The organism is Enterovibrio coralii (genome assembly GCF_001559595.1).
In the GTDB taxonomy this organism is placed as follows: domain Bacteria; phylum Pseudomonadota; class Gammaproteobacteria; order Enterobacterales; family Vibrionaceae; genus Enterovibrio; species Enterovibrio coralii.
In genome coordinates this window covers 1-215,839 of record NZ_LNTY01000060.1, presented here as the reverse complement: position 1 = coordinate 215,839, position 215,839 = coordinate 1, and the positions used below count along the sequence as shown (strand labels likewise).

Below are 215,839 nucleotides of genomic sequence, written 5' to 3'. Positions count from 1 at the left end.
ACCAAACCTTTGCTGAAAAGCATAAAACAATTGGGGTATCGCCAAGCGGTAAGGCAGCGGCTTTTGATGCCGCCATTCCCTGGTTCGAATCCAGGTACCCCAGCCATATTCTGAGAGCTCGCCTAACGGCGGGCTTTCTTCGTTTCTGCCCTCTGTAATTTCCACATACCCCTTCTTTTTCCGTGGTTGAATCAACGTCCAATCCCTGTACGCTTTATAAAAGTACAAAGGAATCGTTGTGATGACCCAAAACGCCAATCCAATCAAACATCAAATCTATTTATCTCTGCCGAATGACATGTATACGCAGCTCACGCCTAAGCGTGTGGAATCCCCTGCGTTGTTGGCATTGAATCACGATCTCTTGCATCAATATGGTGTGGAGTCAGATTGGTTTGAAGACGTTGAGGGCATTAACTTTCTTTCGGGTAACGGGGACTATTCAAGTTCTGATCCCGTCGCCATGGCATATGCGGGGCACCAATTTGGCTACTACTCACCGTTGCTGGGAGATGGCCGCGCTCATATGCTGGGCCAAATCCAAACTCGTGATGGCAACTACGTCGACGTACAGTTAAAAGGCTCTGGACGAACACCTTATTCCCGCGGCGGCGATGGCCGAGCGACTGTCGGTGCTGTTATCCGTGAATACCTCATTGGCGAAGCCATGGCTGGTCTTGGTATTCCAACCACGCGCACCATTGCGATTTTGAGCACAGGCGAAAATGTCATGCGCGATTACCAAATGGTGCCAGGTGGTATTCAGGTGCGTGCCGCATCCAGCCACATTCGTGTTGGCTCATTTCAGTATGCATATGCAAAAAGCGGTGAGTCAGGCGTTAAAGCACTCGCTGATCACCTGATTGAACATCATTACCCCGAGCTTTCAGACCTCGATGACAAATACCCTGCCCTGCTTGAAGCCATTGGCAACAGGCAAGCTCATCTTATCGCGAAGTGGATGCTGGTTGGTTTTATCCATGGCGTGATGAACACAGACAATATGTCTTTAGTCGGTGAAACCATCGACTTTGGCCCATGTGCTTTCATGGATGAGTTTAAGGCCGGTAAGGTGTTTAGCTCTATTGACCGTGAAAGTCGATATGCGTGGAACCAGCAAGCCAACATTGGCTATTGGAATTTATCTCGTTTAGCCGAAACCTTATTGCCATTGTTCGATAGCGACGATGAGCAAGCCATTAAGATTGCCGAAACGCGTCTTCAACCTTACGTCTCTACCTTCCAAGATGCCTTTCAGCAGGGGCTGAAAGCCAAACTGGGTATTACATCCGACAGCGAAATAGCAGAAGATTTGATCAACCACGCGCTCCCGACACTTGAGCGTGAAGGCATCGACTTTACCCTATTTTTTGATGCGTTGACTCGTCACGCACAAGGCGAAAGTGATGCGCAGTTGCTATCGCTGTTTTCAGCACCAGATGTCGGCCAAGCATGGCTATCTCAGTGGGAGCAAGTGCGAGATCGTGGTGAAGACGTGATTAGCGCGATGCGGCGGGCAAATCCCGCGTTGATCGCCAGAAACCACCAAGTAGAGAAAGCGATTGACGATGCGATGGAAAGAAATGACTTCACCCTATTCCATCGCTTGGCTGAGGCATTAAAAACGCCGTATGACGTCTCTGAAGATAATCGCGACCTGCAAGCCGCACCAGAGCCGCAAGAACGCGTACTAAGAACCTTCTGCGGAACCTAATCAAATAGAAAACAAGGTATTGGTTATAAAAATGGCGATTAACAATCGAACTAATCGCCATTTAAACCAGTCAGAATGTTGCTAAAGCCCCATTGCGTACTTCAGCACCTGCTGCTTGATTGGGCCGCTGTTTTCAGCCAGTTTCAGTCCCACATTGCGCAGCAATTTCAGCGGTGCAATGTCATTGCTAAAGCCGCCATAGAACACGTCCATGCCGGTTTGCATGATGAGATTATCAGGCTTGCGCTTATGCTCGTAGGCTTTCAATACATCATCATCCAGCCATTCCACGCCCGCATCGGCAACCACATCCAACAACGCATCCACGTCTTTAAAGCCAAGGTTCACGCCTTGTCCTGCCAGTGGATTGATGGTGTGCGCTGCATCGCCCAACAATACCACCTTGTTTTGATAGTAACGCTGAGCATGGCGACGAGTCAGCGGGAAGGCACCTTGGCCGATCACGTCAATGTCACCTAACTCTTTCGGGAAGTGCTTCAGAATCTCCTCACGCAGTGCAACGGGTGAAAGACCACAAAGCTGCTTAATACGCGCTGGATTGTCATACCACACCAAAGAACCTTGGTTACCAGGGAGCGGAAGGAAAGAACGCGGCCCTTCTGGCGTGAACCATTGCCAAGTAATGTCTTGCTGCGGGAATTCCGTTTTTACGTTCACTAACATGCAGTGCTGACGATAGTCCCATGCAGTTACACCAATTTTGGCGTAATCGCGCACGCGCGAATTCGCACCATCTGCACCCAGCAACCATTTGCCGTGAAGCATCTCGCCACTTTCAAGCTCAACCACATGACCGTTTTCATCGGCCAGCATCGCGACAATGTTGCCCGGACAAATGATTTCCAAGTTCGCCTGCGCCTCACAACCTTTCCACAACGCCAGTTGGAGCACACGGTTTTCAACGATATAGCCAAGCTCAGCCAAGTTCATGCTGTCAGCACTGAAACGAATACGGCATTCAGGATGTTCCCATGTCTCAAGACGGCGGTACGGACACAAACGCATCTCGGTGACGTCATCCCAGACTTTGAGAGATTTCAGCAGACTTATCGAAGAAGGAGAAATGGCGGAAACACGCAAATCCATGGGCTGTTCTGGCGAGTAAGGTTTGGGTGCATTGCGCTCCACCATCGCCACGCGTTTTCCTTGCTTAGCAAGGCCCAATGCGGCTGCAGCACCTACCATGCCACCGCCTACGACAATAATATCGAATTGTTTCATAACACAATCTCTTTAAAAGCTGCTGACATTCTACCTACCGTGACCTCAAAAGCGATAATAACGGCGAATGTATCGCTGGAATTCCAGTAAAAAATTTGGGGAGAACACGATCTGGTCACAGAATGACTAAAGCAGTACAATACGCGGCTAATCAGAACCCAGCCCAGCTGACGCAAGGTATTGGGAAGAACAGAATAGTGAATTCCGACTGAGTGGTTGAGGAGCGAAACAGCATACTCCTTTTCTATTACGCTCAGTCGAAAGACGTAAAACATTAACATGAGCAATAAGTTACATGGCTAAGAAACTGCTGATCAAAACCTGGGGCTGCCAGATGAACGAATACGATTCATCTAAAATGGCAGATCTGCTAAACGCGGCCGGCGGCTACGAGCTGACCGAAGAGCCGGAAGAAGCGGATGTACTGCTTCTGAATACCTGTTCAATCCGCGAAAAGGCTCAGGAAAAAGTGTTCCACCAGCTGGGTCGCTGGAAAAACCTGAAGGATCAGAAGCCTGGCCTAGTTATTGGCGTTGGCGGCTGTGTAGCAACGCAGGAAGGCGACCACATTCGTGACCGCGCACCGTATGTTGATGTGATCTTTGGCCCACAGACGCTGCACCGTCTGCCACAAATGATCAAACAGTCTCAAATGGACGAAGCACCAGTTATGGACATTTCGTTCCCAGAGATCGAAAAGTTCGACAGCCTGCCAGAGCCACGCGCTGAAGGCCCGACTGCGTTCGTTTCTATCATGGAAGGCTGTTCTAAGTACTGCACCTACTGTGTTGTACCGTACACCCGTGGTGAAGAAGTTAGCCGTCCAATGGACGACGTACTGTTCGAAATCGCGCAACTTGCAGAGCAAGGCGTGCGTGAAGTGAACCTGCTGGGTCAGAACGTTAACGCATACCGTGGTGACACGCACGACGGCGACGTATGTACGTTTGCTGAACTGCTTCGTTACGTGGCGGCAATTGATGGTATCGACCGTATTCGTTACACCACCAGCCACCCAATCGAGTTCACTGACGACATCATCGAAGTGTACAAAGATACCCCTGAACTGGTGAGCTTCCTGCACCTGCCAGTACAGAGCGGTTCAGACCGTATCCTGACACTGATGAAGCGTCCACACACGGCGATCGAGTACAAATCGAAAATCCGTAAACTGCGCGAAGCACGTCCAGGTATCGCAATCAGCTCTGACTTCATCGTAGGTTTCCCAGGTGAAACTGACGCTGACTTCCAAGCGACCATGAAGCTGATCCGTGATGTGAACTTCGACATGAGCTTCAGCTTCATCTTCTCTCCTCGTCCAGGTACGCCAGCAGCGGACTTCCCAGACGATACCCCAGAGCAAGAGAAGAAAGAGCGTCTGTACGAGCTGCAACAGCAAATCAACGCACAAGCGATGATTTACTCGCGTCAAATGGCGGACACTGAGCAGCGTATTCTGGTTGAAGGTCCTTCTAAGAAGAACCTGATGGAGCTGCGTGGCCGTACTGAAAACAACCGCGTGGTAAACTTCGAAGGTTCAGTGGATTTGATCGGTCAGTTTGTTGATGTGAAAATCACTGACGTACTGCCAAACTCCCTGCGTGGTGAACTGGTTCGTACCGAGAAAGAAATGAATCTGCGTGTGGCTGTGTCACCTGCAGAGATGATGGCAAAAACACGCAAAGAAGATGATCTTGGCGTAGGCGTGTATACTCCGTAATAGATCGGAGGCCTTTTAGCCATCCCTAGCCCTGCAATGATGCAGGGGTAATCACCGTTATCGGCGCGAGATACAAGCGCCGATAACATTTGCGAGGACAGCGTTGAACAAAATCATTACTCTGGAAGTATCACTGGAACCAGCTGATAATTCACGCCTTGCCAGCCTGTGCGGCCCGTTTGATGACAACATCAAGCATCTCGAACGCCGTTTGGGTGTGGAAATTAACCACCGTAGTCACGAATTCTCTGTTGTTGGCAAGCCTCATACGGCGACTGCCGCAATCGACATCCTCAAAACGCTTTACGTTGAAACTGCACCTGTCAAAAACCGTTATCCGGATATTGAACCGGACATGGTCCATTTGGCGATCAAAGAAAGCGGCGTATTAGAGCAAAATGTTGAATCCTCGATTCCTTATGGCAAAGAGATCAACATCAAGACTAAAAAAGGTGTTATCAAGCCTCGCACACCTAACCAAGCGCAATACATCGCCAACATGGTGACCCACGACATCACCTTCGGTATTGGCCCTGCGGGTACAGGTAAAACTTACTTGGCGGTTGCTGCTGCTGTTGATGCGCTTGAGCGTCAGGAAATTCGTCGCATTCTGCTGACACGCCCTGCGGTTGAAGCCGGTGAGAAGCTAGGCTTCCTGCCAGGTGATTTGAGCCAAAAGGTGGACCCTTATCTGCGCCCGCTTTACGACGCACTGTTTGAAATGCTGGGCTTTGAGCGTGTAGAGAAGCTGATTGAACGCAACGTCATTGAAGTGGCTCCACTGGCTTACATGCGTGGCCGTACGCTGAATGACGCCTTCATCATTTTGGATGAAAGCCAGAACACCACCGTGGAACAAATGAAGATGTTCCTGACCCGTATTGGCTTTAACAGCCGTGCGGTGATCACCGGTGACGTGACGCAGATAGACTTGCCTCGTAACGCAAAATCAGGCCTTCGCCATGCGATTGAAGTGTTAGCCGATGTAAATGAAATCAGCTTCAACTTCTTCCAAGCAGATGACGTGGTCAGACACCCTGTTGTTGCCCGTATCGTACAAGCGTACGACGCGTGGGAAGCAGAAGACGCGCGCGCCCGCAAACAAGCGGAAGAGCGTCGCCGTCAAGAAAGAGAGGCAGCAATCACCACTGCTGCACATTCAGAAGAGAAGCAATCTTAAATGCAATATTTCGTCGATCTTCAAATCGCGACACAAAACACTGATAATCTGCCGTCTGAGCAACAGCTACAAAGCTGGTTTGAGCAGGCGGTGAAGTCTTTCCGCGAGCAAGCGGAAGTGACCATCCGAATCGTTGACGAGTTCGAAAGCCAGTCTCTTAACCGCGACTACCGCGGCAAAGACAAACCGACGAACGTGTTGTCGTTTCCGTTCGAAGCGCCTCCTGGTGTAGAGTTAGATCTGCTAGGCGACCTGATTATTTGCCGTCAGGTTGTAGAAAATGAAGCTGAAGAACAGAATAAAGAACTGTTTGCCCATTGGGCGCACATGGTTGTACATGGCAGTCTCCATCTGCTAGGTTATGACCATATTGACGATGAAGAAGCGGAAGAAATGGAATCTCTCGAGATTTCAATCATGAACGCGCTGGGCTTTGAAAACCCTTACGCGGCCGACTTCATCTAATATCAACGTTGTAAAAATTGAGACAATGAACGAAGACAACTCACAAAGCTCTGAAGGTCCGAGTAGAAAGACCTTCTTCGAACGTTTAGGACAGTTCTTTCAGGGTGAGCCGAAAGACCGTCAGGAACTGGTAGATGTATTCCGTGACTCGGAACAGAACGAACTGATCGACCACGACACACGGGATATGCTCGAAGGCGTAATGCAGATTTCTGAAATGCGCATCCGAGACATCATGATTCCGCGTTCGCAGATGGTGACCATCGAACGCTCACAACCTCTTGAAGAAATCATTACGGTTATCAATGACGCGCAGCATTCACGCTACCCCGTGATCAGCGACGACAAAGACCATGTTGAAGGTATTCTGCTGGCAAAAGATTTGCTGCGCTACCTGATGCCTGACAGCGAACCGTTCGACATCGACAAAGTGATCCGCCCTGCTGTGGTAGTGCCGGAAAGCAAGCGTGTTGACCGACTGCTGAAAGAGTTTCAGGAAGAACGCTACCACATGGCGATCGTTGTCGATGAGTTCGGCGGTGTTTCCGGCGTAGTAACCATTGAAGACATTCTTGAGGAAATCGTCGGCGACATCGAAGATGAATACGACGATGAAGAAGAGCAAGAGATCCGCCAGCTCAGCAAGCACACCTTCGCGGTGAAAGCACTGACAACGCTGGAGGACTTCAATGAGAAATTCGGTTCTCAGTTCAATGACGACGACATTGACACGATTGGCGGCCTGGTAATGACCAGCTTTGGTCACCTGCCTGCACGTGGTGAAGAAGTGGACATCGAGAACTTCCATTTCAAAGTCACCGCAGCTGACAGTCGACGTATCATCCAATTGCAGGTTACTATTCCAGATACTACTGCAGAGGAAGAAACGGCTTAAACGTCAAATGCTAGCTATACAAACTTTAAAGCGGCCCCAAGTATTCATGCGGATCTTCGGGGCCGCTTTTTCTGGTGCACTCGCCACTCTGGCCTTCGCGCCTTATTCATTCTGGCCAGCTATGCTGGTTGCCTTGGTTTCACTCTTATTGCTCATTCACGGGCAATCGCCTAAGCGCGCGGCCTTTATCGGTTTTGGCTGGGGTCTGGGTCAATTTGGCACAGGCGTTGGCTGGGTATACGTGGTTATCGAGAAATTCGGCGGCCTACCCACCGCTGTCGGCTTGATACTCATTGCCTTATTGGTGATTTACCTCGCCCTTTACCCTGCGCTGTTCTCGTTCATTCTACGACGCGTCAGTCTGCCATTACCGCTCTCATACCTCTTGTTCGCGCCTTCGCTATGGTTGCTGATTGATTGGTTCCGAGGATGGTTCTTAACAGGCTTCCCGTGGCTGTGGCCGGGTTACAGCCAAATTGATGGCCCTCTGGCTTCGTTTGCGCCAATGTTCGGTGTACAAGGCATTACGCTGGCTCTGCTTATCATTGCAGGTTCTGTGGCTATCACAGTGCTGACGCGAAAAGTGTCTGCGCTTGCTCCTGCTCTTGTGGTTGCTCTTGTCGGCACCCTTTCCAGCCAGATTAACTGGGTGCAGGAAACGGGCAAAGATGTTGATGTGGCCATGGTACAAGGCAATGTCCCGCAAGAGCTGAAATGGTTACCAAGCCAACGCTGGCCGACCCTTTTAAGCTATCAAGACATGACGCGCCAGAACTGGGATGCCGATATCGTGATTTGGCCTGAAGCGGCTATTCCTGCGCTTGAGCGTGACTTACCTGATTTTCTAGCAAGGCTAGATGCGGCGGCAATCAACAACCACACCGCGTTGATTACTGGCGTACTCGACCAAACGCCTGACGGACGTTTCTTCAACAACGTCATCACCTTGGGCGAGAATGGCGAAAACGGCTACACCTACCCTGCTAAGCAAAGCTACAGCAAGCATCACCTGTTGGTGTTTGGTGAGTTTGTGCCGTTTGAAGACTTGCTGCGTCCGTTGGCACCGCTGTTCAACTTGCCGATGTCATCGTTCAGCCGCGGTACGTACACGCAGCCAAACATCAATGCCAAAGGCTACCAACTCGCACCTGCGATTTGCTACGAGATTGCATTCAACGACCAAGTACGTCAAAGCCTGACGCCAGATTCAGATTTCATTCTGACGCTGTCGAATGACACTTGGTTTGGCCGTTCAATTGGTCCGCATCAGCATTTGGAAATTGCCCGCATGCGTGCGCTCGAAAACGGTAAGCCTGTGCTGCGCGCCACCAACACGGGTCTGACTGCGGCTATTGGCTATCACGGTGAGCTGATCAAGCAAATCCCACAGTTCGAAACCGAAGTGTTGAGAGCCAAAGTGCCCACCACAACCGGCCAAACGCCATACACCCAATTCGGTGATTTGCCGCTGTATGGTTGGATTTTGTTGTCGCTGGGTGCAGCGTTTTGGATGGGACGAAGACAAAAAGCCACAAGTGTCTAGTTTGTCGCAAAACTAAGAGAGAACATTACGCCTCTCTTCAAGTCTAATTCAGGCAGAGTGCTTACAATACCACTCTGCCTGTTTTCTTTTGTGAGGGAGTCACTTATGGGTGTCGTTGCGCGTTTATCTCTTGGGCTTCTGTTTGCCCTTTCCACCGTCTTCGTCAAACCGGCGTTTGCCGAATCTGATGCAGAGCTGTTCGCAGACACTCGAGCGGCACTCGCGAATTTCCACCGTTTTGAATCCGTCCAACCGTTTTTCAAAGATGCCTACGGCTATGCCGTATTCCCGTCTGTCGGCAAAGGTGGATTTTGGATTGGTGGCGCGTACGGCAACGGCGTCGTGTATGAGCGTAACAACACGGTCGCGAAAGCAGAGTTGGTGCAAGTGTCAGTGGGCTTTACCTTTGGCGGACAGGCTTTCAGTGAGATTCTCTTCTTCGAAGACAAAGAAACCTTCGACAAGTTTATGTCGGGCAGTTTTGAATTAGGCGCGCAAGCATCGGCGACCGCACTCACCGAGGGAGCAGCCGCGCATGTGGGCACCACGGGCACCTCTGCAAGCGCAGGCGATACGCAGTCCAAAGCCTATTACATCAACGGCATTGCCATCTTCACCCAAGCCAAAGGCGGCTTGATGATTGAAGCCGCGATTGCGGGGCAAAAGTTCAATATCCAGTCGCTGAAGTAAGTCTGACTTATTCAGCACAAAGGGCGCACCGTGCGCCCTTTTTTATGTCTATCAAGCAGGAAACGCTTTTCGACTGAACTCTTTGTTGCCGCATTTGATGCAAGGCGTCAGCACGTCAACGTGCGTGTGCTCGGTTTGATTGCCGCACTTCTCACAAATCAGAATGCCCAAGCCCACCACTTCACCCGCGGTATACACGCCGTGATGCTGAATATCTTGCAGCACTTCACGCCATTCCAGCTGGGTCTTGTCAGTGATCTCAGCAAGCTGCTCCCAAAGCGTATTCGCAATCAGGCTTTTAAACAGCTCACTGTCTTCTTTTTCGGCTTCTGACTCGTTGTACCTTGCGCCAAATTCCTGAACGTCGCGTTTAAAGTAAGCTTCTATCAAAGCAAGCTCATCTTTGGTCATATCTGAAGCCGCTGTGAAATAGCGTTCGGACAGTTCAATCCAACGCTGTAGCTCCTCTGGACTGTGCTTTAAAGCGTCACCAATACGCTCAGCGAGCACTTTATATTCCGCTTTTTGCTCTGACATAGGCCACCTCTGCATTCAAGTGTTGTTGCGCCTTCTACCTTTAGTTATTCTATGTCGATTATTTTGGTTCATTTTATACCTATCTCACAATTTCCCGGATGTCATCGATGCAAGAACAATACCGTCCACAGGACATAGAGCCCAAAGTTCAGGCTGAATGGGACAACAACAAGACCTTCGTAGTTACTGAAGATCCAAACAAAGAGAAATTCTACTGCCTATCCATGTTCCCGTACCCAAGCGGTCGCCTACACATGGGTCACGTGCGTAACTACACCATCGGTGATGTGATCTCTCGCTACCAACGCCTGCAAGGAAGAACGTGATGCAACCAATCGGTTGGGATGCATTCGGCCTGCCAGCAGAAAACGCAGCAGTTAAGAACAAAACTGCACCTGCGCCTTGGACTTACGAGAACATCGAATACATGAAGAACCAGCTGAAACTGCTGGGCTTCGGCTATGACTGGGATCGTGAATTCGCAACCTGTACACCAGAATACTACCGCTGGGAACAAGAGTTCTTCACCAAGCTGTACAACAAAGGCCTGGTTTACAAGAAGACCTCTTCTGTTAACTGGTGTCCAAACGACCAAACCGTTCTGGCGAACGAGCAAGTTGAAGACGGCTGCTGCTGGCGTTGTGACACGCCTGTAGAGCAAAAAGAAATTCCACAGTGGTTCATCAAAATCACTGCGTACGCACAAGAGCTTCTGGATGACCTGGAGACTCTGGATGGTTGGCCTGAGCAGGTTAAAACCATGCAGCGTAACTGGATTGGCCGCTCTGAAGGTGTTGAACTGAAATTCCAAGTGGCTGGCGAAAGCGATCTGGAAGTGTACACCACCCGTCCTGACACCCTGATGGGCGTGACGTACGTGGGTATTGCAGCAGGTCACCCTCTGGCGACCAAAGCCGCAGAGAACAACCCAGAGCTGGCAGCATTCATCGAAGAATGTAAAAACACCAAGGTTGCTGAAGCTGAGCTGGCGACTATGGAGAAGAAGGGCATGGATACTGGCCTGAAGGCTGTCCATCCTCTGAACGGCCGCGAAGTGCCAATCTTCATCGCGAACTTTGTTCTGATGGATTACGGTACAGGTGCGGTAATGGCGGTACCAGGTCACGATCAACGTGACTACGAGTTCGCAACCAAATACGGCCTGAACATTGAGCCTGTCATCCTGGCTGAAGACGGCAACGCACCAGACATCTCTGAAGCAGCACACACTGAGAAAGGTGTTCTGTTCAACTCAGGTGAATTCGACGGTCTGACGTTCGAACAAGCATTCGACGCGATTGCAGCGAAGCTGGAATCAGAAGGCAAAGGCCACAAGACTGTTAACTTCCGTCTGCGCGACTGGGGTGTTTCACGTCAACGTTACTGGGGCGCACCAATCCCAATGGTAACCACTGAAGACGGCGAAGTGCATCCAGTTCCTGCTGACCAACTGCCAGTGCTTCTGCCAGAAGACGTGGTAATGGACGGCGTAACTAGCCCAATCAAAGCAGACAAGACGTGGGCAGAAACCACGTTCAACGGCCAACCTGCGCTGCGCGAAACCGATACCTTCGACACCTTCATGGAGTCTAGCTGGTACTACGCACGCTACTGTTCGCCAAAAGCAGACGAAATGCTGGATTCAGAAGCAGCTAACTACTGGCTGCCAGTTGACCAGTACATCGGTGGTATTGAGCACGCGGTAATGCACCTGCTTTACTCTCGCTTCTTCCACAAACTGCTGCGCGATGCAGGCTACGTGAAGTCTGACGAGCCGTTCAAACGTCTGCTGTGCCAAGGCATGGTGCTGGCTGATGCGTACTACTACAACAACGACAAAGGCGCGAAAGTTTGGGTTTCTCCAACTGAAGCAACCGTTGAGCGTGACGAGAAAGGCCGCATCACCACTGCAGTAGATACTGAAGGTAACAACCTTGTTCACTCAGGCATGACCAAAATGTCTAAGTCGAAGAACAACGGTATCGACCCACAAGAAATGGTTGATAAGTACGGTGCTGACACCGTGCGTCTGTTCATGATGTTCGCATCACCAGCAGACATGACCCTTGAGTGGCAAGAGTCTGGCGTTGAAGGTGCTAACCGCTTCCTGAAGCGTGTTTGGAAACTGGTATTCGAACACACTGCGAAAGGCGAAGTAGCAGCACTGGATGCATCGGCACTGACTGCTGATCAGAAGACACTGCGTCGTGAAGTTCACAAGACTATCGCGAAAGTAAGCGATGACATCGGTCGTCGTCAGACCTTCAACACCGCGATCGCTGCGATCATGGAGCTGATGAACCGTCTGACTAAAGCACCTCAGGACACTGACGCAGACCGCGCAATCCTGGACGAGGCTGTGAAAGCGATCGTTGCGATGCTGTACCCAATCACTCCGCACATCAGCACCGAGCTGTGGGCGGCACTGGGTCAAACGGACATCGACAACACTGTATGGCCAGTTGCTGACAAAGACGCAATGGTAGAAGACGAGAAGCTGATCATCGTTCAGGTGAACGGTAAACTTCGCGCGAAAATCACCGTTGCAGCAGACGAAGCTAAAGAATCAGTAGAATCGATGGCGCTGAACGACGAGCACGTTGTTAAGCACACCGAGGGTAAAACCGTACGCAAAGTGATTTACGTACCGGGCAAACTGGTTAATATCGTTGCTAACTAATACAGGGAGTATTCGGTGAAAACGATGTTTCGCTCTCTCCGAACCCTGCTAGTCGTGGTGGCCGCTTTGGCCACCGCGTCTTGCGGATTCCATCTTCGTGGCAGCTACAACCTGCCAGACGAGATTCAAACCCTTTCTGTGACAAGTTTTGACCAATACGGCAAGCTAACAAGGGAAATGAAATCCCAGCTTCGCCAACATGACATCAAGCTTGTATCACCTGCTGCCGCTGTATCGAACCTCAATCTGAATGGGGAAAGCTACGGTGAAAGCACCCTGTCTTTGTACCAAAACAGCCGCGTGGCGGAGAAACAGTTCGCGTATACCGTTAGCTACTCCGTGACCGTGCCGGAAAAAGGCAGCTACAACTTCTCTACCTCTCTTAGCCGCACCTACCTTGATAACCCGCTGACTGCGCTTGCGAAGTCTGTGGAAGAAGAGATGCTGGCGCAAGAGATGCGCGTAGAAGCCACCAAGCAGATCATGCGTCAGCTTGCGCGTCTGAATGCCCATATCGAAGAATATGAGCGCAAAGAAGCGGAAGAAAAAGCACTGCGTGAGCTCTACCAAGGCGTTGACCAGAAGAAGCCTGCGATCACTATCGAAACCCGCTTCGAAGGTAAAGACGAACAACGTGGTAAACCGCTTTCTAGCTACTCCACCAGCGGTGACAGTGCGCAATGAGGGTTTATCCAGAACAACTGACACAGCGTCTTTCGCAAGGCCTGTGTCAGACTTACCTTTTGTTTGGAAACGAACCGCTTCTTAAACAAGAGTCCATCCAAAGCATTTTGGATGAATCCGCCAAACAAGGCTTTGATGAGAAGCACCGCTTCACCATTGACAATCAACTCAACTGGCAAGACGTATACGACTGTTGTCAGGCACTGAGCTTGTTCGCAAGCCGTCAGGTTTTAATTCTGACGTTCCCTGAAAACCCGTTGACGACAACGCAAGCGAATGCGTTAAAAGAACTTGCGCCTTTGCTGCATCAAGACGTGGTCGTGGTGTTTGATGGCCCTCGTCTGAACAAGAAGCAAGAGTCGGCTCAGTGGTTCACTCTGTTTCAGAAAAATGGCTTGTATGTCCCGTGCAACACGCCAGACGGACGCCAACTGCCGCGTTTTATCGAGAATCGCTGCCACAGCTTGAGCTTAAAGCCAGACCATGAATCTGTCATGCTGTTGGCGCAATGGCATGAAGGTAACCTTCTGGCGTTGGCACAAAGCTTGATGAAGCTGCAACTGCTCTACCCAGACGGCGAGCTTACGCTGGTCAGGCTGCAAGATGCCTTATCTCGCAACAACCACTTCACCCCGTTTCAACTTACCGATGCCTTGATTGAAGGCAAAGCCAAGCGCGCTATCCGAATATTGCGTCAGCTTGAAGCTGAGGGCGTGGAAATCACCATTCTGCTGCGCGTCATCCAAAAAGAGCTGGTTCAGCTTTGTAAGATGCAGGAATACGGCGCATCAGGCATGGGGTTGAGCAAAATATTTGACCACTTCCGCGTGTGGCAAAACCGCCGTGCACCACTGACAGCGGCCCTTCACAGACTGCCGCTTCCCGCGTTAATGCAACTGCTGAGAAGTTTGGCGGACATTGAAACCATGGTGAAAACAGACTTTGACAGCAAGCCTTGGCCTGCACTTGCCGAGTTCTGTCTCAACATGTGTGGTCACAGCGTCCAACTTTCTCCTGTCAACTGACTGTCAATTAGACATCGACGTGTTTTATTCAAAGGCGTCGATGTTATAATTTTCCGATCCGTCCAGCAGAACGGATGTTCAATTCCTCAAGGCGTAAAGTCTGAGGACTAGTATCTACAAAGGGGTTAACTTTGCTTCCGGAACAACTTCAACATTTCGTTGTCGATAAAGCTGATGATATGAAAGCGGCTGACATCATTACCATTGATGTTCGCGAGAAAAGTAGCATCACAGACTTCATGGTGCTTTGCACAGGTAATTCAAAACGCCATGTTGCTTCAATTGCCGAACACGTCGCTGATGAAGCGCGTGCTGCTGACATTCTTTTCCTTGGCATGGAAGGCGAGAACGAAGGTGAATGGGTCGTGCTGGATCTGGGTGATGTCATGCTGCACGTGATGCAGGATGAGCAGCGTCAGTTGTACCAGTTAGAAAAACTGTGGAACTGATTAAATGAAGCTCCAGTTAATTGCTGTTGGCACCAAGATGCCAAAATGGGTCGAAGAAGGCTACAAAGAATATAGCCGTCGATTCCCTAAAGATATGCCACTAGAACTGGTGGAAATTACCGCGGGTAAACGCGGTAAGAACGCTGACATTGCGCGCATCCTGCAAAAAGAAGGTGAAGCTATGTTAGCGGCGGTGCCAAAGGGCAACCGTATTGTTACGTTAGATATTCCGGGAAAGCGCTGGGACACTGAACAATTGGCCGAACAGCTGGAAAGCTGGAAATTAGATGGCGTGATGTGTCTATTTTGATTGGTGGTCCAGAAGGATTAGCACCTGCTTGTAAGGCAGCGGCAGATCAAAGCTGGTCTCTGTCTCCTCTTACTCTGCCTCACCCACTGGTGCGTGTCGTGATGGCGGAAAGTCTTTACCGAGCTGGAGTATCACTGCTAATCACCCTTATCACCGAGAATAATTCATGAAGTACAAGCGTAGTCCAATACGCGATCATCAGGCTGAGTCTTCCTTATTTTTCCGCCGGGCCGTCGTGGCTTTCGGCGGTATTGTCGTTCTCGTTGGTATCCTTTTGTTGAACCTGTACACCATTCAGGTAAAAGACCACGACGATTACATTACCCGTTCTAACGACAACCGCATTAAGGTCGTTCCCGTCGCGCCAAACCGCGGTCTTATCTTTGACCGAAACGGCAAGATCTTGGCGGAAAACCGCCCTGTCTACACGTTGGAAATTACCCCCGAGCAGGTCAAAGACATTCCGGGTACCATCGCGCGACTACAAGAAATACTGCCTATCTCGGAACGAGAGCTTAAAAACTTCGAACGTGACAGAAAGCGCACCCGTCGCTTCAATGCGGTGGCGCTGAAAAACCAGCTGACCGAAGAAGAGGTCGCGGTCTTTTCTGCTAACCAATACAAATTCCCTGGCGTTGAAATTAAAGGCTACCTGAAGCGTTACTACCCTTACGGGGATGCGCTGACCCACGTATTAGGTTACGTGGCCAAAATCAACGACAAAGACATTGCGCGCCTCGAACGCGAAGAGGTGATCAGCAACTATAAAGCCACACGAGACATCGGTAAGCTGGGTATCGAGCGCTTCTACGAGAACGTGCTTCACGGCACCGCTGGCTATCAAGAAGTTGAAGTAAACAGCCGTGGCCGCGTGATCCGCACATTGAAGTATGTGCCGCCAGAGCCGGGTAAAGACTTGGTCCTGAATATCGACGTGGATCTGCAGCTTTACATCCGTTCGATCCTTGGCGATCGCCGAGCCGCCGTTGTGGTACTGGATCCGAAAGACTCGTCCGTGTTGGCGATGGTATCTACACCAAGCTATGACCCGAACCTGTTCGTTAACGGCATTTCAGGCAAAGATTACCGCGCCTTGCTGAACGACAAGAACCGCCCACTGGTTAACCGTGCAACGCTGGGTATCTACCCACCCGCATCGACAATCAAACCTTTCATTGCTGTGGCTGCGCTGGAAGAGAAAATCATTACGCCGAAAACAACGCGAAATGACCCGGGTTACTGGCGTTTGCCGAATTCCAAGTCGCGTCCTTTCCGTGACTGGTTGCCGTGGGGTCACGGTCGCGTGAACATCGTGCAGTCCATTGAAGAGTCGGTCGATACCTTCTTCTATCAAATTGCGTATGACATGGGCATCGACAAGCTGTCTAGTTGGATGAGCAAGTTCGGTTTCGGTGACTTTACTGGCATAGATATCTACGAAGAAAGCAAAGCCAACATGCCAACCCGCGAATGGAAAATGGGGCGCTATCGCCAGCTTGGTACAAAGGTGACACCATTCCAGTCGGCATCGGTCAGGGCTATTGGACAGCAACGCCAATGCAAATCGCGAAAGCAACGGCGGTACTGGTCAATCACGGTAAAGTCTATCCGCCACACCTTCTCAAGCAAACAGAGAAGGAAGGAGTGAAAGAGCCTGTGCAGTTGTCACCGTATCCACCGATTGAAAATGTCGATGAGAAATATTGGGACATGGCATTGGAAGGCATGCGTTTGGTTGCCCACGGTAAAAAAGGACGGCACGTCGCCACTTCGCTGACGCCAAATACGTCACTGGTGGTAAGTCAGGTACCGCGCAGGTGTTCGGTTTGGGTGAAGACGAAGAGTACAACGCCGATGAAGTTGCCGAGCACTTACGAGACCATGCGCTGTACACCGGCTTCGCACCGTTTGATGACCCGCAAGTCGTGGTCTCCATGGTGCTGGAAAATGCCGGTGGTGGTTCCAGTAACGGTGCCCCAATCGCACGTCGTATCTTCGACCACATGCTACTAGGCAAAGAAAAAACCAGCGGAGAAAAAGTCCAATGAGTATTCTTGCGTCCTCGGGCCAAAGAAAAACACTGTTTGAACGTTTACACCTCGATGCACCGCTTCTACTCGGTATTATGGCGTTAATGGGATTCGGTCTTCTGGTCATGTGGAGCGCAAGTGGGCAAAACGTGGCAATGATGGAACGCCAAGTGATCAGGATGGTACTGGCACTTGGTGTGATGTTCGTGCTCGCACAGGTGTCTCCCAGGCATTATGAATTCTGGGCACCTTACCTCTACATCATCGGGCTTTTAATGCTGATCGCCGTCCTCCTCTTTGGGGAGACGGCAAAAGGGGCGCAGCGCTGGCTGCACATCGGACTCTTTACCTTTCAGCCCTCGGAGCTGATAAAACTGGCAGTGCCGCTCATGGTGGCACGCTTTATCGGTAAAGAGCCCCTTCCCCCGCGATTTCGAACCCTCGTTGTCGGCCTCGTCCTGGTTTTCGTCCCCACCATCCTCATTGCAAAACAGCCCGATCTTGGCACCTCCATCCTTATTGCCGCTTCTGGTGTCTTCGTGCTTTTCCTCTCTGGCATCAGCTGGAAAATCATTATCGGTGCGGTCAGTTTGCTCGCCTCTTTCGTGCCTGTGCTGTGGTTTTTCCTCATGCACGAGTACCAACGCATCCGCGTAAGAACACTTTTTAATCCAGAGTCTGACCCGCTTGGTGCGGGCTATCACATTATCCAATCTAAGATTGCCATAGGATCTGGTGGTATTTCAGGCAAAGGTTGGTTACATGGCACGCAGTCTCAACTCGAGTTCTTGCCAGAGCGCCATACCGACTTTATCTTTGCGGTGATCGCAGAAGAATGGGGCATGATTGGCGTAGCTTGCTTGCTCACGCTATACCTTTTCGTTATCGGTCGAGGACTGCTGCTGGCAAGCCGTGCCCAGACAGCTTTTGGACGCATGATGGCAGGAAGTATCGTACTGAGCTTCTTCGTCTATGTGTTTGTAAACATCGGTATGGTTAGCGGCATATTGCCAGTGGTGGGCGTTCCACTCCCACTCGTCAGTTATGGTGGCACCTCCATGGTGACCCTCATGGCGGGTTTCGGCATTTTAATGTCCATCCATACCCACAGAAAAATGCTCTCGAAGGCGTTGTAATGAAAAAATACTTAGTCATGTCTGTACTGGTTTTAGCCGGGTGCGCGTCCACAGAAAACGACGGTCGCTATGCGCTAGCAGAAGACACTGCACCAGAGGTGGTACCGACACTTCAGCATGTTGAAGATGCCGAGCCTCGCTACGAGCCATACAGCCGCGCCGGAAATAAAGATTACACCGTTCGCGGTGAGCAATACCACGTGATGCAAAACCCAGAGTCCTACTCTGAAACTGGCATTGCGTCTTGGTATGGCAAGAAGTTCCACGGCCACAAAACGTCGAACGGCGAGATTTACGACATGTACTCCATGTCTGCCGCCCACAAGACCTTGCCATTGCCGAGCTATGTGGAAGTGGAAAACACCGCTAACGGTAAAAAAGCCATTGTGCGCGTCAACGACCGTGGTCCTTTCCACGAAGGGCGCATCATAGACTTGAGCTATGCCGCAGCTTCCAAATTGGATGTGCTGACAACGGGAACGGCTCCCGTTAAAGTGACGCTGCTAAAAGTGGACAAGCCCGCCGACGATACGGAATGGCAAGGGGCACGTTTGAATCGCTACTTCGTTCAACTGGTCGCGATCTCAGACAAAGAAAAAGCACAACGCGCTGCAGAAGCCTTCGGCAAGCAATTGGATCAGCCGACGGATATTTTGCAGGCAGGAAACGTATACCGCGTTCGCCTTGGGCCTTTCTACGACTACGATAAGACGCAGAATGCCGCCATGCGAGCACGTGAACACCAAATTAACGAAGCTTTTGTCGTTGTTGAACCGATAACTAATGAACCGACACCCGATTTAAATGTCAGTAATTAGTAAGTTGTAGTAACCCTGTCTGACACTGTGCCTGCCTATCTGATATAGTGTGGGCTGTTTTGACTAGAGAAATACCGAGTAAGTACCTAAATCTATGAAAAAATCACCCTCATTGTTGCGCTCTTTAGTCTTATCGACCGCTCTTGTTTCTTCTGCGTCCGTTTTCGCTGCGCCAACCGTTGTTCCTGATGCCCCACAAATCGCGGCAAAAGGCTACGTTCTGATGGATTACAACTCAGGCAAAGTGCTGGCAGAACATAACGCACACGAGCGTCTGAACCCTGCGAGTCTGACCAAAATGATGACCAGCTACGTCATCGGTCAGGAAATCGAACGCGGCAACATCAGCCTTGATGATGAAGTGGTGATCAGCAAAAACGCGTGGGCGAAGAACTTCCCAGGCAGCTCGAAGATGTTCATTGAAGTCGGTACCACAGTTACCGTTGATGAACTGAACCACGGCATCATCATCCAATCAGGTAACGACGCGTGTGTGGCGATGGCTGAACACATTGCGGGCTCTGAAGACTCTTTCGTTGACCTAATGAACGGTTGGGCGAAAACGCTGGGCATGAAAGACACACACTTCATGAACGCACACGGTCTGGACCACGATAACCTGTACTCAACGCCTTACGACATGGCGCTACTGGGTCAGGCACTGATCCGCGATGTTCCTGAGGAATACCGCATTTACAGCGACAAGCAATACACCTACAACGGTATCACCCAGTACAACCGTAACGGTCTACTGTGGGACAAGAGCATGAACGTTGACGGTATCAAAACCGGTCACACCGACAAAGCAGGCTACAGCCTAGTAAGCTCGGCGACCGAAGGCAAAATGCGCCTGATTGCCGTAGTAATGGGTACCAACAGTGCCAACGCACGTAAAGCCGAAAGCAAGAAACTGCTGAACTACGGCTTCCGTTTCTTCGAAACCGTTGAACCACACAAAGCAAACGAAACCTTCGTGACTGAAAAAGTGTGGATGGGTGACACAGACCAAGTGGCACTGGGTGTAACTGAAGACACTTACGTCACGCTGCCACGCGGCAAAGCGAAAGATCTGGAAGCAAGCTTCGTTCTGGAGAAAACGCTGGAAGCACCAATCGCGAAAGGTGACGTGGTCGGTAAACTTTACTACCAAGTTGACGGCGAAGACGTTGCTGAATACCCACTGGTTGCACTGAACGATGTACAAGAAGGTGGCCTATTCAGCCGCTTGATGGACTACATCGTTATGTTCTTCAAGAACTTGTTCTAAGCGTTAACGCGAAGATTTTAAGGGCAGTGACTTCACTGCCCTTTTTATTTGCCACTTTTGCCCCCATATTCTCTTGAACGGAAGAAATGCGTCATCTTGTTTTCTTTTAACAGGACGATTACTATTCTCCCCCAATTATATTCGTGATCGAAATCTCAGTTCCTGCATCAGCCAAAACGCGGTCAGGAGCTCGTACAGACAAGTATTCGACCGCGTCATACGCTGTCGATTGTGGAGTTATACATGCAAGAAGAACCAAAACTGAGAGACCTACTGGAGTTCCCGTGTAAGTTCACTTACAAAGTGATGGGCTATGCGAAGCCAGAGCTGCCAGATCTGGTTTTGGAAGTGATCCAACGTCACGCACCAGGCGATTACAGCCCAAGCGTTAAGCCAAGTGGCAAAGGCACGTATCACGCGGTATCAGTAACGATTACAGCCACCTCTATCGAACAAGTTGAAACGCTGTACAAAGAACTGGCTGACATCGAAATCGTACGCATGGTTCTGTGATCAGCCCACGCTGATAGCACAATATCCTTACTGACGGCGGCTGTTAATTCAGCCGCTGCTCATTATAATATCGAATCGATATTCCGAATTTTCGTCATCTTCTTACCGCAATTCCGTCGGATTTCGGGTGAAGTTCTCAATCTGGCAGGTGTACTTTGCAGCAAAATCGTCTCATCATCAGACAGCTTGGTTTGCGCCCTTACGAGCCAACATTCCAAGCCATGCATACTTTCACTGACGAACGCGACAGTGATACGCTGGATGAAATATGGCTGGTCGAGCACGAGCCGGTGTTTACACAGGGTCAGGCAGGCAAAGCAGAACATTTGCTAGCAACCGGTGATATTCCGGTTGTACAGAGTGACCGCGGCGGTCAAGTGACTTACCACGGTCCGGGTCAGCAGGTAGCCTATGTCCTGATTGATCTGAAACGTAAGAAGATGGGCGTACGTGAACTGGTCACCCATATCGAGAACATCGTGATCGATACACTGGCTCACTACGGTATTGAATCCAGTGCACGTCCCGACGCACCGGGCGTATACGTGGGTGACAATAAAATCTGCTCGCTGGGTCTTCGGATCCGTCGAGGCTGTTCGTTCCACGGATTGGCGCTAAACGTCAATATGGACTTGTCCCCATTCCTGCGCATTAACCCGTGTGGTTACGCTGGCATGGCGATGACACAAACCGTCGATTTAGGGGGGCCGGCATCACTGGCTGAGCTTTACCCTGTGTTAGTTGATAAACTGACTTCTCACCTCGGTTATGATGAGGTGGAGTCCCTAACAGAAAGCAACGAATTATGAGCAAACCGATCCAGATGGAACGCGGCGTTAAGTACCGCGATGCAGACAAAATGGCGCTCATCCCGGTCAAAAACATGCCGACCGAGCAAAAAGAGATGCTGCGCAAGCCTGAGTGGATGAAGATCAAACTTCCATCAGACAGTAAACGTATTCAAGACATCAAGTCTGCGCTACGTAAAAACAATCTGCACTCGGTGTGCGAAGAGGCGTCTTGCCCTAACTTGGCAGAATGTTTCAACCACGGCACCGCGACCTTCATGATTCTGGGTGCGATTTGTACCCGTCGTTGCCCATTCTGCGACGTTGCACATGGCCGTCCAAACCAGCCGGATGAGAATGAGCCAGCGAAACTGGCAAAAACCATCAGCGACATGAATCTGAGGTACGTCGTTGTGACCTCGGTAGACCGTGATGACCTGCGTGACGGTGGTGCGAAGCACTTTGCGGACTGTACCCGTGAAATCCGTGCGCTGAACCCAGAAATCCGCATCGAAACACTGGTGCCTGACTTCCGTGGCCGTATGGACACTGCGCTTGAGCTGCTGAAAGACAACCCGCCAGACGTGTTCAACCACAATCTGGAAACCGCACCTCGCCTTTACCGTAAAGCGCGTCCGGGTGCGAACTACAAATGGTCTCTGGAGCTGCTGAAGAAATTCGGTGAAATGCACCCTAACGTCCCAACCAAATCAGGTTTGATGATGGGTCTGGGCGAAACCAAAGAAGAGATCATTGAAGTACTGAAAGACCTACGTGCACACGGCGTGACCATGCTGACTTTAGGTCAGTACTTGGCACCAAGCGTCATCACCTTCCTGTAGAGCGCTACGTGCCGCCTGAAGAGTTTGACGAACTGCGTGACATCGCGTTGGAACTGGGCTTTACTCACGCTGCCTGTGGTCCTTTCGTGCGTTCTTCTTACCATGCAGACCTGCAAGCGCAGGGCGTGGAAATCAAGTAAGCACTAACGCGAATCCAAATACGAAAACGCCGAGCACTGCTCGGCGTTTTTTGTTTCGCATTGTTAAAGTCTGTTGTAGTCTTCCCTGTATTAGTGGCAATCTAAATTAGATTTTTTCCTGCTTTCATACTTTGCCAGATATTCTAAAAGGGTAAGGTCATTAAGAGAATCATGCGGTCTCTCGTTGCTATATTCCTTCATCCAGTTTTTGGCGATTTCTCTGACTTCGGACAGCACTTTAAATACATGCATGTCGAGAACTTCAGTTCGGGAAGTACGGCTAAAACATCATGTTAATGCTTATATTAGCTTTTATTGCACGTATCACTAAGCTTCTGATCCATGGACCTATCACCGTTTTCACATACATGGACTTCTATTTTGCCATCTGGCGTATTAGGTTTGGCCGTAAATCCCACACTGCGTTTCTTATAAAGAGGCGCTTTATTAAGTACCTCTATAGGGACGTTAACTTCATAACTTCTAGAACCACTCCAATAAGAAGCAGTCCTCTGAGTCAGTAACTCTTGAGTGGTGTAAAAAAGAAGGTATTTCGTTTCGCTTTTCAGTATCAACTCCCCGCTTATACCTTTCCATTGTATCGTTGCATCATTCGTCGAGAAGTCTGTGTATATATCTTTAACTATTTGATTGAAGTTGGAGTCGAGTTGAAGAACGACAGGTGCAAAGTGGCCCCCTGTCAAATCCGTACTTGTTGTATTAACGCTTCTAAATTCAATACTTGAAGCTCCTTCTGGCAATTCCAATGCAAGAACTAGGGAATTATCTCCATTGATATTCACAACCTGTGAATTAAGGTCAATGAGAAACCTCTCCGAGCTCGGGCCACTATTTAGTGGTGTATATTCTATCTCTGAAAAAGAAGTACAGCATGCTTTGGATTCCTTTACTTTTTCAATTAAAGTTTGGCGTTCAGCTAGGTATGCTTCAGGTGAAACTAAGGCACACCCCACTAAAGAAGTACAACAAATAAATATTAGTCCCAATTTTAGGTTCATAACCTTTCTCTAATAATGCTAACAATTTAGTAGCGGGTAATTTTCCCGTTTAATACAAAACCGCGATGCCCAATTGGTCCGTGTACAGTTGCACAAATTTACCATATTTCCCATTAAAATCAGTAAAATAACTTTTGCTGGCTGCGACCTGAAAGAGTGAAATAGGGCGTTCCGAGCTAGACATGTACTGCATTTTTATGCAGTGCTGAATGGATTGGAAACGCTTGGCCTTTTTTAGGACAATTCAAGTACTCCAATATTGGAAATGCCAACTCTCTTTGAAACATGTTTGGCTACGAAGGGCACAAGCCCAACAACAGCAAGCATTCTAATCCCACCACCTATCCCTCAGTCCTTTGAGCCTTCGACTTCACACTCCACATGGATTTCCATTCTGGAAAAGCATACTTCTTGATTGTTCAATAGTGGCAAACCGGATTCGCGCTTAGAATAAACCCAAATTAAAGTAGGGTCTTTTCCATGAGCAAGCATCTGACAGAACTTCAAGAACGTTTCTACCAAATCATCAACAACCCAACCCTGTCGCCAAAGCAGAAAAACCAATGGCTGGCGTTGGAAGCAGAAGCAAGCCTGCCTTACATGGATATCTCTGACGATATCGAGCAGGCGATGAAAGACGGCGTTATCTGTGACATGTTTGAAGGTCACGCACCGTTCAAACCACGCTACGTACTGCCAGATTACGCAAAGTTCCTGTCTCAGGGTTCTGAGTACCTAGAACTGTCTCCAGCAGAGAACCTTGATGATGCGCTGAACATGCTGAACATCATCTACCACCACGTACCGTCAGTGACCAACATTCCGGTTTACGTGGGTCAACTGGATGACGTGCTGATGCCTTACGTGGGCGAGCTGTCAGACGAAGAGATCTACCAAAAAATTAAGCGTTTCTGGATCATGCTGGACCGCACTCTGCCAGACGCATTCATGCACGCAAACATCGGCCCAGCAGACAACATCATTTGTCGCACTATCCTGCGCGTGGATGCTGAGCTGAAGCAAATCGCACCGAACCTGACGTTCATGTACGACCCAGCGGTAACGTCTGACGACCTATTGCGTCAAGCGACTTCAAACATCGTTGAGTGCAGCAAACCGCACATCGCGAACTACCCAATGCACGCTTCGGCATACGGTGACAAGCGTTTCGGTATCGTAAGCTGCTACAACTCGCTGCCACTGGCAGGCGGTTCTAACACCCTAGTGCGTATGAACCTGAAGCATGCTGCTGAGAAAGCGGAAAGTGCTGAAGACTTCCTGAACGCAGTGCTGCCTACCTACAGCAAGCTGATGGTTGAACTGATGGACGTTCGCAGCAGCTTCCTGCACGAGTCTTCAAACTACTTCAAACACTTCCTGGCAACAGAAGGTCTGATTGAAGAAGGTCGTTTCGCGCCTATGTTCGGTATTTACGGCATGGCGGAAGCGGTTAACATCCTGATGGAGAAAGACGGTCAGTCACTGAAGTACGGTCACGACATCGCGGCAAACGAACTGGGCCACGCTATCTCTGCAAAACTGGCAGAGCTGGTTGAAGCAAGCCCTGTGAAGTTCGGCCTGAACGGTAAAGCGGTACTGCACTCACAAGGTGGCATCAGCATCGATAAAGACGTAACGCCGGGCGTTCGTATCCCTTACGGTACTGAACCAGATCCAGTGACTTATGTTCACGCAACCGCTGGTCACCACAAGTACTACACCTCGGGTATCAGTGACATTCTGACCATTGACGAGACGGTAAAATCAAACCCTGAAGCCATGTTCAACCTGTGTAAAGGTGCGATCAACATGGGCTACCGCGAGTTCACCGCGAACGTTGCTTCTAACGATCTGGTGCGCGTAACGGGTTACATGATCAAACTGTCTGATATCGCGAAATACGACGATGAAGGTTCTCGTAAGAACACCACGTGGCTGGGCGCAGAAGCGGCTTGCAACACGGGCATTCTTGACCGCGCACCACGTGTGGTGAGCTTCGAGACCACGCCTGTTTACAAGTAATCGCATACCACCGGAGAATGTCAGTGAAACCGAGTAAGACAAACGCATTGGTCAGCCGTATCCTGACATTCTCTTGTGTAGATGGACCGGGCAACCGCCTGGTCATCTTTTTGCAGGGCTGCAATTTCGACTGCATTACCTGCCACAATCCGCATACCATCAATCACTGCACCGATTGCGGAGATTGTGTAGCACCTTGCCCGGCTGATGCGCTGTCATTCAGTGCTGAAGGCAAAGTGATTTGGGATGCAGCAAAGTGCACACACTGCGATCTTTGCATCGACGTGTGCCCGCACAAATCCAATCCAAAAATTGTCAGCTACAGCTTGGACGACATGCTGGCCTTGGTTCGCCAACACCACTTTTTCCTGAATGGCATTACCGTGTCAGGCGGTGAAGCGACGCTGCAACTGCCATTCATCATCGAGCTGTTCAAAGCCGTAAAAGCCGATCCTGCGTTGTCTCACCTGACATGCTTTATCGACAGCAACGGTTCATTATCTCGCGCAGGTTGGGAGCGTGTTGCCCCTTACCTTGATGGCGCAATGATTGACTTAAAGTCATGGCAATCCGAGACGCACCGCTGGCTCATTGGCCGCGATAAACACCGCGTCATCGACACCATCGACTTGTTGGCTGAGATGGGAAAACTGCACGAAGTGCGTTTGCTTCATATTCCGGGGAAAAGTGACTTGGATACCGAAGTGGATGCCGTCGGCGCATATCTCAATAAACTGCCAGAGTCAGTTCAAATTCGCCTTAATGCGTTTCAACACCATGGCGTAATGGGTCAGGCATTGGAGTGGGAAAAATGCAGTGAAGCGGAAATGGATCGCTTCCACGATTTGCTGTTCGCCCGCATTCAGCGCCCAATGCTGAAACCGACGATTTATACCTAATTCACCGCCTTACTTTGGTTGGCGTTTAGCTCTCGGCGATAAGCTGGCTGTGAAGCCAACGACACGCTGGGTTGTTCAGGCTCACCATGTTCCACACCAAACTGTACGCCACTTGTCCGTAATCGAAGGGCAAAGGTTTTGCGATCAGATCTTTTGCCTGCAAGGCGGTTTCCGCCCAACGTTTGGAGCAGGTGAACAGGTAGTCTGAATGATGACAGGTCAGTGCCGCAGAACCAAAGTCAGCGACCATCAAAGCGATGTTGCGCGCGCCATGGCGTTGTGTCAGCGTCATCTCAAAATAAGGTTCAGCCAAGTCTTTGTCGATCACCCGAATATGGCGACAACTTAGATAGCTTCGATCGTTAAGTCTTGTTGTGCGAGCGGATGATCGGCGCGCATCAGACACACCATTTCATCTTCCATAATGGTCTGCCACACCAAGCTTTTGCTCTGTGTCGGTGGCTGGCTGATGTCGTGCGGCAACAACAAGAAATCCAGCTTACCACTTTGCAGTGCTTCGAAGCTAAACTGCTCTTTGGTGGAGATGTTAAGGCGTGCTTTGTCTGACAACTGCGCTGAAATCCCACATAGCTTTGGCGCAAATAACTCGAACGTGCTTTCTCGCATCGACAGCGACAAGGTGCCTTCATACACCTCTGGCGAGAACTCCCCTTGCTGGAAAATGCCATTGATGTTCGACAACACATTGTGGATCGCAGGGCCGATACTGAGCGCAAATTGCGTCGGCGTTAACTGATTGCCGCGGCGGAAAAAGAGCTCGTCATTGAGCTGCGTTTTTAGCTGGCTTAACGCTTTACTGACACTGGATGGCGTCACACACAAAATATCAGCCGTGGCCGTCACGCTGTGCGTCATTAAAAGCACGTGCATAACGGTGAGGTTTTTCAGGCTGATCCTCGAAAGGGTTGTGTAATCCATGGCAGTTTCAGTAGGTAGCTGGCGATGGCGAGAGATTACCCTCAAACACCCAAAACGGATAGAGGGAAAAAGAAAAAGGCACGCTTTCGCGTGCCTTTCAATATTGATTCGCTGCGCGGGTTAAGCGCGTGGCAGGTAGTCTGCTTTACCGACCCACTTGTAGGTGGTCAGCTCTTCCAAGCCCATAGGACCGCGTGCGTGCAGTTTCTGAGTCGATACCGCAACCTCTGCGCCCAAGCCAAATTGTGCGCCGTCTGTGAAGCGTGTAGACGCATTCACGTATACCGCCGCAGAGCCTGCACCGTTGATGAAGGCTTCTGCCGCCATCAGATCGTTGGTCAGGATCGCATCTGAGTGGCTCGCGTTGTGATCACGCATGTGCTTCAGTGCTGCATGTACGTCAGAGACAATCGACACACCCAGCGTGTAGCTCAGCCATTCGGTATCAAAATCACCTTCGCCCGCTTCGTGCAGATCTGCAACCGCTGACAACAGTGGGTAAGCCGCACTGTCAGCAACGATCTTCAGCTTGTTATCGTTAAGCAGTGGAACCAGCTTTTCAAACAGCTCAGTCGCAACATCTTCATGCACCAGCAAGGTATCCAGCGCGTTACACGCTGACGGACGCTGTGCTTTCGAGTTGATGATCACATCCAGTGAACGATCCAGATCTGCCGTCTTATCAACAAACAAGTGGCTGATACCAAAACCGCCGATGATCACTGGGATGGTGCTGTTCTCTTTACACATTTTGTGCAGACCTGCGCCACCACGTGGGATGATCATGTCGACGTACTCGTCCAGACGCAGCAGTTCACCCACCAGCTCACGGTCTGGTTTCTCGATGTACTGAACAGATGCCGCTGGTAGATCGGCTTTTTCCAGCGCGGTTTGGATCACTTTCACCAACTCAACGTTAGAGAAGAAGGTCTCTTTACCACCACGCAGGATGCTCGCGTTACCGGTTTTCAGGCAGAGCGAGGCAATATCAATGGTCACATTCGGGCGCGCTTCATAAATCACACCAATTACGCCAATGGGCTCGCGACGACGGCTCAATGTCATGCCGTTTTCCAGCACTTTGCAATCAATTTCGCTGCCGACGGGGTCAGACAGAGAAATCACATTGCGAACGTCAGCGGCAATACCCGCCAGAGAGATTCATTCAGAAGCAGACGATCAAGCATCGCGTCGGGCAGACCCGCTGCACGACCTGCGTCGATGTCTTTTGCGTTTGCAGCAAGAATTGTTGCCGCATTTGCTTCTAATTCATCAGCAATCACTGCCAGCGCTTTGTTTTTCTGCGCCGTCGGTGCGGTTGCCAGTGCGTATGCAGCGTCTTTCGCTGCGCGTCCCATTTGTTGCAGACTCATTTCAGCCTCTATTGCTCTTCCATTTAGGCCGCGGCATCCGCCACAGCCTGATTAATCGATTACGACTAAATCGTCGCAGTGCACCGCTACGGCTCCGTGTGCATAACCCAGAATATCTTGAATGTCCTGGCTATGTCGACCCGCGATGGCGCTTAAATCCTTGCTTGAGTAACGACAGATGCCGCGAGCCAGCAGTTTTCCGTCCTTATTACAGATACGTGCAACCGCACCACGGTCGAATTTACCTTCACAGCCGTGATGCCTTTTGACAACAAGCTGCTGTGACGCTCAACCACGGCTTTCGCTGCGCCATCATCAATGATGATGTTACCTGCTGGAGGAGGACCTGCGAGGATCCAGCGCTTGCGGCTTTCCAACGGTGATTCCAATGGCAGGAAGCGTGTACCCGCAGGTTTGCCTTCTACCACATGCTGAATAACTTCAGGGCGGCTACCCGCCGCGATGGTCACTTCGATACCCGAACGACGCGCAACGTCTGCGGCTTGCAGCTTGGTCGCCATACCACCGGTACCTAAACCACTGACGCTGCCGCCTGCCAGTTTGTGCAGGGTTTCGTCGATGGTGTGAACTTCGTGGATGAGTTCCGCTTCAGGGTTGCTGCGCGGATCCGCAGTGAACAGACCTGGTTGATCGGTCAACAGCAGCAGTTTGTCTGCTTCTGCCAAAATCGCGACCAGTGCTGACAGGTTGTCGTTATCGCCCACTTTGATCTCAGCGGTTGCAACGGCATCATTCTCGTTCACAACAGGAACGATGTTGTTGTCGAGCAGTGCTTGCAGCATATCGCGTGCGTTCAGGTAACGCTCACGATCGTCCAAATCTGCGCGTGTCAGCAGCATTTGGCCGATATTGATGCCATAGATAGCAAACAGGCTTTCCCACGTTTGAATGATGCGTGACTGCCCTACCGCTGCCAGCATTTGCTTGTTGGCGATAGTGCTTGCCAGTTGTGGGTGATTAAGGTGTTCACGCCCCGCTGCAATCGCACCCGAGGTAACGATAACAACATGGTGACCTTCACGGATCAGCATGGCGCACTGGCGAACCAGCTCAACCATGTGTGCACGATCCAGTTTCTTAGAACCGCCGGTAAGTACGCTGGTACCCAGCTTTACAACGATGGTCTGACGATCTGATTGACCGCCAGACGTTTTAACAGATGAATTGTTTTCTTGGCCTGACATGACATTGATAACAAATAAAGCAAATGAGCTCTTCTTTTATCAATCTCAGCCCAAGATAACAAGCGATTAAAGCATTCGTTTGCGTGATAATCGCAAGTTATGCAGCCGAACCCAGTTTTGGTTGCTTAAGAGACGGAAGTGCTGAAATCTCCAGCGACAGGTCACCTTCTACAAACTCTGTGATTTTTTTGTAGAAGGTATCCAAAGACGCCTTCACCTCGGAAGCACTCTTGTTCGGGACATTCTCTTCTTTCCATTCACCGGCAGTATCAAACTTGCCGAAGGCATAGAAATATTCGAAGCCACCGTCTTTTGGCGTCAATTCCATCCACCAGCCCCAAAACTCACGGCTTTCTGGTGATTTTTTTGCGTTAACACAAGCAGATAGGCAATCGAAGAAGTAGCTTTCTTCAGATGATTTATTTTGGCGCAGGTAAGGCCCAAGCTGTGCAAACTTGGTCATCAATCGGCCATGGGATAGGGTTTTATTTTCTTCGGTCATAGCAAGCTCCCTGAAAAGACGCGTTCCAATGTTTTTTATTATTCGGTGCGTTGTTGACGAACGACGATGTCGCGCTGTACGACCTCAAAAAGAGGTCGTTTTTTCATCAGCAAACTTCAAGTGTATAACAACTAAACAATGGAATTCGTCCAATATCAGAGAGCTTTGACGAATACGAGATGTAGAAAATCCGTTAAAAGATCTTTATCACAATGTCTTTGAGAACCAGTCCATGGCTTCCAACATGATTCTGTGATAACCATCATGAAGTGGCTTGCTCGGCAAGGTTTTCGCTTTACCACCCTGACTGTAAAGTGCTGCCAACTGATTGTCCGTGTCTGGACACACTGGGTCACCATCAAGACTCAACGCCAACACCGGCACCTTGGTGCGCCGTCCCGTCAGTAGCCCCTGATTTTTTAGTGACAGAGCTTGTAGCTGAGTTAATAACGAAGCACTCGCAGCGGGTTTGCCCATTCTCGATGCGATGGTATCAAGATACATAGGCGGAATGTTCTTGTGCTGATAAGCCTCGTTCAACATGGTGTGTAGCATGCCACCAATCGACACGCACGACTTCACGTTGTTTTGCTCAACAAACGCCATTCTAACCGCTGCATTGGCCCCCATACGCACGCCCAAGCAACCCACGCGATGATGATCCACCCAAGGCACAGAACGCAGCTCTTGAACCATTGCCTGATGAAGACGGCTGGTGTCTTCGGTCAAACTCCAATGGCTGCTTCGACCCACGGACGGCATGTCGAGCGTAAGCATGGCAATGTTAGCTGGTGCAAAGTAGGTTTCAAACAAACGCCACGCGTCAGTTTGAAGGCTATCCACACCGCCGCTTACTATCACGGTCGGTAACGGCTCATTAGTATGAGGCAGGTAGAGAAAGCCCTCTAATGGTCTGCCGTCGACTTGTGTCACGACGGTTTTCACTTTGTAAGGCAGTTTGTCGATGGCGTTGTGAAAGGCTTTATTCGCCAGCGTTTCCGCTTGCAGTGACAGCGGGTCACCTTTCAGGTGAGGGTAAGCGGCAATGCTGAAACAGGTGCTTGCAAGCAACCACTTGTTCGCCGCGTCTGATTTATTGCCCGACTCATCCAACGATTGCGCCGTTTTTTGATGGCGCATGCCACATTGCGTCCATTCATAGGACCAATTGCCGGGACGGTAGCCGACGACCGTGTCGAGAAGCTTTTCGCTACTGCGGTCATTGTCTGATACGGCAATGCGCGCCAGCGTCTCTTCCATCTCTATTGGGTCTACGCCCTGCCAGATCCATTGAGGACGGCGAAGAATACGGTACCAGCTATTGTCACTGTCCCCATCTAAAGCATTGTGCATGGCACTCAACCCTTGATTGACAGAACCGACAATGGTGGATGTTTCCTTGGCGTGTTTGTGTTGTTTGAAGAGTTTTATCGACAGGTTTTCGGATTCGGTTTCGCTCACGGAACCTCTCCTAACTATTCTGAATTTACTGGCCTTAGTGTAAACCATAAACGCCAGAAAACCATGATATGCATATAGACTTTTGCAGACATAAAAAAAGCCCCTTTCGGGGCTTTTTTTCGTGTTCTTAACGCTTAGCTACAGGCTCAACGAAAGTCACGCCCATATCCCAAGGTTGCTCAATCCAGCAATCCTGAGCGATATCTACCACGTAGTCGTCAACCAGGTGCTTACCAGCAGGTTTTGCACATACAGTTACGAACTTCGCTTTCGGGTACATTTCACGGATAACTTCCGCAGTACCGCCGGTGTCAACCAGGTCATCAACAACGATGAAACCTTCACCGTCACCGTCAGCTTTCTTCAGTACTTGCATATCACGCTGGTGATCGTGGTCGTAGCTAGAGATACAAACAGTATCAACATGACGAATACCCAATTCACGAGCCAGAATTGCCGCAGGAACCAGACCACCACGGCTTACCGCGATAATACCAGTCCATTGATCAGCAGGAAGCAGCTTCTCTGCCAGCTGGCGGGTGTACATTTGCATGTTGTCCCAGGTGATAACAAACTTGTTGCTCATTTAGAAAACCTCAGTGGCGATGGTCGCCAAAATAACTCACTCAAAAGATTGCGGCGTATTGTGTCTTACATAACAAATTTCAGCAAGAACATCGCAGAAAGAACCCACACACTGATATGTACGTCACGTCCTTTGCCACTGAATGCCTTGATTGCACAGTAAGAGATGAAGCCCAGACCGATACCGTGTGCGATTGAGTACGTCAGCGGTGTCAGCAAACACACTACAACAACCGGTGCAGCTTCAGTCAGGTCGCGCCAGTTAACGCTTACCAGACCAGACATCATCAGGATAGCAACGTAGAACAGTGCGCCCGCCGTTGCGTAAGCTGGAACCATACCCGCCAATGGCGAGAAGAACAGTGCCAGAATAAACATCAGACCTACGACTACTGCAGTCAGACCTGTACGGCCACCCGCTGCAACGCCAGAGACACTTTCGATGAATGAAGTGGTGTTTGACGTACCCAGAACCGCACCTACAGTCGTTGCAGTACTGTCAGCCAACAGGGCTTTGTTCAGACGTGGCAGTTTGCCGTCTTTGTCCAGCAGTTCTGCTTTGGTTGCTACACCGACCAAGGTGCCCGCGGTGTCGAACAGGTCAACGAACAGGAATGCAAACACAACAGAAATCATTGCTACATCAAACGCACCTGACAGGTCCATTTGCATAAAGGTAGGCGCAATGCTTGGTGGCGCAGACATGATGCCCGCGTAAGGCACGTTACCCGTGATAACAGAAATGCCTGTTACGACCAGAATCGCAATCATTACCGCGCCTTTGATGCCGCGGTTAACCAGACCAATCGTCAGGAAGAAACCCAGAGCCGCCATGGCAGGACCGAATGAAGACAGGTCACCCATTGCAACCAGTGTTGCTGGGTTGTCGACAACGATGCCAGAGTTTTGCAGCGCGATCAGTGCCAAGAAGATACCGATACCCGCTGAGATGCCCGTGCGCAAAGAAAGTGGGATAGAGTTGATGATCAGCTCACGGACTTTAAATAGGCTCAGTGCGATAAAGCAAAGACCAGACAGGAATACAGCGCCCAACGCCACCTGCCATGAGTAACCCATTTGGAATACCACGGTGTAGGTAAAGAAGGCGTTCAGACCCATACCCGGCGCTTGCGCCACTGGGTAGTTTGCAACCAGACCCATAATGAAACAGCCAATCGCCGCAGCCAAACAGGTTGCTACGAATACTGCACCACGGTCCATACCTGTCTCAGACAAGATAGCTGGGTTAACAAAAATGATGTAAGCCATCGTCAGAAACGTTGTGAGTCCTGCGATAACCTCTGTGCGTATATCTGTACCTTGCTCTTTTAGTTTAAAAAGACGCTCAAGCATGGCTTTCAATTCCTTGGAAAGAGTGTGTATGGCCAGTCAAAAAATGACGCAAACGTTTTCCACAAACGTTTGCGTGGAAATTCGACGCGAATATTACCCGCCACTTCTCGAAATTTCCAGCGTGAATTGCGTCACGTTAGCATCAATTGGTGGTGATTTAAGCTGATCAGGCTCGATCGAGTAACAGCGCATATAGTAGAAGGATTTTTCGCACAATAAATGTACAACTAAAGAATATGAGATCGAAATAAAGTAACCACTCAACAAATGCGGCACAGGTAGGCTTACTCGGAAAAAAGACAAAAAAAACGCCACTAAGTCGTGGCGCCAGATCAAACGTGGTTTCCAAAGTGGAAACGAAGTATCTGTTAGAGTTGGGGTATTACTGTTCGCGCTGAAGTAGTCTTACTTGCGCTGATAACCGAATGACACCGGGTATCTGAAATTCGCTGTCAAAACAGCACCGTGGTTCCAATAGCTGGATGCTGAACTTCCTTTCATCGTTAAGGGTACTCTCTCTCAATACATTCGAATCGATACAGCTTCTACAAAGCTCGGTTCCTTGGAGACGAATAATATCGGGCTTTTCCTTAAACGTATGAAAGCGCATCGCCTATTCCTGGGTGCGTAGACCTTTCGTAACTGTCCTGCCTCAGGACGGTGAGATAATAGCCTTTTCGTTATTTTATTACAATACCTAAAGAGATCTATGTCACATAAATTTCATAATACACCGTAATTCTGTAATTTTATTACAGAAAAATTTGGACTCATTTCTAAGAATGTTATGTAAGACAACAATTTAGAATCACTTGCTTGCAGAGTGCTCAATTAGCTGAAAAAGTAGTCTGCTCCAAAGGTCTGGGCATGCCGCTTGAGATCAGTCGAGAAATAACAACAACACAGACAGATAGGGATTGTCGTAATATGCTTGTGAGTGCCGTTCGTAACATCAATATCCGCAGTAGAGTCTTTACCCTCGTTTCCATCACCCTACTCGCCATGCTTGTACCCATCTACCTTTTTGCCAGCCATAACTTCCAAACTCTCATGGCGTACAAGCAAGATGAAACCAAAGTCCTGATTGAAAGCGCGCACAGCTTAGTCACGTCCCAATATGATCGTTTCTTGAAAGGCGAAATCAGCGAGGATGAAGCAAAACAAAACGCGCTCGCGGCCATCACATCGATGCGCTATGACGGCGGTAACTATTTCTGGGTCAATGACAGCCACCCTCGCATGATCCTCCATCCCATTAAGCCTGCACTTAATGGACAAGATCTCTCTGGCTTTGAAGATAAAGCTGGTAACAAGCTCTTTGTAGAAATGGCAAAAGTCGCCACTACGTCAGGTGAAGGTTTTGTTTCTTACTTTTGGAGTAAACCCAACGCAGAGCTTCCGGTAGAAAAAGTCTCTTACGTGAAAATGTTCAAGCCTTGGGGCTGGATTTTAGGCACGGGTATTTATGTGGATGACGTTTCCGCCACCTTTGCACAAGAGCTGAAGTTCCTCTTCTATAGTGTGGCTTCAATTCTCGTTGTGGTGCTTATCATCAGTGGTGTCATTGGTCAGTCTATCGTTGCGCCAAGTACCCAAACGGCGAATGCGCTTCGCAATATCTCAAGTGGCGACGGCGACCTCACCCACAAGCTCGAGCCAAGTGGTAAAGATGAACTGAGCCAGATTGCCCGCTTCTTTAACCGCTTTATCGATCAGATCCGCGGCATCGTCAGTGAAATTCACCCGGTTTCAGACACGCTTTCCCATTCAGCAGATGAGATGACGCGATTATCAGAGTCCTCTGAGCGTCTCGCTAACCTGCAAAGTGCAGAGATCGACAGCATTGCAGCGGCAGTTAACGAACTGCTAGCAAGTAACCAAGAGATCTCTAACTCAGCATCGATGGCTGCCGAAGGTGCAACAGACGCCGCCGCAGGTTGTGCGCAAGGTCAGCGCGTAGTGGCGGAAATGAGCCAACAGATGTCCGCCATGATCAGCAGCATTCAAACCGCTGGCTATGAATCTAACCATCTCGCCGATGACTCTAAGAACGTTGGCAAGGTGCTGGATGTGATTCGTACCATCGCTGAGCAAACTAACCTGCTGGCACTGAACGCTGCAATTGAAGCTGCACGCGCTGGCGAGCAAGGTCGAGGCTTTGCCGTGGTCGCAGATGAGGTAAGAACCTTGGCGATTCGCACGCAGCAAAGCACAGATGAAATCGAAGAAATTATTTCGAATCTGCAAAGCCGCGCGGCGTCACTCAACAGTGAACTCAGCACCACGCAGCGCCTTTCAGAAGGCGCCGCACAGAGCAATGAAGAAGTTCTGGAGGCCTTGAACGCGATTGATACCAAGGTCAGCGACATCATGGGCGTGAACCACCAAATCGCGTCAGCATGTAGCCAAACGGCATCCGCGACTGAGGAAATTAACCAGAACCTGCACAGCTTGGTCGATAAAGGAAAAGAAACGGTTCAACAGAGTCGCGATCTCACGGAACAAAGCCTTGCCCTGTCCGCAGTAGGTGTACAACTTAAAAGTGCCATTGGGCAGTTTAAGATTTAGTCACCTATCGGATTTATAGGGATATCCTTTTAACAAGGCATACTTTTCCGTTACAAATTCTGTTAGCTTATCGGCGTAAACTTTTTCGGTATACGCCGATTTTCTTTTTCTGGAGAAAGCCTGTGTCTGAGATCAGCCAACTGTCGCCGCAACCTGTGTGGCAATTTTTCGATAAGATTTGTTCGATTCCTCATCCTTCTAAGCATGAAGAAGCACTGGCGCAATACATCATTGATTGGGCAACCAGCGAAGGGTTAGCCGTTAAACGTGATGATGTAGGCAATGTCATCATTAAAAAACCTGCGACCGCAGGCATGGAAAACCGCAAAGGCGTGGTGCTGCAAGCGCACATCGACATGGTCCCTCAAAAGAACGAAAACACAGACCATGACTTCGTGACCGATCCAATCCGCCCATACATTGACGGCGAATGGGTTACCGCAGACGGCACAACTCTTGGCGCAGATAACGGCATGGGCATGGCGGCATGTCTGGCAGTGCTGGCGTCAAAAGAGATTGAACACGGTCCACTGGAAGTGCTGCTGACCATCGACGAAGAAGCGGGCATGACAGGCGCATTCGGCCTGAAAGAAGGCTGGCTGGAAGGCGATATTCTGCTGAACACCGATTCAGAGCAAGAAGGTGAAATCTACATGGGTTGCGCAGGTGGCGTTGACTCATCACTGACTTTCGCGCTTGAGCGTGAAGCAGTATCAGAAGGCTTTGTCGGTAAAACACTGCAAGTTAAAGGTCTGAAAGGCGGTCACTCGGGTTGTGACATTCACACTGGCCGTGCAAACGCCAACAAACTGCTGGGTCGTTTCCTTGCTGGTCATGCAGAAGAGCTAGGCATTCGCGTTCTGTCTATTCGTGGCGGTACGCTGCGTAACGCGATTCCACGTGAAGCATTTGCAGATATCGCCCTGCCTGCGGAAAACGCAGAGAAACTGGCATCACTGTTCAGCTACTACCAAAACCTGCTGACTGAAGAGCTGGGTGCGATTGAAACGTCGATTGCGCTGTCTGTGGCTGACGTAGCAATCAGTGAGCAAGCACTTACCGCGTCTACCCAAGCGCGCATCATTGCGACCATCAACAGCTGTCCAAACGGCGTGATCCGCATGAGCGACGACATTCAGGGCGTGGTTGAAACGTCACTGAATCTGGGTGTGATCACCACAGAAGAGAACACCATGACACTGCTGTGTCTGATCCGTTCACTGGCAGACAGCGGTCGCAGCTATGTAGAGAGCATGCTGACCTCGTTGGGCGAACTGGCAGGTGCGAAGGTTGCGTTCTCTGGTGCTTACCCTGGCTGGAAACCAAACCCAGAGTCAGAAATCATGCATGTTTTCCGTAAAACTTACGAAGACATCTATGGCCGTATTCCAAACATCATGGTGATCCACGCGGGTCTGGAATGTGGTTTGTTCAAAGAACCGTATCCAAACATGGATATGATTTCTTTCGGTCCAACCATCAAGTTCCCTCATTCACCGGATGAGAAAGTGAACATCGAAACTGTTGGCCTGTTCTGGGAACAAATGATTGCGATTCTAAAAGCGATCCCAGAGAAAGCATAATTCTCTGTTCCAACGACAAAGAGCACCTCAGGGTGCTCTTTTTGTTTCCGCTAAGCTCAAGCTACCAATTAAAGCTAAGCTGTGACGGGCCGTTCTTGTCTTCAGCTTTTAGGCCGACGTTTAATCCTATTAATCTCACGCCCCTGCCCTGTTGTCTTTCCAGCGCTTCTTTGAGCAAATCGGGAAACATTTTCTCATCATATCGCCACTGACGATGTTCAACCGTGGTTTGCTGAAAGTCTGAAAACTTCAGCTTCACCCCCTGACGTGCGATCTCCATTTCAGGACACACTCGTCGTAAGCGCTGCTCCATTTCCTCGTAAAGTGAAGCCATCACTTCCAAACACTGGGCTTCAGATTGAATGTCTTCTGGTAAGGTGCGCTCGACGCCGACTGACTTTCTCACTCGCTCGGTTTCGACATGTCTGTCATCCACACCATGGCAGCGATTCCAAAGCGATTGACCAAACTTACCAAAACGCTGCAACAAGGCATTCTTTTCAAATTGCTGTACGTCTTCACCCACATACAGCCCCATCTCATGCAATTTGCCGAGCGTCACTTTGCCAACACCCGGTATTTTTTCCAATGGCAGGCGTTTAACAAACTCATCGACATCTGGTGGCGTGACGACATGAATACCATCAGGTTTGTTGATATCAGATGCGACCTTGGCGATAAACTTCACCGGTGCCACCCCCGCAGACGCAGTCAGCCCCAACTCGGTTTTAATGGCACGACGGATATCTTCCGCAATCATGGTTGCCGAGCCACGGAAAAGTGAGCAATCACTAACATCCAAGTAGGCTTCGTCGAGAGACAGGGGTTCTATTTTGTCGGTATAGCGTTCGAATATCGCGCGAATTTGACGGGAGACGGCTTTGTATTTGTTCATATCTCCGCGAATGACGGTGAGATTAGGACAAAGCTTTTTCGCATGTGCGGTGGCCATGGCAGAGCGGACACCAAACTTGCGGGCAATGTAGTTACAAGTAGAGATCACCCCGCGACGCTTTTCAGAGCCGCCAATGGCCAAAGGAATGTTTCGCAGCTCCGCGTTATCGCGCATTTCAACGGCCGCGTAAAAACAATCCATGTCGACGTGGATGATCTTTCTCATTCAAAGAAAACTCGGTCAAAACTAAGCTGTATATATAAACAGTATAGTCCTTACTGTCAATGCTGAAATGATGCTCATTAAAGCGACTATAGTTTTGTTAGTGATACCACTATCAATAAACTAGGCAGGGACAAAAATGACAAGATCATCAAACTACGTGCTGGTCGTGGAGGATAGTCCAGTATTCCAACACTATATCAGTGAGTTACTTGTCGATGCGGGCTATCTGCCTATTGTCATGAGCACCTTTTCCGATGCCATCACCTACCTTGAAGGTAATCCCAACCTGCTTTGCTCCGTGTTGGATTACACCTTACCCGACGCGCCAAAGGGCGAAATTATCGATTACGTGTTAGAAAAAGGACATCGCGTTATCGTTCTAACGGGTAACTCTGACACCAAGCGAAAAGAGACCACGCTGAATAAAGGGATCCTCGATTACTTGTTAAAAGACAGCATCGTTTCCCTCAGTTTTCTGATCCCGATACTCAACCGCATTAAGCATAACCACGGCAAGAAGGCCCTCGTCGTTGACGATTCGCAAGCCATGCAGTGCTATCTTGCCGAACTATTAGAACGTCAAAATCTCACGGTTTTCTCAGCACTGGACGGCATAGAGGCGTTAGATATTTTTAACGAAAATGAAGATATCTCTCTGGTCATTGCAGACCATATCATGCCGAACATGGATGGCGTAACACTCACCCATAGACTGCGTCAGCTTAAAAGTCGCGACCACCTTGCGATAGTCGGCCTTTCTGCGGGTAAAGATAAAGATGTGGTGGCGCAGTTTCTCAAAGCGGGCGCGAGTGACTATCTCGATAAATCCTTTACCAAAGAAGAACTCTATTGCCGCATCCATTCGGTGTTAGAGATACAAGATGCCAATGCGCAACTTTTTGCGATGGCGAACAAAGACGAACTCACCCAGCTATGGAACCGACGTTATTTCTTTAACGTCGCGTGCGACAACCCCACGCCTGTTAAATCCATCGCCATGATAGACGTCGATCACTTTAAAAAGATCAACGATCAGTACGGACATGATGGCGGCGATGAAGTGTTGAAGTTTTTAGGGGAGGCCTTGTCCAAAGCATTCAGCAGTGCCTTGCCAGCCCGACTCGGTGGCGAGGAGTTTGTCGTGCTCAATACCGAACTAACGCCGCAATTTCTCGATGAACTCACTGCGTTTAAAGAGCATATCGCCCAAACCAAGGTTGAGTTTGAAGGAAAGGTAATACGCTTTACCGTCAGCATCGGCGTCGCCACGGCAGAGTTGCCAGTGACCAAGTTAATGAAGATGGCTGATGATTTACTCTACGAGGCAAAAAGACAGGGAAGAAACGCGATTGTTACATAAACAAACACCAGTCAGAGACTGGTGTTTGTGAGGAAATTAAAGAATTTGATTCTTCTTCCATTCATCGGTTTTCGCCGCGCGCGCTTCGCGCTTTTTACGCGCATCACATGGCTCTGGGCAGTCACATTCTTTCTCAATGCCAACCGCACCCAAACCACCGCAGCTACCGCTGATGGTCTTACGCTGAATAATGAAGCCGATTGCCATGCCTGCAATCACAAGCAGGAAGACCGAAAACGTTATCAGATATACAGACATCTTTTTACCTTAACGAGATAGATATTGTTTAAACGCATCCGATGCGACTTCTTTATACCCATTATCCGTCTTTACGATGAAAAATGCAGGGATATTTTCGCTGTTCGCTACCTTCAGCGCTTTATCTGCTCCCAACACCATAAATGACGTAGAAAGGCCATCAGCGTCATACAAGACTTATCCAACACAGTCACCGACACCAGACGATGGTGAATTGGCTTCGCTGTTTTTGGATCGATAGTATGCGAGTAACGCACACCGTTTTCTTCAAAGTAGTTCCGGTAGTCACCAGACGTCGCAATCGCCATGTCGCCCGGAGCAATGATTTCCTGAACCGTTTGTTGCTCGTTGGTTGGCTTTTCAATAGCAATGCGCCAAGGCTGGCCTTCACCGTTAACGCCTTTAAGCTGCAACTCACCGCCGATTTCTACCAAGTAGTTCTGAATGCCAAGCTCTGACAAGTAGTTGGCCACCACATCAACACCAAAGCCTTTGGCGATCGATGACAGGTCAACGTACAAATCTGGGTTGGTCTTGATCAGATTATTACCATCGACGCTCAGGTGTTTAATGCCTGTCATTGCGCGTCGTGCTGCAATTTGCTCGTCAGACGGCACACGATTTGGACGCCCTTCTGGACCAAAGCCCCACAAGTTCACCAAGGGCCCAACCGTCACATCTAATGCGCCATCAGACAGCTCGTTGATGCGAATCGCTTCCGCTACCACTTTCGCCGTGTCGGCGGACACCGCCACAGGATCACTGCCCTTGTGCTGGTTGAAGCGGCTCAGCTCTGAATCTTTGCGATAGGTCGACATCTGGTCATTCACCAGCTCAAGACGCTTATCAATTTCCGCTTGTACGTCTTTTGACGACGGTGTGCCATCGGCTGGCAGGTACTTGATCGAGTAGTACGTGCCCATGGTGGAACCCGTTAGGTGTACTTGTTCAGGCGTTTTATCACAGCCAGCCAACAGCAACACGCTGCTGATCAGAAGACCGACTGACAACAGGAATTTTTTCATTACTTCATCCGGTTGATTATTCAGGGATCAGAGAGAATCACTTTCGACTTTCAGAGAAGAGGTAACCCATTGAGAAAACAATGATTCTGTCTGACTTGATATTCAAACTACGACTTTCTGTACCTTGAATACAAAATGGCTGACCCAAAGGCCAGCCATTTTCTCTTTCAGACTTGAGGGCAATTAGCCACCGAAGTCATCCAGCAGGATGTTTTCATCTTCAACACCCAGATCTTTCAGCATACCGATAACAGCAGCGTTCATCATTGGAGGACCACACATGTAGAACTCACAATCTTCTGGCGCTTCATGGTCACGCAGGTAGTTTTCGTAAAGCACGTTGTGGATAAAGCCAGTGTAGCCTTCCCAGTTGTCTTCTGGCAGAGGATCTGACAGAGCACAGTGCCATACGAAGTTTTCATTCTCAGCTTGTAGGCCGTCGAAATCTTCTACGTAGAACATTTCACGCTTAGAACGCGCACCGTACCAGAAAGACATCTTACGTGTAGACTTCAGACGCTTCAGCTGGTCAAAGATGTGCGAACGCATTGGTGCCATACCTGCACCACCGCCAACGAATACCATTTCTGCATCGGTGTCTTTCGCGAAGAACTCACCGAATGGGCCAGAGATAGTACACTTGTCACCTTCTTTCAGAGACCAGATGTACGAAGACATGATGCCTGGTGGTACGTCTGGGTTGTTAGGTGGCGGCGTTGCGATACGCACGTTCAGCATGATGATGCCAAACTCTTCTGGGTAGTTAGCCATTGAGTATGCACGGATCGTGTCTTCGTTTACCTTAGACTCGTAGCGGAACAGGTTAAACTTGTCCCAGTCTTCGCGGTACTCTTCTGGTACATCGAAGTCAGCATACTTAACGTGGTGAGCTGGCGCTTCGATTTGGATGTAACCACCCGCACGGAACGGAACAGACTCGCCATCTGGAATTTGCAGCTTCAGCTCTTTGATGAAGGTTGCTTTGTTATCGTTAGAGATAACAGTACATTCCCACTTCTTCACGCCGAAGATTTCTTCAGGCAGCTCGATGTCCATGTCAGTTTTCATTGCTACCTGACAGGCCAGACGCTCGCCTTCACGCGCTTCACCTTTGCTGATGTGATCAAGTTCTGTTGGCAGAATGTCACCGCCGCCAGATTTGATTTTCACGCGACACTGGCCACAAGAGCCACCGCCACCACATGCAGATGATACGAATACACCTGCACCTGCCAGAGCACCCAGCAGTTTGCCGCCTGGCTGTGTGGTGATCGCAAGGTTTGGATCGCCGTTTACAGAGATGGTGATGTCACCTGATGGTACCAGCTTGGACTTGGCGAACAGAATCACCAGTACCAGAGCCAGTACGATTAGAGTAAACATCACTACACCAAGAATAATGTCCATTGACTATTCCTTAATTCGCGGTTTACCCGACTTACAGTTGAACACCGGAGAAAGACATAAAGCCCAACGCCATCAAACCTACCGTGATAAAGGTAATACCTAGACCACGAAGTGCAGGTGGTACATCAGAGTACTTCATCTTTTCACGGATACCTGCCAGCGCAACAATCGCCAGCATCCAGCCCACACCAGAGCCGAAACCGTAAACCACAGACTCCATGAAGTTGTAGTCACGTTGAACCATGAAAGATACGCCACCGAAGATCGCACAGTTAACTGTGATCAGCGGCAGGAAGATACCCAGTGCGTTGTATAGCGGCGGGAAGAAGCGGTCCAGAACCATTTCCAGGATCTGTACCAGTGCCGCGATAACGCCGATGAAAGTGATGAAGTTCAGGAAAGTCAGATCCACGCCTTCAACAATCGCACCGTTTTTCAGTACATAAGTGTAAATCAGGTTGTTAACCGGAACGGCCACAGACAGTACTACGATAACCGCAACACCCAGACCGAAAGAGGTTTTAACTTTCTTAGACACCGCCAAGAAAGTACACATACCCAGGAAGAAAGACAGTGCTAGGTTTTCGATAAAGATCGAACGAACCAGCAGGCTGATGTAATGTTCCATTACGTCCTTACTCCTTCGCTTCAATTTGTTCAGGTTTGAACGTACGTACAGCCCAGATCAGGAAGCCGATCAGGAAGAACGCAGATGGAGCCAGTAGCATCAGACCGTTCGGCTGGTACCAACCGCCTTCTGAAGTCAGAGGCAGGATAGATACACCAAACAGCTTGCCAGAGCCCAGCAGTTCACGGAAGAAACCAACAGTGATCAGTACGAAGCCGTAGCCCAAACCGTTACCGATACCGTCGATGAAAGATGGCAGTGGCGCAGACTTCATTGCATACGCTTCTGCACGACCCATAACGATACAGTTGGTAATGATCAGACCAACGAATACTGACAGCTGCTTAGAGATGTCGTAAACGTAAGCTTTCAGGATCTGGTCAACCACGATTACCAGCGATGCGATGATCGCCATCTGAACGATGATACGTACAGAGTTAGGAATGTGGTTACGAATCGCAGAAACAAACAGGTTTGAGAATGCCGTTACGAATACTACCGCAATGGTCATTACAAATGCTGTTTCCAGCTTGGTGGTTACTGCCAGTGCAGAACACACACCCAGTACCTGAAGGGCGATTGGGTTGTTGTCTAACAGTGGGCCCCACAGATTCTTTTTCAGTTCTTTAGTATCAGCCATTGATCAGCTCTCCCTGTTGAACTTTCTTCAGGAATGGGCCAAACGCGCTGTCGCCGAACCAGAAGTCAAACGTGTGTTGAACACCGTTAGACGTCAGAGTTGCACCAGACAGGCCGTCTACGCCATGAACGTCACCAGGTTGTGCGCCGCCTTTAACCACTTTCAGTGCTGGATAACCTTTGTCATCGAACAGCAGCTTGTCGTGGAACTGAGCACGCCAGCGTGGGTTTTCAACTTCACCACCCAGACCCGGAGTTTCACCGTGCTGGTAGTAAGCGATGTCTGCGATAGTGTTGCCGTCAGTGTTCAAAGCAACGAAAGCGTACATCATGCCCCACAGACCACTACCGTGTACTGGCAGGATCAGTTTCTCAGTTTGGCCTTCGCTGTTTTTCACAAGGTAAACTTTCGCTACTTCAGCCAGACGACCGATCTTCGCGATGTCCTTTTCTGCAGTCAGTTTTTCTGACTGAGTAGGATCAGAAGATGCGATACGCAGGTCGAAGTTTTTCGCTTCTTCAACCGTACCCACGAAGTCACCTGTTTTCAGGTCAACCAGACGTGGTTCGATGAATTTGTCGAAAGTACCAGTGATGTTGCCTTGAGCATCAATGCCAGCAACAGAAAGGATGTTGCGCTGTACGTCCAGCACGGCATTTTTCTCTTGCAGAGGACGCAGAGAAACAGCCGCGAAAGAAACCACAACTGAACACACTAGGCTCAGTGCGATAACTACTGTCAGCGTTTTTTTAATGCTATCGTTATTGCTTGACACGAGCCAGTCTCCGTTTGATGTTGCCCTGAACTACCAGGTTGTCGAACAGCGGTGCAAACAGGTTCGCGAATAGAATCGCCAGCATCATACCTTCTGGGTATGCTGGGTTAACCACACGAATCATCACTGCCATCGCACCAATCAGGATGCCGTACCACCACTTCGCTTTGTTAGTGAACGACGCTGATACTGGGTCGGTCGCCATGAACATCATACCGAATGCAAAGCCACCCAGAACCAAGTGCCAGTGCCAAGGCATGCTGAACATTGGGTTGGTGCTTGAACCGATGATGTTGAACAGAGTTGCAGTTGCAACCAGACCAATCATGGTACCCAGAATGATGCGCCATGAAGCGATTCGCATCGCTACAATCATTGCACCACCAATCAGGATTGCTAGTGTAGACACTTCACCGATAGAACCTGGGATGTTACCAATGAACGCGTCCATCCAAGAGATGGTTTGACCGGTAACGTTGTGTACCAGCGCGCTTGGCCACCTACAGCCCATTGGCTCAGTGCAGTTGCACCAGAGAAGCCATCAGCAGCAGTCCAAACCAGGTCACCTGAAATCTGTGCAGGGTATGCAAAGAACAGGAACGCACGGCCAGCCAGTGCAGGGTTCAGGAAGTTACGACCTGTACCACCAAAGATTTCTTTCGCAACAACAACACCGAAGGTAATACCCAGTGCTGCTTGCCACAGAGGAAGTGTTGGTGGAACGATCAGTGCAAACAGGATAGAAGTTACAAAGAAACCTTCGTTAACTTCGTGCTTACGCACCATACAGAACAGCACTTCCCAGAAGCCACCAACCAAGAATACGGTTGCGTAGATAGGAAGGAAGTATGTTGCGCCCAGCATCATCATGCTGCCCCAGCCTGCCTCAGCTGAAAGCGTACCGCCCAGCATTTCGGTCAGCCAGTAGTGCCAGTTACCATCGATGATAGCTGTCAGCTGGTCGCCACTGTACATAGCGTTTAGAGCAAGAATTGCTTGGTGACCAGTGTTGTACATACCCCAGAACATTGCTGGGAATACTGCCAACCACACCATGATCATGATGCGTTTCAGGTCGATGCTGTCACGTACGTGCGCACCGCGTTTGGTCACTAGGCCTGGGGTGTAAAGAACGGTAGCTACTGCTTCGTACAGTGCAAACCACTTCTCATGTTTACCACCTGGCTCAAAGTGATGTTCGATATCTTCGAGGAAATTCTTCAGGCTCATTGCTTACCCATCCTTCTCAATTTGATCTAGGCACTCGCGTAGCATCGGGCCAAAATCGTACTTGCCAGGGCAAACAAAGGTACACAGAGCAAGATCTTCTGGATCCAGTTCCAGTGCGCCTAGTTGCGCCATGCTGTCCAGGTCACCTGCACAGATGTCACGTAGCAACAGAGTTGGCTCGATGTCCAAAGGCATAACACGCTCGTAGCTGCCGATTGGCACCATAGAACGCTCACTACCGTTAGTGGTAGTTGTCATGTTGAACAGCTGGCCTTTAAAGAACTGGCTGAGGAAAGCACGGGTAACAGAGAACTTGTTTTTACCTGGAACAATCCAGCCAAACAGTTCTTTCTCACGGCCTTCGCGCAGAGCACATACCTGAAGATGGAATCGACCCAGGTAACCGTGAACACCACCAGCTTGCGTACCACTTAGTACGGAACCAGAAATGAGACGGATTTCACCAGGCATCAATTCTTTGTCAGTTAGATCTGCAACTGAAGCACCGATTTGAGTGCGGATCAGACGAGGGTTGTTTACAACCGGACCTGCCAGAGAGATAACGCGATCAGTGTATAGCTCACCCGTTAGGAAAAGCTTACCGAAAGCAATAACATCTTGATAGTTCAGGTGCCATACCTGTACATTCATACCAACAGGACGCAGGAAGTGGATGTGAGTACCAACCAGACCTGATGGGTGCGGGCCAGCAAACACGTGCTCTTCTACGTTAGACTGCTTGCTGCGAGGAAGGCTTGATTCGCCTTTACACACAAACACTTTACCGTCAGTCAGACGAGACAGAACATCAAGACCAGCGACAAAAGCGTCTTGCTGTTCATTGATGATCAGTTCAGCGTTAGCTGCCAGTGGGTTTGTGTCCATCGCAGTAACAAATACCGCCGCAGGACTTGCGTCTACTGCAGGAGATTTGCTGAATGGGCGGGTACGAAGCGCAGTCCACATACCAGACTCAACAAGTTGTTCTACAACAACCTGACGGTCCAAGCCTGCGATGTCTGAAGCTTCATATTTGTTGAAAGTGACTTGCTCGTTGCCTTCAATTTCGATGACAACAGACTGAAGAACACGCTTAGCACCACGGTTGATTTCAACCACAGTACCTGCTGCAGGAGCAGTAAATTTAACGCCTGAGTTCTTTTTGTCTTCAAAAAGAACCTGACCTTTCTTCACTACATCCCCAACACGAACATGCATCGTTGGACGCATGCCAACGTACTCTTCGCCTAGCAAGGCGACTTTTTTGATGGCTGGGCCATCATTTATCACCTGAGCAGGAGTCCCTGAAATTGGGATATCCAAACCCTTTTTTATTGTAATCATACGCACTTGCACTACATTAACGGGAAAAAAATTCTGTTATTGCGCAGTTAATACACGACTTTCCACTGTCTGGCTGGCTAGTTTGCTAGCCTCACCTTCGCAACTTCCTCATCACCAACCCGCAACAATTTGTCGCGCAGGGTTAGTATTCAAGCGGTGGATTCTACCATCAACCAAAGTTGCTATTCCACGGCAATCACCGTGATACACACTGAATTTTCGGCAACTGAGCAAAGTATCGCCAGTTGTTAGTGATTAATATGAGCAAGTGCACAAATTTACGGCCAAAACTCATGTTTCCGAAGTGTTAAAACGGTAACAAAGCGTAAAAATTAACACCTAGTTTCTCATGGATATTAATACACCAATCTGGGTTTACATTCGTTCAATTTTCCAACTCAGTGAGCCACTTTTTAATCGCACTTGTTAACTGCACGTTATCTTTTTCGTTTTTATTACGCGATTTCGTTGTTCACGAAATCCCGTCTTTTAATCTTTTTTGTCAAACAATGAGCCGCCTCGACACGCAGGAGAAGCGGGAACATCTCCTTTCGACTCTAACCATTCATTTTCAGTATAAGTATGGATGGCTAACGCATGAATATCATTTTTTAATTCGTCCGCGAGCGTTGTGTTTACCGCACGGTGCCTGGCGATCAGCCTTTGTCCATCAAAGTCGCTGCTCACGATCGTCACTTTAAAGTGACTTTCTGAACCTTCTGGAACATTGTGCATATAGCTTTCATTTTTGACTTCTATATATATAGGCGAAAACGCAGCATTTAACTTTTCTTCTATGCGTTGTTGAATGACCATGACTTCCTCACTTCATGCTTAACACATGCAAAATTTACCCTGTTCGCACCAAGGTAATTGCAGTATTCCTCTCATTTGCGACAATATAACGCATTATTCAAAGAGCTTCGCTGACTCCTTCCATGAAAACCACATTAGAAATTGCAGGTATTGCGCTTTCACTGCGTCGATACCCGCTACAGAAAAACGAGACCCTGCAAGCATGGGATGCCGCAGACGAGTACCTCATTGAACATCTCGAAAGCATGGAGCTTGGTGAGAACGCGCATTTACTGGTGCTTAACGATGGCTTCGGTGCGATAAGCTGTTGGGCTGCATTAAAAGGCATGCGTGTTACGGCGGTTAACGACTCGCTATTGTCTCAGCAAAGTCTTGAACAGAACCTGACTGAGAATGCACTGGATACGCAAAGCGTGACCATGTTGTCATCCATCGATTCCTTGCCATCAGACATCAGTGTGGCAGTGATGAAACTGCCAAAAAACAATCGACTACTGGTATGGCAGCTTCAGCAGCTTTCCCATCTTGATCAGAGCAACGTGACGTTAGTGTCCGGCGCGAAAGCCAAAGACATTCACACTTCAACGTTAAAGTTGTTTGAGAAACACCTAGGCACAACGACGACATCACTGGCGAAAAAGAAAGCCAGACTGGTTTTCACTCATAAAGAAAAACAGTTAGATACTCTGCCATGTGCCACCACCTCGTTTGAGGTGCCAGAGTACCAACTGACGCTTGAAAACCACGCGAATGTGTTTTCATCAGAAAGCTTGGACATCGCAGCGTATTTGATGCTGGAGCACATTCCACAATCGGATGACATCAAACACATTGTCGATTTGGGCTGTGGCAATGGTGTGCTTTCTATTCAAGCGGCACGCTTAAACCCACAAGCATCTATAACGTCAGTGGACGAAAGTCACATGGCGGTTGCGTCTGCAAGCCTGAACTTAAAAAACCATGGTATTGATGAAAACAGAACGCGCTGCGTCGCAAACAACTGTTTGGATGGATTTGAAAAGGACTCGGCTGACTTGGTACTTTGCAACCCGCCATTCCATCAACTCCACGCCGTGACCGATCACATTGCATGGCAGATGTTTTGTGACGCCAGACGGGTTCTGGAGCCTAAGGGACGCATTGTTGTTATTGGAAACAGGCACCTCGGCTATCATGCTAAATTGAAACGTCTTTTTGGCAATGCGCAAGTCATTGCTTCTAACCAAAAGTTTGTTATTGTCGAAGCTCAAAAATAGCAAGACACAATAGGGATGCGTTAACACATGAAAAAACTACTGCTAATTACTGGTCTCGTTGTCGGTTTGAGTGCCTGTTCTGCGCCAAGAGAGCCGCAGTTGACCATTGCGCCAAATCCAACGATCTCTAACGTGCCAGTTGCTCAAGGTAAATCTCTTAGCGTAGAGAGTCGTGACCTTCGAACTGCACAGTTTGTAGCGGTTGTCGACAATGGTCGTAAGAATGTACAACCTATTCAAGCGACCTCTAACGTTCGCATCGTGCTTGAAAATGCGCTGTCTCGCCAACTAAGCTCTCAAGCTACAAAGTCGGTACCGACAGCCCGAACACAGTGCGTTTGGACGTGCTGGATGCGCTGGTAAAAGTTGAACACTCTATGCTGTCTCACAACATGGTGACCAATGTTCAAATCCAGCTGGTTGCTGAAAACGCAAACACCAAGTTTGTTAAACGCTACTCTGGTAAAGCAACGTCAGAAGGCGCGAGCAGTGTGTCGACTGAAGAAATGGAAATGGCACTGAACAACTTGCTTGAAGCGGTACTGAAAGACATCGCGCAAGATCAGCAGCTAAATACCTTTATGAACGAGAACTTCTAAATGAAAGCAATCCTGAAAAGCGCAGTCATCGCGACGTCGATGCTGTTTGCTTTACCGGCATTGGCTGCAAATCCGATTGTAGAAGTTGAAACCAACTTGGGTGACTTCAAGCTGGAGCTGTATCCAGAAAAAGCCCCTAAGACGGTAGAGAACTTTCTGAAATATGTGGAAGACGGCAGCTACGTGGGCACACAGTTTCACCGTGTGATCCCAGGTTTCGTTGCGCAGGGCGGTGGTTATGACAAATCGTTCATGCCGAAACCAAGCACTTACGGCGAAGTTGTCAACGAGTCTAAAAATGGCCTGAGCAACAGCCGTGGCACCATTGCCATGGCGAGAAAGCAGCACCCAGATTCTGCAACCCGCCAGTTCTACATCAACCTGCAGAACAACAGCAACCTAGACGGAAACGCATACAAACATGGCTACACCGTGTTTGGTAAAGTGATTGAAGGTTTCAACACGGTCGAGAAAATGACAACCGTTAAAACTGTCACAATCCCTGAAACTCGCATGCGTGATGTTCCCCAGCAACCTATACTTATTGAGAAAATTATCATCTCCAATAAGTAACAGGTAGTTAGGGAATGCTGGAACTGGTTGCAAATAATCCCGAACCTAATAATGAACAGTTTGCCGGCGAGCATATTCAACAATATGCCCCGGCATTCGCTGCTGACGTTATTCGTTTCATCATCCGACAGTCGGATTATGAAGAGCTCACTGCGTCCTGCAAAAAGCAATTTAATGACTGGTGGCAACTGGCCATTCCCGGTGGTACGCCTGAAAACAGCTACGAATCTGTTTACTGGTATCTGCTCTATCTCATCGATTCGCGTCGTGAAGATGAACTTCGTGGCAACCGCTTTGTGAAACAACGCATTCAAGAATGCGCTTGTTATTTGATCAACAAAGGAAAAATCCCAAACTTCGCACATGGCATTCGTCCCTGAAGCACGGTAGCATGGTTCTATCGTTTAAGCGCAACAAGGACTGTTACCCGTGTCCAAAGCCTCTTCTCTTTCTTGGCGAGAAACCCTAGAAAGCTATCTTGACCGCCGTCTTCTTTGGGTTTTCATGCTTGGCTGTGCCAGCGGCTTCCCTTGGCTTCTGATCGGTTCCAACATGTCAGGCTGGCTCAAAGACGCGGGTCTTACCCGCACCGCTATCGGTCTTTTCGGCTCTATCTTTGTGGTGTACGCCATCAACTGGATGTGGGCACCGCTGATCGACCGCGTAAAACTCCCCTATCTGCACGAACGTTTGGGACAGCGCCGTAGCTGGATTTTCCTGATGCAAGTGGTGATGCTGGTCTGTACCTTGGCCATTGCCAACACAAACCCCTCATTCAACCTTTGGTTAACCTCCATGCTGGCGTTAACCATTGCCATTGTGTCTGCTACGCAAGATATCGCCATTGATGCATTTCGTATCGACAGTTTCGGCGAGCAGGAAAAATCAAAATTACCTCAAGCAGCGGCGATGGCCGTGATCGGTTGGTGGACGGGTTACAGCCTTCCGGGTTATTTCGCCTTCATCAACGCCGATTCCATTGGCTGGAATGGCGTCTATTACGGCATGGCCGCGTTTGTTGGCGTGCTCATTCTGTTTACGCTGTTTGTTGGTGAACCTGAATCGAGACGCGACGAATTGCAGGCCAAGGCCGAGCAACGCTACGCCTCCAAAATGGGTAAAAACAGAGTCATACTTTGGTTCACAGTGACACTCGTGGAACCGTTCGCCGAATTCTTCCGTCGCAACGGCGTTAAGGTTGCCCTTACTCTGCTGCTTTTCGTTTTCTTGTTCAAAATCGGTGAGGCATTCCTTGGTCGCATGTCGATTGTGTTTTACAAAGAAGTCGGCTTTAGCAACGAGGATATCGGCTACTATTCCAAGCTTATTGGCTGGGGGGCAACGGTTGTTTTCACCCTGATCGGTAGTGCCATCAACGTGAAATTTGGTGTGGTAAAAGGTCTGTTGATTGGCGGCTTAGCCATGGCAAGCAGCAACTTGATGTTTGCGCTGATGGCACAAGTAGGTCCAAACAAGGATCTGTTCCTTGCGACCATTCTGGTGGACAACTTCACCAGTGCCTTCGCTACCATTGCCTTTGTGTCATTCCTGACCTTCCTGACAGGCAGGGCATTCTCTGCTACCCAATATGCACTGCTTGCGTCTCTTGGAAATCTTGGCAGAACCACCCTTTCTTCTTTCAGTGGCTCAATGGTCGATTGGATTGAAGGCTTCGAGTGGTTACATCATGTGAGCTGGTTGAACCCTTGGTCGCTGTTCTTCATTTTGACCACACTGATGGTTGTTCCAAGCCTTGCCATGATCATTGGCCTTCGAAAGCACTTCAAGCGTCTTTCAGACTCCCAAGAATCCCACTAAAAGCTGTTGAGCCCGTGACAAGTGTCTCGGGCTTAGCGCATTTTCTCTGTTGAAACCTTTATCTTGGTCATATTCTGAAACACTTATCGCAAATGTAATCCATTGCAACGAGATCAAGATCACAACTGGCAAACGTTTGCTATTTCATTGCATTTTCTTTTTTGAACTTTCCCATAGAATGGCGCTCGCAACGGCGGAGGTCATACCACACGGTGTCTTTGCCACTCAATCCTGACGATGTAAAGAGAACTAAAGATGCGTAAATCTGTAGTAGCACTTAGCGTTCTTGCAGCAGCAGCTGCAGTACCTGCTCAAGCTGAATATCTGTACGGTTTCGGTAACGTTTATGCCGACTACCTGACTTGGACCAACGGCACTCAAGGTTTTGATAAGCAAGACGTGAGCGATGCGCGTGATGATCACATCACCATCGGTGCTGAAGGTGGCGCAGGCTTTACTTGGGGTGAAATCTACGGTTTCTACGAGTACGAGAAAGTAGATCGCGCATCTTCTGAGCGTGGCCAAGCAGCTAAATTCTCTATGCACTACAAAGTTGCGGGTAACGTAACTGCATACGGTCAAATCTATGACCTGTCACAAAGCGGTGCAGGCGGTGCATTCGACGAGCAGAACCGCGTTCTGGGTATGGGCTATGTTGGTCTGACTGGCGACAACTACTGGTTCAAACCATGGGTTGGTGTTCACGACGTAACGACTGGTACTGGCGAAGCGGCTGGTATGAACGGCGGTATGTTCGGTTGGTCAGCTGGCTACAGTTTTGAGATCGCAGGTCAACCTCTTCTGGTTACCAACTGGAACGAAATCGAATTCGCTCGTAACGACGCATACACAGAAATGCAGAACGGTTCTACTGGCCTGAACGGCGGTCTAAGCCTGACTTACGACATCACTGACACCATTTACACCAGCCTGACTTACCGCTACTTCGCGAACAAACTGGGCGTTGATGGCTACGGCGACGCAGCAATCTTCCGTATCGGTATGCACCTGTAATCGAAAGATTCTTGTAAAAAGGCACCTTAGGGTGCCTTTTTTGTATTTGTTACCCGCCCCTTTGTGGTTTGGTGGTATCCTTTCCCGAACGATTTAAGCAGGGAAAATCAATGCGTTTCACCATTGTTGGCGCGGGAGCGGTTGGCTCATTGTGGGCACTGAAACTTCACGAAGCCGGTCACTCGGTTCAGTTTTGGACTCGCCAATCCACTGATACATTGATTCGCCATCAAGAAGGTTCACCGCAAAAGGTGTTTACCGCCAACTCACTTGAGTTAGTGCAAGAGAGCGATTGTCTCCTTTTTTGCGTAAAAGCGTTTCAAGTGAAAGAAGCCCTATCTTCTATTGCCGCTCACGTGCATAAAGACACGCCTGTGGTGTTTTTGCACAATGGAATGGGTACAGCTGAACTCGCCCTTTCCACGTTGCCAAACAACCCTTTGCTTCTCGCAACGACCTCTCATGGCAGCTTAAAGGTCAGTGAAGAAACCATCAAACATACTGGCCTTGGAGAAACTCGCCTTGGCGGGATTAATTCGACAGGCAATCAATGTGATTTTCTCGCCGAAGTTTTTCAACACGCACTGCCACCTTGTTACTGGGAACGCTCTATTGAACGTGCGCTTTGGAAGAAGCTCGCCATCAATTGCATGATTAACCCGCTGACCGCGCTCCTACAGGCACAAAATGGTGTGATCACTGACCCTCAGTACCGGACGCAACTTGATGCGTTGAGTGATGAAATAAGCTTGGTAATGTGTGCGGAAGGCATGGCTACATCAGCAAAAGAGGTGTTCGACAGTGCAATTGCAGTTGCTACCGCAACGGCAGAAAACTACTCTTCGATGAATCGTGATGTGTATTATCGACGCCCATCAGAAATTGAAGCGATTACAGGGTTTCTTATTCATCGAGCCTCAATCCATGGTATTGCCACCCCTGAGAACACGCGGCTGTACCACGCAATAAAAGAATTGGAGCAATCCTATGACCACACCTAGTGTACTTATCTGCCTTGCACCAGGCATTGAAGAAATGGAAGCCGTTACCGTTATCGACGTCATGGTACGCGCAGGATTTCACGTCACCACGGCAAGTGCTGAAGAAAATGGCGAGCTCACCTTAACCTGCTCTCGTGGTGTAAGACTGATAGCAGACACGCCACTGGTGAAAGTGGCGGACGAGGAATTTGACTGTATCGTACTGCCAGGCGGCGTAGAAGGTGCGACCCATTTAGGTGAAAGCGCGTTGGTGATTGAAATGATCCGCCAACAACAGTGTGACCAAAAGTGGGTAGCCGCTATCTGTGCTGCGCCAGCGCTAGTGATTGAAAAGAACGCTCTTTATCCCGATGCCCACAAGACGTGCCATCCGGCATTTATCGACCGCATTGCTGAAGAAAAGCGCAACACACGACGCGTCTTTACTGACCATGACCACAAGCTTATTACCAGCCAAGGCCCGGGAACTGCATTAGAGTTTGCGGTAGAAATTGTCTACATGCTGGCAGGAAAAGAAAAAGCCAAAGAGGTTATCGACCCAATGGTGGCAATTCCAAGCTTCATTACGACAAAAAATTCGCCTAACCAAAAACAACAAAGGGCGATGTGACCAATCCGTCACATCGCCCTTTTTGTCATCTGCGCTTACGCGTCGATAACCACTTTACCTATCGCCTGACCACTTTGAAGGCGGGCATAAGCATCACCCACTTGCTCCAATGTGAACTGGGTGTCATCAAGCAGCGGCTTCAATGCGCCGTCATCAGCAATATCTCGCAACGCATTGAGGATATCGTGGTGCTCTTCTCGCTTCACGTTGTGCAGCATCGGGATCAGCATAAACACGACATGAATCGACAGGCCTTTAAAGTGCGCCAATGACAAATCCAAAGAAAGCAAAGACACTGTGGTCACAACCTGACCATTGAGTGCTGCCGCCTCAAATGAGTTCAGCATGTTCTCGCCACCCACTGAGTCATACACCACGTCAAAACCTTGCCCATCGGTATACTTGGTCACATAGCTTTCTACGCTCTCATTGCGGTAGTTAATTGGCGTTGCGCCATAGCTTGCAACAATCTCTGCCTGCTTATCACCAGACACAGTTGCGTAGACATCTGCACCCATTTGCTTTGCCACTTGAACGGCGACGTGACCAACGCCACCTGTCCCACCATGCACCAGCACTTTCTGACCCGCTTTTACACCCGCTCTTGTCAGGCCTTCGTAAGCCGTAATACCCACTAGCGGCAGAGACGCAGCCTCACGCATACTCAGGCTTGTAGGTTTGTGAGCAATCAGCTTTGCATCGGCAAGCATGTACTCTGCTAACGAACCTTGCAGGTCTGACAAACCACCGGCACAACCATAGACGTCGTCACCGGGTTTAAAATCAGTGACACCCTCACCGACAGATTCAACGGTGCCTGCGAAGTCCATTCCGAGAATGGCTGGCAATGCAGGAGAAAGCGGTAACGCCGATCCCATATTTCGGATCATGGTGTCTACCGTATTTACGCTGCTGGCTGCAACGCGAATAACAACATGACCGGGCTTTACATCGGGTTTGGCAACGTCTGTTGATTGGAATGCTGCGTTTTCGCCATACTCGTTAAGGATCATTGCTTTCATTGGGTACTTTCTCCGTCAACACAATGTGAATGCCTTAACGATATACTTTCCTAAAATTATATAAACACCGGAAATTGATAATCAGTTTTCGTCTTTTCTAAATAATATTATTGGCTAAGGCTCTCAAAGGCGCATCATGATGCCCAAACAGGCGGCTCGCCAATTTCTTTAAGTAAGAAGTCGATAAATGCACGCACTTTGGCGGTAAGCACATTGGATTTTGGGTACACCAGCCAAATCGCCGAGTCATCCGCAATTTCATAATCCGGCAGCACCCGCACCAACGAGCCGTCTTCAATGTCTTGGAAAACGCTCCAACATGAATTCATCGATATGCCAACGCCTGCCTTGGTTGCAATGCGCATGCTCGCACCGTCATCACAGGTCACCCGTTTAAACGCCCCTTGCGGTGGGAACTGACTGTAAGCAGGTTCACCCGATGCGGAGATAAGCTTTTTCGTCGCACTGTCTGCAAACGTGAGGAGCTGATGGGAGATCAGGGAATCCGGTGTCTCTGGCATACCGTGCTTTGCAATATAGTCAGGCGACGCACACAGGATCCGTTTGTCATCGGCTAGCTTACGGGCGCGAAGGCTGCTGTCCTCGATGGCATAGTTTCGTAATGCCAAATCAAACCCGCCTTCAATCAAGTTCATCTGCGTATCAGAGAGCTTTAGCTCCAAATTCACATCGGGATACTGTTCAAGGAACTTAGGTAAAATCGGCGCGATAAATTGCTGAGCAAAGGTACTGGATGCTGCGAAACGCAAGGTGCCTTTCACTTCTCCTTTGCCATGTCCCAGTGCTGCCAGTGCCGCATCTTCTTGCGCGAGGATTTCTCTGGCAAAGGGCAAAAACTCTGCACCTTCGAGCGAAAGCGAGACCTTTCGCGTGGAACGGTGAAGCAAATCTGCACCGACCTGATTTTCCAGTTTCGACAATCTCGCACTGGCTACCGCAGGGGCAAGGCCTAACTGGCGCCCTGCGGCACTGATGTTCAGCATATCTGCTGCCATCACAAATAAACGAATGCCTTCTGTATCCATGCTTGTTATTCCATTTCTCTTTGCTGTCTTGCGGGATTATTTGCACATTGGCTGATTGCCGTGACTTCATTATATGGCAAATACGAAAACTGAACTCACATCAAGCCAGTTTAATGATGAATATAGATAAAATAAGGTAAAGACATTCACCCCGTAGCAAGAACAGCAACCAAGCAGGAGGGGATGTCATGCAACGATCAGCGATGGTGAACTACCACATCAAAAGCCCTGACCCACAGGCCTTTCAATTCGATGTTGATGGTGTGATTGGCACTTTGATTGAGCCAGTGCTCATTCCAACCCAAGTGAGCGTGACCGATTTACGCGGACATGCTGAAAAGCTTCACCTCGTTGAAGATGGGGTGATGTTTGCGCACCATACAAGCCAGATACACGCATTTACTGCCGATGATTCTTGGGTGTCCACCTACAACGACGAAATCACCGAGTTGCTCAACGCAAAGATTGGGGCAAAAGAAGTGATCGTGTTTGACCACACTGTGCGGATAGATGACCCAAATGCGTTGCGACGCCCTGCGCGCAACGTGCATAACGATTACAGTCAGTCCGGAGCGGAGCAGCGTTTGATTGATATTTTGGGTGAAGAAAAAGCGGCTGAGTTTGCCCGCGGGCATTATGCGTTCGTTAATATTTGGCGCCCTGTTGAGCACACTATTCGCACCGCACCACTGGGTTTTATTCATCCTGACTCCATGGCGATTGATGACTGGATGAGCATCGAATTGATTTATCCTGACCGCCATGGCCAGATTTTAGGTGTCGCCGCGAACAGTGCGCACCGTTGGATCTACCTTTCAGAGATGACGCCAAAGGAGATCGCTATCTTCACTATCTATGACAATCGCGGCCAACCACATGTCGGGCACAGTGCGCTGGATATCGGAACAAGTGACGGCCAATACCCGAGGAAAAGTATCGAAAGCCGGGTATTGGTGAGGTATGACGGATAGAGTTGTAAAACGTGCTTTAAGAAGTGCGAAACATTAAAAACAAAAAAGCCCCGGGTCAGACCGGGGCTTTGCGCGTTTAAGGACGGTAAACCTTAACGTTGCTGAATCCATTTTCTTGCAGGTAAAGTGCCTGCAAACGGCTCATCACGCCACGCTCACAGTAGAGCAGGTAAGTTTTGCTTTGGTCCAAATCGCCAAACTTGGTTGCCAATCTGAAGAACGGTATGTGTACAACCTCTGCACCGTCGATTTCCAAAGGACGCTCGTCTTCTTCCTCTGGGCTACGAATATCCAGTACCACAGCATCGTTAGCAATTTCATCCACCAGCTCAACTTCCGGTGCTTTTTCTTTGCTCAGTTTGCCGATTTCGCGGATGTCGATGATGCGCGCGTCGTAAACCACTTTATCCAGAATTTCGAAGTTGAACTTCGCTTCTTCTGCTTCCAGCTTCTCTTTTTCCGCTTTGATGGTTGGTTTACGAGAAATCACACCACAGTACTCTGGCATGGTTTTCGCGAAATCTTCAGTACCGATACCGCGCGCCAGATTGATGATGTCTTCTTTATCCCAGTTGATCAAAGGACGCAGGATCAGAGAATCGCTCACGTTGTCGATCATGCGCAGGTTAGTCAGTGTCTGGCTTGAAACCTGACCCAGTGCTTCACCCGTAACCAGAGCTTGAATGTTGTACTTGTTAGCAATCATCGATGCTGCACGCATGAACATACGCTTCAGAACAACGCCCATTTGGCCGTCATCAACGTTTTCCAAGATCTCAGCAACAACGGGTTCGAAGTCGATAGAAACGAACTTCACCTTCGCAGAAGAACCGAACTTCTCCCACAGGTAGTAAGCCGTTTGTTGAACACCAATCTCGTGTGCTGCGCCGCCAAGGTTGAAGAAACAGTAATGTACTTTACTACCGCGCTTGATGTGCAGGTAGCTAGAAACACCTGAGTCAAAACCGCCAGAGATCAGGCTCAGCACGTCTTCTTGGGTACCCAGAGGGAAGCCGCCCAGACCTTTGAAACGCTCACGAACCACGTTCACGTTCTCTTTGTCTACTTCAAGGTGAACAACAACGTCTGGATTTTTCAGCTGACGCGCGCAGTTGCAACGTCTTGGTTCAGACCGCCACCTACGTAACGCTCTACTTCGATAGACGTAAAGGCGTGATTACCGCGACGCTTCGCACGTACGCAGAAAGACTTGCCTTCCAGTTGGTGAGCAACCGTCTTTGTCACGATTTCATAGATGTTGTGCAAATCCGTAAATGGCGTTTGCTCAACTTCCAGTACGTGGTGGATACCAGGTGTGCACGTCAGCACATCCAGCGCGATTTGACGCTCAGATGCATCTTTTAGCGAAACCTCGATATGATCGCGACGGTTGAAAACCGACATTGAGTCTGACTTTCGCTTAAGAATATTTCGGATGTTAGTTTCCAGAATTTTCGTGAAGCGCTTCCGTACAGATTCACTTTTGACCATCACCTCAGGGTGAATTTTTACGATAAATTTCATAACAGGTTTCGCAACAGCATTAACAAAGGCGCGGATTATACATCAAGCATACTTTATACCCAAGTAACGTGAGGGTACTGGCACACTTAGTATAGTTGGGTCAGAAAACAAAAAAGGCAGCACCTAAGTGCTGCCCTTAACTATCAAGTCGTTAGTGATTAATTTTCTTGGATTGGCTGAACCGGATCGGTGGTTGAAATAGACTCCGACTCACGCGGTTTACCTTGCATGATAGCAATTTCAACACGGCGGTTTTTCATTCGGTTGGTTGGCGAATCGTTCGGGTACCTTGGCGATGTTCCCGCCAAGCCTTCAACACGCATACGCTCGGCATCAAAGCCTTTCACCTTTTCCATTTCCTGCGCCACAGACACCGCACGCTGGGCTGACAAATCCCAGTTAGAACGATAAAGCTCAGAGTCGAGCGGCGTATCGTCAGTGTGACCGGAAATGCGAATCTCACCCGGCACATCTTTCACCAAGTCCGCTATCTGTCTGACCAAAGGACGGAACTTCGGCTGCAAGAAAGCAGAGCCTGCTGGGAAAGAGCCGTTTTCACGAATTCGAATAATCAATTGCTGACCAAGGTTTTCCACTTCGACCGCGCCTTCCTGCACTTCTCGCTCTAAGGCTTGAACCACCATCTGCGCGGTGCTCGACATCTTCTCGGTGTCTTGCTCCTGCTCTTGCATGGACGCTTCAGTGGCCGTCGAGCCACCATCGAGTTTTGCCGAATCTCGTTGAGAACCACCTGCACGATCTGACTCCCCATCTTGGAAGTCCAGCGTACGCTGCGTCATGTCGATGGTTTGCTGCATGATGACTTCAATCGGCGTTGGCTCAGGACGGCCTGGGCGGAACTCCTGTGCGATAACACTGGTACCTTTTGGAATGTCTTTCACTTCCAAAAGGTTTTGCACACCAAAGGCGAATTTCATTGAACCGGCGATCTGTTTGAACTTCAGTACGTCCATTTCCGAAAACGAAAGCAGCAGTACGAAGAAACACATCAACAGTGACATTAGGTCAGCGAAGGTCCCCATCCAAGCGGGTAGCCCAGGGGGGGACATTTGCATTCTTCATCCATATCCGACTCCTTATCCGTCTACGTCAACAGTACGTTTTTTCTCGTTGAGGTAGTTTTTCAGGTAGCCGTCAATGACGCGAGGGTTCTGGCCATCTTGAATCGCCAGCAAGCCATCCATGATAAGACGACGGTTTAACTTTTCTTGGTCTTTACGCAGACGCAGTTTTGCCGCAATTGGAATGGCAACCATGTTAGCTAGCATCGCACCGTAAAGTGTTGTTAAGAGTGCAACGGCCATCGCAGGACCGATGGCTTTTGGGTCATCCATGTTTGAAAGCATGGCTACCAGACCGATAAGTGTACCGATCATCCCCATCGCTGGGGCTACGTCAGCGATCGCACTGTAAAACTGTGCGCCACTGTCGTGTCGTTCTTCTGTCATGGTGATGTCTTTTGCGAGGGTCATTTTCACCACTTCTGCATCATGACCATCCACCAGCATATCTACGCCTTTTTTCATGAAAGTGTTTGGCACTTCCATTTCCTCTAGCGCGAGGAATCCACCTTTACGTGCAGCGTCTGCCATCTCTACGATTTTCGCGATCAGATCTTCAGGATCATCCGCTTTAAACATAAAGGCTTTGCCAGCAATTTTAAAAGCACCGAAGAATTGCCCCATGGTGTAGTTCATCAAGGTTACAAACAAACTACCACCAAATACGATCAGCACAGACGGGACGTCCACAAACATACTGATGGTGCCACCTAGCAGCATCGCCATGACGATAAATGCAAAGGCACCTAATATTCCTATGAGTGTCGCCAGATCCACAGAACGATCCCCTTAAAACGTAAAGCTAAAATTGAGTAAAGATAGTCAGACAACGCGTTCTACCAATTTGGTTAGCGGCAGCAAAGCCAATTGATTTAGCGCATCCCTTAAATTTTATACCTATCTTGTCACAAGATGCAGATTTCATTTAGAACTTGAGACACCATGTCCTGATTTAAGCAAAGATACAATAATGAGATTGTTAACCTGTCGAAAATTCCAGCGAATAAGGTGAATAATTCCCCCTTCCACCGAGAAAGTTGCCCAAGTAACGCAGAAATCAGTTCAAGAGTTTGACCGCCATTCAGGCGTGAGTTAATTTCTCCGCCATGCTCATAGATCTGTTTCTCTTTGTTCGCGATATCCACTCGTCGACAAGGTCTGACAGAACGCAGAAAGTAGGATTACCATGGCAGCTAAAAAACCCGAGAACATGACGTTCGAGGAAACGCTTAAAGAGTTGGATACCATTGTTAATGGACTCGAGAACGGCGACCTTCCTTTGGATGCCGCCCTCAAGCAGTTTGAACGCGGCATTGCGCTGGCACGCCAAGGCCAGAAAACGCTCTCAGACGCAGAACAACGCGTAGAAATTCTTCTAGCTCAAGATGACAACGCCGCTTTAGAACCTTTTGAAGACACGCGTGATGAGTGATAACTGCTTAAAATCAACGATCCAAGCTTATCAGCTACGTAACAATGCTCAGCTCACCCACTGGATTGAAAGCCTTGAACATGCTGATCATCCATTGGTTCTGGCGATGAAGCACGGTGCGCTTCTTGGTGGCAAGCGTGTACGTCCTTTCCTGACGTACGTAACGGGCCAAATGTTCGGTGCCAATGAGCACGAACTGGACACCCCTGCCGCTGCGGTTGAGTGCATTCACGCCTACTCTCTGATCCACGATGATTTGCCAGCCATGGATGATGACGCACTGCGCCGCGGCCAACCAACCTGTCATGTCGCGTTTGATGAAGCGACGGCCATTCTCGCTGGCGACGCTCTGCAAACCCTCGCCTTTACGATTCTGGCTGACGGTGATCTGTCACCGGCAGGCAATGCGTATCGCATTCATATGGTGAGAGAATTAGCATCTGCGTCAGGTGCACAAGGCATGTGTCTGGGTCAGGCCATGGACCTTGCAGCTGAAGGTCAACACGTTGACCTGCAAACGCTGGAAACCATCCACAGAAACAAAACGGGCGCATTAATCCGTTGTGCTGTTCGCTTGGGTGCGTTTGCCGCTGGCGAAAAAGGCGTGGAATGGCTGCCACAGTTAGACAAATTTGCCAACGCGATTGGTTTGGCGTTCCAAGTGCAAGATGACATTCTCGATATCATCAGCGACACAGAAACGCTTGGAAAACCACAAGGTTCAGACATCGCAGCAGACAAAAGCACGTACCCAGCATTGCTCGGTCTTGAAGGCGCGAAGGAAAAAGCGGAGCTTCTGTATAAAGAAGCACTACACGCACTAGACACGATCCCTTACAATACAGAACAGCTGGAACAATTCGCCCGGTATATCATCGAGCGCAATAACTAAAATCAATTACGTCGCGCCAAAAACGAAATTTATGACTCTCGATATTGCTAAATACCCAACGCTCGCATTGGCGAACACACCTGACGAACTGCGCTCTTTGCCGCGGGACGTTCTGCCGACGCTGTGTGACGAGCTACGCACGTATCTCCTGAATTCCGTCAGCCATTCGAGTGGCCATTTCGCATCGGGCTTGGGGACAGTCGAACTGACTGTCGCACTTCATTATGTGTACAACACACCTCAGGATCATTTGATTTGGGATGTGGGCCATCAGGCTTACCCACACAAGATCCTGACCGGACGCCGTGAACAACTTCCAACCATTCGTCAAAAAGGCGGATTGCATCCTTTCCCATGGCGTGAAGAAAGTGAGTATGACGTACTGTCTGTCGGTCATAGCTCAACCTCTATCAGTGCCGCTTTGGGTCTTGCGATTGCAGAAGCCAAAGAAGGCAATGGCCGTAAAGTGGTGAGCGTTATCGGTGACGGTGCGATTACCGCGGGTATGGCATTTGAAGCATGAACCATGCGGGTGATGTTCACGCTGACATGCTGGTGATTCTGAACGACAACGAAATGTCGATTTCAGAAAACGTCGGCGCGTTGAACAACCACTTGGCACAACTGCTTTCTGGCAACTTCTACACCTCCATTCGTGAAGGCGGTAAGAAGGTGCTATCTGGCGCGCCACCTATCAAAGAATTGGTTCGTCGCGCGGAAGAACACCTGAAAGGTATGGTTGTCCCTGGCACTTTGTTTGAAGAGCTGGGCTTTAACTATATTGGCCCAGTTGACGGCCATGACGTTGAAGAGTTGGTGAAAACCATCAAGAACATGCGCAACCTGAAAGGCCCGCAGTTCCTTCACGTGATGACCAAAAAAGGCAAAGGCTATGCGCCAGCGGAGAAAGATCCGATTGGCTACCATGCCGTGCCTAAGTTCAACCCAGCGGAAGACACCCTGCCAAAAGCTGCGTCTAAAGGCCCAACTTTCTCCAAAGTGTTTGGTGACTGGCTGTGCGACATGGCGGCAGAAGACAGCAAGCTGATGGCGATTACGCCAGCTATGCGCGAAGGCTCGGGTATGGTGCGCTTCTCGAAAGAGTTCCCAGACCAGTACTTTGACGTCGCGATCGCTGAGCAGCACGCCGTGACGCTGGCAAGCGGCATGGCTATTGGTAACTACAACCCTGTGGTTGCCATCTACTCAACCTTCCTTCAACGCGGTTACGATCAGTTAATCCACGATGTTGCCATCATGGACCTGCCTGTGATGTTTGCTATCGACCGTGGTGGCTTGGTCGGTGCTGACGGTCAAACTCACCAAGGTGCGTTTGACTTGAGCTTCATGCGCTGTATTCCAAACATGGTGATCATGGCTCCGAGCGACGAAAACGAATGTCGTCAAATGCTCTACACCGGCTACAAGCACACTGGTCCATCAGCAGTGCGTTACCCGCGCGGTACGGGCTGTGGCGCAGAGATCCAGCAAGAGATGACAGCACTGCCAATCGGGAAAGGTTTGGTTCGCCGTGAAGGTGAAAACGTCGCAATTCTTAGCTTCGGCACCATGCTGCCAGCAGCGTTAGAAGCGGCAGAAGCCTTGAATGCAACTGTTGCCGACATGCGCTTTGTGAAGCCACTGGATGAAGCACTGATTGATGAGTTGGCGGCTAAGCACGATGTGCTGGTAACCGTTGAAGAGAATGCTATCGCAGGTGGTGCAGGCTCAGGTGTGATTGAATACCTGATGAAACGTCGCCAGCCAAAACCTGTGCTGCAAATCGGTCTGCCGGATTACTTTGTTCATCAAGGCACTCAAGAAGAGTTGCATGAAGAGCTGGGAATCGACGCCAAAGGCATTGAAGCGCAAATCCGCAAATACTTGGCGGATTAATCAAAAGATGATTCAAACAAAAACGGCACCGAAAGGTGCCGTTTTTTTATTTGGGAGACGTATTACCACCATCCGAAGTAATGGTGTCCAGCCCAAAGCGCGATCATCGACATCAAGCCTGCCACGATATCGTCGAGCATAATGCCCAAGCCGCCATGCACTTTTTTGTCCAGCCAGCTGATCGGCCAAGGTTTTACCATGTCGAAGAAGCGGAAAATCACGAAGCCAGCAAGCACCGCCTGCCACTCCATCACAGGCACCAGTAACATGGTGATCCAAAAGCCGACAAACTCGTCCCAAACAATGCTGCCATGGTCGTGAACGCCCATGTCTGACGATGTGCGACCACACAGATAAATACCGACCGCAGAGCCCACGACGATAGCCACAGGCAACAGGGTTGGAGATATCGCCACAATCAGCAAATAAAACGGGATAGCCGCAAGCGTACCATGGTGCCAGGAATGATAGGAGACAGACCTGAGCCAAAACCTGTTGCAAGTAAATGGGCTGGATTGGACAGCCTAATTTTACTGATCGGATTATTCATACTTCACTCCGAAAAATGGTCCCAGCCGGACAGCTTCCAATCCACTGGTTGTTCTTCCCAAAGCACCTGCAAGCCTTCGCCGTGACGGATCTGACCAATACAGGTTACTGGGGTATTTGTGTGTGCTAATGCTGCATCCAGCGCGCCACGGTGTGATTCTGGCACAGTAAAGCAAAGCTCGTATTCTTCACCGCTACAAAGCGCAATGTGTGCCGCTTTCTCTTTGCTTCCCGCAAACGCGATCAGCTCGTCAGACAAAGGCAGAGTGTCTGCGTTGATCACCGCGCTAACGCCGCTGGCTTTAAGAATGTGTTTAAGGTCTGCCACCAAACCATCAGAGATATCCAGAGCCGCCGATGCCACTTCACGTAACGCCTGCCCTGCTAAAACACGTGGCGTTGAGTAGTAGTGACGGTTCAACAGGGTCTCTTCAAGCTCATTCGAAGGCTGATTGCCCTTTAGGATCACATCCAGCCCCGCTGCGCTGTCACCAAGATTACCGGAGACATACAGCCAATCACCCGCGCTCGCACCATCACGACGAATGGCTTTTCCTTCAGGGATAAAACCTTGCATCGTGATAGTAATGCTTAATGGGCCTTTGGTGGTATCACCACCAACTAGCTGGACGTTGTAGTATTCTGCGAGCTTATAAAAGCCTTCGCAAAAGCCTTTCAGCCACGCTTCATCGGGAGAGGGAAGCGTCAGGGCAAGTGAGCACCACGCAGGAATCGCTCCCATCGCAGCAAGATCACTAAGATTAGACGCCAAGGCTTTGTGCGCGACCTTAACAGGATCGGCGTCCGCCAAGAAATGATTACCCGCGACCAACGAGTCCGTCGTCACAACCAATTGGCTGTTTTCAGGCACTGAAATCACGGCCGCATCATCACCTATACCGAGCGCGACATCTTTACGCGAGACCGGCTGCGTTTTGAAGTAATGGTTGATCAGGTCAAATTCATTACCAGCCATTGTTTCCTTCCAAGCTAAATTTGCTAAGAAAAAGGCCAGCATGGCTGGCCTTAAAATCTGTGAAGATTTCTCTTATTTCTTTCTCAGGGTCGGTACTGCTTTATCCAGCACACCGTTCACGAACTTGTGGCTGTCTTCTGCGCCAAAACGCTTCGCCAGCTCAATAGCTTCGTTGATTACCACTTTGAAAGGCACGTCTTCGCGCTTGCACAGTTCGTACATCGCCAGACGAAGCAGAGCGTGTTCCATTTCATCCAGATCTTGGATTGGACGAGACAGGTATGGACGCATTTTGCTGTCCATTTCCTGATGATTCAGAACCACACCCGCGAACAGGTCACGGAAGTAATCTACGTCAGTTTCTGGCTGGCGCAGACGTGGCTCATCAGCTTGGTGCTCTTCTTCTTCGTAGTTATCTGCAGCAAGGAATTGTGCTTCGATATCTGCAACATTGCCTTGAGTCAGTTGCCACGAGTAAATGGCTTGTAGTGCAAAATGACGCGCGTTGCGTCGTGCGGCTGGTTTCACGATAACCCCCGTTTAGGATTCGATTTGGGACAGTACGTTTACCATTTCAAGCGCGCTCAGTGCAGCCTCTGCCCCTTTATTACCAGCCTTGGTTCCCGCGCGTTCGATGGCTTGTTCAATGGTATCTACAGTCAGAACACCAAATGCAACCGGAGTATCAAACTCCAGAGCCACTTGTGCCAGACCTTTGTTACATTCTCCTGCCACATAGTCAAAGTGAGGAGTACCGCCACGGATCACTGATCCAAGAGCGATAATAGCGTCGTAACGTCCGCTTTTAGCAACACGTTGTGCAACCAATGGCAGCTCGTAAGCACCTGGGCAACGTACTACTGTGATATTGTCTTCGCTTACCTGACCCGTACGCTTCAGTGCGTCAATAGCACCATCCAGCAGGCTTTCGTTGATGAAGCTGTTGAAGCGGGAGATAACAATTGCAACTTTCGCGTTAGGTGCGGCAAGTGCACCTTCGATTACCTTCATGGGCCTTCCTGTGACTTTTTATCCGGATTGAGAAAACCGCGGGATTCTATCACACTTTTCTGCAAATCATCCAGCGGTTATACCTGTGAAACCGCGCGCGCATTCTGTCGCAAGTTTTCATAAAAAAACGCAGCCTAAGCTGCGTTTCACAACTTTCAGCAGTGGTTAATCAACCACATATTCAACCACTTTCAGGCCAAAGCCCGACAGCGCATGGTAGCGCTTGGTGGTGGAAGAGAGCAGACGCATCTCAGTCACCCCCAAATCCGCTAGGATCTGAGAGCCCACACCAACGCGACGACTGGTTCCCTGCCACTTGGCAGAAGCCGGTTTTTCGCCTTTGTCCTGCGCTTCAAACGTACGCACTTTATTGATGATAGAAGCTGACGATTCTTCTTTGCCGAGGATCACCAACACACCGCCATCAGCATTGATGCGCTTCATCGCATCGGTCAATGACCAACTGCGCTCTGCTGAGCGATCTGAATGCAACAAATCGGTAAATGTGTCTTGCAGGTGCACACGAACCAGCGTTGGCTGATTATTGATTTCACCTTTGCGCAGCGCGTAATGCACTTGGTTGTCGATGGTGTCGCGATATGTGATCAGATCAAACTCACCAAATTCGGTCGGCAGTTTACACTCTGCGACACGCTCAATGGTCGTTTCGTTATTATTACGATATTCAATCAGATCCGCGATGGTGCCGAGCTTTATGCCGTGCTTCTCACCAAAGATTTCCAGATCAGGACGACGCGCCATGGTGCCGTCTTCGTTAAGAATCTCAACGATCACACCTGCAGGAGAGAATCCCGCGAGTCTTGCCAAATCACAACCCGCTTCTGTGTGACCTGCGCGTGTTAATACACCGCCGTCTTGCGCCATCAATGGGAAGATATGGCCAGGTTGCACAAGATCAGCCGCCACCGCATTTGGGGCCACCGCCGCTTCTACCGTGCGAGCGCGGTCAGCCGCAGAAATCCCGGTCGTGACGCCTTCTGCCGCTTCAATGGAAACAGTGAACGCGGTAGAAAACTGTGCGTTGTTATCACGCACCATCAAAGGTAAACCAAGACGCTGACAGCGATCTTTGGTCATGGTCAGACAAATCAAGCCACGGCCATGGGTCGCCATAAAGTTGATCGCTTCCGGTGACACCTTTTCTGCAGCAATGATGAGATCGCCTTCGTTCTCACGATCTTCGTCATCCATCAAGATGACCATTCTGCCCTGACGAATATCTTCGATGATTTCTGCTGCGCTGCTGATCGGCATGTTGCTATCCCTATAACGTCTTTTGCGATTGCTCTGTTGTCTCGCCGCGCTCACATTAAGGTGGCGACAAGAACCTGCGGCTATTTTTAGCCAGATGACTGTCTATAACAAGCTTCATCACCACATTCTCTTCAAAGGTGTGAAGTGCGAAAACACTCGTTCACTTGGATACGTACCGTTTCCTAAAAATGTACAACCCACTCTGAAACGCGCTTACGCGTCGGGCAATTCACTTCCTGTGGTCGCTTTGGCTTGTTTGCGGTTAAACCACCACTGCAACAGCATGAGCAACACACTGACGGAAGCAATCGCGATAGCCCAGCTGGCAAGTTTACCCAGACCGAGATTGAGCATCTGAAAACCTATCAAGGCACTCATTGCTACCGTGAGCGCGAAAGGAAGCTGTGTCAGGACGTGCGCCCTCGGCTCACAGCCACTTGAGGTGGCACTTAATACGCTGGTATCTGAAATCGGTGAACAATGATCGCCAAAGACTGAGCCAGCCACCACCGCGCTTAGCGCAGGAAGTAAAAGCTCTGGGGCAACATGACCTGAAATTTCTGCGCCAATTGGGATCATGATAGCGAACGTGCCCCAACTAGAACCTGTCGCAAACGCCATAGTGGCACAAAGTAAAAACAGCCCTGATACCAGAAGCGAAGGATTCAGGTGCGCTTCCGCCCAGTGAGCAATCATTGCCGCGACTTGCAAATCTTTAATGACGGAACCAATCATCCAAGTACACAGCAAAATGCCTATCGCAAGGCGCATGCTAAGCACACCGTGATAGAGATCGGTCAGCAGCGTAGACACACGTCGTCCAGATTTCAGCATCATCACCAGTGACATCACGACTGCTAACAACGCAGCATTTCGCATTGCAGAACCAATGTCTGCCGCTGCTAACCATGCAGCAAGGCCAGATTGATGGGTGTGCGTCGCACCAGAATACAGCGTGAGGCCAACTGAAGCAGACAACAAGGTGCCCATCGGTACCAGCAAAAGCCAAGGGTTTCCTTTGCCAATATCTTGTGTCGGTGCGCTCACTTCAACGGGCAATGGCTTCTCAAACCCAAAGCCTTTCCACGCCACAAACAAAGAGACTCCAATGGTCAGCACAGCGTAGAAGTTGGCCTGTGCCAGCTCGAAAAACGCCTGCACGGGCGGCATAGGAAGAAAAGATACGCCTGCAAGCAATGAGAGTAAGTAGGGTCCCCAGCTAGAGAACAGCAACAAGGCACAAAGCGGCGATGCATTGGAATCCACAAAGTAAGCTAACTGCTCACGACGTATTTGGTAGCGGTCACTCAATGGCTGACACACATTACCCACCGCCAAGCAGCTAAATATACCATCGATAAACACCAGCCACCCTAGAAGGATGGTCACCAGTCGAGCGTGGCGTGGCGAACGGACATAGCCATAGAGCCAATCGCCAAATGCCATCACGGCACCGCCTCTGGCCAGCAGTTGCGTCATCACACCCAACAAAATCATGGTTGCGATGACATTAAGATGCCAACCTTGCCACTGCCCTTGTTTATAAAGCTGTGCGGTGGCGATATCCGCTAAATAGCTCAGTGCGGTGAGCGGCTGAAAACCACTGAATACCATTGCCCCCGCAAGGATCCCCGCCCCCAACGCCACTAGCGTTTGACGCAAAACCAACGCGAGTACCAGAGTCAGAATCAACGGAATAAATGCCAATAGATTTGCATCCATGATGTGTTTCTCCACCTTCACAGACAAGGAATCGCCTGAGAAAAAAGTGCCTTTCAGGGTTAATCAAATCAGTGCGTTAATGCAGGTATCACACGCACTCAAAACGACAGTGCACCGAAATGATATTTGGGTATAAGTTCGAAGAAAATACTAGAGAGGAGATCACAATTCCTCAGTATGTGCCCGTCAAACGGCAGCAAACTGAGGAACTGTGCGTAAAGCGTTGATAGAACGGGTTAACGAAGTGATCCTAGGAAACCTGACTCAGCAAGCTTTTCCATGGTTAAACCACTTTTGCCCGCTTGAAGCGCAGCGCGGTCGCCCATCATCAAACGCTCTAGGTAGCGCGCAATCACATCCACTTCCAGATTCACCTGATGGCCAACCTTGAAATCTTCAATGGTGGTTTCAAGCGCCGTGTGCGGCACGATAGTGAGTTTGAAACGGTTCCCGTCGACGTCATTGATGGTCAAGCTGATACCATCAATGGTCACTGAGCCTTTCTCTGCCAAGTATTTTGCCAATTGTGCTGGTGCTTCTAGCCAAAACTCAATCGCACGGCCAGTCTGTGAACGGGACACAACCGTGGCGATACCATCAACGTGACCAGACACCATGTGACCACCAAAACGTGTGGTTGGCAGCATGGCTTTTTCTAAATTCACTTTTTGGCCAGCCTGAGAGGTGGCAAAGGCAGTACGCTTCAAGGTTTCGGTTGAGAGGTCAGCAACATAGCCATTTCCTGTCAACGCGACTACCGTCAAACACACACCATTGGTGGCAATGCTGTCGCCTAGCTTCACATCAGCCAGATCCAGTTTTCCGCTTTCAACGGTCAGTGCAATGTCATTACCTTTTGGGGTAATTTTCTGAATTCGACCAACCGCTTCAATAATTCCTGTAAACATACTTTTTCGCTTCGATTTACTGCTTTTGCATGCGAAGACGCACGTCACTGCCAATTTGGCGGACATCCGTCAGTTCAAATGTAGGGACTTTGTTCATGGACGTCAGGCCAGACATGTTCACCAAGCGCGACTGTCTGCGCCCATCAATTTCGGTGCCTGATACACAATAAGCTCATCCACCAACTCAGCGTCTAACAGGCTGCCCGCCAGTGTCGCCCCTGCTTCAACCCAAATGTGGTTGATGCCCTGCGCTGCAATGGCACGCAGAGCCGCACAAAGATCCAGTTTTCCGTCTTTTTTCGGGCTGACGATAACGTCTACGTTTTCGTGTTCAATGCGCAAGCTTTCACTCGCAGTCACCACCAGCACCGTGCCATCAAGCGAGAACAAGTCCGCGTCTTCCGGCGTGCGACCGGACGTATCCAATATCACTCTGACAGGCTGACGAAGGTTGGTTTGGTTGTAGTCGTTTTGCACGTTTTCGGGCAGTTGAGACCAGCGCACATTGAGAGACGGATTATCATCGATAACCGTTTGGCTGGTTGAGAGAATAGCACCTGCTTGCGCGCGAAACGTTTGTACGTCAGAACGTGCTTCTGGTCCAGTGATCCATTTGCTTTGGCCATTGGCCAGTGCTGTTCTGCCATCAATGCTTGAAGCCAGCTTCAGCTGAACAAAAGGCAGGCCGGTTTTCATCACTTTGATAAAGCCCGGATTTAACGCTTCAGCCTGTACTTGCATCAAGCCCACATCGACCTGAATACCTGCATCACGTAGGCGTTGAATGCCGCGCCCTGCCACTTTCGGGTTTGGGTCAACCATGGCGCACACAACACGCGCCACACCCGCATTAACCAGCGCATCTGCACACGGTGGCGTACGGCCGTAATGAGAACAAGGCTCCAGCGTGACATACGCTGTCGCGCCTTTGGCATTGTCACCCGCCGCGCGAAGCGCATGCACTTCTGCATGAGGTTCACCAGCGCGAAAATGAAAACCTTCCCCGACAATGTCATCGCCTTGGGTGATGACACAGCCAACATTTGGGTTTGGGGCGGTGGTATAGATGCCACGTTCAGCCAGTTCGATGGCACGCAGCATCATTTGGGAATCAAAAATAGAAAACATGTAGCCGCTTATTTTTCCAGGCGGGCGATTTCTTCACCGAAATCTCGAATATCTTCGAAGCTGTGGTAAACAGAGGCAAATCGAATGTAGGCCACTTTATCCAGCTCTTTCAGCGCATCCATCACCAGGTTACCTACCATGGTAGATGACACTTCACGCTCACCGGTGGCACGAATCGTAGATTTAATCACATTGATGGCTTTTTCAATGTCATCAGTGCTGACAGGACGTTTTTCCAGTGCCCGCTGAATGCCACCGCGCAATTTATCTTCGTTGAATGGCTCTCGGTTGCCATTGGTTTTGATGATACGCGGCATCACCAGTTCGGCCGTTTCAAACGTCGTATAACGTTCGCTACACGCTAAACACTGGCGACGACGACGCACCTGATGGCCGTCAGCGACCAACCGTGAATCAATGACTTTGGTGTCATTCGCACCACAAAATGGACAGTGCATCTCGCCTCCTTAAATAATTGGAGAACAGTGTAACCGATTTGGCCGCAAGGTTAAGCGTCTAGATGTACGATTTAGGTACAAAAAAAGCACCCGAAGGTGCTTTTTATCATCAAAACATGACTTATGCGTAAACTGGCAGACGTTTACAGATTTCCAGTACTTTCGCTTTCGTCGCTTCAATCACTTCCTGGCTTTCGATGTTATCCAGAACATCACACATCCAGTTAGCCAATTCTTTCGCGTCATCTTGCGTGAAACCACGACGAGTGATCGCTGGAGAACCAACACGGATACCAGAGGTCACGAATGGGCTACGTGGGTCGTTAGGAACGCTGTTCTTGTTCACCGTGATGTTCGCTGCACCCAGTGCTGCGTCCGCTTCTTTACCTGTGATGTTCTTGTCGATCAGGTCAACCAGGAACAGGTGGTTTTCAGTACCGTTAGATACCACTTTGTAGCCACGCTCTTGGAACTGAGCAACCATCGCTTTTGCGTTGTCGACAACGCGCTGCTGGTACGCTTTGAACTCTGGTTCCATCGCTTCTTTGAACGCCACCGCTTTTGCAGCGATAACGTGCATAAGAGGGCCACCTTGACCGCCAGGGAATACTGCTGAGTTCAGCTTCTTATACATGTCTTCGCCTGCATTTGACAGGATTAGACCGCCGCGAGGACCCGCCAGCGTTTTGTGCGTTGTCGTGGTAACAATGTGTGCGTGTGGGATTGGTGTTGGGTATACACCCGCTGCAATCAGGCCAGCAACGTGTGCCATATCAACGAACAGGTAAGCACCTGCTTTGTCCGCGATTTCACGCATGCGCGCCCAATCAACGATTTGAGAGTACGCAGAAAAACCACCGATGATCATCTTAGGCTTGTGCTCAAGCGCCAGTGCTTCCATCTCGTCGTAGTTGATCTGGCCAGCTTCGTCGATACCGTAAGGGATAACGTTGTAGTGCTTACCAGAGAAGTTAACTGGAGAACCGTGAGTCAGGTGACCACCGTGTGCCAGACTCATGCCCAGAACAGTGTCGCCTGGGTTCAGCAGTGCCATGTAAACCGCGCTGTTCGCTTGAGAGCCAGAGTGCGGCTGAACGTTCGCGTACTCACAACCAAACAGTTCACATGCGCGGTCAATCGCCAGTGCTTCTGCTTTGTCTACGTACTCACAGCCACCGTAGTAACGCTTGCCTGGGTAACCTTCTGCATATTTGTTAGTTAGCTGGGAACCTTGCGCTTCCATTACGCGCGGGCTGGTGTAGTTTTCTGACGCGATAAGCTCGATGTGCTCTTCTTGACGCGCAGTTTCTTCCTGGATTGCTGCAAACAGCTCCGGATCATAATCAGCGATGTTCATGTCACGCTTTAGCATCTGTATCTCCTGACTCAGATTGTTCCCTAGGCTTAGTACCAAGTTGACCAGATATCTCGAAAATCAAGGCATCAGGTCAACCTGGTTTAACCTCAGATATGGTTACTTCTTGTCATATCGAAAACCCCAGAATCCATGCGGACGCAAACGTTTTCGTCATGACCATCCTATTTGCTGCGATTCTACAAAATTTGTTGCGCAACAGGTAGTAGCAATCACATTTTTTTTGTTCCAGCGAACATGGTCATTTTTCATTCCAACCATGAATTGAATTCACGTTAAACCGAATTTCCAGTAAAAAAGCGGCTTCCGACCGCATTGAAATCTGCTGTAAACCCAATTTGTTTACACCGCGTAATCGTTTGCTGACAGAAGAGCAAAATCACTTTTCGGCACGCTCTTTTCTGCGAAAAGAAACCTCATTAAGATGCCCTGTTTTTTACTCATCACTGCACCCGCTTGCGCCCTCCTCGCATTCAAAAACGACACGCAATCGCGCAGATTTCAGGAGCTCTTTCGTTGAACCTTAAGCCTAAACACACCACGGTTGAAGATTTGATTGCCATCCTTTCGGGCACATTCATCGTGGCACAAGGTGTCTTCTTCCTTCAGCAAGCCGGTTTGCTGACAGGCGGAACCACAGGTCTAGCACTTTTGATGGCCCAGTTTGTCGACCTGTCTTTCGGTACCTTGTACTTCATGTTCAATATTCCGTTCTACCTGATGGGATGGGTACGTTTTGGCAAACAGTTTGCCCTTCGCAGCATTTTCGCAGGCGGCATGGTGTCTTTGATTGTCGACCACATTTCACATGTGTTTACGATCAGTTGGCTATCCCCGGTTTACTGTGGCTTTATTGGCGGCTTGCTGATGGGCGTGGGTATGCTGATGATTTTCCGCCACAACGCGAGCTTGGCGGCTTTAACGTGTTGGCGTTGTTCTGTCAGGACAAATTCGGCATTCGCGCGGGTAACGTTCAGATGGCGATCGACGTAGGTATCCTGCTGGCATCGTTCTTCTTTGTCTCGCCGTGGCTGTTAGCGTGTTCTGTGTTGGGTGCCTTTGTGCTGAACTTGGTGCTAACCATGAACCACCGCCCTGACCGCTACGTCGTTTGCTACTGATTCCTAAAGACATCAGCAGACAACGAAAAAGACCGCCGAATGGCGGTCTTTTGCTATCACGAAGTAAGCTAAAGCAAAAACCGTATCTAAGCTTAAAACAAGAAAAGGCTCCCACTGGGAGCCTTTTTGATTCTAGAAAGATGCTTACGCTTGCTGAGGAACGGCTTGTACCGTTTCGCGCTGTTTCAGTACCGCGTACAGGAAGCCTGTGAGTACCGTACCTGCCGCAATTGCTGCCAAGTATAGGAACACTGGCGTAATGGCATTTGGAATGAACAGTACAAAAATACCGCCGTGTGGTGCCATTAGTTTTGCACCTACCAGCATAGATAGTGCACCTGTCAGCGCACCACCTGCCATACATGCAGGGATAACGCGCATTGGGTCACGCGCTGCAAATGGGATAGCACCTTCTGAGATAAAGCACATACCCAGCACGAACGATGCTTTGCCCGCTTCACGCTCTTGTACATTGAACTTGCTGCGCGCCAGCATGGTCGCCAAACCCATACCCATCGCAGGTACCATACCTGCGCCATGACTGCCGCCATTGGGGTGTACGTTTGAGAAGCCAACAGACCCACACCGAAGGTGTACGCCGCTTTGTTCACTGGACCGCCCAGGTCGAAACACATCATGGCACCCAAAATGACACCCAGTAGCACTGCGTTGGTTGAGCCCATGCTGTTTAGGAACTCAGTCAGGCTGTTCATCACGCCAGCAACCGGACCACCCACCACGAAAATCATGATAAGACCGGTTACCAAGCTCGCCACCAAAGGAATGATCAGAATCGGTTTCAGCGCCGCCATCGAATCTGGCAGTTGCACTTTATCAGCGATGAATTTCGCCGTGTAACCTGCAAGGAAACCCGCCACGATACCACCCAAGAAGCCTGCACCCGTTGAGCTTGCCAGCATACCGCCAATCAAACCCGGTGCCAGACCTGGACGATCAGCAATTGAGAAGGCAATAAATCCCGCCAGTACGGGTACCATCAGTGCGAAGGCACTGCCGCCGCCGATTTCCATCAAGCGCCGCCAGCGTGCCTTGCTCTTTGAACGCTTCAATACCAAAGACAAACGACAGCGCGATACACAGACCACCCGCAACAACCAGTGGCAGCATGTGTGATACACCGGTCATCAGGTGTTTGTAAGCGCCCGTGCGCTCTTGCTTGTTAGCAGTATCTGCTTTTGCACCACCGTGCTTGTAAACATCTGCTTCAGCGAACGCCTTTGCTAGCTCTTCTTTTGTCTTTTTCAGTGCAGCACCTGTGCTGGTGCGGTAAACACGCTTACCATCAAAGCGTGACATGTCCACTTCAATATCCGCGCCAATAAACACCAGATCAGCAGCGGCGATTTCCTCTGCCGTCAGTTGGTTCTTCGCACCCACTGAGCCGCGAGTTTCAATTTTCACCCACATGCCCTGTGCTTTCGCTTCTTCCTCAACCGCTTCAGCCGCCATGAAAGTGTGCGCGACACCAGTCGGACACGCAGTGATACCGACAATGCGTTTTTGTGCTGATGGTGTAGGTGCTTCTGCCGCAGTTTCTTCAATATGCGTATAGGTTTGCGCGTTGGCTACAGCATCGGCCAAAAAACTGCTTTGCGTCGGCAAAACACGCGTCCAACGAGGCTTGATATACCTGCTTGCCGCTAAAGCGTGCCATGTCTTTCGCAGACCCTACGACAACAACTAACTCTGCCGCATCAATATCGGCTTGAGACGCTTTTTCCACTGCTTTCACTGTGTTTTGGCATTCGATTGTCGCTTGCCAGTTCAACGCTGAGGCTGCTTTTTCCAGCACGCCGGCAGCTATGATGGTGTTCGCAATACCACTTGGGCATGATGTAACAATTACCGCTTTCATCTCTCTACCCCTGTTCCTTTAATCTTGTTTTAGTTGTTTCACGTTAATTTCGCGCTGAAGTGCTTCAACGTCTGTAATGTCTTCAACGCCAACATTTACTTGGGTGACGGCCAATGCTGACAATGCAGTAGCGAAGCTCAGTGATGCATCGCGATCCCATTGGTTTAGCTCAGCCCAACACATGCCAGCGACCAGCGTGTCGCCTGCGCCAACGGTGCTCACCACTTGCATGCGTGGCGGCTGGCTTTGAAGCCATTGGCCATCGCGAAGCCAAAGCACGCCTTCAGCACCGCGAGAAATCACCACGTTATCAATGCCTGTTTGCGCCAACGCTTCACCAGTCGCAAGCAGATCGCTCTCGCTTTCCAGTTCTTTTCCTGCCCATTGCGAAAGCTCTTCATCGTTCGGTTTGACCAGCCAAGGTGCCACTTTCAAGCCTTCTGCCAGAGCAGCATTACTGCTGTCGAAAAGCACTTTCTTGCCTTTCGCTCGCAGCATTTCAATCCAAGATGCCAGCATGGCAGGGCTAACACCGCCCGGCAGACTGCCAGCAATCACAAAAAGGTCGTTCTCTTCTGCCAGTTCATTCAAGGTCGCTTCAAAAGCATCTAAGTCTTCGTCACACACTGTCACGCCCGGGAAGTTGAGGTCAGTCACGCGACCTGATTCTTCAACCAGCTTGACGTTGATGCGTGATGCACCAGCTACACGAACAAAGCGATCAGTAATGCCTTTTTGCTCAAAAAGATGAGCAAACGGGTCTTGGTTTTCATCACCGAGAAACCCAGTCACCGTGACCTTTGCGCCCAGCTCAGCCAGTACTTTGGCGACATTGACGCCTTTTCCACCTGGGTTGAGGTTTGATGAACCAATCAAGTTCACCAAACCCGGCTTCAGCTCACCCATGGCACCCGTCATATCCAACGCAGGGTTCAAGGTGACAGTGACTACACCGCGAGTATTCATTTATCGACCCTCACCCAGACCATCTGCAATGGCTTCACCGATTGCGTTCAGTGCTTGCTGCGCATCTGCGCCATCCGCGATAAATTCCAGTTCGTGGTCACGCTTCACGCCCAAAGAGATCACTTTCATCAGGCTCTTTGCGTTCACTTGCGCGCCATCTGCACTCAGGTTGGCGACCCAAATTTTTGAATCGAACTTCTTGGCCACGTTAACCAGCATTGCGCCAGGGCGCGCATGAAGGCCGTGTGCATTTTTGATTTTGAATACTTGAGAGAGGCCAGCTTGACGCACTTCCGTCAGTGCTTTCATCACCGACTCAGCAGAGTCCGCGAAAAGCTCTGCTGCTTTGCCGTCGAAAACCAGACCACTCAAGTTGGTTAGGATCTCGACATGCTCTGCACTTGATGCGGCGACAGCAATCAGACCTTTTACCTCATGACCTTGATATGTAAACGGCGACTGCGCGCTGATAAAGGCAATCGCGGTTTGAGAAACATGTTTAGGTGAAGCAACCACCATAGGCCTTGCCCAAGATTGGTTGGTGTTTTGGCAACAATGTCAGCCACAAAGCTTCACCTACCGCGCCCGCGTTTTTCAACTTGCCTGCACAGACTGCCGTCAGTGATACCAAGTCAGTAGCAGGGAAATTTAGTGTGATGCTCGACTCATCAAACAACAGTCCTTTTTGGCTTTCGCCGTTTAGGACTGCGAGAACATCTTGCTCGCTGCCCGCGTTTCTCAGAGCCTCTTCGATGCCGTCTGCCGACAACACGTGCGTCAGTTGTTTCAAAATGCCGAGGTGTTCGTCAGATTTTGCCGCGATACCAATGGCAAGATACACAGTGTTACCGTCGCCCCAGTCCACGCCTTCTGCGAAATGATGAATTTGCACGCCCGTATGGTTAACGAGATGGCGCGTGGTCGTGGTGCCATGTGGAATCGCAATACCGTTGCCCAAATAGGTGGAGTTTTGCGCTTCGCGCTCAAGCATGCCTTCACCGTACCCTTCTGCGACCAGGCCTTTCTTCACCAAGTCTTCAGCGATGTTGCGAATAGCTTCTTGTTTGTTTGACGCCTTCTTACCCAGAAGGATGTCGCGTTGCGTGAGTTCCAACATGTTGTCTACCTCTACTCGTCGGGCGTTATGTGTCGTTTATCGAGTCGCGCCGTCATGCATTCATCTTGCTGAACCGAGCTATCAATCCTGAGCCTGGCTATCAATCTCAAGCCCATTAAGCCAGTGCATTACCTTTCACTGACATTAACTGAATCGTTTCAGCAACAAATCCAAAAAACAGGTTTCACGCACAGTTTTCATCTTTGCTGAAACCTTTCAGCTACCAATGCTGAATCCATTCAGCCTATAATGCAAAAAAATAGTAAGACCCGTTGCGCTTTTTTTGATCACGCGCACAGAGTAGGGGAACGACACCAAATGAAACTGGATGAAATAGCGCGACTGGCAGGAGTATCCCGTACGACAGCAAGCTATGTGATTAACGGAAAATCCGCCAAATACCGAATCAGCGAACGCACACAACAAAAAGTCATGGAAGTAGTGGATAAATATAACTACCGCCCAGACCATGCAGCCAGTGCCCTACGTGCTGGTACCAGCCGGTCGTTTGGCTTGGTGATCCCTGATTTGGAAAACTCCAGTTACGCCAAGATCGCCAAACTGCTTGAACGCGATGCGCGTCTCGCGGGCTATCAGCTGATCATTAGCTGCTCTGACGATAACCCCGACACCGAAAAACAAGTGGTGAACCTATTGGTCAGCCGCAAGATTGACGCCCTGATTGTCGCGTCTTCATTGCCAATGGATAACGACTTCTACCCCGCTATTCAAAGCTCAGGCACACCTGTGATTGCCATTGACCGCGCGTTGGATGACGAACATTTTGCCTCGGTGATCAGCGAGGATTTGGAAGGGGCGTATAGCCTGACAGATCGTTTGTTGCAGGCGGGTGCAACATCGGTTGGTTTGCTTGGTGCCGTGCCTGAGCTCGGCATTTCAAAAGAGCGCGAGCAAGGTTTTCTCTCCGCAGCCCGAAAAGCCAACGCACAGACGGCAATTGCTTATGGCGATCACTTCAGCCAGCAAGAAGGCAAACGCCTGATGGTCGATTGGGTGAAGCAAAACAAACTGCCAGATGCGGTGATCACCACCTCATATGCGCTTTTTGAAGGTGTTTTAGATGCCATTCTTGAGTACCCGGAGATTGGCGAGAAAGTGAAGTTTGCGACGTTCGGTAATAACCGAACGCTCGATTTTATCGCCATGAAAGTGCAGTCATTGCCGCAGCAGTTTGAACTGATTAGTGAGCACGCACTGGAGTTGACGCTCAATGCTATTGCCGGGCGATACCAAACCGGTGTTGAGGTGGTGCCACGCAAACCTCAGTGGCGCGTTTAAGAGCGACTATCTCCTCTACTCTACCCAATAAAAAAGCCTCTCGCGTGAGAGGCTTTTTTCGAAATCTTGCGCGATAAATTAGATCGCTTCTTCGTCTTCTTCACCAGTACGAATACGAATTACGCGCTCTACATCAGTAACGAAAATCTTGCCGTCACCAATCTTGCCGGTTTGCGCGGTTTCAACAATGGTATCGATGCATTGCTCGCACACGTCGTCAGCAACCACGATTTCCAGTTTCACTTTAGGCAGGAAGTCCACCATGTATTCCGCACCACGGTACAGCTCGGTGTGGCCTTTTTGACGACCAAAGCCTTTTACTTCAGATACCGTCATGCCAGTAATACCAACTTCAGCCAGTGCTTCACGCACATCATCAAGTTTGAATGGCTTGATAATCGCTTCGATTTTTTTCATGTCGTCTTCCCTTTAAAAATTTTAAGCTTTCAGCTCAATACTTTAATTGTAATGCAATTCGGTATGCGCAGTCTCTCTGCACAATTTCTCGGTTAAACGAGCGACTTTCGCCACTGAGCCGGTTTTATCTGACTGTTCGCAAATGGCGGCTCATAACCTGAATTTGTCAGCAATGCCTGCATCGGCTTACGTCCAATCACCGCACCACAATCCACTTTCAGCTCATAGGTAATGGTTGCCGCGTAAGCTTCCAACGCATTCAGCAAGGACTTACCAACGCCTTGCAGACGCTGCGCTTCATCCACTTCGAGCAGTGTCAGCGTCGCTTGCTCAACCATGACGCCATTATGACGCTTGGGATGCTGCAATACCGCCACTGCAACAGCTTGTCCGTCTTTCTTTGCCACCAACATCGGAAACTCGCCGTCATTGGCGGCCTCTATGGTGGTGTTCAGCGAAGGGAACTGAGTCATGAGTGTGTCTGGCACTTGGCCACTAGGTATGAGGGTAAAACTGATCGCATCCATTGCATTCTCTCCTAAAGCCAATTGGCAACTAGCTCCCAACCAACAACGTCTGTTGAAATCGAAACTGGCCCAATTGGAAAATCTACCGCCGCCACACTTTACCCTTTCGCCAACACCAGAGGCAATGGCATTAAAAAGCCGCGACCCTAAGGTAGCGGCTTGTGTCACAAGTTTAGATTTTTCTGCCTCGCGGCATTAACCCAGTTTGACGCGTGCGTTGCGGAACATACGCATCCACGCACTGTCTTCGCCCCAGTTATCTGGGTGCCATGAGTTCGCCACAGTACGGAACACACGCTCAGGGTGCGGCATCATTATGGTGACGCGACCGTCCGTCGTTGTCAGACCCGTGATACCGTTTGGTGAACCGTTCGGGTTCGCTGGGTAGGTCTCTGTCACCTTGCCAAAGTTGTCGAGGTAACGCAGCGCAACCGTGCCTGACTTCTCAATTGCCGCCAAGTGCTCTGCATTACGCACTTCTACACGACCTTCACCGTGAGAGACGGCGATTGGCATGTGAGAGCCAGCCATACCACTTAAGAACAGCGATGGGCTTTCTTGTACTTGCACTAAGCTAAAGCGTGCTTCAAAACGCTCAGATTCATTGCGTACGAAGCGTGGCCACAAATCAGCCCCCGGAATAAGCTCGTGCAGGTTAGACAGCATCTGACAACCGTTACACACACCCAGTGCGAAAGAATCACCGCGGTGGAAGAAACGCTCAAACTGATCACGCGCCTGCTCATTGAACAGAATCGATTTCGCCCAGCCTTCACCCGCGCCCAGAACGTCACCGTAAGAGAAACCACCACAAGCCACCAACCCGTTGAATTCCTCTAATGAAACGTTGCCCGCCAGAACATCACTCATGTGTACGTCTTTGGCATCAAATCCTGCGCGGTCAAATGCTGCTGCCATTTCAACGTGCGAGTTAACGCCTTGCTCACGCAAAATCGCCATTTGTGGACGTGCACCCGTTGCGATAAACGGTGCGGCTACGTCCTCTTGCACGTCAAAGCTCAGCTGCGTTGAAAGGCCTGGGTTGGTCACGTCTTTCTTCGCATCAAACTCTTGCTCTGCACACGCTGGGTTGTCACGCATTGCCTGCATTTGGTAAGTCGTTTCCGCCCAAATGGTGCGAAGCTCTGTGCGGTTTTGATCCAGCACCAGTGCATCACCGTTCCAGATGCGAACCGTATCGTCGTCGCTCAAGGTACCGATCACATGGCTACACGCTTCCAAACCGTGAGCAGACAGCGTTGAAAGCACAGCATCCAACTCGTCAGTGCGAACCTGAATCACGGCACCCAATTCTTCGTTAAACAGTGCTGCCAGCTCGTCCGTGCATTCACCGTTCGCAGACAACGTATTGATGTCCACTTCCACACCGGTGTGTCCCGCAAACGCCATTTCGGCCAGTGTGACGTAAAGACCACCGTCGCCACGGTCGTGGTACGCCAGCAGTTTCTCGTCACGCACCAAAGATTGCATTGCGTTGAAGAAGCCTTTCAGCAGCTCAGGGCTATCGACATCAGCAGGCTTGTCACCCAACTGCTTATAAACCTGCGCCAGCGCTGTCGCGCCTAAGCGGTTTTGGCCCTGACCCAAATCGACCAACACCAGTGCGCTTTCGCCTTTGTCAGTGCGAAGCTGTGGCGTCACCGTCTTGCGAACATCTTCTACACGACCAAATGCCGTGATGATCAATGACAGTGGCGAGGTGTTTTCTTTCTGCTCACCGTTTTCATCCCAGCGGGTTTTCATCGACATAGAGTCTTTACCCACAGGGATAGTCAAATCCAGTGCCGGACACAGTTCTTCACCCACGGCTTTCACCGCTTCATAAAGACCTGCATCTTCACCTGGGTGACCTGCCGCGGCCATCCAGTTTGCAGACAGCTTGATGCGTTTCAGATCGCCAATGTCCGCACACGCGATATTCGTCAGTGATTCAGCCACTGCCAGACGCGCTGATGCTGCGAAGTCCAACAAAGCAACTGGCGTACGCTCACCCATCGACATCGCTTCGCCGTGGTAGGTGTCATAACTAGCAGCCGTTACTGCGCAGTTTGCCACTGGCACCTGCCATGGGCCGACCATTTGGTCACGCGCCACCAGACCCGTTACCGTGCGGTCACCGATGGTGATAAGGAAGGTTTTTTCTGCCACAGATGGCAGGCGCAGAACGCGTTGTGTTGCGTCTTCAATCGAAATACCGTCACGGGTAATCGCCTGACCTTCCACTTTCAAAGACGTCACATCACGGTGCATCTTAGGTGGCTTACCAAGCAGGATATCCATTGGCATGTCGATTGGCGTGTTATCGAAGTGGCTGTCTTCCAGTGTTAGGTGACGCTCTTCAGTCGCCTCACCAACAACGGCATACGGTGCGCGCTCACGCTTACAGATAGCATCAAACACGTCCATGTTCTCTGCTGCGACGGCCATAACGTAACGTTCTTGTGATTCGTTACACCAAATCGCCAGTGGCTCATGCCCGGCTCATCATTTGGAACGTCACGCAGCTGGAATTTACCGCCACGTTCGCCGTCATCCACCAGCTCAGGCAGCGCATTAGAAATACCGCCCGCGCCCACGTCGTGGATAAACGCAATGGGGTTGTCATCACCAAGCTGCCAACAACGGTCAATCACTTCCTGACAACGACGTTCCATTTCTGGGTTTTCACGTTGTACAGAAGCGAAGTCCAGATCTTCTGTTGATTGGCCTGATGCCATCGAAGAAGCTGCACCGCCACCCAAACCGATATTCATCGCTGGGCCACCAAGAACAATCAGCTTCGCGCCAACGGGGATTTCTTTTTTCTGCACGTGCTGGTCACGGATGTTACCCATGCCGCCCGCAATCATGATTGGTTTATGGTAACCACGCACTTCTTCGCCGTTGTGCGACGCCACTTTCTCTTCGTAGGTACGGAAGTAACCCAGAAGGTTAGGACGACCAAACTCGTTGTTAAATGCTGCACCGCCCAGTGGGCCTTCCAACATAATGTCGAGTGCATTAACGATGCGGTTTGGTTTACCGAAATCTGTTTCCCAAGGCTGTTCAAAGCCTGGAATACGCAGGTTAGAAACGGTGAAACCCACCAGACCTGCTTTTGGCTTACCACCAATACCAGTTGCGCCTTCGTCACGAATTTCACCGCCTGAGCCTGTTGATGCGCCCGGCCACGGTGAAATCGCGGTTGGGTGGTTGTGGGTTTCCACCTTCATCAGAATGTGTGCTGCTTCCTGATGGTAGTCATACTGACGTGACTCAGGATTTGGGAAGAAACGGCCTACGTTCGAGCCTTCCATGACAGCTGCGTTATCTTTGTAAGCAGACAGTACGTATTCGCTGTTGTGCTCGAAGGTGTTTTTGATCATCTTGAACAGGCTCTTTGGCTGTTCTACACCGTCGATTGTCCAATCCGCGTTGAAGATCTTATGGCGACAGTGCTCAGAGTTTGCTTGTGCAAACATCATCAGTTCAATGTCGTTCGGATTGCGTCCCAGCTTGGTAAAGCTTTCCACCAAGTAATCAATTTCGTCTTCCGCGAGTGCAAGGCCAAGCTCAACGTTCGCTTTTTCCAGTGCTTCACGTCCGCCGCCCAGCACATCGACTGCCGTCATTGGTGCTGGAGTTGCCGCTTTGAACAATGCCGTCGCGTCATCCAACTGGCTAAATACCACTTCCATCATGCGATCGTGCAGCAAGCCAGCCAGTTGCTGGGTTTGTGCATCAGTCAGTGCTGCTGACAACTCAACGTAGTAGGCCGTACCACGCTCTAGGCGCTTAATTTGGTTAAGGCCACAGTTGTGTGCGATGTCGGTTGCTTTTGAAGACCATGGTGAGATGGTGCCAGGACGAGGCGTAACGAGGAAAAGCGTGCCAGTTGGTGCATGTTCTGCAATGGTTGGCCCATAGGTGAGGAGGCGATCCAGTTTTTGTTGTTCTACAGTGTTCAGCGGTGCGCTGACATCTGCGAAATGCACAAACTCTGCATAAAGGCTGATAACGGGTAAATCATTCGCCTGACAGCTTTCCAGCAGTTTATTGACTCGAAATTCGGACAGAGCGGGGGAACCACGCAAAATTTCCATGTGCGTACGTCTCTCGGTTAGCGGTGAATTAAAGTAGCATTGGCCTAACTTCCTGATTTTAATTTGATAAAATCAGACTCAAAGCCACGTCAATACCACTTTTACTTGCCTCGGGGCGGTATTATAGGGGAAAAAAGTGAGCGACGTAACACTTGACGCAACCGTTTGCGTAACTTTTTTTTGCACAAGTTTATTCGTGGATTTGTAAAGGGCGTAAAGCGAGAACTCTGCGCCACAACTTTTCGCTGAGACCGAGCTTTGATATAACTGAGTTCTAACGACAACAAGTGAGTTTAACTTTTTGAACGCTAACGCTGTAAAACGACTTTTTCAATTGCTCGCTGGCACCATGATGGTGCTTTTTATTGCGGGCTGTAACTGGAAATATGACGACCGAACCGCCTTGGAAAAAATCCGAGATCGCGGCGTACTCCGCGTCGGCACACTAAACAATCAGCTTTCTTACTATATTGGTCCAAATGGCCCAACCGGCTTGGATTACGAACTTGCCACCCAATTTGCACAAAGCTTGGGTGTAAAACTGGAGATGCAACCTGCTTATACCCTGTCTGGCCTTTTCCCGGCCCTTGAGCGTAGCGACGTCGATATTATCGCAGCGAGCCTGACAATCACTGAAGATCGCCTTGAGCATTTCCGTCCAGGTCCTGCGTACTACTACGTCAGCCAGCAACTGGTCTACAAAAACGGCCACTGGCGCCCACGTAACCTCACCGAATTGAATAAAGATGGTGCTCGCGTTGCTGTGGTGGAAGACTCTAGCCATGCTCTGACACTCAACGGCATTCAACGTCAGTACCCAGACTTGGTGTGGGAGAGCGTGAAAGACACCGATGACGATGAGCTTCTTAAGCAAGTCGCTGATGGTCTTCTCGATTTCACCATCGCAGACTCGGTAGACATTGCGTTGGTGCAGCGTACGCACCCAGAAATCACGGTTGCTATGGAGTTGACTGAAGACGAGCCTGTGGCCTGGTTTATGAAAAAAGCGCAGGACGATAGCGTCTATGCACTGATGATTGAATTTTTTGGCAAGAAAGCGCAAAGCGGACAGCTTGCGGCGATGGAAGAGAAGTACTTCGGCCACGTTGACAGCTTTGATTTCGTGGACACTCGCGCCTTCCTGCGCGCTATCGACAACCGTTTGCCGAAATGGGAGCCTCTGTTTAAGAAATATACAAACGAGTTCGACTGGCGATTGTTAGCAGCTCTCTCCTATCAGGAATCACATTGGAACCCTCGCGCAGTTTCTCCTACGGGCGTTCGCGGCATGATGATGCTGACCCTGCCAACGGCGAAATCAGTCGGCGTGAAAAACCGTTTGGATCCAGAGCAAAGCATTCGTGGTGGTGCCGCCTACCTCAGCCAGATGCTTCGCCGTGTACCTGAGAGCGTAAACGAGCACGAGAAGATTTGGTTTGCACTGGCCTCCTACAACATTGGTTTTGGCCATATGATGGATGCGAGACGCCTGACGAAAGCGCAAGGCGGTAACCCAGATTCGTGGGCGGATGTAAAACAACGTTTGCCATTGCTGGCAAAACGTCAGTACTACAAGCAAACCCGTTACGGCTATGCACGCGGCTATGAAGCGTTAAGCTATGTGGAAAATATTCGTCGCTACTACCAAAGCATCGTGGGTTACGAGCAGGAAAAAGCGCAAGCGATTCAGGCTGATCTCACTGAAAACCTAGACGATCTGCAAACCATCACGGTGGAAGCCCCAACAGAAACGGGTGGTGAAGCAGTGCTGACGGAAACCGAAGCGGTAGAGACCCCAAAAGCGGACGTCGCTGAGAAAAAGGAAACTGACGCTGCCGACAAGCGCGAAAGTAACAATGGCAACTAGACTTGTCATAGTGTGTTAACACTCGCAAGTTATAACCTGTTAAGTCAGGTCTTCGAGAAGCGCAGCACTGGCTGCGCTTTTTCTTTGAAAAGGAAAATTCGATGTTTGCCAAAAAAAGAAAAGTACAGGCGAATTTCTCACGCAACTCCAGTGCGGCATCTAACCGCCGAAAGCGCATGAGAAATGTCAATTTGAAGAAAGTGCTTTGGCGTCAACGCACCTTCGCAATCCGCGAGTTTGCGATGATGGACGAGAACTTCTAATTCTCTTGGGATGAGTCGCTGCTTTGTGCAGCACGGCGGGCTTCTTTCTCCGCTTTCTTCTCTGAGCGACGGCGACGGAAGAATGCCTGTAGTTGTTCACGACATTCCGTCTCCATCACACCACCTTGATATTGAACGTGGTGGTTTACACCTTCGTAGCTCAGCAAATTCATGACGCTGCCTGCTGCGCCTGTTTTTAAGTCGGGCGCACCATACACCACCTTCCCAATTCGGCTGTGTACCATGGCGGAAGCACACATTGGGCAGGGCTCAAGTGTCACGTATAACACAGCATCCAACAGACGGTAATTCTGCAACACCTTGCCCGCTTGGCGCAGTGCCATCATTTCTGCATGTGCCGTTGCATCGTGCTGGCCAATCAGACGATTCCAACCCTCACCGACAACAATGCCGTTATGCACCACAACCGCTCCGACCGGCACTTCGCTTCCGCTTCGGCAAGGGACGCTAACTCAATGGCGCGTTGCATAAACTGCAGATCTGTCTCGTTCTGTGTCACTGGTTTTTCCTGAGCTTACTTAGACGTTGCGGAGTATATACCCAAACCCGCTCACGCAGACACTAGCTTGACCGGATTCGTGGTTTTTTCCGTCAGTTTTTCTGCCAAGTAATCCACCAGCAATTTCACTCGAAGCGGTTGTAATCGACGATGCGGGAAGAGTGCCCATATCCCCTCCTCCATGTCTTGGTAGGCGTGTAACACCTTCACTAACTCGCCAGACGCTAAAGACTCTTGCAGGTAGTAATCCGGCAACTGAATAAGACCAATCCCACGAACGGCTGCGTCTAACAAAGCGAGACCGCTGTTACAACGCAAAGTGCCTCTTACTCTGACTGAGCGTTCCTTGTCATTTTCTCTAAAGCGCCAGTAATCGTGCTGTCCAAGCAAACAGTTAAATTGCGACAATTCTGACAGTGTATGCGGCGTGCCATTGATGGCTAAATAGTCCGGCGATCCACAGACGATAAGCTTGCGGGTAGCCAAGCGTTTACACACCATGGAAGAGTCGTTTAAGCGTCCCAAACGGATGGCAAAGTCACAGCCCGAATTGATCAAATCTAACGGCACGTTGGTGAGGTCTACATCCACCTGGATCTCAGGGTGCATCTGCATGAAATCTAGGATCAACGGCATGATCATCTTTTCCCCGTACGTTACGGGGGCCGTCAGCTTGATGTGTCCGCTAGGTGTTTCACGCAGTTGGGTGACTGCACTCTCCGCTTCTTTAATGCCATCAGCCAACATTCGGCAGTGCTGGTAATAGATATCTCCCTCTTCTGTTGTCGAGACGCGTCGTGTCGTTCTAAAAAAGAGTCGCGTATTTAGCCTATCTTCAAGTATGGCGATTTGTCTGCTGACATGTGCGGTCGACGTTCCTAAACGCTGTGCCGCTTTTGTAAAGCTGGCCGTTTCTACCACGGCCAGAAACTCAGAAATGCCTTGCCAACTCGTCATTATTACACACCAGTAAAAGTCAATTGCTAGGATTATGGATTATCACTTTAAAGGAAACAAATAAACTACGACCCATAGAGCAAAGCAATTCAGTGTTGTCACACAATTGGACACACTGGGCTTTGCGATTTCTCCTACGGTTAGTTTTTAAAGGGACTGACCCAACGCGATAGAGGATAACCCCAATGGCGGAACAATTTATTAAATCTCGTGCAGCGATTGCTTGGGAAGCAGGTAAGCCACTAAGCATCGAAGAAGTTGACGTGATGTTGCCAAAAGCTGGCGAAGTGCTGGTACGAATCATTGCAACAGGTGTGTGTCACACCGATGCGTTCACGCTGTCTGGTGATGATCCTGAAGGTATCTTCCCTGCGATCCTTGGCCACGAAGGTGGCGGTATTGTTGAACAAGTGGGCGAAGGCGTCACCAGTGTTCAAGTGGGCGACCACGTTATCCCGCTTTACACACCTGAGTGTGGCGAATGTAAATTCTGTAAGTCTGGTAAAACGAACCTTTGTCAGAAAATCCGTGAAACCCAAGGTAAAGGCCTGATGCCAGACGGCACCACCCGCTTCTTTAAAGACGGTCAGCCAATTTACCACTACATGGGCTGCTCAACCTTCTCTGAGTACACTGTACTGCCTGAAATCTCATTGGCAAAAGTGAACAAAGAAGCCCGCTTGAAGAAGTGTGCCTACTGGGCTGTGGTGTGACTACAGGTATGGGTGCGGTACTAAACACCGCGAAAGTACAGAAAGGCGATACCGTTGCGGTATTCGGTTTGGGCGGTATCGGTCTGTCAGCGATCATCGGTGCTGCAATGGCAGGCGCAAGCCGCATCATTGGTGTTGATATCAATGAAAGCAAATTCGAACTGGCGAAAAAACTGGGTGCGACAGATTGTATTAACCCAAGCAAGTTCGATAAGCCAATTCAAGAAGTCATTGTTGAAATGACAGACGGCGGTGTGGATTACTCCTTCGAGTGTATCGGTAACGTGAACGTGATGCGTTCTGCACTGGAATGTTGCCACAAAGGCTGGGGTGAGTCTGTCATCATCGGTGTTGCGGGTGCAGGCCAAGAAATCTCAACACGTCCGTTCCAATTGGTAACAGGTCGCGTATGGCGTGGTTCAGCGTTTGGTGGTGTGAAAGGCCGCTCAGAGCTGCCTGAGATCGTTGAGCGCTACATGGCGGGTGAATTCGCGCTGGATGACTTCATCACTCACACCATGGGTCTTGATGGCATCAACGAAGCATTTGATCTAATGCACGAAGGCAAGAGTATTCGTTCTGTAATTCATTACGACAAGTAAGACGTAAACCGGTGCAGGCTTTCCTCGGAAAGCCTGCTTGGGAGCCCAATATGAGTCTAGAAAACAGTAGCAGCAACCGAAGCTTCGGCGGATGGCATAAACAGTACACGCACACGTCACGCACTGTTCACTGTCCGATGCGTTTTGCGATCTTTTTACCGCCGCAAGCATCTGAATCAAACAAAGTGCCTGTGCTTTATTGGCTATCGGGACTGACCTGTACAGATGAAAACTTCATGCAAAAAGCGGGGGCGCATCGTGTTGCAGCAGAACTTGGTATTGCCATTGTGGCACCGGATACCAGTCCGCGTGGTGACAGCATCCCTGATGACCCAGACGGCGCGTACGATTTTGGCGTCGGTGCGGGCTTCTATGTGAATGCAACGGAAGCACCATGGAATCGTTACTACCAAATGTACGACTACGTGGTGAAAGAGTTGCCTCAAATTGTTGAAGGCCACTTCCCTGTCAGCGATGTGAAGGCGATTTCAGGGCACAGTATGGGCGGACACGGCGCATTGACCATCGCACTGAAAAACACCGATGCTTACAGCTCAGTGTCAGCCTTCAGTCCGATTGTGAATCCAGCCGTTGTACCTTGGGGTGAAAAAGCGTTCTCGAATTATCTAGGTGAAGACAGAAGCACTTGGCTTGAGTATGACGCCTGTGCGCTGATCAAAACGGCAGATACACACCTTCCTATGCTGGTCGACCAAGGCGATGCCGACCAATTCCTCCACGAGCAATTGAAACCGGACAATCTGGTCGCTGCGGCTGAAGACGCTGGCTACCCGCTAGAGCTTCGCATGCAAGAAGGCTATGATCACAGTTATTACTTCATCTCTAGCTTTATCGAAGATCACATTCGTTTCCATGCAGAGCACTTGAAGAAGTAACACCTTTCTTCTTTTCTCATGGAAAACACGCACAAAAAAACCCGGCAACGCCGGGTTTTTCATTTCATCATCTTCGCTGGAATTAGAAGCCCAATGGGATGTTGAACGTAAAGAAGGCAATCAACAGACCCGTCCATACCGTCAAGAACGTGACTGAGTACGGTACCATCATCGCAATCACGTCACCGAACGTCAGTTCAGGTTTGTACTTACGCATGAATGCCAGAATAACACCCGCGTAAGTCATCATTGGTGTGATGATGTTGGTTGATGAGTCCGCCACACGGAACGCTGCAGATACGATGTCTGGCGTCATGTTCGGGTTCACTTGGTACAGCATTGGGATGAAGATTGGACCCAGTAGCATCCACTTCGACGTCAAGCCACCCACGAACAGGTTGATGATCGCCGTGGTGATGATAAAGCCGATGATCAGCAGGATTGGGAAGTTTTCCAGACCCAGTGCTGACAACGAGGTCGCACCCAAGTAAGTGATGTACACGCCCAAGCCTGAGTAAGCCAGTACCGCCAGGAAGTTGTGGCTGAAGAAAGTCAGAACCAGAACGTAACCGAAAGTGTTCATCTGCTTAACCATGGCATTAACCACGTCTTGCAGTGACTTGAACTTGCCAGTGCTGTAACCAAAACAGATACCGGTAACCGCAAACACCATCGCAATAAGCAGGATAACGTTATTCATGTAAGGCGTTACGGTACGACCAGCTTCGTTGGTGTAAGGTGCCAGTGGCCCCATCGCCAGCGCAACAATCGCAGCCAGTGACGCAATCAGACCCAAACCTGCTGCACGCAGACCTTTTTGCTCTTCAGAGCTTACTGCAAAGTCTTTCTGCTCCAGATCTTCTGGAATCACGTAAGACATGTTTTCCAGACGTGGCGCAACGAAACGCTTGGTTACCCATGCACCCAGAATGGCCAGCATGAAAGTAGACACTGCGATGAAGAAGTAGTGCATGGTAGCTGGGTTCAGCTCAACGCCGTCAGCCGTGGTGAACGGAACGCCTTGCGCTTCAGCAAATACACGTGCGTTCAAGCCAACGATAACGTCGATTGGTGTTGCAGGGATCAAGTTTGCGCTGAAGCCTGCTGATACACCGGCAAATGCTGCTGCCATACCAATCAGTGGGTTTTTACCTACGCCTGCGTAAAGCATTCCCGCCAGAGGAACCAGTACCAAGTAACCTGCATCAGTCGCGATTGAGCTCATGATACCCAGGAAAACCAGCAGCATTGGCAGCCATTTTTCATTCAGCTTCAGACCAACACGCTTGATCACTGCACCCAGAAGACCTGAGTTTTCTGCGATACCCACACCCAGCATAACAACCAGGATAACACCCAGAACACCGTGACCGAATTTCAGCCAGTTTTCCAGAATCGCATTGTCGAACATCCAGCGAACGTTTTCCGTTGCCAGCATGCTCTTAACGGTGTGACTAACAGGCTGACCATCTGCGCCTGTCGTTTGGAATTCCATACCACCGATCAGACCCGTTAGAGCCAAAGAGCCCACAAAAAGGAACATAAAAATGATAACGGGATCGGGGATTTTCTTGCCTACACGTTCAATGAACGCAATCGCGCCGCTCTGCTGGGGCGCTCCTTGTGAAACTTGACTCATTTCGTACCACCTATTCGATGAGTGTTTCCGAAATCGCTACAGATTGTTACTGCCTGCGTCTTTTCGGGTGTATCCGTAATTTTTCGACTCGAAATTAGCAAATGATCAATCCAGTGTAAAACACCAAAAAATCACACCTAACAGCATTAAATATCAAGTCGGCCATATGAAATTAGTGGATCATTCACAAATGATGGGGTTTTCAGCGTTATATACGAGTGATTACAAATAAAGAAGATGATAAAACTTAGTAATATTTTTTTGACGATATTTTGTTGTATATAATTTCGTTTTAATAGTGTTATGAATATGTAGCACGCAAAATCCACCTCTCTGGACAAGAGGTATAAAAAAGCCCTGCACATGGCAGGGCTCGAGAATAATCCGCGGTGAGATTACAGCGCGTAAGTGTAAGGTGCTTGGATACCCAGAGGGATGCCCAATGCCCAGTACGCCAGCAGGAACAAGCTCCAGCCAATCAGCATTGCAATCGAGTACGGCATCATCATAGACGCCAGTGTACCGATACCTGTGCTCTTCACGTAACGTTGACAGTAAACAACCACCAGCGGGAAGAACACCATCAGAGGTGAAATGATGTTAGAAACAGAGTCACCTACACGGTAAGCCGCTTGAGACAGTTCTGGAGAAATACCCAGTGCCATCAGCATTGGTACCAGGATTGGACCAATCAGTGCCCACTTCGCAGATGCAGAACCGATTAGCAGGTTCACACACGCTGTCAGCAGAATCATACCGATGATGGTCAGCTGACTGGCATGTTCAGTGCTTTCAGGAATGCCGCACCTTCCAGTGCCAACAGAGTACCGATGTTCGACTGGCTGAATGCAACCAGGAACTGCGCACAGAAGAATGACATCACCAAGTAGCTACCCATGGTAGACATGGTGGTGCTCATCGCTTTGATGATATCGCTTTGGTTTGCAAACGTACCCGCTACGCGGCCGTATACCACACCTGGAATCACGAACAGGATGAAAATCAGTGGAACGATAGACTTCATCAGCGGTGCTGAGAATGCAGTCAGTTCACCTTCAGGAGAACGAAGAGCAGACGACTCAGGGATCAGTGCTACAACCAACAGCGCGATACCTGCCAGCATTGCCAGACCTGCGCGGTTGAACGCTTTACTTTCGATTGCTGTGAAGCTACCCAAATCTGGTGCTTTTTCTGCATCATCATCGATTGGCATTTTGCTCAAACGAGGCTCGATGATTTTCTCAGTCACGTACCAGCCGATACCTACGATCAGGAATGAAGACAGACCGGTGAAGTACAGGTTCGCCAGTGGGTTAACCACGTAGTCTTTATCCAGAACGTTCGCTGCTGATTGGGTGAAGCCCGCCAGCAGTGGATCGATACCCGCAGGGATGAAGTTTGCAGAGAAACCACCTGATACACCCGCGAACGCAGCCGCGATACCTACCAGAGGGTGACGGCCCGCTGCGTGGAAGATGATACCACCCAGTGGAATAACCAGTACGTAGCCCGCATCAGCCGCAGTGTGAGAAACGATAGCGACCAGAATCAGTGCTGGTGTCAGCAGTTTCTTCGGCGTTACGTTCAGCATCTTCTTCAGACCTGTCGTGATGAAGCCTGATGCATCTGCAACACCTACACCCAGCATTGCAACCAGAACGATACCCATTGGTGCGAAGCTAGTGAAGGTGGTTACCATGTTAGCGAGGAAGTTGCTAGCGCGGTACCCGTAAGAAGGTTATTGATTTCAACGGCCTGACCTGTAACAGGGTGAACCAAGCCGAAGTCGACTTGAGAAAGAACGGCGGACAGAACCCAAACAATCAATAAACCGTAAAAGAACAGTAGCGCTGGATCAGGGATTTTGTTCCCTGCTCTCTCAATCCCATTGAGAAACTTATCCATCGCGCTTTTTGACGCCTCTGGAACGTTATCCATAGCATGGTTACTCATATAAAAGCTCCATGGTTAAAAGGTGTGTTTGCATCGTTTATGACGTTTTCTGAATAAAAGTCACAACGACGTAATAATTATTCAGCAGAACAAAATACACGGATTTAATTTATTTGGTAGTGACAAATAACAATTAAAACCCTACCAGCAGCGCAAAAATTCAAAACGAGCACACAATTTAAACATGGATAAAACATGGTTATTTCACCGACATAACATGAAGCACATTCTTGTTACGCCTCAAGTGTCCGAACAGTATTTGCGATGAAGACATGACAGAGCGTCACGCTATTGAGAGAGGATGTTAATTGGACGCAGAAACGAAAAAAGGCACGCTAAGCGTGCCTTTTAAATTCAATCAGTTAGGGATTATTCCCACTCGATAGTCGCTGGTGGTTTACCAGAGATATCGTAAACCACACGGCTGATGCCGTTTACTTCGTTGATGATGCGGTTTGATACGCGACCCAAGAAGTCGTATGGCAGGTGTGCCCAGTGTGCGGTCATGAAGTCGATGGTTTCTACTGCACGCAGTGAAACAACCCAGTCGTACTTACGGCCGTCGCCCATTACGCCTACAGAGCGTACTGGCAGGAACACGGTGAACGCTTGAGATACTTTGTTGTACAGGTCCGCTTTATGCAGTTCTTCAATGAAGATAGCATCTGCGCGACGCAGAAGGTCACAGTACTCTTTCTTGATTTCACCAAGAACGCGTACGCCCAGACCAGGACCTGGGAATGGATGACGGTACAGCATGTTGTACGGCAGACCCAGTTCCAGACCAATCTTACGCACTTCGTCTTTGAACAGCTCTTTCAGCGGCTCAACCAGACCCATAGCCATTTCTTCTGGCAGGCCACCTACGTTGTGGTGAGATTTGATAACGTGTGCTTTACCTGTCTTAGACGCAGCAGATTCGATAACGTCTGGGTAAATAGTGCCTTGCGCCAGCCACTTCGCGTTAGACAGTTTCTTCGATTCTTCGTCGAATACGTCTACGAATACGTGACCGATTTTCTTACGCTTAGCTTCTGGATCAGAAATACCTTCCAGTGCTGACAGGAAACGCTCTTCCGCTTTAACGTGAACAATGTTCAGACCAAATTTGTCGCCGAACATTTCCATCACTTGCTCGCCTTCGTTCAGACGAAGCAGACCGTTGTCTACGAATACACACGTCAGCTTGTCACCGATTGCACGGTGGATCAGCATAGCAACAACAGATGAATCTACGCCGCCCGACAAGCCAAGGATAACTTCGTCATCACCCACTTGTTCTTTAATACGAGCAACTGCGTCTTCGATAATTGACTCAGCAGTCCATAGACGCTCACAACCACATACATTCAGTACGAAGTTTTCAAGCATTTTCAGGCCATTTTTGGTGTGCGTTACTTCTGGGTGGAACTGCACGCCGTAGTATTTCTTCTCTTCGTTTGCCATCGCAGCATAAGGACAGGTGTCTGTCTGTGCGATTTTCACGAAATCAGATGGGATCTCGACAACTTTGTCGCCGTGGCTCATCCAAACATCTTGAGTTGCTTCAAGACCAGCAAACAGAGCAGAATCACCTGTCACTTGTACTGCTGCATAACCAAATTCGCGCTCGTCAGAACCCGCTACTTTACCGCCAAGTTGCTCTGCCATGGTTTGCATGCCGTAACATACACCAAATACTGGCACGCCAGAGTCGAATACATATTGAGGAGCACGTGGAGAGTTTGCTTCTGTCACGCTCTCTGGGCCACCAGACAGGATGATGCCGTCTGGATTGAATTCACGAATGTCCGCTTCATCTACATCCCAGCTCCATAGCTCACAGTACACACCGATTTCACGAACGCGGCGTGCTACTAGTTGAGTGTATTGAGAACCGAAATCCAAAATTAGAATGCGTTGATCATGGATGTCTTTAGTCATTTTGAGCAGTCTTATCGTTAACGCCAGCTAAGCTTTATCGCTTGAGAAAACCCATACTGTACGGGTTCTCTTATCTATGCTGTGATTGTGGGTTTTGAAAACGAGGCGAGTTTACTCGCCTCTTATCAGTGCTTCAAGAAAAAAGCAAACGTTTACGTCTGGGGGATTCTCTAGGAGAAATTAGCCGCGACGGTAGTTTGGTGCTTCTTTGGTGATCTGTACGTCATGCACGTGAGATTCCGCCATGCCCGCACCTGAAATCACAACGAATTCCGCTTTAGTGCGCATCGCTTCAATCGTTGCTGAACCAGTCAGACCCATGCTTGAGCGCAGACCGCCCATTTGCTGGTGAACGATTTCTTTCAGGTGACCTTTGTACGCAATGCGACCTTCGATACCTTCTGGTACCAACTTGTCTGCCGCATTGTCTGATTGGAAGTAGCGGTCTGAAGAACCTTGAGACATTGCGCCCAATGAGCCCATGCCACGGTAAGACTTGTAAGAACGGCCGTTATACAGGATAACTTCACCCGGTGCTTCTTCCGTACCTGCGAACATTGAACCAACCATGACACATGATGCGCCGGCTGCAATCGCTTTACAGATATCACCAGAGAAACGGATACCGCCGTCAGCGATAACTGGAATGCCGTACTCGTTTGCCACTTCTACTGCATCCGCAATCGCTGTGATTTGAGGAACACCTACACCAGTAACAATGCGCGTTGTACAGATTGAACCGGGGCCGATACCCACTTTAACTGCACTCACACCCGCTTCAATCAGTGCTTTTGCACCAGCACCTGTTGCAACGTTACCACCGATGATGTCGAGATCAGGGTACGCTTCGCGTGTTTCGCGAATGCGGTTTAGAACACCTTCAGAGTGACCGTGTGAAGAGTCGATAAGAAGAACGTCAACACCCGCTTCAACCAGCGCTTTTACGCGCTCTTCGTTACCTGCGCCTGCACCGACTGCCGCACCTACACGCAGACGACCTTGCTCATCTTTACATGCGTTTGGTTTGGTTTCTGCTTTGTGGAAGTCTTTTGCAGTGATCATACCGGTCAGTTGGAAATCATCATTCACAACCAGTACTTTCTCAACGCGCGCTTGGTGCATCTTCTCTTGCACTTCTTCGCGGCATGCACCTTCTTTCACACAGGCCAGACGCTCTTTCGGCGTCATCACCGCAGAAACTTTCTTAGACAGGTCAATCACAAAGCGAACGTCACGGCCAGTAATGATACCCACCAGCTCGTTGCTTTCAGTGACAACAGGGAAACCAGCAAAACCATGCTTTTTAGTCAGCTCAACCACATCAGCGATAGTCGCATCTGGGTGAACGGTGACTGGGTGTGTCACAACGCCTGCTTCGAAGATCTTCACTTGGTGAACCATCTCAGCTTGCTGTTCGATTGACATGTTTTTGTGGATGAAACCAATGCCGCCTTCCTGCGCCAGTGCGATAGCCAAACGGGCTTCAGTCACTGTGTCCATCGACGCAGAAATCATTGGGATATTTAGGGAGATATTTTTTGTAAGTTGTGTACGCAAGTCAGCAGTGTTCGGGAGAACGGTAGAGTGTGCTGGAACTAGCAGTACATCATCGAAAGTCAGGCTTCTTTAGCTATTCTTAACATTGCAATATCTCACGCCAAAATAAAATACGGGGGTTCAAAATATTGCCGCCGCATTATACTGACGACGCAAACGTTTGGCTACAGATTTTTACGAAAACGTTTGGCTTAAATTTTTTCGCCCTTTACCATTGATTCATCATCTTGAAATTCAAGGTTTATCTCACATGACCATTCCCAACGAAAACATCTACACCGTCTCCAGACTGAACGCAGAGGTACGCCTTTTGCTAGAAAACGAAATGGGGATCGTTTGGCTAGTTGGTGAAATTTCAAACCTCACCGTGCCCGTGTCTGGTCATTGGTACTTCACCTTGAAAGACAGACAAGCTCAGGTTAAATGCGCGATGTTTCGGGGAAATAACCGTCGTGTGACATTTAAACCTGCCAACGGCAATCAGGTGCTGGTGAGAGCCAGACTGTCATTGTATGAGCCAAGAGGTGATTACCAGATCATTGTTGAAAGCATGCAGCCAGAAGGTGATGGCATGCTTCAACAGCAGTTCGAAAAACTAAAAATGCAGCTTTCTGCAGAAGGTCTATTTGCAAGTGCACTGAAAAAACCGCTGCCTGAACAACCCAAGCGTGTTGGTATTATTACCTCCAGCACGGGTGCTGCCCTTCACGACATTCTCCATGTTTTAAAACGTCGAGACCCAAGCCTGCCTATCGTTATCTACCCTACCCAAGTACAAGGGAAAGATGCCGCCATTCAGATTGCACAAGCCATTGGCCGCGCCAATAGTCGTGATGAGTGTGATGTGCTGATCGTAGGTCGTGGTGGTGGCTCACTGGAAGACTTGTGGTGTTTTAACGAAGAAATCGTCGCACGCACCATTGCTGCCAGTTCGATTCCTATCGTCAGTGCGGTGGGTCATGAAGTCGATGTCACTATCGCAGACTTTGTGGCTGACGTTCGCGCGCCTACACCTTCTGCAGCTGCGGAGCTGGTGAGCAGAGATACCTCTTTACGTTCGCAACAGCTTCTTCAACGCACAGACAAACTCGCGCACCGTTTCGAGTCACAGTTGTCCTTCTACCGTGACAAGCTGACACGCTTGCATCACCGTTTGACGCTTCAACACCCGCAAGCGCGCCTGCAGCAGCAAGCTCAACAGTTTGATGATTTGGAATATCGACTCAATCTCGCGATGCGCACCAACTTGCAACGTGAAGCGCAGCGCATTGACCGATTGAGCCAGAGATTAGAACGTTATTCGCCGATTTCACGCATTCGCAGCGACAAGGTTCAGCTTGCCTATACGCAGGAAAAGTTGATTGAAACCATGAAGCGACAACTTCGCCAACAGCAGCATACGCTGGCATTGCAGATGGAAACACTGGATGCCGTCAGCCCGCTTGCTACCCTTGCACGCGGCTACTCGATTACGCGTGATGACAAAGGGGCAGTGATCAGACGCGCTGATGACATTAAAGAAGGCGATCTGATCACCACGACGCTCGCAGACGGAGAGATCCGATCCCGCGCCCTCTAAACCAAGGCAAATTCAAGAAAAACGGTGTCTTTACGACACCGCTTTTTGTTCCGCAAAAACAATTCTCGCCCCTGAGCGAGATTTCAGCTCATTGCAGGTATGACAAAAGTAACTCGTTGAGCCACACGCCTGTAGACGCTCTAGCTGCGCGTCACACACCTTACAAAACCCTTGTTTAATAAACGTTTTATTACAAGCATTGCAAACATAGCTACCGCTATTCCACGCCAATTCACCCTGGCAATCAGGCAGATGTTTTCCATTTTCGCACTCCAAGCAAACGCAGATCGCAAGATTCTCGACCAGTAATGATCATCGATCTTTTGTTGGCTATTCTAATGGCAATCCCGTTAAAAAATGAACAGCCTCTTGCTGGATCCTATAAAGATCGTCAGATCGCAGCTTTATAGGGATCCGATCAGCGATCTACCCCTAAAAGAATATTTATCAATACAACTCCCGAAAGCATAAGTTACATGTTCTGCATTTGGATTTTTAACGATATTAAATATCACTAAATGGCTATTAATACCAACTTTACGATATTTTATGAATAATGGGTGCAATCTTAGCCGCGCAATAAATGTTCTTCGTCGCCTAGAACGATATTTTCGCCTAAACCACTCAATTTATGTGATCAGGATCAACATAAGTATGTAACTTGAAACTCTGATCTGTCATCAATACGTGCAGATCAGTACGGTTTAAGGCGTTGATCCGGAGGAATTTCAATCAATAAAGGAAGCTTAAAGACGGAAGAATGAGGTTTTGGCTAAATTACATGAGGTGAATGTCGATTTGTCTCAGTAGCGTAAAATCCTGTGTTTATCCTTTTTCCTGATCCCAAACAACGGACACAAAAAAGCCGACCCTTGGGTCGGCTTTTCCTCACGTAGAATTACTTCTTACGCGTTTTTACCATGTCCATCAGACGCTTACGTTGACGCGCTTGAGAAATAGTAAGGTTCTCTTTCTTACCTTCAAACGGGTTCTCGCTGTTCTGGAACTGAATACGGATAGGCGTACCCATGATTTGCAGCGATTTACGGTAATAGTTCATCAGGTAACGCTTGTACGAATCAGGCAGTTCTCTCACCATGTTTCCGTGGATCACGAAAATCGGTGGGTTGTAACCACCCGCGTGCGCATATTTCAGCTTCACACGACGACCACGGATCATTGGCGGCTGGTGATCATCCTGCGCCATGTTCATGATGCGAGTCAGCATTGACGTGCTGATACGCTTGGTTGCTGATTCGTAAGCTTCCTGAATGGACTCGAACAGGTGGCCTACGCCAGTACCGTGCAGCGCAGAGATAAAGTGAATACGAGCGAAGTCTACGAAGCCCAGACGGCGATCAAGTTCTGATTTCACGCGCTCTTTCACGTCTGTATCCAAACCGTCCCACTTGTTCACCGCGATAACGATAGAACGACCCGCGTTCAACGCGAAGCCCAGCAGGCTCAGGTCCTGATCTGAAATGTTTTCACGTGCATCGATAACCAACAACACAACGTTTGAATCTTCGATCGCTTTCAACGTTTGGATAACAGAGAACTTCTCTACCTTCTCGTTAACACGCTTACGACGACGTACACCTGCTGTATCGATAATCACATATTCGCGACCGTCACGTTCCATTGGAATGTAGATAGAGTCACGCGTTGTACCTGGCATGTCGTAAACAACAACACGGTCTTCGCCCAGAATACGGTTCGTCAGCGTAGATTTACCCACGTTTGGACGACCGATAATACCGAACTTGATTGGCAGGTTGCGCAGACGCTCCAATGCAGATTCTGCATCTTCTTCGGTCAGATCTTTGTCTTCACCGTCTTCGTCTTGCTCGCCCGTCAGATCAATTAGACCTTCACGCTCTTCATCTGCTTCTTGCTCAGACAGCTCTTCCGCGAAAGGTTTAAGAGCACGGTCAATCAGAGACAGCACGCCACGGCCATGTGCGGCAGCGATTTGGTACATGTCTTCCATACCCAGCTGCCAAAATTCCGCACTTGCTGCATCTGCATCAATACCGTCAACCTTGTTCACAACAAGGAAGGTTTTCTTTTCACGAGTACGCAGGTGTTGTGCAATGGCTTCGTCTGCCACAGTCAGACCCGCACGGCCATCAACCATGAACAGTACAACATCAGCTTCTTCAATCGCAGCCAGTGACTGCTCAGCCATTTTGGTCTCAACGCCTTCTTCGGTACCATCGATACCGCCGGTGTCTACCACGATAAACTCGTGCTCACCCAGCATTGCTTTTCCGTATTTACGATCCCTGGTCAAACCCGGAAAATCGGCAACGAGCGCATCGCGCGTCCTTGTCAGCCGGTTAAAGAGTGTCGATTTCCCCACATTCGGACGCCCGACAAGGGCTACTACAGGAATCATACTGACCTCTTAAAATCTCTTGTTTATTAATAACAGCGGCTCCTGATCCGTGAAGACCAGGAGCCGAACAATATATAAACGCTTGATATTATAGCGTTTGTTTCTTAGCGATAGTTCCGTCACGCGCGATGACAACATATCCGTCATCGACTTTTACTGGCGCAACAGCGATACCGCTATCATCAATTTGTTGTTGGGCAACGAATTCGCCTGACGTTGGATCTAACCAGTGCAGGTAACCTTCGGCGTCACCGACTACCACGTAGCCCGATATCGCAACAGGTGCCGTCAACTGGCGATACTCAAGATCGCGATTTTGCCACAATTCCGTGCCGCTGCGCGCATCAACTGCCACAACATGATCTTTGTCCGTCACCAGGAACAAGTAGCTACCAGCCACCAGAAAATCGGTTGATGAGCTGTAGGTACGTTTCCACGCTGGACGACCAGAACGAAGGTCGATGGCAACAAGCTGGCCATTATAACCAACCGCGTACAACAGAGAACCGGAAATTACCGGTGAAGCATCAACATCCACCAGACGATCAATTTCTGTTGCGCCTTTCGGGCTTGCAATCGGCTGTTGCCAGATGATGTTACCGTTCTCAAGGAATGCAGCACCCAATCGGCCGTTTGCCATTCCCCAGAACACGCCACCTGAAATCGAGACAGGTGAGCTGTCACCACGCAGCGTCAGGTTTGGCACATCACTGGCATTTTTCCAGCGTTGTTCACCTGTCTCTGCGTCATACGCAGACAACTCGCCACGACCTGTGTTCACAACCACCAAGCCCTCGTCAGCCAGAGGCTTTGCGAGCACTTCGCCGTTTACGTCCGTTTTCCACTCGGTTTCGCCAGTCTCTTCATTCAAAGCGATCAGCTCACCGGTTTCGGTACCTATGTATAACTTGCCGTAAGATGCCGTGATGCCACCAGACAGTAGAACCGGCTTGTCATCTTCGAGATCGACTTCCCAAAGCGTTTTGCCTGTTTCTACATCCAGCGCCTTCACCACACCGTTTCTATCGGCAGCAAAGACCTTGTCGTAAGCATAAACCGGTGTCAGTTTGCTGAAGTATCCATCAACACCATCACCGACTTGAGCACTCCAAACATTGGTTGGTGTAAACTCACTTACGACCTGAGGTACAGGAGCCATCTGGATGGAATCTTCCTCACCCGCACAACCGATCAGCAATGATCCCAGCACGGCTACTGCACCAATACGTTTCCATCCCTTGCGCATTTAACTCTCTCGACCTTATTGAGACAGATTGTCTAGTTTCATCTGAACAACAGGGTTTGTTGCCGCTGCCAACGATGCGGCATACGCTGAACGCGCTTCTGCTACATCGTTTTTGCTCAGAAGAATGTCACCACGAAGTTCTTCAACCTGTGCTTTCCAGCTTTCGTCTGCAACGGTATCCAGCTCTTTCAGCGCAGCATCATAGTTGCCTTGCTCAGCTTCGATACGCGCAATGCGAACGGTCGCGATAGATTTCAGTGTGGTGTCTTTTGAACCTTGAACAGCGCGCAGCTGCTCCAGTGCTTTAGACAACTCACCCGCATCAACGAAAGACTTCGCCAATTGCAGTTCAAGTAACGTTGCATAGGAGCTGTCGTTTGATTTGATAAACGACAGAGCCTTTTCTTCCGCCTGCGCATCACCGGCAGCCAGTGCAGTCACCACTTGGTGTATGCTTCTGATGCCTGTTCACGGCTGGTTTCCTGCTCAGCCTGGTAGTAGCGCCATCCGTAAAGACCGCCCAAACCAATTACTGCGCCGAGGACAACGGCTTTACCGTTGTCCCGCCACCACTTCTTAATCGCTTCGACTTGTTGTTCTTCTGTGGTGTAGACGTCCACGTTTCGTCCTCTCTTAAACTAATTGAGCCAATTTTTCGGCTGCATCATCCTGAGAAATGGTCAGCTGTTCGCCACCCTTAAGATCTTTGTAGGTCACTTGGCCGTTAGCGACTTCGTCTTCGCCCAACACCAGTGCTACTGCCGCGCCAACTTTGTCAGCACGTTTAAATTGTTTCTTGAAGTTACCGCCACCGAAGTGCGTCATCACACGCAGACCCGGTACTTGCTCACGCAGACGCTCTGCCAGTGCCATACCAGCAACCAGCGTGCCTTCGCCCATGGTCACCATGTAAACATCAACCACTGGACGGGTTGCGTTCAGCTCAAGGGTTTCCATCAGCAGAACCAGACGCTCTAGACCCATTGCGAAACCCACAGCAGGTGTTGCTTTACCGCCCAGTTGCTCAACCAGACCGTCGTAGCGACCACCACCACAAACTGTGCCTTGTGAACCCAAGCTTTCAGTGACCCACTCGAACACGGTACGGTTGTAGTAATCCAGACCGCGAACCAGTTTTTCGTTCAACCAGTATTGGATACCTGCTGCGTCCAACAGTTCACAAAGACCTGCAAAATGTTGTTTTGACTCTTCATCTAGGTACTCAGACAGCTTAGGCGCATCCACCAGCACTGCTTGGATTTCTGGCACTTTGGTGTCCAGAACGCGCAGTGGGTTAGTGTGCATACGGCGTTTGCAATCTTCGTCCAACACGTCTTCGTGCTGCTGAAGGAAGGCAACCAGTGCTTGGCGATAGTTTGCACGTGCTTCCAAAGAACCGATTGAGTTCAGCTCCAGACGTACGTGCTCGTTGATGCCCAGCTGCTTCCATAGACGCGCGGTCATCATGATCAATTCTGCGTCAACGTCTGGACCATCTAGGCCAAACACTTCCACACCACATTGGTGGAATTGACGGTAGCGACCTTTCTGAGGACGCTCGTGGCGGAACATTGGGCCCATGTACCACAGACGCTGTTCTTGGTTGTACAGCAGACCGTTTTCGATACCTGCGCGCACACAACCCGCAGTACCTTCAGGACGCAGACTCAGGCTGTCACCATTGCGATCTTCAAAGGTGTACATCTCTTTTTCTACCACGTCGGTCACTTCACCGATTGCGCGACAGAATAGATTTGTCATCTCAACGATTGGCATACGCACTTCGCTGTAGCCATACGCACTGATTACGTCTTTAACGGTACCTTCCACTTTTTGCCATAGTGGAGATTGTGTTGGGAGGCAGTCGTTCATGCCTCGAATTGCTTGAATAGTTTTCGCCACGTTAACTCTCGTAACCGATCTGTTTGTTCTTTCTGTAAGTAAGCGGCTTACGCTTACTCTTGAGTATTGACGTCAATGCGGTTGTTTTCGTCCAGCATTGCCGCTTTTGCCCGGATCTTCGCTTCCAGCTGATCGATCAGGTTGTCGTTGTCAAAACGTTCTTTTTGGCGTTTGCCATCGTCGTAGTAAGCACTGCGCTTGTTACCGCCGGCGACACCGATGTGAGACACTTCCGCTTCGCCCGGACCATTGACCACACAGCCAATGATTGAAACGTCCATCGGCAGTACCACGTCTTCCAGACGCTGCTCCAGAGCGTTAACGGTGCCAATCACATCAAACTCCTGACGGGAGCAGGTTGGACAGGCAATAAAGTTCACACCACGAGAGCGAATGCGCAGGGACTTAAGAATATCAAAGCCTACTTTGATTTCTTCTACTGGGTCTGCTGCCAGAGAAATTCGCAGGGTATCACCGATACCTTCGCTCAGCAGCATACCAAGACCCACTGCGGATTTCACTGCACCCGCACGTGCGCCGCCTGCTCGGTAATGCCCAAGTGCAGAGGTTGGTCAATACGCTTCGCCAGTTGACGATACGATTCCACTGCCAAGAACACATCTGACGCTTTCACGCTCACTTTGAACTGGTCAAAGTTCAGACGGTCCAGAATGTCCACATGGCGCATCGCCGATTCCACCAGCGCAGCTGGGGTTGGCTCGCCAAATTTTTCTTGAATGTCGCGCTCCAAAGAACCGCCATTAACACCAATACGAATGGGAATATTTTTGTCACGCGCAGCGTCCACAACTGAGCGGATGCGCTGCTCGTTACCAATGTTGCCTGGGTTAATACGCAGACAGTCGACACCGTATTCCGCCACTTTCAGTGCGATACGGTAGTCAAAATGGATATCAGCCACCAATGGGATATTGGTTTGCTGTTTGATCAACTTGAACGCTTCCGCCGCGTCCATGGTTGGGACAGAAACACGTACGATATCTGCTCCCACCTTCTCCAACGCTCGGATTTGTGCAACGGTTGCTTCAACATCGTGGTGCGAGTGTTGGTCATCGATTGCACGGCGATGGGTGCACCGTCACCGATAGGCACGTTGCCCACATAGATACGCGTTGAGGGACGACGAATAATAGGAGATTCGGTATGCATTAGGTGTACTCTGACTTACTTCGGAAGGCTCAAACGTGCTACCCGTCCTGATGGGTAACCACTCAAATCAACTTTTTCGCCGTTATAGACGAGTTCAACTGCTGAAGGCGCGCCCAAAACAAGTTTGAAAGGTGCTTCGCCAGTCAGCTCAACAGATTGACCCGCTGATTTTATCCCTGTAAGCAGACGTTTACCACTCGCATCGCGCACATCTACCCAACAATCGCCATCAAACGTCAGCACCAGGGCTGGACTATCTGCTGGTGCTTCAACAGGTGCCGCAGGCCCTTCTACCACAACGTCTTCTGGTACAGGCACTTCAGCAACAACCACTTCTGGCTCTGGCTCTGGCGTGATGTCTGGTGCTGTCGTTGCAATCTGCACCGTCTCGGTGGTGGGTTCTACTTCCGGTTCGACAGGTGTCACTTGAGGCTCAATTACCTCAGTCTCAACAACAGTGTTCGCAGGCTCTGCTTCTGCCGCTTCCGTCACCAGCAAATTGCTGCTGTCCGGTAGCGTCAGTAAGTCTTCGTTTTCTTGGTTTTGCCACCACCAAAATGTCGTGATACTCACGACAACGGCCAGAATGATCCACGTCAGCCCCATTACACGGCTGTCATGCTTTTCACGGCTCGTTTTACCGGAGAAGCTTTGCATCTTCTGTGCGCTTTCTTCTACTTCAGGAGAGGCTTTAAAACCGCCAAGTAGAGCATCGGCATCAATACCGACCAATTTGGCGTAAGAGCGGATATAACCGCGGGTGAAGGTCGCAATCTGCTGCCCGTCGCAACAGTTTTCTTCAAGATCTTGAATGACAGAAACACGAAGCCTAAGTCTATCTGCAACATCTTGTTCAGACAGTCCCATCTTTTCTCTGGCTTGTTTCAATACAATCCCAGGGTGGGATGTCTCAACACCGTCAAGCTGTTCTTCGTTTAGTTCAGTATTCATTCGCTAAGTACTGTCTGTATTCGTTAGATTCAGGAAATTTTTTCTCTAGTATACTTGCGTATCGTACAGCTTCTGTAGGCTGTTGTGCCAATGTTTCTAATTTGACCATCGCGAGCAAGCTACTGGGTTGATACCCGAATCGCTTGTGAAACTGGAACAATCGCAGTTTCGCCTGCGTCAATTCGCCTTCATCTATTTCCAGTTGCGCGAGGCGCAATGAAGACACTGGGCGATTAGGCTCATGGTCAATGGCTTTTTGAAACAATTGTTTTGCAGCTAGATCATCGTCAGCTTTCAATGCGCATAACGCTGCATTTTCGTAGCTGTCCGCCAACTTATAATAGTTCGGCTGCTCAATGGCATTCTCAAAAGCCTCTTGGGCTTCTTCGAATCGGCTCTGCTTGCAGAGAAAGACGCCATAGTTATTATGCGCGTCCCCATTTTTCGGGGAGTAACGCAAGGCGGCTTTGTACTGCGCCTCGGCTTGTTCAAACTCCCCTACCTCTTGAAGGTAGTGAGCGAAGGTAATCAACGCGCGATCGTATCGTGGAGCGAACTCAACGGCCATCTCCAAATTTTCTCTCGCGCGAAGCCAGTTGCCATCTTTTAGGTATGCAAGTCCAAGTGATATACGCGATTCGGCTGCTTGAATATTATCAAAACTCGCCTGCGTTTTCTCATCTGTTACTGTGACGCAACCTGCTAATAATCCCATCAATAACAGACTTATCAGCGTCCTTGCCATATCCCATTCCTTTCAGCCTATAAGGTCAGACTGATTTTACAGGGATTTGTTCCTGAGTATCCTGTCTGCCTTGCGTTCGTTTTGTTCGGTCAATCACATCTCCAACAAGCTGTCCGCATGCTGCGTCGATGTCATCGCCACGCGTCTTACGAATAATCACCGTGTAATCGTATTGCATCAGCGTTTTTTGGAAACGGTCGATACGCGAGTTACTTGGCTTCTTATATGGTGAACCAGGATATGGGTTAAAAGGAATAAGGTTTATCTTCGCAGGCGTGTCTTTTAACAGCTCTGCGAGTTGACGCGCATGCTCCATATCATCGTTGACGTGATCCAGCAGGATGTACTCAACGGTAACACGGCCACGGTTCGCGTTTGATGACGCAATGTAACGACGCACTGAGTCCAGGAAGGTCTCAATGTCGTAGCGATCATTGATAGGCATGATCTGGCTACGCAGCTCATCGTTTGGTGCGTGCAGCGAGATTGCTAGTGCAACGTCGATCTTACCTGCCATCTGATCCAGACCCGATACAACACCGGATGTAGACACAGTCACACGGCGCTTAGACAGACCGTACGCCAGATCATCCAGCATCAGGTTCAGTGCTGGGATCAGGTTTTTCATGTTAAGCAGCGGCTCACCCATCCCCATCATTACCACGTTGGTAATTGGGCGACGACCGGTTTCTTTTTCAATGCCAATTTCTTTCGCCGCGCGCCAAACCTGACCGATGATTTCAGACACTTTCAGGTTACGGTTAAAGCCTTGCTGCGCAGTCGAACAGAATTTACATTCCAGTGCACAACCCACTTGTGAAGATACACACAGTGTCGCGCGGTCTTCTTCAGGGATGTATACGGTTTCAACGTCTTGGTTGCCAACGCGCATTGCCCATTTAATCGTGCCGTCTTTTGAATACTGAGCAGCACTGACTTCCGGCGCGCGGATTTCACATTTCGCTTTCAGTTTTTCACGAAGCTGTTTGTTGATGTTGTTCATCTGATCGAAATCATCAACACCAAAATGGTACATCCACTTCATGATTTGATCCGCTCGGAACGCTTTCTCGCCAAGTTCTTCGGCGAAAAACGCGCGCAGCGATTGTCGATCGAAATCCAGCAGATTGATTTTTTCTGTTGTCATCAGATTGCCTCGTGAACAATAAATCAGTAATAGCACCTATCACACGCTATGCGGTGATGGTTTTAGGCCGTTGCCTTAAATCAAGGCGCGAAATTGTACAGCCTTTGTATTCGGGATTCCACCTGTTACCTACGGGGTTTTATAGCCCGTCAACGCCTAAAAAACAAAAAGGAGAGCCCTTGCTCTCCTTTTTTACTCATTAAATGAACAGATTACTCACTGCGAGGACAGATTTCGCTGTCGGCGAAAAAGTAAGCAATTTCTCGCTCAGCAGAGATTGGGCTATCTGAGCCATGCACCGAGTTAAAACGCATGCTCACTGCGTAATCTGCGCGAATGGTGCCACACGCCGCTTCTTCTGGGTTGGTTTTACCCATCAACTCACGGTAACGGCCAATCGCATCTTCACCCTCAAGCACTTGCACCATCACCGGACCTGACGTCATGAATGCCACCAGATCGTCAAAGAACGGCTTACCTTCGTGCTCAGCATAAAAACCTTGTGCCTTTTCTTTATCCAGATGCAGCATTTTTGCCGCGACAATACGTAGGCCAGCTTGCTCAATACGATGGTAAATCTCACCAATCAAGTTACGTTTAACGGCGTCGGGCTTCACAATTGAAAAGGTGCGCTCAATAGTCATGTCGTATTCCTTTTATTTTCCTTGTAACAGGTCTCGTGCCTGTTATCGGTTTGTTATCTCACCACAAGCCTAACAGACACGAAACGCTGACCCCACACTGATATTGCGAAAGCGTTAACCGTGTTGTTAATTCGCTTACATTTTGTGAGTTTAACGTGCTGATTCGTCCATCAGGACACGAGCCAGCGTCTTCACGCCCATACCGGTTGCGCCGACTGCCCACTTATCGCTTGGCGTTTTACGGTAAGTGCCAGAGCAATCCAGATGCACCCAACCGTTTTGGTAGTCATCGACAAAGTATGACAAGAATGCAGCGGCGGTGCTTGCACCCGGTGAGTATTGACCAGAACCAACGTTGGCTAGGTCTGCGAAGTTCGAAGGCAACATCTGGCGATGGAATTCAGCCAGCGGCAACTGCCACATACCTTCATTTTCTGCGTTCGCCGCCGTCAGGCAGCGCTCAGCCAGTGCTTGGTCAAAGCTAAACAGCGCGTGGTAGTCGTTACCCAATGCCATTTTCGCTGCACCTGTCAGTGTCGCACAGTCGATCGTCAGCGCAGGTTTAAAGTCGTTGGCAAACAGCAAGCCATCAGCCAGTACCAGACGACCCTCGGCGTCTGAGTTCAAGACTTCAACCGTCACGCCATTTTTGTACGTGATAATGTCGCCAAGCTTGTAAGCATTGCTGGAAATCATGTTCTCAGCACAGCAAAGGATAAGCTTCACACGCTTGTTTAGACCTTGCGCGATTGCCAGACCCAAACCACCAGTTGCCATCGCAGCACCGCCCATGTCGGCCTTCATAGAGTCCATGAAGTTCGATTGCTTGATGCTGTAACCACCTGAATCGAAAGTGATACCTTTACCGATAATACAGGCGAACACCTCGGCGTTTTCATCACCCGTTGGGTTGTAGTCGAGTTGCAGCATGGCAGGTTTGCGTGCAGAACCTCGGCCGACGGTGTGAACACCTACCCAGCCTTGCTCTAGCAGATCGGCACCCGACACAATCTTGTAGGAGACGTGCTCAGGGTTTGGTGCTTGTGATTTGATGAACTCACCTGCACGAACAGCCAGCTGTTGCGGGCCGACTTCTTCGGCGGTTTCATTGATGATTTCGCAAACCCAGTCGATTGCGACAATGCGGTCTTTCAGTTGTTTTTGCGCTTTGTCGTCAAGCTCTGGGGCTTCAAAGCTGAACACAGGCTTAGGACCACGCATGCCTTGGTAGAACGCCCATGCCGTTTCCAAGTCCCAGTTTTTTCCATCGAGTTTAACTTTGCGTACGCCTTGCATATCCAAACGGCGGGCAGCTTGCTGTACTGGTGTGAACTTATCTTCACCAGTGGCATGAACGGTTGCACCTTGTTGACCAAATGAAACGACGGCATTGCTGCCCCAAACATCGGCAGCGGCTTCGTGTGATAGCGCAACGAGCATTTTGTCTGTCATGCTGAACTCCTTTTTCAACACACCCTGCGATACCCGCAGAGCGTCAAATTCTTTCGGCTGATTTTTTATTTCTGCGCGAGCAATACGTTATGCGGTAACACACCGTCAGCTTGTCGCAGTTTATCGTGTAATTATGACGTTTCAGAGGCGGTATTGTATTGATTTTTAGACGATACAACTCACGGTTTGCTAATTAACCTCTAAAACAAAGCGGGCCTATAGCCCGCTTGGTTGTTTCCAATTTGCCTGCTTTACTAGGGTAAAACAAGTGATTTAGTCCATTTCGTCCATCCAGCAAAGGATGATCGCCTCAAGGATTTTTTCATTGGAATGATTAGGGTCGTCAGAGAATTCTTCCAGCTCCATCACCCAACGGTGCAAGTCAGTAAAACGCACCGTTTTCGGGTCGATGTCCGGGAATTTATCTACCAGCTCAATTGCGATATCGCGTGAGTCAATCCATTTCAGGCTCATTGCTCTTACTCCCTATCTTAACGCTTAGTGGTTTTCTGCTGCGAGGTTCAGCGTGTAACGCGGAATTTCAACAACCAGATCTTCATCTGCACTTTTGCCTGACAGCCCAAACGAGATTCAGGCTCCAGACCCCATGCTTTATCCAGCATGTCGTCTTCTAGCTCATCGCTTTCTTCCAACGAGTCAAAACCTTCACGGATGATCACGTGACACGTTGTACATGCGCATGACTTCTCACACGCGTGCTCGATAGCAATGCCGTTGCGCAGTGCAACGTCCAGTACTGTATCGCCGGTTTCCGCTTCCAATACCGCGCCTTCAGGACACAAATCTTGGTGTGGCAGAACAACAATCTTTGGCATGTTTAAACCTCGTCAATTGAATGGCCAGCCAGTGCTTCGCGAATGGACTTGTCCATACGGCGAGAAGCAAATTCCTGACTCGCTTTATCTGTATCTTTGATGCCTTGCTCAATCGCACCGGCATCATCGCCATTGCGCAGTGCAATCAGTGCTTCGATTGCTTGCACAAGGGCTTTTTGTTCTTCGTCTGACAGCAGTGCTTCGCCGTCTGCTTGCATCGCGACCAGCAAACCTTCAATCACGCGGTCTGCTTCTACACGTTGTTCAGCAAGGTAGCGGGCGTCTTTGTCTTCTTGTGCATGGGTGAACGACGACTTGATCATGTCGGCGATTTCCATGTCACTCAAACCGTAAGACGGTTTCACCTGAATCGATGCCTGCACTTCGGTGCTCTTTTCCATCGCAGTGACAGACAGAAGGCCGTCTGCATCCACTTGGTAAGTCACGCAATGTGCGCCGCACCTGCCGCCATTGGTGGAATGCCTTTCAAGGTGAAATCAGCCAGTGAACGGCAGTCATCCACCATTTCGCGCTCGCCTTGAACCACGTGTACTTTCATGCCCGTTTGGCCGTCTTTGAACGTGGTGAACTCTTGTGCGCGAGCGACAGGGATAGTGGTGTTGCGTGGAATGATTTTTTCCACCAGACCACCCATGGTCTCGATGCCCAGCGACAGCGGGATAACGTCCAGCAGCAGCATTTCGCCATCTGGTTTGTTACCCACCAGAATGTCAGCTTGCGTTGCTGCACCAATCGCAACCACTTTGTCTGGGTCGATGCTGGTTAGTGGCGTGCGACCAAAGAATTCGCCAACCTTTTCGCGAACCAGCGGCACGCGGGTTGAACCGCCAACCATCACAACTTCGAGAACCTCTTCTGACTCAACGCCTGCATCTTTCAGTGCACGGCGACAAGACAACAATGTTTTCTTCACCAGCGCGCCAATCAGATCGTCAAACACGTCACGTGTCAGAGAGCCAGTCCAACCCAGCACGTCGATATCCGTGCTGTCTGCGGCACTCAATGCCACTTTCGCCGCCGTAGATGCGTTTAGCAGGCGACGACGATCATCTCCAGACAGAGTATCAAAACCGGCTTGCTCAGAAATCCAATCCGCAACCAGATGGTCGAAATCATCGCCGCCCAGTGCAGAATCACCACCTGTCGCCAGCACTTCGAATACGCCTTTAGACAGACGCAAAATAGAAATGTCGAAGGTACCGCCACCCAGATCGTAAACCGCGATAACGCCTTCTTGACCCGAGTCCAGACCGTAAGCAATCGCTGCTGCTGTTGGTTCGTTCAGAAGACGAAGGACATTCATGCCCGCCAATTTGGCGGCATCTTTGGTGCCTGCACGTTGCGCGTCATCAAAGTAAGCAGGCACAGTGATAACCACACCTTCAAGATCGCCACCCAGTGACTCAATAGCACGCGTATTCACCGCGCGCAGAATGTCAGCAGACACCTGAATCGGGTTTTTCTTGCCATCACGGGTATTGATGAGAGGTAGGCCATTTTCTGACGAAGACAGCGCATAAGGCAGGTGTGGATAGCGCGATTGGACGTCCGCCAGAGAGCGGCCCATCATGCGTTTCACTGAAACGATGGTGTTGGCACTGTCCGTTTCAGACAATGCTTGCGCGTCGTAACCGACTTTGACTTCACCTTCGCCGTAATGAACAACAGAAGGGATCAGCGCGCGGCCATCAAGATCGTTTAGCGTTGTCGCGGTACCGCTGCGAACGGACGCGACCAAAGTGTTGGTAGTACCTAGGTCAATACCCACTGCACGCTTGTGCTCATGCGGCGCAGCACTTTGACCAGGTTCTGCAATTTGTAACAGTGCCATGTTGGTTCCTGTAGCCTGATCAGCCGCCGCGAGGAAAATTAACCGAGCAGCCGATCTTCGATTCGTTCGATTTCTTGTTTGAGTTTGACCAAGAACTTGAGCTTGCGCACCGTTGCCGCTGCGTCAGACCACTGGGCAGTATCGAGTTGATTTTTCAGCTCAGCCAACAGTGATTTGTGAATGTTCGACACTTGCTGTTCAAAGTCAAACAACTTCTCTTCCGGCTCATTGCTGTCTGCAATCTCTTCCAGCTCTTCACGCAGTTCCATTTGTTGCATCAGGAATGCAGGATCTTGCATGGTTTGCTGTTCGTCGCGCAGCTCGATCCCATTGAGGGACAGCATGTACTCAGCTCGGCGAACAGGATCGCTCAATGTCTGGTACGCGTCATTGATTTGCGCCGCCTTTTGAACAGCCAGCAACTTGTCTTGCTCGGAAGCCGTTGCAAATTTGTCCGGATGGAAGCGTCGTTGAAGTTCGCGGTACTGCGAAGAAAGAGAGCTACCATCCAGTTCAAACTGACATGATAGCCCGAATAGTTCGAAATGATTCATTTCATCTCACGAGTTATACGTTAAAGCTCTCGCCGCAACCACACTCGCTGCTTACGTTAGGGTTGTTGAACTTGAAGCCTTCGTTCAGACCTTCTTTTGCAAAGTCCAACTCAGTACCTTCGAGGTACAACATACTCTTCGCATCAACGATGATTTTCACACCGTCATGGTCGAAGACCTGATCTTCTTCCTGTAGTTCGTCAACGAACTCCAGTACATAGGCCATGCCCGAACAACCTGACGTGCGAACACCCAGACGCAATCCAATGCCTTTTCCACGGCTTTCTAGAAAAGAACGAACGCGTGATGCCGCCGCGTCTGTCATAGTAATGGCCATATGTACAACAACCCTTTTATTACGTATTAAGCTTCGTGTTTTTTCTTATAATCGCTAACTGCTGCTTTAATTGCGTCTTCCGCAAGGATTGAGCAGTGTACTTTTACTGGTGGCAGTTCCAGCTCTTCTGCGATTTCAGCATTTTTGATGGATGCTGCTTCGTCCAGAGATTTGCCTTTCACCCACTCAGTTACCAGTGAGCTTGATGCGATTGCAGAGCCACAACCGTAAGTTTTGAACTTCGCGTCTTCGATGATGCCCTGCTCATTCACTTTGATTTGCAGCTTCATCACGTCACCACATGCTGGTGCGCCTACCATGCCACTACCTACGTTTGGATCATCCTTGTCGAATGAGCCTACGTTACGTGGGTTTTCATAGTGGTCGATTACTTTTTCACTGTAAGCCATGATTAATTCCTCGAACTCCTAACTACCGCTTAGTGGTGTGCCCACTCAACAGTGTTCAAATCAATACCTTCTTTGTACATGTCCCACAGTGGTGACATCTCACGCAGCTTAATCACTGCCTTACGTACTTGTTCAATCGCGTAGTCCACTTCTTCTTCAGTAGTGAAGCGGCCGAAAGAGAAACGGATTGAGCTGTGTGCCAACTCATCGTTCAGGCCTAGTGCACGAAGAACATATGAAGGTTCAAGGCTTGCTGAAGTACATGCTGAACCCGAAGAAACAGCCAGGTCTTTCAGTGCCATCAGAAGAGACTCACCTTCAACAAAGGCAAAGCTCACATTCAAGTTACTTGCAACGCGTTGTTCTAGATCGCCGTTTACATAAACTGCTTCCAGATCTTTCACACCATCATAGAAACGGTTACGCAGTGCCAGAGAATGCGCTTGGTCTTTAGCCAGCTCTTCTTTTGCAATACGGAACGCTTCGCCCATACCCACGATTTGGTGAGTTGGTAGCGTGCCTGAGCGGAAACCACGCTCATGACCACCACCGTGCATTTGCGCTTCAAGGCGAATACGTGGTTTACGGCGAACGTACAGAGCACCGATACCTTTAGGGCCGTATGCTTTGTGTGCACTCATTGAAATCAGGTCAACTTTGATTTCTTGCGTGTCTAGCGGCAGTTTGCCGACAGATTGCGCAGCGTCTACGTGGAAGACCACTTTGCGCTCGCGGCACAGTTCACCAATCGCTGTGATGTCTTGAATCACACCGATTTCGTTATTTACGTGCATGATTGAAACAAGGATGGTGTCTTCGCGAATCGCGTCAGCCAGCTTGTTCAGATCGATGATGCCGTTTGATTCTGGCTCAAGGTAGGTCACTTCGTAACCTTCACGCTCAAGCTGGCGGCATGGGTCTAGCACAGCTTTGTGCTCGGTCTTACAGGTAATGATGTGCTTACCTTTCTTACCGTAGAAGTGCGCAACACCTTTAATTGCCAAGTTATCTGATTCAGTCGCACCAGACGTGAACACAATTTCACGTGGGTCCGCGTTCAGGTAATTAGCGATGTTTTCACGTGCGGTATCTACCGCCTCTTCTGCTTGCCAACCGAAACGGTGTGAACGCGATGCAGGGTTACCGAAACAACCGTCGATGGTCAGGTACTGCATCATTTTCTCAGCTACACGCGGATCTACTGGGCATGTCGCTGAATAGTCAAAATAAATTGGCAATTTCATTTGTGTCTCCAAGTACTCCGGCACTTCTAATTACTACGAGCGAAAATTCACACCAAGCGTTGCTGGTGCTTCGCTGCCACTGGAGTTTAAACCATGTCTAACAATAGTGGATGACTCAAGTGTAGAGTCTTGACGATCTGCGACTTGCTTAACTTCGTTGTCTTGCATGAGTTCGCCGAGCGTAATGTCATTCAAAAAGCCGCTGATTCGCGAGCTTAAGTCACGCCATAGCGTGTGTGTCAGGCAGCGTGTACCGCCTTGGCAATCACCTTTGCCTTGACACTTTGTTGCGTCTACGGATTCATCAACCGCGGCGATAACCATACCGACAGCGATTTCGTTCGCACTCACACCCAGACGGTAACCGCCACCTGGACCGCGAACGCTAGATACCAGACCAGCTTTGCGCAGACGCGAGAAAAGTTGTTCCAGATATGACAGAGAAATGCCTTGGCGTTCTGAAATATCCGCAAGAGGCACTGGCCCCATTTCGGAGTGTAGCGCGACATCCAGCATCGCTGTAACGGCATATCTGCCTTTCGAAGTCAGTCTCATAACATCCTACCTGTGAGCGAGTAATGGGATGAGTCTGACATACCTGACTAATATGGTCAAGTATTTAACCTACTAATTTAGTCAGGTTTTTAGTCATTAAAAAGTAACAACTATTTCTTATTCTCTTTACTTAACTTCTCAACAGAAGAAAGTACGCCACGAAGAATATTCAGCTCTTGGCTTTCAGGGCGTGCGCGGTTAAACAAGCGACGCAGCTTAGTCATTACCATGCCTGGGTGCGCTTTGTTGATGAAGCCTGTTTCGTTCAGAACATCTTCAAGGTGCGAATAAAAACGCTCCAGATCTTCTGCCAGCGGGTAAGGCTGTTCTTTCACTTCACCTTTGTATGCTTGGCTATCCAACCATGCCATGCGAGATTCATAACACAGCGTTTGTACCGCCATCGCCAGATTCAGCGAGCTGTACTCAGGGTTAGCAGGAATAGCGACGTGGAAATGACACGCTTGCAGTTCATCGTTAGTCAGACCCGTACGCTCACGACCAAACACAAACGCAACAGGGTGAGAAGCAGCTTCTTCTACTGCTTTCACACCCGCTTCGCGAGAATCCAGCATTGGCCACTCTAAAGAACGGTTGCGTGCGCTGGTGCCAATGACCAAACCACAGTCAGCAACAGCTTGTTCAACGGTATCGACGATACGCGCGTTGTTAGCAATATCGCTTGCACCTGCTGCCAAAGCGATAGCCTGACCGTCAACCTGACACTCAGGTGCGACCAGAACCATGTTTTTTAGTCCCATCACTTTCATTGCGCGAGCTGCTGAGCCGATATTGCCTGAATGTGTGGTGCCTACAAGCACAATTCGAATATTATCTAACATTTAGCGTTCACTGAATTTCTTCGTTTATAAAAAGCCGCGGGATTCTACCACAACAGGAAAACAATTGTGGTGTTTTGCTATAGAGACCCGAGCACATGAACAAAAAATAACCACTTCCCTTTTGCCCCAGCTCTGATATACTCGCCGCCGCTTTCCGTTCTTTAACATCCGTTGGGAAATTTGTATGCATCCTATGCTAAACATTGCCATTCGCGCTGCGCGAAAGGCTGGCGACTTTATCGCTAAATCTGCTGAAAACCCTGATAACGTAGAAGCGTCTTCTAAAGGCACTAACGACTTCGTTACTAACATTGATACTTCTGCAGAGCACATCATTATTGATGTAATCAAGAAATCTTACCCTGAACACTGCATCGTTTCAGAAGAAGCGGGCGTAGTATCAGGTAAAGATACTGATTACCAATGGATCATCGACCCACTGGATGGCACTACCAACTTTGTAAAATCATTCCCACATTTCTCAGTGTCTATCGCTTTGCGTATCAAAGGCCGTACTGAGATCGCGTGTGTTTATGATCCAATCCGCAACGAATTGTTCTCTGCTCAACGTGGTGCTGGTGCACAACTGAACAGCAAGCGTATTCGTGTGGGCGAAGCTAAAGATCTGTCAGGCACTATTCTGGCAACTGGCTTCCCATACAAAGCAAAACAACATTCTGAAGGTTTCATGAAAGTTGTTAGCGCACTGTTCATTGACTGTGCAGACTTCCGCCGCTCTGGTTCAGCTGCGCTGGATCTGTGTTACGTGGCAGCTGGCCGCGTTGACGGTTTCTTTGAACTGGGCCTGAAGCCTTGGGATATCGCAGCAGGTGAACTGATTGCGCGTGAAGCAGGTGCACTGTGCACTGACTTCGCTGGCGGTACTGACTACGTTCAGTCTGGCAACATCGTTGCTGCTAACCCGAAAGTATTGAAAAATATTTTGGCGAAGATTCGCGACAACGCGAACGAAGCGATGAAAAAATAAGATTCTTCGGAATTGAAAAGGCGTCCCTCGGGACGCCTTTTTTGTTTGTGCCAGTTGCGACGAAATAAAAAACGGAGCCATCAGGCTCCGTTTTCAATCGTCAATGACTAGCCGTTAAGGCATTGCATCAAACTCTTCGCCTTCTTTATCTACTGGCGGTGGTGGCAGCAAGTGCTCACGGGTCAGACCCAGAGACAGTGCCAGTGCCGACGCAACATAGATAGACGAGTACGTACCACAGTGATACCAATCAGCAATGCGGCAGCAAAGCCGTGGATCATCGCGCCGCCTTGTAGGAACAGAGCGATAACCACAAACAATGTGGTACCCGACGTGATAATGGTACGGCTCAACGTTTGCGAGATTGACTCGTTCATGATGTCAGCGGCGTCGCCCTTACGCATTTTGCGGAAGTTCTCACGCACACGGTCAAATACAACGATGGTATCGTTGAGCGAGTAACCGACAACGGTCAACAGTGCCGCCACGATGGTCAAATCCACTTCAATTTGCAGGAAGGAGAAAATACCCAGCGTGATGATCACGTCGTGCGCCAGCGAGGCTACCGCACCCGTTGCCAGACGCCACTCGAATCGTACCGATACGTACAGCAAGATACAGATCAGAGACGCTATGATCGCTAGACCACCCGCTTCTGTCAGCTCTTCACCCACGTTTGGACCCACGAATTCGATACGACGCATTTCTACAGCTTGACCTGTACCTTCTTTGATCGCATCCAGAATTTGTGTGCCCAGCAGCTCGCCTTGTACATCTTCACGAGGACGAAGGCGAACCATCACGTCACGTGAGGTACCAAAGTTTTGCACGATAGCATCGCCAAAACCTTTCGCTGCCAGTGACTCACGGATTTGTGGCAAATCTGCTGGTTGCTCAAAGCCTACTTCAATCAGCGTACCGCCGGTGAAATCCAGACCCCAGTTCAACCATTTGGTCGACAGGGTGAAGATTGACGCCGCGATCATTAGCGCAGAGAAAATGTATGCAGGCTTTGATAAGCGCATAAAGTCGAAATAGAAATTCGGCTTTAAAAGTTGAAACATTTTAATGCCTCCTTAAATCGACAGTTTATCTACGCGCTTACCGCCGTAGACCAGGTTAACCAGACAACGTGTACCGATAATTGCCGTGAACATCGACGTCAAAATACCGATAGACAGTGTTACCGCGAAGCCTTTCACCGGACCTGTACCCACTGCAAACAGAATGATTGCGGTGATCAGTGTGGTGATGTTGGCATCGGCAATGGTACTGAATGCGTTCGCATAGCCTTGGTGAATCGCTTGTTGCGGATTACGCCCTTCAAGGATTTCATCACGGATACGTTCGAATATCAGTACGTTGGCGTCAATTGCCATACCAACGGTCAATACGATACCTGCGATACCTGGCAAGGTCATGGTCGCACCTGGAATCATCGACATGACACCGATGATCAGCACGACGTTTGCCAGCAATGCAACGTTCGCGAACAGACCAAAGCGACGGTAGTAAACCGCTGTGAATAGCATGACCGCAATCAAGCCGTACAGACACGCCTTGATACCCATATCGATGTTTTGCTGACCCATTGATGGACCAATGGTACGTTCTTCAACGATAGAGATTGGCGCAATCAGAGCACCTGCACGCAGCAGCAGTGCAAGGTTGTGCGCTTCTGCTTGAGAGTCGATACCTGTGATACGGAAGTTACGACCCAGCGCGGTTTGAATCGTCGCTTGGTTAATCACTTCTTCATGCTTGGTCAGGATAACCTTGCCGTTTGCATCACGCTTGCCGCTATCTTTGTACTCAGCAAACACAGTTGCCATCAACTTGCCAACGTTGTTCTTAGAGAACGCGGCCATCTTGCTGCCACCTTCGCTATCTAGCGAGATGTTAACTTGAGGACGGCTGTATTCGTCGAAGCTTGAGCTTGCATCAGTGATGTGAGAACCACCCAGAATCACACGCTTCTTAACAACAACAGGGCGACCATCACGGGTTTGTTTCACTTCGCTACCCGGTGGCACGCGACCAGCTGCCGCAGCCGCTAAGTCAGCACTGTCATCCACTTCACGGAATTCCAGCGTTGCGGTTGCACCGAGGATTTCTTTCGCGCGCGCAGTGTCCTGAACACCTGGCAGTTCAACCACGATGCGGCTTGCACCTTGGCGCTGAACCAGTGGCTCAGCAACACCCAGTTCGTTTACACGGTTACGCAGGATGGTGATGTTTTGTTCTACAGCGTAGTTACGAATTTCTTGAAGACGTTGCTCGGTGAACTTAGCAGAAACAGCAAAACGGGCACTGTCGGTGGTAAACACCATATCTGGGTGCAGTTTCGCCAGTTCAGACTCAGCGTTATCCATGTCTTCTTCGTTGCGGAAAGTCACGTCAATGTTGTCGTCAGCACCTACACGGATGCCACGGTAACGGATTTTCGCTTCACGCAATTCGGTACGGAACGTATCTTCCTGTTGGCTCAGAAGCTTTTCCATCGCCGCGTCCATGTCAACTTCCATCAGGAAGTGAACACCACCGCGAAGGTCAAGGCCGAGCTTCATTGGGGTCGCACCAATCGCTTCCAACCAGCTTGGTGTGGCTGGCGCAAGGTTCAGCGCAACAACGTAGCCATCGTCTTTGTACTCAGCGTTGAGCAAGTCACGAGCGGCAATCTGTTGGTCTGTGTTCTTGAAACGAACCAGTACAGTACCGTTTTCCAGCGCAAGAGATTGGTAGGGAATGCTGTCTTTTTCGAGGGTATTTTTGACGGAGTCCAGAGTTGAAAGATCAACCGAGGCGCCACGCGCCCCGGAGATTTGAACCGCTGGATCTTCACCGTAGATATTGGGAAGTGCATAGATTGCGCCGACGATTAACACCAACACAACCATAATGTACTTCCACAAAGGATAACGGTTTAGCACTGCTATGATCCTTTATGGTGATGGGCTTACAGCGACTGAATCGTGCCTTTTGGCAGAACTGCAGTCACAAAATCCTTTTTAATAGTTACTTCACTGTTCGTGCCAAGCGCGATAACGATGAAGTCATTGTCTTCCGAGATTTTAGTGATTTTGCCAACCAAACCACCGTTGGTCAGAACTTCGTCACCTTTACCCATCGATGCCATCAGGTTCTTGTGTTCTTTAACACGCTTTGCCTGCGGACGGTAAATCATGAAGTAGAAAATAACGGCAAATAGGCCAAGCATGATAAATAGCTGCATACCGCCGCCTTGTGGTGCGCCTTCTGCTGCTGCATGAGCTTGTGAAATAAACATTCAGTTACGTCCTCGTATTATTTTGAACATTTTACTGGTTTCTTCTTTGTCGGCGGTTGCCCGCCGACAATCGGAAACCTTAATCTTCTTTCAGCGGTGGCACTTCACGGCCACGGCGTGCATAGAATTCTTGAACGAAGGTTTCTAATCTACCCTCGTCGATAGCGTTACGCAAACTCTCCATCAGGCGCTGATAGTAGCGCAGGTTATGGATGGTGTTCAGGCGGGCGCCAAGAATTTCGTTACAGCGATCAAGGTGATGCAAATACGCCTTGCTGTAGTTACGGCAAGTGTAACAGTCACACTCAGGATCCAGTGCAGTTGTATCGTTTTTATGTGTGGCATTGCGGATCTTGATCACACCGCCAGTCACAAACAGGTGGCCATTACGTGCATTTCGGGTCGGCATTACACAGTCGAACATGTCGATACCGCGACGAACACCTTCCACCAAGTCTTCTGGTTTGCCCACGCCCATCAGGTAACGTGGCTTATCTTCAGGCAGTTTTGGACACGTGTGTTCCAGAACACGGTGCATGTCTTCTTTTGGTTCACCAACAGCCAGACCGCCTACTGCGTAGCCGTCAAAACCGATGTTAGTCAGGCCTTCAACAGACACATCACGCAGGTCTTCATACACAGAACCTTGAACGATACCGAACAGCGCGTTTTTGTTGCCCATCTTGTCGAAGTGGTTACGGCTACGCTGTGCCCAACGCAGGCTCATTTCCATCGATTTTTTCGCTTCTTCGTGTGTCGCTGGGTATGGCGTACACTCATCGAAAATCATCACGATGTCAGAACCCAGGTCGTATTGGATTTCCATCGACTTTTCTGCGTCCATGAAAATCTTGTCACCGTTTACTGGGTTACGGAAATGCACACCTTCTTCGGTAATTTTACGCATCTTACCCAAGCTGAATACTTGGAAACCGCCTGAATCGGTAAGAATAGGACCTTGCCAATGCATAAAATCGTGCAGGTCACCGTGTGCACGCATCACTTCCTGACCAGGCGCAGCCACAGGTGGAAGGTATTACCCAACAAGATTTGTGCCCCCGTATCCGCCACTTCTTCGGGCGTCATACCTTTTACGGTGCCGTACGTACCCACAGGCATAAATGCTGGGGTCTCAACCGTACCACGTTCGAAAACCAGACGACCACGACGTGCGCGGCCTTCTTTCTTAATCAGTTCGTATTTCACGATACCTCCGACATGCCAGAGAAACAGTCTGGCGTTAATGTGCTCATTGCACAGAGACAAAACTGGCTGTCAGCGTGAAACGGACAGCCAGTTAAAATTGTTATGTTCTCGCAAAGCGCGACGATACCAAGCCCTGATTATACCTCAGTCTGGCGTGTTACAAACATCGCATCGCCGTAACTGAAGAAACGATACTCGTTTTTAACTGCTTCTTTGTAAGCATTCATGACATGGTCGTAACCTGCGAACGACGACACCAACATAATGAGGGTCGATTCCGGCAGGTGGAAGTTAGTCACCAGCGCATCCACCAGCTGCCATTCGTAGCCTGGGTAGATAAAAATCTTCGTGTCGTCAAAGAATGGCTTGAGTTCGGTGCCTTCTTGCTTGGCACGTTGTGCCGCACTTTCCAAAGAGCGTACTGATGTAGTACCGACTGCAATCACTCGGTTGCCACGAGATTTTGCGGCTAGAACGGCGTCGACAACGTCTTGAGGGACTTCTGCGTATTCCGCATGCATCACGTGGTCGTTAATGTCATCAACACGAACTGCTGGAATGTCCCTGCGCCAACGTGCAAGGTAACAAACGCCATTTCAACGCCTTTTTCTTTCAATGCAGCCAACATGCCTTCATCAAAATGAAGACCCGCGGTAGGAGCAGCAACAGCCCCTGGCTTTTTGTTGTAAACCGTTTGGTAACGCTCTTTGTCTGAGTCTTCATCAGGACGGTCGATGTATGGCGGCAATGGCATGTGACCGACTTGGTTCAGGATATCAAGCACGGCTTGCTCGCCACTGAATCGAATTTCAAACAATGCATCATGGCGCGCAACCATCTCTGCTTCGAACTCGTCGTTTTCGCCAAGGAATAATTGGTTACCCGGTTTTGGCGGCTTAGATGCACGAACGTGAGCAAGAATGGTTTTCTCATCCAGCATGCGTTCAACCAACACTTCAATCTTGCCACCCGACGCTTTACGGCCAAACACACGTGCAGGGATAACGCGCGTGTTGTTGAATACCATCAAGTCACCAGGCTGGACGAGATCCAGAACGTCGGTGAACTGTTTATGGTTCAACTCGCCCGTGTTTCCCGTCAATTGCAGCAGACGGCTGGCGGTACGGTTAGGTTGCGGATAACGCGCAATCAGCGCATCCGGTAAGTCGAAGTCAAAGTCGGATACTTGCATTGAAAAAGCCCCATTCTAAAGCAGCCCGCTAGTATAGGCTGCTGTGCTGCAATATCAAGCAAGAGTGAAAGCAAACCACCTGAAGGCTCAGGTGGTTTCGATGCATGCGCCCGCATACTTTACGCTGGCGAAATTGTCAGAATTTATGAAAGGTGTTTTCTGCGGGAAAGATAAAGAAGTCCGAACAGCGATAACGTCAGTAATCCGCCCATCGAACCACCACCGCCGCCACCGCCAGAGCCACCATCTCCTGAATCATCTCCTGAATCATCGATACGATTTTGGTCCATCGTTTGCGCTATCCAAGTCAGATAGTGACTCACTTCTGCAAAGCCGTCAGGCGAGCCAGTGTTACCGCATTCCCTAGCAAGACCATAGCTCACTATCCCAATTAATCGTGCACCTAGGTCTGTGTCACCTGCATGTGAAGGGTCTTGCCAAACCAACGGTCCACCAGAATCTCCAGTACATGTGCCTTCATTACTGGTGCTGTTTGCACAAATCGTGATATCACCCAATGCTGGGACATAGTTACCAAAACCATCTATGAGCCAACTGCATTGGTTATCCGGTACCCCTGTCATCAATACACCCATCAAATCGTCGGTATCGCCAGATCCATCTTGTGAAGTAGAACCCCAACCAGACACGAAGAGGTTGTCAGCGGTTCCATTTGCCGCTTCGTTGTTAAATGCAATTTGGTTAGCCTCGTCAACAAGCAAGATACTTCTTGCGGTTGAAGGGAGTGTTCCGGAGATTCTTAACAACGCGATATCGTTATCAAGGGTATTATCGTCGTAGTTGGGGTGAAGGTATCGACCGGTAACAGGCAGTGCCGTCCCATTTGGCCAATACGCACTGCCAGCATAAACAGTGAAGGTAAAGTCTTCTAGACGATAGAGGCAATGCGCCGCTGTGAGTATAAAGTTATCGGCGATAATCGAACCGCCACATGAGATTGTCGTGTTACCTCTCACTCCCCGCAAAAAAACTTGCCATGGGGCGTCACTGATTGAAATTAAAGAACCTCCCACGATACGAGGCTGTTTATCTTCTGCATAGGTGTTACCAGCAAAAAATGCTGACAATACAAGTACCACACTTCCTAGCCACTGTTTTGCTTTCATCCTTGTACCCTCTTTTATTCACTGCATAGGTGGGCAAATTGACGATAGCGGATGCTGATTGCTAGGTATATGGATGAAGGTTGGTGTAAAGCGCGTTTCTATTTAATACAACAATTTTCTTAAATTAGAGGCAAGCAAGTGACAATGAAGAGCAGACATATGCCGACCAAATCATATGGTTCGATCGGCACGCATTAAGGTTTAACGTGGGCATTTTCTGGGAGATTTCATTCGCTGGCTGAGACTCGAAATCACCAGCATCAGAAGTGAAAGCAGTGGGAAACTGCCACCGCCGCCGACTAACGCTCCCCCATTGCCAGAACCACCCGTTCCGCCACCAGTAACAGAATCACCGTCTCCACCGCTAGCGGTGATTTTCTCTGATATCCAAGACAGGTAATTGCTAACTTCAGCAAAACCATCTGGATAGGAGGTGTTTGCACACTCAGTGACCCAAGTGAAACTGACAACACCAATCAATCGACTTCCACCATCAGAATCACTGGCATGAGAGGGGTCTTTCCAAACCAGAGGTCCTCCAGAGTCACCCGTGCAGGCCCCTTTTTCCTCGTCATTGTTTGCACAAATGGTCATATCAGCAAGTTGCTGAGAGTAATTATTGTTGCTGTCCTGATTCCAGTAACAAACTGCGTCAGCGACACCTGTCATTGTTGTCCCTTGCAGACGCTCTGCAGCATTTTGTCTATTTTGCGTCGTCGTCCCCCACCCCGTTACGGTAAGGTTATCTTGTGTATTGGTCGCAGCTTCATTGTCAAAAGCGGTTTGATTGTCTTCACTGACTAGCTGGATAGCTTTTGTATTGGCGGGCAAGGTTCCTGATATTTTTACCAAAGCAATATCATTCAATAAGTTCGTATTGTCATAATCTTCGTGTATGTACCTTGCTGTAACAACATGCTGAGATCCGTCCCGCCACTCAGCATTCCCAGCGTAAACAGTGAATGTATATGAGCTATATGCATACAAACAGTGTGCAGCGGTTAATACATAGTTATCAGCGATGATCGACCCACCGCATCCGACAGTAGAAGCTCCGTTTGTTCCACGTAAATACACCTGCCAGGGCGCATCACTGATAGAAACGTCAGAGCCATTTACAATCAATGGTTGTATCTCTGCAGCATAAATCAAGTGGGTTCCCAACGAGCCAAACAATGGAAGCAGCATTCCTAGCCATTTCTTTTTCATCATCCATGCACCTGAAAATTAAAAAGATTAACGCGCAAGCATGACGATACAGAAGAAGTGCAAAAACTGATATGAACAGACTGCAAGAAGGGGGGCAACTATTTATTTATACGTTACAAATCTCGTTTTTATTACAAATTAAATCAATGTGAGCACATTTGAACAAAGCCGCTCGAGCTAAACGAACGGCTTGCGAAAAGTTTAATTAGTGGCGCTTTGTTGAAAGGCCGCGAATCGCTAATAATAACAATGCCGCCAAAGCTACTGGAGAGAACGACCCACCTCCGCCGCCCGACGTTGATGCAACAGACGTTGACGCAGCGCACGAACCTGCCTGACAACTAGAGATCCAGCTTAGATAGTTTGCCACTTGGGTATATACATCTGGAAAGGAGGGCGAAGCACATTGCGCGGCGGCCCCAAAGCTGACAAGGCCGATTAACGTCGCGCCGCCGTCTGAATCACCGGAGCGAGACGGATCATACCAAATCAGCGGCCCACCCGAGTCACCGTTACATGCACCGATTCCTGACTCTTGGGCGCAGAAGAACTTGCTCTGATAATCGCTAACACCGCTGACGGTGGTTCCCCAAGATGAGGCGCAGGAAGCATCCGAAATCGCGGAAACATCTGCTTTTTGCAAAGTATTTGTCGACACCGAGCGGCCAGTATCTTTATACCCCCAACCTGTCAGCAACATGTCCTTGGCAGAAAGGTTCGCCGTCGCATCGACAGCCGCTTGAACTGTGCTGTTTGGCAATTGCACCGCTGCTGCATTGGCATTCACATTTGACGATAACTTGATGATAGCAATATCGTTTTCGAGCGTATCTTTGTTATAAGCACTGTTGCGTAAACCGCCGACACCCCAGATTGAAAACTCGAGAAATTTGCCCCGAACGTCTCGGCAGTGCCAGTGTAAACGCTGACAGAGCTGGCTGGTGCCAAAGAGAAGGGATCATCGTCGTCCGCGGTATCGAGACAGTGGGCGGCTGTCAGTATCCAGTTGCTGGCTATCACCACACCACCACAAAAACTGTTTCCGATACGGACAAACGCCTGCCACGGCGCATCCGTTATCACAGCATCGCTCCCCCCAACGACATTCGGCGATTTATCTGCGGCAAGGAGTGGAAGCGACCAAAGCAAAACAATCAGAGTCATCAGTTTTCGCATAGTTCCCCCTAAATAGCTTCGAAACCAACAGCCTGATCACGTCAGGCAGTTTCTAAATGAGCGCGCAAAAGAGATTACGTATTGCAGTTAGAAAACATGAATGCCATCACCTAAATCTCGATACATTTTCGCTACATTCAGCTTATAACCCCGTAGTTTTTATGGAATTAGGAGGTCATATGCTTACCGTAAAGGAAATGATGACGTCAGAACCGCATACGCTGTCTATTAAGCATACGATAAACGACGCAAAGTGCCTGATGGATTCCAAACGAATTCGTCATATTCCCATCGTGTCTGAAGACAACAGCTTGGAAGGCCTTATCACACAACGTGATGTGCTCTCGGCGCAAAGCTCTAGCTTGAAAAAGACGTGAGTGACAATGACCCAATGCAAGCAACGCTGGCGCGTTTTCTGGATCGTCCACTGTTTACCGTCTCGCCCAACGCAGGCTTAAAAGCGGCAGCCCTTTACATGCAAAAGCACAAAATTGGCTGCCTTCCTGTCGTGCATCACGATAAGCTAGTAGGAATCATTACAGACTCTGACTTTGTTGCGATTGCTATTACCTTGATTGAGTTGCAAGAAGAAGCCGAGCCGCTAGAGCTAGAAGAGAGCGACGACGCCGCGTAACAAAGCAGTAAGTGAGGTGGATTGAATTTCCTCGCACACCTGCACATTGCAACCGAGTGCCAAAGCCAGCCCATGGGCAATTTGCTGGCGGACTTTGTTCGGGGTAAACCTGACGGACGTTTTAGTGAAGAAACCGTGGACGGTGTTTATCTTCACCGACACGTAGACAGCTACATTGATTCGCTCGATGCGATAAAACGTTGCCGCGCGCTATTTCCCAAGCACCTTTATCGATTCAGTGCCATCGCATTGGATATTTTCTGGGATCACGCCCTAACGACACAGTGGCAGCAGTTCCACCACCAGCCATTTACCCAGTTTCTTCTAGATACTGAGCACCAAAGCCGCTCGGCTATAAGCCATGAGCCCTACCCGCTCCCGGAGCACTTTCTGTTTATGTATGACAAGATGTGGAAAGAGCAATGGCTCCCGTCTTATCAAGACATTGAAACGCTTCCTTTTGTGTTAAAACGCATGTCGATGCGCAGTCCTCGCATGGGACCATTGGCCGATACAGCTGCCACACTGGTTGTGCATCGCGACACACTGCTCGATGAATTTCCGGCGATTTACAACGATGTCCTCGCCTCAGCTAAACACTTTCGAAAACAGCAAAAAGAAAAGCGACCCTAAGGGGTCGCTTTGGTAATCGCATTGGCGGATTCTTGGGCTTCCTGTTTCTTGGATGACCTATGCGATTAAAGCTGGTGCTTTTAGAACTGATCTTCTTCTGTTGAACCTGTCAGTGCTGTTACTGATGACGCGCCACCTTGAATGGTGTTGGTCATTTTGTCGAAGTAACCAGTACCCACTTCTTGTTGGTGAGCCACGAAGGTGTATCCCTTCTCTGCTGCAGCAAACTCTGGACGCTGCACTTTTTCAACGTAGTGACGCATACCTTCGCCTTGCGCGTAAGCATGGGCCAGCTCGAACATGTTGAACCACATGTTGTGGATACCTGCCAGTGTAATGAACTGGTATTTGTACCCCATGTCTGACAACTCTTGCTGGAAGCGCGCGATGGTGTCTGCGTCGAGGTTCTTCTCCCAGTTGAACGAAGGCGAACAGTTGTAAGCCAGCAGTTGGTCTGGGTATTCAGCCAGAATCGCTTCCGCGAACTGGCGTGCTTCTTCCAGATCAGGTTTTGCCGTTTCACACCACACCAAATCAGCATACGGTGCGTAAGCAAGACCACGTGCGATAGCTTGGTCGATACCCGCACGCACTTTGTAGAAGCCTTCTGCCGTGCGCTCACCTTCGATAAAGTCTTTATCGTACGGGTCGCAATCTGAGGTCAGCAAATCTGCAGCGTTCGCATCGGTACGTGCAATAACTAGCGTCGTTGTCCCTGCAACGTCAGCGGCAAGACGCGCAGCAATCAGTTTCTGAACGGCTTCTTGAGTCGGAACCAGTACCTTACCGCCCATATGGCCACATTTTTTCACTGATGCCAGCTGGTCTTCAAAGTGAACGCCCGCAGCACCGGCTTCAATCATATGCTTCATCAGCTCATAGGCATTCAGCACACCGCCAAAGCCAGCTTCCGCATCTGCCACGATCGGCAGGAAGTAATCTGTACCCGTTTCTGGCGTTTCGCCTTTAGACCACTGAATTTGGTCAGCACGACGGAATGCGTTGTTAATGCGCTTAACTACCGCAGGTACAGAGTCTACTGGGTACAGTGATTGGTCTGGGTACATGCTCGAAGCCGTGTTGTTATCCGCCGCCACCTGCCAGCCGGACAGATAAATCGCTTCAATACCTGCTTTTGCCTGTTGAACCGCCTGACCACCGGTCAGTGCACCCAAACAGTTCACATAACCCTTTTTCGCTGAACCATTGACGAGATCCCACAACTTCTCTGCGCCACGCTGAGCGATAGTTTGTTCCGGTACAAAAGAGCCGCGAAGTTCCACAACTTCTTCTGCAGTGTATGTGCGCTTCACATTCTTCCAACGTGGGTTCTCTTCCCAGTCTTTTTTCAGCGCGTCGATTTGCTGTTGTCTCGTCAGTGTCATTGTGCTTCCCTCTCTCAATGTGCAAAGTTGATAGGTTTTAAATTCACTCAGTACTCAATCCAGTAGCTCATAGCCCGACAATGTCAGGAAGTCCGCCAGCTCATCGCTCGTGGTCAGTTGCTCCATCAAACTGGCCCCCTGACGATACTTACCGCGGTTAAACAATTCCTCGCCGAGTTCTTCTTTTAGTACAGCCATTTCTTCGTCCAAACAGGCACGGAAGAAATCAGCCGTTACGGTTTTTCCATTGCTTAGTGCCTTCTCATGCTTGATCCACTGCCAGATAGACGCACGAGAGATTTCTGCGGTCGCCGCATCTTCCATCAGACCGTAAATAGGCACACAGCCATTCCCCGAAATCCATGCTTCGATGTACTGCACCGCCACACGAATGTTATGTCGCATGCCTTCTTCGGTGCGCTCTCCATCGCAAGGTTCCGTCAGCTCTTTCGACGTGATGGGTGCATCTTCCGCACGGGTCACATCTAACTGATTCTTTCTGTTGCCCAATGCCGCATCAAACACGGCTTTTGCTGTGTCAGCCAGACCTGGGTGCGCCACCCAAGTACCGTCGTGGCCGTTATTCGCTTCAAGTGATTTGTCAGAGGTGATTTTCTCCAGCACCCACGCATTTTTCTCTGGGTCTTTGGACGGAATAAATGCAGCCATACCTCCCATTGCCATCGCGCCGCGGCGGTGACAGGTTTTCACCAGTAAACGCGAGTAAGCGTTCAAAAACGGTTTTTCCATCGTTACCACCTGACGGTCTGGCAAGACACGGTCTGGGTGATTACGGAACGTTTTGATGTAGCTAAAGATGTAATCCCAACGGCCACAGTTCAGTGCCACGATGTGGTCTTTCAGGCTGTGCAGGATTTCATCCATCTCAAACACCGCCGGCAAGGTCTCAATCAAAATGGTCGCTTTGATGGTGCCGCGAGACAGGCCAAATTCGTCTTCGGCAAAACAGAACACATCATTCCACCACGCCGCTTCTTGGTGCGCTTGCAGCTTTGGCAAGTAGAAGTAAGGACCAGAGCCGTTTTCCAGCAAGGCCTTATGGTTACGGAAGAAATACAGGCCGAAATCGAACAGTGCGCCCGGAATTGGCTTACCGTCCAACAATACGTGCTTTTCTTTCAAATGCAGACCGCGCACGCGGCAAATCAGCACAGCAGGATCATCACCCAGCGCGTAATGTTTGCCCGTCGCGGGGTTGTTGTAAGAGATGGTGCGTGCAATCGCGTCAGTCAGGTTACGCTGACCTTGCAGCACAGGCCCCCACACGGGAGAAAACGAATCTTCAAAGTCCGCCATGAAGACCTTCACATTGGCGTTGAGCGCGTTGATCACCATTTTGCGCTCTGGTGGGCCCGTAATTTCCAAACGGCGATCCTGCAAGTCTTCAGGAATGCCACGGATTTTCCAATTACCTTGGCGAATGGATTCCGTCTGCGGCAAGAAATCAGGCACACCGCCAGCATCAAACTGTGCTTGGCGCGCTTCACGCGCTGCTAACAGCTCAGGGACGCGATGTGCAAAGCGGGTCGCAAGCTTGTGGAGAAATGCAAGTGCTTCATCCGTCAAGACATCCGATTCTTGATCCGTGATGGGTGGGTTGAACGAAAATTGCGATGAAGTTTGTTGTGCTTGCAAATCCATGTCATTCCTCCATTTTCATTTGTAACCAAATCACAACATTGAACACTATTCCTTAGCGCAACACATTGGCTTCAATCTGCTCCAAACTCTTCAATAAACTTGCGTATTTATCGAAGCACGTCAACACCCACCAACGCATTAGACTTAAGTATAAATACATTGAAACTGTTTAATTTCAATGATTTAAACGGCAATAGAGTTTTAACTCAAAACACTAAATTAAAACAAATAGCAGATTCTTATTCCGTGAAGAGTCAAATCATCCCAAGGTTGCATTTTTGTAATGACTTACGTAATTAAATTACTTATTCCGCATTTTCATAAACAGAGAAAATGCCACGTTTTAAACGTAGCAGCAGAACGCCATATTTGCAGAAAATCTTTTCATAACAAAAAGTTAACAATTGTGAAATTTTGAGGGCGTGTACAGAAGTGTGTTGTAACCGCTTAATAAGCGGAGAAAAATATGTAGGCTGAACTACAGAAGTTAGTTTCAAAATTGCAGAAGACTTTCTTTTGCCATTTTGGAGTATTCATCTACGAGAAAGAAAATAGTCAGCATATAACATCAAACTTTTCTCGAATTACTCAAAGCCGTAAGCTTGGATGAAAAATGCAGGGCTATTTCATCGTTTTGAGAGAAGAACACATGGAATGACGTCCGGTAACGAGATCTGCACGCCCGGACGTACTAAACAAAAACGAAGGCAAGAGCCCCAAAAAGAGAAGGCATTTAAAGCAAGGTTTCGACCAACTCAGCAAGCACATCGAACGTGGCTTTTCGGCTAGACGTAGGCCGCCATACCAAACCAATCTCTCGATAGGCTTCTTGACCTGGTGGCTGCACCACCGCCAAGTTCAGGTTATCAATCAGGCCATGATTAATGGCCATCTGCGGAATAAACGTTGTGCCTAAGCCATTCGCCACCATTTGTACCAGTGTATGAAGGCTGGTTGCAGTAAACGGATTAATCTTCTCAGTGGTGGTGAGCTTGCACGCTGACACCGCATGATCGGTCAGGCAGTGCTCACGCTCAAGTAAAAAGACAGATTCATCCGGCAAGTCAGAATAGCTCAGCGGCAAATGCACCTGCGCCGCCTGAAACTTACTCATCACCATTCTAAACGCATCACGCCCCACCACGCGGCTCGCCATGCTGCCAATATCAACCGGCAGCGCCAGTATAAGCACATCCATCTCCCCGCTTTTCAGCGCAGAAAGCAAGTTGGCCGTGGTATCTTCGCGCAGCAGCAAATCCAGCTCAGGGTATTGTTTATTCACTGCCTGTACCAAATCGCACAGAAGGAAAGGCGCAATGGTCGGAATACACCCAACACGCAGCTTGCCCTGCATCGGGCTATCATTGACCTGAGTCAGTTCCATCAAATCTTGGCTGCGTGCCAAAATTTCGCGACTACGAGACACCACATCTTCGCCGATTGCAGAGAATACAAGCGTTTTGTTATCGCGCTCAATAAGCTGAGATCCGATCAGATCTTCTAGGTTTTGGATACCGGAACTTAGTGTAGACTGACTAACGAAGCATTGTTTTGCCGCCTCGCCAAAGTGGCGGGTTTCATACAATGTGACCAAATAATGGAGTTGTTTGAGAGAAGGGAACTTTGTCATCGATTTTTCCGATTACATTAATCTATTAAATCCACTTTTTTCAATTTAGCAGTTCCATTATAGTTTGTCCCGTTCATAGATGAATCGAGGCGTTAGCGCCTGATACGCAAACATTTTTAGGAGCTGAGAAATGGTACTAGTTGGCCGTCAAGCCCCAGACTTCACTGCAGCAGCAGTACTGGGCAATGGTGAAATCGTAGAAAACTTCAACCTGAAAGAGTTCACCAAAGGTAAGAAAGCAGTTCTGTTCTTCTACCCGCTGGACTTCACCTTCGTATGTCCTTCTGAGCTGATCGCTTTCGACAAGCGTCACGCAGACTTCCAAGCTAAGGGCGTAGAAGTAATCGGTGTTTCTATCGACTCTCAGTTCTCTCACAACGCATGGCGTAACACTGCTGTTGAAGACGGCGGTATCGGCCAAGTTAAATACCCTCTGGTAGCTGACGTTAAGCACGAAATCTGTAAAGCGTACGACGTTGAGCACCCAGAAGCTGGTGTAGCATTCCGTGGTTCTTTCCTGATCGACGAAGACGGTCTGGTTCGCCACCAAGTAGTTAACGACCTGCCACTGGGCCGTAACATCGACGAGATGCTGCGTATGGTTGACGCACTGAACTTCCACCAGAAGAACGGTGAAGTTTGCCCAGCACAATGGGAAGAAGGTAAAGCAGGTATGGACGCATCTCCAAAGGGCGTTGCAGCTTACCTGTCTGAGCACACTGAAGACCTGTAATTTGGTCTGACTGCCCCTCAACAGCAGTCTCTAACGCGTAAGCGTAAAGCCAATAAGTCAGCTTAAAAAAATATGAGGCCCGGACCACCGGGCCCTTTTTGTATCTGGCGTTCGTAAATCCACACCACTCCCTACAATCTCCCCCGCTTTGCTTCCTGCTTTGTCTTACCCGCTCTGTGCGTCAAAACCATCAAAACCTTCGCCTACCTTTGCCCTTCGCGGTATCTAGAAAGCCTGAGGCTCATTCAGCCATGCGAATATTCAGGCGTATGAAAGCGCAATACAAAAGAGCCTGTAAAGACCAATGCAAACAGATGTGAGGAATGCTAGGAGCTAGGAGCTAGGAGCTAGGAGCTAAACGATAGCGTAGCGAGGACGTGCGCAGAGCGAAGAAATAAAAGCAGATAGAGAGAAAACACCGCAACGCGGTAAAAAGCGGATCGCCAGATAGCAAAAAAGCGCAGCGGATTACTCCACTGCGCTTTTTTTGATCGACAATTACAGCTTGATTACGTTAGCTGCTTGAGGACCTTTTTGGCCTTGCTCAACGTCGAAAGAAACTTTTTGGCCTTCAGCCAGAGTTTTGAAGCCTTCAGAAGCGATTGCACGGAAGTGAACGAACACGTCTGCGCCGCCGTTGTCTTGAGAAATGAAACCGAAACCTTTCTCTTCGTTAAACCATTTTACGATGCCAGTAGACTTAGACATTTTATGCCCCTTATATATATTCGATGAAAAATCGCTTAAAGCGAGTAATGCACTGAGTGTTGGAATTATTGAATGTTACGATTAAGCCAAGGGGAACACAGAGGTCATCGTCAGTAACGAAGGAAATCTGAGGTCTTACTTTTACTTGATGTTGCATTAATAACTCTGCAAGACAGAGCGGGGGTCATAGTATATGAACGGTCTCACTTGTAAAGGTTTATCTTGCGTTTTATTTAAACAATTTTTCGTTATGCTTTCTTTTTAACCACTTACCGCTCCCTCTTTCGCCGTCGCCAATTTTTACCAAACTTTTACACCTCCCCTGCTTCTATTTTGTTCATATCTCATTGATGATGAGCCTAAATTCACAGCGAGGAACGCGTAATGTCTGTATTGGTCGAAGTGTGTATCGACAGCCTTGAATCTCTTCCTATTGCGCAAGCCGCAGGTGCTGGACGCATTGAGCTTTGTAGCTCTCTGGCAACAGGCGGTTTAACAGCAAGTGCTGGCTACATGAAGCAAGCCGCACGCATCAGCAACATCCCGGTTTACGGCATCATCCGCCCACGTGAAGGCGATTTCCTGTATTCCAGTGATGATGTGGAAATCATGCTGGAAGACATCCACACAGCACGCCGCGCAGGCCTTAACGGCGTGGTTATTGGTGCATTGAATGCTGACGGCACGATAGCGCAAGACGCGGTGAGCGAGATGATCAAAGCCGCAGGCGATCTCGGCATTACTTTCCACCGCGCCATCGACCATTGTTCTGCCCCGTTTGACGCGCTGGAGTTTCTGATGGCGAACGATGTGGAACGCGTTCTTACCTCAGGCCTCGCGAAAAGTGCCAACTTAGGCATAGAGACCTTAAAAGAGATGGTCAGCTTTACCCAAGGCCGCCTCAGCATCATGCCAGGTGCAGGCGTATCGCCAGACAACGCCAAGCTTATTGTGGAATCCACAGGCGCGCATGAAATTCATCTGTCAGGCAAAACCACCCGCTCTTCCCTGATGGCCTATCGCAACGAGAAAGCGACCATGGGCAACAGCGACAGTGACTTCGACATTACGGTCACAAATCCTGACGTCATCCAACGCACGATCAACGCGCTGCGTTAACCAAAAGTCGCACTTTTCTATCAGGGGGATTGCAAACATCCCCCTTTCTTTTTTAGGGTGACGCTACGACACATGCTCAAACGGAAAGGAGCAGTTCATGGCGACCTCAGAAAAAGCCCAAAAGAAATCCAAAAAAGCCAAGCTCACCAAAGCGGCTTACGAAGACAAACTCACCGAGCTGCAAACCGAACTCGTCAAACTGCAAGAATGGGTCAAACTCAAAGGCCTGAAAGTGGTTGTGGTGTTTGAAGGACGCGACGCCGCAGGCAAAGGCGGCGTGATAAAACGCATTACCGAAAAGCTCAACCCGCGTGTTTGCCGCATTGTGGCCCTCGACAAACCCACCGAGCGCGAACGCTCTCAATGGTATTTCCAGCGTTATGTTGCGCACTTACCTGCCGCTGGCGAAATCGTGCTGTTTGACCGCAGCTGGTACAACCGAGCAGGCGTTGAGAAAGTCATGGGCTTTTGCTCTGACGACGAGTACGAAGAGTTCTTCCGCACCTGTCCTGAATTCGAGCGAATGCTGCAACGCTCCGGCATCATCTTGCTGAAATACTGGTTCTCGGTATCTGACGAAGAGCAAGAGAAGCGCTTTAAAGAACGTATTGAAACGCCCATCAAACGCTGGAAGTTCAGCCCGATGGACTTGGAGTCGCGAAGCCGCTGGATTGAATACAGTGAAGCGAAAGACAGGATGTTTGCCTTCACCGACACCAAAGAATCTCCGTGGTGGGTCGTGGAAGCGGATAACAAAAAGCGTGCGCGCCTTAACTGCATCTCGCACCTGCTCTCTAGCATTCCTTATGAAGCCATCGAGTATGAAGAGATTGCCCTGCCGGACATCAACCAAGAAGGCTACATTCGCGTACCGCTTGAAAGTCAAAGCTTTGTGCCGGACATTGCCAATGACGTCGCCTTGGGTGACGACTAAAAGTGCCAATTAATTCCTATTCTGACAGGCACAAAAGAGGGCAGCCAACGCTGCCCTTTTCATGTTCTCACCCTTAGTCTGCTTTTCGCAGCGGGTTCACCTTGCCACCTGTGACAGGGTCGGCATTGCCTTCTTGCTTGGCGCGTTCGGCGCGGCGGCGGCGGATTTCTTTTGGGTCGGCCACCAGTGGGCGGTAAATCTCAATGCGATCGCCATCGTGCACCAATGCGTCCAGTTTCACCAAACGGCTGAACACACCCACTTTGTTCTTTTTCAGATCAATTTCTGGGTACGCTTCCAACACACCAGAATGACGGATGATGTCTTCCACATGCATATCTGGCGTAACAATCGCCTTAAACACGCGTTGCTCTTGCGGCAGGGCATACACCACTTCCACATGCAGCAGTTTTTCATCGCTCATATACGTCTCTCGCCCTTTGGGTAAATGCTTTTACCATGTTCAAGGTCAGCTCGTTAAACACCTTACCAAACGCCATTTCTACTAAACCGTTCTTAAACTCAAAGTCCAAGTTCAACTCAATCTTACAGGCGTCAACATCCAGTGAGGTGAAGTTCCAGCCACCTACCAGCTTACGGAAAGGGCCATCCACCAATTCCATTTTGATCGCTTGGCCTTCCACCAATTCATTGCGGGTGGTAAAGGTTTTGCGAATGCCCGCCTTAGCAACGTCAACAGACGCTGTCATTGCGCTGTCGCTCGCTTCCAGCACGCGCGAACCGGCGCAGCCAGGCAAGAACGACGGATAGGCTTCAACATCATTAACAAGCTTAAACATTTGCTCTGCACTATACGGCACGAGGCAGAACGGGTAATACGTGGCATAGCATCTCCTCTCAGGTCGATGCCGACATCATATCACTGGACTGAATTTAGGCAAAAAAACCAATAAAAAGTATTCCGCCCGAGAGAATCACTGCCGTATAATGACCCCATTATGGTAAAGAAAAATTCAAAGAATAAAGCGGGCAGCAATACAATTGCGCAGAACCGCCAAGCTCGCCACGAGTACTTCATCGAAGACGATGTAGAAGTCGGGCTTGAGCTACAAGGCTGGGAAGTGAAGTCACTTCGTGCAGGTAAAGCCAACATCAGTGAGAGCTACGTGTTCTTCCGAAATGGTGAAGCCTTCATGTCGGGTGCGACCATCACCCCACTGAATGTTGCCTCTACTCACGTTGTGGCAGACCCTACACGTGTGCGTAAACTGCTGCTCAAGCGTCGTGAACTTGACTCTTTGATTGGCAAAGTGAACCGCGAAGGTTACACCGTTGTCGCACTTTCCCTCTACTGGAAACAGTCGTGGGCTAAACTTAAGATTGGTCTGGCGAAAGGTAAGAAGCTTCATGACAAGCGCGATGCAAGCAAAGATCGCGATTGGCAGCGCGATAAAGCGCGAATCATGAAGGCTGCAGCCAGATAATCGTTGACGCAGCAGCATGTTATGCTAGTATCTGCGCCATATTCCGGGGCTGATTCAGGATTCGACAGGATCAAGAAGGCTCGTGGAGCATGCCGAGGGGCGGTTTGCCTCGTAAAAAGCCGCAAAAAAATAGTCGCAAACGACGAAAACTACGCACTAGCAGCTTAATAACCTGCTTAGAGCCTGCCCTCCCTAGCCTCCGCCTGTAGGACGGGGAATCAGGGCAGTCAAACCCAATCAGGATAGCGAGGGAAGCTTTGACTAGAGAGCTGAACCGCGAAATAGAATTCTGGTATGTCTTTTTGTAGCGTGTCTATTCGCAGCACACTGACGAGATTAAAGATAGACTAAGCATGTAGTGCCATTAGTTAGACTGATTTTGGACGCGGGTTCAACTCCCGCCAGCTCCACCAAATTCGTATACGAAGATGTCCTAGGACATCCAAAAGGCCACTTAGATCAATGATTTAAGTGGCCTTTTTGTATCTATACGATTCAAAGAGATTCGACGACGATCGGGACGACAGGGACCACGGTCGGGACCATACTGCGAAAACACACAGTCTTCGTGGTCCCAAATCGAAAGGAGTCTCTACCATGCCAGCAACGGTCAAACCGCTCACTGATACTCAAATCCGCAACACAAAGGCCACCAGCAAGGACATCACGCTTTACGACGGGTACGGGCTCAATCTACTCGTACGCACCTCAGGCACCAAATCTTGGCAGCTACGCTACCTGCACCCTCTCACAAAGAAGCGTAAGAAAATGTCGCTAGGCTCTTACCCTGCACTGTCACTTGCTCAAGCGAGAAAGAAACGAATGGCGGTCCAAGAACTCTTGGCAAACGGTATCGATCCTATTGAAGACGACGCTGAGCACAAAGCTGCTATGCTTGCTGAAGACAAACACACATTCGGTGCTATCGCATTAGCGTGGTTCAAGGTAAAGCGAACAAGCGTATCTGAAGACTATGCCCAAGACATAATGCGCTCGCTCGAACTTCACCTGCTCCCCTATATCGGCAAGCAGCCGATTACCAAACTAACCCCACCTTCACTGATAGAGGTTTTGCGTCCTTTAGAAGCAAAAGGCACGTTGGAGACATTGCGAAGAGTCGTACAGCGTATGAATGAAATATTCACCTTCGCGATCAACACAGGTGTTATCACCAGCAATCCGGCTCAACGCATCGCTACCGCTTTCACTGCGCCATCACCCTCACATCAACCCACCATAAAACCTGAGGCGCTCCCTGAATTCATGAGGCGTTTACGTGAAGCCCAGATTCGTAGAGAGACACGCGCACTCATCGAGTTTCAGCTTCATACGATGACTCGCCCGGGTGAAGCCGCAGGGGCCAAATGGGACGAGTTCGACTTTGAACAAAAGCTTTGGACCATACCCGCAGAGCGAATGAAAGCCAAGCGCGCCCATGTAGTTCCGCTGTCCGCACACGTGGTCGATATTCTGAACTTCATGCAGTCGGTCAGTTTAGGCTCACCGTTTGTGTTCCCATCCATCAAAGACAAAATGCGCCCCATGAACAGTCAAACGGCGAACCAAGCCATTAAACGTATGGGCTACACCAAGCAGTTGGTGTCGCATGGCTTGCGCTCCATTGCCAGCACCACACTCAATGAACAAGGTTTTGCCCCAGATGTCATTGAAGCCTGCCTAGCCCATCTTGATAAAAACCAAGTACGCCGAGCGTATAACCGCGCAACCTATTTGGAACAGCGCACCAAGGTAATGCAGTGGTGGAGCGACTACATCGACACTTGCCTTACTGGTGTTACCAAACAAGCTGGCTACCGAACGCTAAAACTAGCGTAAGGAAATCATTGCACTACGAGTGAATTGCCAATTTTGATCGAGATCTCACTCCAAGCAATTGGCTCCAAATAAATTTAAATGGGGACGATAAAACTTTCCCTGCCCGATTAAATGGCTCATGTTCACCAGCACGAGGCCATTTACCATGTTGAATTCCGATCCTCAAAACATCATCAAGCAACGTTTCTACCGCCTAGACGACATTCTGACCCTGATCCCTGTCAGCCGCTCCAGCTGGTTAGCTGGCGTGAAAACAGGGCTCTATCCCCAAAGCGTCAAGCTCGGCCCTCGCACCACCGCGTGGCGAGCTGACGACATCGAAGCACTCATTGAACGACTGAACAATGGAGAACTGTCATGATTCGTTCCGCCCTTAGCGCCCTGAGCGCCCTGACTTCACCGCTTTGCCAATCGTTGGATACTAAAGATAAAGCCACCACCAAGCTGCTCCAATGCGCTGAGTTGTTGCTGAATAAGCAAGACGGTGTCTTTGAAACGGACATCAACAAACATTGCCGAACCACCAGTGGACGCAACCTCGTTAGCTGCCTAGAAACGAAACTCAATATCAGGTTTGCACGCCGCCAGCGGTTTAACCCTTTGCTCAATGAGCCACGAACCCATTACGCGCTATCCAATGAAGCGCAGATCGCGGCTGTAACCCTGTTTGTTTTTCACGAACATCAACGCCTCTCTCGAAAAGCAGCAGCTAACGACGCTGATTTCTCAGCACCACTGACAAATAAGGAGACACGAAAGTGAGCTACCGAACCTTCGTAAACATCAAGACCACGGAAGGTGGCAACGCAATGAACTGGGGTGAACTGGTCCATTTGACACAAACACCTAATGTCATTGCCATGACCCGCAGCGTATTTGAAGGTTTGTCAGATGATGAACGTGCAGAAGTAAAGCGGGGCCAATCCAACATTATTCTCAGTGCCGCTAGTCGGCGCTTAAAAGAGGATATCGAGGAGGAGGGACTCACCGCCATCGGCTTGGACTTCGACAGCGGTGAGATAACCTTGGATCAGGTAATAAACGTGCTAAGCGATTTGGGTATCACACAGTACGTTACTTACTCTACCATCAGCCACTCACAGGGTCGTCCCCGCTTTCGGGCCATCTTGCCGCTTGAGGGTGCTCTCTCTGTGGCGGAATGGCAAACACTGGCTGACTACTTACACGATGTCATTTTCCCAACGGCGGACAAAAGCGGGAAAAAAGCATCACAAGCATGGTTCCTGCCTGCCTCTTTCGAAGACGATGACACCTATGAATACAAAGCGGCCGATGGTGACCCACTCTCTGTGGCGCACGACAGCCCCGTTTATGCAGCCGCCGCTGCCTACCAACAATCACTCGCCAACTTCCGAGACAAAAAGAAGGCTCACGAGCGTGGCCTTCTTGACTCGCCCATCACCTACTTCAATCAACACGTACCGCTGGAAAATTGCCTGCTCGATTACGGCTACAAGAAAGTTGGCTCCAAGCGCTACATTCATCCTAAGAGTCAAAGTGGATTAGCTGGTGTCACTATTCTTGGTGAAGGTAACCATAGCTATTCCCATCATGATTGCGACCCGTTGAAAGGGCGAGTGGTTGATGCTTTTGAACTTTATGCACATTTTGAGCATGGCGGCGACAAAGCAAAAGCCGCTTCAGCAATCAAGGCTCTTATGCCCAAAGGGCATACAACACATGAATCCCCAGATGAACGTGGACGCAATCCTTTACGCTACACCAGAGGCAGCCAAGGGTTAAATCTTGACTTGAAATGGTTAATTAAAGGCCTGATTGGCAGAGGCATATTTGGTTATATCTATGGCCCATCAGCCTCTTTCAAATCATTCGTCGCGTTAGACATGTGTTTTGCCATCGTAAGAGGCGAACCTTGGCACGGACACAAGACTGAAAAAGGGGCAGTGCTATACATCGCCGCCGAGGGAAGAGCTGCTGTAGAGAAGCGAATTCGAGCACGAGAACTGGTTGATGACAGACTCTACAACGAGATATTCATTCCTGAAGAGCCAATCATCATGAATAATCCGCTCGACGCCCAACGAATCGTTGACACGCTAAAAGACATTGAAGCGCAAGAGGGCGTGAAAGTTTCACTTGTTGTTGTCGATACACTGGCTCGCACTTTCGATGGTGATGAGAACAAGAACAATGAAATCAGTTCGTTCGTCAGGGGCTGTGACTACATCATCCAACAAACAGGCGCAACGGTAGTTGCTGTCCACCATTCAGGCAAAGATAAAACCAGAGGGGCGCGAGGGGCTTCAGCGCTAAAAGCAGCCGTCGATACAGAGATAGAAATTGACCGCGAGCCTCCTAGCGAAATTGTAAAAGTCACTAACAAGAAGCAGAAAGATGCCGAAGAGTTGGAGCCATTTTCTCTACGATTACGAGAGGTGCCGTTGGACATCAACGATGAAGACGGCGACCCGATAACCTCCCTAATTGTTGACCGTGTTGCTGTTACAGGGCCTCTGCGTAATGCAAGAGACGATAAGAAGGCAGAAGAAATGCGCTGGATTGTCGACCAAGCTGAAGCACATCCTTCTATTGAGCGACTCGCGTTGCGCCGCAGGTTTGTCGAAGAGTTTGCAGATGAGCGGAAACCAGACAGCCGACGTACCGCATTTGATAAACACTTAAAGTCGTTGCTCGAATGTGAGCGATTAGACCTTGAGAGTGACAAGCTCTACCCCGTCACTGACGACTAACCCAATCCGCCCCTGAATCCGGCCCATTGGCGGACACTCTTTTATCGTCCACTTTTAATCCGCCTTTGGAGCCCAGAGAATACGGGGCTTCTACAAACTGAAAATCCGCATCCGGCTAATAATCCGGTTCACAGACTCTAACCGGATTTCCTTCCCCCCCTCTAAGGGGGAAGGAATCCAGTCCGGCCCAGAGAAAAGTGCTGAGTAAGAGTAAACAACCTCCATCCATGAACGCTTCAACGCAGCGCCAAATCAATCAAGAGGCCATTAAAATCAAAACGACAAAGACAATAGTGAAAATCATTACCATTCATGGACTATTTAGTAGCCCATTTCAGTAACTTGCCCCCCTTCGTTCCCCCAGCACAACGTTATCGAATACCCTGCTCTTCTTCGCTGAACGCGCCACATTTTTGACCCAACACACGTACAGATTTACTGACATCATGTTAATTTACACCCATCAAAAGTCAGGCAGAAAAGCGGTATCAGATTTCCAAGAAATACCGCCTATCTGTTCGCCACGCAACCCACGAAAAATGGCGTATCCAACAGCCATCACGTAGAATGCGCGCAACTATAGTACGGTGTATTCTCCGTGCGCAGCACGCTTGCCAGACAAGCCGAACATCGAATTCAGGAAAACCTCCAGCATGGCCCAAGCACCAGCAAAGAAGACACCAGCGAAAAAGAAAGCCGTCAAAGGTTTTGAAGAAACCCTGTGGGACACCGCCAACCAGCTGCGCGGCAGCGTCGAGTCGTCCGAGTACAAGCACGTGGTACTCAGCCTTGTGTTCCTCAAGTTCATCAGCGACAAGTTCGAGGCCAAGCGCCAGCAGTTGATTGATAACGGGCAGGAAGCTTCGTTGATATGGATGTGTTCTACCAGCAAGACAACGTGTTCTTCCTGCCGGAAGACGCGCGCTGGTCCTACGTGAAAGCCCGCGCCAAGCAAGATGACATCGCCGTCATCATTGATTCCGCGCTCTCTACCATCGAGAAGAACAACAGCGCATTGAAAGGCGCGCTGCCAGATAACTACTTCTCACGCATGGGGCTGGAAGTGAAAAAGCTGGCGTCCCTGATTGATGCCATCGAAAACATCGACACCCTCGCTAACGAATGCGATATGAGCGAGCAGGACTTGGTAGGCCGTGTGTACGAATACTTCTTGGGTCGTTTTGCAGCAACCGAAGGTAAAGGCGGCGGCGAGTTCTATACGCCAAAATCCGTCGTAACCCTGCTGGCTGAAATGCTCGAACCCTACCAAGGCAAAATCTACGACCCATGCTGTGGCTCGGGCGGTATGTTTGTTCAGTCGCTCAAGTTCATTGAAAGCCATCAGGGCAAGAGCAAAGACATCGCCATCTACGGGCAGGAGCTGACCACCACCACCTTCAAACTGGCGAAGATGAACCTTGCGATCCGTGGCCTGACGGGCAACCTTGGCGAACGCCCAGCGGACACCTTCTTCAGCGACCAGCACCCAGACCTGAAAGCCGACTTCATCATGGCGAACCCGCCGTTTAACTTGAAAGACTGGCGCAACGAAGCCGAGCTAACGGATGACCCGCGCTTTAACGGCTTCCGAACCCCGCCAACAGGCAACGCTAACTACGGTTGGATTCTGCACATGTTGTCGAAACTGAGTGAAGACGGCACCGCAGGTTTTGTACTGGCGAACGGTTCAATGAGTTCGAACACCAGCGGTGAAGGCGAAATCCGCCAGAAGCTGATTGAAGACGACCGCATTGAGTGCATGATTGCCCTGCCAGGTCAGCTGTTCTACACCACCACAATACCTGTTTGCTTGTGGTTCATGACCAAAAACAAAAAGGCCAACCCGCGCTATGGCTACCGTGACCGCACAGGCGAAACCCTGTTTATCGACGCCCGTGAAATGGGCACAATGGTCAGCCGTGTACACAAAGAGCTGACCCGTGACGACATCGCCAAGATTGCCGACACCTACCACACGTGGCGCTGTGAGCAAAGCGAACTGACTCGCCGCATTGACGCGAAAGAAATCAGCGTTGAGCATTACGAAGACACCGCAGGCTACTGCAAGGTGGCAACCATTGCCGACATCAAAGCCAACGACTTTGTACTGACACCGGGACGTTATGTGGCGCAGCCGATTTGGAAGACGACGGCATCCCGTTTGAAACCAAGATGACCGAACTGACCCAGACCCTGTATCGTCAACTAGACGAGGCCGAAAACCTTGATAAAGCGATCCGCGCCAATATGGAGGCGTTGGGTTATGGGAAGTAATCCAGTTGTAACGACGAAACTCTCAGACCTGTGCGAGCTGATCGTTGACTGTCCTCATTCAACACCAAAGTGGACAGATTCAGGTTTTGTTGTCTTACGAAATCAGAACATTCGCAATGGTGCGTTAGACCTCACATCTCCAAGCTATACGGATGAAGCGGGCTATAACAGCAGGATTAAACGAGCAGTCCCTCAAGCTGGTGATATTGTTATCACTCGCGAAGCACCAATGGGAGAGGTTTGCATTATTCCTGAGGGTCTCCAATGCTGTTTGGGACAACGTCAGGTACTACTAAGACCCAAGAAAGGAATATCAAACGAGTATCTTTTTTGGGCCCTCCAATCGCCATTCGTGAAGCATCAAATTTCATGGAATGAAGGTACAGGTACAACAGTAAGTAATATTCGAATCCCTGTATTGAAGGCTTTTGAAATCCCCCGATGGTTTGAGCAAGAACCTCAAATCGCAGCCCAACTGAGCGCCATCGATAACAAAATCACGCTCAACCGCCAAATCAGCCAGACGTTGGAGCAGATGGCGCAGAAGCTGTTTAAGTCATGGTTCGTCGATTTCGACCCTGTGATAGATAACGCGCAGGATGCAGGCAACCCGATCCCCGACGAACAGCAACACCGCGCTGAAGCGCGCAAAGCAGTGCGCGAAAGTGAAGGCTTCAAGCAACTGCCCGATGATGTGCGACGGCTGTTCCCAGATGCGTTTGAAGAAAGCGAGCTTGGCTGGGTGCCGAAGGGGTGGGCCATTTCCTCTGTAAGTGAGATTTCAGAAATCTTGAACGGCTTTGCGTTTAAAAGTGGAGACTACGCTACTAGCGGTCAATTCGTACTACGAACAAAAAACTTTGAAAACGGTGAAGTTGCCCGAGCAAATGATGACGTGTTTTTGCCTGACTCATTCCTTGATAGCCACAAAAAATACCTTTGTGAACCATATGATTACCACTTAGTTATGGTGGGAGCGAGCGTGGGTAAATGTGCAATGATTTTCCCACATCAATTACCAGCACTGCGAAACCAGAATATGTGGTGTTTCAGAGCCAAAAAGAATTCAATAGCCCATCAAAGCTATGTGAAGTACATGCTAGATATGTTGGTTTCAAAGTCGATTGGTTTGGCTTCTGGCAGCGCGCGCGAATTTTTCCGTAAGGGGGATTTTGGAAACCAAAAAGTTTGCGTAGGTGATGAACTAATTCAGAGCCAATTTGAGTTGATATGTTCCAAATGGACAGAGAAAAAGGCAAAAAATGCAGAGCAACTTGACTCTCTAACCAGACTCCGCGACACCCTGCTGCCCAAACTCATCTCCGGCGAGCTACGCCTTGATGATGTTGAGGCTGCTGTCGTTCAAGAAACCGTAAGCGCATAACGATTAAATTTAATCGAGCAGCGGATGGTGGCTGTCACCATCCGTTTATATCGCCACCAGCAAGTCGCACCAAACAGAAGAATAAGAATAGACAGGACGCCATGACTCACAACTTTGACGAAGCAAAACTGGAACAGGCCATCATCACCTTACTCGGTGAGCATCACACCGCATCCGGACAACAGGTGTACCCGCACCACATCGGCAGCGAGTTACCACGCTCTGATGACGCAGAAGTGCTGATCCTCGATGACCTGCGAGACTACCTTAAAGCCCAGTACAAAGCAGACGGCATCACTGAGGGCGAAATTGAAACCATCGTCCGTCAGTTGCAAACCCTGCCAGCCAGCGACCTGTACCAGAGCAACAAAACCTTCTGTCAGTGGCTGAGTAATGGCTTCCTGCTCAAGCGTGAAGACCGCAACCAGAAAGACCTCTACATCGAGCTGATTGATACCCTAGCCCTGCCTCAAAAACTGGCGGCGATGTTTGTGGAAGGCGTAGATACCATCGAGGCGGACAACAACCGCTACCGCTTGGTGAACCAGCTGGAGATTGAAGGCGTCGACCAACAGAAGCGCATCCCTGATGCCATTATGTACGTCAACGGTTTGCCTGTGGTGGTGTTCGAATTCAAATCCGCCGTGCGTGAAGAAGAGGCCACCACCTATGACGCATGGAGTCAGCTGTGTGTGCGCTACCGCCGCGACATTCCCAAGCTGTTTGTTTACAACGCCCTGTGTATCGTCAGCGATGGAGTCACCAACAAGATGGGCAACCTGTTTGCGCCCTATGAATTTTTCTACGCATGGCGCAAGGTAACGGGTAACGAATCCACCGAGAAAGACGGTATCAACGCCCTCTATACGATGATTCAGGGGCTGTTTCACCCAACCCGCCTGTTGGACGTGATCAAAAACTTTGTTTACTTCCCCGACACCAGCAAGAAAGAAATCAAGCTGTGCTGCCGTTACCCGCAGTATTACGCTGCCCGTAAGCTGTACTACAACATCAAAAAAGAGCGCAAGGTGGTGGATGCCAAGGGCGAAATCGTCCCTTATGACGGAGGTGGCGGCTCAGGTAAGGGCGGCACATACTTTGGCGCAACGGGCTGTGGCAAAAGCTACACCATGCAGTTTCTGTCGCGCCTGTTGATGAAGTCGGTCGACTTTGAAAGCCCGACCATTGTACTTATCACCGACCGTACCGACCTCGACGACCAGCTATCCAAGCAGTTTTGCAACGCGACCGCCTACATTGGCGATGCTGTGATTGAACCTGTCACCAGCCGTCAGGATCTTCGCGACAAGCTGGCAGGGCGAGCCAGTGGCGGTGTGTTCCTCACCACCATTCACAAGTTCACCGAAGACATCAAACTACTGACCAATCGCAGCAACGTGGTCTGTATTTCGGACGAGGCGCACCGCAGCCAGATTAACCTCGACCAGAAAATCACCATCGACCAAGAAAAAGGCACCATCCGTAAAACCTACGGCTTCGCCAAGTACCTGCATGACTCGCTGCCTAACGCCACTTATGTGGGCTTTACGGGTACGCCTATCGACGCCACGCTGGATGTGTTCGGCCCTGCGATTGATACCTACACCATGACCGAAGCCGTCAATGATGGCATTACGGTGCGTATCGTCTACGAAGGCCGCGCTGCCAAGGTGATTCTCGACAACAGCAAGCTGGAAGAGATAGAGAAGTACTACGAAGAATGCGAGCGCATGGGGGCCAACGAGCACCAGATTGAAGAGAGCAAAAAAGCCTCTGCCAACATGAACGCCATTCTGGGCGATCCAGACCGCATTGAGGCGTTGGCGAAAGATTTTGTCGACCACTACGAGAAGCGGGTATCTGAAGGTTCGTCAGCCAAAGGCAAGGCGATGTTCGTCTGTGCCAACCGTGAAATCGCGTATGACTTCTACAAGAACGTGAAAGCACTTCGCCCTGAGTGGTTCGAAGAAAAGCAGGCCATTGATGGCGTCGAGCTGACCGAGAAAGACAAAGAAGAGCTGATGTCATTGCCTATGGTCAACATGGTGATGACCCGTGGTAAAGACGACGAAGCCGATATGTACGGCCTGCTGGGAACCAAGGAGTACCGCAAGGAACTCGACAAGCAGTACAAGAACGCCAAATCGAATTTCAAAATCGCCATCGTCGTGGACATGTGGCTGACGGGCTTTGACGTTCCCGAGCTAGACACCATCTACATCGACAAGCCGCTGCAAAAGCACAACCTCATCCAGACCATCTCGCGCGTGAACCGCAAGTTCGAGGGCAAAGACAAGGGGCTAGTGGTCGATTACATCGGTATCAAATCCCGCATGAATCAGGCGCTGGCGATGTACTCCAAGGCCGACGAAGCCAACTTTGAGGATATCCGTCAGTCATTGATTGAAGTACGCAATCACCTTCACTTGCTCGGTCAGATGTTCCACACGTTTGACAGCAGCGATTACTTTGCCGCAGAACCCGTCAAGCAGCTGGAGTGCCTGAACAAAGCCGCTGAATTCGCCCTTCAGTCAAAGAAAATCGAACTCCGCTTCATGGCCCTTGTGAAGCGCCTGAAAGCTGCCTATGACGTTTGTGTGGGCAGTGAGGAAATCACGCAGGACGAGCGCGAACGCATCCACTTCTACATTGCGGTGCGCTCTATCGTGTTCAAGTTGACCAAAGGCGATGCGCCCGATACCGCGCAGATGAACAAGCGTGTGCGTGAAATGATTGCTGAAGCCATCCGCGCTGAGGGCGTGGAGGAAATCTTCCTGCTGGGCGATGACAAGGCCGAAACCATCGACATCTTTGATGACGAGTACATGGACCGCATCAACAAAATCAAACTGCCAAACACCAAGATGCAGTTGCTGCAAAAGATGCTGGAAAAGGCCATCAGCGATTTCAAGAAAGTGAACCAGTTACAGGGGATAGATTTCTCCAAACGCTTCAAGGCGCTGGTGGACCAGTACAACGAGCGCAAAGAAAACGATGTACTGAACGGTGAAGAGTTCGATACCTTCAGCCAGATGATGACCGACATGATCTACGACATCAAAGCCGAGATGCTGTCGTTCGTCGATTTGGGCATTGATATGGAAGAGAAGGCGTTCCTCGATATCCTGGCACACATGTGTGAGAAGTATCAGTTCACCTACGACGAAGACAAGATGCTCGAACTAGCGAAGGAAATGAAGGTCGTCGTTGATGACACCGCACAGTACCCAGACTGGAGCAAACGCGACGACATCAAAGCCAAGCTGAAGGTCGACCTCATCCTGCTACTACACCGCTTCGGCTTCCCGCCCGTTGCGAATGATGACGTATATAAAAACGTACTGGAGCAGGCGGAGAATTTTAAGAAGTACCATGGCTAACAGCACCGCTACTGACACAACCACCAGCGTGACAGACCCTGTTGCGCTGCTACGTGAGTTCTTCGAACGACCAGAAATGGAAAGCCGCCTGACCGTTATTGCCAAAGAGCGCATAACTGGCTGGGAGAACTGGCTTCAGGTCGAACTGAGTTGCTTCCTCCACCAACGAGTGCCTTCTGATAAAGGCCAGTGGTGGCGTGAGTATGCTATCCACTGGGCAAACAAACCAAGAGCGTCGAATTTTGCCAAGCCTGATTTTTGGTTGTGGTCTGGCACCAAAGGCGATTATCACCTGATCGAACTGAAACAAAGCAAACGTGCGGATGAAAAAGCTCTTGAAGGGGTTCAAGGCGACATCAAAAAGCTGAGCTCACTATCAAAGAAGTTCTACGTCAAAGGACGCAAAAATGAAGAGTGCTATACCTGTGCAAGCAAAGTGTTTGTATTAGTGTCACAGTGGGAGCCTTGCGAACAGAAAAAGCTCAACGGGGCAAAATTTACAGCCAAAGGGGCTATCGGCAAATCGGGGTGGCACTGGGTACTTTATCTTGCAAACTGATAGGTAAGCGATGACATTTCAGTGTGCTAGATAACATCGACGGCATACGCTTACTCAGAGGCTCATATCCAGTGTCTAACGGCTTGTGAAGACGCGAATCGACAGTGCGACGGCCTCAAGTGTGGATGGAAATTTAGGGCATGCCAAAATGGCGGACCTAAAGATTGAGCTTTGAACAGACATGACTACTTACTCACTGTAATTGCCATGATTCCGTCTCCGAGGTCAATGAACCCCATACTCTCGTAGTAACTTTTAAGTCTGTCTTCTGGCTTTCCTATAGCCATCTTGTGAGGCCACATTTTTTTTCGCCACTCGGCTTTCTCTGGAGTATCGAAACATCTACTACCTTCATGTTGCAATGGAAAGGATTGAAGTACAACTATCTGTGCGTCTGACGAGAGAAGTCTGATCGCTTCATTCAGAACTTTCAGTCCCAGACCTTGCCCACGGTATTCAGGTAATATTTCTAACCTGTCAATAATAAGCATGTTCAAACAATCGTTTTTAATATCAAGCCGATTGCACACCTCGTCATCAATGAAGTCTTGATAATAGCCAGCTTCCAAATCTGTATTGAAGAACTTCTCTCCTATTCGATTTAATGCTTCAGTCTCATCCAACAAGACTCCCGGCAGTAGCCCTGCCCGGAGAGCACCGTTGCCATCGGCATAGTAGAACTTAGCCTTACCAACTAGACAATGATCGCGCTCATCATCAGAGTCTGTATCAAATATTTCCAACTCATGTTCCGTTAGCCAAAGGGCAGGCTCTTGAACTTGTTCAGTGCTTACCTCTGTGGTGCTTGAATATCTGAATGAATAAAACATTGTAGGGCTCCTTATCTGTGATTGAACACAAAAGCTTTTGGGTTTCAAAATCACCCTAGTCATCCCATCCAGTTGATACAAGGAAGCAGGACAGCCTCGCTCCCCTTGTTACATAAATGAACATATCCCATTGTTATTCAATCGATAAATAAAGAATCACGCACGCGTACGCGCGTACGTTAGAGAAAGCGTCGATGCAAAAATCAAAGTTTAACTTTGTGATATTGATCAACGTTAAAGCTATATACATGACAGGTCAGTGTAACGATAAAAGGACTGTGTTTTCTTAAATATGCTACGAGTGTAAACACCAGCACAGGGAGTCAATCACTGAACTAACGGCGGGAAGCTACTCCCCCGCCCCCCTAACGCGAATAAAAGTATCCTTTGGTGAGTGGAGTCTGTCGTTTCGAAACAAATAAGTCACCACTTTGTATGACGCTATCACCCTAGCCTGCCAAGGCTAAGGTGGCATATGTATGTGGTTTTGATGGACAAGCCATCATAATCTGATTAATCTCACAAAATTCAAAATTATCAGTGAATGGCCCACAGCGTGGACCATTTACGAAAGTTGATTCGGGGTTTGTCATACCAATCAATTGGTTAAGTGGTGGAATCAGTTTCCGCCAGCTCCACCAAACGTTTGAAAAAAAAAGCTTGTATATCAAATGATTACAAGCTTTTTTTTGTGCTCATTCTCACCTAAATTCGCTAAAACCCGTCATTACAGCAAGTGAGCCACATAGGTGAGCCACACGCATGCAGAGAAAATACATTTACCAAGGCTAGAAAATAAACCGCTTACTTCTGCTTTGGGTAAAAAGATCAAAACAACGAACAAGATGATAAAACCTTAATTCATTAAAATTAAATAGTTAACCTATTGAGATAACGTTTTTTACTTACGCACCAATTCAAAGTATACCTTGGCGTGTTTTTATCGACTATCGCTGTTGAGTGGTGATAAATTACATTATCAACCAAATGAATAGATTTTATTTTCATTTTGATCGAACGAATTTGATCTTTTCGTGATTGATTTGTCGACACACCTAAAAAGTCAATCAAGAAATACAATCCTGCTTTATAGTTTTTAAAGGCTTTGACCTGAACATAAAGCTTTATAGACGATATTTTTTTAAAGCCCATTAAGGGAGCAAGCTCAATATTAATAAAATCATTTTTCTGTAATAGAGATACATACTAGTTACTAAAGCAAATATGTATCTCTTTGCCTGTACAAAAAAGTGAGTCTTTGCCTTTAAATTTATCAAGGCGAACAATAAGATGCTTATTGGTTTTATTTTCTCGCAAATGCCCATTAGCGAGAATAACCAAAATATTTTTCATTGCATTTAAAATAGTTATTCGCTTTAAAACGCCATTTTTCATATAAGAAAACTCACGCTTCTTTGATATTTCAAAATACGTGGTAAGACATAAATAAAAAAGGAATTATTTATGTCAGAAGAAAAACCATTAATAACAATCAAAAAAGTGTCATTTTGGAGCGTTTATTTGAATATTTTTCAAAACCCAAAAGCGATAAGCCACACTCAAATAATGATGTGGATGTGAGTTTTTATATCTCAACCTTAACCGCCTTACCTCGAAATTTTCATAATAATATTTATAACGGTGTAAATATTATTATGCTATTACAAGATCAAGCGGAATATGCAGTGAAAGTGCCGCTTTATGCCACATTTAAACAAGCAGCAACTTTACTTGAAGAAATAAAAGACACACTGCCCGATAAAAGTGATGACTTTGACCCAGATAAACCACTTAAAGGCATTACGCTCGATCACTTGGTCGTGAAATATTTAGAAACTTATAAAAAACAAGGTAAAACAATCTCTAAAGCGCTTTTTGAAAAGCGCACCCAAGGCATGACTGCAAAAAAAATAAAAGAAGCGGGTTTTTCATATCAAAAGGGTTTAAAAGGCTATAAAGTCTTTCCCCTTGAGAAAATTCAGCACCTATTGCCCGATAAATTTATCAAAGAGCGTGACTATTTTGCCAAGCAGCAAGCACTTGAAGCAAAAGTGATGTTACCTGAAAATCAAGATCTTGCTTTTGTTAAAAAAGCGCAACTAATCATTGATGAAGTGGGTGTTCCTGTCATTGAAAAAACAGCGATAAAGCCTATTACTCCCCCAAAGAGCATCGCATTGTTGTGCCGCCTCGAAAAAATTCAGCTCTGACAAAGCCTACTTTGCGGTAATTTTACATGAATTAAGTCATTCAACCGCCAAGGAATTAGGTCGCCCAATGGGACACCCCTTTGGATCTGTCGATTATGCTAAAGAAGAATTAATTGCGGAAACAGCGACTCTCTTTATGTGCTTAGATGAAGGACTTGAAACATTTCATGCTCATGCCAAATATCTTGAAGGTTGGGCAAGCCATTTTTCTGATAAAAAACACGCTTTATTAAGCGTTTGCAAACAAGCCAAAGAAGCGCAGCAATTTATCTGCGATAAAGTTGAAGCACATAAACGCTTACTTGCCCAAAATCCTGCTTATCAAGCACCAACCCATTGTGATGTGATAGTTGATCTTAACAATAAATTTAACCATGAACTGCATCTGACTATTGAAAAAGAAGCGATAAATTACGCTTCATTAATCCCATTAAAACACCAACAATTACTTGGCTTTGATTATTTGGGTGAAGACGGCATTACCGTTTATACAGACAAACACCAGCGCAATATTTACGGCGTAGCCGCAACGATACTAGAACAAAGCACCGCTCATTTTGAAAAGATGCAACAAATTCATAATGTATTACATTGCAAAGATAAAGATGATGAACCTTGTTTTCAAACCAAGCGATTAACAATAAAACCTTAATGGATTTTATCAACATATTGATGTTTAAGTTCAATCAATGCCACTCGATGATCCGACTCATCGAGAATATAATCATCTTGATAGGTTTTAAGTTCCTTTTCAAGTATATATATATGATCCCAAGACAATATCTCATAAAACGCTAAGGTTTCGATGAGTTTTAATCGCCCTAAATGGGGAAAGCGCAGTAAAATATTGACTTGATTTGAAACCACCACATCAGAGATAGCTTTATCAAGTAATTCTTGATCCTCAAAGTTGCTTTTATCAAGAATAATAAAATTATCCATGATGGCATTAATAGCAATTACTTCAATTATTTTATAATAGGTTTTATTATCTAACGTCATATTTATTTCCTCATTTTTTAATAACCACACATATAAGTTATTCATAATTAATCTCTATTATGCGATAACGAACATGACTCATATATGATTTGGTTGTAAAAATGCAAGAAATAAAAAATTATACACTTAAAAAATATCAAGAATTAAGTTTTTAATATATCTTAATATTTAAAAAAAATAATAAAACAAGCACATTTAAAAAATCAATGCGGATATTATTTTCGCTATTTGTTTTATTAATATAAAATATGACGCTATGAATTATTATTTCATGATTGAAGACGGCTTTTATTATTACCGTCTTCAATCATAAAATTAAATCTCTCCACCAACGCCTTTGAACTTATCTACAAATTCAGCAACCTTACGAAAAACAGTTTGCTTCAATGTGCGGTGCTTTGGATTCAATGGGCTTAACTTGGGTAAAGCGTCATTAAGCGCAGTTCCGTTCTCTGACGCAAATTCACGCTTTAACGAGCCTTTTATATACCGTTTAGCGGCTTCTTCATTGAGTTGCTCAGAAGCAATGATCTCAGCCACTGCTTGTTTCTGTTCTTCTTGAGCAAACTTAAAGAAAGCATCAATGATACTGGCTTTATCAGTGATCTTATTCAGATCGGTTTGATTGATGAAATCGACAACAAGACTTTCTTTTGCTCGGTTGCCGAGGCTTGCACGAATAAGACGACGCACTTCTTCGATTAACCCTTCCTTGGTCTTATTCTTCTTGTTCTGCTCAAAAATCAGCTCAAGAATATAATCCAAGTTAATTTCTTGTGATTTCAACAAATCAATTTCAAAAACAACATCATCCCAATTTAGTGTTGATTTATCTTTGTCTTCGCCAGCTTTCTGATTACGTAACCAATCACGGGTATCATTGTATGTTGAACGATAATCTTGAATTGACCGCTCAGAAGGCATATCAATGCGCTTCAATGATTCAACTTCATCATCATTCAAATAATACTGAGCTTTGAATTCTTCTACTGCTTGTTGATCATCTATATCGAGATCTTGAAATGCTCTAAGGCTGACAAACTCATCATAGTTTTGAAGAATATTTTCAACCTTTAGATACTCACCGAACAGCTTGGCGAAATCTTTCTTTTCTTGCTCAGTTTCAATAGCCGCAGGTTCGGGGAATTTATGTTTTAACTCTTGAACAATTTCAATGAAACCACGACGAGCTTTACCCGTAGCAATATCGGTAAAACCTTCCATGTATTCTTTGTAACTTTTCTCAAGCACGACGTTTTTTGTGTTCTTATCACCGAACAAGGTGATCGCATCAATAGTGGCTTGTTCTAAATCACGGAAAGTAACAATGTTACCGAAAGTTTTTGTCGCATCAAAAATACGGTTTGTTCTTGAAAATGCTTGCATTAAGCCATGATAACGAAGGTTCTTATCAACAAATAACGTATTCAGTGTTGGTGCATCAAACCCTGTTAAGAACATGCCGACAACAATCAACAAATCCACTTCTTGTTTTTTAACTCGTTGGGCGAGATCTCTGTAATAATTCTGAAAACCATTCGCATCTACACCAAAGTTCGTTTTAAACATGGTGTTGTAATCATTGATTGCTGCGGTTAAAAACTCTTTAGCGGTGCTATTCATTGCATTCACTTCAAAGCTTTCATCTTCAATCTCACCAATCGCATCTTGTTCTTCATTCGCTGCAAATGAAAAAATAGTCGCTACTTTTAGCGGCTTGTCTTTCCCTTCTTGGAGATGCTTGAACGCTTCATAGTAAGCTTTTGCAGCATCAACACTGCTTACAGCAAACATGGCGTTAAACCCTTTTGCGCCTATGTAAGCTCGATGTGTTTTTTGATTGAAGTTGTTCAACACATATTGTGATATATCACGAATACGGCTTGGATGAAGAAACGCTTTTTTGTTCTCTGCTGCAGTTAATTTCTTCTCATCTTGCTCTGTCTCAAAGCTTTTGAACTGAGGGCGAACATCGTTATAGTCAACTTTGAATTTCAACACCTTCTCATCACGGATAGCATCTGTGATGACATAAGTATGAAGCTGTTGACCAAACACACCGCCTGTTGTTTCCGCACCAAGAGCGTTTTCCGGAAATATAGGTGTGCCCGTAAAACCAAATTGATAAAATTTCTTGAACTTCTTTTTAATATTCTTTTGTGCTTCACCAAACTGACTACGGTGACATTCATCAAAAATGAACACCACTTGTTTTTGATAGACATCAAGTTTGCTTTCGCCTTTAATCAGGTTATTGAGCTTTTGAATCGTCGTAACAATAATTTTATTATCGTCTTTGTCGATGTTTCGCTTTAACCCTGCTGTGCTGTCTGAGCCATTTACACTATCGGGAGAAAAGCGTTGGTATTCTTTCATTGTTTGATAATCAAGATCTTTTCTATCAACAACAAAAAACACTTTATCAATAAAATCTAACTCTGTAGCTAGGCGTGCTGCTTTGAAACTGGTTAGTGTTTTACCCGAACCTGTGGTGTGCCAAATGTAGCCACCGCTTTCTGTTTTACTCCAATTTTTGGTGTTAAAAGCACTTTTAATCTTCCATAAAATACGCTCGGTTGCCGCAATTTGATACGGGCGCATAATTAACAATGTGTTACTTACATCAAAAACAGAATAACGGAGCAATACTTCAAGCAAAGTTTCTTTTTGTAAAAACGTGGCGGTGAAATCTTTCAGATCTTTAATCAAGCTATTGTCTGATTTCGCCCAATTCATGGTGAAATCATAACTGTTTTTATCTCGCTTTGTTGTGTTCGCAAAATAGCGTGTATTTGTTCCGTTTGAAATCACAAACAATTGAAGAAATTTATACAGTGAATTTTCTTCATTAAAGCTTTCTTTGCTATAACGATGAATTTGATTGAAAGCCTCACGAATAGCAACGCCACGTTTTTTAAGTTCGATTTGAACTAACGGAAGACCATTAACAAGAATGGTGACATCATAACGGTTGGCGTGAATACCTGTTTGCTCAAGTTGTTTGATAACTTGCACTTTGTTACGTGCAAGCAGTTCTTTATCAAACAGATAAATATTTTCAATATGCCCATCATCAAAGATGAAATCATAGATATAATCGGTATGAACTTTGGTTGTTTTTTCAATGATAGTATCACTTGCTGCGTGCAAATATTCTTCTTGAAAACGTAACCATTCCGCATCTGTAAATTTTACGTTGTTAAGCTCTTGAAGTTGAACACGTGCATTATCTAACAACGCATCAGGCGTTGTGACAGTCGGTAAATATTCATAACCTTGATTGCGTAAGTCTTGAATTAATTCACGTTCTAAATCATTTTCACTTTGATAACTATCATTTATTTGTAACGTATTTGTGTATTCTTCAAGTACGATGTAACTATTTGTTTCTGCAATGGTGTTGTTTTTCTGCATTTTCTTGCCTAAGCCTGTGTTGTATTTTGAGATCTCGTACCTTTATAAATACTGTCAATCTCTTTCACTAAATATTTAAAAACACGCTTATGCTCTTCTTGAACCTCACTTATCTCATCCCCTGAATGCTTAGCATGATTATAAAGATTGATAACTCTTGCGTATGGATTTGATCTAGCTTTTGACTGAGGCAATAATTCTCCCCACTCTTTATAACCTAAAAATGTTGATGTCTTTTCAAGTACGTTTCTTAAAAAATTGAAATGATATTTATTAATTTCACCAGATTCAGCTGCTTTATTAAGCTCATCTTTTAGATATAGATGATATGAAAAAGGTGAGTCATCTCCTTGCCCTATTAATTCATGATTACCATCAGATGATTTTCTTAAAATTAACTTTTCAGCTTTACTGAATTCATTAAAAAGCACATTATAAAAAAGTGGGTTATGGGTTGTGATAATAAATTTCAAATCAGAAGATTGACTAGATTTGATTAAATTTGCTAAATCTATTGCTAATTCAATAAGATGGTTATCATCAAGTGAACTTACTGGATCGTCAATAAATACGTATTTTAAGGTATTAAAGTTATCGATGGATCTATTCGTGGGATCTATCTCATTAAGGTTGGATATTACTTGCTGTAAAAGAGTGTACATAACACTCCACACAAAATTGCTTTCTTCGCCTTTTGAAATTTTAATGACTTCGTATTTACCTTGAACAACGTTGTTACTTTCTTCTTCAATAGCTGATTCATAATCATCAGGCTTGTCTGAAGCTATTTCAAAGGTAATCTCAGAATTAGCAGGTACAACAATTTCTTTCTCTTTATCATCAGGATTTTTAATTTTGTATTCTGGATTGAATACCGGATTAGCTTTGCTACCTGTATATTTTTGAAAATTTTCAGCGATATTGCTATATTCACCAGATGTATCTATCAAGTCCAGAAGCCAACCTGTAAAAGTATTTGGTTGTATTTTTAGCTTCGGTTTTACGTCATTTTCTAAATCGTTATCCCAGTAAAACAAATCTTCTGTAAATGCATTATAATAAAGAATCCGATCACGTGGCTGCACACCATCATGTTCTTCATTTTCTGAATCTTTAGGCGCAACTAAATCTTTAAATTCACGAGAAAGACGAGTTTTACCCGTCCCATTAAAAGCATAGATTAATTGCACTTTCTTTTTAGATTCTTTTTAGCTGTTCCGCTATTTCCTTTAGCGTTTTACTCATTTACTATAGTCTCATCTTGTTTTTTGAAACTTAACAGTTGTTCACGATAATATTCGTATTGCTGTTGACGTAATTTAATTTCTTTTGTTAATGAATTAATTATTAAATTATTTTTATTTTCTAACTCATCAAGAAAATTTACTACATTTTCTTGTTCGTCGGATGATAAAACTGGGATTTGTATTTTAGCTAGATTGTCAGCATTAACACGTTTAACTTTTGTACCAGTAATATATTTTCTTTTTTGCTTATCAAAGTGTTCCGTTTGGAAATAATAAGACACATATTTTGGATTCATAGAATGCTTATAAATACAAGCATCGCTACTTATAGCTATATCATCAGATCCTAACCAAGCGACTGCTTTACATACATCTTTATCATTTTCACTTGTAGTAGCGATGATTAAATCTCCTTCACTAGCCATTTTAGCTTTTAAAGCAAATTCTTTAGATACAAAAGATTTTGTTGCGGTTGCTGCTGTATCATAATGGGTAAATATCTGCCCATAATGAATACAACCGACACCATTATCCGTAAAGTCTTTTTTTTGTAGCCCACCACCTCGAACAAATTTACCAAGTTTAGGATTTCCTAATAACTGTAAATTTGAGCGATTATCTTTAGTATCGAACAATTGATCACGATAATGATCATATTGTTTTTTACGAAGATTAAGTTCGGTTGTTAACTCAGAAGTTAATGCTTTTGTTTTCTCAGAAAAAGAATCCAATACACGAACAATTTCCGCTTGGATTTCAAGTGATTTTTCTGGGTTGTTTGGACATGGGATTGGTACTAAATATTTTTCAAACATTGGCTTTCGTAGAGATGTTACGGAAGCGTGAACCGACGTTTTTTCTAAATATTTAGCAAAATTTGTTTTAATAAAGTGATATAAGAATTTCGAATCTACAGTATCATTATTTACTACAATTCTATACGCTCTTTGGTGTAGGGCATATTTACCTTTGACGTAATGGAATACTTTACCAACTCCGACCCCATCACCAGCGGTAATAATTGCTGTTTCATCAAATTCATACTCATTAATTGTTCGAGGCGTTTGAGAACGAACAAAAAATGGATACTTGCCATTTTCTAATGCTTCATTTGTATTGCTACTTCCTGTCCCGATAATTGCGATTTCTTTTAATGTTTTCCATTCAATCTCAATACCGTCTAATAACTTATCAATGAATTCCATACCTCTCATGCTTTTTTCTTCCCTGTTTCAATTTCAGCAACAATGGCATCAATATCGCTGCGAAGCTGAGTAATCTTCGTAACAGTGGTATGTAAATCAGCATTAAGGTCAGTGATATTAACCATTTCACGTGTGTCTTTAGCTTCAACATACGTGCTAACAGAAAGGCTATAGTTGTTTTCATTATTTGAAATATCGTCATTCGGCACTATCTTCGAGACGTGATCAATATCGGTTTTACTTTCGAACATCTCAATAATCTGTTTGATATGGTCATCAGTAAGAACATTATTGTTGGTTTCTTTTTTAAAGAAGTCCTCACCACTAGCATCAATGAACTGCGTTTTATTGTCTGTTTTGTGTTTTGACAGCACTAAAATATTCACAGCGATGGTTGTGCCGAAAAACAGGTTAGGCGCAAGTGAGATGACTGTTTCAACATAGTTTTTATCAACCAGATATTTACGGATTTTCTGCTCTGCACCGCCACGGTAAAAGATCCCCGGAAAGCAAACGATAGCAGCTCGACCTTTTGACGATAAACGATTTAGTGCATGAAGAACAAAAGCAAAGTCTGCTTTCGATTTAGGTGCAAGCACGCCAGCAGGTGCAAAGCGTTCATCATTGATAAGTGTTGGATCATCACTACCAATCCATTTCACTGAATAAGGAGGGTTAGAGACGATAGCATCAAAGGTGTCCTCATCCATAAAACATGGGTGTTCTAGCGTATCACCTAGTTGAATATCAAACTTATCGTAATTTATGTTGTGCAAAAACATATTCATACGAGCCAAGTTATAGGTAGTGTGATTTAACTCTTGACCATAAAAACCATCGTCGATGATATGTGCATCAAAGTGTTTTTTAGCTTGAAGCAATAGCGAGCCAGATCCGCAAGCAGGGTCATAAATTTTGTTGATGCTTGTTTGACCATGCATTGCTAGTTGTGCAATCAGTTTAGAAACATGAGATGGCGTAAAATACTCACCACCTGATTTCCCCGCATTCGCTGCATAGTTAGAAATCAAGAACTCATAGGCATCACCGAACAAATCAATTTGGTTATCTTCAAATTTACCAAAATCGAGTTCAGCGACTCTTTGCAAGACTTTCCGAAGACGGTTGTTCTTCGCTTCTACGGTGTTACCGAGACGATTGCTGGTAACATCAAAATCAGCAAACAAACCATCAATGTCTTTTTGAGACGGGAAACCGTTTGCTGAATTTTCAATAGAAACAAAGATTTTTTCTAAATCCGTATTTAAATTTTTATTGTCTTTTGCTTTGCTGGCGACATTGCAAAATAATTGACTTGGGTAGATAAAATACCCTTTGGTACGAATCGCATCTTCTTTCGCTGCTTCGATGTTTTCATCATCATCAGCCATTGATGCGTAATCAACACTCTCATCGCCACCCGTGATGTAAGCTGTAAAGTTTTCACTGATAAAGCGGTAAAACAATGTACCAAGTACATACTGCTTAAAATCCCAGCCATCTACTGAACCACGAACATCATTCGCAATCGACCATATGCTTCGCTGTAGTACAGCACGTTGTTGAGTACTAACCATTTCTATTTCCTAATCTCTATATAAGCATGAAATACAAGAATGCACGTCATAACTGTTCAAATGTCTTCTGATAAATTTTTTTGATTTTCAATCCACTGAATCAAATCGCTTTGCTTCGCTCGCCATGCGCCACCGACTTTAAAACAAGGCAGCTTCCCTTCACTAGCAAGGCGATAAGCGGTTTTTTCAGCGATTTTTAAATACGCTGCGACCTCTTTTAACGTCAATATGGGATCATCCATAAACGTCACTAGCCTTTGTTAACAAAACAATAAGTGAATTATGAGGCTTAATGAGAAAATTGGGAAGGTTGTTTACACTTTGGTTCTGTTTTTTGTTGATCAACAAAAGGAGGGATACCTGCAAAAGAGGAGTTGAACCGCCGTCCGTAAAACCTGCCACTCCACCAAAATCAGCACAAAATTCAGCCGAATTTTTCACAAAAACGCCGCCCATTCCATGCAACACTTTCAATTCAAGAGCAATGTAAAACGAAAATAAACCAATCACTTGCTACAAAACATTGACCTAATGAATAATAGGTTACACACAAGCCAGCTCCACCAAACGTTTGAAAAGGCCAATCCGCGAGGATTGGCCTTTTTTTTTGCTTTTATAGCTCTCATTGTTTAATGAGTACTGGAAAGCACCATGCTAAATAAAAGTAGGGTTCCCCTACTTTGTCACGATTAGCTAGCCATACTCTGCTGCTTTTTCTCTAGTGCCAATTGCTCGTTATATCTATCGAGAAGGGATGAAACAGACCTCCCTAATGCTAATCCCAGTAACGGCGGAACAGCATTCCCGACTTGAGTATATTGTGGCACTTCGAACTTACGCATTTGGCCGCCAGTGGTCGCTTTGGAGCGGAACACAAATCTGCAAATCCATCAATTACCCGCACGAGATCATTGTTAACCCACTAAAAATTAAGGACATTAACTCTAAACTTATAGTTCGCAGTAGATTTAATGGCCGTATACAACACATCTTCAGACTCAGCTAACACCGCAGTGCGCGCTTTCCTAACCAAAGTCGGCGAATTTTACTTTGGTGCCTCCTTCAACACTGCCAGTGGGAAAGGCAAAGCCGTATGGGCAAAAATCAAAGAGCAGGATTTCAACGGCTGCTGCGCATATTGCGGGGATTCATCTTCAACGCTTCAGGTTGAACACCATCTTATGTTCAATCGCACTGAATACGGTCTTCATCATCCGGGTAATGTTGTACCTTGCTGCAAAGGCTGTAACAAACGTACAAGAAAGGCTGATAAATCGTTTAGCAATTGGGAGGAACATTTACTGGCTGTCTGCTATCAAAAAGGACAGGCTGATAAGTTTGAATCTCGAAAAATAATAATCCAGGCGCACATCAAAAACTTTCATTACCCAGAACTTACAGCCTCAGAAAAACATGCCATTCGCGTTATTGCGAATAGTCTTTACGACAACATCAAAATTGAGTCTGACAAGTCGCTTGGGCTTTATAAAGAGTTAGATAAAGCGTTCAACAAAGAAATTTAAGCTAGATAATACTGGTTGAAAACTTTTGCGGTGCGCAACATCACCATTCCCCCACCAGCAAGCGACTCTTAACACCAGCTACTTGCAACTGCATGGCTTCAAACACCGCCTCAAACTCCTGTTCGTGGGAATGGATATTAGGCAAAGAAAGCGAGGCTTCCGTGAAAAAGCGAGTTCGGTCTTGCTCTTCATTCCACGCCAACTTCCAGAAGTCGATGATTTGTGGCATCGCACTTTTTAGCCTCTGCTTGGAAGGGACTCGATTAAGTTTGCTGAGATTCTCTTTGCTTGAGGTTGGAAATAGGTTCCACCTGTCATTGTTCGGCCAGAACGCAAATGGGACGCAGTGGTCAACGTGGTAGGTATCCTTTAGGGGCCTATTGCTCCATACACTGACAATCGTTTGGTGGTTTGCACGCAGGGCGTCAATGCGCTTTCTCACATCTCGGGTATCGTGCTTGGCATCTATCCACGTAAGGCAATCATGATAGGCTTGCAAAGAAATGCCTCGACGTTGGTTTTGCTCGTAACGCCTCATTTCTGCTATCCATTGGTTTACCACCAAAGGTTCTATCCAACTGGCATAAAGCTCAAACACTCCCACAGGCTTTCTTCTAACGTAAAAACGCCGAAGCTTTGCAAAAACGCACTGTCTACAACAACACTCGATTGCGTTTTGGTTTTGTTTCGCTCGATGGCAAAAAGTGGCGTTGTTATTTCACTGCGGTAGGTGAATTTCACTGGGCCGGACTTGAGGGTTGCAATGGTATCTCGAATGGCCTTCTGCAGAGCTATTGCTTCTTCGCCATAGAAAAAGGTGCCTATCGCAAGATCATCTGCGGCAAGGTGCTTAAGCTTTCCCCACCCCTCGTCTTTGACAAAACTTAGCCCTTTGTTCGAATCACTGTTTTGCTGAATGCCCATGCCATTTCCCGCATCGGTATCCAACAAACGTTTGTACTGCCGAATCCAATAAAGCGCGACTAAACCCAGAGGAATGGAAACGCGTTTGTTTGCGCTATCAACCACTGCCCCAGGGTGGGCATCAGCGATGCGAAGCAGGGTTCGCAACAGAGCCAGTTTATACGTTGCCGCTTTACTGTCGTTGACGATAACGTGTCGCACGGTCAGCAGGTCACCCGAGCCATCATCTGGCAGCGAAAGCACCACTGTCTGCCATTTCACGGCGTCTCGTCCTAATGCATCATCAATCAGGTTGGTTTTAAGTCTGACTTGCAGCGCATGGTCTTTTGCGAACTGCTCTATTTCTTCGACAGAAACTTTATGTGCTGCTCGCGCATCATCAAAAGTGCCGTGGCGCAGGGTGATCACCAACTTTCCGTTGGGAGCCAATAAATTTGCCAGTTTTCTGAACGCACGAGCGCGATCACTGGGCGCAATGTGCATCCAAACCGCAGACAGTAAAATACAATCGAATCGAACGCTGAGTTGATTCACCACACTGAGTTCGGGCAAGGTATCGGAAAGCCAAGTCACAGACAGTGATTGAGAACGTGACTCCCCAATTGCGCGAAATGCGTCTGCGGGCTCGACCGCGTAAACATCGCATCCCCGTTGAGCCAACCAAATGGCATCCGCCCCATTGCCAGCCCCCACATCCAACACTTTACAGATGCGATCATTCCCTTCTGGCCAAAATGGACGCCAGCTAGCGTGAACCTGCTCAAACGTCACTTGTTGATATTGTTCATCAAGTGCTTGGGCATGAATGTGATAGTGCTTAATGGTTGGGTTCATGGTGATAAAAGCGTTCTGAGTGACAGCTCAATTGTAATGTTTTATCAGTAGGTTGCTCTTGCTAGCAAACAAATTTTCAACGCAAGACGCATGTTTAGCGCGCTGTCTTAATTCGCTAGCTTTCTGTTCATCAATCCAATAGTTCAGCTTAAACATCTGATAAAGAGTGGCTCAATGTAACCAAATTTCTCGCTAAGCCCAACAATGCTATTACCCTCGATTTTCGATACACTTGCATCGAAATGACTGCCGCAATGCTGGAAATACGCCTTGAATACCCTCGCTCAACTCAAATCTGGTCAACTGGCCGGAGCCAAACACGTTAAGATTTCAGAAAATCTCACCGATTTCCCAACAGAACTGTTTGAACTGAAAGACACATTGGAAGTGCTCGACCTTACGGGGAACCAGCTTTCTTCTTTGCCAGAGAGTTTTGGCCAATTCCATCAGCTCGAAATTTTCTTTGCATCAGACAACTTGTTTACAGAGCTGCCAGAGGTGTTGGGAGCGTGCCAAAACCTTGAAATGATAGGCTTTAAATCAAACCAGATTGTTCAGGTGCCAGAAGGTGCATTGCCACAAAAACTGCGTTGGCTGATTTTGACCAACAACCGAATTGAAACCTTGCCGGACAGCCTTGGCGAACGCCCTCGCCTGCAAAAGCTCGCGCTGGCGGGTAACCGCATTACAGCGTTGCCTGAGACTATGGCAAAGCTTGAGAACTTGGAGCTGGTGCGTATTTCCGCCAACCAATTAGCGGAATGCCCCGATCATCTGCTCGCCTTGCCTAAATTGGCGTGGCTGGCTTTTTCCGGTAACCCCTTTAGCGAATCATCCCTGCACATTGATACGGTGCCAACGCTGCAATCAACTGATTTCACGTTAACAACCCAGTTGGGCCAAGGTGCCTCTGGCGTGATCTCTAAAGCGCACTGGAACCAGCCGCAACCTGATTTTCCAGAAGACATTGCAGTGAAAGTGTTTAAAGGTGACATCACCAGTGATGGTTATCCTAAAGATGAGCTTGAAGCCTGTTTGAAGGTCGGCAACCACCCGAACTTGGTGCAGTCTTTAGGGCAAGTGAATGAAGACGGCTACCTTGCGCTTATCATGAATTTGATCCCTGAGCATTTCAAAAACCTGGGGTTGCCACCCAGCCTTGAAAGCTGCACACGAGATACTTTTCACGCTGAGTTTCGTTTGGGGATTGCTGACATCACGAAAATCGTCAGCCAGATGGAAGATGTGTTCAACCACCTGCACGACAATCACGTTTGTCACGGTGACCTATACGCGCACAACACCCTGTTCGATGACGACGCCAACATTATCTTTGGTGATTTCGGAGCAGCTAGCATGTACCACATGCTCACGGACACGCAGAAAGAGAAGGTTCGACAGATTGAAAAACGTGCCTTGCACCACTTCATTGATGACTTGCTGAGCGTTTGTGAAGATGGCGATAAAACGAGTAAGGCCTACAGAGAGCTTCGCGAGCGTATTGCTGATAGCCCAGCTTGCGTGCTCATTTAAGGTGCTTAGTTGGCATTGTTCTTCGGCCTACCTCTGGGCAGGCAAAAAGACAGGAACTAGCCAAAATCACCGTTAAATTAACAATATCAATAAGTTAAAACATGTTGACGAAGCTCTCAAAAGTGGAAATAATTCACCAAAGGAGCACGCTGAATACTTTCATTAGTATCAGCCGCTTTAAGACGTTTTTTCAGTAGGTTAAACGCCTTAGCACAACAAGATTTAGCTCCAACTAACATTTGGCAAGGGCGGTAAATCTGCGGGTTACCGTCCTTTTGCTTTTTATAGAAAGGTCGTTTTTGTACTGATTCTTTGGGCTCTATAAATACCTTAAAAACACTCTAAGATTCATAAGCTGAATACTCCCATGCAAAACTCGCTACCCATTCTCACAAAAAGAAGCGAAATTGTGTTTAGGAGCTTTGTTGCTCCTCATGTGCGAGTAGTCCAGACAGTTTAAATCTTGGCGTTCTTCGTGAAAGCCAGTGCGTGTTAGACGCCCAATAGACAAATGAATATGCAAATAAAACAGAATAGTAAGATTATTGTGCTGAACAACCGAGGTATGGGAGACTGCCTTGTTAGCATGAGTGCAATCAAATATTTGCAAAGTCTGGGTAACTTCTCTGAGATCCATTTTGGCGTCGCTCCTCGTCACGCTGATTTGTTCAAAAACCCCGCCTTTAACAATGTTCATGTGTTTAATGCAGAATATCGTACCTTTAAAGGAATCATCCGATTATTCAAAACGATAAGTAGAATAGCACCAGACTATATATTGGAGTTATCGCCTGTAAGACGAGTGGGAAAAGTCGTTAACTCCCACAAAATGCTTACATCATCAAAGTACAGCTTCTTATCAAGAAAAAACGGCAGTATTTCTTGGCCTAAATCGCTTGAATTGAAAAATTGCTTAGATACCGATCTCAATGATATTTGGTGTGCTTTTGGTGACCCGAATAACTTGCCTGCTGCAGAGCAGTTCTTGCCGCGCTGCGAACAAAAAAGTGTACTTCATAATCGCCCATGGGTAGCGATGTCTCTCGCTTCTTCTTCTGAAGCACATATCCCTTCAATTGATGATTTTTTGCAACTCGTTGATATTGTGCGAACTCAATTTCCTGACAAGAAAATACTGTTTCCTACTAGCAGTTCTCCTTTGGATCAAAGCATTAAAAAACAGTTAATGCACTACAAACACATTAACGAAGTAACGTTTGTAGAAGCTAAGCTTGAAGAGTTACCTAGCCTATTTGAAAAGTGTTGTTTTTTTGTCGGTATGGACACGGGAATCAAGCACTTGGCTGCTTTTATGGGACTACCTACTTTTAGCTATATTCCTGCGAAAAGCTACCCATACAGTCACCCTTACCTCAGCCCACACAAAGCGGTTCTTTTAGGAAGTGACGCTAAAACGGTAACATCTGACTTCCTAAAATGGCTGAACGAATTAGAAAACTGACTGCTTTGCTATCGGTGTAACGTAGACTGTTGCCAGACCCTTTATCCTGGTCGAAGTGATAGCAACTACACTGACTCATCTGCTATTGAGCAAAAAACCTTTTCTTCCCTCTAGCTGGACTTCTAATCTAAGTAGTGAAAACCTAGTAAGTGGACTGAACCGTCATTTCAGCCGAAGCGACGTTCTCACTCTGGCGATGGAGAGCCAAATGCGAAAACTGATCTGGGGTGTATTGTTAACACTATTCTGCGCCCCATCGTGGGCGAATTGGAGCGATCCCGCTCATGTAAAAAGGGCGTTTAAGCTGATTGCCCTCAACAATGAGTACGACAACCTCAACCATCCCGTTCGTAAGTGGCATCAGCCATCCGCGTTTATCTCGATCATCGCGTCGGCGACGATGCACTCCATACCATGCTGGCGACCATTCAACTTAATGACCTCTCGCGGGTAACGGGACACAATATTCAGGTAGTACACTCACCACAGCAAGCGAACCTTCGTATGGTGTTTACTCGTCAAAGCCGTTGGGAAAAGGAAACCCGTGAGTTGTGGCCATCGCAAGACGATTTCCCGTTTCATGGCGCGGTTTGCATGGCGCATATCTCCGTCTCTTCAAAGACTGAGATCCGAAAAGCGTTGATCGTGATACCGGTCGATCTCGCTCGTGAACGCGGCAAGTTGTTTGCATGCGTAGTGGAAGAACTCACGCAAGTCATGGGGCTGCCAAACGACTCTGACAAGGTCTTCCCTTCCATTTTTAACGATGCGTCGAAGAACAACTTACTCACACCGTTAGATATCACCTTGTTGCGGCTTTTGTACTCCTCAGAGGTGAAGGCTGGCATGACAGAAGAACAAGTGATGCCGCTGCTTGATGACTGGTTAAGCCAAAATCCCGGCTGGTCCAAAACCTCTACCGAGCTTTATCTCAAAACCAAATTTATCACCGAGTTCGGCTTGAACTAGTCTGTTTACTCGAGGTTTACTGCTCGCCAATAAAAACGCCAAGCGCATTTGCTTGGCGTTTCATTTCGTCTTTTTGTAAATGCCTCTTGCGCATTCAATCGGCGATTAAACCCTGAACAGACTTACCGCGTCTTTCACATGCAATGCTGTAGATTCAATCTCAACGGAGGCGTCTCGGCTCAATGCCGCTTGCTCTGCCACTTTGTCTGAAACCTCTTTGATTGCTTGGGTATTGCGGCTGATATCATCAGTCACCGCGCGCTGCTCTTCAGCGGCACTAGCGATTTGGAACGCCATCTGCGAGATCTCGCTGATCGCTTGGGTGATCTCACAAAGCTTGGTGGTCGCTTCCTCAGCGTATTTTACTGTGGATGATGCCTGCTCGGAGCTTGAACGCATGTTGTGAACAGCCTTTTGCGTGTTCGCTTGCAGGCTTTCAATCATGTTGCGAATTTCTTCGGTGGAATCTTGCGTGCGCTTGCTGAGCACGCGCACTTCATCGGCCACTACGGCAAAGCCTCGGCCTTGTGCGCCCGCTCGCGCGGCTTCGATCGCCGCGTTGAGTGCCAGCAGATTAGTTTGTTCTGCGATGCCCTCAATGGTTGCGATAATTTGATTGATGCCGTGCGCGTTCGCATCAAGCTGTTCAATCACAGACGCCGCGGTTTCAACTTGGCGACACAACTCGTCAATACCGATGCGGTTCTTGCTGATCACATCCAGCCCTTCCATGCAGGAAGATTCTGCGCCCTGTGCGGCATTGGCGGTCATTTCCGCATTGCCCGCCACTTCACTCGCTGTCGCCGACATTTCATGGATGGCCGTCGCGACCTGATCAATGTTGTTGTGCTGTTCGCGCAGCACGCCCGTCGCTGCACTTGCCAACTCACGAGACTGAGAAGCCGCTTCACTCAGAACAACAGAGGAAGCAGAAACATCTTTAATAATGCCCTGAAGCTGCGCCAAAAAGCGGTTAACGTTGTTCGCTAACTCACCGATTTCGTCATCACGGTCGATATCCAAACGCTGCGTTAAGTCGCCATCACCACTGGTGAGATCTTTCACGGCACGGTTTAAAACAGCCAATGGTCGAAGCTGGCGACTGATGTTCCACGCTGCAACTGAAGCAATGACCACGAACAGCAGCAGTGAAGCAATAAGGGTATAGAAAATGGATTCAGACACTGCGCCCGTCGCGGTATCGGCATCTTCAACAATCAGCAGCACCCAGTCAGTGCCTTGAACGCGAGAGACGTAAAGGAGTTTTTCTTTTCCATCTTGGCTTGCAACAAAGGTCTGCAGGCTGTTTTGGCTTAGCATGGTTTGCAGATTGTTAATCGACAGCGCAGGGTCGATAGCGTCTGAGGTTTTGCCCACCAAGCTATCATCATTAAAGGCGACGATTTGATAGTTGCTGTCGAGCAGTGCTGCATAACCATTGTCATCTTCACTGATCTTAAGGATCTGTTTCACGATGTCAGTCACTTGCACATCCAATGCAATCACGCCCGTGCGCTCGCCTTTAAACGGTTCAGCGATACTTACGACCATACTGCCGTCAAAATCTTGGTACGGGTCTGTGATGGTTTGCGTTTGTGCCTGCATCGCATCGCGATACCAAGGACGCGTTCTCGGATCATAATCAGCTGGCCAGCTTTCCGTTTTATCGCCCCAAGCGATGGAGCCATCGCTGAAGCCAGCATACACAGAAAGGAAGCCACCTGCGTTTTTGGTCACCAGCATTTCGCGGTCAATGTTCCCACCTTGCTGAATCAACGCCAGATTGGCGTCTAGCATGTCAGCGCGAATGGACAGCCAGCTATTGATGTAGTTCGATGTCGCGAGACTGGTTTCGCGCATCTGGTTTTCTATTGCAGTATGGGTGGTATTGCGAAGAGAAGTGATTGATATCCAAGCCTGCACCACGCTGACAACAGCGACGATCAGACCTATGGATACGATAAGCCTGCTTTTAATTGTTCTTTTCATTCAGTACTACTCGAAAGGTCGATAAAGGGTCTTTCATCACGAAATCAGAACCTTATCGGCTTAAGAGTAAAAAGGTTTCATCCCTTACACTGAATTTGCAGGAGCCGTCACACTGTTTTGAGCGTAACAGCCTCCAGCAATATTTTTTCGTTCAGTGGCGTTAACGCGCGAACACACTGATGGTCACGACGTCTTCGTATTGTCCGGCGCGGGCAAACGGCTCGGCTTTATTTTCAAAGGCCAGAGGAAGCTTGCGGCCTCGGTAAGGTCGCTGGCCGACATCAATCACCACATCATCCGTCAGATTAATTTTCTGCCCGCCGTACATCAGGGTATAAGGCACACTGTTTTGCTTGTTTCTCACGTTCACCAGCTTGCCTTTGTTTTGCGAAGAAAAAGCCATGCTGACAAAGCCATTACTTTCCACAAAAACAGGCAAGTCACGTCGGTTTCGCTTGGTGAGATCGCCAAGTTGAAGTTTTACCGACAAGCCCGTGGGTTTAATCCAACTATCACTGGTATTCGCAAGCTTGGCGCGAACGTACGGCTTCACCTGATAGTTAAACGAGTACATCTGGGTAGAGGTCGTTTTGTTCTGCGCATTTTTCAAGCTGAACTGCAAAGTGCTGGCATAGGTGCCAGGTGAAAAGTCTTTCGCACCCGGCAGGTAAACCCAGAAATTCACGACATTGCGCCCATTCACGTTCAGAAGGTACTTGTCATCTCCCCTCACTGGCAACTCTTGGCGCGAGGCATTTTTCAGCTCGATATCATGGTTAGACACCTGACCTGAAAGGTACGGCTTACCGCCTTGCGGCTGCTGAATGACAATGTCTTTCGTACAGCTTGCCAGCTCTCGGTCGAGATAGACGGTCGCGGGAATCCACGCACCCTGCCAGCCTTTTTGTCCTTCTTCCGCGGAGGAGGTTTTAATATCAAGGTACCAGTTACCGTCACACGCGTTGTCATCGGGCAACGCGAACGCGGCAGGTGGCAGCATCACCGCCACCAGCCCCCAAGCAAAGAGCGCGATTAATCGGTTACGGATTTTCAACACGGTTCTCCTCTTCACGTTTCACATGCAGTATTCCCAGCTCAATGAGCCGCTTATCCGTTTTTTCAATGACCACAGACACAGGCTCAAAGCCTTTGCCACTGACGGTCAGGGTGTAAGTGCCAGGCCCCACGCCTTGCACATAGAATCGACCACCTTTGTTGGTGAAAAATGGTGTGTGAAGTTTGCCGTTTGACAGTTCACCTTGCAGGTATGAAATCGGTTTGCCGTCTGCGTCCAACAACACGCCCATCGCGGTGTAAGAGGCATCTGAACCGACCATCAATGAATGACCCGTCGCGGCACCCGGTGCAATGCTGAACTGGCTTTGGCCCCAGTCATAGCCAAGAGGAGCATCTGGCACACTCACGTTGAAACTGTTCACCGCATACGGCACATCCAGTGGCAGTAAGCCACCAATGTCATAGGTTGCCGCCGCTTTATAGCTGCCATCTTGCGCCACGCCAAAGTGCGCTTCGTGTCCACTCAATGTTGGGTGTACTTGCGTCACGACAAACGGGCCTGCCTGCGCGCGCCCCCAGCCAAACTTGCCGTTGGCGTAACCAATGGCGGTGTTGCCGCGAAGCGATGCGGAATAGCTCGCACCGGATGAACTGGAATTCAACTCTGAACGTTCAACTTCACCTTCAAGGCGCACGCGTTGGCGGTGTAGCTCAGCAGGGCATTTTCTCTGTCTCGGTTATCGTCGTGCTCAAGCATGGCACGATACCCCACGCCACCTACACGGTCGCTGTTTGCACGGCTGATATCTACCCGAGACTGATTGGCCAGCGTGTTATAACTCGCGCCCAATGAGTAGCCATATTTCTTGTGGTTCCAACGCAAATCAAGGGTCAGAAAATACTGGGTTTCATCCGTTTCTGGGGCTTTGGAGTCGGTATAGGTCATGCCGGCACCCACGGTCACATCGCCGTTTTTCCAGTTCAGCATCGACGTGGTGCTGGTTTGGGCATCGTCACTGTCATCATCAAAATACGATGCGGAAACGGTCGCGCTCCACTGTTCGGTGATGGACCACATGTAGTTTGCAAGGTAGCGATCGTAAGAAACCGGCAAGGCTTCGGCTTCCCAAGGAGACGTGATGTAATCGCTGGCAAACTCGGCACTTAAACGAAGGTTCGGCGTTTGACTTTCAGATGCACCAATCACCGCACTTTCAAAACCAAAAGAGAGAATATTGCCGACATCGCCATGGTCATATTCACTGAACGAAAGACGGCTTGAAAGGTTGCCCCAGTCGGTGCCGACAGTAGCCAGCCCGCCCAGTAAATTCCCGTATTTGGCGGCCAGTCCATTTGCGCCCACTGTGAGACTTGATGACACGCCGTACTCGACAAAGCCCGTCATTGCCCATGTGTTGGTGTAATCAATGCCCTTGTCGGCAAAGACCGATGGCACACCTGCCGTGAAAGCATAATTCACCATGCCTTTATCAAGCAGGTTGCTGTTATAAAACTGGGTAAAAACGAAGGTTTCTTGTTTGCCAGAAAGGTAGGTCACATGCACCGTAATGTCGTTGGCACCGTTGACCATAGGCAGGTTCATCAGGTTAAAACGCCCCGCTTCCTGACGGCCGCTGAAAATAACCTGACCGTTGACCTCAATCTCGACTTCAGCACTTTCTTGCAAGATAAGCTCTTGGTTATTGCCGGGGCCAACCATGCGTTGCGGTTGGAGCTCCGCATAGTCACTCTCTATCGAGAGACCGCCCATGCTGATATTGGAAAGATAGCCCGATACGCCCGACTCAACATCGCCTAACGAAAAGCGGTATGGCGCATTGGGGTTGTCGTAGAACGCAGTCCATTCTCCGCGCAGCACTTGCGCATCGCCGTCTGAGATTTCTAGGTAATTAGCCGCATCAAGATTTACGCCCGTCGCTCCGCCAATATTGAACTGCGCTAGCCAATCAAAGGAGGTATAACTTACGTTGGAGCTGTCTTGCCAACTCTCTTGGTGTGAAAAGTTAAGGCTGTTGAGCCAACTGAATTCACTGCTTTCTGTCGGAACAAAAGGCACAAAGCCTTCGCCAAAATCAACGTTCGCTTGTCCGAAAGCTTTAGTAGAGATTTTCGCGGCCATGGTCAGTGTAGATGCATCGAACGTCAGAGTAATACCCTGCGCTTCCAACGCTTTTAGCGGCACCATACCGTCATTGCCGATTTGCTTATTTTCCCCCAACACCTGCCAGATTTTCTCAGCCACGCGGTGACCAAGAATCGCTTTAAGCTCGCTTTCTGAAACGGCCTCAACATCCATGCCAGACAAGGAAACAGGCAGCATGCCAAGCTCGTGTCCGTCCATGTTTAGCGGTACCGTAAAGGTCATTGCCATGGCCGAAGAGGAAGCCAGCATCAGTAAGCAAACGGCACTTAGCCGTCTGCCCATGTTCATTGTTCACCCTTCACTGTCACATCAGAGATAGATTCGCCCGTAGGCACCAGTGACCCAACAGGGACGGTGACCGACTCACCCGGCACAAGGAATTGGCGGTTGAACAGTTGTTTGAGCTGGTCCCATTGCCAGATGTGTTTGCCCTTGTTGGTTTTCACATCCAGATCGAAATCAGGGATAACAGCGACGCCTGTGCCTACATTTTTCAGCGTTAGCTCAGGGGCTTTTTTGTCTTGGGCGGACACGCTGGCATCCAATGTGGCAATGGCGTTATCCGGCGAAACAAAAACCAGCGCGCCGATCTGTATTAGCATCTGAATACTATTATGCTTTTCTTCCCCCTTTATCGGTAATTGGCTAAATACTATCCTATAAGATTTTGAAGATGCAGATTTTCCACCTAAGTATTTAACCTCAACCATCTGGCTTTTTCCAGGAGGGATAAGCACTTGAGGTGGAAATATGAAAAAGTCATCCGTATCAGTTAGCGACTCATGCTCTCCACCATAAACAGTTCTTAACTTTGGTGAAATCTCAATGGCCAAAGGCGTAGCATTTGTATTCTCAATTCGAAAAAATTGCTCACTTTTCTCACCATAGTCAGAAAAGAACGACACCATAGGCAATAATTCGAAAGCTTGAGCGAATGGAGACACTAACAATAAAGCTAGCAGTAAGGGACGAATTGCACACATAACCACCTCAAAAGGGGCCCCAAAAGGCCCCTTGAAAGAAACAACACAGCGAATTAGCGCGGGTACAGTGACACGTACATTGACGTTTTGTACTCACCAGCTTTTTCCCACCCATGAATAACGGGAGTAATATTTAACGTCTTAGTCTCACTTAAATACCCCTCAGAACTGTTGCTCACATCCATCGATGTTTCAATTGCGTGGCTGTTCGACGCATTTGTGGTGCCATCGATAACCGCGCTTTCTCCGTTGAACGCCACTTTCAGTGGGATCACATCCACACCATTCTCATTTTTGAACGCTTGCGCACCAACAACTAGCAGACCTTTTGCGTTATCGTTGTTACACCATGCATTGAATTTAAAGTCACTTGACTTTGGATTGGTGTGCTCTACATCCAACTCAATCGTTCTGTCTTGCTTGGTATGCATACGACAACGTTGCGACACATGACCACTAAGAGCTACATTAAACTGAGTCTGACCATCTTCACGTGCGGAACTTGACCAACCGTCTGCATATGCGCCAGTAGAACAAAGTAGGGCTAGCGCGATACCACCAATTACACGTTTCATGTTGCTCTCCATTATTTTTAAGCTGACGTGTCGTTGATGAGAAATGTAAGGTTTTCGGGTGGTTATGAATATCGACCATGTGTCCAATTCAATTAGGGAAGTGGTACTAAATTTGGACTAGTGATCAGAGAACTCACGCAAAAAACAGGCAGGACAAATGGCCTAAGCCACTTATTCGTCAAGCAGTAAGGTGTTCAATTGATTCCGTCTATTCTTTCCAGTTTTCAATAAGATACTTGAAACATGACACTTCACTGTGCTTGGGCTTAAGTGTAGTTGCAGGGCGATGTCTTTGTTACTCTTAGCTTGAAGGAGGAGAAGAAATATCTGTTGCTCTCGACTTGTCAATGAAAAACGAGCACTTAGCTTACTAACAGATTGACCAGATATCCCCCCTGCTTTCACAACAAGTTTGATAGCTTTCGACATACAGTTGCGACTGAACCATAGTTGGCCACAGATCACTGCCCGTAGAGCTTTAGGTAAGATTTCTAATGTATCAGAGGCATCAAGCAGTCCTACGTACCCTAGCTTGATAAAACCCACTACGCAATCGTCAGTGGCAGGAACGCCATTAACAATTAACCAAGCCCCTCCGCGTTCTAATGGAGAAACTAAACGCGATGATGGGTTACCAAGGCTGCCTTTGTCGTACACCACAACGTCTTCACTGGACAGCCCCCAAAGTTCATCCACTCCCGTACTTTCACAAAAACGATAGTCGGTAAAAATGGACGACAGCACCGATCTCACAACGGCTGACCAATCGCTGTTTAGCGATACGATATAAACACTTTTAATGCCCATGCATTTAAACATTCTTGAATTCTATGTAACTCTGGAGCTTTATATACTCTTAAATTCAAAATGTTTCTAGCACGAATATCTAACAACTTTATTACCCAAAACACCATCAATCAACATCAAGCGACAGACAAAGTCTTTAGAATCATAAAGATAAAGATGAGAAAAGCCTAAGCAACACGGACTTTACGTGGTTCATATTTATTTATGAAACCTTTGATTTTAGGGGCGATACTCTCTCGATAACGTCGACCGTTAAAAATCCCATAGTGGCCGACCCCTTCTTGCTCAAAATGCACTTTCTTGGTTTTTCTAAGCTTGGTGCAAAGATCGAGTGCCGCTGCCGTTTGTCCTCGCCCCGTGATGTCATCCAGTTCACCTTCAATCGTCATGATAGCGGTATTGGTAATGCTCGATAAATCAATGCGATGACCGCGATACTGCAAAGTGCCATTTGGAAGCTTGTGTTCGAGAAACACTTTTCGGATGGTGTCGAGGTAGTAATGGGCAGGCAAATCCATCACTGCCAAGTACTCGTTATAGAATTTCCGGTGCGCTTCTGCGTTCTCTCCATCGCCTTTCACCAAGTCGCCGAAAAACTTAAAGTGCTTTTGCACATGCGTATCGAGATTCATCGACATAAAGCCCGACAGTTGCACAAATCCGGGGTACACCAACTGCCCGTGCCCTTCGAATTGCTCAGGCACTTCGCAAATTACATTGGACTCAAACCATTCCAAGTCTTTGCCACTCGCGTAATCGTTCACTTCAGTAGGATTGATACGGGTGTCAATGGGACCGCCCATCAAGGTCATGGACGTCGGTGTTGCCGGGTTATTCTTCGCGGACATCAACGAGGTGGCGACCATCAATGGGACGCAGGGCTGGCACACCGCAATTGCATGGGTATCTGGACCCAGCATTTCAAGAAACTCAATGAGATAGTCGACATAATCATCAAAGTGAAACTCGCCGCTACAGATCGGCACATCGCGAGTATTGCGCCAATCTGTCACGTACACATCATGGTCGGGCAAGAACTCACGGATCGTGCCGCGAAGCAAGGTGGCAAAGTGTCCTGACAAGGGCGCGACAAACAGCACTTTTGGTTGATTGGGCTGCGCCTTGCTGCGGCGAAAATGCAGAAGGTTACAAAAAGGCTTGTTGGCAATGACATTGTATTGAATCGCCAGTTTTTCACCTTTGATTGTCGTTTCATCTAACCCCCAAGAGGCTCGTCATAACAATCGGTGAGTCTTTCCACGAACTCCATTGACGCATTGACGGTTCTCGCTGCGGTCGAAAAACGCATGCAGTTCCACGGTGCCGAGTTGAAATCTTGAACAAACTTAGCCCAACTATTCAAAGGCTTAATGGATTCCATATACGTCGCATTGAGTTCATAGAGCATAGGCTGACCCTTATTGTTTTTAAAAGAGGTGACGCCGTCTGGCGCGCGTTGGCCTTCTTTCAACATACTAGACCAGAAATAATGGCCTACAGGATCACAGAGGGATGAAGCACTCTTGAGATATTGATTCTATTGATAATTGAGGGCAAGCGTGTTTAAAACGCTGCCTTATGTTGGTGGTCGCGTGAAGCCTTAGTTTTCCATCAAGGCTTTGAGGTTTCGAAGCCCTAATTGATACAGACCCGTGATAGCTTCAATGGCCGCTTTGTCATTGAGATCTTCCGGTGGATCGTTGTTAGGGTAGCCGCGATAAAAACCCGCTTTCCACGTCACGATGCTCTTGTCGCCATCTGCCACGACTTTGAGCGTTGATTGATAATTAGTGACGGGAAGCAATGCGGTGTTGTCTTTGATGATTTTGTATTTGAGCATCATGCCTGCGGCGTCGTATTTTTTGAGTGCTTCCGTCACAGATTGATCGCCCACATGCACCACGCGCTCCGCACCTTTCTGATCCGGTTCACCCGAAATCATTTCCACGCTGGTCACAGGAGGAAGCCAACTTAAACTGTTAAACGCTCCCACCGTTTTCCATACCTTCTCGGCAGGCGCATCAATGGTGATGGTCTCTTGCACTTTGAGCCGAGAGGGGCCATGAGCCTGCACCGAAAAGGCAAAAAACACACTCGCAATAAAGACCAAAATCCCAGACAGTTTCCTACTCGCATTGCTTAGCATAAAAGCACTCCTTCACTTCAACGATCGTCGATGTTTTTATATCTGGCCTTGTTCGTGAACAGAAACGCTCAGGAGAAAAACTCTTTTTCATTTCTGCTGTAACTCTTCTAACTGCATGAATAGAAAGTAAGAAGTCAGGCCGTGATTTCAAAATAGGAGAACTTTAAATCCTTCAGCGTGCTTTCTTCGAGAAACGACAGCTTTCTCCCTCTGGCCGCATCACTGGCGAAACCCCTGTCTCATTTCTAATATCTAGAGTGACCCTACCCAAAATGTACTGAGTGCAAAGGGATAACGATGGTGACTGCAAAAATGCAGTGCATCAAAACAAGACCAGGGAAGGAATGCATGAAACGCGTGCTATTAAGTTTGATCGCTTTTTTTAGTTTGCTTAGTTGTGACAGTCAGGAAAACCTCGCAAAAGAAGAGCCAAAGCAAAATAGCTCTCAATACACCTACACCCTCAAACTGGCGTTGTGTATGCCAGAAGACAGTGCCGAATACCTTGCCGCTATGCATTTTTCCGAGCTGGTCGAAAAACGCACCAAAGGCCAGATGGCCATCGAAATCGTGCAGCAAGGCACCAAGAGTGCGGAACGCGAGATCATCTCCGCCGTGCAAAAAGGCAATATGGATTTTGCCATCATCCCGACCTCCCGACTCTCTTACATCGCCCCAGATTTACAGCTTTTTGACTTGCCGTTTTTCTTTGAAGACGTCGATGCCGTTAACCGCGTTTATGACAGCTCAGCAGGGCAAATTCTGCTTTCTAAACTCGATATTCAAGGGTTAGTCGGTTTAGCGTTTTGGCACGGTGGATTCAAAAACCTGGTTACGAAGGAGCCGCTAACCAACCCAGAAGATATGAAAAGTCAGCGCTTTAAAGTGTTTGAGAGCTCTTTACTTCGAGAACAGTTCAGCCGCTGGGGCGCACACTCGTTAAGCCTTGCCGCCTCCCAAACCCCAATGGCCTATGACAAGAAGGCGATTGATGGTGAGGAAAACACACTGCGCAACGTCCTGCCAAGGTTACCGGACGATCCGCATATCACATTGACCAATCACGGCTACCTGACACATGTCATGACAATGTCGCTGAAGTCTTTTGAATCCATTCCTGAAAAATTCCAAAGCGTTATCGAGAATGCGGCTGCTGACGCCACCGCCTTCCAACACGAAGTGGCGGCGAAGAAAAACCAAGAGGCACTGACCACTGTCACCGCCAAAGGCATGACGAGCGAAGCCTCGCCCGTATTGCTCTCTTGGCTCCAACAGCATTCAGCCCCCCTACTTGAGTACTACCGAATGCGATTGGGTACCGAGATGGTCGAACAAATTCTGCAAGCTAAGGAAGATTGGACAGCCCCTCACCCAGACAAACTCTTGGTGGCACTTGATGCGACATGAGCGGACATTCGGCCTTATCTGGCTTATCTATCCGCCGCGGGATTGAACTTGCGATTGAAGAAATTAACGCAAACGGCGGTATTTTGGGTAAAGAGGTCAAATTAGTGGCACGAGACAACTCCATGATCCCTTCTCGTGGGTTGGATAATCTCGAGGTGTTTTCATCCCTGCCCAATTTGATCGGCGTATTTAGCGGCATCAGCAGTCCGGTTGTATTGGCAGAGCTTGATTATCTGCACCAAAACAAAACCTTAATGCTCGTGCCTGGGCGGCAGCAACGCCGATTGTGTCAAACGATCGTACACCCAATTACGTGTTTCGCGTTTCTGTGCGTGACGAATACGCGGCGGATTTCTTGCTCGATGGTGCGTTAGAAATTTCTGATGAGGTAGGCTTTTTATTGGTAAACAACGGTTGGGGACGCAGCAATTTTCAAGCTCTGACCGAATCGTTAGAACGCCGCAAACTTCCCCCCGCTCACGTGGAATGGTTTGACTGGGGCGAGCGAAATTTTGGGATAAAAATTGATGCCTTGGTTAAGCATGGTGCCGAGTCGATCATCTTCGTTGGCAATCAAGTGGAAGGGTCAAAGTTTGTCAAAGCACTGGCAAAACTCGAAAAACCGCCCGTCGTTATCTCTCACTGGGGTATCACAGGCAGCAACTTTGCCAAGAAAAGTCATCGTGCACTCAACAAAGTCGATGTTCGTGTTCTTCAAACCTTCAGTTTTCTCAATGCGGAAAGCCCAGAAGCCGAGCAGCTCGTCACTCGCTACCACGAACGCTACAGCACCAAGTTGAAAACAGACATCGTTGCGCCGTCAGGCACTGCGCACGCCTATGACCTCATGCATATGCTGGCAATTGCCACGCAAAAAGCTGGCAAAGCTGACATGACGCTGATCCGTGAAGAGCTTCTGAAGATTGATGAATACCAAGCATCATGAAGGCGTACAAAGCCCCGTTCTCTGGTGAACACCAAGACGCACTGGATCGCTCTGACTATATGTTTGCCACCTACAAAGACAACGCACTTTATCCCCTTGGGAATTAATGGTCATGACGAAGCCTAGAAGTATCGCCAACCATTTTGCAGCATCGATCCTGTCGTTGTTGTTTGCGTTTTTTATCTTCGTTGTGGCCGCCACATCCATCATGCAATTTGAGCGCATCGAAACTCAGCTCAAGGAAGAGTTGCATGTAGAGGCTTTCAACAAGCTCAACCTGCTCAATGTCGAGCTGAACTCGCTTCGCCAAGTAGTGATAAGAATGGCGTCGAGTCAGCTCTCCATTAATGGCTTGATAGATTTAAACCACGCGTACTTTCATCACTCACTGGACGATCTTTCGCTGTTCACCTCGGTCAGCGATGCCTTGGTGTTTGATTATGCGGGCGAAGCCTTGTTTGAGGATTACCACACCCCGCCACCTTGGTTTCAAGCGCCATTAGTCAATGAAACCTTGTCCACCAGCAACAGTTCATTGTTGTTCAGCGACGGCTATTTTTTTATCGTCGAACCCATTTTGTATTACAACACGGTACAAGGCGGGATCATTGCCCGAGTCAGTGCCGAAGACATGATCAACAAAGGCTTTGACTCACCTGAGTACTATTTTTCAGTGACGATTGGCGGCAATTGGACATACTCCAGCAACCCAAATCATGGTGATGGTATTTCGCTGACCATGACCGCACCAGACAGCATGCGCATCAGCGAATTTAAAACGACGGTTTCTTTGGTTGAGCCCTATTCCTACCTATTCAAAGGCATCACCCCTTGGCTTTACAGTTTTATCATTTTGGGACTGATTGGCCTATTGCCCGTCGTATTCATGGCGCAACGCATTGGGCGAAAAATGGCGCAGCTATTACTCAGCTTGCTTCGAACGTGTCCGAAGGCAGTTACCCCATAGTCTCGACATCAGAGGCGCGAGAAATGGAAGACCTGGCCACAGCGTTCAACCATTCGCACGAGCAGCTCGTCAAAGCCAACAAAATCAAAGTCGAAACCGAGCGCTTGTCGGGTCAAAGCCAGTTGGTGGCGATTGTGGATACCGTTGCCGACGGCATAGTAACCATCGATGACAGTGGTCGGATTGCCACCTTCAACCCTGCCGCTGAAACCCTGTTTGGCTATAGAGAGTCTGAAATCATCGGCCAGAAGGTCAATGTATTGATGACCCAATTGGACGCCAGCGCACACGACAATTATCTGCACAATTACTTGAGCGGTCAGCCTGCTCAAATCATTGGTATCGGTCGCGAGGTCTTGGCAAAACGACGAGACGGTACTGAGTTTCCGGTGGACCTCTCCATCAGCGAAATGCATGTCTCAGGCAAGCGGATGTTTACCGGCATCATTCGCGACATCACGCAACGCAAAAAAGACGAACAATTAAAAAGTGAGTTCGTTGCCACGGTAAGCCACGAGTTGCGTACACCGCTCACTTCGATTCGCGGTGCGTTAGGCATCGTGCTTGGTAAGTTTGAAGGGCAACTCCCTGACAAAGGGCAAAAAATGCTGACGATGGCACTTCGCAATTGCGAACGCCTGACCACACTGATCAATGACATCTTAGACATTGAGAAACTCGAATCAGAGCAGCTTTCTTTGAACATGGAAGAACTCAATCTTGATGCGATTATTCGCCGTTCGATTGAGGATAATGAAGGGTTTGCCAAACATCACGGCGTCTCACTTTGCTACTTACCCGGCCCTCAAGAAGCTTAGTAGAAGCCGATTCCGGCCGTTTACTGCAAGTGATGGCCAACCTTATCTCCAACGCAATCAAATACTCAGAAAGCGGAGGCTCTGTGACACTCTCGCTTCGACGCCAACATGACTTTTATCGCGTTGACGTCAGCGATGAGGGAACAGGCATTCCACCTGAGTTCCATTCCCGTATCTTTGAGCGCTTCTCTCAGGCAGACAGCTCAGATACCCGACGTCGCGGTGGTACGGGGTTAGGGCTTGCGATTTCTCGCTCCATCATTGAAAGCCATCAAGGCGAGATTGATTTCTTCTCCACGCTTGGTCAAGGCAGTACGTTTTACTTCAAACTGCCCGTCTCGATGCCAATGGAAAACCCCGCTCCGGCTCCCTTATCAGCAAAAGGTCACACCCCGTCATCCAAGTATCAAGTGCTCTATATCGATGGGGAAAAGTCCCTGTTCTACGACATCAACAACCATCTCTCTGACTTCTGTAAGCTGCTCTATGTCTCATCAAAAGGCGCAGCCTCACTGGCACTTAACAATCAAGCGTTCGACTTGGTCATCATGGATTGGCAACTCAAGGGCGAAGACATCTCACCTTTGATTGGAACGACTATCGACGCCCCCACCAAGGTGATCATCTTGGGCAATGAAATGCCGGATTTCCGGCCACCGAACTGTGTTGCAGCCACGCACCTTAAGTCTCGTTTGAACATCAGTGCGCTTAAATCTGAAGTGCGTCTTATACTTAAGAACAGGAATACGCGAGAGGCGATGTAATGGGAAAACCGATTACCGTACTTTACGTAGAGGATGACGAAGATATTCGCATCATTGCCGAGATGGCATTGGAAGATGAGGATTTTTTCATCATGAGTTGTTCATCTGGTGCCGAGGCTTTAGAAAAAGCAGCATTGTCAGAGCCTGACTTATTGCTACTCGACGTCATGATGCCGGGAATGGATGGCCCGACAACGCTCAAAAATCTGCGGCAAATACCGCATGTCGAAACGACACCTGCCATTTTCATGACAGCGAAAGTCCAACCGACGGAGGTAAAAGCGTATCAGGAGTGTGGCGCAGTAGGCGTGATTAGTAAGCCGTTCGACCCAATGGGTTTAGCCGACGAGATTAAAACCATTTTGAAAAAGGCGTAGTTTATGAAGCCATCCCAGATCAAAAAGTTCCAAGAGCAACAACGAAGATTTTCTGACGGTGTCGGTAAACGGATCCAGAAGCTAAGCCAGCTTTGGGATGCCATTAATAAAGCACCTGATGGCCAGTTGATTGAGTTGGAAGACATGATATTGGAGGCGCACAAACTGGCCGGGACGGCGACAACCCTTGGGTTTATCGATTTGGGCGAGCGAGGTCGAGACATTGAAATCCTGCTTCGACCTTTCCTTGAAAACAAACAACTCCCGAAAAACGATCCCATCATCGAAGAGATTGTCAGCAGCCTAGCAAGCGTGGCGACCATTGAGCCCAAACGCCCCGAAGACATGACCTATGGTGAAGTCACACTGCTTCACGAGGAAGGTCGCTCCAAGCAATTGGTCTATGTGGCGGCAGATAATCTTGACGACACCAAGGACATGGTTGAGCAGCTCGAATTCATCGATTACGAAGTGCTCAGCTTTGATAATGCGAATGATCTGAAAGACGCGCTAAGCAATGAGTCGCCCTCTGTCATGATCGTGGATATCAACGAGTTTGATCTCTTGGATGAAATTTCCAAATTCTGGCGAAAAGAAAGCGGCATTCCGCTCGTTGTACTGTGTGCCAGCGAGTGCTGGGAAAGCCGCTTACATGCTGCTCGCGCCGGTGCATTTGCCTTCTTCCAAAAACCTGTAGAACACGATGACATTTTGGGTGTCTTTGACAGCCTTTGGGAAAGCAACAGCGCGCAATATCGCGTCCTTATCGTTGAAGATGAGCGCATGATTGCTGAGCACTACTCGGTTGTCCTGCAAGGCGCGGGCATGAAGACCGCCATTTTGGATGATACCGAGCACCTTTTGGATGAACTCGGCGAATTCCACCCAGACTTAGTGCTGATGGATTTATACATGCCCAACTACTCAGGTGTTGAGGCCGCCAGCGTGATCCGCCAACACAACGCACACACCAATTTGCCTATCGTGTACCTTTCCGGTGAAACCGATTTAAAAATGCAGATGCAGGCACTGCAGGTCGGGGCTGATGACTTTCTCACCAAGCCCATCAACGATCTTCACTTAACGCAAGCGGTGTCGATTCGCGCCAAGCGTTTCCGCCAACTCAGCGCATTGATGGACAGAGACAGCCTAACTGGGCTGCTCAACCACTCCAACTTGAAAGTCGCATTGGAACGCGAACTGTCACGAGCAAAGCGTCACAATTCGCCCGTCAGTTTCGTGATGATCGATATCGACCACTTCAAATCCATCAATGACAAATACGGGCACCCCGTCGGCGACAAAGTCATTAAAGGTGTGGCGCGCTTGCTTAACTATCGCTTCCGTAAAACCGATACCGCGGCCCGTTATGGTGGTGAGGAATTTGCCTTGATTCTGCCTGACACACCGGCAGATATCGCGCTCAGGCTGATAGACGAATTCCGTATCACCTTTGCTAAAACGCCGTTCTCAAATGGTCCAGAAACCTTCTTTGCCACCTTGAGTGCAGGTATCGCAACCTTCCCTGAGTTTCAATCGATTGAATCCATTATCGAAGCAGCCGATTCCTCGCTCTATCTCGCGAAAGAAAAAGGCCGTAATCGCGTGGTCACCCATGTCGAGCTCGATTTGGATGACGACGAATCACAGAAGAATTCCGCATAAAACCTGACGCGCAGCCGTGCGTGAGGGTTTTGCGAGAAATTTGATAGAAAGTCGCGACGAGATTGCCATTTTTGCCTCCCATGCTAAGGGCTGATCCCCCTAAGCATGGAGCAACATATGAAAAAGTTACTGCTTGGCGTCGCAATGGCCACCGCCTTCTCTGCGCACGCTGCAACCATTGACGTTGAGATCACCAACGCAACCAACGGCATTTATTTCACCCCACTTTTGGTTGCTACTCACAGCGATGATGTTTACCTGTTCCGTACCGGTGAAGCGGCGTCTGCCGAAATTGAAGCCATGGCAGAAGGCGGCGACATTGCAGGACTAGAAACCCTCGCGATTGGCGCGGGTGCCAATGTTCAAGCAAACCCAGCAGGCGGCATTCTCAATCCGGGTGATTCTGCCTCGACCACCCTTTACGCCGAGCACGGCGATGTCCTCTCTATTGCCGCCATGTTGCTGCCTTCCAATGATGCTTTTATTGGTGTCGACAGCTGGAAAATTCCAAAAAAACGCGGCAAATATGTCATTCGCGCCAATGGTTATGACGCGGGTACCGAGGCCAATGACGAACTCGTGGGCAGTGTGCCAACTCCACCTTTCATCGACTTTGGTACAGGCGGAACCGGTGTTGACACAGAAGTGGCCAATGACGTTGTGCACATCCATCCGGGTAACCTCGGTGACACCGATGCCAATGGCGGCATCAGCGATTTTGACAGCACCAAACATCGTTGGTTGAACCCTGTTGCCACCATCACTGTGACCGTACGCTAAGGGAGGAAGCACTATGTTTCGCTTATCTCTCGTGGGTTTAACTGCCTTATTTTTGGTAGGTTGCCCCTTAAAGAAAGAGTACACGGTGACCGTTGAAAACCTAACGGATGCCCAGCCCATGTCGCCTGTAACACTGATCACCCACAGAAAGAACTTTGATCTGTTTGAAGTGGGCCAGCCAGTGTCGGTTGCTTTGGAGAAACTGGCCGAAGGCGGTGACAACAGCGCAGTACTCGATTATCGCTACAATCGCCGCGTGGAAGATACCTTATCGGGTGCCGCGCCATTGCTGCCGGGACAGTCGGAAAGCTTTACTGTTTATGTTCACCACCGTAAAACTCGCTTCCTGTCTGTGGCGTCTATGTTGGTCAACACCAACGATGCCTTGGTGGCCGAGGCGGATATTCGCATCAACAAGCTGCGTCCAGGTCAAAGTATGACAGTCACCCTGCCTGTATGGGATGCAGGTACAGAAGCCAACTCAGAAACCGCAGGCACCATTCCAGGCCCAGCCGGAGGTGGTGTCGGGTTTGAAGCGGCGCGTGATGACGTAGACCGTATCCGCATCCACCCAGGCGTCTTGTCTGCTGATGACGGGCTAGATACTTCTGCCCTTGAATACCGTCATCGCTTCCTCAATCCCGGCGCGAAAATTACCATCAAACGCGTTTGGTAAGCTCGCCTCCCCGTGCGCCCATTGCTTGGTCTAATTGGCGAGCAATGCGGCGCACTGTTCCCTTTCCGTCTTTCAGTCGTATTTATGTTAAGCTGCAATGAGACACGCGAGATGCAGGAGCAGACGTGCTGGAATATATTGAGTCCAAGGAAACGGTTTTCCGACTTCTAACCTTCTTTTCTATTTTTGGGATGATGGCACTGGCTGAGTGGCTGTTTCCCAAAAGGCTGCTGACGGTCGAAAAAGCCAAACGCTGGTTCAATAACATTTCGCTGATGATGCTCAACACCCTCGCACTTCGACTGGTTTTTCCGGTTGCCGCCGCAGGGTTTGCCGCATGGTGCAGCACCAAGGGCATTGGGATTTTCAACCTTGTCGGTATTCCGCTCTGGCTGAGTGTGGTGTTAACCATTGTTGCGCTCGATGGCATCATTTGGTTTCAACATCGCCTGTTTCACACCGTCCCAACCTTATGGCGACTGCACGCGGTTCATCATGCCGATAAAGATCTCGACGTCACCTCCGGCGCGCGATTCCACACCATCGAAATACTGCTCTCCATGGTCATCAAGTTCGGTGCCATTGCCTTGTTGGGTGCCCCAGCCGTCGCCGTGATTTTATTTGAAGTCATCCTAAGTGGTATGGCATTGTTTAATCACAGTAATGTTGCGATTCCTGTGTCTGTTGACCGCTGGCTGCGCATGGTATTTGTCACACCGGACATGCACCGCGTTCACCATTCTGTTCACCGTCACGAAAGTGATGCGAACTTTGGCTTTAACCTCGCGATTTGGGACCGACTCTTTCACACATACAAAGAAAGTCCTGATGATGGGCACTACGCCATGACCATAGGTATCGCTTCGCATCGGGAAGACAAGCAAGTGGTTTGGCTGCCGGGGCTGCTTTCCTTGCCCTTTAAGATATTTCGACGCACAACAAACGAGACCAAACGATCTCACTAGAAAGGAACACAACAACAATGACAAAAGTGATCGTCACATCACTCAATCCTGCCAAAATTTCTGCCGTTGAGGCCGCCTTTAAAGAGGTTTTCCCAGACAATGACATGAGCTTCGAGGGCATTTCAGTTGCAAGCGAAGTGCCTGATCAGCCGATGACTAGCGAAGAAACCCTCGCGGGCGCACGCAATCGCATTCGAAACGCCAAGAAGGTAGTGGACGGCAATTTTTACGTGGGTGTAGAAGCCGGCATCGACGGTCAATACACGTTTGCTTGGATGGTCATTGAATCCGCCGACCGTGTTGGTGAGTCCCGTTCAGCCTCTGTGCCGCTGCCGCCACAAGCTCTTGATGCTCTAAAAACCGGTAAAGAGCTTGGCGATGTAATGGATGAGATGTTCAACGAGCAAAACGTGAAGCAAAAAGGCGGCGCGATTGGCATGCTGACTGGCCACTTGCTGACCCGAAGCTCTGTCTATCACCAAGCCTGATCTTGGCACTGATCCCTTTTATCAACCCGAGCTTGTTTCCGGTTGAAACCTCATCCAGTGCGAAGTGAGCAATTCTATCTAGAACGAAAAAGGCCAGCTTTCGCTGGCCTTTTTGTTTTTACTTTTCGAGTAGCTTCATCAGTGACGCTTTTTGCTCATCGTCCAACTGTTTGATTTCGTTGGATCCGCGAGTGATGGTTGCAATGCCCACGCCCAGCATTTGGCTAAGTTGGCGTTGACTGATTTCACCCTTAAGCAGCTCATTGACGATATTCACCCTTGTGATGAGCGCAGTTCGCTCATCTTGCGTTAGCAGCACTTTAAGAATTTCTGCTTCTCGCCCTGATTCAATGGCTCTGTGAATCAAATCCAGCACGTCTTGCCAATCAGAATACTCTGGCGAATCTTGCATACTAACCTCGAACTCGAATTTCTCTCTGGCACATTTTACTCAGTGCACGCAAACGGCTCAATCTAATACCGTCGTTGCATTTCACTATCGTGCAAAAACTCCAACGGCATGCCTAACAGCTTGCGATAGTATATGTCATACATCAGCACGTTCTGTACGTAGCCTCTCGTTTCACGAAACGGAATCGCTTCAATAAACGCAATCGCATCGAGATTACCGTCAGACGCTTTCAGCCACGTATTGGCACGATGAGGACCGGCATTATACGCAGCAAAAGCCAAAATACGGTTCTCATCAAACTGATCGAGCAACATTCGAAGATAGCCGCTTCCCAGTCGAATATTGATCCCCGGATCGCTCAGCGTGTTCTTACCCAGATAGCGGAACCCAAGTTTCTTCGAGGTTTCCTTGGCAGTCGCAGGCATAAGCTGCATCAAACCGCGTGCACCAACCGGTGATACGGCATTGGTGTAAAACGCACTTTCCTGACGAGACAAGGCAAGTAAGGTAGTGAGCGGTAAGCCACGCTCTTTGCTGAAGAACTCAAACCACCAGCGGTGCGCAATTGGGAAGCGGTATTCCAAATGTCCCCACATTTTGCCCGAAATCGTCGCCTGCACAGACAAGTGATACCACTTGCTGTCCGCCGCAAAGGCCGCCAGCATGGCTTTCTCTTCTTGGTTTGCGTGCGCCAGCAAATGCTGCCATTCGCGTTTCGCGGCAGTCACTTTATCCAACACCAGCAACTCTCTGACACGCTCAAGCGCGGGTCTAAATGGCTGCACGGTTTCAATATTCAGCGATGTGGTTTGATAGGGAATATCAATCGGCGCACCGAGATGCATCGCCGCGGCCACCGAATAGAAGTTTCGCTCACCTAACAAGGCAGTGAATTGCTCCTTCGCGGCTTCGTCCCCATCACGCTCTTGGGTGATACGCGCCTGCCAATAACGCCACTTAAGCTTGTCTTGTTCTTTCTCAGACAAATTGCTCAGCCAATAAGCCATGTCTTTCCAATCGTCTTCCACCAGTGCAACACGGAAACGGCGCTCCAGCAGCGACTGATTGGCGGTTTTACTCAGCCAGCTATCGCGCCACTTTTGCAAAGACTCTTTGTCTGTCGACATCAGGCGGCTAGCAACATAATCCGCCATTTCCTGACGTTCAAACTCGTCGTAATGCTGCCCTTCGGTCGTGCGTTTAAACTGCTTCACTGCCTCACTGACATTGGTACGCGCCAAACGCTCAAATGCAGAGCGCGTCAGACGTTGGTTCAATGAGGTTACTTTGCTTTTTTTCGAAAAGGCCGCGACATCACGCGGGTTGTCATAAAGCGCAATGATTTGCTTGCCCTGTTTGGCCGCCTCACCTGTCAGCTGTTTTTGCAGATAACGCATCAATGAGCGATTTCGCTTGTCGAAGGCGAGCAACATACGATCGAGGATCAAGGCATTGTTTAACTTGCCGCTTTTCTCCAGCACTTTGAATAGCTTGTCGCATGCGCTGTCAACGGAGCTGCCAGAAAGATAAAGGGATTTGGCACCAGAGTGCGCCAGTGCTTTGTCACCCGCTTGACTGTGGGCATAGTAGTAATGACATTGGTATCGCTCGCCGCGCGGCACTTCCGTTTGGAACGCCAGCAAGGATTTCCACTGACGTTTGCTCGCCAGCGCATCGATATAGCGACCTCTCACCGTGCCAATGAATGGCAAATCGCTGTAAGTTGTCAGAAACGTATCTAATTCATTTTTGTTGGCACGACTTAACGAGCGCGTGAAATCGCGATACTCGAGATAGGGGTACAGCGGGTAGTCCTCAAGCTGTCCCTTAAGCTTTTTGAAGGTGTTGATGTCATTGCGCTTGATTGCAGAGACCGCCTCTTCATACTTGGATCTCTGATCATCAATGCTCAACGCAAAACTTGATGAAGCCTGAACTGACACTAACGCAGCAAAACAAACACTGACGATACGACGCATACCAACTGCCGATTTTTTACAGGCTTTTGTAATTATTGAATTTTCCTTTGGTAGCATTCTTGACGCTTCTCCGTGGCGCACATGATTTTAAGCTTATACCCAAACTGCTATCCCAGCAGATTTTTGGTCGGCTTGTTTGTTCCTTTTGCCTCCCTGTATACCGTAACTTAGCGATGGCAGAAGACATTCAAATGACAAAACGAGACACCGATCCTGATGCGGGTTTCTGTGTGATGATTTGTTGTCCACCGTTTCATCCTAAAGGCAGACAGCACTCATGCGCTATGGGTCTCTTTATTGGGCTTCTGGCACGCCAATTGGTTCCACTACCATGACAAATCTCGGCGTTGAAAACAGGATTTGATGGTAAGCAAATGTGATTATCGGTGAGCAGGTCGGTATACGCGGAATTTCCTTGGCAGCTAAGCCGTTGGAAAGCGGCAGATTACACTTTCACTGTTGCAGGCCTACAACAACTTCTCCATTGCTTGATCACGATAAGAAATAAGCAAGTGAAGCCTGCATATTGGCACCGTTTCGGTATAGAATACTCGATTAATATTCATTCTTATCGACAAGAGAACGCGAGCAGAAATGGCTGAGTACGTTTATACCATGTCGCGCGTTGGCAAAATCGTGCCACCGAAGCGTCAGATTCTGAAAGACATCTCTCTGTGCTTTTTCCCAGGTGCCAAAATTGGTGTATTGGGTCTGAACGGTGCAGGTAAATCTACCCTTCTTCGCATTATGGCTGGTATCGACACCGATATCGAAGGTGAAGCGCGTGCGCAACCTGGCATCAAAGTAGGTTACCTGCCACAGGAACCAAAACTGGACGAAGAAAAAACCGTTCGTGAGACTGTTGAAGAAGCGGTTGCTGACGTTGCAGGTGCGCTTTCTCGTCTGGACGCTGTTTACGCAGCTTACGCAGAACCAGATGCTGACTTCGATGCACTGGCAAAAGAGCAAGGCGAGCTGGAAGCACTGATCCAAGCGAAAGACGGCCACAATCTTGATAACGCCCTTGAGCGTGCTGCGGATGCACTGCGTCTGCCAGAATGGGATGCGAAAATTAAGCACCTGTCTGGTGGTGAGCGTCGCCGTGTTGCAATTTGTCGTCTTCTTCTGGAAAAACCAGACATGCTGCTGCTGGACGAACCGACGAACCACTTGGACGCAGAGTCTGTGGGCTGGTTGGAACGCTTCCTGGTAGATTACAGCGGTACTGTTGTGGCAATCACGCACGACCGTTACTTCCTGGACAACGCAGCGGGCTGGATTCTGGAACTTGACCGTGGTGAAGGTATTCCATGGGAAGGTAACTACACCTCTTGGCTGGAACAGAAAGATGCACGTCTGCAACAAGAAGCATCTTCTGAGAGAGCACGTCAGAAGACCATCGAGAAAGAACTTGAGTGGGTTCGTCAGAATCCTAAAGGTCGTCAGGCGAAATCTAAAGCACGTATGGCGCGCTTTGAAGAGCTGAACAGCACTGACCACCAAAAACGTAACGAAACCAACGAACTGTTCATTCCGCCTGGCCTGCGCTGGGTGACAAGGTTATTGAAGTAAATAACCTGACCAAATCGTTCGGCGACCGCGTTCTGATCGACGACCTGTCATTCAGCATGCCAAAAGGCGCAATCGTAGGCATCATCGGTGCCAACGGTGCGGGTAAATCGACCCTGTTCAAGATGTTGAGCGGCGTAGAGCAGCCAGACAGCGGTACCATTGAAATGGGTGAAACCGTTCAACTGGCGTCTGTTGATCAGTTCCGTGACAGCATGGACGACAACAACACGGTGTATCAGGAAATCTCTGAAGGTGCGGAAATCATCCGTATCAACAACTTTGAACTTCCTGCACGTGCTTACTGTTCACGCTTTAACTTCAAAGGCAGCGATCAGCAAAAACGCATTGGCGACCTGTCTGGTGGTGAGCGTAACCGTGTTCACTTGGCAAAACTGCTGAAAGCGGGCGGCAACGTGCTGCTTCTCGATGAACCAACCAACGACCTGGACGTAGAAACCCTGCGTGCACTGGAAGAAGCACTGCTTGAATTCCCTGGCTGTGCCATGGTTATCTCGCACGACCGTTGGTTCCTTGACCGTATCGCTACCCACATTCTTGACTACCGTGATGAAGGTAAAGTGAACTTCTTCGAAGGTAACTACAACGAATACAGTGAGTGGCTGAAGCAAACGCTGGGTGCGCAAGCGGCACAACCACACCGTATGAAATACAAGCGCGTTACCAAGTAATCGCTGTGTGTTGATAAAAGGGTCACTTCAGTGACCCTTTTTTGTGCCTGCCGTTCTCTCGCCTTAATTGGGTAACATCTCAATACTTACAACTTCAAGACGAGTTACTCATCACGGAGACGAACTAACGAAGTAGAGATATAGCCTCGTCTCTCCTACACTTTGTGTAAATTCGACCGAGGAATTGTTAAATGCAGGAACGTCGTCAATTCTCCCGAGTGATTTACCGGGTGCCCGCCACCATCAGGCAGGGAGAGCAAACATGGAGCTCGAAAGTGCTCGACCTTTCTTTGAAGGGTGCGTTGCTGTCTGCGCCGATTGATTGGGCCGAAGGCAACCAAGACGATTACATGGTTTCTTTCACGCTTCCTGATTCAGATATCACGTTGGATATGGAATTGAAGCTTATCCAAGAAAACGGTGAGTACCTGCGTTTTCGCATTGACCACATCGATATCGACAGTGCTAGCCACTTAAAACGCTTGGTCGAATTAAACGTCGGCAATGACGATTTGCTCCATCGCGAATTAGCACAACTGACAGATTTAAAAGATTCCGTATAATTCACCTGTTTTTATCAGTGCATTAGTACATGTAGTAGCCGTATCATGCCGAACAATATTCGAATAGCTGTTTCCCACGCCAATGGCTCTCGCCATTTCGTTCTTTCTCCAACACTTAAAAAAGTGCTGCTTTCCATGCTAGCAACCTTGCTCGTTGCTATTTTTGCCAGCATCGCGACCATCTATTACCTCAATCACCGTTCGAATACGGCCGAGGTGTCGCTCAAAAACATGACCGAGCAAAGCACAGAGCTTTCCGGACAATTGGAATCTTTGGAGCAACAACGACAGCAACTCGAACAGCTCATCTCGAATAAAGAGGAAGAGTACGCACAAATCATCGAAGACAAAGACAGCCAACTGAACTACCTGACCCAACGCGTGACCACGGTAGAAGAAGTGCTGGGATTGGAAAAAGATGATGCCTCTGCGCTGCCGTTGGCAGAAAGGCTAGATGTCGCCGCGATCAACTCAGCGGTGCGCGCTACGATGCTGCAACTGATCCCAAGCGGTAAGCCCATTGAAAGCTACCGCCGCTCGTCAGGTTATGGTTCTCGCACCCACCCTGTGACGGGCAATAAGAAATTCCACTTGGGATTGGATTTGACAGCTGACATCGGCACACCCGTGTATGCGCCCGCTGACGGTGTGGTCGAATACAAACGTCCAAGTAAAAAGAAAGGCTACGGCAACCTGCTAAAGATTGACCATGCCTTCGGTTTTATGACCCTTTATGCGCATTTGGACAAATTCAACGTTAATACCGGTCAGTTCGTGAAAAAAGGCGATTTGATTGGCTGGTCTGGCAACACTGGCCTCTCTACTGGCCCGCATCTTCACTATGAAGTACGTTTCTTGGGTCGCGCGCTGAACCCTAAGAACTTTATCGCGTGGACACCTGACAACTTCGAGTCGCTGTTTAAAGTGGAAGACAAAGTGAAGTGGGTGAATCTGGTTAAGATTGTCGAGAGCATGGTCTCAACGCAGGTTCAACTGGCATCAGATGCCGTGAACGGCACGCAATCCGAACCAAAAGAAAGCGACGGTGAAACCACCCTCGCCTCTGCAAACATTTCTAAGTAGACCACCTTTGGGGCACAGGCACTAACCACGTGCCCCATGAATACTGTCAATGTCCTCGTTAAGTGGTTCAGGATACACCCCGCTTACATAACAGTTCCTGCCCTGTTTTTTCGCGGTATAAAGATGCTCATCAGCGAGCGAAAGTAGCTTTTCGCCCGAAATCAGTTCGTCCGCATTTTGGTATGTAATGACGCCTAAACTCAGTGTCAGGAAAATATCAACCTCACTGTTTTCATGAAAGATTTGTGCTCTGGCAATGTCTTGCTGTAGCTGCTCACTGACAATCACTGCGCCTTCACTGTCGGTATCCGGCAGCAAAATAACGAACTCCTCACCGCCATAGCGTGCAGCCACATCCGCCATTCGTCGACACTGTGTCTCTATGATGGAAGCGACACGTTTCAGACATTCATCCCCAGCGACGTGGCCATAGGTGTCGTTGAATTTTTTGAAGTAGTCGATATCTATGATGATCAAACTGAGGGGTGACTGATGTCGATAGGCACGGCTCAGCTCAATGTTTAGCTGTTTCTCAAAAAATCGGCGATTGTGAATCTCCGTCAGCGCATCGGTCTCAGTGAGTACTTCTAGTTCCTTTTTGGCTTGCCTTAAGCTCTTGGTTCGCTCGAGAACTTTTTCTTCCAACGTATCGTTAGTCTCTTCTAGCTCCAGAACCGCTTTCTCTTTTTGGCGCTTGGTTACAAAGAGCTTTAGCACCAGAAAGCCCTCACCAATGACGAGGCAAATAACAGCGACAATCGGCCAAAAATATTCAACCCAAATCGACACTTCTTCATTAATAATCACCGCATCTGCGGGAATTTTTGTCTTATCGATATTCACCTGAGACATCACTTTCGCGTCAAAAGTGACTTGGTGAGGTGTGCGCATTTTAATCGGGATGTCAGACACTGGTGTGCCGGTTAATATTTTTACCGCCATCTCCCCACCCACTTTTCCCTGCGTGGTGCCTGTCAACAGATCGCCACCGACAATCCCCTTTCCGAGCTGAAAACTCCATGCACCAAAAATCGGCTGTTCGATGCCATGCGCCAGCATTTCTGTGCTTTCTGCGGGCGACAAATTGCGATCCGGGCCCTTGTCAGTAATGCGTCCAAACACGAACAACAAGGTCGTAGATTCGAGGTTATTCATTTGATTGGTGGCTTGCTCGACCGTGACATTGTCCAGCAAGGTGATCGGTAAATTCTCCTGCTTGGAGAAGTAAGGCACCAAGTCACTGATCACTTTTTCTCGGTGGGCACTGTCGCTCTTATTTTGAGAGGAAACCAGAAAGGCCAAACGGGTTGTGTCGGGGAAAACATCCAAGCCAAGCCGAATGGTTGGCACCAGCTCAATCGCTTCATTCAAGCCTGTAACATCACCAACCCCTTCAATGATGCTCGGTTTAAAGTTGTTGTAGCCAACAAACACGATCGGTGTATCTGGGAAAAAGGTATCACGGTTGTCGAGCGCAAAGTGAAAGGCATTGTTGTCTGACGTAAACACCAAATCTGGATGATAATCCTTGTACTTTTTGTCAAACAACTGCCGAATATGAAGGAATCCGTCTGCGTTAGGAAAACGCTGACTATCGAGGTATTCCTGAGAAAGCTCGACGTTTAAACCACTTTGATGCAGTGCTTCAATAAAGCCTTTCTCAATATCATCACTCCAGCTATAGCCTTGATGATATGAGTTAATATAAAGCACTTTTTGCGCACCCTCCTCTCCAGAGTGGTTCGCAGACGCCCAGCCTGAAACGGTCAATAGGACCAGCATCGTTGCCGCTACGATGCCTATTCTCTGACGTTTAAAAAACATTGTTAGTCTGGTTCCTTTCCCTGTCTTTTTCGCAAAAGTGAGAATCTATACTTCTATCAGTATAGAACACATTGCATATTGCCCAGTTAACCGTTCATATGAATCCATTCACATGACAAATCGTGCGGAAAATAACCAAAAATAAAGCATGACTCAAGTCACACTTTATTTAACTCCATGAAAAGAGAATAAAAAAAGGCACCGAAGGGTGCCTTTAGTGATTTGCTTCAAATCTTCAATCAAACTCGTCCAAAGCTGCCAGTGCATCAGACAGTTTGTTCACGCCATAGACTTTCATGCCCGGAATGTCTTTTTTGGGTGCATTAGCCATTGGCACCACCGCCCGTTTAAAACCATGCTTCGCCGCTTCCATCAAGCGTTCTTGACCACTTGGCACAGGACGAATTTCACCAGCCAAACCCACTTCGCCAAACACGACCAAATCTTTTGGCAATGGACGATCACGGAAGCTGGAAATAAGAGCAAGCAACAAAGCCAAATCAGCACTGGTTTCGGTGACCTTTACGCCACCAACCACATTCACAAACACATCCTGATCGGACATTTGTAGGCCGCCATGCTTGTGCAATACCGCCAGCAACAGAGCCAAGCGGTTTTGCTCAAGACCCACGGCCACACGACGAGGGTTGGCCAATTGACTGTAATCCACCAACGCTTGAAGCTCGACGAGAAGTGGACGGGTACCTTCCCAAAGCACCATGACGGAACTGCCAGATGTCGCCTCTTCACCTCGGCTCAGAAAGATCGCCGACGGGTTGCTGACTTCACGAAGCCCCTGCCCTGTCATGGCAAACACACCCAGCTCATTCACCGCACCAAAACGGTTTTTATGGCTGCGAAGGGTGCGAAAACGGGTGTCACTAGAACCGTCAAGCATCACTGAACAGTCTATACAGTGCTCAAGCACTTTCGGGCCGGCCAGCGTGCCGTCTTTGGTCACGTGACCCACCATGAAAATCGCAACGTTATGCTGCTTGGCATACGCGTCAGAGCGGCAGCAGACTCACGGACCTGTGCCACACTGCCAGGCGCTGAAGCCACATCGGCACAGTGCATGACTTGGATGGAGTCAATAACCATGATTTTTGGCTGCTCTTGGCGTGCAATTTGGCAGATGGTTTCGACGTTGGTTTCCGACAGCATTTTCAGTTTGTCTTTCGGCAAACCAAGGCGCTCAGCGCGCATCGCAACCTGCTGTAAGGATTCCTCTCCCGTGACATACAAGGTTGGCATTTGGCTTGCCAGCCAGCACATGGTTTGCAGCAACAAGGTACTTTTACCTGCGCCCGGACTACCACCAATCAAAATAGCGGCTCCCGGCACAATGCCGCCACCCAATACGCGGTCAAGCTCCTTAAAGCCACTGGTAAAGCGCGGCACTTCTTGAAGATCGATAGCTGAAAGCGTCTGAACTTTTGCTTCCGCTGCGCCCGCATAACCTGCGTATTTTTCCGCACGCGCCACTTGTGGCGATGCCGCTAAACGCACTTCGGTAATCGTGTTCCATGATCCACAGGCTGAACATTGTCCCTGCCAACGAGGGTAATCTGCGCCACAGTCGTTACACACGTATGCGCGTTTTGTTTTGGACATGTTTTCTCCCAGCCTTTCACTCTTGTACCACCGCTTTTGCGAGGCACAACAAGTTTAAATAACTCTTCGCGTATCTCGCGAGAAAATAGGTAAACTATGGCCTATTCAAACCGATAGTAAGTATCAGGATTCTACCAGAAAATAATAATGATGAAGGACCACGATCAGGCACTCTTCGATCAACTTTTGCCGCTTTACGATAAGGACGGTTTCGATGAGTTGCTGCAGAAACTCACGCAACAGCATTCCAATTCAGAACGCCTGCTTCTGAAAATGGAGGTACGTCGCCTCATGACACCCAGCGTCAAAGCCATCGATCTTCGTGGCAAAGTCATGGGCAACTGCCGCCACTATTACTTAAATGGCCAAAACCACTGGATGGACGATGTCGCCATTAACCTGTACCACCGTCGATTGGAGATTTACCAAGGGCAACTGACACAAGGACTTTGGGAAGAGCTCCACAATACGCCGAACAGCCACCGAGCCATTCAAAAATCCGGTGAGGCTTTAGAAGACTTTTCTGATGAAACGGTTGAAGCGCAGCCTATCAAATTTGGACACTACCTTTCGCGCTCAGAGAACCGCATTCAACTGTCTACTCGCATTCAGGTGTTTCTTCCAAATGGTACTGAGGTCAACGGCTCAACGGTAGATCTGTCTAATTCAGGCATGCAGGTAAAACTGCCGTCATCGTTTGTTTATGACATTGGCTCGACCATCATCGTGTATTTCCCACAACTCGGTGATGAATGTCAGTTGCCAGAGCTGTTCAGCGGCTTGAAGTACCGCATTGTCGGCAAAGAGCTGAATTTGGTTCGCGACAACTTCCAACGCATTCGCTTGAGATTGACGACCAGCACGGAAGCGGTGAAAGAAGCCATTTCCATCAAGCTGTCTCAAAATACGGTGAAAACACGCCAAGAAAACGCCGACAAATTCCTCACCACGCGCTCGCGTTGCTACGAACAGATCTTTTTAGAGCAAACGCCTTCGCTACAGCTTTTCTTCAGTGATTCATCTCTGAAATACGGTTTGCTAACCGAGCACAACCGCGCGCTGTGGGATTACTGGCATGACGAGAGAAACCAGCCGGTTATTGACCGACTGTTCTCAGAAAAGCGCCTACAGCACCTTGCGCTCAAAGGCTTAACCAGCAGCGAAACCCTGATTTATTGCTTTAGCCATGAGCACGCAGGAAAGACCTTCTTCTTCTCTGCCTGTCCGACAGAGCTGACACCTGAACAACGTCACCTGTTTTGGCACGTAGGCAGCTCCAGAGCCTCGTGGCGCGTTCTTCGCGTGACAATGGCAACAATCAGTGACGAAGATGCAGAACGCCTACAGGAAGCGTCTCCGGCGTATATCAGCCAAATCGATGAGCTGACCCACATCGCGACGATTCAGGATTTAACCCAATCGCATGTGAACACGGATTTTCGCTTACCGAGCAAGCCAAAATTGCCGTCAAAAACGCTGAATCAGTTTGTGCATACGCGCAATCCAATCTCACGCATCGAAGGGGTGCCCTCACAGCTGACACCGCAGCGAAAGGAAGAACGTTTTCAGCACCGCACCGGTGCCACCTTGATTCACCATTTAAGTGGCGAGTTACAAGGCGAAACCGTCGATTTCTCTCCAAACGGTTTGCACCTAAAACTGACTCGTCCTTTCAAGGGCAACAAGGCGCAGGAAGTGTCGGTGACTTTTACCGATCTGAAACGCTTGGATCCCAATGCGCCGCTCGCCAATGTGCCTTATAAAGTGGTGCGCATCAGTGCTGATCGCATGACGGTGCAATTGTCTTTGGTGCGTGACCGATACAGCGAGAACAGAAGCAGTTATTTGAAGCGTCTGATTGAGCACAACCGCCACAAACTGTCTGTCGATTATGAAGTGCTGCCTGATGCGCCTTTGGTGCACGCGATGCACCAAATGCTCCTGACAAGGCTTTCGACCATTCCGTATTTTCTGATGCTTCGTGGTGAAACCCTGCATTTGGCGGCCATCGGCACTAACTATCCGGGCACTGATTTAAACCGTTTGCTTGAAAGCAAAGCGGCACAAGGTCGCATGTCGCTGGCGCCTGTGCTGGGTAATCATCTGATGAAGTACGCCAGCACAGTGACACGTCAGCGCAACCGTCTAGCACAGGTCAAACACGAGGTTTACATCGCGGTAGAGTTTGAAAACAACGCGATTTCAGACATCAAATCGCGTTCGTTGGAAAGCTTTTCTACGCCTGAGGAGCGCAAGTTCTTCATCAGCCAAGCGAAGAAACGCGGTAAATTCTATGCGGTGCGAAATTGGTTACAACCAATCGAAGACGGCAGCCAGTGGTTATCACCAGAAACCTTAGAGCCATTGATCGCGCTTTCCACTCAGCGAGCACGCCAATTGGAATTGGAATTTGCCGACTTGGCCGTTTACGGTGAAATGAGCGATATCACCGATGAAGTGCTACTTCGTCTTGAAGTGAACTGATCGCTCACGCTTTCAAACAAAAAAGCCACCGTCATCGGTGGCTTTTTCAATTCGCGTTTCGGTTACCAGCCAAGACGCTGCGGCAACAATGACGCTGACAGCACACACGCCACGCCACCAAGATCAGCATGTTTGATTGCCACCTGCGCAGACGCCTGCACTTTTGGTTTAGCATGGTAGGCAATGCCCAAGCCCGCTGCCGACATCATGGTTAGATCGTTCGCGCCGTCACCAACAGCCAAAGTGTGCGCTGGTGTTAGATCGTAGCTCTCCGCGAGATCGCGCAAGATATCCGCTTTACGCTGCGCATCAACAATGGTGCCTGCAACTTCACCCGTCAGCTTACCGTTCTCAATCACCAGCTGATTGGACTCAGCATACGCCAAAGAGAGGTCTTGCTTGAGTTTGTCAGAAAACCAAGTAAAGCCGCCTGATGCTATCGCCACTTTCCAACCGCGTGCTTGCAAGGTTGCCGTCAAACGCTTCATCCCAGGCATGTAAGGAATGCTGTCTCGTACTTGCTCAAGCACCGCCACATCCGTGCCTTTTAACGTTGCAACGCGTTCACGAAGGCTGGCTTCAAAATCTAACTCGCCACGCATCGCACGCTCTGTCACTTCCGACACTTTCTCGCCTACGCCAGCTAGCTTGGCAATTTCATCAATACATTCAATTTGAATCGCGGTGGAGTCCATGTCGAACACGGCCAAACCGGGTTCATTGAGATTTGGAATATTGTCCAACAGCGAGCAGTCAAAGCCCCAAGCGTCACACAAGGCAACGATTTCTGGCGAGAGTTCTCCACGCATTAAAAGGACGTCATAAGGCCCGACTGTCCACCCCGTGATAGGTGCAACATAGTCGCCAGTGAGAAACGCGAGATCATCGAGAAAACCGGCACTGAGATCGGTGCCATAGACCAGCCAACCCGCTTGTCGGCAGTCTGAGGTGCGAAACGCACGCAGTGAAGGGAAACGGTTATATAGTTTGGTGTGCTTCTTTATTGAATAAAGCGATACTGCATCCATTGCATAAAGTCCTTATCAAAATCTGACGTTACTATATCAAACTCTCTTCATTCCCGCAGTACTCTCACTGCGTGCCTAACTCCAAGGGTTTCTTGCTTTTTTTTTGCATGAACATCAAACTGAGCTGTCGCTGAATGATTGCACTGCTCCTATCGAGCAACCTTTAGCTTGGACAGCTTATGCTACAAATAAATAAAAAACGTCTAAAACGACTCTGGCAATTTTTGGTAGTGATTGCCTGTTTCGGCACGATCTTGATGCTGTTTATGTACAGCAATCAACTTAACCACCGTAACTACAAGATGCTTTACGATCAGACGGAGTCGCTCTCTCGTGTGATCTTGCGTCAAGCCGCTGCAACGGCCTACACCGCGATTTCCGGTGATGACAATGAAACCTTGCAATTGCTGGTTGCTAACTTGCAAGAAGAACCCCTGATCCTCGATGCAGCAGTTTATGATGTGCGCGGGAATGTGCTGGCAGCATCCGTAGGTGCGATGCCGTTGGAACAATTGACGGGATTGAATACGCCGCTCGCGGTCGCCAGTATCGGTCGCCAACAATTGGTTGAGCCGATTGCGTTGGACGGACACATTACGGGTTTTGTCCGTATCACCCTTGAACATGGCAATGTGATCAAAGCCGCGTCAAATCGCCTTGAGCAGAGCATCAACCTAGTGCGCGCGATGATTTTGGTGGCCTTGGTGACGGGGGCACTGTTGATTTTCACCTTTGCCAACCGCAAAGACATTTGGCGTTCGACCTTCTTGCTCAAGAACAACGACTAAAAAAATACGAAAACAAAAAAGGATGGCCTCGGCCATCCTTTTTCTTTTCAGAGTCAGCGAATAATTACGCTTCTTCTGCGTCACCCAGCAGAACTGATTCCAGAGCGATTTCGATCATTTCGTTGAACGTAGTTTGACGTTCTTCAGAAGTGGTTTGCTCACCAGTCTTGATGTGGTCAGAAACAGTACAGATAGTCAGTGCTTTCGCGCCGAATTCTGCTGCAACACCGTAGATACCTGCTGCTTCCATTTCAACACCCAGGATGCCGTACTTCGCCATTGTGTCGAAGAATGCTGGCTCTGGAGAGTAGAACAGGTCTGCAGAGAAGATGTTACCAACACGTACGTTGATGCCTTTTGCTTTCGCTGCGTCAACTGCGTTACGCGTCATGTCGAAGTCAGCGATTGCTGCAAAGTCATGGCCGTTGAAACGAGTACGGTTGATTTTTGCATCAGTAGATGCGCCAACACCGATGATAACTTCACGCAGTTTCACGTCTTCACGCACTGCACCACAGCTACCTACACGGATGATTTTCTTCACGCCGAAGTCTTTGATCAGCTCAGTCGTGTAGATTGAGCATGATGGGATACCCATACCGTGGCCCATAACAGAAATCTTGCGGCCTTTGTAAGTACCGGTGTAACCGAACATGTTACGAACGTCACAAACTTGCTTTACGTCATCCAGGAAAGTTTCTGCGATGTATTTAGCGCGCAGCGGATCGCCCGGCATCAGAACTACGTCTGCAAAATCACCCATTTCGGCATTGATATGTGGAGTTGCCATTTTTTATTTCCTTTTGATCAAAATTCGGAGTTAATCCGACGCTAATCTGGCCACCATCACCTGACGATGGCCGGAATTTCTGTTGGAATTACAGGAAAGATTTTCCGTATTCCATGTCTGACGTACCGAAGTATTTCGCCAGAGTTTGGCCGATGTCTGCGAAGGTTTCGCGACGACCCATAGAGCCTGCCGGTACTTTCTTACCAAACACCAACACTGGGATATGTTCACGCGTGTGGTCAGAACCTTCCCACGTTGGATCACAACCGTGGTCCGCCGTCAGGATCAGGATATCGTCTTCTTCCATCATCTCTGTGATCTCTGGCAGACGCTTGTCAAAATACTCAAGTGCTGCTGCGTAACCCGCTACGTTACGGCGGTGGCCGTAGTGTGAGTCGAAATCAACAAAGTTGGTGAACACGATGCTGTTGTCACCCGCTTCTTTCATCATGTCTTTGGTTGCATCAAACAATGCTTCCAGACCTGTCGCTTTCACCTTCTTGGTGATACCACAGTTCGCGTAGATGTCTGCAATCTTACCGATTGAAATGACATCACCGCCTTTCTCATCAACCAGCTTTTGCAGCACAGTTGCTGATGGTGGCTCAACAGACAAGTCACGACGGTTACCGGTGCGCTCGAACTTGCCTTTACCAGAACCTACGAATGGACGCGCGATAACACGGCCAATGTTGTAGCCTTCCAGCTCTTCACGAGCGATTTGGCAAAGCTCCAGCAGACGATCAAGACCAAAGGTCTCTTCATGACACGCGATTTGGAATACTGAATCCGCTGAGGTGTAGAAAATTGGCAAGCCAGTTTTCATGTGCTCTTCACCCAGAGCATCAAGGATCTCGGTGCCTGATGCGTGGCAGTTACCCAGGTAATCAGGGATGCCTGCGCGCGCCAGAATACGGTCAGTCAGCTCTTTCGGGAAGCTGTTTTGTTTGTCGGTGAAGTAACCCCAATCAAACAGTACAGGTACGCCTGCAATTTCCCAGTGACCAGACGGAGTATCTTTACCAGAAGACAGCTCAGCCGCGTGGCCGTATGCCGCAACGATGTCAGCATTTGCGTCCAAACCTTCTGGGAAGTAACCCGAAGACTCTTCACATGCTTTTGCTAGACCCATTGCACTCAGGTTAGGCAGCGTCAGTGGACCTTGGCGATCGTCGTTGTTAGCTTTGCCTTCGGCACATGCTTTTGCAATCGAACCCAGGGTGTTCGCACCTACATCACCAAACTTGTGTGCATCTTCTGTTGCACCAATTCCGAAAGAATCCAGAACCAAAATAATCGCGCGTTTCATGATCGCCTCCTTTAGACGTCTTGTGGGCCGATCTGGCGGTACACTTCTGGCGTCGCTTCTGGCGCATCATCAGTAATGCGCATTGCGGCTTGAAGTTGCTCCGCAGCTTGTTGCCATTCTGCTTCATCCTTAGCATGAACAACCGCCAGCGGCGTGGTGCTGTCAGCTTGCATACCCAAACGGATTACGTCACTGAAGCCCACAGAATAATCAATTGTATCGCTTGCAACGCGGCGTCCGCCGCCCAGACCCACAACGGCCATGCCAATCGCGCGGGTATCCATCGCGGAGACAAAACCAGAAGTCTGCGCAAACACAGGTTTCACTACGTTCGCGGTTGCTAAATATTTGCTGTAGTTCTCGACAAAATCGAGTGGACCACCAAGGCCAGCTACCATCTTGCCAAAGCATTCTGCTGCTTTACCGTTGTCCAGCACTGCCTGCAATTTGTTCATCGCTTCTGCTTTGTCTTTTGCAAGGCCGCTGATCATCAGCATTTCGGCACACAATGCCATGGTGACGGTGTAAAGGCGAGGGTTTCGGTACTCACCGGTCAGGAACTGAACGGCTTCTTTCACTTCCAGTGCGTTACCTGCACTTGAAGCCAGCACCTGATTCATATCGGTCAGCAAAGAGCTGGTACGTGTACCCGCGCCATTTGCTACCGCTACGATAGATTTCGCCAGCTCTTCTGACTGTTCGTAGGTTGGCATAAAGGCGCCCGAGCCTACTTTTACGTCCATCACCAAAGACTCTAGGCCAGCGGCCAGTTTCTTGGAAAGGATAGACGCTGTGATCAACGAAATGTTGTCTACGGTCGCTGTCACGTCACGTGTCGCGTAAACACGTTTGTCAGCCGGTGCCAAGTCGCCAGTCTGGCCGATAATCGCCACACCTGCTTCTTTGGTCACTTTGCCGAACACATCGTTGGTCGGTGTGATGTTGTAGCCTGGAATCGCTTCCAGTTTATCCAGCGTACCGCCGGTATGACCCAAACCACGACCAGAGATCATTGGCACGTAGCCACCACATGCAGCCACCATTGGGCCAAGCATCAGCGATGTTACGTCGCCTACACCGCCAGTGCTGTGTTTGTCGACGATTGGGCCATCAAAATTCATGTGTGACCAATCAATGACCATGCCTGAATCACGCATTGCACACGTCAGTGCTACACGCTCATCCATTGTCATGTCATTGAAGTACACCGCCATGGCAAATGCTGCGATCTGTCCTTCAGAGACAGTGTCTTTGGCAATGCCTTGGATAAAGAAATTAATTTCATCTGAAGTCAGCGCAACGTTATCGCGTTTCTTTCTGATGATTTCCTGAGGAAGGTACATAATGCGACCTCGCAACCAAGTGAATTCGCTTAAATGGGGAATGCGAACATTCCCCCATAGAAAGGCTTAGTAACCGCCTTCCGCTGCTTTTTCACCTTCACCCAGTGTGTGAAGCAGGTTTGCCAGCAGCTTGATGCGCCGAAACGGTAGTGTGCGTTATCCGCCCAGTCACCGCCCAGAATACGATCAGCCATTGCCAGGTACTCTGCTGCATCTTCTGCAGTGCGAACGCCGCCAGCTGGTTTGAAACCAACTTTGTCAGCAACGCCCATGTCTTTGATAACAGTCAGCATGATTTCCGCTGATTCTGGGGTCGCGTTCACTGGCACTTTACCTGTAGAGGTCTTGATGAAGTCAGCACCCGCTTCGATACAGATTTCAGACGCGCGCTTGATCAGTGCTGCATCTTTAAGTTCACCGGTTTCGATGATCACTTTCAGCGTTACTTCGCCACACGCTTCTTTACACTGCTTAACCAGTTCGAAGCCTGTTTTCTCGTCGCCAGCGATCAGCGTGCGGTATGGGAATACAACGTCAACTTCATCCGCACCGTAAGCCACAGCTGCTTTTGTTTCAGCTACTGCGATTTCGATGTCGTCGTTACCGTGTGGGAAGTTGGTCACGGTAGCAATTTTAATTTCTGGGGTGCCTTGCTCACGAAGTTGTTTCTTCGCAACAGGGATAAAGCGAGGGTAGATACAGATAGCAGCAGTGTTGCCCACTGGTGTTTTCGCGTTCTTACACAGTTCGATCACTTTCGCGTCTGTGTCGTCATCGTTCAGGGTGGTCAGGTCCATCAGTTTAAGGGCACGAAGGGCTGCTGCTTTTAGATCGCTCATGACTTTCTCCAGTCTAAATACTCAAAACCAAGTAACAGATTGCAGTACGGGTAAGTATGTACTCACAACCTGATGAGCGGACTTGGCTCCTTGAAGTTTGGCTTGTGCTTTCGGCATTGCCAATCAACATTCCGTGTTGCCGCACACTCACCGACACCGTCGGCAGTGTTACCCAAGCTATATCGCGGTCAGTGCGGTTGCTTGAGCAGAAAAGTTTTACTGTTTCCGCTGTCACTGCAAAACAAGTGTGAAAGTAATTGAAACCCCACCTTTGAATCTTTGACAGCACTCACCAATTTTACCAATGTTCTTTAACCAGCACTAGGTGTTACCTGTTTCTGTTGAAAAACACTCTGTTGCTATTTCTGCAGGGGAAGCATCGTCGTTCTGGCATCACGTGAACGTGTAGAACGGATACTACTCCACTATATCTATCACTCCACCTTTTGCATGTCTTATTGCTGCTTAAATGAAGGGAGTTGTTGTCCGCTTAGCTTTACACACAAAAAAACCGCCTCTCAAGGAGGCGGTTTTCTTTGAATCTTACTGAGGCTTACATTGCAGCCAGAGTCAGGAAGAAGCCAGCGATAGTTGCACTCATCAGGTTAGACAGAGTACCTGCCGCTACTGCTTTCATACCAAAGCGAGCGATATCGTGACGACGTGTCGGCGCAATGCTACCCAGACCACCCAGCAGGATTGCGATAGATGACAGGTTAGCGAAGCCACACAGTGCGAACGAGATGATTGCTACAGTCTTGTCTGACAGGTCACCAATCATTGGGGTGAAGTTCAGGTATGCAACGAATTCGTTCACAACCAGTTTCTGACCAATGAATGAACCAGCAATTGCCGCTTCGTTCCAAGGAACACCGATCAGGAATGCCAGAGGACGGAATACTTGACCTAGGATCCACTCCAGTGTCAGGCCTTCGATACCGAACCAGCCACCGATGCCACCCAGAACACCGTTAACCAGTGCGATAAGACCGATGAACGCCAGCAGCATTGCGCCGATGTTCAGTGCCAGCATCATACCTGAAGATGCACCGCCAGCCGCTGCGTCGATAACGTTAGCTGGTTTGTCTTCTTCATCTTCTTCGTTACCGAATTGCTCAATTGGCTCTTCAGTTTCAGGCTTGATGATTTTCGCGAACAGCAGACCACCTGGTGCCGCCATGAAAGACGCCGCGATCAGGTAAGACAGTGGAACACCCATTGCTGCGTAACCAGCCAGTACACCACCTGCTACAGAAGCCAGACCACCACACATTACTGCGAACAGTTCTGATTGGGTCATTTTTGGCACGTATGGACGAACAACCAGAGGCGCTTCAGTTTGGCCTACGAAGATGTTCGCAGTCGCTGACATTGATTCCGCGTGAGAAGTGCCCAGCACTTTGCGCAGTGCGCCACCCAGAATTTTGATAACGAACTGCATGATGCCCATGTAGTAAAGAACACTGATCAGTGCAGAGAAGAAAACAACGGTAGGCAGAACTTGGAAAGCAAAGATGAAACCAATGCCGTCTACTGAGAAGTTCACCAGGCTACCAAACAGGAAGCCGATACCATCTTTACCGTAGTTAATTACGTTTTGTACCGCGTTTGACATGCCATTCAGCAGGTCTTGACCCCACGGAACAAACAGAATGAAACCACCCAGAATAAATTGGATAGCAAACGCACCACCAACGGTACGCAGGTTGATAGCTTTGCGGTTGTCAGATAGCAGTACTGCAATACCCAGCAGTACAACCATCCCTACAATGCTCATGATCAGGCTCATAAAGGGATTCCTAAAAAAAGTCTTGGCGTCTCGACAAATTGGGAGTGTTAGTCCGGCCGCGATTATACGCATGTCCGCAGCATCATAGGAATGCATGAATCACGCTTTGAGTGAAAATTTCGGTGCAATTCACTCGAAAAGGTGATCTAGATCCATTTTTGTGACGTAAGTCTCCCGCAAACGTTTAGGCAAACGATGTCATCTACCTATTTAATGCAAAACATTTGAGCGCGTTCTGTGATGTTGCTTGAATAATTTCCTCAACATCGACCGCTCGAATTTCAGACAATGCATGCGCAATCAACGGCAATCGCTCGGGCAAATTGGCCTCACCTTGATAGCCAGAAATCGGCATGTCCGGCGCATCCGTTTCGAGCAAAAGCGATGACAACGGCAACCGCCCCACCGCATTTCGTGTCTTATTTGCACGCGCGTAAGTGATGGTTCCACCGACGCCCAGCAAAAAGTTCCTTTTTATATAGTCCAACCCCTGCTGTTCACTTCCACTAAAGGCGTGCAAAACACCTTTCACCGATGGGAAACGTTTGAGTACCTGAAGGAGGTCGTTGTGGGCTTTTCGACAATGCAAAATAACGGGAAGCTTGTATTTTTCCGCTAGTAAAAGGTGCGCTTCGAGAAAAGCGATTTGTTTTTCTCGCTCTGGGTTTGGGATCGCGAAGTCCAACCCACACTCGCCGACGGCGACACATTTCTCAGGTCTCGATGCCAAATACTGATCCAGCTTTGCGATGTCTTCTTCTTTATGCTCTGCCATCCAGACAGGGTGTAAACCAACGGCGAAGTAAATGGCCTCATAACGAGCGGCGAGGTTTTCGATGCGCGACCAATTGCGCGTCGCCACCGCGGGCACTATAACGGTCTTTACGCCCGCCGCCTCGGTTCGTGCAACCCATTCATCCGTTTCAACATCAAACGGCGCAAAATCAAAATGGCAATGTGTGTCTATCATCGACGTTTTCCTGAAGAATCCCGTTTAAAGGATACAAAAAAGCCGTCAATCAATGACGGCTTTTTAAATAACTTATGACGCAGTAGCGATTAGTGCTCGCGTGTCGCGCGGAAGCTTACGTCTGGGTGACGCTCTTGCGTCAGGCTCAGGTTTACCATGGTTGGCGCGATGTATGTCAGGTTGTCGCCACCGTCCAGAGCAAGGTTTGACTGGTTCTTACGCTGGAACTCATCCAGTTTCTTCGCATCAGAACACTCAACCCAACGCGCAGTTGCAACGTTTACTGGCTCGTAAATCGCTTCAACGTTGTACTCAGATTTCAAACGCGCAACAACCACGTCGAACTGAAGCACACCTACCGCACCTACGATCAAATCGTTAGAGATCATTGGGCGGAACACCTGTACAGCACCTTCTTCAGACAGCTGAACCAGACCTTTCAACAGTTGTTTTTGCTTTAGAGGATCGCGCAGACGAATACGACGGAACAGTTCAGGCGCAAAGTTTGGAATGCCCGAGAACTTCAGATCTTCACCTTGGGTAAAGGTATCACCGATCTGGATGGTGCCGTGGTTGTGCAAACCAATGATGTCACCTGCAAACGCTTCAGCTGCACGTGAACGGTCACCTGCCATGAAGGTTACTGCATCAGAGATAGATACGGTTTTTCCAGTGCGCACGTGCTTCATCTTCATACCTTGGCTGTATTTGCCAGATACGATACGCATGAATGCGATACGGTCGCGGTGTTTAGGATCCATGTTCGCCTGGATCTTGAACACGAAACCACTGAATTTTTCTTCGCCCGCTTCTACCGCACGCTCGTGCGCTTGACGAGCCAAAGGTGCAGGTGCCCAGTCAGTCAGGCCGTCCAGCATGTGGTCAACACCAAAGTTACCCAGTGCAGTACCAAAGAATACTGGTGTGAGTTCGCCTTTCAGGAACATTTCCTGATCGAATTCGTGAGACGCACCCAGAACCAGTTCCAGTTCTTCACGCAATTGCTCAGCCAAGTCTTCACCAACTGCAGCATCCAGTTCCGCATTATCAATACCTTTGATGATGCGTTGTTCTTGGATGGTGTGGCCTTGTCCCGTTGAGTACAGGATCGTTTCATCACGATGAATGTGGTAAACACCTTTGAACTCTTTACCACAACCGATTGGCCAGGTTACAGGTGCACAAGCAATGTTCAGTTCACTCTCAACCTCATCCATCAGCTCCATTGGATCACGGATGTCACGGTCAAGTTTGTTCATGAAGGTAACTATTGGCGTATCACGTAGACGCGTAACTTCCATCAGTTTACGAGTACGATCCTCAACACCTTTCGCCGCATCGATAACCATCAAACAGGAGTCAACAGCCGTCAGCGTACGGTAGGTATCTTCCGAGAAGTCTTCGTGTCCCGGGGTATCCAGCAGGTTTACCAAGCAATCGTTGTAAGGGAACTGCATAACAGAGGTAGTAACAGAGATACCACGCTCTTTTTCCATTTCCATCCAGTCAGATTTAGCGTGCTGGTTTGAGCCACGGCCTTTTACCGTACCTGCAGTTTGAATAGCACGTCCGAACAGAAGTACTTTTTCGGTAATGGTGGTTTTACCGGCGTCAGGGTGCGAGATAATCGCAAACGTACGACGCTTGCCGACTTCCAGCTGGAATGGAGAGTTTGTCATTGCTTAAGCTTTCCGGTTAAGCGGCAGGAGCCTTGATAAGGAATATCCTACCGAACATAGATTCAAATCGGCGGGTATTTTGTACGATCTCGTCCCTATTCTCAACGACTACTCAAGAAATCTCATTGGCAGATGTTGTTATGAACTGCTCAAACTGTGTTGTTCTTTTTTTTTGTCCAAAAACAACCTCTAGAAAATCACGTTCTTTTTAAGATCTAAAACGTACACCTAACCGTAATTGTCTAGTTTTATTTCTCTAAGACACTAGATTCCGAAATTGAAAAATGTTTTCAATTCATAAGTTTCCAGCAAGAAATAATGCACTTTTACTACTTAGATCACTGTTTGTTTCAATGTTTTTAAAACAAAGCATTAACATAGATTGGTTTGAGCTGTAAAATTAATAAAGCATATGTTTCTAAAGTAAAACATTTCTAGCTTATAAACTTTTTCTTCTGCAGGAAGTGGCGCATGGATTCGATTATTACCCAACAGGCAGCAAAAGTAGTTTCAGTAAACGGCAATGTTCACGTTCAAGTAAACGGCGAAATCGTTACCCTTGATAAACTTATGGACATATTACCGGGCACTGAAATTTTCTTGCCGGAGGGAGCGGGAGCCCTTCTTACTTTAGAAGATGGAAGTCTGCTTACCATTGGTGAAGGCGTTGATCCTGATGCCGATGAAGACGCGGAAGGCGATGAAATTTCATTAGAGCAAGAAATAGCTGACATCCAATCTCTGATCGAAGAAGGCGTCGACCCAACCGCCGTTCTTGAATCCACAGCGGCAGGTACGCCTTCTCTCATCAACTCTGGCAGCCAAGGCCTAGACTCCGTTGATCGCGATGGTAATGAGACCATTTCAGATGCCGGTTTCCAAACCCAAGGATACAGCCGCTCTTTCAGCGTCAACAATGAAAGCCAGCACAATACGTCACCTGGATTAGCACCGACTTTGTTTGCCACCACACAAGCAGACGATCAAGGTGATGATGGCGACGACGATAATGACAACGAAAGCATGACTTTCACATTGTCCTCATCCACTGATGGGCAAACTCTGGCAGAAGGCAGCTCCGTCACCTATACAGTGACGCTTGACGGTCCAGCAAACGAAGATCTTACGGTTACATTGAGCAATGGTTTGTCGATCACGATTGCTGAAGGTGCAAGCTCAGGCTCAGCAACATCAGACGTGCGTGAAGATGATGCCTATGCACAAGGAAACGAAAACGCATCAGTGTCTATCACTGGCGTTTCCGACAATGATTACGATGAAGTTTCTTTCGTCGGTGTTGTCACTAACACCATTTCAGACGATAGAGACGCAACCAAAGTGACGCTTGAGCTGAACAATAGCATTGGCTCCATGACTGAAGGTGACACTGTAGACCTCACCGTGAGTGTAGAAAGTGCGCCTCAAAACTCTGATCTCGTTATCACGTTAAGCAACGGTCAGCTTGTTACTATCCCGAAAGGACAAACCTCAGTTACCGTCGATTTTACTCCTGATAGAGGCGATGACACTTACACGCAAGGCCAGACTAGCCAAACTGTATCTGTAACCGGTGTGTCAGGTGGTGACTATGAAGACGTCGACATTTCTGGAGCTTCAGCTACTGTCAACATCACCGACGACAGCGATGCCACCAAAGTATCACTTGAGCTCAACAAGACCTCTGCGACAGAAGGTGAAGTCCTTGACCTGACGGTGAACGTGGAGAGTGCACCTCAAAACTCAGATCTACTGATCACATTAAGCAACGGGCAGACTGTTACCATCCCTCAAGGACAAACCTCGGTCACCGTCGATTTCACCCCAGACAGAGCCGATGATGCATACACACAAGGCCAGACTAGCCAAATTGTATCTGTAACAAGCACCTCTGGCGGTGGCTTTGAAAATCTAAATTCAGCTGAAGCGACTGCCTCAGTCGACATTACCGACGACAACGATACCACCACCTTCACCCTAAGCTCTACCACCGACGGCGAAGATGTTGTGGAAGGCGGTTCAATCACCTACGCAGTCACCCTAGATGCTGCGGCTAAAGAAGACATCACAGTCACCTTGAGCAACGGGAAAACCGTCACCATTTTGGAAGGCGAACTGTCGGGTACCGTCGAGGTAGATGTTCGGGCTGATGACGTGTATGAGCGAGCCGATGACACTGTTTCTGCCACCATCACGGGTGTCTCCGCCAACAGCTTCGAAAGCGTCAAAACCACAGGGACGGTTACCAACAAGGTCGTGGATGATAAAGACACCACTACCTTCACCTTAAGCTCGACCACCAACGGCGAAGATGTTGTGGAAGGTGGTTCAATCACCTACACAGTCACCTTAGATGCTGCGGCTAAAGAAGACATCACGGTCACCTTGAGCAACGGGAAAACCGTTACCATTTTGGAAGGTGAACTGTCAGGTAACGTCGAGGTGAATGTTCGTGCTGATGACGTGTATGAGCAAGCCGATGACACTGTTTCT

At 48.7% G+C, this 215,839-nt stretch carries 157 protein-coding genes, 1 tRNA gene, 1 other RNA gene and 40 pseudogenes; 84 read left to right on the top strand and 115 right to left on the bottom strand.

The window, feature by feature from the left end; genetic code table 11:
* The first annotated feature begins 31 nt into the window (after positions 1-31).
* Both ATN88_RS24605 and ATN88_RS24600 read left to right on the top strand, forming a co-directional pair.
* Positions 32-106 (top strand) — tRNA-Gln (locus ATN88_RS24605).
* A 135-nt stretch (positions 107-241) separates the two neighbouring features.
* Complete coding sequence (locus tag ATN88_RS24600) at positions 242-1,714, top strand: protein adenylyltransferase SelO (protein WP_067420092.1); 1,473 nt, start codon at positions 242-244, stop codon at positions 1,712-1,714.
* 81 nt (positions 1,715-1,795) lie between these two features.
* Here ATN88_RS24600 and ATN88_RS24595 read toward each other — a convergent pair whose 3' ends face one another.
* Positions 1,796-2,956: a 2-octaprenyl-3-methyl-6-methoxy-1,4-benzoquinol hydroxylase gene (locus tag ATN88_RS24595; RefSeq protein WP_067420091.1), complete on the bottom strand. Its 1,161-nt coding sequence runs from the start codon at positions 2,954-2,956 to the stop codon at positions 1,796-1,798.
* A 295-nt stretch (positions 2,957-3,251) separates the two neighbouring features.
* Here ATN88_RS24595 and miaB point away from each other — a divergent pair, with 295 nt between their 5' ends.
* The 6 genes from miaB (at position 3,252) to ATN88_RS24565 (ending at position 9,449) form a co-directional block, all read left to right on the top strand.
* Positions 3,252-4,676: a tRNA (N6-isopentenyl adenosine(37)-C2)-methylthiotransferase MiaB gene (miaB, locus tag ATN88_RS24590; protein WP_067420090.1), complete on the top strand. Its 1,425-nt coding sequence runs from the start codon at positions 3,252-3,254 to the stop codon at positions 4,674-4,676.
* Positions 4,677-4,779: 103 nt separating this feature from the next.
* Complete coding sequence (locus ATN88_RS24585; protein ID WP_067420089.1) at positions 4,780-5,856, top strand: PhoH family protein; 1,077 nt, start codon at positions 4,780-4,782, stop codon at positions 5,854-5,856.
* Positions 5,857-6,321, top strand: a complete 465-nt coding sequence (gene ybeY, locus ATN88_RS24580; RefSeq protein WP_067420088.1) for an rRNA maturation RNase YbeY — start codon at positions 5,857-5,859, stop codon at positions 6,319-6,321.
* Between the two features lie 25 nt (positions 6,322-6,346).
* Positions 6,347-7,216 carry a CNNM family magnesium/cobalt transport protein CorC gene (gene corC / locus ATN88_RS24575; protein WP_067420087.1) on the top strand — a complete coding sequence of 290 codons (870 nt, stop codon included), beginning with the start codon at positions 6,347-6,349 and terminating at the stop codon, positions 7,214-7,216.
* Between the two features lie 7 nt (positions 7,217-7,223).
* Positions 7,224-8,759 carry an apolipoprotein N-acyltransferase gene (gene lnt / locus ATN88_RS24570; RefSeq protein WP_067420086.1) on the top strand — a complete coding sequence of 512 codons (1,536 nt, stop codon included), beginning with the start codon at positions 7,224-7,226 and terminating at the stop codon, positions 8,757-8,759.
* A 105-nt stretch (positions 8,760-8,864) separates the two neighbouring features.
* Complete coding sequence (locus ATN88_RS24565; protein WP_067420085.1) at positions 8,865-9,449, top strand: lipid-binding SYLF domain-containing protein; 585 nt, start codon at positions 8,865-8,867, stop codon at positions 9,447-9,449.
* A 51-nt stretch (positions 9,450-9,500) separates the two neighbouring features.
* On the opposite strand, the gene ATN88_RS24560 is transcribed toward ATN88_RS24565, so the two are convergent.
* Positions 9,501-9,986 carry a zinc ribbon-containing protein gene (locus ATN88_RS24560; RefSeq protein ID WP_067420084.1) on the bottom strand — a complete coding sequence of 162 codons (486 nt, stop codon included), beginning with the start codon at positions 9,984-9,986 and terminating at the stop codon, positions 9,501-9,503.
* Positions 9,987-10,093: 107 nt separating this feature from the next.
* Here ATN88_RS24560 and leuS point away from each other — a divergent pair.
* The 12 genes and pseudogenes from leuS to lipA all read left to right on the top strand — a co-directional run bounded on the left by leuS (position 10,094) and on the right by lipA (position 22,668).
* Positions 10,094-12,666 (top strand): annotated as a pseudogene (leuS, locus tag ATN88_RS24555) (leucine--tRNA ligase).
* A 15-nt stretch (positions 12,667-12,681) separates the two neighbouring features.
* Positions 12,682-13,350 carry an LPS-assembly lipoprotein LptE gene (locus tag ATN88_RS24550; RefSeq protein WP_067420083.1) on the top strand — a complete coding sequence of 223 codons (669 nt, stop codon included), beginning with the start codon at positions 12,682-12,684 and terminating at the stop codon, positions 13,348-13,350.
* Positions 13,347-14,375 (top strand): DNA polymerase III subunit delta, encoded by a 1,029-nt coding sequence (gene holA / locus ATN88_RS24545; protein WP_067420082.1) that lies wholly within the window; start codon positions 13,347-13,349, stop codon positions 14,373-14,375. The genes ATN88_RS24550 and holA overlap by 4 nt, the downstream gene beginning before the upstream one ends.
* 131 nt (positions 14,376-14,506) lie before the next feature.
* Positions 14,507-14,824, top strand: a complete 318-nt coding sequence (gene rsfS / locus ATN88_RS24540; RefSeq protein WP_067420081.1) for a ribosome silencing factor — start codon at positions 14,507-14,509, stop codon at positions 14,822-14,824.
* Positions 14,825-14,828: 4 nt separating this feature from the next.
* Positions 14,829-15,297: pseudogene (rlmH, locus tag ATN88_RS24535) on the top strand (23S rRNA (pseudouridine(1915)-N(3))-methyltransferase RlmH).
* Positions 15,298-15,300: 3 nt separating this feature from the next.
* Positions 15,301-17,182 (top strand): annotated as a pseudogene (gene mrdA, locus ATN88_RS24530) (penicillin-binding protein 2).
* On the top strand, positions 17,179-18,300 hold the full coding sequence (gene rodA / locus ATN88_RS24525; protein ID WP_067420080.1) for a rod shape-determining protein RodA: 1,122 nt from the start codon (positions 17,179-17,181) through the stop codon (positions 18,298-18,300). Before mrdA ends, rodA begins: the two are co-directional and overlap by 4 nt.
* Positions 18,300-19,118, top strand: a complete 819-nt coding sequence (locus tag ATN88_RS24520) for a septal ring lytic transglycosylase RlpA family protein (RefSeq protein WP_067420079.1) — start codon at positions 18,300-18,302, stop codon at positions 19,116-19,118. Before rodA ends, ATN88_RS24520 begins: the two co-directional genes overlap by 1 nt.
* Positions 19,119-19,212: 94 nt before the next feature.
* A complete protein-coding gene (locus ATN88_RS24515; RefSeq protein WP_067420078.1) occupies positions 19,213-20,385 on the top strand; it encodes a serine hydrolase in 1,173 nt (390 codons plus the stop codon).
* Between the two features lie 243 nt (positions 20,386-20,628).
* A complete protein-coding gene (gene ybeD / locus ATN88_RS24510) occupies positions 20,629-20,898 on the top strand; it encodes a DUF493 family protein YbeD (protein WP_067420077.1) in 270 nt (89 codons plus the stop codon).
* Between the two features lie 155 nt (positions 20,899-21,053).
* Complete coding sequence (gene lipB, locus ATN88_RS24505; RefSeq protein WP_067420076.1) at positions 21,054-21,707, top strand: lipoyl(octanoyl) transferase LipB; 654 nt, start codon at positions 21,054-21,056, stop codon at positions 21,705-21,707.
* Positions 21,704-22,668 (top strand): annotated as a pseudogene (lipA, locus tag ATN88_RS24500) (lipoyl synthase). The gene lipB and the pseudogene lipA overlap by 4 nt, the downstream one beginning before the upstream one ends.
* Positions 22,669-22,758: 90 nt before the next feature.
* Here the strand turns inward: lipA and ATN88_RS25725 are convergent.
* Positions 22,759-22,953 (bottom strand): annotated as a pseudogene (locus ATN88_RS25725) (integrase core domain-containing protein); the annotation flags it as partial.
* A gap of 20 nt (positions 22,954-22,973) precedes the next feature.
* Positions 22,974-23,687, bottom strand: coding sequence for a MalM family protein (locus tag ATN88_RS24495; RefSeq protein ID WP_067420075.1), 714 nt, complete (start codon positions 23,685-23,687; stop codon positions 22,974-22,976).
* A gap of 480 nt (positions 23,688-24,167) precedes the next feature.
* On the opposite strand from ATN88_RS24495, the gene ATN88_RS24490 reads away from it, so the two are divergent.
* Both ATN88_RS24490 and ATN88_RS24485 read left to right on the top strand, forming a co-directional pair.
* Positions 24,168-25,709: a YjjI family glycine radical enzyme gene (locus ATN88_RS24490; RefSeq protein ID WP_067420074.1), complete on the top strand. Its 1,542-nt coding sequence runs from the start codon at positions 24,168-24,170 to the stop codon at positions 25,707-25,709.
* Positions 25,710-25,726: 17 nt separating this feature from the next.
* Complete coding sequence (locus ATN88_RS24485) at positions 25,727-26,608, top strand: YjjW family glycine radical enzyme activase (protein ID WP_067420073.1); 882 nt, start codon at positions 25,727-25,729, stop codon at positions 26,606-26,608.
* A gap of 25 nt (positions 26,609-26,633) precedes the next feature.
* Here ATN88_RS24485 and ATN88_RS24480 read toward each other — a convergent pair.
* The 7 genes and pseudogenes from ATN88_RS24480 to ATN88_RS24450 all read right to left on the bottom strand — a co-directional run bounded on the left by ATN88_RS24480 (position 26,634) and on the right by ATN88_RS24450 (position 34,026).
* A pseudogene (locus ATN88_RS24480) lies at positions 26,634-27,547 on the bottom strand (LysR family transcriptional regulator).
* Positions 27,548-27,667: 120 nt separating this feature from the next.
* A pseudogene (locus ATN88_RS24475) lies at positions 27,668-28,920 on the bottom strand (glutamate-5-semialdehyde dehydrogenase).
* 51 nt (positions 28,921-28,971) lie between these two features.
* Positions 28,972-30,125 (bottom strand): annotated as a pseudogene (gene proB, locus ATN88_RS24470) (glutamate 5-kinase).
* A 97-nt stretch (positions 30,126-30,222) separates the two neighbouring features.
* On the bottom strand, positions 30,223-30,627 hold the full coding sequence (gene crl / locus ATN88_RS24465) for a sigma factor-binding protein Crl (RefSeq protein ID WP_067420072.1): 405 nt from the start codon (positions 30,625-30,627) through the stop codon (positions 30,223-30,225).
* 207 nt (positions 30,628-30,834) lie between these two features.
* Positions 30,835-32,088 (bottom strand): esterase FrsA, encoded by a 1,254-nt coding sequence (frsA, locus tag ATN88_RS24460; protein ID WP_067420071.1) that lies wholly within the window; start codon positions 32,086-32,088, stop codon positions 30,835-30,837.
* Between the two features lie 127 nt (positions 32,089-32,215).
* Positions 32,216-32,674, bottom strand: a complete 459-nt coding sequence (gpt, locus tag ATN88_RS24455) for a xanthine phosphoribosyltransferase (protein WP_067420070.1) — start codon at positions 32,672-32,674, stop codon at positions 32,216-32,218.
* Between the two features lie 65 nt (positions 32,675-32,739).
* Positions 32,740-34,026: an NCS2 family permease gene (locus ATN88_RS24450; protein ID WP_067420069.1), complete on the bottom strand. Its 1,287-nt coding sequence runs from the start codon at positions 34,024-34,026 to the stop codon at positions 32,740-32,742.
* Positions 34,027-34,953: 927 nt separating this feature from the next.
* Here ATN88_RS24450 and ATN88_RS24440 point away from each other — a divergent pair.
* Entirely contained in the window at positions 34,954-36,594 is a 1,641-nt protein-coding gene (locus tag ATN88_RS24440; protein ID WP_067420067.1) for a methyl-accepting chemotaxis protein, read from the top strand.
* A gap of 122 nt (positions 36,595-36,716) precedes the next feature.
* A complete protein-coding gene (locus ATN88_RS24435) occupies positions 36,717-38,177 on the top strand; it encodes an aminoacyl-histidine dipeptidase (protein WP_067420066.1) in 1,461 nt (486 codons plus the stop codon).
* Between the two features lie 61 nt (positions 38,178-38,238).
* Here ATN88_RS24435 and dinB read toward each other — a convergent pair whose 3' ends face one another.
* Positions 38,239-39,297 carry a DNA polymerase IV gene (dinB, locus tag ATN88_RS24430; RefSeq protein WP_067420065.1) on the bottom strand — a complete coding sequence of 353 codons (1,059 nt, stop codon included), beginning with the start codon at positions 39,295-39,297 and terminating at the stop codon, positions 38,239-38,241.
* A gap of 136 nt (positions 39,298-39,433) precedes the next feature.
* Between dinB and ATN88_RS24425 the strand changes: the two genes are divergently transcribed.
* A complete protein-coding gene (locus ATN88_RS24425; protein WP_067420064.1) occupies positions 39,434-40,657 on the top strand; it encodes a GGDEF domain-containing response regulator in 1,224 nt (407 codons plus the stop codon).
* Positions 40,658-40,693: 36 nt separating this feature from the next.
* Here the strand turns inward: ATN88_RS24425 and nqrM are convergent, their stop codons facing one another.
* The 9 genes and pseudogenes from nqrM to bolA all read right to left on the bottom strand — a co-directional run bounded on the left by nqrM (position 40,694) and on the right by bolA (position 48,780).
* Positions 40,694-40,915, bottom strand: a complete 222-nt coding sequence (gene nqrM, locus ATN88_RS24420) for a (Na+)-NQR maturation NqrM (protein ID WP_067420063.1) — start codon at positions 40,913-40,915, stop codon at positions 40,694-40,696.
* 9 nt (positions 40,916-40,924) lie between these two features.
* Positions 40,925-41,940 (bottom strand): annotated as a pseudogene (locus ATN88_RS24415) (FAD:protein FMN transferase).
* A gap of 183 nt (positions 41,941-42,123) precedes the next feature.
* On the bottom strand, positions 42,124-43,347 hold the full coding sequence (gene nqrF, locus ATN88_RS24410) for an NADH:ubiquinone reductase (Na(+)-transporting) subunit F (protein ID WP_067420062.1): 1,224 nt from the start codon (positions 43,345-43,347) through the stop codon (positions 42,124-42,126).
* A gap of 31 nt (positions 43,348-43,378) precedes the next feature.
* Complete coding sequence (nqrE, locus tag ATN88_RS24405) at positions 43,379-43,975, bottom strand: NADH:ubiquinone reductase (Na(+)-transporting) subunit E (protein WP_067420061.1); 597 nt, start codon at positions 43,973-43,975, stop codon at positions 43,379-43,381.
* 7 nt (positions 43,976-43,982) lie between these two features.
* Positions 43,983-44,615, bottom strand: a complete 633-nt coding sequence (locus tag ATN88_RS24400) for an NADH:ubiquinone reductase (Na(+)-transporting) subunit D (RefSeq protein ID WP_067420060.1) — start codon at positions 44,613-44,615, stop codon at positions 43,983-43,985.
* Positions 44,608-45,390, bottom strand: a complete 783-nt coding sequence (locus ATN88_RS24395) for a Na(+)-translocating NADH-quinone reductase subunit C (protein ID WP_067420059.1) — start codon at positions 45,388-45,390, stop codon at positions 44,608-44,610. The genes ATN88_RS24400 and ATN88_RS24395 overlap by 8 nt, the downstream gene beginning before the upstream one ends.
* Positions 45,377-46,620 (bottom strand): annotated as a pseudogene (locus tag ATN88_RS24390) (NADH:ubiquinone reductase (Na(+)-transporting) subunit B). Before ATN88_RS24390 ends, ATN88_RS24395 begins: the two are co-directional and overlap by 14 nt.
* Before the next feature lie 3 nt (positions 46,621-46,623).
* The gene (locus tag ATN88_RS24385; RefSeq protein ID WP_067420058.1) at positions 46,624-47,964 is read right to left on the bottom strand and encodes a Na(+)-translocating NADH-quinone reductase subunit A; all 1,341 of its coding nucleotides are present in this window, start codon (positions 47,962-47,964) and stop codon (positions 46,624-46,626) included.
* Between the two features lie 489 nt (positions 47,965-48,453).
* Entirely contained in the window at positions 48,454-48,780 is a 327-nt protein-coding gene (bolA, locus tag ATN88_RS24380) for a transcriptional regulator BolA (RefSeq protein WP_067420057.1), read from the bottom strand.
* A gap of 122 nt (positions 48,781-48,902) precedes the next feature.
* On the opposite strand from bolA, the gene ATN88_RS24375 reads away from it, so the two are divergent.
* The 8 genes and pseudogenes from ATN88_RS24375 (at position 48,903) to ATN88_RS24340 (ending at position 55,651) form a co-directional block, all read left to right on the top strand.
* Complete coding sequence (locus ATN88_RS24375; RefSeq protein ID WP_067420056.1) at positions 48,903-50,036, top strand: methyltransferase; 1,134 nt, start codon at positions 48,903-48,905, stop codon at positions 50,034-50,036.
* Positions 50,037-50,063: 27 nt separating this feature from the next.
* Positions 50,064-50,635, top strand: a pseudogene (locus tag ATN88_RS28710) (YajG family lipoprotein).
* The gene (locus ATN88_RS24365; protein WP_067420055.1) at positions 50,636-51,208 is read left to right on the top strand and encodes a peptidylprolyl isomerase; all 573 of its coding nucleotides are present in this window, start codon (positions 50,636-50,638) and stop codon (positions 51,206-51,208) included.
* A gap of 14 nt (positions 51,209-51,222) precedes the next feature.
* A complete protein-coding gene (locus ATN88_RS24360) occupies positions 51,223-51,588 on the top strand; it encodes a hypothetical protein (RefSeq protein ID WP_067420054.1) in 366 nt (121 codons plus the stop codon).
* Between the two features lie 49 nt (positions 51,589-51,637).
* Positions 51,638-53,026 (top strand): AmpG family muropeptide MFS transporter, encoded by a 1,389-nt coding sequence (locus ATN88_RS24355; RefSeq protein ID WP_067420053.1) that lies wholly within the window; start codon positions 51,638-51,640, stop codon positions 53,024-53,026.
* 255 nt (positions 53,027-53,281) lie between these two features.
* Complete coding sequence (locus ATN88_RS24350) at positions 53,282-54,040, top strand: outer membrane protein OmpK (RefSeq protein ID WP_067420052.1); 759 nt, start codon at positions 53,282-53,284, stop codon at positions 54,038-54,040.
* Positions 54,041-54,150: 110 nt separating this feature from the next.
* A complete protein-coding gene (locus ATN88_RS24345) occupies positions 54,151-55,041 on the top strand; it encodes a 2-dehydropantoate 2-reductase (RefSeq protein ID WP_067420051.1) in 891 nt (296 codons plus the stop codon).
* Positions 55,028-55,651: a DJ-1 family glyoxalase III gene (locus ATN88_RS24340; protein WP_157490810.1), complete on the top strand. Its 624-nt coding sequence runs from the start codon at positions 55,028-55,030 to the stop codon at positions 55,649-55,651. The genes ATN88_RS24345 and ATN88_RS24340 overlap by 14 nt, the downstream gene beginning before the upstream one ends.
* A 35-nt stretch (positions 55,652-55,686) precedes the next feature.
* Here ATN88_RS24340 and ATN88_RS24335 read toward each other — a convergent pair whose 3' ends face one another.
* Both ATN88_RS24335 and ATN88_RS24330 read right to left on the bottom strand, forming a co-directional pair.
* Positions 55,687-56,673, bottom strand: coding sequence for a zinc-dependent alcohol dehydrogenase family protein (locus ATN88_RS24335; protein WP_067420050.1), 987 nt, complete (start codon positions 56,671-56,673; stop codon positions 55,687-55,689).
* A gap of 134 nt (positions 56,674-56,807) precedes the next feature.
* On the bottom strand, positions 56,808-57,719 hold the full coding sequence (locus ATN88_RS24330) for a LysR family transcriptional regulator (protein ID WP_067420049.1): 912 nt from the start codon (positions 57,717-57,719) through the stop codon (positions 56,808-56,810).
* A gap of 188 nt (positions 57,720-57,907) precedes the next feature.
* Between ATN88_RS24330 and ATN88_RS24325 the strand changes: the two genes are divergently transcribed.
* Positions 57,908-58,690 (top strand): CmcJ/NvfI family oxidoreductase, encoded by a 783-nt coding sequence (locus tag ATN88_RS24325; protein ID WP_067420048.1) that lies wholly within the window; start codon positions 57,908-57,910, stop codon positions 58,688-58,690.
* A gap of 76 nt (positions 58,691-58,766) precedes the next feature.
* Here ATN88_RS24325 and thiI read toward each other — a convergent pair.
* The 3 genes and pseudogenes from thiI to pomA all read right to left on the bottom strand — a co-directional run bounded on the left by thiI (position 58,767) and on the right by pomA (position 62,073).
* Positions 58,767-60,214: pseudogene (gene thiI / locus ATN88_RS24320) on the bottom strand (tRNA uracil 4-sulfurtransferase ThiI).
* A gap of 158 nt (positions 60,215-60,372) precedes the next feature.
* Positions 60,373-61,301: pseudogene (locus ATN88_RS24315) on the bottom strand (flagellar motor protein MotB).
* Positions 61,302-61,311: 10 nt separating this feature from the next.
* Positions 61,312-62,073, bottom strand: a complete 762-nt coding sequence (pomA, locus tag ATN88_RS24310; protein ID WP_067420046.1) for a flagellar motor protein PomA — start codon at positions 62,071-62,073, stop codon at positions 61,312-61,314.
* 409 nt (positions 62,074-62,482) lie between these two features.
* On the opposite strand from pomA, the gene xseB reads away from it, so the two are divergent.
* The 3 genes and pseudogenes from xseB to dxs all read left to right on the top strand — a co-directional run bounded on the left by xseB (position 62,483) and on the right by dxs (position 65,516).
* The gene (xseB, locus tag ATN88_RS24305) at positions 62,483-62,728 is read left to right on the top strand and encodes an exodeoxyribonuclease VII small subunit (protein WP_067420045.1); all 246 of its coding nucleotides are present in this window, start codon (positions 62,483-62,485) and stop codon (positions 62,726-62,728) included.
* Positions 62,721-63,620 (top strand): (2E,6E)-farnesyl diphosphate synthase, encoded by a 900-nt coding sequence (gene ispA, locus ATN88_RS24300; protein ID WP_067420044.1) that lies wholly within the window; start codon positions 62,721-62,723, stop codon positions 63,618-63,620. Before xseB ends, ispA begins: the two co-directional genes overlap by 8 nt.
* Positions 63,621-63,651: 31 nt before the next feature.
* A pseudogene (gene dxs, locus ATN88_RS24295) lies at positions 63,652-65,516 on the top strand (1-deoxy-D-xylulose-5-phosphate synthase).
* Between the two features lie 62 nt (positions 65,517-65,578).
* Here dxs and pgpA read toward each other — a convergent pair.
* The 10 genes and pseudogenes from pgpA to glyA form a co-directional block, all read right to left on the bottom strand.
* Positions 65,579-66,066, bottom strand: a pseudogene (gene pgpA, locus ATN88_RS24290) (phosphatidylglycerophosphatase A).
* 3 nt (positions 66,067-66,069) lie between these two features.
* The gene (thiL, locus tag ATN88_RS24285; protein WP_067420043.1) at positions 66,070-67,041 is read right to left on the bottom strand and encodes a thiamine-phosphate kinase; all 972 of its coding nucleotides are present in this window, start codon (positions 67,039-67,041) and stop codon (positions 66,070-66,072) included.
* A 72-nt stretch (positions 67,042-67,113) separates the two neighbouring features.
* Complete coding sequence (nusB, locus tag ATN88_RS24280; protein WP_067420042.1) at positions 67,114-67,569, bottom strand: transcription antitermination factor NusB; 456 nt, start codon at positions 67,567-67,569, stop codon at positions 67,114-67,116.
* 12 nt (positions 67,570-67,581) lie between these two features.
* Entirely contained in the window at positions 67,582-68,052 is a 471-nt protein-coding gene (gene ribH / locus ATN88_RS24275; protein WP_067420041.1) for a 6,7-dimethyl-8-ribityllumazine synthase, read from the bottom strand.
* Between the two features lie 165 nt (positions 68,053-68,217).
* The gene (ribBA, locus tag ATN88_RS24270; protein ID WP_067420040.1) at positions 68,218-69,327 is read right to left on the bottom strand and encodes a bifunctional 3,4-dihydroxy-2-butanone-4-phosphate synthase/GTP cyclohydrolase II; all 1,110 of its coding nucleotides are present in this window, start codon (positions 69,325-69,327) and stop codon (positions 68,218-68,220) included.
* 213 nt (positions 69,328-69,540) lie between these two features.
* Positions 69,541-71,049, bottom strand: a complete 1,509-nt coding sequence (locus tag ATN88_RS24265) for a Na+/H+ antiporter NhaC family protein (RefSeq protein WP_067420097.1) — start codon at positions 71,047-71,049, stop codon at positions 69,541-69,543.
* A 236-nt stretch (positions 71,050-71,285) separates the two neighbouring features.
* Positions 71,286-71,957 carry a riboflavin synthase gene (locus ATN88_RS24260; RefSeq protein WP_067420039.1) on the bottom strand — a complete coding sequence of 224 codons (672 nt, stop codon included), beginning with the start codon at positions 71,955-71,957 and terminating at the stop codon, positions 71,286-71,288.
* A gap of 16 nt (positions 71,958-71,973) precedes the next feature.
* A pseudogene (gene ribD / locus ATN88_RS24255) lies at positions 71,974-73,085 on the bottom strand (bifunctional diaminohydroxyphosphoribosylaminopyrimidine deaminase/5-amino-6-(5-phosphoribosylamino)uracil reductase RibD).
* An 8-nt stretch (positions 73,086-73,093) separates the two neighbouring features.
* Positions 73,094-73,543 carry a transcriptional regulator NrdR gene (gene nrdR, locus ATN88_RS24250; protein WP_067420038.1) on the bottom strand — a complete coding sequence of 150 codons (450 nt, stop codon included), beginning with the start codon at positions 73,541-73,543 and terminating at the stop codon, positions 73,094-73,096.
* A gap of 121 nt (positions 73,544-73,664) precedes the next feature.
* Positions 73,665-74,915: a serine hydroxymethyltransferase gene (gene glyA, locus ATN88_RS24245; protein ID WP_067420037.1), complete on the bottom strand. Its 1,251-nt coding sequence runs from the start codon at positions 74,913-74,915 to the stop codon at positions 73,665-73,667.
* Positions 74,916-75,500: 585 nt separating this feature from the next.
* Here glyA and ATN88_RS24240 point away from each other — a divergent pair.
* Positions 75,501-76,039 (top strand): annotated as a pseudogene (locus ATN88_RS24240) (YitT family protein).
* Positions 76,040-76,183: 144 nt separating this feature from the next.
* Here the strand turns inward: ATN88_RS24240 and fruA are convergent.
* From fruA to fruB, 3 genes and pseudogenes are all read right to left on the bottom strand, one after another.
* Positions 76,184-77,915, bottom strand: a pseudogene (gene fruA / locus ATN88_RS24235) (PTS fructose transporter subunit IIBC).
* An 18-nt stretch (positions 77,916-77,933) separates the two neighbouring features.
* Positions 77,934-78,881: a 1-phosphofructokinase gene (pfkB, locus tag ATN88_RS24230; protein ID WP_067420036.1), complete on the bottom strand. Its 948-nt coding sequence runs from the start codon at positions 78,879-78,881 to the stop codon at positions 77,934-77,936.
* Positions 78,882-79,998 (bottom strand): annotated as a pseudogene (gene fruB, locus ATN88_RS24225) (fused PTS fructose transporter subunit IIA/HPr protein). It abuts the gene before it with no gap.
* Between the two features lie 318 nt (positions 79,999-80,316).
* On the opposite strand from fruB, the gene cra reads away from it, so the two are divergent.
* A complete protein-coding gene (gene cra / locus ATN88_RS24220) occupies positions 80,317-81,297 on the top strand; it encodes a catabolite repressor/activator (RefSeq protein ID WP_067420035.1) in 981 nt (326 codons plus the stop codon).
* Positions 81,298-81,375: 78 nt separating this feature from the next.
* Here cra and glnB read toward each other — a convergent pair whose 3' ends face one another.
* The 3 genes and pseudogenes from glnB to purL all read right to left on the bottom strand — a co-directional run bounded on the left by glnB (position 81,376) and on the right by purL (position 86,344).
* Complete coding sequence (glnB, locus tag ATN88_RS24215) at positions 81,376-81,714, bottom strand: nitrogen regulatory protein P-II (RefSeq protein WP_067420034.1); 339 nt, start codon at positions 81,712-81,714, stop codon at positions 81,376-81,378.
* A gap of 92 nt (positions 81,715-81,806) precedes the next feature.
* Positions 81,807-82,241, bottom strand: a complete 435-nt coding sequence (locus ATN88_RS24210; protein WP_067420033.1) for a GNAT family N-acetyltransferase — start codon at positions 82,239-82,241, stop codon at positions 81,807-81,809.
* A 195-nt stretch (positions 82,242-82,436) separates the two neighbouring features.
* Positions 82,437-86,344, bottom strand: a pseudogene (purL, locus tag ATN88_RS24205) (phosphoribosylformylglycinamidine synthase).
* A 301-nt stretch (positions 86,345-86,645) separates the two neighbouring features.
* On the opposite strand from purL, the gene mltF reads away from it, so the two are divergent.
* Both mltF and ATN88_RS26275 read left to right on the top strand, forming a co-directional pair.
* A complete protein-coding gene (gene mltF / locus ATN88_RS24200) occupies positions 86,646-88,211 on the top strand; it encodes a membrane-bound lytic murein transglycosylase MltF (RefSeq protein ID WP_083539572.1) in 1,566 nt (521 codons plus the stop codon).
* 101 nt (positions 88,212-88,312) lie between these two features.
* Positions 88,313-88,474 (top strand): hypothetical protein, encoded by a 162-nt coding sequence (locus ATN88_RS26275; protein WP_198158454.1) that lies wholly within the window; start codon positions 88,313-88,315, stop codon positions 88,472-88,474.
* On the opposite strand, the pseudogene tadA reads toward ATN88_RS26275, so the two are convergent.
* Together tadA and ATN88_RS24190 are read right to left on the bottom strand one after the other, a co-directional pair.
* Positions 88,471-88,964 (bottom strand): annotated as a pseudogene (gene tadA / locus ATN88_RS24195) (tRNA adenosine(34) deaminase TadA). The gene ATN88_RS26275 and the pseudogene tadA sit on opposite strands and share 4 nt — an antisense overlap.
* 81 nt (positions 88,965-89,045) lie before the next feature.
* Complete coding sequence (locus ATN88_RS24190; RefSeq protein ID WP_067420032.1) at positions 89,046-89,951, bottom strand: LysR family transcriptional regulator; 906 nt, start codon at positions 89,949-89,951, stop codon at positions 89,046-89,048.
* A gap of 185 nt (positions 89,952-90,136) precedes the next feature.
* Between ATN88_RS24190 and ATN88_RS24185 the strand changes: the two are divergent.
* A pseudogene (locus ATN88_RS24185) lies at positions 90,137-91,266 on the top strand (S-(hydroxymethyl)glutathione dehydrogenase/class III alcohol dehydrogenase).
* A 50-nt stretch (positions 91,267-91,316) separates the two neighbouring features.
* On the top strand, positions 91,317-92,162 hold the full coding sequence (gene fghA / locus ATN88_RS24180; protein WP_067420031.1) for an S-formylglutathione hydrolase: 846 nt from the start codon (positions 91,317-91,319) through the stop codon (positions 92,160-92,162).
* Between the two features lie 82 nt (positions 92,163-92,244).
* Here the strand turns inward: fghA and ATN88_RS24175 are convergent, their stop codons facing one another.
* From ATN88_RS24175 to guaB, 4 genes and pseudogenes are all read right to left on the bottom strand, one after another.
* The gene (locus ATN88_RS24175; protein WP_067420030.1) at positions 92,245-93,801 is read right to left on the bottom strand and encodes an AbgT family transporter; all 1,557 of its coding nucleotides are present in this window, start codon (positions 93,799-93,801) and stop codon (positions 92,245-92,247) included.
* A gap of 395 nt (positions 93,802-94,196) precedes the next feature.
* A pseudogene (locus ATN88_RS24170) lies at positions 94,197-95,754 on the bottom strand (AbgT family transporter).
* A 369-nt stretch (positions 95,755-96,123) separates the two neighbouring features.
* Entirely contained in the window at positions 96,124-97,677 is a 1,554-nt protein-coding gene (guaA, locus tag ATN88_RS24165) for a glutamine-hydrolyzing GMP synthase (protein WP_067420029.1), read from the bottom strand.
* 180 nt (positions 97,678-97,857) lie between these two features.
* Positions 97,858-99,320: pseudogene (guaB, locus tag ATN88_RS24160) on the bottom strand (IMP dehydrogenase).
* A gap of 164 nt (positions 99,321-99,484) precedes the next feature.
* Between guaB and xseA the strand changes: the two are divergent.
* A complete protein-coding gene (gene xseA, locus ATN88_RS24155) occupies positions 99,485-100,813 on the top strand; it encodes an exodeoxyribonuclease VII large subunit (RefSeq protein ID WP_067420095.1) in 1,329 nt (442 codons plus the stop codon).
* A gap of 30 nt (positions 100,814-100,843) precedes the next feature.
* Here xseA and ATN88_RS25720 read toward each other — a convergent pair whose 3' ends face one another.
* From ATN88_RS25720 to trmJ, 20 genes and pseudogenes are all read right to left on the bottom strand, one after another.
* Positions 100,844-101,089 carry a zinc ribbon domain-containing protein gene (locus tag ATN88_RS25720; RefSeq protein WP_083539571.1) on the bottom strand — a complete coding sequence of 82 codons (246 nt, stop codon included), beginning with the start codon at positions 101,087-101,089 and terminating at the stop codon, positions 100,844-100,846.
* A gap of 622 nt (positions 101,090-101,711) precedes the next feature.
* Positions 101,712-103,211: a ribosome biogenesis GTPase Der gene (gene der / locus ATN88_RS24150; protein ID WP_067420028.1), complete on the bottom strand. Its 1,500-nt coding sequence runs from the start codon at positions 103,209-103,211 to the stop codon at positions 101,712-101,714.
* 88 nt (positions 103,212-103,299) lie between these two features.
* Positions 103,300-104,457: an outer membrane protein assembly factor BamB gene (bamB, locus tag ATN88_RS24145; protein ID WP_067420027.1), complete on the bottom strand. Its 1,158-nt coding sequence runs from the start codon at positions 104,455-104,457 to the stop codon at positions 103,300-103,302.
* A gap of 15 nt (positions 104,458-104,472) precedes the next feature.
* A pseudogene (locus tag ATN88_RS24140) lies at positions 104,473-105,077 on the bottom strand (YfgM family protein).
* Between the two features lie 13 nt (positions 105,078-105,090).
* Positions 105,091-106,359, bottom strand: a complete 1,269-nt coding sequence (gene hisS, locus ATN88_RS24135) for a histidine--tRNA ligase (protein ID WP_067420026.1) — start codon at positions 106,357-106,359, stop codon at positions 105,091-105,093.
* Between the two features lie 53 nt (positions 106,360-106,412).
* Positions 106,413-107,529 (bottom strand): annotated as a pseudogene (ispG, locus tag ATN88_RS24130) (flavodoxin-dependent (E)-4-hydroxy-3-methylbut-2-enyl-diphosphate synthase).
* 15 nt (positions 107,530-107,544) lie between these two features.
* Positions 107,545-108,480, bottom strand: a complete 936-nt coding sequence (rodZ, locus tag ATN88_RS24125; RefSeq protein ID WP_067420025.1) for a cytoskeleton protein RodZ — start codon at positions 108,478-108,480, stop codon at positions 107,545-107,547.
* A complete protein-coding gene (gene pilW / locus ATN88_RS24120; RefSeq protein WP_067420024.1) occupies positions 108,470-109,225 on the bottom strand; it encodes a type IV pilus biogenesis/stability protein PilW in 756 nt (251 codons plus the stop codon). Before pilW ends, rodZ begins: the two co-directional genes overlap by 11 nt.
* Positions 109,226-109,250: 25 nt before the next feature.
* Positions 109,251-110,372, bottom strand: coding sequence for a bifunctional tRNA (adenosine(37)-C2)-methyltransferase TrmG/ribosomal RNA large subunit methyltransferase RlmN (locus ATN88_RS24115; protein WP_067420023.1), 1,122 nt, complete (start codon positions 110,370-110,372; stop codon positions 109,251-109,253).
* A 212-nt stretch (positions 110,373-110,584) separates the two neighbouring features.
* Entirely contained in the window at positions 110,585-111,016 is a 432-nt protein-coding gene (ndk, locus tag ATN88_RS24110; RefSeq protein ID WP_067420022.1) for a nucleoside-diphosphate kinase, read from the bottom strand.
* 150 nt (positions 111,017-111,166) lie between these two features.
* Positions 111,167-112,468 carry an aminopeptidase PepB gene (pepB, locus tag ATN88_RS24105; RefSeq protein ID WP_067420021.1) on the bottom strand — a complete coding sequence of 434 codons (1,302 nt, stop codon included), beginning with the start codon at positions 112,466-112,468 and terminating at the stop codon, positions 111,167-111,169.
* Positions 112,469-112,741: 273 nt separating this feature from the next.
* A complete protein-coding gene (gene iscX, locus ATN88_RS24100) occupies positions 112,742-112,936 on the bottom strand; it encodes a Fe-S cluster assembly protein IscX (protein WP_198158456.1) in 195 nt (64 codons plus the stop codon).
* 30 nt (positions 112,937-112,966) lie between these two features.
* Positions 112,967-113,304, bottom strand: a pseudogene (gene fdx / locus ATN88_RS24095) (ISC system 2Fe-2S type ferredoxin).
* Between the two features lie 2 nt (positions 113,305-113,306).
* Positions 113,307-115,156, bottom strand: a pseudogene (hscA, locus tag ATN88_RS24090) (Fe-S protein assembly chaperone HscA).
* 38 nt (positions 115,157-115,194) lie between these two features.
* Positions 115,195-115,710: a co-chaperone HscB gene (gene hscB / locus ATN88_RS24085; protein ID WP_067420019.1), complete on the bottom strand. Its 516-nt coding sequence runs from the start codon at positions 115,708-115,710 to the stop codon at positions 115,195-115,197.
* Positions 115,711-115,723: 13 nt separating this feature from the next.
* Positions 115,724-116,047 (bottom strand): iron-sulfur cluster assembly protein IscA, encoded by a 324-nt coding sequence (gene iscA / locus ATN88_RS24080; protein ID WP_067420018.1) that lies wholly within the window; start codon positions 116,045-116,047, stop codon positions 115,724-115,726.
* A gap of 26 nt (positions 116,048-116,073) precedes the next feature.
* Positions 116,074-116,457 (bottom strand): Fe-S cluster assembly scaffold IscU, encoded by a 384-nt coding sequence (gene iscU / locus ATN88_RS24075; protein ID WP_067420017.1) that lies wholly within the window; start codon positions 116,455-116,457, stop codon positions 116,074-116,076.
* A gap of 29 nt (positions 116,458-116,486) precedes the next feature.
* Positions 116,487-117,701: an IscS subfamily cysteine desulfurase gene (locus ATN88_RS24070; protein WP_067420016.1), complete on the bottom strand. Its 1,215-nt coding sequence runs from the start codon at positions 117,699-117,701 to the stop codon at positions 116,487-116,489.
* Positions 117,702-117,734: 33 nt separating this feature from the next.
* Entirely contained in the window at positions 117,735-118,256 is a 522-nt protein-coding gene (gene iscR, locus ATN88_RS24065; RefSeq protein WP_067420015.1) for a Fe-S cluster assembly transcriptional regulator IscR, read from the bottom strand.
* A 110-nt stretch (positions 118,257-118,366) separates the two neighbouring features.
* Entirely contained in the window at positions 118,367-119,098 is a 732-nt protein-coding gene (gene trmJ / locus ATN88_RS24060; RefSeq protein WP_067420014.1) for a tRNA (cytosine(32)/uridine(32)-2'-O)-methyltransferase TrmJ, read from the bottom strand.
* 184 nt (positions 119,099-119,282) lie between these two features.
* Here trmJ and suhB point away from each other — a divergent pair, with 184 nt between their 5' ends.
* Positions 119,283-120,086 carry an inositol-1-monophosphatase gene (gene suhB / locus ATN88_RS24055; RefSeq protein WP_067420013.1) on the top strand — a complete coding sequence of 268 codons (804 nt, stop codon included), beginning with the start codon at positions 119,283-119,285 and terminating at the stop codon, positions 120,084-120,086.
* 114 nt (positions 120,087-120,200) lie between these two features.
* Here the strand turns inward: suhB and secF are convergent.
* The 9 genes and pseudogenes from secF to ATN88_RS28480 all read right to left on the bottom strand — a co-directional run bounded on the left by secF (position 120,201) and on the right by ATN88_RS28480 (position 129,282).
* Positions 120,201-121,150: pseudogene (gene secF, locus ATN88_RS24050) on the bottom strand (protein translocase subunit SecF).
* A gap of 12 nt (positions 121,151-121,162) precedes the next feature.
* On the bottom strand, positions 121,163-123,016 hold the full coding sequence (gene secD / locus ATN88_RS24045; protein WP_067420012.1) for a protein translocase subunit SecD: 1,854 nt from the start codon (positions 123,014-123,016) through the stop codon (positions 121,163-121,165).
* A gap of 26 nt (positions 123,017-123,042) precedes the next feature.
* Complete coding sequence (yajC, locus tag ATN88_RS24040; protein WP_067420011.1) at positions 123,043-123,372, bottom strand: preprotein translocase subunit YajC; 330 nt, start codon at positions 123,370-123,372, stop codon at positions 123,043-123,045.
* A gap of 79 nt (positions 123,373-123,451) precedes the next feature.
* Positions 123,452-124,578, bottom strand: a pseudogene (gene tgt, locus ATN88_RS24035) (tRNA guanosine(34) transglycosylase Tgt).
* 137 nt (positions 124,579-124,715) lie between these two features.
* Positions 124,716-125,770: pseudogene (queA, locus tag ATN88_RS24030) on the bottom strand (tRNA preQ1(34) S-adenosylmethionine ribosyltransferase-isomerase QueA).
* A gap of 143 nt (positions 125,771-125,913) precedes the next feature.
* The gene (locus ATN88_RS24025; protein ID WP_067420010.1) at positions 125,914-126,897 is read right to left on the bottom strand and encodes a S1 family serine peptidase; all 984 of its coding nucleotides are present in this window, start codon (positions 126,895-126,897) and stop codon (positions 125,914-125,916) included.
* A gap of 201 nt (positions 126,898-127,098) precedes the next feature.
* Positions 127,099-128,109: a S1 family peptidase gene (locus tag ATN88_RS24020; RefSeq protein WP_067420009.1), complete on the bottom strand. Its 1,011-nt coding sequence runs from the start codon at positions 128,107-128,109 to the stop codon at positions 127,099-127,101.
* Positions 128,110-128,311: 202 nt separating this feature from the next.
* Entirely contained in the window at positions 128,312-128,911 is a 600-nt protein-coding gene (locus tag ATN88_RS28485) for a trypsin-like serine protease (RefSeq protein WP_269748237.1), read from the bottom strand.
* Positions 128,890-129,282 carry a trypsin-like serine protease gene (locus tag ATN88_RS28480; RefSeq protein WP_269748234.1) on the bottom strand — a complete coding sequence of 131 codons (393 nt, stop codon included), beginning with the start codon at positions 129,280-129,282 and terminating at the stop codon, positions 128,890-128,892. Before ATN88_RS28480 ends, ATN88_RS28485 begins: the two co-directional genes overlap by 22 nt.
* 179 nt (positions 129,283-129,461) lie before the next feature.
* On the opposite strand from ATN88_RS28480, the pseudogene ATN88_RS24010 reads away from it, so the two are divergent.
* A pseudogene (locus ATN88_RS24010) lies at positions 129,462-129,916 on the top strand (CBS domain-containing protein).
* 21 nt (positions 129,917-129,937) lie between these two features.
* On the top strand, positions 129,938-130,549 hold the full coding sequence (locus ATN88_RS24005; protein ID WP_067420008.1) for an acyl carrier protein phosphodiesterase: 612 nt from the start codon (positions 129,938-129,940) through the stop codon (positions 130,547-130,549).
* Between the two features lie 80 nt (positions 130,550-130,629).
* On the opposite strand, the gene aceA is transcribed toward ATN88_RS24005, so the two are convergent.
* The 3 genes from aceA to ATN88_RS23990 form a co-directional block, all read right to left on the bottom strand.
* The gene (gene aceA / locus ATN88_RS24000) at positions 130,630-131,934 is read right to left on the bottom strand and encodes an isocitrate lyase (protein ID WP_067420007.1); all 1,305 of its coding nucleotides are present in this window, start codon (positions 131,932-131,934) and stop codon (positions 130,630-130,632) included.
* A gap of 54 nt (positions 131,935-131,988) precedes the next feature.
* Positions 131,989-133,596, bottom strand: coding sequence for a malate synthase A (aceB, locus tag ATN88_RS23995; RefSeq protein ID WP_067420006.1), 1,608 nt, complete (start codon positions 133,594-133,596; stop codon positions 131,989-131,991).
* A 733-nt stretch (positions 133,597-134,329) separates the two neighbouring features.
* Entirely contained in the window at positions 134,330-135,226 is an 897-nt protein-coding gene (locus tag ATN88_RS23990) for a hydrogen peroxide-inducible genes activator (RefSeq protein ID WP_067420005.1), read from the bottom strand.
* 130 nt (positions 135,227-135,356) lie between these two features.
* On the opposite strand from ATN88_RS23990, the gene ATN88_RS23985 reads away from it, so the two are divergent.
* Complete coding sequence (locus tag ATN88_RS23985; RefSeq protein WP_067420004.1) at positions 135,357-135,959, top strand: peroxiredoxin C; 603 nt, start codon at positions 135,357-135,359, stop codon at positions 135,957-135,959.
* Between the two features lie 498 nt (positions 135,960-136,457).
* Here ATN88_RS23985 and cspE read toward each other — a convergent pair whose 3' ends face one another.
* Entirely contained in the window at positions 136,458-136,667 is a 210-nt protein-coding gene (gene cspE / locus ATN88_RS23980; protein WP_067420003.1) for a transcription antiterminator/RNA stability regulator CspE, read from the bottom strand.
* A 384-nt stretch (positions 136,668-137,051) separates the two neighbouring features.
* Between cspE and ATN88_RS23975 the strand changes: the two genes are divergently transcribed.
* Entirely contained in the window at positions 137,052-137,786 is a 735-nt protein-coding gene (locus tag ATN88_RS23975; protein WP_067420002.1) for a copper homeostasis protein CutC, read from the top strand.
* A gap of 97 nt (positions 137,787-137,883) precedes the next feature.
* Complete coding sequence (gene ppk2, locus ATN88_RS23970) at positions 137,884-138,720, top strand: polyphosphate kinase 2 (protein WP_067420001.1); 837 nt, start codon at positions 137,884-137,886, stop codon at positions 138,718-138,720.
* 73 nt (positions 138,721-138,793) lie between these two features.
* Here ppk2 and ATN88_RS23965 read toward each other — a convergent pair whose 3' ends face one another.
* Complete coding sequence (locus ATN88_RS23965; protein WP_067420000.1) at positions 138,794-139,144, bottom strand: RnfH family protein; 351 nt, start codon at positions 139,142-139,144, stop codon at positions 138,794-138,796.
* Positions 139,134-139,567 (bottom strand): annotated as a pseudogene (locus tag ATN88_RS23960) (SRPBCC family protein). Before ATN88_RS23960 ends, ATN88_RS23965 begins: the two are co-directional and overlap by 11 nt.
* Before the next feature lie 112 nt (positions 139,568-139,679).
* Between ATN88_RS23960 and smpB the strand changes: the two are divergent.
* The 10 genes and pseudogenes from smpB to ATN88_RS23910 all read left to right on the top strand — a co-directional run bounded on the left by smpB (position 139,680) and on the right by ATN88_RS23910 (position 152,330).
* On the top strand, positions 139,680-140,165 hold the full coding sequence (gene smpB, locus ATN88_RS23955; RefSeq protein WP_067419998.1) for an SsrA-binding protein SmpB: 486 nt from the start codon (positions 139,680-139,682) through the stop codon (positions 140,163-140,165).
* 45 nt (positions 140,166-140,210) lie between these two features.
* Positions 140,211-140,578: a transfer-messenger RNA gene (gene ssrA / locus ATN88_RS23950) on the top strand.
* 184 nt (positions 140,579-140,762) lie between these two features.
* Complete coding sequence (locus ATN88_RS23945; RefSeq protein WP_067419997.1) at positions 140,763-142,001, top strand: integrase domain-containing protein; 1,239 nt, start codon at positions 140,763-140,765, stop codon at positions 141,999-142,001.
* Positions 142,002-142,146: 145 nt separating this feature from the next.
* Positions 142,147-142,362, top strand: a complete 216-nt coding sequence (locus ATN88_RS23940) for a helix-turn-helix transcriptional regulator (protein ID WP_067419996.1) — start codon at positions 142,147-142,149, stop codon at positions 142,360-142,362.
* Positions 142,359-142,763, top strand: a complete 405-nt coding sequence (locus tag ATN88_RS23935) for a hypothetical protein (protein WP_067419995.1) — start codon at positions 142,359-142,361, stop codon at positions 142,761-142,763. Before ATN88_RS23940 ends, ATN88_RS23935 begins: the two co-directional genes overlap by 4 nt.
* Positions 142,760-144,733, top strand: coding sequence for an AAA family ATPase (locus tag ATN88_RS23930; protein WP_067419994.1), 1,974 nt, complete (start codon positions 142,760-142,762; stop codon positions 144,731-144,733). The genes ATN88_RS23935 and ATN88_RS23930 overlap by 4 nt, the downstream gene beginning before the upstream one ends.
* A gap of 653 nt (positions 144,734-145,386) precedes the next feature.
* Positions 145,387-147,007 (top strand): annotated as a pseudogene (locus ATN88_RS23925) (N-6 DNA methylase).
* Positions 146,997-148,391: a restriction endonuclease subunit S gene (locus ATN88_RS23920; RefSeq protein ID WP_067419993.1), complete on the top strand. Its 1,395-nt coding sequence runs from the start codon at positions 146,997-146,999 to the stop codon at positions 148,389-148,391. Before ATN88_RS23925 ends, ATN88_RS23920 begins: the two are co-directional and overlap by 11 nt.
* 101 nt (positions 148,392-148,492) lie before the next feature.
* The gene (locus ATN88_RS23915; protein ID WP_067419992.1) at positions 148,493-151,771 is read left to right on the top strand and encodes a type I restriction endonuclease subunit R; all 3,279 of its coding nucleotides are present in this window, start codon (positions 148,493-148,495) and stop codon (positions 151,769-151,771) included.
* Positions 151,764-152,330, top strand: coding sequence for a hypothetical protein (locus ATN88_RS23910; protein WP_067419991.1), 567 nt, complete (start codon positions 151,764-151,766; stop codon positions 152,328-152,330). The genes ATN88_RS23915 and ATN88_RS23910 overlap by 8 nt, the downstream gene beginning before the upstream one ends.
* A 185-nt stretch (positions 152,331-152,515) precedes the next feature.
* Here ATN88_RS23910 and ATN88_RS23905 read toward each other — a convergent pair whose 3' ends face one another.
* Positions 152,516-153,160 carry a GNAT family protein gene (locus tag ATN88_RS23905; protein WP_067419990.1) on the bottom strand — a complete coding sequence of 215 codons (645 nt, stop codon included), beginning with the start codon at positions 153,158-153,160 and terminating at the stop codon, positions 152,516-152,518.
* Between the two features lie 1,508 nt (positions 153,161-154,668).
* Between ATN88_RS23905 and ATN88_RS25955 the strand changes: the two genes are divergently transcribed.
* Together ATN88_RS25955 and ATN88_RS25950 are read left to right on the top strand one after the other, a co-directional pair.
* Positions 154,669-155,370 carry an ssDNA-binding domain-containing protein gene (locus ATN88_RS25955; RefSeq protein ID WP_198158453.1) on the top strand — a complete coding sequence of 234 codons (702 nt, stop codon included), beginning with the start codon at positions 154,669-154,671 and terminating at the stop codon, positions 155,368-155,370.
* Between the two features lie 19 nt (positions 155,371-155,389).
* Complete coding sequence (locus tag ATN88_RS25950) at positions 155,390-156,022, top strand: zincin-like metallopeptidase domain-containing protein (RefSeq protein WP_198158455.1); 633 nt, start codon at positions 155,390-155,392, stop codon at positions 156,020-156,022.
* On the opposite strand, the gene ATN88_RS23880 is transcribed toward ATN88_RS25950, so the two are convergent.
* From ATN88_RS23880 to ATN88_RS28010, 8 genes and pseudogenes are all read right to left on the bottom strand, one after another.
* Positions 156,019-156,372, bottom strand: a complete 354-nt coding sequence (locus ATN88_RS23880) for a hypothetical protein (RefSeq protein ID WP_157490808.1) — start codon at positions 156,370-156,372, stop codon at positions 156,019-156,021. The two genes, ATN88_RS25950 and ATN88_RS23880, sit on opposite strands and share 4 nt — an antisense overlap.
* A 315-nt stretch (positions 156,373-156,687) precedes the next feature.
* Positions 156,688-159,786 carry an HsdR family type I site-specific deoxyribonuclease gene (locus ATN88_RS23875; RefSeq protein ID WP_067419984.1) on the bottom strand — a complete coding sequence of 1,033 codons (3,099 nt, stop codon included), beginning with the start codon at positions 159,784-159,786 and terminating at the stop codon, positions 156,688-156,690.
* An 8-nt stretch (positions 159,787-159,794) separates the two neighbouring features.
* Positions 159,795-160,976, bottom strand: a complete 1,182-nt coding sequence (locus ATN88_RS23870) for an AAA family ATPase (RefSeq protein ID WP_067419983.1) — start codon at positions 160,974-160,976, stop codon at positions 159,795-159,797.
* 47 nt (positions 160,977-161,023) lie between these two features.
* Positions 161,024-162,247, bottom strand: coding sequence for a restriction endonuclease subunit S (locus tag ATN88_RS23865; RefSeq protein WP_067419982.1), 1,224 nt, complete (start codon positions 162,245-162,247; stop codon positions 161,024-161,026).
* Positions 162,244-163,815 (bottom strand): type I restriction-modification system subunit M, encoded by a 1,572-nt coding sequence (locus tag ATN88_RS23860; protein ID WP_067419981.1) that lies wholly within the window; start codon positions 163,813-163,815, stop codon positions 162,244-162,246. The genes ATN88_RS23865 and ATN88_RS23860 overlap by 4 nt, the downstream gene beginning before the upstream one ends.
* A 56-nt stretch (positions 163,816-163,871) precedes the next feature.
* Entirely contained in the window at positions 163,872-164,057 is a 186-nt protein-coding gene (locus ATN88_RS23855; protein ID WP_067419980.1) for a helix-turn-helix domain-containing protein, read from the bottom strand.
* Positions 164,050-164,325, bottom strand: a complete 276-nt coding sequence (locus ATN88_RS23850) for a hypothetical protein (RefSeq protein WP_157490807.1) — start codon at positions 164,323-164,325, stop codon at positions 164,050-164,052. Before ATN88_RS23850 ends, ATN88_RS23855 begins: the two co-directional genes overlap by 8 nt.
* Before the next feature lie 179 nt (positions 164,326-164,504).
* A pseudogene (locus tag ATN88_RS28010) lies at positions 164,505-164,693 on the bottom strand (hypothetical protein); the annotation flags it as partial.
* 93 nt (positions 164,694-164,786) lie between these two features.
* On the opposite strand from ATN88_RS28010, the gene ATN88_RS23845 reads away from it, so the two are divergent.
* The gene (locus tag ATN88_RS23845; RefSeq protein ID WP_067419978.1) at positions 164,787-165,338 is read left to right on the top strand and encodes an HNH endonuclease; all 552 of its coding nucleotides are present in this window, start codon (positions 164,787-164,789) and stop codon (positions 165,336-165,338) included.
* A 40-nt stretch (positions 165,339-165,378) separates the two neighbouring features.
* Here ATN88_RS23845 and ATN88_RS23840 read toward each other — a convergent pair.
* Positions 165,379-167,096, bottom strand: a pseudogene (locus ATN88_RS23840) (methyltransferase domain-containing protein).
* A gap of 270 nt (positions 167,097-167,366) precedes the next feature.
* Between ATN88_RS23840 and ATN88_RS23835 the strand changes: the two are divergent.
* The 3 genes from ATN88_RS23835 (at position 167,367) to ATN88_RS23825 (ending at position 171,060) form a co-directional block, all read left to right on the top strand.
* On the top strand, positions 167,367-168,629 hold the full coding sequence (locus ATN88_RS23835) for a leucine-rich repeat-containing protein kinase family protein (RefSeq protein WP_067419977.1): 1,263 nt from the start codon (positions 167,367-167,369) through the stop codon (positions 168,627-168,629).
* Between the two features lie 586 nt (positions 168,630-169,215).
* Positions 169,216-170,091, top strand: coding sequence for a glycosyltransferase family 9 protein (locus ATN88_RS23830; RefSeq protein WP_198158452.1), 876 nt, complete (start codon positions 169,216-169,218; stop codon positions 170,089-170,091).
* Positions 170,092-170,445: 354 nt separating this feature from the next.
* Positions 170,446-171,060 carry a DUF2927 domain-containing protein gene (locus ATN88_RS23825; RefSeq protein WP_232313516.1) on the top strand — a complete coding sequence of 205 codons (615 nt, stop codon included), beginning with the start codon at positions 170,446-170,448 and terminating at the stop codon, positions 171,058-171,060.
* Positions 171,061-171,165: 105 nt separating this feature from the next.
* On the opposite strand, the gene ATN88_RS23820 is transcribed toward ATN88_RS23825, so the two are convergent.
* The 10 genes from ATN88_RS23820 to ATN88_RS23785 all read right to left on the bottom strand — a co-directional run bounded on the left by ATN88_RS23820 (position 171,166) and on the right by ATN88_RS23785 (position 180,741).
* A complete protein-coding gene (locus ATN88_RS23820; protein WP_067419975.1) occupies positions 171,166-173,049 on the bottom strand; it encodes a methyl-accepting chemotaxis protein in 1,884 nt (627 codons plus the stop codon).
* Positions 173,050-173,209: 160 nt separating this feature from the next.
* The gene (locus ATN88_RS23815) at positions 173,210-174,106 is read right to left on the bottom strand and encodes a hypothetical protein (protein WP_408607736.1); all 897 of its coding nucleotides are present in this window, start codon (positions 174,104-174,106) and stop codon (positions 173,210-173,212) included.
* Positions 174,090-174,728 carry a carboxypeptidase-like regulatory domain-containing protein gene (locus tag ATN88_RS25945; RefSeq protein WP_157490805.1) on the bottom strand — a complete coding sequence of 213 codons (639 nt, stop codon included), beginning with the start codon at positions 174,726-174,728 and terminating at the stop codon, positions 174,090-174,092. Before ATN88_RS25945 ends, ATN88_RS23815 begins: the two co-directional genes overlap by 17 nt.
* Positions 174,725-176,518 (bottom strand): fimbria/pilus outer membrane usher protein, encoded by a 1,794-nt coding sequence (locus tag ATN88_RS23810; protein ID WP_157490804.1) that lies wholly within the window; start codon positions 176,516-176,518, stop codon positions 174,725-174,727. Before ATN88_RS23810 ends, ATN88_RS25945 begins: the two co-directional genes overlap by 4 nt.
* A complete protein-coding gene (locus tag ATN88_RS23805; protein ID WP_067419974.1) occupies positions 176,515-177,213 on the bottom strand; it encodes a fimbria/pilus periplasmic chaperone in 699 nt (232 codons plus the stop codon). Before ATN88_RS23805 ends, ATN88_RS23810 begins: the two co-directional genes overlap by 4 nt.
* A gap of 53 nt (positions 177,214-177,266) precedes the next feature.
* Positions 177,267-177,788, bottom strand: a complete 522-nt coding sequence (locus ATN88_RS23800; protein WP_067419973.1) for a hypothetical protein — start codon at positions 177,786-177,788, stop codon at positions 177,267-177,269.
* Positions 177,789-177,959: 171 nt separating this feature from the next.
* A complete protein-coding gene (locus tag ATN88_RS23795; protein ID WP_067420093.1) occupies positions 177,960-178,595 on the bottom strand; it encodes a response regulator transcription factor in 636 nt (211 codons plus the stop codon).
* A 167-nt stretch (positions 178,596-178,762) separates the two neighbouring features.
* Positions 178,763-179,764 carry a polyhydroxyalkanoate depolymerase gene (locus tag ATN88_RS23790; RefSeq protein ID WP_232313519.1) on the bottom strand — a complete coding sequence of 334 codons (1,002 nt, stop codon included), beginning with the start codon at positions 179,762-179,764 and terminating at the stop codon, positions 178,763-178,765.
* A gap of 47 nt (positions 179,765-179,811) precedes the next feature.
* Positions 179,812-180,069 (bottom strand): hypothetical protein, encoded by a 258-nt coding sequence (locus ATN88_RS28005; protein WP_232313514.1) that lies wholly within the window; start codon positions 180,067-180,069, stop codon positions 179,812-179,814.
* Between the two features lie 126 nt (positions 180,070-180,195).
* Positions 180,196-180,741, bottom strand: a complete 546-nt coding sequence (locus tag ATN88_RS23785; RefSeq protein WP_067419972.1) for an SRPBCC family protein — start codon at positions 180,739-180,741, stop codon at positions 180,196-180,198.
* Between the two features lie 348 nt (positions 180,742-181,089).
* Between ATN88_RS23785 and ATN88_RS25940 the strand changes: the two genes are divergently transcribed.
* The 12 genes and pseudogenes from ATN88_RS25940 to yjjX all read left to right on the top strand — a co-directional run bounded on the left by ATN88_RS25940 (position 181,090) and on the right by yjjX (position 190,662).
* On the top strand, positions 181,090-182,148 hold the full coding sequence (locus tag ATN88_RS25940; RefSeq protein WP_198158451.1) for a TRAP transporter substrate-binding protein: 1,059 nt from the start codon (positions 181,090-181,092) through the stop codon (positions 182,146-182,148).
* Positions 182,145-182,522, top strand: a complete 378-nt coding sequence (locus ATN88_RS25935; protein ID WP_157490802.1) for an ABC transporter substrate-binding protein — start codon at positions 182,145-182,147, stop codon at positions 182,520-182,522. Before ATN88_RS25940 ends, ATN88_RS25935 begins: the two co-directional genes overlap by 4 nt.
* On the top strand, positions 182,435-183,094 hold the full coding sequence (locus ATN88_RS25930) for a type 1 periplasmic-binding domain-containing protein (RefSeq protein ID WP_198158450.1): 660 nt from the start codon (positions 182,435-182,437) through the stop codon (positions 183,092-183,094). Before ATN88_RS25935 ends, ATN88_RS25930 begins: the two co-directional genes overlap by 88 nt.
* Before the next feature lie 112 nt (positions 183,095-183,206).
* The gene (locus ATN88_RS28000) at positions 183,207-184,061 is read left to right on the top strand and encodes a hypothetical protein (protein ID WP_232313513.1); all 855 of its coding nucleotides are present in this window, start codon (positions 183,207-183,209) and stop codon (positions 184,059-184,061) included.
* A 23-nt stretch (positions 184,062-184,084) separates the two neighbouring features.
* Positions 184,085-184,879 (top strand): sensor histidine kinase, encoded by a 795-nt coding sequence (locus tag ATN88_RS27995; RefSeq protein WP_232313512.1) that lies wholly within the window; start codon positions 184,085-184,087, stop codon positions 184,877-184,879.
* A gap of 32 nt (positions 184,880-184,911) precedes the next feature.
* Positions 184,912-185,643 (top strand): sensor histidine kinase, encoded by a 732-nt coding sequence (locus ATN88_RS27990; RefSeq protein ID WP_232313518.1) that lies wholly within the window; start codon positions 184,912-184,914, stop codon positions 185,641-185,643.
* Positions 185,643-186,020, top strand: coding sequence for a response regulator (locus ATN88_RS23770; RefSeq protein ID WP_067419971.1), 378 nt, complete (start codon positions 185,643-185,645; stop codon positions 186,018-186,020). The genes ATN88_RS27990 and ATN88_RS23770 overlap by 1 nt, the downstream gene beginning before the upstream one ends.
* Positions 186,021-186,023: 3 nt before the next feature.
* A complete protein-coding gene (locus ATN88_RS23765) occupies positions 186,024-187,685 on the top strand; it encodes a diguanylate cyclase (RefSeq protein ID WP_067419970.1) in 1,662 nt (553 codons plus the stop codon).
* A 117-nt stretch (positions 187,686-187,802) separates the two neighbouring features.
* The gene (locus ATN88_RS23760) at positions 187,803-188,465 is read left to right on the top strand and encodes a spondin domain-containing protein (protein WP_067419969.1); all 663 of its coding nucleotides are present in this window, start codon (positions 187,803-187,805) and stop codon (positions 188,463-188,465) included.
* A gap of 13 nt (positions 188,466-188,478) precedes the next feature.
* On the top strand, positions 188,479-189,141 hold the full coding sequence (locus tag ATN88_RS23755; RefSeq protein WP_067419968.1) for a spondin domain-containing protein: 663 nt from the start codon (positions 188,479-188,481) through the stop codon (positions 189,139-189,141).
* Between the two features lie 125 nt (positions 189,142-189,266).
* Positions 189,267-190,106 (top strand): sterol desaturase family protein, encoded by an 840-nt coding sequence (locus tag ATN88_RS23750; protein WP_067419967.1) that lies wholly within the window; start codon positions 189,267-189,269, stop codon positions 190,104-190,106.
* 17 nt (positions 190,107-190,123) lie between these two features.
* Positions 190,124-190,662: pseudogene (yjjX, locus tag ATN88_RS23745) on the top strand (inosine/xanthosine triphosphatase).
* Between the two features lie 50 nt (positions 190,663-190,712).
* On the opposite strand, the gene trpR reads toward yjjX, so the two are convergent.
* Positions 190,713-191,006 (bottom strand): trp operon repressor, encoded by a 294-nt coding sequence (gene trpR / locus ATN88_RS23740; protein ID WP_067419966.1) that lies wholly within the window; start codon positions 191,004-191,006, stop codon positions 190,713-190,715.
* Positions 191,007-191,068: 62 nt separating this feature from the next.
* Positions 191,069-192,985 (bottom strand): murein transglycosylase, encoded by a 1,917-nt coding sequence (gene sltY, locus ATN88_RS23735; RefSeq protein ID WP_232313511.1) that lies wholly within the window; start codon positions 192,983-192,985, stop codon positions 191,069-191,071.
* A gap of 594 nt (positions 192,986-193,579) precedes the next feature.
* On the opposite strand from sltY, the pseudogene ettA reads away from it, so the two are divergent.
* The 3 genes and pseudogenes from ettA to ATN88_RS23720 all read left to right on the top strand — a co-directional run bounded on the left by ettA (position 193,580) and on the right by ATN88_RS23720 (position 196,892).
* Positions 193,580-195,246: pseudogene (gene ettA, locus ATN88_RS23730) on the top strand (energy-dependent translational throttle protein EttA).
* Positions 195,247-195,437: 191 nt separating this feature from the next.
* Positions 195,438-195,809, top strand: coding sequence for a PilZ domain-containing protein (locus tag ATN88_RS23725; RefSeq protein ID WP_067419964.1), 372 nt, complete (start codon positions 195,438-195,440; stop codon positions 195,807-195,809).
* Between the two features lie 45 nt (positions 195,810-195,854).
* Complete coding sequence (locus tag ATN88_RS23720; RefSeq protein ID WP_067419963.1) at positions 195,855-196,892, top strand: M23 family metallopeptidase; 1,038 nt, start codon at positions 195,855-195,857, stop codon at positions 196,890-196,892.
* 21 nt (positions 196,893-196,913) lie between these two features.
* Here the strand turns inward: ATN88_RS23720 and ATN88_RS23715 are convergent, their stop codons facing one another.
* Both ATN88_RS23715 and radA read right to left on the bottom strand, forming a co-directional pair.
* The gene (locus ATN88_RS23715) at positions 196,914-198,716 is read right to left on the bottom strand and encodes a diguanylate cyclase (protein ID WP_067419962.1); all 1,803 of its coding nucleotides are present in this window, start codon (positions 198,714-198,716) and stop codon (positions 196,914-196,916) included.
* 235 nt (positions 198,717-198,951) lie between these two features.
* Positions 198,952-200,330, bottom strand: a pseudogene (radA, locus tag ATN88_RS23710) (DNA repair protein RadA).
* Between the two features lie 147 nt (positions 200,331-200,477).
* On the opposite strand from radA, the gene ATN88_RS23705 reads away from it, so the two are divergent.
* The gene (locus tag ATN88_RS23705; protein ID WP_067419961.1) at positions 200,478-202,814 is read left to right on the top strand and encodes a PilZ domain-containing protein; all 2,337 of its coding nucleotides are present in this window, start codon (positions 200,478-200,480) and stop codon (positions 202,812-202,814) included.
* 62 nt (positions 202,815-202,876) lie between these two features.
* Here the strand turns inward: ATN88_RS23705 and serB are convergent, their stop codons facing one another.
* Positions 202,877-203,842, bottom strand: coding sequence for a phosphoserine phosphatase (gene serB / locus ATN88_RS23700; protein WP_067419960.1), 966 nt, complete (start codon positions 203,840-203,842; stop codon positions 202,877-202,879).
* Between the two features lie 179 nt (positions 203,843-204,021).
* Here serB and ATN88_RS23695 point away from each other — a divergent pair, with 179 nt between their 5' ends.
* Positions 204,022-204,630: a YtjB family periplasmic protein gene (locus tag ATN88_RS23695; protein WP_067419959.1), complete on the top strand. Its 609-nt coding sequence runs from the start codon at positions 204,022-204,024 to the stop codon at positions 204,628-204,630.
* A 64-nt stretch (positions 204,631-204,694) separates the two neighbouring features.
* Here the strand turns inward: ATN88_RS23695 and deoD are convergent, their stop codons facing one another.
* The 7 genes and pseudogenes from deoD to prfC all read right to left on the bottom strand — a co-directional run bounded on the left by deoD (position 204,695) and on the right by prfC (position 213,349).
* A complete protein-coding gene (deoD, locus tag ATN88_RS23690; protein WP_067419958.1) occupies positions 204,695-205,420 on the bottom strand; it encodes a purine-nucleoside phosphorylase in 726 nt (241 codons plus the stop codon).
* An 88-nt stretch (positions 205,421-205,508) separates the two neighbouring features.
* Positions 205,509-206,729 carry a phosphopentomutase gene (locus ATN88_RS23685; RefSeq protein ID WP_067419957.1) on the bottom strand — a complete coding sequence of 407 codons (1,221 nt, stop codon included), beginning with the start codon at positions 206,727-206,729 and terminating at the stop codon, positions 205,509-205,511.
* Between the two features lie 11 nt (positions 206,730-206,740).
* Positions 206,741-208,072: a thymidine phosphorylase gene (deoA, locus tag ATN88_RS23680; protein ID WP_067419956.1), complete on the bottom strand. Its 1,332-nt coding sequence runs from the start codon at positions 208,070-208,072 to the stop codon at positions 206,741-206,743.
* A gap of 66 nt (positions 208,073-208,138) precedes the next feature.
* Positions 208,139-208,911, bottom strand: a pseudogene (gene deoC / locus ATN88_RS23675) (deoxyribose-phosphate aldolase).
* 553 nt (positions 208,912-209,464) lie between these two features.
* Positions 209,465-210,700: a NupC/NupG family nucleoside CNT transporter gene (locus tag ATN88_RS23670; protein ID WP_067419955.1), complete on the bottom strand. Its 1,236-nt coding sequence runs from the start codon at positions 210,698-210,700 to the stop codon at positions 209,465-209,467.
* A 202-nt stretch (positions 210,701-210,902) separates the two neighbouring features.
* On the bottom strand, positions 210,903-211,670 hold the full coding sequence (locus ATN88_RS23665; RefSeq protein WP_067419954.1) for a TatD family hydrolase: 768 nt from the start codon (positions 211,668-211,670) through the stop codon (positions 210,903-210,905).
* An 89-nt stretch (positions 211,671-211,759) separates the two neighbouring features.
* Entirely contained in the window at positions 211,760-213,349 is a 1,590-nt protein-coding gene (gene prfC, locus ATN88_RS23660; protein ID WP_067419953.1) for a peptide chain release factor 3, read from the bottom strand.
* Between the two features lie 471 nt (positions 213,350-213,820).
* Between prfC and ATN88_RS23655 the strand changes: the two genes are divergently transcribed.
* On the top strand, positions 213,821-215,839 hold a 2,019-nt coding region (locus tag ATN88_RS23655; RefSeq protein ID WP_157490799.1), incomplete at its 3' end, for a retention module-containing protein.

Excerpts from the sequence above, each read along its gene's own strand:
- ATN88_RS24600 (WP_067420092.1), top strand. The coding sequence starts at position 242 with ATGACCCAAAACGCCAATCCAATCAAACATCAAATCTATTTATCTCTG.
- ATN88_RS24595 (WP_067420091.1), bottom strand. The coding sequence starts at position 2,956 with ATGAAACAATTCGATATTATTGTCGTAGGCGGTGGCATGGTAGGTGCT.
- miaB (WP_067420090.1), top strand. The coding sequence starts at position 3,252 with ATGGCTAAGAAACTGCTGATCAAAACCTGGGGCTGCCAGATGAACGAA.
- ybeY (WP_067420088.1), top strand. The coding sequence starts at position 5,857 with ATGCAATATTTCGTCGATCTTCAAATCGCGACACAAAACACTGATAAT.
- corC (WP_067420087.1), top strand. The coding sequence starts at position 6,347 with ATGAACGAAGACAACTCACAAAGCTCTGAAGGTCCGAGTAGAAAGACC.
- lnt (WP_067420086.1), top strand. The coding sequence starts at position 7,224 with ATGCTAGCTATACAAACTTTAAAGCGGCCCCAAGTATTCATGCGGATC.
- ATN88_RS24565 (WP_067420085.1), top strand. The coding sequence starts at position 8,865 with ATGGGTGTCGTTGCGCGTTTATCTCTTGGGCTTCTGTTTGCCCTTTCC.
- ATN88_RS24560 (WP_067420084.1), bottom strand. The coding sequence starts at position 9,986 with ATGTCAGAGCAAAAAGCGGAATATAAAGTGCTCGCTGAGCGTATTGGT.
- holA (WP_067420082.1), top strand. The coding sequence starts at position 13,347 with ATGAGGGTTTATCCAGAACAACTGACACAGCGTCTTTCGCAAGGCCTG.
- rodA (WP_067420080.1), top strand. The coding sequence starts at position 17,179 with ATGAGTATTCTTGCGTCCTCGGGCCAAAGAAAAACACTGTTTGAACGT.
- ATN88_RS24520 (WP_067420079.1), top strand. The coding sequence starts at position 18,300 with ATGAAAAAATACTTAGTCATGTCTGTACTGGTTTTAGCCGGGTGCGCG.
- ATN88_RS24515 (WP_067420078.1), top strand. The coding sequence starts at position 19,213 with ATGAAAAAATCACCCTCATTGTTGCGCTCTTTAGTCTTATCGACCGCT.
- ybeD (WP_067420077.1), top strand. The coding sequence starts at position 20,629 with ATGCAAGAAGAACCAAAACTGAGAGACCTACTGGAGTTCCCGTGTAAG.
- ATN88_RS24495 (WP_067420075.1), bottom strand. The coding sequence starts at position 23,687 with ATGAACCTAAAATTGGGACTAATATTTATTTGTTGTACTTCTTTAGTG.
- ATN88_RS24490 (WP_067420074.1), top strand. The coding sequence starts at position 24,168 with ATGAGCAAGCATCTGACAGAACTTCAAGAACGTTTCTACCAAATCATC.
- ATN88_RS24485 (WP_067420073.1), top strand. The coding sequence starts at position 25,727 with ATGTCAGTGAAACCGAGTAAGACAAACGCATTGGTCAGCCGTATCCTG.
- crl (WP_067420072.1), bottom strand. The coding sequence starts at position 30,627 with ATGACCGAAGAAAATAAAACCCTATCCCATGGCCGATTGATGACCAAG.
- gpt (WP_067420070.1), bottom strand. The coding sequence starts at position 32,674 with ATGAGCAACAAGTTTGTTATCACCTGGGACAACATGCAAATGTACACC.
- ATN88_RS24450 (WP_067420069.1), bottom strand. The coding sequence starts at position 34,026 with ATGCTTGAGCGTCTTTTTAAACTAAAAGAGCAAGGTACAGATATACGC.
- ATN88_RS24440 (WP_067420067.1), top strand. The coding sequence starts at position 34,954 with ATGCTTGTGAGTGCCGTTCGTAACATCAATATCCGCAGTAGAGTCTTT.
- dinB (WP_067420065.1), bottom strand. The coding sequence starts at position 39,297 with ATGAGAAAGATCATCCACGTCGACATGGATTGTTTTTACGCGGCCGTT.
- ATN88_RS24425 (WP_067420064.1), top strand. The coding sequence starts at position 39,434 with ATGACAAGATCATCAAACTACGTGCTGGTCGTGGAGGATAGTCCAGTA.
- nqrM (WP_067420063.1), bottom strand. The coding sequence starts at position 40,915 with ATGTCTGTATATCTGATAACGTTTTCGGTCTTCCTGCTTGTGATTGCA.
- nqrF (WP_067420062.1), bottom strand. The coding sequence starts at position 43,347 with ATGGACATTATTCTTGGTGTAGTGATGTTTACTCTAATCGTACTGGCT.
- nqrE (WP_067420061.1), bottom strand. The coding sequence starts at position 43,975 with ATGGAACATTACATCAGCCTGCTGGTTCGTTCGATCTTTATCGAAAAC.
- ATN88_RS24400 (WP_067420060.1), bottom strand. The coding sequence starts at position 44,615 with ATGGCTGATACTAAAGAACTGAAAAAGAATCTGTGGGGCCCACTGTTA.
- ATN88_RS24385 (WP_067420058.1), bottom strand. The coding sequence starts at position 47,964 with ATGATTACAATAAAAAAGGGTTTGGATATCCCAATTTCAGGGACTCCT.
- bolA (WP_067420057.1), bottom strand. The coding sequence starts at position 48,780 with ATGGTCATTCAACAACGCATAGAAGAAAAGTTAAATGCTGCGTTTTCG.
- ATN88_RS24375 (WP_067420056.1), top strand. The coding sequence starts at position 48,903 with ATGAAAACCACATTAGAAATTGCAGGTATTGCGCTTTCACTGCGTCGA.
- ATN88_RS24365 (WP_067420055.1), top strand. The coding sequence starts at position 50,636 with ATGAAAGCAATCCTGAAAAGCGCAGTCATCGCGACGTCGATGCTGTTT.
- ATN88_RS24360 (WP_067420054.1), top strand. The coding sequence starts at position 51,223 with ATGCTGGAACTGGTTGCAAATAATCCCGAACCTAATAATGAACAGTTT.
- ATN88_RS24350 (WP_067420052.1), top strand. The coding sequence starts at position 53,282 with ATGCGTAAATCTGTAGTAGCACTTAGCGTTCTTGCAGCAGCAGCTGCA.
- ATN88_RS24345 (WP_067420051.1), top strand. The coding sequence starts at position 54,151 with ATGCGTTTCACCATTGTTGGCGCGGGAGCGGTTGGCTCATTGTGGGCA.
- ATN88_RS24340 (WP_157490810.1), top strand. The coding sequence starts at position 55,028 with ATGACCACACCTAGTGTACTTATCTGCCTTGCACCAGGCATTGAAGAA.
- ATN88_RS24335 (WP_067420050.1), bottom strand. The coding sequence starts at position 56,673 with ATGAAAGCAATGATCCTTAACGAGTATGGCGAAAACGCAGCATTCCAA.
- ATN88_RS24330 (WP_067420049.1), bottom strand. The coding sequence starts at position 57,719 with ATGGATACAGAAGGCATTCGTTTATTTGTGATGGCAGCAGATATGCTG.
- ATN88_RS24325 (WP_067420048.1), top strand. The coding sequence starts at position 57,908 with ATGCAACGATCAGCGATGGTGAACTACCACATCAAAAGCCCTGACCCA.
- xseB (WP_067420045.1), top strand. The coding sequence starts at position 62,483 with ATGGCAGCTAAAAAACCCGAGAACATGACGTTCGAGGAAACGCTTAAA.
- ispA (WP_067420044.1), top strand. The coding sequence starts at position 62,721 with ATGAGTGATAACTGCTTAAAATCAACGATCCAAGCTTATCAGCTACGT.
- thiL (WP_067420043.1), bottom strand. The coding sequence starts at position 67,041 with ATGGCTGGTAATGAATTTGACCTGATCAACCATTACTTCAAAACGCAG.
- ribH (WP_067420041.1), bottom strand. The coding sequence starts at position 68,052 with ATGAAGGTAATCGAAGGTGCACTTGCCGCACCTAACGCGAAAGTTGCA.
- ribBA (WP_067420040.1), bottom strand. The coding sequence starts at position 69,327 with ATGCCGATCAGCAGCGCAGCAGAAATCATCGAAGATATTCGTCAGGGC.
- ATN88_RS24265 (WP_067420097.1), bottom strand. The coding sequence starts at position 71,049 with ATGGATGCAAATCTATTGGCATTTATTCCGTTGATTCTGACTCTGGTA.
- ATN88_RS24260 (WP_067420039.1), bottom strand. The coding sequence starts at position 71,957 with ATGTTTACAGGAATTATTGAAGCGGTTGGTCGAATTCAGAAAATTACC.
- nrdR (WP_067420038.1), bottom strand. The coding sequence starts at position 73,543 with ATGCACTGTCCATTTTGTGGTGCGAATGACACCAAAGTCATTGATTCA.
- glyA (WP_067420037.1), bottom strand. The coding sequence starts at position 74,915 with ATGCTAAAGCGTGACATGAACATCGCTGATTATGATCCGGAGCTGTTT.
- pfkB (WP_067420036.1), bottom strand. The coding sequence starts at position 78,881 with ATGAATACTCGCGGTGTAGTCACTGTCACCTTGAACCCTGCGTTGGAT.
- cra (WP_067420035.1), top strand. The coding sequence starts at position 80,317 with ATGAAACTGGATGAAATAGCGCGACTGGCAGGAGTATCCCGTACGACA.
- glnB (WP_067420034.1), bottom strand. The coding sequence starts at position 81,714 with ATGAAAAAAATCGAAGCGATTATCAAGCCATTCAAACTTGATGATGTG.
- ATN88_RS24210 (WP_067420033.1), bottom strand. The coding sequence starts at position 82,241 with ATGGATGCGATCAGTTTTACCCTCATACCTAGTGGCCAAGTGCCAGAC.
- ATN88_RS26275 (WP_198158454.1), top strand. The coding sequence starts at position 88,313 with ATGTTTGCCAAAAAAAGAAAAGTACAGGCGAATTTCTCACGCAACTCC.
- ATN88_RS24190 (WP_067420032.1), bottom strand. The coding sequence starts at position 89,951 with ATGACGAGTTGGCAAGGCATTTCTGAGTTTCTGGCCGTGGTAGAAACG.
- fghA (WP_067420031.1), top strand. The coding sequence starts at position 91,317 with ATGAGTCTAGAAAACAGTAGCAGCAACCGAAGCTTCGGCGGATGGCAT.
- ATN88_RS24175 (WP_067420030.1), bottom strand. The coding sequence starts at position 93,801 with ATGAGTCAAGTTTCACAAGGAGCGCCCCAGCAGAGCGGCGCGATTGCG.
- guaA (WP_067420029.1), bottom strand. The coding sequence starts at position 97,677 with ATGACTAAAGACATCCATGATCAACGCATTCTAATTTTGGATTTCGGT.
- xseA (WP_067420095.1), top strand. The coding sequence starts at position 99,485 with ATGACCATTCCCAACGAAAACATCTACACCGTCTCCAGACTGAACGCA.
- der (WP_067420028.1), bottom strand. The coding sequence starts at position 103,211 with ATGATTCCTGTAGTAGCCCTTGTCGGGCGTCCGAATGTGGGGAAATCG.
- bamB (WP_067420027.1), bottom strand. The coding sequence starts at position 104,457 with ATGCGCAAGGGATGGAAACGTATTGGTGCAGTAGCCGTGCTGGGATCA.
- rodZ (WP_067420025.1), bottom strand. The coding sequence starts at position 108,480 with ATGAATACTGAACTAAACGAAGAACAGCTTGACGGTGTTGAGACATCC.
- pilW (WP_067420024.1), bottom strand. The coding sequence starts at position 109,225 with ATGGCAAGGACGCTGATAAGTCTGTTATTGATGGGATTATTAGCAGGT.
- ATN88_RS24115 (WP_067420023.1), bottom strand. The coding sequence starts at position 110,372 with ATGACAACAGAAAAAATCAATCTGCTGGATTTCGATCGACAATCGCTG.
- ndk (WP_067420022.1), bottom strand. The coding sequence starts at position 111,016 with ATGACTATTGAGCGCACCTTTTCAATTGTGAAGCCCGACGCCGTTAAA.
- pepB (WP_067420021.1), bottom strand. The coding sequence starts at position 112,468 with ATGACAGACAAAATGCTCGTTGCGCTATCACACGAAGCCGCTGCCGAT.
- hscB (WP_067420019.1), bottom strand. The coding sequence starts at position 115,710 with ATGAATCATTTCGAACTATTCGGGCTATCATGTCAGTTTGAACTGGAT.
- iscA (WP_067420018.1), bottom strand. The coding sequence starts at position 116,047 with ATGGCCATTACTATGACAGACGCGGCGGCATCACGCGTTCGTTCTTTT.
- iscU (WP_067420017.1), bottom strand. The coding sequence starts at position 116,457 with ATGGCTTACAGTGAAAAAGTAATCGACCACTATGAAAACCCACGTAAC.
- ATN88_RS24070 (WP_067420016.1), bottom strand. The coding sequence starts at position 117,701 with ATGAAATTGCCAATTTATTTTGACTATTCAGCGACATGCCCAGTAGAT.
- iscR (WP_067420015.1), bottom strand. The coding sequence starts at position 118,256 with ATGAGACTGACTTCGAAAGGCAGATATGCCGTTACAGCGATGCTGGAT.
- trmJ (WP_067420014.1), bottom strand. The coding sequence starts at position 119,098 with ATGTTAGATAATATTCGAATTGTGCTTGTAGGCACCACACATTCAGGC.
- suhB (WP_067420013.1), top strand. The coding sequence starts at position 119,283 with ATGCATCCTATGCTAAACATTGCCATTCGCGCTGCGCGAAAGGCTGGC.
- yajC (WP_067420011.1), bottom strand. The coding sequence starts at position 123,372 with ATGTTTATTTCACAAGCTCATGCAGCAGCAGAAGGCGCACCACAAGGC.
- ATN88_RS24025 (WP_067420010.1), bottom strand. The coding sequence starts at position 126,897 with ATGAAAGCAAAACAGTGGCTAGGAAGTGTGGTACTTGTATTGTCAGCA.
- ATN88_RS24020 (WP_067420009.1), bottom strand. The coding sequence starts at position 128,109 with ATGATGAAAAAGAAATGGCTAGGAATGCTGCTTCCATTGTTTGGCTCG.
- ATN88_RS28480 (WP_269748234.1), bottom strand. The coding sequence starts at position 129,282 with ATGCGAAAACTGATGACTCTGATTGTTTTGCTTTGGTCGCTTCCACTC.
- aceA (WP_067420007.1), bottom strand. The coding sequence starts at position 131,934 with ATGACACTGACGAGACAACAGCAAATCGACGCGCTGAAAAAAGACTGG.
- aceB (WP_067420006.1), bottom strand. The coding sequence starts at position 133,596 with ATGGATTTGCAAGCACAACAAACTTCATCGCAATTTTCGTTCAACCCA.
- ATN88_RS23990 (WP_067420005.1), bottom strand. The coding sequence starts at position 135,226 with ATGACAAAGTTCCCTTCTCTCAAACAACTCCATTATTTGGTCACATTG.
- ATN88_RS23985 (WP_067420004.1), top strand. The coding sequence starts at position 135,357 with ATGGTACTAGTTGGCCGTCAAGCCCCAGACTTCACTGCAGCAGCAGTA.
- cspE (WP_067420003.1), bottom strand. The coding sequence starts at position 136,667 with ATGTCTAAGTCTACTGGCATCGTAAAATGGTTTAACGAAGAGAAAGGT.
- ATN88_RS23975 (WP_067420002.1), top strand. The coding sequence starts at position 137,052 with ATGTCTGTATTGGTCGAAGTGTGTATCGACAGCCTTGAATCTCTTCCT.
- ppk2 (WP_067420001.1), top strand. The coding sequence starts at position 137,884 with ATGGCGACCTCAGAAAAAGCCCAAAAGAAATCCAAAAAAGCCAAGCTC.
- ATN88_RS23965 (WP_067420000.1), bottom strand. The coding sequence starts at position 139,144 with ATGAGCGATGAAAAACTGCTGCATGTGGAAGTGGTGTATGCCCTGCCG.
- smpB (WP_067419998.1), top strand. The coding sequence starts at position 139,680 with ATGGTAAAGAAAAATTCAAAGAATAAAGCGGGCAGCAATACAATTGCG.
- ATN88_RS23945 (WP_067419997.1), top strand. The coding sequence starts at position 140,763 with ATGCCAGCAACGGTCAAACCGCTCACTGATACTCAAATCCGCAACACA.
- ATN88_RS23940 (WP_067419996.1), top strand. The coding sequence starts at position 142,147 with ATGTTGAATTCCGATCCTCAAAACATCATCAAGCAACGTTTCTACCGC.
- ATN88_RS23935 (WP_067419995.1), top strand. The coding sequence starts at position 142,359 with ATGATTCGTTCCGCCCTTAGCGCCCTGAGCGCCCTGACTTCACCGCTT.
- ATN88_RS23920 (WP_067419993.1), top strand. The coding sequence starts at position 146,997 with ATGGGAAGTAATCCAGTTGTAACGACGAAACTCTCAGACCTGTGCGAG.
- ATN88_RS23915 (WP_067419992.1), top strand. The coding sequence starts at position 148,493 with ATGACTCACAACTTTGACGAAGCAAAACTGGAACAGGCCATCATCACC.
- ATN88_RS23910 (WP_067419991.1), top strand. The coding sequence starts at position 151,764 with ATGGCTAACAGCACCGCTACTGACACAACCACCAGCGTGACAGACCCT.
- ATN88_RS23905 (WP_067419990.1), bottom strand. The coding sequence starts at position 153,160 with ATGTTTTATTCATTCAGATATTCAAGCACCACAGAGGTAAGCACTGAA.
- ATN88_RS23880 (WP_157490808.1), bottom strand. The coding sequence starts at position 156,372 with ATGACGTTAGATAATAAAACCTATTATAAAATAATTGAAGTAATTGCT.
- ATN88_RS23875 (WP_067419984.1), bottom strand. The coding sequence starts at position 159,786 with ATGCAGAAAAACAACACCATTGCAGAAACAAATAGTTACATCGTACTT.
- ATN88_RS23865 (WP_067419982.1), bottom strand. The coding sequence starts at position 162,247 with ATGAGAGGTATGGAATTCATTGATAAGTTATTAGACGGTATTGAGATT.
- ATN88_RS23860 (WP_067419981.1), bottom strand. The coding sequence starts at position 163,815 with ATGGTTAGTACTCAACAACGTGCTGTACTACAGCGAAGCATATGGTCG.
- ATN88_RS23855 (WP_067419980.1), bottom strand. The coding sequence starts at position 164,057 with ATGGATGATCCCATATTGACGTTAAAAGAGGTCGCAGCGTATTTAAAA.
- ATN88_RS23845 (WP_067419978.1), top strand. The coding sequence starts at position 164,787 with ATGGCCGTATACAACACATCTTCAGACTCAGCTAACACCGCAGTGCGC.
- ATN88_RS23830 (WP_198158452.1), top strand. The coding sequence starts at position 169,216 with ATGAGTGCAATCAAATATTTGCAAAGTCTGGGTAACTTCTCTGAGATC.
- ATN88_RS23820 (WP_067419975.1), bottom strand. The coding sequence starts at position 173,049 with ATGAAAAGAACAATTAAAAGCAGGCTTATCGTATCCATAGGTCTGATC.
- ATN88_RS23810 (WP_157490804.1), bottom strand. The coding sequence starts at position 176,518 with ATGAACATGGGCAGACGGCTAAGTGCCGTTTGCTTACTGATGCTGGCT.
- ATN88_RS23805 (WP_067419974.1), bottom strand. The coding sequence starts at position 177,213 with ATGTGTGCAATTCGTCCCTTACTGCTAGCTTTATTGTTAGTGTCTCCA.
- ATN88_RS23800 (WP_067419973.1), bottom strand. The coding sequence starts at position 177,788 with ATGAAACGTGTAATTGGTGGTATCGCGCTAGCCCTACTTTGTTCTACT.
- ATN88_RS23795 (WP_067420093.1), bottom strand. The coding sequence starts at position 178,595 with ATGGGCATTAAAAGTGTTTATATCGTATCGCTAAACAGCGATTGGTCA.
- ATN88_RS28005 (WP_232313514.1), bottom strand. The coding sequence starts at position 180,069 with ATGTTGAAAGAAGGCCAACGCGCGCCAGACGGCGTCACCTCTTTTAAA.
- ATN88_RS23785 (WP_067419972.1), bottom strand. The coding sequence starts at position 180,741 with ATGCTAAGCAATGCGAGTAGGAAACTGTCTGGGATTTTGGTCTTTATT.
- ATN88_RS25940 (WP_198158451.1), top strand. The coding sequence starts at position 181,090 with ATGAAACGCGTGCTATTAAGTTTGATCGCTTTTTTTAGTTTGCTTAGT.
- ATN88_RS25935 (WP_157490802.1), top strand. The coding sequence starts at position 182,145 with ATGAGCGGACATTCGGCCTTATCTGGCTTATCTATCCGCCGCGGGATT.
- ATN88_RS28000 (WP_232313513.1), top strand. The coding sequence starts at position 183,207 with ATGACGAAGCCTAGAAGTATCGCCAACCATTTTGCAGCATCGATCCTG.
- ATN88_RS27995 (WP_232313512.1), top strand. The coding sequence starts at position 184,085 with ATGGAAGACCTGGCCACAGCGTTCAACCATTCGCACGAGCAGCTCGTC.
- ATN88_RS27990 (WP_232313518.1), top strand. The coding sequence starts at position 184,912 with ATGGCCAACCTTATCTCCAACGCAATCAAATACTCAGAAAGCGGAGGC.
- ATN88_RS23770 (WP_067419971.1), top strand. The coding sequence starts at position 185,643 with ATGGGAAAACCGATTACCGTACTTTACGTAGAGGATGACGAAGATATT.
- ATN88_RS23765 (WP_067419970.1), top strand. The coding sequence starts at position 186,024 with ATGAAGCCATCCCAGATCAAAAAGTTCCAAGAGCAACAACGAAGATTT.
- ATN88_RS23760 (WP_067419969.1), top strand. The coding sequence starts at position 187,803 with ATGAAAAAGTTACTGCTTGGCGTCGCAATGGCCACCGCCTTCTCTGCG.
- ATN88_RS23755 (WP_067419968.1), top strand. The coding sequence starts at position 188,479 with ATGTTTCGCTTATCTCTCGTGGGTTTAACTGCCTTATTTTTGGTAGGT.
- trpR (WP_067419966.1), bottom strand. The coding sequence starts at position 191,006 with ATGCAAGATTCGCCAGAGTATTCTGATTGGCAAGACGTGCTGGATTTG.
- sltY (WP_232313511.1), bottom strand. The coding sequence starts at position 192,985 with ATGCGTCGTATCGTCAGTGTTTGTTTTGCTGCGTTAGTGTCAGTTCAG.
- ATN88_RS23725 (WP_067419964.1), top strand. The coding sequence starts at position 195,438 with ATGCAGGAACGTCGTCAATTCTCCCGAGTGATTTACCGGGTGCCCGCC.
- ATN88_RS23720 (WP_067419963.1), top strand. The coding sequence starts at position 195,855 with ATGCCGAACAATATTCGAATAGCTGTTTCCCACGCCAATGGCTCTCGC.
- ATN88_RS23715 (WP_067419962.1), bottom strand. The coding sequence starts at position 198,716 with ATGTTTTTTAAACGTCAGAGAATAGGCATCGTAGCGGCAACGATGCTG.
- ATN88_RS23705 (WP_067419961.1), top strand. The coding sequence starts at position 200,478 with ATGATGAAGGACCACGATCAGGCACTCTTCGATCAACTTTTGCCGCTT.
- serB (WP_067419960.1), bottom strand. The coding sequence starts at position 203,842 with ATGGATGCAGTATCGCTTTATTCAATAAAGAAGCACACCAAACTATAT.
- ATN88_RS23695 (WP_067419959.1), top strand. The coding sequence starts at position 204,022 with ATGCTACAAATAAATAAAAAACGTCTAAAACGACTCTGGCAATTTTTG.
- deoD (WP_067419958.1), bottom strand. The coding sequence starts at position 205,420 with ATGGCAACTCCACATATCAATGCCGAAATGGGTGATTTTGCAGACGTA.
- ATN88_RS23685 (WP_067419957.1), bottom strand. The coding sequence starts at position 206,729 with ATGAAACGCGCGATTATTTTGGTTCTGGATTCTTTCGGAATTGGTGCA.
- deoA (WP_067419956.1), bottom strand. The coding sequence starts at position 208,072 with ATGTACCTTCCTCAGGAAATCATCAGAAAGAAACGCGATAACGTTGCG.
- ATN88_RS23670 (WP_067419955.1), bottom strand. The coding sequence starts at position 210,700 with ATGAGCCTGATCATGAGCATTGTAGGGATGGTTGTACTGCTGGGTATT.
- ATN88_RS23665 (WP_067419954.1), bottom strand. The coding sequence starts at position 211,670 with ATGATAGACACACATTGCCATTTTGATTTTGCGCCGTTTGATGTTGAA.
- prfC (WP_067419953.1), bottom strand. The coding sequence starts at position 213,349 with ATGACAAACTCTCCATTCCAGCTGGAAGTCGGCAAGCGTCGTACGTTT.